At 65.9% G+C, this 172841-nt stretch carries 166 protein-coding genes, 1 tRNA gene and 2 pseudogenes (1 of these 169 only partly in view); 70 read left to right on the forward strand and 99 right to left on the reverse strand.

Annotated features, from left to right (window positions below; translation table 11 throughout):
- The 10 genes from M3A49_RS19505 to M3A49_RS19550 all read left to right on the forward strand — a co-directional run.
- Window positions 1-425, forward strand: the 3' portion of a protein-coding gene (locus tag M3A49_RS19505; RefSeq protein ID WP_266230286.1) for a KdsC family phosphatase. It extends 130 nt beyond the left edge of the window; 425 of the gene's 555 nt are visible here — the last part of the coding sequence; its start codon lies off the left edge, out of view; the stop codon is at window positions 423-425.
- Complete coding sequence (gene lptC / locus M3A49_RS19510) at window positions 422-1021, forward strand: LPS export ABC transporter periplasmic protein LptC (RefSeq protein ID WP_028201865.1); 600 nt, start codon at window positions 422-424, stop codon at window positions 1019-1021. Before M3A49_RS19505 ends, lptC begins: the two co-directional genes overlap by 4 nt.
- Before the next feature lie 31 nt (window positions 1022-1052).
- The gene (lptA, locus tag M3A49_RS19515; RefSeq protein ID WP_028201864.1) at window positions 1053-1745 is read left to right on the forward strand and encodes a lipopolysaccharide transport periplasmic protein LptA; all 693 of its coding nucleotides are present in this window, start codon (window positions 1053-1055) and stop codon (window positions 1743-1745) included.
- Window positions 1742-2533, forward strand: coding sequence for an LPS export ABC transporter ATP-binding protein (gene lptB / locus M3A49_RS19520; protein ID WP_266230287.1), 792 nt, complete (start codon window positions 1742-1744; stop codon window positions 2531-2533). Before lptA ends, lptB begins: the two co-directional genes overlap by 4 nt.
- 277 nt (window positions 2534-2810) lie before the next feature.
- Window positions 2811-4328 carry an RNA polymerase factor sigma-54 gene (locus M3A49_RS19525; protein ID WP_266230288.1) on the forward strand — a complete coding sequence of 506 codons (1518 nt, stop codon included), beginning with the start codon at window positions 2811-2813 and terminating at the stop codon, window positions 4326-4328.
- A 173-nt stretch (window positions 4329-4501) separates the two neighbouring features.
- Window positions 4502-4858 carry a ribosome hibernation-promoting factor, HPF/YfiA family gene (gene hpf, locus M3A49_RS19530; protein ID WP_028201861.1) on the forward strand — a complete coding sequence of 119 codons (357 nt, stop codon included), beginning with the start codon at window positions 4502-4504 and terminating at the stop codon, window positions 4856-4858.
- A gap of 354 nt (window positions 4859-5212) precedes the next feature.
- Window positions 5213-5668, forward strand: coding sequence for a PTS IIA-like nitrogen regulatory protein PtsN (gene ptsN / locus M3A49_RS19535; RefSeq protein ID WP_028201860.1), 456 nt, complete (start codon window positions 5213-5215; stop codon window positions 5666-5668).
- A 196-nt stretch (window positions 5669-5864) separates the two neighbouring features.
- Window positions 5865-6833 carry an HPr(Ser) kinase/phosphatase gene (gene hprK / locus M3A49_RS19540; RefSeq protein ID WP_028201859.1) on the forward strand — a complete coding sequence of 323 codons (969 nt, stop codon included), beginning with the start codon at window positions 5865-5867 and terminating at the stop codon, window positions 6831-6833.
- A 138-nt stretch (window positions 6834-6971) separates the two neighbouring features.
- Window positions 6972-7865 (forward strand): RNase adapter RapZ, encoded by an 894-nt coding sequence (rapZ, locus tag M3A49_RS19545; protein WP_254352526.1) that lies wholly within the window; start codon window positions 6972-6974, stop codon window positions 7863-7865.
- A 42-nt stretch (window positions 7866-7907) separates the two neighbouring features.
- Window positions 7908-8546, forward strand: a complete 639-nt coding sequence (locus M3A49_RS19550) for an LON peptidase substrate-binding domain-containing protein (protein WP_266230289.1) — start codon at window positions 7908-7910, stop codon at window positions 8544-8546.
- 40 nt (window positions 8547-8586) lie between these two features.
- Here the strand turns inward: M3A49_RS19550 and mutY are convergent, their stop codons facing one another.
- Together mutY and mutM are read right to left on the reverse strand one after the other, a co-directional pair.
- Window positions 8587-9720 (reverse strand): A/G-specific adenine glycosylase, encoded by a 1134-nt coding sequence (gene mutY / locus M3A49_RS19555; RefSeq protein WP_266230290.1) that lies wholly within the window; start codon window positions 9718-9720, stop codon window positions 8587-8589.
- Between the two features lie 15 nt (window positions 9721-9735).
- A complete protein-coding gene (gene mutM, locus M3A49_RS19560; protein ID WP_266230291.1) occupies window positions 9736-10566 on the reverse strand; it encodes a bifunctional DNA-formamidopyrimidine glycosylase/DNA-(apurinic or apyrimidinic site) lyase in 831 nt (276 codons plus the stop codon).
- Window positions 10567-10688: 122 nt separating this feature from the next.
- On the opposite strand from mutM, the gene M3A49_RS19565 reads away from it, so the two are divergent.
- The 8 genes from M3A49_RS19565 (at window position 10689) to hisC (ending at window position 17956) form a co-directional block, all read left to right on the forward strand.
- A complete protein-coding gene (locus M3A49_RS19565) occupies window positions 10689-12524 on the forward strand; it encodes a tetratricopeptide repeat protein (RefSeq protein ID WP_266230292.1) in 1836 nt (611 codons plus the stop codon).
- Window positions 12524-13186 (forward strand): lipoprotein insertase outer membrane protein LolB, encoded by a 663-nt coding sequence (gene lolB, locus M3A49_RS19570; protein WP_254352530.1) that lies wholly within the window; start codon window positions 12524-12526, stop codon window positions 13184-13186. Before M3A49_RS19565 ends, lolB begins: the two co-directional genes overlap by 1 nt.
- A gap of 80 nt (window positions 13187-13266) precedes the next feature.
- The gene (gene ispE / locus M3A49_RS19575; RefSeq protein ID WP_266230293.1) at window positions 13267-14169 is read left to right on the forward strand and encodes a 4-(cytidine 5'-diphospho)-2-C-methyl-D-erythritol kinase; all 903 of its coding nucleotides are present in this window, start codon (window positions 13267-13269) and stop codon (window positions 14167-14169) included.
- A 50-nt stretch (window positions 14170-14219) separates the two neighbouring features.
- Window positions 14220-14296: transfer RNA gene (locus M3A49_RS19580), tRNA-Gln, on the forward strand.
- Between the two features lie 90 nt (window positions 14297-14386).
- Window positions 14387-15343 (forward strand): ribose-phosphate pyrophosphokinase, encoded by a 957-nt coding sequence (locus M3A49_RS19585; RefSeq protein ID WP_028201851.1) that lies wholly within the window; start codon window positions 14387-14389, stop codon window positions 15341-15343.
- Window positions 15344-15512: 169 nt separating this feature from the next.
- Complete coding sequence (locus M3A49_RS19590) at window positions 15513-16121, forward strand: 50S ribosomal protein L25/general stress protein Ctc (protein WP_254352532.1); 609 nt, start codon at window positions 15513-15515, stop codon at window positions 16119-16121.
- A gap of 149 nt (window positions 16122-16270) precedes the next feature.
- The gene (gene pth, locus M3A49_RS19595) at window positions 16271-16873 is read left to right on the forward strand and encodes an aminoacyl-tRNA hydrolase (protein WP_266230294.1); all 603 of its coding nucleotides are present in this window, start codon (window positions 16271-16273) and stop codon (window positions 16871-16873) included.
- A 15-nt stretch (window positions 16874-16888) separates the two neighbouring features.
- Window positions 16889-17956: a histidinol-phosphate transaminase gene (gene hisC / locus M3A49_RS19600; protein ID WP_266230295.1), complete on the forward strand. Its 1068-nt coding sequence runs from the start codon at window positions 16889-16891 to the stop codon at window positions 17954-17956.
- Between the two features lie 68 nt (window positions 17957-18024).
- Here hisC and M3A49_RS19605 read toward each other — a convergent pair whose 3' ends face one another.
- The 3 genes from M3A49_RS19605 to rsmD all read right to left on the reverse strand — a co-directional run bounded on the left by M3A49_RS19605 (window position 18025) and on the right by rsmD (window position 19619).
- A complete protein-coding gene (locus tag M3A49_RS19605) occupies window positions 18025-18285 on the reverse strand; it encodes a YfhL family 4Fe-4S dicluster ferredoxin (protein WP_069264882.1) in 261 nt (86 codons plus the stop codon).
- A gap of 80 nt (window positions 18286-18365) precedes the next feature.
- Window positions 18366-18869, reverse strand: a complete 504-nt coding sequence (coaD, locus tag M3A49_RS19610; RefSeq protein ID WP_266230296.1) for a pantetheine-phosphate adenylyltransferase — start codon at window positions 18867-18869, stop codon at window positions 18366-18368.
- A gap of 108 nt (window positions 18870-18977) precedes the next feature.
- Window positions 18978-19619, reverse strand: coding sequence for a 16S rRNA (guanine(966)-N(2))-methyltransferase RsmD (gene rsmD / locus M3A49_RS19615; RefSeq protein WP_266230297.1), 642 nt, complete (start codon window positions 19617-19619; stop codon window positions 18978-18980).
- 302 nt (window positions 19620-19921) lie between these two features.
- On the opposite strand from rsmD, the gene ftsY reads away from it, so the two are divergent.
- Window positions 19922-21082, forward strand: a complete 1161-nt coding sequence (ftsY, locus tag M3A49_RS19620) for a signal recognition particle-docking protein FtsY (protein WP_266230298.1) — start codon at window positions 19922-19924, stop codon at window positions 21080-21082.
- A gap of 82 nt (window positions 21083-21164) precedes the next feature.
- Here the strand turns inward: ftsY and maiA are convergent, their stop codons facing one another.
- Entirely contained in the window at window positions 21165-21812 is a 648-nt protein-coding gene (gene maiA / locus M3A49_RS19625) for a maleylacetoacetate isomerase (RefSeq protein ID WP_266230299.1), read from the reverse strand.
- A 44-nt stretch (window positions 21813-21856) separates the two neighbouring features.
- Window positions 21857-22555 (reverse strand): fumarylacetoacetate hydrolase family protein, encoded by a 699-nt coding sequence (locus M3A49_RS19630; protein ID WP_028201842.1) that lies wholly within the window; start codon window positions 22553-22555, stop codon window positions 21857-21859.
- Window positions 22556-22876: 321 nt separating this feature from the next.
- Here M3A49_RS19630 and ybiB point away from each other — a divergent pair, with 321 nt between their 5' ends.
- Window positions 22877-23839, forward strand: coding sequence for a DNA-binding protein YbiB (gene ybiB, locus M3A49_RS19635; protein WP_266230300.1), 963 nt, complete (start codon window positions 22877-22879; stop codon window positions 23837-23839).
- 585 nt (window positions 23840-24424) lie between these two features.
- The gene (leuA, locus tag M3A49_RS19640; protein ID WP_266230301.1) at window positions 24425-26071 is read left to right on the forward strand and encodes a 2-isopropylmalate synthase; all 1647 of its coding nucleotides are present in this window, start codon (window positions 24425-24427) and stop codon (window positions 26069-26071) included.
- A 150-nt stretch (window positions 26072-26221) separates the two neighbouring features.
- Here leuA and M3A49_RS19645 read toward each other — a convergent pair whose 3' ends face one another.
- Window positions 26222-26605, reverse strand: a complete 384-nt coding sequence (locus tag M3A49_RS19645) for a nuclear transport factor 2 family protein (protein ID WP_028201838.1) — start codon at window positions 26603-26605, stop codon at window positions 26222-26224.
- Window positions 26606-27179: 574 nt separating this feature from the next.
- Between M3A49_RS19645 and rpoH the strand changes: the two genes are divergently transcribed.
- Entirely contained in the window at window positions 27180-28115 is a 936-nt protein-coding gene (rpoH, locus tag M3A49_RS19650) for an RNA polymerase sigma factor RpoH (RefSeq protein WP_266230302.1), read from the forward strand.
- Between the two features lie 185 nt (window positions 28116-28300).
- On the opposite strand, the gene nagE is transcribed toward rpoH, so the two are convergent.
- The 11 genes from nagE to M3A49_RS19705 all read right to left on the reverse strand — a co-directional run bounded on the left by nagE (window position 28301) and on the right by M3A49_RS19705 (window position 41427).
- Entirely contained in the window at window positions 28301-30064 is a 1764-nt protein-coding gene (nagE, locus tag M3A49_RS19655; RefSeq protein ID WP_266230303.1) for an N-acetylglucosamine-specific PTS transporter subunit IIBC, read from the reverse strand.
- A gap of 120 nt (window positions 30065-30184) precedes the next feature.
- The gene (gene ptsP / locus M3A49_RS19660) at window positions 30185-32779 is read right to left on the reverse strand and encodes a phosphoenolpyruvate--protein phosphotransferase (protein WP_266230304.1); all 2595 of its coding nucleotides are present in this window, start codon (window positions 32777-32779) and stop codon (window positions 30185-30187) included.
- A 12-nt stretch (window positions 32780-32791) separates the two neighbouring features.
- Window positions 32792-33799, reverse strand: a complete 1008-nt coding sequence (locus M3A49_RS19665; protein WP_266230470.1) for an SIS domain-containing protein — start codon at window positions 33797-33799, stop codon at window positions 32792-32794.
- Window positions 33792-34895 carry an N-acetylglucosamine-6-phosphate deacetylase gene (gene nagA / locus M3A49_RS19670; RefSeq protein ID WP_158756841.1) on the reverse strand — a complete coding sequence of 368 codons (1104 nt, stop codon included), beginning with the start codon at window positions 34893-34895 and terminating at the stop codon, window positions 33792-33794. The genes M3A49_RS19665 and nagA overlap by 8 nt, the downstream gene beginning before the upstream one ends.
- A gap of 76 nt (window positions 34896-34971) precedes the next feature.
- Entirely contained in the window at window positions 34972-35706 is a 735-nt protein-coding gene (locus tag M3A49_RS19675) for a GntR family transcriptional regulator (protein ID WP_133185305.1), read from the reverse strand.
- 464 nt (window positions 35707-36170) lie between these two features.
- Window positions 36171-36983 carry a MetQ/NlpA family ABC transporter substrate-binding protein gene (locus M3A49_RS19680; protein WP_266230305.1) on the reverse strand — a complete coding sequence of 271 codons (813 nt, stop codon included), beginning with the start codon at window positions 36981-36983 and terminating at the stop codon, window positions 36171-36173.
- 191 nt (window positions 36984-37174) lie between these two features.
- Complete coding sequence (locus M3A49_RS19685; RefSeq protein WP_266230306.1) at window positions 37175-37816, reverse strand: SCO family protein; 642 nt, start codon at window positions 37814-37816, stop codon at window positions 37175-37177.
- 4 nt (window positions 37817-37820) lie between these two features.
- A complete protein-coding gene (gene cyoE / locus M3A49_RS19690; RefSeq protein ID WP_254352546.1) occupies window positions 37821-38726 on the reverse strand; it encodes a heme o synthase in 906 nt (301 codons plus the stop codon).
- A gap of 9 nt (window positions 38727-38735) precedes the next feature.
- Entirely contained in the window at window positions 38736-39845 is a 1110-nt protein-coding gene (locus M3A49_RS19695) for a COX15/CtaA family protein (RefSeq protein ID WP_028201828.1), read from the reverse strand.
- A gap of 38 nt (window positions 39846-39883) precedes the next feature.
- Complete coding sequence (locus M3A49_RS19700; RefSeq protein ID WP_266230308.1) at window positions 39884-40528, reverse strand: SCO family protein; 645 nt, start codon at window positions 40526-40528, stop codon at window positions 39884-39886.
- 104 nt (window positions 40529-40632) lie between these two features.
- Complete coding sequence (locus M3A49_RS19705) at window positions 40633-41427, reverse strand: SURF1 family protein (protein WP_266230310.1); 795 nt, start codon at window positions 41425-41427, stop codon at window positions 40633-40635.
- A 105-nt stretch (window positions 41428-41532) separates the two neighbouring features.
- On the opposite strand from M3A49_RS19705, the gene M3A49_RS19710 reads away from it, so the two are divergent.
- Window positions 41533-41742 carry a twin transmembrane helix small protein gene (locus tag M3A49_RS19710; protein ID WP_028201826.1) on the forward strand — a complete coding sequence of 70 codons (210 nt, stop codon included), beginning with the start codon at window positions 41533-41535 and terminating at the stop codon, window positions 41740-41742.
- 131 nt (window positions 41743-41873) lie between these two features.
- Here the strand turns inward: M3A49_RS19710 and M3A49_RS19715 are convergent, their stop codons facing one another.
- From M3A49_RS19715 to M3A49_RS19750, 8 genes are all read right to left on the reverse strand, one after another.
- Window positions 41874-42731 carry a cytochrome c oxidase subunit 3 gene (locus tag M3A49_RS19715; RefSeq protein ID WP_254352550.1) on the reverse strand — a complete coding sequence of 286 codons (858 nt, stop codon included), beginning with the start codon at window positions 42729-42731 and terminating at the stop codon, window positions 41874-41876.
- 103 nt (window positions 42732-42834) lie between these two features.
- Entirely contained in the window at window positions 42835-42996 is a 162-nt protein-coding gene (locus M3A49_RS19720; protein WP_373682561.1) for a DUF2970 domain-containing protein, read from the reverse strand.
- A 109-nt stretch (window positions 42997-43105) separates the two neighbouring features.
- The gene (locus M3A49_RS19725) at window positions 43106-43684 is read right to left on the reverse strand and encodes a cytochrome c oxidase assembly protein (RefSeq protein ID WP_266230314.1); all 579 of its coding nucleotides are present in this window, start codon (window positions 43682-43684) and stop codon (window positions 43106-43108) included.
- A 39-nt stretch (window positions 43685-43723) separates the two neighbouring features.
- A complete protein-coding gene (locus M3A49_RS19730; RefSeq protein WP_208867222.1) occupies window positions 43724-43864 on the reverse strand; it encodes a cytochrome oxidase small assembly protein in 141 nt (46 codons plus the stop codon).
- Window positions 43865-43999: 135 nt separating this feature from the next.
- Window positions 44000-45613: a cytochrome c oxidase subunit I gene (gene ctaD / locus M3A49_RS19735; protein WP_069264943.1), complete on the reverse strand. Its 1614-nt coding sequence runs from the start codon at window positions 45611-45613 to the stop codon at window positions 44000-44002.
- Window positions 45614-45788: 175 nt separating this feature from the next.
- Window positions 45789-47456, reverse strand: coding sequence for a cytochrome c oxidase subunit II (coxB, locus tag M3A49_RS19740; RefSeq protein ID WP_266230316.1), 1668 nt, complete (start codon window positions 47454-47456; stop codon window positions 45789-45791).
- Window positions 47457-47545: 89 nt separating this feature from the next.
- Entirely contained in the window at window positions 47546-48022 is a 477-nt protein-coding gene (locus tag M3A49_RS19745; protein ID WP_028201821.1) for a DUF2244 domain-containing protein, read from the reverse strand.
- A gap of 267 nt (window positions 48023-48289) precedes the next feature.
- Window positions 48290-49279, reverse strand: coding sequence for a methyltransferase domain-containing protein (locus M3A49_RS19750; RefSeq protein ID WP_266230319.1), 990 nt, complete (start codon window positions 49277-49279; stop codon window positions 48290-48292).
- A gap of 132 nt (window positions 49280-49411) precedes the next feature.
- Between M3A49_RS19750 and M3A49_RS19755 the strand changes: the two genes are divergently transcribed.
- Together M3A49_RS19755 and trmL are read left to right on the forward strand one after the other, a co-directional pair.
- Window positions 49412-50197, forward strand: a complete 786-nt coding sequence (locus tag M3A49_RS19755) for a ComF family protein (RefSeq protein WP_416338982.1) — start codon at window positions 49412-49414, stop codon at window positions 50195-50197.
- A gap of 42 nt (window positions 50198-50239) precedes the next feature.
- Window positions 50240-50710: a tRNA (uridine(34)/cytosine(34)/5-carboxymethylaminomethyluridine(34)-2'-O)-methyltransferase TrmL gene (gene trmL, locus M3A49_RS19760; RefSeq protein ID WP_266230323.1), complete on the forward strand. Its 471-nt coding sequence runs from the start codon at window positions 50240-50242 to the stop codon at window positions 50708-50710.
- 27 nt (window positions 50711-50737) lie between these two features.
- Here trmL and M3A49_RS19765 read toward each other — a convergent pair whose 3' ends face one another.
- From M3A49_RS19765 to M3A49_RS19785, 5 genes are all read right to left on the reverse strand, one after another.
- Window positions 50738-51271, reverse strand: a complete 534-nt coding sequence (locus tag M3A49_RS19765; protein WP_266230325.1) for an O-acetyl-ADP-ribose deacetylase — start codon at window positions 51269-51271, stop codon at window positions 50738-50740.
- A 99-nt stretch (window positions 51272-51370) separates the two neighbouring features.
- Window positions 51371-52369: an NAD(P)H-dependent glycerol-3-phosphate dehydrogenase gene (locus tag M3A49_RS19770; RefSeq protein ID WP_266230326.1), complete on the reverse strand. Its 999-nt coding sequence runs from the start codon at window positions 52367-52369 to the stop codon at window positions 51371-51373.
- A 49-nt stretch (window positions 52370-52418) separates the two neighbouring features.
- Window positions 52419-52883, reverse strand: coding sequence for a protein-export chaperone SecB (secB, locus tag M3A49_RS19775; RefSeq protein WP_266230327.1), 465 nt, complete (start codon window positions 52881-52883; stop codon window positions 52419-52421).
- A gap of 227 nt (window positions 52884-53110) precedes the next feature.
- A complete protein-coding gene (gene grxC, locus M3A49_RS19780) occupies window positions 53111-53371 on the reverse strand; it encodes a glutaredoxin 3 (RefSeq protein ID WP_028201815.1) in 261 nt (86 codons plus the stop codon).
- Window positions 53368-53793: a rhodanese-like domain-containing protein gene (locus M3A49_RS19785; protein ID WP_028201814.1), complete on the reverse strand. Its 426-nt coding sequence runs from the start codon at window positions 53791-53793 to the stop codon at window positions 53368-53370. The genes grxC and M3A49_RS19785 overlap by 4 nt, the downstream gene beginning before the upstream one ends.
- 211 nt (window positions 53794-54004) lie before the next feature.
- Between M3A49_RS19785 and gpmA the strand changes: the two genes are divergently transcribed.
- The 3 genes from gpmA to M3A49_RS19800 all read left to right on the forward strand — a co-directional run bounded on the left by gpmA (window position 54005) and on the right by M3A49_RS19800 (window position 57673).
- A complete protein-coding gene (gene gpmA, locus M3A49_RS19790) occupies window positions 54005-54754 on the forward strand; it encodes a 2,3-diphosphoglycerate-dependent phosphoglycerate mutase (RefSeq protein WP_254352560.1) in 750 nt (249 codons plus the stop codon).
- A gap of 397 nt (window positions 54755-55151) precedes the next feature.
- A complete protein-coding gene (locus M3A49_RS19795) occupies window positions 55152-56735 on the forward strand; it encodes a S41 family peptidase (RefSeq protein WP_266230330.1) in 1584 nt (527 codons plus the stop codon).
- Between the two features lie 176 nt (window positions 56736-56911).
- Window positions 56912-57673, forward strand: a complete 762-nt coding sequence (locus tag M3A49_RS19800) for a HesA/MoeB/ThiF family protein (RefSeq protein ID WP_266230332.1) — start codon at window positions 56912-56914, stop codon at window positions 57671-57673.
- A gap of 80 nt (window positions 57674-57753) precedes the next feature.
- Here M3A49_RS19800 and ptsP (M3A49_RS19805) read toward each other — a convergent pair whose 3' ends face one another.
- The 7 genes from ptsP (M3A49_RS19805) to M3A49_RS19835 form a co-directional block, all read right to left on the reverse strand.
- Window positions 57754-59493 (reverse strand): phosphoenolpyruvate--protein phosphotransferase, encoded by a 1740-nt coding sequence (gene ptsP / locus M3A49_RS19805; protein ID WP_266230334.1) that lies wholly within the window; start codon window positions 59491-59493, stop codon window positions 57754-57756.
- Window positions 59494-59706: 213 nt separating this feature from the next.
- Window positions 59707-59976, reverse strand: coding sequence for an HPr family phosphocarrier protein (locus M3A49_RS19810; RefSeq protein WP_028201809.1), 270 nt, complete (start codon window positions 59974-59976; stop codon window positions 59707-59709).
- A gap of 85 nt (window positions 59977-60061) precedes the next feature.
- Window positions 60062-60643, reverse strand: a complete 582-nt coding sequence (locus tag M3A49_RS19815) for a PTS sugar transporter subunit IIA (protein ID WP_266230336.1) — start codon at window positions 60641-60643, stop codon at window positions 60062-60064.
- Between the two features lie 437 nt (window positions 60644-61080).
- Window positions 61081-62034, reverse strand: a complete 954-nt coding sequence (gene gshB / locus M3A49_RS19820; protein ID WP_254352564.1) for a glutathione synthase — start codon at window positions 62032-62034, stop codon at window positions 61081-61083.
- Window positions 62035-62169: 135 nt separating this feature from the next.
- The gene (gene gshA, locus M3A49_RS19825) at window positions 62170-63459 is read right to left on the reverse strand and encodes a glutamate--cysteine ligase (RefSeq protein ID WP_254352565.1); all 1290 of its coding nucleotides are present in this window, start codon (window positions 63457-63459) and stop codon (window positions 62170-62172) included.
- 392 nt (window positions 63460-63851) lie between these two features.
- Complete coding sequence (locus M3A49_RS19830; protein WP_266230337.1) at window positions 63852-65348, reverse strand: ammonium transporter; 1497 nt, start codon at window positions 65346-65348, stop codon at window positions 63852-63854.
- 39 nt (window positions 65349-65387) lie between these two features.
- Window positions 65388-65726, reverse strand: coding sequence for a P-II family nitrogen regulator (locus M3A49_RS19835; protein ID WP_028201804.1), 339 nt, complete (start codon window positions 65724-65726; stop codon window positions 65388-65390).
- A 528-nt stretch (window positions 65727-66254) separates the two neighbouring features.
- Between M3A49_RS19835 and M3A49_RS19840 the strand changes: the two genes are divergently transcribed.
- On the forward strand, window positions 66255-66512 hold the full coding sequence (locus tag M3A49_RS19840) for an accessory factor UbiK family protein (RefSeq protein ID WP_028201802.1): 258 nt from the start codon (window positions 66255-66257) through the stop codon (window positions 66510-66512).
- A gap of 209 nt (window positions 66513-66721) precedes the next feature.
- Window positions 66722-68359: a YifB family Mg chelatase-like AAA ATPase gene (locus M3A49_RS19845; RefSeq protein WP_266230340.1), complete on the forward strand. Its 1638-nt coding sequence runs from the start codon at window positions 66722-66724 to the stop codon at window positions 68357-68359.
- 420 nt (window positions 68360-68779) lie between these two features.
- On the opposite strand, the gene M3A49_RS19850 is transcribed toward M3A49_RS19845, so the two are convergent.
- A complete protein-coding gene (locus tag M3A49_RS19850) occupies window positions 68780-69376 on the reverse strand; it encodes a hypothetical protein (protein WP_266230342.1) in 597 nt (198 codons plus the stop codon).
- 197 nt (window positions 69377-69573) lie between these two features.
- Between M3A49_RS19850 and M3A49_RS19855 the strand changes: the two genes are divergently transcribed.
- Window positions 69574-70059 carry a TlpA family protein disulfide reductase gene (locus M3A49_RS19855; protein WP_416338983.1) on the forward strand — a complete coding sequence of 162 codons (486 nt, stop codon included), beginning with the start codon at window positions 69574-69576 and terminating at the stop codon, window positions 70057-70059.
- 71 nt (window positions 70060-70130) lie between these two features.
- On the opposite strand, the gene M3A49_RS19860 is transcribed toward M3A49_RS19855, so the two are convergent.
- From M3A49_RS19860 to M3A49_RS19900, 9 genes and pseudogenes are all read right to left on the reverse strand, one after another.
- On the reverse strand, window positions 70131-71504 hold the full coding sequence (locus tag M3A49_RS19860) for a sigma-54-dependent transcriptional regulator (RefSeq protein ID WP_416338979.1): 1374 nt from the start codon (window positions 71502-71504) through the stop codon (window positions 70131-70133).
- Between the two features lie 32 nt (window positions 71505-71536).
- A complete protein-coding gene (locus M3A49_RS19865) occupies window positions 71537-73492 on the reverse strand; it encodes a sensor histidine kinase (protein WP_266230477.1) in 1956 nt (651 codons plus the stop codon).
- A 175-nt stretch (window positions 73493-73667) separates the two neighbouring features.
- Window positions 73668-74951: a dicarboxylate/amino acid:cation symporter gene (locus M3A49_RS19870; protein WP_028201798.1), complete on the reverse strand. Its 1284-nt coding sequence runs from the start codon at window positions 74949-74951 to the stop codon at window positions 73668-73670.
- Window positions 74952-75251: 300 nt separating this feature from the next.
- Window positions 75252-76133 (reverse strand): ABC transporter permease subunit, encoded by an 882-nt coding sequence (locus M3A49_RS19875; RefSeq protein ID WP_266230345.1) that lies wholly within the window; start codon window positions 76131-76133, stop codon window positions 75252-75254.
- Window positions 76130-76945, reverse strand: a complete 816-nt coding sequence (locus tag M3A49_RS19880; protein ID WP_266230347.1) for a taurine ABC transporter ATP-binding protein — start codon at window positions 76943-76945, stop codon at window positions 76130-76132. The genes M3A49_RS19875 and M3A49_RS19880 overlap by 4 nt, the downstream gene beginning before the upstream one ends.
- 16 nt (window positions 76946-76961) lie before the next feature.
- Window positions 76962-77729: pseudogene (locus M3A49_RS19885) on the reverse strand (ABC transporter substrate-binding protein); the annotation flags it as partial.
- A 354-nt stretch (window positions 77730-78083) separates the two neighbouring features.
- Window positions 78084-79073, reverse strand: coding sequence for a lipoyl synthase (gene lipA, locus M3A49_RS19890; protein ID WP_266230348.1), 990 nt, complete (start codon window positions 79071-79073; stop codon window positions 78084-78086).
- Window positions 79074-79251: 178 nt separating this feature from the next.
- Window positions 79252-80001: pseudogene (lipB, locus tag M3A49_RS19895) on the reverse strand (lipoyl(octanoyl) transferase LipB); the annotation flags it as partial.
- 109 nt (window positions 80002-80110) lie between these two features.
- Window positions 80111-80437 carry a DUF2917 domain-containing protein gene (locus M3A49_RS19900; RefSeq protein WP_028201793.1) on the reverse strand — a complete coding sequence of 109 codons (327 nt, stop codon included), beginning with the start codon at window positions 80435-80437 and terminating at the stop codon, window positions 80111-80113.
- A gap of 101 nt (window positions 80438-80538) precedes the next feature.
- On the opposite strand from M3A49_RS19900, the gene M3A49_RS19905 reads away from it, so the two are divergent.
- On the forward strand, window positions 80539-81516 hold the full coding sequence (locus M3A49_RS19905; RefSeq protein ID WP_266230353.1) for a transcriptional regulator GcvA: 978 nt from the start codon (window positions 80539-80541) through the stop codon (window positions 81514-81516).
- Between the two features lie 72 nt (window positions 81517-81588).
- On the opposite strand, the gene M3A49_RS19910 is transcribed toward M3A49_RS19905, so the two are convergent.
- The 10 genes from M3A49_RS19910 to M3A49_RS19955 all read right to left on the reverse strand — a co-directional run bounded on the left by M3A49_RS19910 (window position 81589) and on the right by M3A49_RS19955 (window position 90797).
- Window positions 81589-81882, reverse strand: a complete 294-nt coding sequence (locus tag M3A49_RS19910) for a DUF493 family protein (RefSeq protein ID WP_266230355.1) — start codon at window positions 81880-81882, stop codon at window positions 81589-81591.
- Complete coding sequence (locus M3A49_RS19915; RefSeq protein WP_266230356.1) at window positions 81879-82844, reverse strand: D-amino acid aminotransferase; 966 nt, start codon at window positions 82842-82844, stop codon at window positions 81879-81881. Before M3A49_RS19915 ends, M3A49_RS19910 begins: the two co-directional genes overlap by 4 nt.
- Window positions 82841-84058 carry a D-alanyl-D-alanine carboxypeptidase family protein gene (locus M3A49_RS19920; protein WP_266230358.1) on the reverse strand — a complete coding sequence of 406 codons (1218 nt, stop codon included), beginning with the start codon at window positions 84056-84058 and terminating at the stop codon, window positions 82841-82843. The genes M3A49_RS19915 and M3A49_RS19920 overlap by 4 nt, the downstream gene beginning before the upstream one ends.
- A gap of 269 nt (window positions 84059-84327) precedes the next feature.
- Complete coding sequence (locus M3A49_RS19925; RefSeq protein WP_266230360.1) at window positions 84328-84960, reverse strand: alpha/beta hydrolase; 633 nt, start codon at window positions 84958-84960, stop codon at window positions 84328-84330.
- 47 nt (window positions 84961-85007) lie between these two features.
- Window positions 85008-85334 (reverse strand): (2Fe-2S) ferredoxin domain-containing protein, encoded by a 327-nt coding sequence (locus M3A49_RS19930; protein ID WP_069265095.1) that lies wholly within the window; start codon window positions 85332-85334, stop codon window positions 85008-85010.
- A 163-nt stretch (window positions 85335-85497) separates the two neighbouring features.
- On the reverse strand, window positions 85498-86868 hold the full coding sequence (locus tag M3A49_RS19935) for a VanZ family protein (protein ID WP_266230363.1): 1371 nt from the start codon (window positions 86866-86868) through the stop codon (window positions 85498-85500).
- Between the two features lie 68 nt (window positions 86869-86936).
- Window positions 86937-87614, reverse strand: a complete 678-nt coding sequence (locus M3A49_RS19940; protein WP_266230365.1) for an ABC-type transport auxiliary lipoprotein family protein — start codon at window positions 87612-87614, stop codon at window positions 86937-86939.
- A gap of 78 nt (window positions 87615-87692) precedes the next feature.
- Window positions 87693-88658 carry an MlaD family protein gene (locus M3A49_RS19945; RefSeq protein ID WP_266230366.1) on the reverse strand — a complete coding sequence of 322 codons (966 nt, stop codon included), beginning with the start codon at window positions 88656-88658 and terminating at the stop codon, window positions 87693-87695.
- 73 nt (window positions 88659-88731) lie between these two features.
- Window positions 88732-89613 carry an ABC transporter ATP-binding protein gene (locus M3A49_RS19950; protein ID WP_375541678.1) on the reverse strand — a complete coding sequence of 294 codons (882 nt, stop codon included), beginning with the start codon at window positions 89611-89613 and terminating at the stop codon, window positions 88732-88734.
- A 50-nt stretch (window positions 89614-89663) separates the two neighbouring features.
- Entirely contained in the window at window positions 89664-90797 is a 1134-nt protein-coding gene (locus tag M3A49_RS19955; protein ID WP_266230367.1) for an MlaE family ABC transporter permease, read from the reverse strand.
- 341 nt (window positions 90798-91138) lie between these two features.
- Between M3A49_RS19955 and M3A49_RS19960 the strand changes: the two genes are divergently transcribed.
- From M3A49_RS19960 to M3A49_RS19970, 3 genes are all read left to right on the forward strand, one after another.
- Window positions 91139-92050 carry a biotin--[acetyl-CoA-carboxylase] ligase gene (locus M3A49_RS19960; protein ID WP_266230368.1) on the forward strand — a complete coding sequence of 304 codons (912 nt, stop codon included), beginning with the start codon at window positions 91139-91141 and terminating at the stop codon, window positions 92048-92050.
- Complete coding sequence (locus M3A49_RS19965) at window positions 92047-92847, forward strand: type III pantothenate kinase (RefSeq protein WP_266230369.1); 801 nt, start codon at window positions 92047-92049, stop codon at window positions 92845-92847. The genes M3A49_RS19960 and M3A49_RS19965 overlap by 4 nt, the downstream gene beginning before the upstream one ends.
- Before the next feature lie 73 nt (window positions 92848-92920).
- A complete protein-coding gene (locus M3A49_RS19970; protein ID WP_254352587.1) occupies window positions 92921-93160 on the forward strand; it encodes a hypothetical protein in 240 nt (79 codons plus the stop codon).
- 111 nt (window positions 93161-93271) lie between these two features.
- Here the strand turns inward: M3A49_RS19970 and rfaE2 are convergent, their stop codons facing one another.
- From rfaE2 to M3A49_RS20005, 7 genes are all read right to left on the reverse strand, one after another.
- Entirely contained in the window at window positions 93272-93763 is a 492-nt protein-coding gene (gene rfaE2, locus M3A49_RS19975; protein ID WP_254352588.1) for a D-glycero-beta-D-manno-heptose 1-phosphate adenylyltransferase, read from the reverse strand.
- Between the two features lie 152 nt (window positions 93764-93915).
- On the reverse strand, window positions 93916-94785 hold the full coding sequence (locus M3A49_RS19980; protein WP_028201777.1) for an acyl-ACP desaturase: 870 nt from the start codon (window positions 94783-94785) through the stop codon (window positions 93916-93918).
- Between the two features lie 485 nt (window positions 94786-95270).
- Window positions 95271-96482 (reverse strand): patatin-like phospholipase family protein, encoded by a 1212-nt coding sequence (locus M3A49_RS19985; protein WP_254352589.1) that lies wholly within the window; start codon window positions 96480-96482, stop codon window positions 95271-95273.
- A gap of 113 nt (window positions 96483-96595) precedes the next feature.
- Complete coding sequence (locus tag M3A49_RS19990; protein ID WP_266230370.1) at window positions 96596-97342, reverse strand: PhaM family polyhydroxyalkanoate granule multifunctional regulatory protein; 747 nt, start codon at window positions 97340-97342, stop codon at window positions 96596-96598.
- A 109-nt stretch (window positions 97343-97451) separates the two neighbouring features.
- Entirely contained in the window at window positions 97452-98276 is an 825-nt protein-coding gene (locus M3A49_RS19995; RefSeq protein WP_266230371.1) for an enoyl-CoA hydratase/isomerase family protein, read from the reverse strand.
- A gap of 59 nt (window positions 98277-98335) precedes the next feature.
- Window positions 98336-99466 carry an ABC transporter substrate-binding protein gene (locus M3A49_RS20000; protein ID WP_266230479.1) on the reverse strand — a complete coding sequence of 377 codons (1131 nt, stop codon included), beginning with the start codon at window positions 99464-99466 and terminating at the stop codon, window positions 98336-98338.
- Between the two features lie 190 nt (window positions 99467-99656).
- Window positions 99657-100649: a fumarylacetoacetate hydrolase family protein gene (locus M3A49_RS20005; protein WP_266230372.1), complete on the reverse strand. Its 993-nt coding sequence runs from the start codon at window positions 100647-100649 to the stop codon at window positions 99657-99659.
- Window positions 100650-100663: 14 nt separating this feature from the next.
- Here M3A49_RS20005 and M3A49_RS20010 point away from each other — a divergent pair, with 14 nt between their 5' ends.
- The 7 genes from M3A49_RS20010 (at window position 100664) to M3A49_RS20040 (ending at window position 109367) form a co-directional block, all read left to right on the forward strand.
- The gene (locus tag M3A49_RS20010) at window positions 100664-101683 is read left to right on the forward strand and encodes an IclR family transcriptional regulator (RefSeq protein WP_416338980.1); all 1020 of its coding nucleotides are present in this window, start codon (window positions 100664-100666) and stop codon (window positions 101681-101683) included.
- Window positions 101684-101799: 116 nt separating this feature from the next.
- On the forward strand, window positions 101800-103218 hold the full coding sequence (locus M3A49_RS20015; protein ID WP_416338981.1) for a DUF3108 domain-containing protein: 1419 nt from the start codon (window positions 101800-101802) through the stop codon (window positions 103216-103218).
- Between the two features lie 422 nt (window positions 103219-103640).
- Window positions 103641-104423, forward strand: coding sequence for a 3-oxoadipate enol-lactonase (gene pcaD, locus M3A49_RS20020; protein WP_254352593.1), 783 nt, complete (start codon window positions 103641-103643; stop codon window positions 104421-104423).
- A 181-nt stretch (window positions 104424-104604) separates the two neighbouring features.
- The gene (locus M3A49_RS20025) at window positions 104605-104862 is read left to right on the forward strand and encodes a DUF3567 domain-containing protein (RefSeq protein ID WP_028201771.1); all 258 of its coding nucleotides are present in this window, start codon (window positions 104605-104607) and stop codon (window positions 104860-104862) included.
- Window positions 104863-105065: 203 nt separating this feature from the next.
- Complete coding sequence (locus tag M3A49_RS20030) at window positions 105066-106136, forward strand: homocysteine S-methyltransferase family protein (RefSeq protein WP_266230374.1); 1071 nt, start codon at window positions 105066-105068, stop codon at window positions 106134-106136.
- 61 nt (window positions 106137-106197) lie between these two features.
- Window positions 106198-108915 carry a methionine synthase gene (gene metH / locus M3A49_RS20035; protein ID WP_266230376.1) on the forward strand — a complete coding sequence of 906 codons (2718 nt, stop codon included), beginning with the start codon at window positions 106198-106200 and terminating at the stop codon, window positions 108913-108915.
- A gap of 248 nt (window positions 108916-109163) precedes the next feature.
- The gene (locus tag M3A49_RS20040; protein ID WP_028201768.1) at window positions 109164-109367 is read left to right on the forward strand and encodes a hypothetical protein; all 204 of its coding nucleotides are present in this window, start codon (window positions 109164-109166) and stop codon (window positions 109365-109367) included.
- A gap of 160 nt (window positions 109368-109527) precedes the next feature.
- Here M3A49_RS20040 and M3A49_RS20045 read toward each other — a convergent pair whose 3' ends face one another.
- Window positions 109528-109854 carry a DUF1840 domain-containing protein gene (locus M3A49_RS20045; RefSeq protein WP_035512106.1) on the reverse strand — a complete coding sequence of 109 codons (327 nt, stop codon included), beginning with the start codon at window positions 109852-109854 and terminating at the stop codon, window positions 109528-109530.
- Between the two features lie 358 nt (window positions 109855-110212).
- Between M3A49_RS20045 and argS the strand changes: the two genes are divergently transcribed.
- From argS to M3A49_RS20075, 6 genes are all read left to right on the forward strand, one after another.
- Window positions 110213-111997: an arginine--tRNA ligase gene (gene argS, locus M3A49_RS20050; RefSeq protein WP_266230379.1), complete on the forward strand. Its 1785-nt coding sequence runs from the start codon at window positions 110213-110215 to the stop codon at window positions 111995-111997.
- A 97-nt stretch (window positions 111998-112094) separates the two neighbouring features.
- The gene (locus tag M3A49_RS20055) at window positions 112095-112922 is read left to right on the forward strand and encodes an SPOR domain-containing protein (protein WP_266230381.1); all 828 of its coding nucleotides are present in this window, start codon (window positions 112095-112097) and stop codon (window positions 112920-112922) included.
- Between the two features lie 204 nt (window positions 112923-113126).
- Window positions 113127-113780: a thiol:disulfide interchange protein DsbA/DsbL gene (locus M3A49_RS20060; protein ID WP_254352598.1), complete on the forward strand. Its 654-nt coding sequence runs from the start codon at window positions 113127-113129 to the stop codon at window positions 113778-113780.
- A gap of 11 nt (window positions 113781-113791) precedes the next feature.
- On the forward strand, window positions 113792-114568 hold the full coding sequence (locus tag M3A49_RS20065; RefSeq protein WP_266230383.1) for an SDR family oxidoreductase: 777 nt from the start codon (window positions 113792-113794) through the stop codon (window positions 114566-114568).
- Window positions 114569-114746: 178 nt separating this feature from the next.
- A complete protein-coding gene (locus tag M3A49_RS20070) occupies window positions 114747-116369 on the forward strand; it encodes an ABC transporter substrate-binding protein (protein ID WP_266230385.1) in 1623 nt (540 codons plus the stop codon).
- Between the two features lie 242 nt (window positions 116370-116611).
- Entirely contained in the window at window positions 116612-116938 is a 327-nt protein-coding gene (locus M3A49_RS20075) for a hypothetical protein (protein ID WP_266230387.1), read from the forward strand.
- Window positions 116939-117015: 77 nt separating this feature from the next.
- On the opposite strand, the gene M3A49_RS20080 is transcribed toward M3A49_RS20075, so the two are convergent.
- The 3 genes from M3A49_RS20080 to M3A49_RS20090 all read right to left on the reverse strand — a co-directional run bounded on the left by M3A49_RS20080 (window position 117016) and on the right by M3A49_RS20090 (window position 121872).
- Complete coding sequence (locus M3A49_RS20080) at window positions 117016-118026, reverse strand: sulfate ABC transporter substrate-binding protein (RefSeq protein ID WP_266230389.1); 1011 nt, start codon at window positions 118024-118026, stop codon at window positions 117016-117018.
- Between the two features lie 173 nt (window positions 118027-118199).
- Window positions 118200-118979 carry an enoyl-ACP reductase FabI gene (fabI, locus tag M3A49_RS20085; RefSeq protein ID WP_266230391.1) on the reverse strand — a complete coding sequence of 260 codons (780 nt, stop codon included), beginning with the start codon at window positions 118977-118979 and terminating at the stop codon, window positions 118200-118202.
- A 139-nt stretch (window positions 118980-119118) separates the two neighbouring features.
- Window positions 119119-121872, reverse strand: coding sequence for a DUF3141 domain-containing protein (locus tag M3A49_RS20090; protein ID WP_323183224.1), 2754 nt, complete (start codon window positions 121870-121872; stop codon window positions 119119-119121).
- A 495-nt stretch (window positions 121873-122367) separates the two neighbouring features.
- Between M3A49_RS20090 and M3A49_RS20095 the strand changes: the two genes are divergently transcribed.
- The gene (locus tag M3A49_RS20095) at window positions 122368-123309 is read left to right on the forward strand and encodes a bifunctional enoyl-CoA hydratase/phosphate acetyltransferase (protein ID WP_254352602.1); all 942 of its coding nucleotides are present in this window, start codon (window positions 122368-122370) and stop codon (window positions 123307-123309) included.
- 23 nt (window positions 123310-123332) lie between these two features.
- Window positions 123333-124562, forward strand: coding sequence for an acetate/propionate family kinase (locus tag M3A49_RS20100; protein ID WP_266230485.1), 1230 nt, complete (start codon window positions 123333-123335; stop codon window positions 124560-124562).
- Window positions 124563-124595: 33 nt separating this feature from the next.
- Here M3A49_RS20100 and M3A49_RS20105 read toward each other — a convergent pair whose 3' ends face one another.
- Window positions 124596-125207: an RBBP9/YdeN family alpha/beta hydrolase gene (locus tag M3A49_RS20105; protein ID WP_254352604.1), complete on the reverse strand. Its 612-nt coding sequence runs from the start codon at window positions 125205-125207 to the stop codon at window positions 124596-124598.
- Window positions 125208-125475: 268 nt separating this feature from the next.
- Between M3A49_RS20105 and M3A49_RS20110 the strand changes: the two genes are divergently transcribed.
- The 6 genes from M3A49_RS20110 (at window position 125476) to M3A49_RS20135 (ending at window position 129560) form a co-directional block, all read left to right on the forward strand.
- The gene (locus M3A49_RS20110) at window positions 125476-126423 is read left to right on the forward strand and encodes a 2-hydroxyacid dehydrogenase (RefSeq protein ID WP_266230393.1); all 948 of its coding nucleotides are present in this window, start codon (window positions 125476-125478) and stop codon (window positions 126421-126423) included.
- A gap of 61 nt (window positions 126424-126484) precedes the next feature.
- Window positions 126485-127408 (forward strand): hydroxymethylglutaryl-CoA lyase, encoded by a 924-nt coding sequence (locus M3A49_RS20115; protein ID WP_266230395.1) that lies wholly within the window; start codon window positions 126485-126487, stop codon window positions 127406-127408.
- Between the two features lie 40 nt (window positions 127409-127448).
- Window positions 127449-127955 carry a YbaK/EbsC family protein gene (locus M3A49_RS20120; RefSeq protein WP_028201753.1) on the forward strand — a complete coding sequence of 169 codons (507 nt, stop codon included), beginning with the start codon at window positions 127449-127451 and terminating at the stop codon, window positions 127953-127955.
- A gap of 2 nt (window positions 127956-127957) precedes the next feature.
- Complete coding sequence (locus M3A49_RS20125) at window positions 127958-128185, forward strand: DUF1289 domain-containing protein (protein ID WP_266230397.1); 228 nt, start codon at window positions 127958-127960, stop codon at window positions 128183-128185.
- Window positions 128182-128631 carry a MaoC family dehydratase gene (locus M3A49_RS20130; RefSeq protein WP_266230399.1) on the forward strand — a complete coding sequence of 150 codons (450 nt, stop codon included), beginning with the start codon at window positions 128182-128184 and terminating at the stop codon, window positions 128629-128631. Before M3A49_RS20125 ends, M3A49_RS20130 begins: the two co-directional genes overlap by 4 nt.
- Window positions 128628-129560, forward strand: coding sequence for an MBL fold metallo-hydrolase (locus tag M3A49_RS20135; RefSeq protein ID WP_266230401.1), 933 nt, complete (start codon window positions 128628-128630; stop codon window positions 129558-129560). Before M3A49_RS20130 ends, M3A49_RS20135 begins: the two co-directional genes overlap by 4 nt.
- Window positions 129561-129776: 216 nt before the next feature.
- On the opposite strand, the gene M3A49_RS20140 is transcribed toward M3A49_RS20135, so the two are convergent.
- Together M3A49_RS20140 and M3A49_RS20145 are read right to left on the reverse strand one after the other, a co-directional pair.
- A complete protein-coding gene (locus M3A49_RS20140; protein ID WP_266230403.1) occupies window positions 129777-131078 on the reverse strand; it encodes a DUF445 domain-containing protein in 1302 nt (433 codons plus the stop codon).
- Window positions 131079-131191: 113 nt separating this feature from the next.
- On the reverse strand, window positions 131192-132100 hold the full coding sequence (locus tag M3A49_RS20145) for a DMT family transporter (protein ID WP_266230404.1): 909 nt from the start codon (window positions 132098-132100) through the stop codon (window positions 131192-131194).
- Window positions 132101-132258: 158 nt separating this feature from the next.
- On the opposite strand from M3A49_RS20145, the gene M3A49_RS20150 reads away from it, so the two are divergent.
- Window positions 132259-132732, forward strand: coding sequence for an Lrp/AsnC family transcriptional regulator (locus tag M3A49_RS20150; RefSeq protein WP_266230405.1), 474 nt, complete (start codon window positions 132259-132261; stop codon window positions 132730-132732).
- Between the two features lie 34 nt (window positions 132733-132766).
- Here M3A49_RS20150 and M3A49_RS20155 read toward each other — a convergent pair whose 3' ends face one another.
- The gene (locus tag M3A49_RS20155; RefSeq protein ID WP_028201746.1) at window positions 132767-133660 is read right to left on the reverse strand and encodes an alpha/beta fold hydrolase; all 894 of its coding nucleotides are present in this window, start codon (window positions 133658-133660) and stop codon (window positions 132767-132769) included.
- 217 nt (window positions 133661-133877) lie between these two features.
- On the opposite strand from M3A49_RS20155, the gene M3A49_RS20160 reads away from it, so the two are divergent.
- Window positions 133878-134843: an NAD(P)H-dependent flavin oxidoreductase gene (locus M3A49_RS20160; RefSeq protein ID WP_028201745.1), complete on the forward strand. Its 966-nt coding sequence runs from the start codon at window positions 133878-133880 to the stop codon at window positions 134841-134843.
- An 18-nt stretch (window positions 134844-134861) separates the two neighbouring features.
- Here the strand turns inward: M3A49_RS20160 and M3A49_RS20165 are convergent, their stop codons facing one another.
- From M3A49_RS20165 to M3A49_RS20175, 3 genes are all read right to left on the reverse strand, one after another.
- On the reverse strand, window positions 134862-135836 hold the full coding sequence (locus tag M3A49_RS20165; RefSeq protein WP_028201744.1) for a LysR family transcriptional regulator: 975 nt from the start codon (window positions 135834-135836) through the stop codon (window positions 134862-134864).
- Between the two features lie 195 nt (window positions 135837-136031).
- On the reverse strand, window positions 136032-137129 hold the full coding sequence (locus tag M3A49_RS20170) for a porin (RefSeq protein WP_266230406.1): 1098 nt from the start codon (window positions 137127-137129) through the stop codon (window positions 136032-136034).
- Between the two features lie 533 nt (window positions 137130-137662).
- Window positions 137663-138223: a hypothetical protein gene (locus M3A49_RS20175; RefSeq protein ID WP_266230408.1), complete on the reverse strand. Its 561-nt coding sequence runs from the start codon at window positions 138221-138223 to the stop codon at window positions 137663-137665.
- 590 nt (window positions 138224-138813) lie between these two features.
- On the opposite strand from M3A49_RS20175, the gene M3A49_RS20180 reads away from it, so the two are divergent.
- Window positions 138814-139860, forward strand: coding sequence for a bile acid:sodium symporter family protein (locus tag M3A49_RS20180; RefSeq protein WP_266230409.1), 1047 nt, complete (start codon window positions 138814-138816; stop codon window positions 139858-139860).
- Between the two features lie 230 nt (window positions 139861-140090).
- Window positions 140091-141935 carry a phosphodiesterase gene (locus tag M3A49_RS20185; RefSeq protein ID WP_266230411.1) on the forward strand — a complete coding sequence of 615 codons (1845 nt, stop codon included), beginning with the start codon at window positions 140091-140093 and terminating at the stop codon, window positions 141933-141935.
- Window positions 141936-142042: 107 nt separating this feature from the next.
- On the opposite strand, the gene M3A49_RS20190 is transcribed toward M3A49_RS20185, so the two are convergent.
- On the reverse strand, window positions 142043-142198 hold the full coding sequence (locus tag M3A49_RS20190) for a DUF3309 family protein (RefSeq protein WP_035512102.1): 156 nt from the start codon (window positions 142196-142198) through the stop codon (window positions 142043-142045).
- A 229-nt stretch (window positions 142199-142427) separates the two neighbouring features.
- Between M3A49_RS20190 and M3A49_RS20195 the strand changes: the two genes are divergently transcribed.
- The 7 genes from M3A49_RS20195 (at window position 142428) to M3A49_RS20225 (ending at window position 151805) form a co-directional block, all read left to right on the forward strand.
- Window positions 142428-143483, forward strand: coding sequence for a LacI family DNA-binding transcriptional regulator (locus M3A49_RS20195; protein WP_266230414.1), 1056 nt, complete (start codon window positions 142428-142430; stop codon window positions 143481-143483).
- Between the two features lie 73 nt (window positions 143484-143556).
- A complete protein-coding gene (locus M3A49_RS20200) occupies window positions 143557-144891 on the forward strand; it encodes an AGE family epimerase/isomerase (protein WP_266230416.1) in 1335 nt (444 codons plus the stop codon).
- Between the two features lie 16 nt (window positions 144892-144907).
- Window positions 144908-145891, forward strand: a complete 984-nt coding sequence (locus tag M3A49_RS20205; protein ID WP_266230418.1) for a carbohydrate kinase family protein — start codon at window positions 144908-144910, stop codon at window positions 145889-145891.
- Window positions 145892-146101: 210 nt separating this feature from the next.
- Window positions 146102-146323, forward strand: coding sequence for a hypothetical protein (locus M3A49_RS20210; RefSeq protein WP_028201740.1), 222 nt, complete (start codon window positions 146102-146104; stop codon window positions 146321-146323).
- Window positions 146324-146494: 171 nt separating this feature from the next.
- The gene (locus tag M3A49_RS20215; RefSeq protein ID WP_028201739.1) at window positions 146495-146740 is read left to right on the forward strand and encodes a hypothetical protein; all 246 of its coding nucleotides are present in this window, start codon (window positions 146495-146497) and stop codon (window positions 146738-146740) included.
- Window positions 146741-146980: 240 nt separating this feature from the next.
- The gene (locus M3A49_RS20220) at window positions 146981-147919 is read left to right on the forward strand and encodes an ion channel (RefSeq protein WP_416338984.1); all 939 of its coding nucleotides are present in this window, start codon (window positions 146981-146983) and stop codon (window positions 147917-147919) included.
- A gap of 262 nt (window positions 147920-148181) precedes the next feature.
- Window positions 148182-151805, forward strand: coding sequence for an indolepyruvate ferredoxin oxidoreductase family protein (locus M3A49_RS20225; RefSeq protein WP_266230421.1), 3624 nt, complete (start codon window positions 148182-148184; stop codon window positions 151803-151805).
- A 60-nt stretch (window positions 151806-151865) separates the two neighbouring features.
- Here the strand turns inward: M3A49_RS20225 and M3A49_RS20230 are convergent, their stop codons facing one another.
- Complete coding sequence (locus M3A49_RS20230) at window positions 151866-152567, reverse strand: copper homeostasis protein CutC (protein ID WP_266230423.1); 702 nt, start codon at window positions 152565-152567, stop codon at window positions 151866-151868.
- 48 nt (window positions 152568-152615) lie between these two features.
- Window positions 152616-153881, reverse strand: a complete 1266-nt coding sequence (locus tag M3A49_RS20235) for an EAL domain-containing protein (protein ID WP_266230425.1) — start codon at window positions 153879-153881, stop codon at window positions 152616-152618.
- A gap of 509 nt (window positions 153882-154390) precedes the next feature.
- Here M3A49_RS20235 and M3A49_RS20240 point away from each other — a divergent pair.
- Window positions 154391-156058, forward strand: a complete 1668-nt coding sequence (locus M3A49_RS20240) for a Na+/H+ antiporter (RefSeq protein ID WP_266230427.1) — start codon at window positions 154391-154393, stop codon at window positions 156056-156058.
- Window positions 156059-156146: 88 nt separating this feature from the next.
- Here M3A49_RS20240 and M3A49_RS20245 read toward each other — a convergent pair whose 3' ends face one another.
- From M3A49_RS20245 to M3A49_RS20275, 7 genes are all read right to left on the reverse strand, one after another.
- Complete coding sequence (locus tag M3A49_RS20245; RefSeq protein ID WP_266230429.1) at window positions 156147-157451, reverse strand: solute carrier family 23 protein; 1305 nt, start codon at window positions 157449-157451, stop codon at window positions 156147-156149.
- Between the two features lie 373 nt (window positions 157452-157824).
- On the reverse strand, window positions 157825-158460 hold the full coding sequence (locus M3A49_RS20250; RefSeq protein ID WP_266230431.1) for a DUF2239 family protein: 636 nt from the start codon (window positions 158458-158460) through the stop codon (window positions 157825-157827).
- Window positions 158461-158550: 90 nt separating this feature from the next.
- Window positions 158551-159159 carry a GGDEF domain-containing protein gene (locus tag M3A49_RS20255; RefSeq protein ID WP_266230433.1) on the reverse strand — a complete coding sequence of 203 codons (609 nt, stop codon included), beginning with the start codon at window positions 159157-159159 and terminating at the stop codon, window positions 158551-158553.
- Complete coding sequence (locus M3A49_RS20260; RefSeq protein WP_266230435.1) at window positions 159159-159911, reverse strand: cache domain-containing protein; 753 nt, start codon at window positions 159909-159911, stop codon at window positions 159159-159161. The genes M3A49_RS20255 and M3A49_RS20260 overlap by 1 nt, the downstream gene beginning before the upstream one ends.
- 330 nt (window positions 159912-160241) lie before the next feature.
- A complete protein-coding gene (locus M3A49_RS20265) occupies window positions 160242-161021 on the reverse strand; it encodes a DNA-binding domain-containing protein (protein ID WP_266230437.1) in 780 nt (259 codons plus the stop codon).
- Entirely contained in the window at window positions 161018-161875 is an 858-nt protein-coding gene (locus M3A49_RS20270; RefSeq protein ID WP_266230439.1) for a DUF692 domain-containing protein, read from the reverse strand. Before M3A49_RS20270 ends, M3A49_RS20265 begins: the two co-directional genes overlap by 4 nt.
- A gap of 31 nt (window positions 161876-161906) precedes the next feature.
- A complete protein-coding gene (locus tag M3A49_RS20275) occupies window positions 161907-162161 on the reverse strand; it encodes a DUF2282 domain-containing protein (RefSeq protein WP_028201731.1) in 255 nt (84 codons plus the stop codon).
- Window positions 162162-162436: 275 nt separating this feature from the next.
- Here M3A49_RS20275 and M3A49_RS20280 point away from each other — a divergent pair, with 275 nt between their 5' ends.
- The gene (locus tag M3A49_RS20280; RefSeq protein WP_266230441.1) at window positions 162437-162745 is read left to right on the forward strand and encodes a DUF4148 domain-containing protein; all 309 of its coding nucleotides are present in this window, start codon (window positions 162437-162439) and stop codon (window positions 162743-162745) included.
- 274 nt (window positions 162746-163019) lie between these two features.
- Here the strand turns inward: M3A49_RS20280 and M3A49_RS20285 are convergent, their stop codons facing one another.
- A complete protein-coding gene (locus M3A49_RS20285; protein ID WP_254352628.1) occupies window positions 163020-163313 on the reverse strand; it encodes a hypothetical protein in 294 nt (97 codons plus the stop codon).
- Window positions 163314-163474: 161 nt separating this feature from the next.
- Here M3A49_RS20285 and M3A49_RS20290 point away from each other — a divergent pair, with 161 nt between their 5' ends.
- Complete coding sequence (locus M3A49_RS20290) at window positions 163475-163921, forward strand: SRPBCC family protein (protein WP_254352629.1); 447 nt, start codon at window positions 163475-163477, stop codon at window positions 163919-163921.
- Between the two features lie 45 nt (window positions 163922-163966).
- Here the strand turns inward: M3A49_RS20290 and ggt are convergent, their stop codons facing one another.
- The 11 genes from ggt to M3A49_RS20345 all read right to left on the reverse strand — a co-directional run.
- A complete protein-coding gene (gene ggt, locus M3A49_RS20295; RefSeq protein ID WP_266230445.1) occupies window positions 163967-165559 on the reverse strand; it encodes a gamma-glutamyltransferase in 1593 nt (530 codons plus the stop codon).
- A 68-nt stretch (window positions 165560-165627) separates the two neighbouring features.
- The gene (locus tag M3A49_RS20300; RefSeq protein WP_266230446.1) at window positions 165628-166428 is read right to left on the reverse strand and encodes an amino acid ABC transporter ATP-binding protein; all 801 of its coding nucleotides are present in this window, start codon (window positions 166426-166428) and stop codon (window positions 165628-165630) included.
- A 1-nt stretch (window position 166429) separates the two neighbouring features.
- A complete protein-coding gene (locus M3A49_RS20305; protein ID WP_266230448.1) occupies window positions 166430-167197 on the reverse strand; it encodes an amino acid ABC transporter permease in 768 nt (255 codons plus the stop codon).
- Between the two features lie 15 nt (window positions 167198-167212).
- Window positions 167213-168031, reverse strand: coding sequence for an ABC transporter substrate-binding protein (locus M3A49_RS20310; RefSeq protein WP_266230450.1), 819 nt, complete (start codon window positions 168029-168031; stop codon window positions 167213-167215).
- Window positions 168032-168093: 62 nt separating this feature from the next.
- Window positions 168094-168882 (reverse strand): GntR family transcriptional regulator, encoded by a 789-nt coding sequence (locus tag M3A49_RS20315; RefSeq protein ID WP_266230452.1) that lies wholly within the window; start codon window positions 168880-168882, stop codon window positions 168094-168096.
- Between the two features lie 99 nt (window positions 168883-168981).
- The gene (locus M3A49_RS20320; RefSeq protein WP_266230454.1) at window positions 168982-169206 is read right to left on the reverse strand and encodes a SymE family type I addiction module toxin; all 225 of its coding nucleotides are present in this window, start codon (window positions 169204-169206) and stop codon (window positions 168982-168984) included.
- 94 nt (window positions 169207-169300) lie between these two features.
- A complete protein-coding gene (locus tag M3A49_RS20325) occupies window positions 169301-169654 on the reverse strand; it encodes a helix-turn-helix domain-containing protein (RefSeq protein ID WP_266230456.1) in 354 nt (117 codons plus the stop codon).
- A 999-nt stretch (window positions 169655-170653) separates the two neighbouring features.
- Window positions 170654-171247 (reverse strand): type VI secretion system amidase effector protein Tae4, encoded by a 594-nt coding sequence (locus M3A49_RS20330; protein ID WP_266230457.1) that lies wholly within the window; start codon window positions 171245-171247, stop codon window positions 170654-170656.
- Between the two features lie 80 nt (window positions 171248-171327).
- Window positions 171328-171624, reverse strand: coding sequence for a hypothetical protein (locus M3A49_RS20335; RefSeq protein ID WP_254352636.1), 297 nt, complete (start codon window positions 171622-171624; stop codon window positions 171328-171330).
- A gap of 272 nt (window positions 171625-171896) precedes the next feature.
- On the reverse strand, window positions 171897-172457 hold the full coding sequence (locus M3A49_RS20340; RefSeq protein WP_266230459.1) for a hypothetical protein: 561 nt from the start codon (window positions 172455-172457) through the stop codon (window positions 171897-171899).
- 12 nt (window positions 172458-172469) lie between these two features.
- Window positions 172470-172841: transposase (locus M3A49_RS20345; RefSeq protein ID WP_266230461.1), on the reverse strand; the 372-nt coding region annotated here is incomplete at its 5' end.

The raw sequence follows: 172841 nt of genomic DNA on the forward strand, positions 1-172841 counted from the left end.
CGCTCGACGGCCACGGCGCGAAGCTGCTGCGCGAAGCCGGCGTCGACACGGCCATCATCACGGGGCGCCGCTCGGAGATCGTCGCCGTGCGCGCGAAGGAACTGAAGATCACGCACCTGTGGCAAGGCGCCGAGGACAAGCGCGTAGCGTTCTCCGAGCTGCTCTCGCAAACGGGCATTGCGCCCGAAGCGTGCGGCTACATGGGCGATGACTGGCCCGACCTCGGCGTGATGCTTCAGTGCGGCTTCGCGGCCGCGCCCGCGAACGCCCATCCGGACGTGCTCTCGCGCGCCCACTGGGTGTCCGACAAGGTGGGCGGCCACGGCGCCGTGCGCGAAGTCACCGACCTGATCCTGCGCGCGCAGAACCGTTACGACGCCCTGCTCGCCGAGGCCTGCGCGCCGCTCGCCGGGATGCCGCGATGAACCCGAAGTTCCGCCTCACTTCGCTCGTGCCGCTCGTGTGCGTCGCCGCGCTCGCCGGTTTCACGTGGTGGCTGCTGCAGGCCGTCCAGCCGCGCGAGAAGGAGGCGGCGCCGCGTGCGCCCACGCATACGCCCGACTATTTCGCCGACAACTTCTCGGTGTCCGAGCTCGACCAGTCGGGCGCCACGCAGTACCGGCTCACGGCCACGCACATGGTTCACTACGAGGACGACGAGAACAGCGACCTCACGAACCCGGCCGTACGCGCATTCCAGCCCGGCAAGCCGATTGTCACGGCCACCGGGCTGCGCGGCACGGTCAACGCCGACGCCTCGATCGTCAATCTGTACGACAACGCGCGCATTCTGCGCGCGGCTGGCGCTGGCGATCCCGAAATGCAGGCTGATTCCGAGCATTTCAAAGTGCTCGTGAACGACGATGTGATCCTGACCGAAAAGCCGGTTAAACTTCGACGCGGCCAGTCGGTCATGACGGCCACCAGCGGCATGAACTACAACAATGTCTCCCGGGTCATCCAGCTCTTCGGCAACGTCCGTGGAGCCATCGCCCCGGCTGACTCCGGCGGCTCGTCCTGAACGCCGGGCCGTCCACGCAAGGCACGATTGCATGAACGATTCGCTTCCCCGTCCAATGAACGGCCGTTCGCCCGACGCGCGCCGCGCACGCTTCGCGGCGCTGATGGCGCTCGCCAGCGCGCTGCTGTTCGCCGGCCTCGCGCCCGCCGCCCACGCCGAACGCGCCGACAAGGACAAGCCGCTCAATATCGAAGCGGACAACATGACGTATGACGATCTGAAGCAGCAGACCGTCTTCACGGGCCACGTGGTCGCCACCAAGGGCACGATCCTCATCAAGGCCGACAAGCTCGTCGTCACGCAGGACCCGCAGGGCTACCAGTTCGCGACCGGCACCGTCGCGCCGGGCACGCCCGCCGAGAAGCTCGCCTACTTCCGCCAGAAGCGCGAAGGCCTCGACGAATACGTCGACGGCACGGCCGAGCGCATCGACTACGACGGCAAGCAGGACCTCACCACGCTCACGACGCGCGCCACGGTGCGCCGTCTGCAGGGCCTCTCGACGGTGATGGATCAGGTCCACGGCAGCGTCGTCACGTACGACGGCCAGAACGACTTCTATACGGCGCGCTCCGGAAAGGACGTCGCAGGTCCCGGCAACCCCGGCGGCCGCGTTCGCGCCATGCTCTCGCCGCGCAACACCACCACCGGCGCACAGCCACCCGCCGGCGCCCCGGCCGCGCTCACGCCGTCCACCAAGCTGCAGGAAGCGCCGCCACAGTGAATACCGTTACCGCCCCCCAAAGCTACGGCCGCCAGCTGGCCGGCAAGACGAGCACGCTCGTCGTGCGCAACCTGAAGAAGCGCTATGGCTCGCGCACCGTCGTCAAGGACGTTTCGCTCGACGTGAAGAGCGGCGAAGTGGTCGGGCTGCTCGGCCCGAACGGCGCCGGCAAGACTACGTCGTTCTACATGATCGTGGGTCTCGTGCCGCTCGATGCGGGCGAGATCGACCTCGACGGCCGGTCCATCAGCCTTCTGCCCATCCACAAGCGCGCGGCGCTCGGTCTTTCGTATCTGCCGCAGGAAGCTTCGGTGTTCCGCAAGCTCAGCGTCGAGGAGAACATCCGCGCAGTGCTCGAACTGCAGGTGGATGGCAAAGGCAAACGTCTGTCGAAAGACCTCATCACCGAGCGCGCCGAAGCGTTGCTCGAGGAGCTGCAAATCGCGCATCTGCGCGATAATCCGGCGCTGTCACTCTCGGGCGGCGAACGCCGGCGCGTCGAAATCGCGCGCGCGCTCGCAACCGATCCGAGCTTTATCCTGCTCGACGAGCCGTTCGCGGGCGTCGACCCGATCGCCGTGCTCGAAATCCAGAAGATCGTGAAGTTCCTCAAGCAGCGCAACATCGGCGTGCTGATCACCGACCACAACGTGCGCGAGACGCTCGGCATCTGCGATCACGCGTACATCATCAGCGACGGCAGCGTCCTCGCGGCCGGCGCACCCGGCGAGATTATCGAGAACGAGAACGTGCGCCGCGTTTATCTCGGCGAGCACTTCCGCATGTAAGCCCCGGGCGCGCCTCGCGCGCCCCCTCACCGCCGCCCCGCAGCACCCACCCGGGCGCGCGATCCGCTTTCGCGCTTTTCCGGCCTCATCTTTCGCATTCCCCGTGTAACTCCGCTGTATCGACCTTGCCCCCAAAACGGTGCATGGCAGGCCGGGCAGCGCCTCTGTTTGCGCACCAAATTCCGGGCACGCACCGGCACGGCGCACGCTCGTTTTTGCGAATGCCCCCGTGGTTTCGTCCGCGTGGCAAACTCTTTACAATGGTTCGCACACCGCCATGAAAGCCAGCCTCCAACTCCGCCTCTCGCAGCATCTTGCGCTCACGCCACAACTGCAACAGTCCATCCGGCTGCTGCAGCTGTCGACGCTCGAACTGCAGCAGGAGGTCGCGACAGCGATCTCGCAGAACCCGCTGCTCGAAAACGAGGACGACTGGATCGCGAGCCCGCTGCGCGTGGCCTCGGACGGCTCGCTCATCGCGCAGCCGCCCACGTCCTCCGGCGCCGAGCCGATGCAGGGCGCGAACAGCGCCACTTCGGCCTCGAACGGCAGCGGCGAGAACAGCGAGAGCGAGCCGCGGGGCGTGGACGAATACGACGGCCTTGGCGGCGACGCGAACGGCGACGCGAGCCAGTGGAACCTGGACGACTACGGCCGCTCGGGCAACGCCTCCGACGACGACGACCTGCCGCCGCTGCAGATCCACGAATCGACCACCACGCTGCGCGACCATCTCATGGCGCAGTTGCGCGAAACGAACGCGAGCCAGCGCGACCGCGCGCTCATCACCTTCCTCATCGAATCGCTCGACGAAGACGGCTACCTCAGCGCGACCTGTGAGGAAATACTTGCCGACATTCCCGAAGAATTCGAAATCGACACCGACGAATTCAATGCGGCGCTAGCGCTGCTGCATAGCTTCGACCCCGCGGGCGTGGGCGCGCGCTCGGCCTCCGAGTGCCTCAAGCTGCAGTTGCTGCGCGTCAATTCGTCGCCCACGCGCACGCTCGCGCTCGAGATCGTGTCGAACTATCTCGAATTGCTCGCCGCGCGCGACTTCACGCGGTTGCGCAAGCAACTGAAGACAGGCGACGACGAGCTGCGCGAGGCGCATGCGCTGATCCGTTCGCTCGAACCGTTCCCGGGTGCGTCGTATGGCAAGGCCGAAGCCGATTACGTGGTGCCCGACATCATCGTGAAGAAGGCCGGCCAGAACTGGCGTGCGGAACTGAACCCCGAGGTGGTACCGAAGCTGCGCATCAACCATCTGTACGCGAATATCCTGCGCAACAACCGCGGCGATCCGGGCAGCGGTTCGCTGCGCCAGCAGCTGCAGGAAGCGCGCTGGCTCATCAAGAATATCCAGCAGCGCTTCGAGACGATCCTGCGTGTTGCGCAGGCTATCGTCGAGCGTCAGAAGAACTTTTTCGTGCACGGCGAAATCGCCATGCGCCCCTTGGTTTTGAGGGAGATTGCTGATACGCTGGGCCTACACGAATCAACTGTCTCGCGTGTGACAACCGGTAAATACATGCTGACTCCATTCGGGACACTTGAATTTAAGTACTTCTTTGGATCGCATGTATCGACGGACACCGGAGGCGCTGCATCGTCTACCGCCATCCGCGCCCTCATCAAGCAACTCATAGGAGCCGAGAACACCAAATCTCCTCTTTCAGACAGCCGCATAGCCGAACTGCTGGCGGAACAGGGCTTCGTGGTCGCGCGACGCACCGTTGCGAAGTATCGCGAAGCACTGAAGATTCCGGCGGTTAATCTGCGCAAGTCTCTTTAGCTTGTTCCGGTTTTCACGGAGCAGGCGTTTTCCGGCCGCTACGCCCGTTGGCGGACATGGCCGGCCGAGTTAGCCCGCCGTCGCAGGCCTTTCGGGGAGCCGCGCACAGGCAGACAGTCGACCGGCATTGCCGCACTTCACGCGTCACGCGGCCATTAGCCTGGAGAAGCACTATGAATCTGAAGATCAGTGGACACCATCTCGAAGTAACGCCAGCGTTGCGAGAATACGTGATCACCAAACTGGACAGGGTGCTAAGACATTTCGATCAGGTAATCGATGGCAATGTGGTCCTCTCGGTCGACAACCATAAGGAAAAGGATAAGAGACAGAAGGTCGAAGTGAACCTTCATCTGAAAGGCAAGGACATATTTGTGGAGAGCGCGAACGGCGACATGTACGCCGCCATCGATCTCGTGGTCGACAAGCTGGACCGCCAGGTCGTACGTCACAAGGACCGCGTGCAGGGACATCAACATGAGGCGATCAAGCACCAGCCTGCGCCCATCATCGAAATCCCGCCGCAGTGATCCCACAGTGTCCTGTGTGGCGATTCACGCCATGAACCGGGGCTGGAGTCGATAGTTCATCCTCCGCCCCTCGAAGCAAAGCCGCCCGAACCGGGCGGCTTTTTCGTGAGTGCACGCCATGCAGGGTTTTACCACCGGGTGCAACCGGGCAACGAGGGTTGCGCTCATGCGTGGCGCATCGCACCATCGGTGTGGACGCTTGTTCTATAATGGTCCAGTCGTATTACGGGGTCTAACGCGCCAACAGGTCCCCACTGGTCCCGGTACCGGGCTTCGTCGCCAGATCCAAAGCTTCCGCCAAAGCGGTCAGCTGTCGGGGTGTGAAGCATTCAGGCCACGTTTTCGCCTGCCAACATGAATCGTTTAGCCAAAATACTTCCTATCGAGAACGTCGTCGTCGGCCTGTCCGTCACCAGCAAGAAACGCGTCTTCGAGCAGGCTGGCCTGATCTTCGAAAACCAGAACGGCATCGCCCGCAGCACGGTTACCGACAATCTTTTCGCACGCGAGCGCCTCGGCTCTACGGGCCTTGGCGAAGGCGTCGCGATCCCGCACGGCCGCATCAAGGGCCTGAAGCAGCCGCAGGCTGCCTTCGTGCGCCTCGCCGAGCCGATCGCCTTCGAAGCGCCAGACGGTCAGCCCGTCTCGCTCCTGATCTTCCTGCTCGTGCCCGAACAGGCCACGCAGCAGCACCTTGAAATCCTGTCCGAGATCGCACAACTGTTGTCGGATCGCGAAACGCGTGAGCGGCTCCATACGGAAGAAGACCGCGAAACGTTGCATCGCCTGCTCACCCAGTGGCAACCTTGATGTAATGTGCGGCGTCTTGTGGTGCGCGGTCGCGGTACGCGCGGCCGAACAGCGCGCGCTCGACGCTCGTTGCAGGGGCGAAGCGCCGGGCGCCGGCAGCCGTTAACCACCCAGGTAGCGCATCCAGGTCGCGCGGTTTATTTAGCCAGCAATTCAGTCAGCCGTTAAGCGAGTCATCTCGCGGAGTCACCGACTCATGGACACTTCCAGCATCAACGCCCAAAGCATCTTCGACGACAACGCCACCACGCTGAAACTCAGCTGGCTGACGGGGCACGAAGGCTGGGAACGCGGCTTTTCGACCGAGACGGTGGCCACGGCCACGGCGAGCGCGGACCTCGTCGGCCACCTGAACCTCATCCACCCGAACCGCATCCAGGTGCTCGGCGACGCCGAAATCCACTACTATCAGCGCCAGACCGACGAAGACCGCTCACGCCACATGGCCGAGCTGATCGCACTCGAACCGCCGTTCCTCGTGGTCGCCGACGGCATGACCGCGCCGCCCGAACTGGTGCTGCGTTGTACGCGTTCTTCCACGCCGCTCTTCACCACGCCAATGTCGGCGGCCACTGTCATCGACAGCCTGCGCCTCTACATGTCGCGCATACTCGCGCCGCGCGCGACGCTGCACGGCGTGTTTCTCGACATTCTCGGCATGGGCGTGCTGCTCACGGGCGACTCGGGTCTCGGCAAGAGTGAACTGGGTCTGGAGCTGATCAGCCGCGGCCATGGCCTCGTGGCCGACGACGCCGTGGACTTCGTGCGCCTCGGCCCCGATTTCGTCGAGGGCCGCTGCCCGCCGCTGTTGCAGAACCTGCTCGAAGTGCGTGGCCTCGGTCTGCTCGACATCAAGACGATCTTCGGTGAAACGGCCGTGCGCCGGAAGATGAAGCTCAAGCTCATCGTGCAGCTCGTGCGCCGCCCGGACGGCGAGTTCCAGCGTCTGCCGCTGGAGAGCCAGACCGTCGACGTGCTCGGCCTGCCCATCAGCAAGGTCACGATCCAGGTGGCCGCGGGCCGCAACCTCGCCGTGCTGGTCGAGGCCGCCGTGCGCAATACGATCCTGCAATTGCGCGGTATCGACACCCTGCGCGACTTCATGGACCGCCAGCGTCTCGCCATGCAGGACCCCGACAGCCAGTTTCCCGGCAAGCTGATCTGACGCCCGAAGCCGCGCGGCCGGCGAGGCGCGCGAAGCACGCCGCGCGCGCCCCCGAAACGAGCGCCCGCGGCCCGGAGAGCCAATACAGGCGCGCGGATCGGATGCTATGATGACCCAATCGGGTTCATCGACTCTCCCATGCGTATCATCCTGATCACCGGCATTTCGGGTTCCGGCAAGTCAGTGGCGCTCAACGCGCTCGAAGACGTCGGCTACTATTGCGTCGACAATCTGCCGCCGCGCTTTCTACCGCAACTTGCCCAATATCTCAGCGACGATGGCTACGAACGCCTCGCCGTCGCTATCGATGCGCGCTCGAGTTCGTCGTTCGACGACATGCCGGAGATGATCCGCGACCTGGCTCTTCGCCACGATGTGCGCGTGCTCTTCCTCAACGCGAGCACGCAGTCGCTCATCCAGCGCTTCTCGGAAACGCGGCGCCGCCATCCACTTTCGGGCTCCGCCGCGCACGACGCGAACGTGGGCATGCTCAAGTCACTCGAAGAAGCGATCGAGCACGAGCGCGAACTCGTCTCGAACCTCGCCGAATTCGGCCATCAGGTCGACACGAGCAACCTGAGTTCGAACGCACTGCGCCAGTGGGTGAAAGTGTTCGTCGGCGGCGAGCGCGGCTCGCTCATGCTCACGTTCGAATCGTTCGGCTTCAAGCGCGGTGTGCCGCTCGACGCGGACCTCGTGTTCGATGTGCGCACGCTGCCGAACCCGCATTACGACGCCCGCCTGCGGCCGCTCACCGGGCTCGATCAGCCCGTGATCGACTTTCTGAATGCGCAGTCGGCCGTTCACGAAATGATCGACGATGTCTATGCGTTCGTCGCGAAGTGGCTGCCGCATTTTCGCGCCGACAACCGCAGCTATCTCACCGTTGCGATTGGCTGCACGGGCGGACAACATCGATCGGTGTACATCGCCCAGACGCTCGCCACGCGCTTTGCCGGCGAGTCGAACGTTATCGTGCGTCACCGCGACGCGCCTCTCGATGTCGGAGAGTCGTCACGGCTGATCGCCTAACCGGCTGCGCATCGCGCGGCCCTTAACCGAAAGCGTTGCGCCATGCCCTCGTCTCCTGCCGTGCTTGCCGATTTGCCGTTGTTCCCGCTGCATACGGTGTTGTTCCCCGGCGGCCTGCTGCCGCTCAAGATCTTCGAAGCGCGATACGTGGACATGGCGAGCGAGTGCCTGCGCGAGCACACGCCGTTCGGCGTGTGTCTGCTCAAAAGCGGCGCGGAAGTCGCGCAGCCCGACGAGACCACTGCCGTGCCCGAGCCCGTTGGCTGCCTCGCGCTCATCGAGAAATGCGATGTCGAGACCGTCGGCATGCTGCACATCCAGGCTCACGGCACCCAGCGCTTTCATCTGCTCTCGCATCGCGTGGAAGCCGACGGCCTGCTCGTGGGCATGGCCGAACTGATCCCCGAAGATATTCCGCTAGAAGGCGGCGATCAGCTCGCGCAATTCGGCGCGTGTGCGGAAGTCCTCGAGCGCATCATTGCGACGATCCGCGAGCGCGACCCCGCGAGCCTGCCGTTTGCAGAGCCGTTCCGCTTCGACGATCCCTCGTGGGTGTCGAACCGTCTGGCCGAGGTGCTGCCGATCGCGCTGCGCGCGCGTCAGAAGCTCATGGAGTTGAACGACGCGGGCGCGCGTATCGAAATCGTGCATCACTACATGCAGCAGCATCAGTTACTTTGAGGCGGCGTTGATGCTGCGTTGATGTCGCTTGCTCGCTGACTCAGATCAGCGGTCCACGCAAACCGTCGAGCAGCTTGCGCACCGGCGCGGGCACACCATACGCGTCGATATTGCCGAGCGACACCCATGCGGTCTGTCCATCGTTGGCTTCGAGCGGCGCGGCATCGTGCTTGAGTTCGATCACGCGCGGCTCGATGTCGAGCTTGAAGTGCGTGAACGTATGCGTGAGCGGCATCAGCGCGGAGCTTGACGCCGCGCCCTCCGGCGTCACGCCGAAGTCTCGCGCGCGCTCGGCGAGCGCGGGTTCGTCCGCCGCTTCGGGCAAGCTCCACAAGCCGCCCCAGATACCCGATGGCGGGCGCTTCTCCAGCATGACTGCGTCGCCGTCGAGCAGCACGAGCATCCATGTGCGCCGCGTGGGCACGGCCTTCTTCGGGCGCGCGGCGGGCAGTTCGCGCTGACGTCCCGTCGTCTTCGCCACGCAGTCGTCAGCGAAAGGGCAGCGCGCGCAGTCGGGCTTGCCGCGCCCGCACAGCGTCGCGCCAAAATCCATCAAGCCCTGCGTGTACGCGCTCACGTCGGCGTCGCTCGCCTCGGGACCCGGCACGAGCGTTTCGGCGAGCGTCCACATCGCGTTCTCCACGCGCTTTTCGCCAGGAAAGCCTTCCACGCCGAACACGCGCGCGAGCACGCGCTTCACGTTGCCGTCCAGGATCGTCTCGCGCGCGCCGAACGCGAACGACGCGATCGCCGCCGCCGTCGAACGGCCGATGCCGGGCAGCTCCGCGAGCGCCTCGACCGTCGACGGAAACTTGCCGCCGTGGGTATCGGCCACGACCTGCGCGCAGCGGTGCAGATTGCGTGCGCGCGAGTAATAGCCGAGGCCGGCCCAGAGCGCCATCACGTCGTCGTCGGGCGCGGCGGCGAGCGCTTCGGCCGTGGGAAAGCGCTCGAGAAAACGCGTGTAGTACGGAATCACGGTCGAGACCTGGGTCTGCTGCAGCATGATTTCCGAGAGCCAGATGCGGTACGGGTCGCGTGTGTTCTGCCACGGCAGGTCATGACGGCCATGCTCGCGCTGCCAGGCGATCAGGCGCGGCGCGAAACCGGTAAGGAGTTCAGCGGGATAGGCGCCAGCCGGTAGCGGCGCGGAAATGGAGGACGTTCGGTACATGAAAAAGCTGGTCGCTCAGCGCTGGCAGCGCGGACAGAAATAGGTGGAACGCTGGCCCTGCACGATCTGTTTGATCGGCGTGCCGCACACGCGGCAGGGTTGGCCCGCGCGGTCATAAACGAAGTATTCGAGCTGGAAATAGCCGCTTTCGCCGTTGCTGCCGACGAAGTCGCGCAGCGTGCTGCCGCCCTTCTCGATGGCCGAGGCGAGCACGGCGCGCACGGCGTCCGCGAGCAACTCGTAACGCGCGAGCGAAACGCGGCCCGCCGCGGTCGTCGGCCGGATGCCGGCGCGGAACAAGCTTTCCGACGCGTAGATATTGCCAACGCCCACCACGATATCGCCCGCGAGCAGCGCCTGCTTGACGGCGACCTTGCGGCCGCGGGTCTCGCGAAAGAGCAGCGCGCCGTCGAAGGCCGGCGCGAACGGCTCGATGCCGAGCCCCGCCAGCAGCGGATGGCCGAGCACGTCGCCGGCCTCGCGCGGGTGCCAGAGCACGGCGCCGAAACGGCGCGGGTCGCGAAAGCGCAGCGTGAAGTCGTCGAAGAACCAGTCGACGTGATCGTGCTTCTCCGCGGCGGGCGGCTTCGGCAGATTGCGCAGCACGCGCAGCGTGCCGGTCATGCCGAGATGCACGATGAACCAGCCCTCGTCGACCTCGAACAGCAGATATTTGCCGCGCCGACCGACCGAACGTATCGTGCGGCCGCGCAGCGTACGGGCGAGCGTGGCCGGCACGGGCCAGCGCAATGCGGGGTTGCGCACCTCCACACGCTCGACGCGGCGGCCCGCGACCCACGGTTCGATCCCCCTTCGGGTAACCTCAACTTCTGGCAACTCTGGCATGTCTGGCGGCCTGATTCGGATGCTGGTCCGGGTTGGTCTGCAACTTGCGTAAACGTGTGTGCGCGTTGTGCGCGTATTGTAGCCAGCGCGTTACAATCGACCGAAACATTCGACGGAATTCCATGGAACTGTCTTTCGTTAAGCTGTTCGCGAAGCGTCCCGCGACGCCCCGCGTGCCTGCCGCCTTCGCGCGTCGCCTCGTTGGCGCCGCGGTTCTCGCCGCCTGGGCGCTGACCACGTCGAGCGCGTATGCGCAGGATCCGTCCCCCGACACGGACGACACTTCCGTCACCATGCCGGACGCTTTCGGCCCCGCCTCGCCCGACGAGAAGAAGGATCTGCCGGGCGTTCCGCTGTCGAGCCAGATCGTCTTCCAGGTGCTCGCTGCGGAAATCGCGCTTCAGCGCGACCAGCCTGCACCGGCCTTTCAAACGTATCTCGCGCTCGCGCGCGACACGCACGACCCGCGCATGGCGCAACGTGGGACCGAAATCGCGCTCGCGGCGCAAAGCCCGTCCGATGCCCTGACCGCGGTCCAGCTCTGGCAGCAGTACGCGCCCGATTCCGAGCGCGCGGCGCAACTCGACGCTTCGCTGCTCGTGCTTGCCGGCAAGCCCGACGACGCCCAGCCGCTGCTCGCGCGCGAACTGGCGAAAGTACCGGCCGACAGCCGCGGCCAGGCCATCCTCTCGCTGCAGCTTCTGCTTTCGCGCGGCCCCAATCGCGTGGGCGGCCTGAATGTGCTCAAAGCGCTGCTCAAGGACGACATGAACCGTCCCGAGGCGCAGCTCGCGATCGGCCGCCAGCAACTGCTCGCCGACGACGCGCCCGGCGCGCGCAAGTCGTTCGAGCAGGCGCTCGCGCTTAAGCCCGACTACCTTCCCCCCGCGCTGATGCTCGCGCAGATGGGCCCGGAGGAGCGCGCCGAAGGCATTGCGTCGATCGAAAAGTACGTCCAGCAGAACCCGAAGTCGCGTGAAGGCCGTCTTGCACTTGCACAGACCTATCTCGCTGCCGACCGCCTCGATGACGCGCAGAAGCAGTTCGAGATCCTGCACAAGGACAACGCGACCGACCTGATGCCGCTCATGGCGCTCGCGCTCATCAGCGTGCAGCAGAAGAAGTTCGACGCTGCGCAGAAGTATTTGTCGCAATACGCGCAACTTGCTGAGAAGAATCCGGCCGCCGACCCCGGTCAGGCCTATATCTACCTCGCGCAACTGTCGGTCGAGCAGAAGGACGACGCCGGCGCGCAGAAGTGGCTCGACAAGATCCAGCCCAGCAGCCAGCAGTACGTGCCGGCCCAGATCACGCGCGCGCAGATCCTGGACAAGGAAGGCAAGACCGACGACGCGCGCCGTCAGCTCGCGAGCATTCAGGCCGACGATCCGCGTGACCAGGCGCTGATCGCGCGCACCGATGCCGCGATCCTGTTCGACGCGAAGCGCTACCCGGAGGCGGAGGCACGGCTCGCGAAGGCGACCGCCGACTTCCCGGACGACCCGGACCTCACCTATGACTACGCGATGGCCGCGGAAAAAACCGGCCACTACGACGTCATGGAAGCGCAGCTGCGCAAGCTGATCAAGACGCAGCCCGACAATCCGCAGGCCTACAACGCTCTCGGATACTCGCTCGCGGACCGCAACCAGCGCCTGCAGGAAGCCGACAAACTGGTGGAAAAAGCCTCGGCGCTCGCACCGGACGACGCGTTCATCATGGACAGCGTGGGCTGGGTGAAATTCCGCCTGGGCGACAACGCCGACGCGATCAAGCTCTTGCGCAAAGCCTACAGTCTTCAGCCGAACGCGGAAATTGGCGCGCACCTCGGCGAAGTGCTCTGGAAAAACGGCGACCAGGACGGCGCCCGCGCTGCCTGGCGCGAGGCCCGCAAGCTCGAACCCGACAACGACACGCTCCTGAAGACGCTCAAGCGCCTCCAGGTCAACGATCTCTGATGGCAGATTTTTTCACTTCGATCTCCCCCAAGGCCCTCCCCGTTGCGCGCGCCGCCCGCCTTGTACGGCGCGCGTCGCTCGGCGCAGCGGCGGCTGCGCTCCTCGTGCTCACGGGCTGCGCGACGCAACAGCCGCCGCGCCAGCCGTCCACCTCGAACGCCACGACCTCGCTCTCTACGCAGACGAACCGCGCCTATCATGGCCGCTTCGCCGTGCAGTACGTCGACCAGAACGGCCAGCAGCGCAACGCGTACGGCAACTTCGAATGGCACGAGACCGATTCGACGGTGACGCTGCAACTGCTCAATCCGCTCGGCCAAACGCTGGCGCTCGTCACGTCCGCGCCGTCGCAAGCCACGCTGGAACTGCCTAACCGCCAGCCGCTCACGGCCGACAACGTGAGTACGCTCATGCAGCAGGCGCTCGGCTTCGCACTTCCCGTGGAAGGGCTGCGTTATTGGCTGCAGCCTTCGGTCGCGCCCACATCGCACGCGCGCACCACGCCCGACCCGCAGAATCCGCAGCGGCTTTCGCAGATCGAGCAGGACGGCTGGACCGTCGATTACGTCGCCTACGCGGACGCGCCGGCCACTGGCGTGAAGCGCGTGAATCTCACGCGCGAAGTCCCGCCGCTCCAGATCAAGCTCGTGCTCGACCAGTAAGCGCGCCGGTTACCGTCTCTCATCAGCAATATCTGGCCGGCATGCGCCGGCCAGGATCCAGGCATCACCCCAAGAGCATCATGATCGAAACCCAGGACTCGCTGCGCGACTGCCTCGCGCCCGCGAAACTCAATCTCTTCCTGCACATCACGGGCCGCCGTCCCAATGGCTATCACGATCTGCAGACCGTGTTCCAGTTGCTCGACTGGGGCGACACGCTGCATTTCACGCGCCGCCACGACGGCCACATCACGCGCACCGTGGAAGTGGAAGGCGTACCTGCCGAGCACGACCTCACCGTGCGCGCCGCAACGCTGCTCAAGGAGCACACGGGTACGAGCGAGGGTGTCGAGATCGATATCGAAAAGCGTCTGCCGATGGGCGCGGGACTCGGCGGCGGCAGCTCCGACGCAGCCACGACGCTGCTCGCGCTCAACCGCCTCTGGAAGCTCAACCTGCAGCGCGAGGAATTGCAGGCGCTCGCACTCAAGCTGGGCGCGGACGTGCCCTTCTTCGTGTTCGGAAAAAATGCGTTCGCGGAGGGTGTTGGCGAAGCTCTCGAGGCTGTACAATTGCCCCCGCGTCATTTTTTGGTCGTAACGCCGCGGGTTCATGTTCCTACTGCCGAGATTTTTTCAGAAAAATCGTTGACAAGGGACACAAAGACCCGCACAATAGCAGTCTTTCTTGCACAGCAAGCAACGCAAAACGGATGGCCAGACAGCTTCGGTCATAACGATATGCAAGCGGTTGTCGCAGGAAAATACGCGGAAGTAGCGCAGGTGCTTCGATGGTTTGAGAGTGTGTCGAACAGCATCGCACCAGCGCGGATGACCGGATCGGGTGCCAGCGTTTTTGCAGCATTCGCCAGTCGGTCCGAAGCAGAATCGGCACGAGCCAGACTGCTTGCGGAACAACCGGACTGGAGAAGCGCGGTAGCCTCGAGTCTGAATACGCATCCACTCTTCGCTTTCGCGGCATAGTTTTGCGTGGTTGATCGTCCTACCGGTCAGTCAGGCTCAAAGTTGAGTGTAGGGGAGTCGCCAAGTTGGTTAAGGCACCGGATTTTGATTCCGGCATGCGAGGGTTCGAGTCCTTCCTCCCCTGCCAAAATTTCCAGGCAGTTCGCTCTGTGGGTTACCCAGGGCAGTTCGCCTAAGTAGTTCCTCTCGCCCCCTCAAAGTCCGCAGCAGGTGCATGATGAGCAGCCATGACGGCCTGATGGTTTTTACTGGCAACGCAAATCCCGCGCTTGCCCAGGAAGTCGTCAAGATCCTCGGTATTCCCCTCGGCAAGGCTATGGTTAGCCGCTTTTCCGACGGTGAGATCCAGGTAGAAATCCAGGAAAACGTGCGCGGCAAGGACGTCTTCGTCCTTCAGTCGACTTGCGCGCCGACCAACGACAACCTGATGGAACTGATGATCATGGTCGATGCGCTCAAGCGCGCATCCGCCGGCCGGATCACCGCAGCTATCCCCTACTTCGGCTATGCCCGTCAAGACCGCCGCCCCCGTTCGGCGCGCGTCGCCATCTCGGCGAAGGTCGTGGCGAACATGCTGGAGATCGCCGGCGTCGAGCGGATCATCACGATGGATCTGCACGCCGACCAGATTCAGGGCTTCTTCGATATTCCCGTCGACAACATCTATGCAACGCCCGTGCTGCTCGGCGATCTGCGCAAGCAGAATCACGAGAACCTGCTGGTCGTTTCGCCGGACGTCGGCGGCGTCGTGCGCGCCCGTGCGCTCGCCAAGCAACTGAATTGCGATCTCGCCATCATCGACAAGCGTCGTCCGAAGGCGAACGTCGCCGAAGTGATGAACATCATCGGTGAAGTCGAAGGCCGCACCTGCGTGATCATGGACGACATGGTCGACACCGCCGGCACGCTCTGCAAGGCCGCGCAAGTGCTGAAGGAACGCGGCGCGAAGAAGGTGTTCGCTTACGCCACGCACCCGGTTCTCTCGGGTGGCGCAGGCGAGCGTATCGCCGCTTCGGCTCTGGACGAACTGGTCGTGACCGACACGATTCCGCTGGGCACCGAAGCGCGTTCGTGCGCGAAGATCCGTTCGCTCACGAGCGCAGGACTTCTCGCCGAAACGTTCTCGCGTATCCGCCGCGGCGACTCGGTGATGTCGCTCTTCGCGGAAAGCTGATAAGTATTGACGCGCAAGGCGCGGTGTTCGCAAGAACGCCGCGCTTTTGCACGTAATCGGCGCGAACGGACGAAGGTTCGCGCTGCATCGCTGGGGGCCCAAAGGCAGGCGTTCTGCTGAAAAGGCCCCGCTTTACTGCCTGGTCGCGGGCAGTGCAATGGAGAATCAAATGAAAGTCATCGCTTTCGAGCGCAACCTGCAAGGTACGGGTGCGAGCCGCCGCCTGCGCAATGCTGGCAAGACCCCTGGCATCGTGTACGGTGTCGGTTCGGAGCCGCAACTGGTCGAAGTCGACCACAATGCGCTGTGGCACGCCCTGAAGAAGGAAGCCTTCCACTCGTCGATCCTCGAGCTCGAAGTGGCAGGCAAGTCGCAGCAAGTGCTGCTGCGCGACGTGCAATACCACCCGTTCCGTCAGCTCGTGCTGCACGTGGACTTCCAGCGCGTGGATCCGAACAAGAAGATCCACACGAAGGTGCCCCTGCACTTCATGAACCAGGAAACCAACCCGGCTGTGAAGACGGGTGGCGCGATCATCTCGCACGTTCTGGCTGAAATCGAAGTCCAGTGCCTGCCGGGCCAACTGCCGGAATTCCTCGAAGTCGACCTCGCGAAGATCGAAGCCGGCCAATCGCTGCATGCCAAGGACATCACCCTGCCCGCAGGCGTGACGCTGGTTCAGCACGTTGAAGCGGAAAACCCGGTCATCGTGTCGGCACCCGTGCCGGCTGGCGCCCAAGCGGCTGCTGAAGGCGAAGAAGCGCCGGCTGCGGAGTAAGCGCAGCGGCCTCAATGAGCCGATCCTCTCGATCCGTTTCCCTGAAACGGACGACGTGACCCGCCGCGGTTCGCCCCGGCGGGTTTTTTTTCGCACTTTTTCGTACACTTGCGGGTCAATTCAACGATTTCCGCTGGCGGAACACCACAATGATCAGGTTGATCGTCGGGCTCGGCAATCCGGGCGCCGAATACACGGCGACGCGCCACAACGCGGGCTTCTGGCTCGTGGACCAGCTCGCGCGCGAAGCCGGCACGACGCTGCGCGACGAGCGGCGCTTCCACGGCCACTATGCGAAGGCGCGCCTCTACGGCGAGGAAGTGCATCTGCTCGAACCGCAGACCTATATGAACCGCTCCGGGCAATCGGTCGTCGCGCTCGCGGCCTTCTTCAAGATCCTGCCCGATGAGATCCTCGTCGCGCACGACGAGCTCGATCTGCCGCCCGGCACCGTCAAGCTCAAGCTCGGCGGCGGTACCGGCGGCCACAACGGCCTGAAGGACATTTCCGCGCATCTGTCGACGCAGCAGTACTGGCGTTTGCGCATCGGCATCGGACATCCGCGCGACCTGATTCCCGAAGGCGCGCGCGCCGGCGCCAAGCCCGATGTCGCGAACTTCGTGCTCAAGCCGCCGCGCCGCGAGGAGCAAGAGGTGATCGACGCCTCGATCGAACGCGCGCTCGCCGTGATGCCGACGTTCCTGAAGGGCGAGGCCGAACGCGCGGTGATGCAGTTGCATCGCAATGGTTGAAACAAGGAGAGCGTCTTGAGTCGTTACTGGAGTGACATCGTCAATCGGCTCGTGCCCTACGTGCCGGGCGAACAGCCCGCGCTCGCGAAGCCGGTCAAGCTCAACACCAACGAGAATCCGTATGCGCCCTCCCCGCGCGTGCTCGAGGCGATCCGCCACGAGCTGGGCGAGACGGGCGAGTCGCTGCGCCGCTATCCCGACCCCGTCGCGAAGCGTCTGCGCGCCGCTGTGGCCGCGCATCACGGCATCCGCGCGGAGCAGGTGTTCGTCGGCAACGGCTCGGACGAGGTGCTCGCTCACGCATTCCAGGCGCTGCTCAAGCACGACAAGCCGATCCTCTTTCCCGACATTACCTACAGCTTCTACCCGACCTACGCGCGGCTCTACGAGGTCGAGTACCGCACGGTGCCGCTGACGGAGCAGTTCACGATTCGCGTCGACGATTACCGCCAGCCCAATGGCGGCGTGATCTTCCCGAATCCGAATGCGCCCACGGGTCACGCGCTGCCGCTCGCGGAAATCGAGCGGCTCGTCGCGGCGAACACGGAATGCGTGGTGGTGATCGACGAAGCGTATGTGGATTTCGGCGCCGAATCGGCGATCGCGCTGATCGACCGCTATCCGAACCTGCTGGTCGTGCACACGACTTCGAAATCGCGCTCACTCGCGGGCATGCGCGTGGGCTTCGCGTTCGGTCACCCCGATCTCATCGATGCGCTCAACCGTGTGAAGGACAGCTTCAACTCATACCCGCTCGACCGCCTGGCGCAAGCCGCCGCGACCGCCGCTTACGAAGACGACGAATGGCTCAGGACCACCCGCGCACGCGTGATCGCAAGCCGCGAGCGCCTGACGGCCGCGCTCACGGCGCTCGGCTTCCAACTGGTGCCTTCGGCGGCGAATTTCGTGTTCGCGAAGCATCCTGCGCACGATGCGGCGGCAATTGCAGCCAAACTGCGCGAAAAAGAGATCTTCGTGCGCCACTTCAACGCGCCGCGCGTGAACCAGCATCTGCGCATCTCGATCGGCACCGATGCCGAGTGCGACACGCTCGTCGACGCATTGAAGGCCATCGTCGCGTAAGAAGACGGCAAGATGAAATAAAAAACGCGCCAGTTGGCGCGTTTTTTATTTCCGGAGGATTGCGCGATTCAGGCGTTGTTCTTCGCCGCCGTCAGCGCGTGGTACTTCTGCATCAATTGTTCGGGCGACTCGACATGCTCCGGATTCTTGGGAATGCACTCCACCGGGCACACCTGGATGCACTGCGGCTCATCGAAATGGCCGACGCATTCGGTGCACTTTTTCGGGTCAATCACGTAGATTTCCGGGCCCATCGAGATCGCGTCGTTTGGGCACTCGGGCTCGCACACGTCGCAATTGATGCACTCGTCGGTAATCATCAGGGCCATGCTGTTCTCACTTCCTGCCGGCGCGAGGGCCGGCTCACACGTTGCTTAGCCCCACAGTTTACGCTGCTTTCGCCGCGCGTTCACGCCTTCCTAACCGGGCCGCCCATCGAGGCGACCTTGTCCTGCAAGCGCTTTTCCACGGACGGAAACACGAACTTGCTCACATCGCCGCCTAACTGGGCGATTTCACGCACGATTGTGCCCGAAATGAACTGATACTGGTCCGACGGCGTCATGAACATCGTCTCGACGTCGGGCAGCAGGTAGCGGTTCATGCCCGCCATCTGGAATTCGTACTCGAAGTCCGAGACGGCGCGCAGGCCGCGCACGATGACGCGTGCGTTGTTGGTGCGCACGAAGTCCTTCAGCAGCCCCTTGAAGCTCATGATCTGCACGTTCGGATAGTGGCCGAGCACCTCGTGGGCAATCTCGAGCCGCTCGTCGAGCGAGAAGAAAGGCTTCTTGTTGCGGCTGTCCGCAACGCCGACTACCAGCGTGTCGAAAATGCTCGACGCGCGCCGCACGAGATCTTCGTGGCCGCGCGTGAGCGGGTCGAAGGTACCGGGGTACACGGCGACTACCATGAGGCTTCTCCTCTCAACAGAAATGGGGCGCAATGCGGTGCCGTGGCGACGCATGCACACGTGCGTGCGTGACGGCCAGGCCGCCCGCCGCTTCTTATCGAACGCGCATTATTCCTCATTTTCGCGCTGCAGCAAATGATAGTGAACCGCACCCGCCCGGCGCTCGCGCACCACGCTCCAGCCCGCCAGCGTGGGCCGCACAGCCGGATCGATGCGCTCGCCCGACTCCACATAAAGCCAGCCGGCCGGCGCGACGAGCGGCGCGGCCAGCTCGAGCGCACGCTCGAGCAGCGCGGTGTCGCCGAACGGGGGATCGAGGAACACCACATCGAACGAGCCTGGCGCGAGATTGGCCGCGAGGCGCAGTGCATCGGCTTCCGCGATTTCGATCATGCGCGCGCCAAGGTGCGCCTGGTTCGCGCGCAGTTGCGCGGCGGCGCGCGCGCTGCGCTCCACCATCACGACGCGCGCGGCGCCGCGCGAGGCCGCCTCGAAGCCGAGGCCGCCGCTGCCCGCGAAAAGATCGAGACAACGCAGGCCGTCGAGACGCTGGCCGAGCCAGTTGAAGAGCGTCTCGCGCACGCGGTCGGGAGTCGGGCGCAGACCATCGAGGTCGAGCACCGGCAGCGGCGTGCGCTTCCAGTCGCCGCCGATGATGCGGATCGTGTGCACACCACCGCCGCCACGTGCGCGCGGATCGGATTGATGGGTGCGGCCGCCTTGGCCACGTGAAGGTGAGGAACGGGTCATGCGTTGGGTCGTACGGCTGCGTGCATTTGACCGCCGGCAGTCAATCTGCCGGCGGAACTCGACTGCGAGGTTCGGGCACGACGCTCTCGCATCGCACCCTCCAATGCGCGCACGTTACCACAGGGGCGCGCAGGTGCCGCGCGCGCGCCGCAACGCCCCTAGGCGGCCCCCAACGGCGACGCCGCAGCGACTCCAGCGAACGCGCCTGATAAAATGCCATGTTTTCCGCGCGTTACCTCTTCCCATGCCGTCGCTGACCGCCCCTCGGTCCGATCCGCAGCGCGCCTGACCCACCCCAGACCATGTTCAGTTTCTTCAAACGATTCCGCGGCTCGAAGGACGCCGAGAACGCGCCGGCCGAGAACGCGCAGGACGAAGCCACGCTCGAGGCGCCGGACGAGGCCGTCGACGCGCCCGCCAGCACGCCCCGCGAACCGTCGCCCGCGCCGTCTGCTCCACCGGTCGTGCCCGCTCCGGTCCAGCCGCAGCAAGCCGCCGACGAAAACGATGACGAACCGGAAACCGTCGAAATCGTCCCGCCGCCCGCGCTCGAGGCCGCCGCAAAGCAATCGTGGCTCACGCGCCTGAGGTCGGGGCTCTCGAAAACCGGCTCGAACATCCAGAGCATCTTCGTCAATGCGAAGATCGACGACGATCTCTACGAGGAGCTGGAAACCGCGCTGCTGATGTCGGATGCGGGCGTCGACGCGACCGAATATCTGCTCGAAACGCTGCGCCAGAAGGTGCGCGCCGAGCGCCTCACCGACGCACTGCAGGTGAAGAACGCCCTGCGCGAGCTGCTCATCGGCCTGCTCAAGCCGCTCGAAAAGTCGCTCATGCTCGGCCGCGCGCAGCCGCTCGTGATGATGATCGCGGGCGTGAACGGCGCGGGCAAGACCACCAGCATCGGCAAGCTCGCCAAGCATCTGCAAAGCTTCGACCAGAGCGTGCTGCTCGCCGCCGGCGACACGTTCCGCGCCGCCGCGCGCGAACAGCTCGCCATTTGGGGGCAGCGCAACAACGTGACGGTCGTGCAGCAGGAAAGCGGCGACCCGGCGGCGGTGATCTTCGACGCCGTGAGCGCCGCGCGCGCCCGCCGCATCGACGTGGTAATGGCCGACACCGCGGGCCGCCTGCCCACGCAATTGCATCTGATGGACGAGCTGAAGAAGGTCAAGCGCGTGATCGGCAAGGCGTTCGACGGCGCGCCGCACGAGGTGGTGCTCGTGATCGACGCGAACACGGGCCAGAACGCGCTCGCACAGGTCAAGGCCTTCGACGACGCGCTTGGCCTCACCGGCCTCATCGTCACGAAGCTCGACGGCACCGCCAAGGGCGGCATTCTCGCCGCGATCGCACGGCAGCGCCCGATTCCCGTGTATTTCATCGGCGTGGGCGAAAAGGTCGAAGACCTGCAGCCGTTCGTGGCCGAGGAATTCGCCGACGCGCTGCTTGGCAGCTGACAGCGCGCTTTACCCGGACTTAGATGCACGAAGGGCGTCGTTCTCACGAACGACGCCCTTCTTCATTGGTACGGTCAGACGCTCATTCCGTATCCGGCTGCACACCCGGCGCGGCGCGCGCGAACGCATCGAGCGTGAGCGCGTAGTCGTTGATGCGCTGAATGGTCGGGTAACGCGTCGTGTCGATCTTGAACCGGTTCGCGTTGTAGACCTGCGGCACGATGCAAAGATCGGCGACAGTCGGCGTGTCGCCGAACGCGAGCTTGCCGGTGCGCGGATCGCTGGCGAGCCGCTGTTCGAGCGTCGCGAAGCCCGCCTCGATCCAGTGGCGGTACCACGCGTCCTTCGTCGCATCATCCGCGCCCACGGTGTGCTTGAGGTACTTGAGCACGCGCAGGTTGTCCACCGGATGAATCTCGCACGCCACCTGCAGCGCAAGCGAGCGCACGTGAGCGCGATCGACGGGCGACTTCGGCAGCAGCGGCGGCTCGGGATGCGTCTCTTCGAGATACTCGATGATCGCGAGCGACTGCTGGAGCGTGTGCCCTTCGTCGTCGACGAACGCCGGCACGATCGCGTCGGGATTCACCTGGCGGTAGGCGGGCTTGAGCTGCTCGCCGCCGTCGCGCACGAGGTGAACCGGCACGTACTCGTACGGCAGGTTTTTCAGATTCAACGCAATACGCACTCGATACGATGCCGAACTGCGGAAATAGCTGTAAAGCTTCATGCTCCTCTCTTGCTCCTCTTGAATCGTGATGCGGCCCGCGCCGCTCAGACGACCCGCACGGCGAATTCGCCGATCCCTGCCACACCACCCGTCATCAGATCGCCCTTGACCACGGCGCCCACGCCTTCGGGCGTGCCCGTGTAGATCAGGTCGCCGGCCTTGAGCTCGAACAGCGTCGAAAGGAACGCGATCGTGTCGGCAACCGGCCAGATCATCTGCGAGATGTCGGAGCGCTGCTTGTCTTCACCGTTGACCGCGAGCCAGATTTCGCCCTTCGCGAGCTGGCCGATCTTCGAAACCGGATGGATCGGGCCGATCGGCGCCGAATGGTCGAAGCCCTTGGCCGTATCCCACGGACGACCGAGCTTCTTCGCCTCACCCTGCAAGTCGCGGCGCGTCATATCGAGGCCGAGCGCGTAGCCATACACGTGGTCGAGCGCGCTCGCGACCGGAATGTCCTTGCCGCCCTTGCCGATGGCCGCGACGAGCTCCATCTCGAAGTGCACGTTCTGCGATTGCGCGGGATACGGAAATTCGGCGGTCGAGCCGGGCGCAACGTAGAGCACGGCGTCCGCGGGCTTGGAGAAGAAGAACGGCGGTTCACGGTTCGGGTCGTGGCCCATCTCGCGCGCGTGCGCTTCGTAGTTGCGGCCAACGCAGTAGATCCGCCGCACCGGGAAACGCGTGTCGCTGCCGGCCACCGGCACCGAGGCGAGCGCCGCCGGTTCGAATACGTACGTCATGGAGTTCTCCGTCTTGGTGAGGGGGCGTGCGCGAGGCACGCGGGCCCGTAGATCGCACGGCTTGCGCCGCCAGAACAATCGCGAGTGTAACGCGCGGCGGTGGGCGTGCGCGGCGGCGCCTTCAAGTAGCCGGCGAGGTGGGGCCGCCTAGGTGGGGCCGCCTAGGTGGGGCCGCCCAGGTGGGGCCGCCCAGGTGGGGCAGCCCAGGCGGGCCGCGGGCGTGGCCGGCGAGCCACGCCGTGCTCGTGCGATACTTCTCGCATCCCCGATTTCAATACGACGGCGGCCCGCCGCACGCCGTCGAACGAACCGCGCTCGCCCATGACCACCGCCGACTCCACCGACATCTTCCCGTGCGCCCGCTTCATCAAGGAGATCGGCCGCGGACCGCACGGCGCACGCTCGCTCTCGTCCGAAGACACGCATGCCCTTTACGCCGCCATGCTCGACGGCCGCGTGCCCGAGCTGGAGCTAGGCGCGGTGCTGCTTGCCTACCGCCTCAAGGGCGAAACCGCGGATGAGCTGGCCGCCATGCTCTGCGCTGCGCACGCCTCGTTCGCGCCGCTCGCGGTGCCGCAAGGCGACTATCGGCCCGTGTCGATCCCAAGCTACAACGGCGCGCGCAAGCAGCCGAATCTAGTGCCGCTGCTCGCCTTGCTGCTCGCGCGCGAAGGCGTGCCGGCGCTCGTGCACGGCGTCGTCACCGATCCGGGCCGCATCACGAGCGCGGAAATCTTCGCGGCGCTGAATCGGCCCGAAGCACGCGATCACGCCGAAATCGAGGCGCAACTGGCGTCGGGCCGCGTGGCGTTTTCGTCGATCGAAACGCTCGCGCCCAAACTCGCGCGCCTGCTCTCGATGCGCCGGCGCATGGGCGTGCGCAACTCCACGCATACGCTCGTCAAGCTGCTGCAGCCGTTCGCCGAGCCGGGCCTGCGTCTCGTGAACTACACGCACCCGCCGTACCGCGAAAGCCTGAGCGCCCTCTTCGCGGCGCATCCGGAAGCGGCGGTGGGCGGCGCATTGCTCGCGCGCGGCACCGAGGGCGAAGCCGTTGCCGATACCCGCCGTCAGGTGCAGGTCGACTGGCTGCACGACGGCATCTGCGAAACGCTGGTCGAACCGGAGCGCTCGTCGCCCGGCGCGCCCGAAGTCGATCTGCCCGAAGGTCGCGACGCGCCCACTACGGCCGCCTGGATCGAAGCCGTGTTGCGCGGCGAAGCGCCGGTGCCGGAAGCGATCACGCGCCAGATCGAGACGATCAAGCGCATCGCGAAGCGCTAACGATCGAACAGGAAACGCGTCGCCCAATGCGCAGAAACCCGTGCGGGGCGGGCGACCCGCGCGTTCCACCAGAAGCGCATCGGAGCGCTTCGTCGGCCATCTTCACGCATCTTCACGCGGCCAATCTGCAAATTCTCTGTTGACACGCGCATCCGCCCTGATTTACATTGGACGAATGCGTTCCTACCCGAACACCCTCCGAATTACCCTCGGCCGACTATCGGCCCTATCGCTACGCCTAGCCTAAAGCTGGTGTAGCGCCGCAACGACCACCTCCTCCGGTCACCGCGGTCCTCCCAAAGCAGTTTTCGCAGTACCCCAAACCCGCAGTATCTCTACAACCTGTCGTCTGCATTCGTCCGCTTACCGTTCGGACGAGTCGCGAGGTCAAAATGCACGTTGCATGGGCATCGTTTACGTCCGCTTTCGCCGCGCCGGCTACCGCCGTCACCGTGGTCGTCTTCTTCGCGTCCGAGGTTGCCGCCCGTACGCGTGAAGTTTCGCGCATCGTGCTCCGTCGTCAGCCCGCCAGCCGCCCGCTGCCGACCGCCATCGCAAACGACACCATGAAGAACGAGGCTCGTCATGTTGCGTAATCCCGCCAAGAAATACGGCCCCTTCCCCGCCATCCGCCTGAACGGCCGCAAATGGCCGACGCGCACCGTCGAGCGCGCGCCGATCTGGATGAGCACCGACCTGCGCGACGGCAACCAGTCGCTGATCGAGCCGATGAGCATCGAGCAGAAGACCGAATTCTTCGAAATGCTCGTCGCGATCGGTTTCAAGGAAATCGAAGTCGGCTTCCCGTCCGCTTCGCAGACCGACTTCGATTTCGTGCGCAAGCTGATCGACGAAAAGCGCATTCCCGACGATGTGACCATCGAGGTGCTCGTGCAATCGCGCGAAGAATTGATCGCGCGCACGTTCGAGGCGCTCGAAGGCGTGCCGCGCGCAATCGTCCACCTTTACAACGCGATCTGCCCGTCGTTCCGCAAGATCGTGTTCGGTCAGTCGAAGGATGAAGTGAAGGCGCTTGCAGTCGAAGGCACGCGCATCATCCGCGAACATGCCGATAAAAACCCGCAAACGCACTGGACTTACCAGTATTCGCCCGAAACCTTCAGCATGACCGAGCTGACCTTCGCGCGCGAAGTCTGCGACGCGGTGGCCCAGACGTGGCGCCCGACGCGCGATCACAAGATGATCGTGAATCTTCCGGCGACCGTCGAAGCGGCGATGCCCAATGTCTACGCCGACCAGATCGAGTGGATGGACCGCAATCTCGCATACCGCGACAGCATCGTGCTTTCGGTGCATCCGCATAACGACCGCGGGACGGCGGTGGCCGCCGCCGAAATGGCGCTGCTCGCGGGCGCGGACCGTATCGAAGGCTGCCTCTTCGGCAACGGCAAGCGCACCGGCAACGTCGATCTCGTCACGCTCGCGATGAACCTCTACACCCAGGGCATCGACCCGGGCCTCGACTTCTCGGATATCGACGCCGTGCGCCGCGTGGTCGAGCGCTGTAACCAGTTGCCCGTGCATCCACGCCATCCGTACGCGGGCGACCTCGTGTTTACGGCGTTTTCGGGCTCGCACCAGGACGCGATCCGCAAGGGCTTTGCGCAGCAGCAGGCCGACGCCGTCTGGGAAGTGCCCTATCTCCCGATCGATCCCGCCGACCTCGGTCGCAGCTACGACGCGGTGATCCGCGTGAACAGCCAGTCGGGCAAGGGTGGCGCGACCTATCTGCTCGAGCGCGGCATGGGCTTCACGCCGCCGCGCCGCGTGCAGATCGAGTTCAGCCACGCCGTGCAGACCGCTGCCGATACGTCGGGTGAAGAAATCACGGGCGATGCGGTCTGCGCACTGTTCGCGCGTGAGTACTTCGAAACGCGCGGGCCGGCTGCCAGCGCCGGTTCAGGCCGTGTGCGCTGGGAAGGCCGTGATGTGGCCATGCCGGCTGCCGCCAGCAGCGACGAAGCGCATGCGCAAGCCGTGGCCGCCGCCATCGCGGCGATGGCCGGCGAGCGCATCGAAATCACATCGTTCGAGACCGAGCGCACCTCGCAGGGCGGCACGGCCGTGTTCGTCGGCGCGCGCGTGGGCGGCCAGCCATTGCGCCACGGTGTGGGCGTGGGCGAAGACGCGGTCCATGCGTGCGTCGCGGCAGTCGTCAGCGCGGTGAATCGCGCGGTCTGGCCGCAAGTGGATCGGCGCGCGGCGGCCTGACACGTTCCGCGCGTGTCGCGCGCGGTGCGCGAAGCAGTTTGAGTTTCAGCAGGGAAATCGGCGGCATTGTTGAGCGCCGGCGGCAAAACGGGCCGCCGGCGTGCGCCTGAAGCGCCCAAGCGGTGTTTCAGCGAGTGGACTTACCGGTCGTCACTCGATCGCGCAACGCGTCGCCTGCCATGCGAGCAGGCGCCAGTGGCCCCCTTCCTGCGTCTGGATCGCCGTATAGGCAATAGGAAAGAGCAGCGCACCGTTGTTCGCTTCCATCTCGATAAGCACGCGGCCGGAGACCACGCAGGCCTCGTTGCCCGCGTGCAGCACGTCCTGCGACTGGATCTCGATCTGGCGGTAGCGGCGGCGGCCCGCCGTGATCGCGTCGATGAACTGCTGCTTGGTTTCGCGTTTGCCGTTGGTGTGGACGAAGGTCGCGTGATCGGACAGCAACTGGTCCAGCGACGTGCCGTCGCCATCGACCATCGCGCGAAAACGCTCGCGCTCAAGTCCGCGAATCGCATCGATTAGTTTTGCCGCCATCGCTAGAGCCCCTTGCGCGTCGACTCGCGCCTGAGCGGAGATCTACGCCGAAGATTTTCTACATACGTCTGGCTGAAATTTATACCAGGTTTTGGCGCATGGATACTTGCGATCAAAGACAACGCCTCCATGTATCGTGCATACGCCACGCGCCCGGCGAAAACCGCGCGTGGCGCTAGCGTCATCCCCACGGCCGCGCCCGGATGTCGCAGCGCAGCACTTTCGTCTTTGTCCGATGTCTATTTGTCAGATTCCGTGGCAAAGTCCAGGCGCTCCGGCGCTCTTCGAGCATCGCTGATTCAACCCTTTATTTCCCGCGCTCTCGCGCCGGACTGCTGCCCGTTCTAGAGTGTTCCTTCGGCCTGCCCCTGCGCGGGCCTGCGCCGGGCGCCAGGCCCCGCCCTGCTTGACTGCCGGCGTTTAGTGTAATCTATCGATACAACCATTTCGATAGGCATCAAGGAACCTTGAAGCCCCTCCAGACTCCAAGTATTAGCACTCGGGAATTCAGAGTGCTAACATCCACCGTGGAGTCGGTGTCTGACTTTTGCAAGATTCCTGAGGAGTTCGCTACGTGAGCAACGCAATGACCATGACCCTTGCGAGTACGCTGAGCCCGTCGTCGGCCAAGGCCGGGGGCTCATTGGCGCTCGCGAATGCTTCCCTGTTGCCCGGCCAGTTGGGCAACATCGACGCCTATATTCAGGCCGTGAACCGGATCCCGATGTTGACGCCACAAGAAGAGCGTCAGTTCGCGACCGAGTTTCGTGAGCAAAACAATCTTGAAGGCGCGCGCCGCCTGGTGCTGTCGCACCTGCGTCTCGTGGTGTCGATCGCGCGTAATTATCTCGGCTACGGCCTGCCGCACGCCGACCTGATCCAGGAAGGCAACATCGGCCTGATGAAGGCCGTGAAGCGCTTCGACCCCGAGCAGAATGTGCGCCTCGTGTCGTACGCCATGCACTGGATCAAGGCTGAGATCCACGAGTACATCCTGCGCAACTGGCGCATGGTGAAGGTCGCCACGACCAAGGCGCAGCGCAAGCTGTTCTTCAACCTGCGCAGCCACAAGCAGGGCCTGCAGTCGTTCACGCCGGAGGAAATCGACGGCCTCGCGCAGGAACTGAACGTGAAGCGCGAAGAAGTCGTGGAAATGGAAACGCGCCTCTCGGGCGCCGACATCGCGCTCGAAGGCCAGACCGAAGACGGCGAGGAGTCGTTCGCCCCGATCGCCTGGCTCGCCGACTCGCACAACGAGCCGAGCGCTGTGCTCGCCGCACGTTCGCGCGACCGCCTGCAGTCGGACGGCATTGCGAGCGCGCTGGAAGCGCTCGACGCACGCAGCCGCCGCATCATCGAGGCGCGCTGGCTCAACGTGGACGACGACGGTTCGGGCGGCTCGACCCTGCACGAACTGGCCGACGAGTTCGGCGTTTCGGCCGAGCGCATTCGCCAGATCGAGGCGAGCGCCATGAAGAAGATGCGCAGCGCGCTCGCCGACTACGCGTAACCGTCGCCAGGTCTCAACGCCAAACCGAAAACCCCGTTCCCGCGAACGGGGTTTTTCTTTTGCGCGCTGTATCGCGCTGTATGCCAGTGAAAAACGCCGCGGCACCCTGCCGCGGCGTTTTGTTTCCGGCGCTGCTAAATCGCAGCGGCGCTCGGTACAACGTATGCTGGTTGTCAGCGGATCGATTACGCCGGCTGGAGCGCCAGTTCACGTGCATAGCGCGGTGCGGCGTCGCCGACCACGATGTGCAGCGTATCCGCCGAAGTCCACGCTACGTCGAGCGCGCCGAGGCGCTCGCGATCCACGGCCGCCGGGTCGCGCACGATCACGCGCAGGCGCGTGGCCGCCACCGCGTCGAGCGAGACGATGTTGGCAACGCCGCCGAACACCGCAAGCCAGCGCGACGGATTCGGATCGAGCGGGCCCTGCGCGATACCTGCGCTCGCGCTCGCCTGAGCAGCCTGAACGGCCTGACCCGCAGGCTGCGCCGCGGGCGCCGTCCTGACAGCGGCCGCGCCATCGCGTGCGATCTCACCGCGAATCTCGTCGGCGATGATGTCCGCTTCCGGCCCGATGATGACCTGCACGCTTTCGCCGCCGCGCTTGAGCACACCGCGCGCGCCGATCGCCTTCAACGCCGGCTCGGAAACATGCGCCGGATCGGCCACCGTGAGACGCAGACGCGTCGTGCAGGCATCGACCACCTTGAGGTTGGCCGCGCCGCCCAGCGCATCGATATAACGCGCAGCACGCGAGAGCGACGCCGCCGTGGCCGCGCCGCCCGTTGCCACCGCCACGCCCGACATCGACGAGGCGATTGCCGTATCGCCCGCCGAGGCTTCACGGCCCGGCGTGGGCAGATTGAAGCGGCGGATGAAGAAGCGGAACAGCCCGTAGTACACGACCGCATAGACCACGCCGAGCGGAATCGCATACCAGCCATGCGTGGAGAGCCCGTAGTTCAGCACGTAGTCGATCGCGCCCGCCGAGAACGTGAAGCCCAGCTTGATACCGAGCAGCGAGCAGATCGCAAGCGACAGCCCCGTGAGCACCGCGTGGATCGCGTAGAGCACGGGAGCGAGGAACATGAACGTGAACTCGATCGGCTCGGTCACGCCCGTGAGGAACGAGGTGAGCGCCATCGAAAACAGCAGGCCACCCACCATCGCGCGCTTGTCCTTCGGGGCTTCATGCAGCATCGCGAGGCACGCTGCCGGCAGGCCGAACATCATCACCGGGAAGAAGCCGGCCATGAAGCTGCCCGCCGTGGGGTCGCCCGCGAAGAAGCGGTGCAGGTCGCCCGTGACGGCCGCGCCGCCCGCTGCCGGCGTGAACGAGCCGAACACGAACCACACGAGCGAGTTGAGGATGTGGTGCAGACCCGTGACGAGCAGGAGCCGGTTGAGCAAGCCGTATACGAAAGTGCCGATCGCGCCCGCCGTGGTGAGCCAGTGGCCGGCCGTGTCGATCACACCCTGCACCGGTCCCCAGACGTAGCCGAACGCGATACCCAGCACCAGACACGTGAGCCCTGTGACGATCGGCACGAAGCGTTTGCCGCCGAAGAACGCGAGGAACTCGGGCAGCTTGATGTCCTTGAAGCGGTTGTACAGCATGCCCGCGACGACACCGGCCACCACGCCCGACAGCACGCCCATGTTGAGCTTGTCGTTGATGTCCTTCATCACGGCCGTCTGGACCAGATAGCCCAGCGCGCCCGCGAGGCCGGCGACGCCGTTGTTGTCTTTCGCAAAGCCCACTGCAATGCCGATCGCAAACAGCAACGGCAGGTTATCGAAGATCGCGCCGCCCGCGTCGGCGATGATCTTGATGTTGAGCATGTCGGCCTGGCCGAAACGAAGCAGGATGCCGGCGACCGGCAGCACTGCGATGGGAAGCATCAGCGCGCGGCCGAGGCTTTGAATCTTGAGAAACGGATTGCCATCCATTGAACTGCCTCCAGTCTCTATCTCTTGCTTGACGTGTGTGGGTGAGAGAAGCCGGCGCGCGATCGCTGCGCGCGCCGGCGTGTTTTTAAGGATTGCTTAGGGTGGGTGAAACAGAAACCATCAATCGAGCGGCCAGCTTTCGCGGCTTGCCGCACGCACGGCTTGCGCCGATTCGAGTGCGAGTGCGTTCTGCGCGCGCTCGCGACAGTCGTTGTAGTCGAGCTTGCGCACGCGCGCCTTGATCGACGGCACCGAAACCGGATCGACGGAAAGCTCCGTCACGCCCAGGCCGACGAGCAGCGGCACCGCGAGCGGATCGCCCGCCAACGCGCCGCACACGCCGACCCACTTGCCGTGCTGGTTCGCGCCCTCGACCGCCGCCGCCACGAGACGCAGCACGGCCGGGTGCAGACCGTCGGCCTGCGCCGCGAGGTCAGGCTGGCAACGGTCCATCGCGAGCGTGTACTGCGTGAGGTCGTTGGTGCCGATCGAGAGGAAATCGGCGTGGCGCGCGAGCTGGTCCGCGAGCAGCGCTGCCGAGGGCACCTCGATCATCACGCCCACCTCGATCGGCTCCGTGCGGCCCGCTTCACGTGCGAAGGTGTCGATGCGCTCGCGCAGGCGCACGAGTTCGCCCACGTCGGTCACCATCGGCAGCAGGATGCGCACCTTGCCCGCCGGCTTCACGGCGACGAGTCCGCGCAGCTGGTCGTCCAGCAGATCGGGACGCACCTGCGCGAGGCGGATGCCACGCAGACCCAGCGCCGGATTCGGCTCGGGCGGCAGCGTGAGATAGTCGACTTCCTTGTCCGCGCCCACGTCGAGCGTGCGGATGATCGCGGTGCGGCCCGCGAGTGCGTCGGTGATGGCCTGGTAGCTCTGAAGATGGTCTTCCACCGTCGGCGCGGCCTGGCGATGGATGAAGAGCAGCTCCGTGCGCAGGAGGCCCACGGCGTCTGCGCCGTTTTCCACCGCCGTGTTGGCGTCTTCCAGCGTCGCGATGTTCGCGGCAACTTCCACCGCGTGGCCGTCGCGCGTGGCCGCGGCCTCGTGCGAGGTGCGGCGATTCGCTTCGCGCACGCCGGCCTGGCGCTGCTTTTCGCTGCGCGCGCGTTCGATGTCGAGCGCGCTCGGCGTGTACGCAAAGCGGCCAGCACCCGCATCGATGACGACTTCGGTGCCCTCGGGCACCGCATGCAGCGCGTCGCCGAGCGCGACGAGCGCGGGAATGCCGGCCTGGCGCGCGATGATCGAGGCGTGCGAGGTCGCGCCGCCGCGCGCCATCACGAGCGCCATTACGCGCTTGCGGTCGAGCGAGGCGAGATCGGAAGGCGTGAATTCGTCGGCGGCGAGCACGGCTTCCTCGGGCAGCGTGCGCGCGGCCGTGTTCGACAGACCAAGCGCGCGCAGCACGCGCTTTTCGAGGTCGCGCAAGTCGGCGGCGCGCTCCGCGAGCAGCGGATCGTCCACCTTGCCGAGCACCGCGATCTGCGCGCGGATCGCTTCGCGCCACGCGTAGCCCGCGCTCTTGCCGAGACTGATCGCGTCGCGCGCGGCGTCGACGAGCGTCGGGTCTTCGAGCAGCACGCGGTGCATCGTGAAGATGCCCGCCTCGCCAATCGCGCCGCGCTGCGAAGCCGTGCGCACGCTCTGGTTCAGCTCGGCGTCCACCGCGGCGATTGCCTTGTCGAGCAGGCGGCTTTCCGCGGCCGATGGGCCGCTCGCGAGTTCCGGCGGCGTGAGTTCGGCTTCGTCCCAGCGCACCAGCTTGCCCACCGCGACGCCCGGCGCCGCGCACACGCCCGCGAGCACGCCCGGCTCGGCGGACGACGCCACGGCGGCCGCGGCTTCCTGCATTACGGGCGCGGGCGACTGCAGCCGCGCCGGTGCTTCGCCGCCCTCGCCGGGCGCTTCGCGCAGGAGTTCGCCCGCTACGGCGTCCACGGCGCGCTGCGCCTCCAGGCCGATGCCGACGAGTTCGATGGTCGCGCCCTCGCCCGCGCCGAGGCCCAGCAGGCCGACGACACTCTCGATGGCGGACTTGCGCTCGCCAAAGCGGACCTCGACGCGCGCGTCGATGCCGCGCGCCGCTTCGCGCGCCCGCGCCGCAGGCCGCGCATGGAGACCGCCCGCATGCGTGAGCGTCACGCTGCGGCGCACTTCGTTTGCGATCAATTCGTGGGCGGCCGCGATCTCCGCGCCGTCGCGCACGCGCAGCACAAGCAGCGCGGACTTGCCCGCTTCGACGTGACCCGCGCCCGCGCGCTCGATCACTTCGAATGCATCCGAATTGGCGATCGCGACGACCGAAACGAGGCTCGGCGCATTGCACGCCACCACGTCGAGATCGAACTCGATCAACGTGTCGCCGAGCCGCACCTGCGCGCCCTGCGCGACCTTCGTCGTGAAGCCCTTGCCGTTCAGCTCGACGGTGTCGATGCCGACGTGCATGAGCACCTGCGCGCCTTCGGCCGTTTGCAGCGTGACCGCGTGGCCCGTGCGCGCGAGATGCACGACGATGCCGTCGCACGGCGCGACGACACGGCCGACGAGCGGATCGACGCCGATGCCGTCGCCGAACAACCCTTCCGAGAACACCGGATCGGGCACCGACGCGAGCGGCACGACCGGCCCGGTGAGCGGAGAGACCAGTACGATGTGCCCCTCGACGCGAGTATGCGGATCCATCAGGCGAGACTCCTCGATGCGTTCCATTCGCTTTCCAATCTAGTGGGTTTCGGTGACTTTGTTCAGGTAACGCGGCTCGTCAGGGTTGCGGCCGCGCGCGGCGGCGAGGCCCGCCGCCATCACGTAGAACGACAAAATAGCCGCGATGGGATCGAGTGCCGCATCGGCAGCCGTTTCGAGCGGCAGCGCAGCGCCGGCTACGTCGGCGGGCGCCGCGAGCAGCACGCGCGCGCCGCGCTTTTCCATGTCGCGGGCGAACTCGATCAGGCCTGCCTGCTCCGGCCCGCGCGGGGCGAACACGAGCAGCGGGTAATCGCGGTCGATCAACTCCATCGGGCCGTGTCGCACTTCGGCGCTCGAAAACGCTTCGGCCTGAATGCCCGAGGTTTCCTTGAGCTTGAGCGCAGCCTCCTGCGCAACGGCGAGGCCGGGACCGCGGCCGATAACAATCATCTGTTTCACGTCGCGCAATTCTTCGACGGCGTTCGACCAGTCGAGCGTGCCCGCGCGATCGAGCGCGTCGGGCAGCGCGCGCACGGCGTCGAGGAACGCGGCGTCGCGCTGCCAGAAGCCGACGAGTTGCGCCGACATCGCGAGCATCGCGATATAGCTCTTGGTGGCCGCCACACTCAGCTCGGGACCGGCGAGCAGCGCCAGTTCCGTGCCCGCGGCCTCGGCGAGCGGCGAGCCCGCGACGTTGACCATCGCCGCCGTCAGCGCACCGGCTTCGCGCAGCGCCTTGATCGTCGCGACGAGGTCAGGACTCCTACCCGATTGGGAGAAAGCGAGGGCAAACTGGCCGCGCACACGTAAGGGCGCCTGCTGGAGCGTCGCGATCGACATCGGCAGCGTGGCCACCGGCACGCCGATGCGGCTCATGGTGAGCGCAGCGAAGTAGCTCGCCGCGTGGTCCGAACTGCCGCGCGCGACGGTCAGCGCGACGTGGCGCGGCTCGGCCTCCAGCGCGCGGGCGAGCGCTTCGACGCGCGAGGTGTCCGCGAGCTGCGCCGCGACGACGCTGGCCGAGGCCAGCGCTTCTTTAAGCATATTCGACAATCGATTCTCCTTCGACGTAGGTCGCGGTGAGCGCCAGCTCGCGATCGAACACGTTGACATCGGCCCATGCGCCGCGCACGAGGCGGCCACGGTCTTCGATGCCGAGGTAGTCGGCGGCGTAGCGCGACAGGCGCGCGGACACGTCCGCGATCGGCAGTCCGATCGAGACGAGGTTGCGCAGCGCCTGGTCCATGGTGAGGGTGCTGCCTGCGAGCGTGCCGTCGGCGAGACGCACGCCGCCAAGGCATTTCGTCACGTGCTGGCTGCCGAGGCGGTATTCGCCGTCGGGCATGCCGGTGGCCGAGGTGCTGTCGGTCACCACATAGAGACGCGGAATGGCGCGCAGCGCGGCGCGGATCGCGCCGGGATGCACGTGCAGCAGGTCCGGAATGATCTCCGCGTACTCGGCATGCGCGAGCGCCGCGCCGACCACGCCCGGGTTGCGATGGTGCAGTGGCGACATCGCGTTGAAGAGGTGCGTGAAGCCGCAGGCGCCGTGCTTGAGCGCGGCCACGGCGTCGTCGTAGGTCGCGAGCGAGTGGCCGATCTGCACGCGCACGCCGCGCGCCGCCATTTCGCCGATGATCTCGATATGGCCCGCGATCTCGGGCGCCACGGTGACCACGCGAATCGGCGCAATCGAGAGGTACTTGAGCACTTCGTCGAGCACGGCCGAAACGGCGGCGTCGGGCTGCGCGCCGAGCTTGCCCGGGTTGATGTACGGGCCTTCGAGGTGCACGCCCAGCACGCGCGCGCCGCCCGCCGTGCGGTTGCGCGTGACGTTGCCGAGGCCCGCGACCACGTTCATCAGCTCGTCGCGCGGGGCGGTCATGGTGGTGGCGAGCAGGCTCGTGGTGCCGTAGCGGGCGTGGGTGCGCGCGATGGTTTCGATCGCGTCGCCGGCTTCCATCACGTCGGCGCCGCCGCCGCCGTGCACGTGCAGGTCGATGAAGCCCGGCAGGATGTAGGGCGCGTCGTTCTTCGCCGGATCGGTGGCCTCGCCCGTGATCGCGGTGATGCGTCCGTTCTCGAACGACAGCGTGCCGTGGATCCAGCCTTCAGGGGTGAGTATGTTTCCGCTCAGCATGAGAGTTTTCCGATGAGGCGCATCGAAGCGCGGTAGGACGTTTCGGTGACGTGCATGAGAGAGACTGCGGCGGCGCTCACTGGCGCAGCTCCGCAACGAAGTCGTAATAGCCGTCGCGGCAATAGGTGTCGGTCAGCTCGATGGCGCGCTGATCGGCGGAAAAGCCCACGCGCGTGATGACGAGCAGCGCCGCGCGCGGCTCGACGCCCATCAGCGCGGCGATCTCGCCCGTCGCGTTGACCGCGCGAAAGTGCTGCAGGGCGCGTACCACGGGCACGCGGCGCTGCTCCAGATACGCATACAGCGAGCCCTCGATGGCTTCCGGGTCCGGCACGATCGATACCGGCAGCGCCGAATGCTCGACCGCCATCACGGTGCCGTCGGCGCGGCGCAGGCGGCGCAGGCTCGCGACCGAGGCGCCCGGCGAGAGGCCGAGCTGCACGATCTCCTCGCGGTGCGCGGGCCGTACCTCGCGCGCGAGCCACACCGAGTCCGGCGTGAAGCCGCGCTGCTCCATTTTCTTCGTGAAGCCCGTGAGGCGCGAAAGCGGATCTTCCACGCGCGGCGTGATGAAGCTGCCCGCGCCGCGCGCGCGCCGGATCAGCCCCTGCTCCACGAGCAGCTCGATCGCCTTGCGCGCGGTGATGCGCGACACGCCGATCGCGTCCGACAGCGTGCGCTCCGAGGGCAGCGCCTCGCCGGCCGACCACACGCCGCAGTGAATGGCCGTGGCAAGATTGCGCGCCAGCTGCAGATAGAGCGGCGTCACATTGCGCGCATCGGGCATCAGGGCAGACCAACGGGTTTCCATGGACTTGGCGCCAGCGGTTGGACGATCGTGGGGGGCCGGACGGGCATGCTGCGTGGCAGTGCCGGTAGTGCAGATTGGTCCGGTGTGAAAGCGAGCCCATTATATAACCACAATAAGACCAGTCAACAGATGCCACCTCGCCGCATAGCATCGAAAAATATCGTTAAAAATCAATACATTACACGAACACACAAGGCTCCAGCGGCGCGCAGTCCGGCATCAGGATTTACCCTGGAGCGGTATCCACGGGGCGCCACAATGGGACCAGAGTGGCATCAAAAGGTTATCTGACATAGCCCACCGTAGTACCGCCGTAGGACCAGGACGCGACTTCGACAGGAAAGATCGCGCAGACCGCGATAGTGCACGCGCAATAAAAAAACGCCGTGGCGGTCGCCACGGCGTTCGGGTTCTGGCGGGCTATCGCGTCGATTGGACGCAGGCAGCCGCTTCTCGAAGATCCCTTAGAACGACGGAACCATCGAGCCCTTGAACTCGCTCTTGATGAACTGGCGCACGTCTTCCGACTGGTAGGCGGCGACCAGCTTCTTCACCCACGGCTTGTCCTTGTCCTGCGTGCGAACGGCGATCAGGTTGGCGTACGGGCTGTGGATGTCCTCGATGGCGATGGCGTCCCTGGTCGGCTGCAGGCCGGCCGCGAGCGCGTAGTTCGTGTTGATCACGGCGGCGTCCACGTCGCCGAGCGCGCGCGGAAGCTGCGCGGCGTCGAGTTCGACGAGCTTGAACTTCTTCGGATTATCGGCGAGATCGAGCGGCGTCGCGTTGTTGCCGTTGGTGCCCGCGCCAGCGCGCAGCTTGATCAGGCCCTTACTTTGCAGGAGCAGCAGCGCACGGTTTTCGTTCGACGGGTCATTCGGCACAGCGACCTTCGCGCCTTGCGGCAGCTCGTTCAGCGATTTGAGCTTCTTCGAGTACACGCCGATGGGCGAGATGTACGTGAGACCCGCGTTCACGAGCTTGTAGCCGCGCTGCTTGATCTGGCTGTCAAGATACGGGCCGGTCTGGAAGCTGTTGGCGTCGAGGTCGCCGGCGTCGAGCGCAGCGTTCGGCTGCACGTAGTCGTTGAATTCGATGACCTTGACGTTCAGGCCTTCGCGCTTGGCGACCTTCTGGACGACGGCCCAGACTTGCGCGTCCGGACCCGAAACGGTGCCGACCTTGATGACCTGGTCGTCGGCGCGGACGCCGAAGCTGGCTGCGAGCGTAGTGGCGGCGACGCCGGCGAGGAGTGCTTTAATCAGATTTCTGCGCTGCATGGAGATGATGTTCCTGCGTGGTTTTGGTGTTGCTCCGGTGCCGTGGCGTTGTGCACCCTCTGCCGGACGATATAAATCGTCTCATATGGAACCGGTTGCGGGAAATAATGAATTCGCATACTGGTATGCCCGCGCCGCCCTGAAGCGCGCGGCGCGTGTTCGCCTCTCGAGGCGAACACGCGGGCTCTCCCTTAGTCGGGAGTCGAACCGAGGAGGATCTTTAGATCGTGCAGCCAGGGCGTGACGCCCTGCCCGTCGCGCGCGAAGAGGCGCAGTTTGCCGGTCGTGTCGAACACGTAACTCGCGGCGGTGTGGTCCATCGTGTAGCTATCCGGCGTGTTGCCGGGCACCTTCGCGTAGTACACGCGGAAATCCTTCGCCACCTGCTTGAGCTGGTCCTCGTTGACCGGGCGCAGCCCAATGAAGGTCGGATTGAACGCGGCTGTGTACTGACCCAGGATCTGCGGCGTGTCGCGCTCGGGATCGACGGTGACGAACAGCACCTGCACGCGCTTCGCCGCATCGGGTCCCAGTTGCTGGAGCGCCTGCGAAAGCTCGGCCATGGTGGTGGGGCAAACGTCCGGACAGTGCGTATAGCCGAAGAACAGCACGACCACCTTGCCCTTGAAGTCGGCGAGCGTGCGCGTCTTGCCGCTGGTATCGGGGAGTGCGAAGTCCTTGCCGAACTGGGTATTGCCGGTGATGTCGAGGTTCGTGAACGCGGGCGGCTGCTGGCCGCAGCCCTCGAGAACCAGCGTGCCCCCGAGTGCGCCTGCAGCGGCAAGCGCGACGACCGCGGCGCGCAGCAAGCGCGCAAGCGTGCGGTGGACCATATCGTTACGCCGCGATGAGCGCATGCACGTAATGGTCGACGAGCAACGCTACGAACAGCAACGAGAGGTAGACGATCGAATAGCGGAAAGTCTTGCGAGCCAGTGCGTCGGAATACTCGACGTAGATCTTCCATGCGTAGGCGAGGAACACGGCGCCGAGCAGCACGGCCGAAGCCAGATACAGCACGCCGCTCATGCCCGAGATGTACGGCATCAGCGTGACCGCGAACAGGATGACGGTGTAAAGCAGGATATGCAGACGCGTGTACTTCTCGCCGTGCGTGTTGGGCAGCATCGGCAGGCCGGCGTTTTCGTAGTCCTTGCGGCGGTAGAGTGCGAGCGCCCAGAAGTGCGGCGGCGTCCACACGAAAATGATGAGCACGAGAATCCAGGCGTCGGCGGGCACGTGCCCCGTCACGGCGGCCCAGCCGAGCGCAGGCGGCATGGCGCCGGAGGCGCCGCCGATCACGATGTTCTGCGGCGTGGCCGGCTTGAGCAGCAGCGTGTAAATGATCGCGTAGCCGATGAAGGTCGCGACCGTGAGCCACATGGTGAGCGGATTGGCGAACGTGTACAGCACCCACATGCCGAGGCCGCCGATCACCGCCGAGAAGATCAGGATCTGCGTGCTCGTGATCTCGCCGCGCGCCGAAGGACGCCAGGCAGTGCGACGCATGCGCGCATCCACCTTTTGCTCGACGAGACAGTTGATCGCGAAGGCCGCGCCGGCCGTGAGCCAGATGCCGACGGTGCCGCCGATCAGCGGCTTCCAGGGCACCATGCCCGGCACGGCGAGGAACATGCCGATGACGGCGCAAAACACGGCCAGTTGCGTGACGCGCGGCTTGGTGAGCGCGAGATATTGGGAAATCCGGCTACCGGGCGTCTGGGATAGGGTTGTACTTTCCATAGGGCGGGATCACACCGCAGCGGTGTCGCGCGCAGGGAGAACGGCGCGGCCGGGGCGGCTACAAGCAATTCGAAAGTTTAGCACGACGACCAAAAGCAGCAGGATCGCCGCGCCACCGTTGTGCGCCACTGCCACGGGCAGCGGCCACTGCAGCACGATGTTGGAAAGCCCTGTCAGAAATTGGATAAAGATCACGATCATGATCCAGTTTGCCGGGCGTCGCAGCGAGGCATAGCGTCGCAACTTGAGGGCGAACCATACCAGATAAGCGATCACGACGAACGCGAACGTACGGTGCGTCCAGTGGATCGCGACGAGCGCGTCCTGCGTGATCACGTCGCCGTTGCCGTCCATGCCGAGCGCGCGCCAGAGGTGGAAGCCGTGATGGAAATCCATCGGCGGAATCCACGCGCCGTTGCAGGTCGGGAAGTCGGTGCAGGCCAGCACCGCGTAGTTCGTGCTCACCCAGCCGCCCAGCGCGATCTGCACCACGAGCAGCACGAGCGCCGCCAGCGCGGCCACGCGCCAGCGCGCAGCGTCGGGCTCGTATGCGGGCAGCGGCGTCATGCGCGCGGCGAGCCACGCGAGCGAACCGAGCAGCGTGAGACCGAGCAGGAGGTGCGTCGTGACGATGATGGGCTGCAGCTTCATCGTCACCGTCCACGCGCCGAACACGCCCTGCACGAGGATCAGTCCAAGCAGCGCGGTGGGCCACCACGGCGACACATGCAACGGCAGGCGCTTGATGCGCGCACGCCAGGCAATCGCCATCTGCGCAATGATCAGGACACCAATTGCCATGGCGAAATAGCGGTGGATCATCTCAATCCATGCCTTCGTCATGCTCACGGGGCCGCTCGGCATCGCGAGATGCGCCGCGGCAATCTGCGCATGCGCGATAAACGGCGACGAGGTGCCATAGCAGCCCGGCCAGTCAGGACAGCCGAGGCCCGAGTCGGTCAGGCGCGTAAAGCCGCCGAACATCACGAGGTCGAGCGTCATGAACGTCGTGAGCCACACGAGCTTGCGAAACTTGTTGTCGTCGGCCTTCACCCAGACCCACGAGAGCGGCAGCAACGCGACGCACAGGCCAATCAGGCCCAGCTCCAGGATAAACATCTCTCTTACTCTTCTCTGTCAGACTCGCGCTGCGCACCTTAACCGATGCGGGACCACTTGAGCAGTTTAGTGACGTCTTGTTTGATTTTCGACGGATCGGCATGCGCCGGGAATCGCATCATCAGGTTGCCGTTCGGGTCGACCAGATAGATGTGGTCGGTGTCTGTCGTCGTCTGCGTTGCGGGCAGCCACGCGGCGACGGCGACCGGATCGGCGCGCAACACGCGCGTGTCCGCGTAGGCGCCCTTCAATTTCGCGGGGACGCTCGCGTCGTCGGTGCGCAACCAGACTGTGACGATGCGCTCGCGCTCCGGGCCCTGCGTCGCGCGCACCTGGCGCATGAAATAGAGCTTCGTCGCGCAGGCTTCGTCGCAGTCGCCGCCATTCACCGAGATCATCAGCCAGCGGCCCTTGAGCGAGGCGAGCGGCACTTCATGACCGTCGTCACCCGTCACCACGAGCGCGCCGGGAATGGGCCGCTGCGGCTCGATGAGCGTGCCATAGCTCGTCGTGCCGCCCTTCGGCTTGATCACGTAGTACGTGAAGTACGAAATCGCGATCGGCGCGCCGCAGATGAGCGCGATGATGAGCAGCGTCCAGCGGCCACGCCGCTTCGCGTGCTGCTGTGCGGGCGTGGCGGCCGGCTGTGCGACCTGGGCGGAACGGGGGGATGGCGTCGACACTCTCGTGGAACCTCGCTTCTGTCGCTTTCAGTTGTCCATGTGCTGCTCGCGCAGCGCCATTGTCCGGATCATGTCGGGATCGAATTGATTCGTCCGACCGATCATCAGGCGTCCTTCGCGCTGCCTGCGTCTTGCCTTTCGGGCTCTTCGGCGTGCCGCCCAGCTTCACCTTCAGTGCGCGCTTTTGTCGCAGCGCTTTTCGCAGCTTTACGGGCCGCAAACAGACCGAAACCAAGGGCTGCGAGCGCCATGCCCCACCACTGGAGCATGTAGCCGTAGTTGCGCTCGACATCGGTGTCCGGCACCGGCCAGTCGCGCACGAGCCCGTCCTTGAAGGCCGGCACAAAGCCGGTCTGCTGGATCACGAACGGTTGCAGCGGCAACCCCGTTTCCGCTGCGTAGGAAGCGACGGCGAGATTCTGCCGTATCTTCAGATGCGCTGCAGAGCCGCCCGCACCGAGTTCGAACGCGCGCGAGGCGTCTGCGCGCGCGATGCCATCCACGACGACCGGCCCAGGCGGCGTGACATAGGGCGCGATCGCGGCGCGATCCGCGATGTTGCGCGGCAGCCAGCCGCGATTGACCAGCACGTAGCCACCGCCTTCGAGTTTAAGCGGCATCACGACATAAAAACCCGGCTGATCGTTATACGGACGATTGTCGAGATACACCACGCGCTCGGGCAGGAACGTGCCCGTCGCGCGTACGCGATGAAACTCGATGTCCTTCAGCGCGAGCGGCGTGACGCCCACCGGTTGCGGCGCAGACGATTCGTACTGCGTGATTTGCGCCTGCAGCGCCTCCTTCTGATGCGCGCGGTCGCGCTGCCAGAAGCCGAGCCGGATCGTCACGGCCATCACGATCAGGATGAGCAACGTGGGGACGAGCCGGATTTTCATTGGGCACGTCCGATGCGAAAGATACAAGTGCTCGAACCCCGCGCCGTGTGGCACGGTGCGATAATGAGACAGACGTTTTCAGGCATGCCATATTCCGTGAACTTCATGCACATACTCGTCCCCGTTGCGTTCGCGCTGATCATCGCGAGCATGATCTCCGCGCTCTACTTCATGATGCACGACCGGGGCCGCACCAAGCGGATGGTCTGGTCGCTCGCCACGCGCGTGGGCCTTTCCATCTCGCTCTTTCTGTTCATCCTGTTCGCGCACTGGATGGGCTGGATCCAGTCCACCGGTATTCCTTACGGACGCTGAGCGCCGCAGACCGTCACTGCCCCCCGCGCAAACCCCATTCCGCAAAACACAAGGCGCCGCGCCGACGAGGTCGGGCGGCGCCTTGTTTCATTCCTGTCTCCCGCGCCGCGGCCCGCGCGGCGCACCACGCATCACAGCCAGTACACGACGACATAGAGGCCGAGCCACACCACGTCGACGAAGTGCCAGTACCACGCCGCGCCTTCGAAGGCGAAGTGATGCTCCGCGGTGAAGTGGCCGCGAATGAGCCGGATCATCACGACGGTCAGCATCGTGCCGCCCAGGAACACGTGGAAGCCGTGGAAGCCCGTGAGCAGGAAGAACGTCGAACCGTAGATGCCCGAAGCGAGCGTGAGGTTCAGTTCGCCATACGCGTGGATGTACTCGAACGCCTGCAGGAAGAGGAAGCACACGCCCAGCACGATCGTCGCGGCGAGCCACGCGATCGCCTTCGAGCGATGATTGTCGCGCAGCGCGTGGTGCGAAACGGTGAGCGTCGCGCCCGAGGAAAGCAGCAGCGCCGTGTTGATGGTCGGCACGGGCCACGGCGTCATCGAGCGGAAGTGCGAGACCAGCGCCGCGGGACCGTTGTTCGGCCACACCGCCGAGAAGTCCGGCCAGATCAGCTTGTAGTCGAGGCTGCCGAGCTGATGCAGGGCGATCGCGCGCGCGTAGAAGAGCGCGCCGAAGAACGCGCCGAAGAACATCACTTCGGAGAAGATGAACCAGCTCATGCTCCACCGGTACGACACGTCCACGCGCTTGCCATACATGCCGCCTTCGGATTCGGCGATGGCGTCGCCGAACCAGTGCCACAGCGTGAAGAGCAGCCACAACAGGCCGACGAGCACACCGATCGGTCCCCACGACTCGCCGTTGATCCACGAGGCGAGCGACCCGAGCATGACCACAAGCCCAATGGACGCGCTGATCGGATGCCGCGACGGGTGCGGTACGAAGTAGTACGGGCTATCGTTTTGGCCGCTCATGCCTGTTTCTCCAGTTTCCAGTTGCTCCGGACATCGCCGGCTGCATTTGTCCGAGTGTGTCCTCGTTATTCACTGCTATGCGCGCGGCGTTGCGCGCACTCGCTCATCCCACCACCGCGTGCACGATCAACAGCAGCACGACGATGAACAGCACCGCGCCGATGATGCCCGCGATGATCAACTGCACGGGGTGGAGGTTCGCGGCGTCGTCTTCGAGGTCGGCGCGTTTGCGCACGCCGAGAAAGGACCACGCCACCGCTTTCATCACCTGCAGGATGCCGCCCTTCTTCTTCGCCGGCCTCTCAACGCCGCTGCCGCCTTCGTCGCTCATGCGCCTCTCGCCTCCTGGCTTCGTTGACCTGGGCACCGCAGACTCATGCGCCCGCCGACTGTTTCGGCGGCGGCGGCACGGCCGGCTTGTCCAGCTCGAAGAACGTGTACGACAGCGTGATCGTCCTCACGTCCTTCGGCAGCTTCGGGTCGATCACGAACACCACCGGCATGCGCTTCGTCTCGTTCGCCTTCAAGACCTGCTGAGTGAAGCAAAAGCACTCGATCTTGCGGAAGTACTCCGTCGCCTGCTTCGGCGCGTAGCTCGGTATGGCCTGCGCGTCGATCGTGCGTCCTTCGTTGTTCGAAATGTCGTACATCACCGTCATGACTTCGCCCGGATGGACGTCGAGGCTCGTCTGCTCCGGCTTGAAGCCGAGCAGCCCGCGTGCGTTCGCGTCGAACTCCACGGAGATCGTGCGCGTCATGTCCACCTGCGTGTTGCGCGCCTCGCGCTCGGTGGCGTCGCGCTGCACCAGGTTGTTGATGCCGGTGACCTGGCAGATCGCGCGATACATCGGCACCAGCGCAAAACCGAAACCGAACATCAGCAGCGCCACCACGACGAGCTTGATGAGCATCGACCGGTTGAACGCGCGATCATTTCCAGCTTGCGTGGACATCGAACTCCTCGAACGAACTTCCTGCAAACGCTCTGCGCGTCAGTGGCCGGGGAAATACACCTGCTTGACGACGGCAGCCACAAAGAAACCGACTACGACGGCCAGCAAGATGAGGCCGAGCCGCAGATTGCCCGCGCGGATCTGCTCGGGCGTGCGTCTTTTTTGTGGATCCCGGGTCATGCGTTCAGCGCGGCTGGCCGCGGCTTCTCCTTGCATCGTTGAATCGCCTCTCGTACGTGCTCCGATGACTGCATGAAGACCGCGGACTTTGTTCGCGTCCGGCTGCGCACAGCCGGACGCCACAAACTCAACGGCTTACTCGACCGTCGGCGGATTCTCGAACGTGTGGAACGGCGCCGGGCTCGGCACGGTCCACTCAAGGCCCGTTGCGCCGTCCCACGGCTTGTCGCCGGCCTGTTCCAGCTCGCCGCCGCCGCGATACGCGGGCAGCGCGACAAAGAACAGGAAGTACACCTGAGAAAGCCCGAAGCCGAAGGCGCCGATCGTGATCACCTGGTTCCAGTCGGTGAACTGGGCCGGATAGTCGGCATAGCGTCGCGGCATGCCGGCCAGGCCGACGAAGTGCATCGGCAGGAACGCGAGGTTGAAGAAGATGAGCGAGCACCAGAAGTGGATCTTGCCGCGCGTCTCGTTGTACATCCAGCCGGTCCATTTTGGCGCCCAGTAGTACCACCCAGAGAACAACGCGAATAATGACCCCGCCACCAGCACGTAGTGGAAGTGCGCCACCACGAAGTAAGTGCCGTGATACTGGATGTCGAGCGGCGCCATGGCGAGCATCAGGCCCGAGAGACCGCCGAACGTGAACACGATCAGGAAGCCCACGGCCCACAGCATTGGCGTTTCGAACGAGAGCGAGCCGCGCCACATCGTGGCGACCCAGTTGAACACCTTCACGCCCGTCGGCACGGCGATCAGCATCGTCGCGTACATGAAGAAGAGCTGGCCCGTGACCGGCATGCCGGTGGCGAACATGTGGTGCGCCCAGACCATGAACGAGAGAATCGCGATCGACGCCGTGGCGTACACCATCGAGCTATAGCCGAACAGCGGCTTGCGCGAGAACGCCGGAATCACCTGCGAAACGATCCCGAACGCCGGCAAGATCATGATGTAGACCTCGGGGTGCCCGAAGAACCAGAAGATGTGCTGGTACATCACCGGGTCGCCGCCGCCGGCCGCGTTGAAGAAGCTCGTGCCGAAGTGGCGGTCGAACAGCAGCATCGTGATCGCGCCCGCGAGCACCGGCATCACGGCGATCAGCAGGTAGGCGGTGATGAGCCACGTCCACACGAACATCGGCATCTTCATGAGCGTCATGCCGGGCGCGCGCAGGTTCAGAATCGTCACGACGATGTTGATACCGCCCATGATCGACGAGGCGCCCATCATGTGCAGCGCGAAGATCGCGAAGTCCATGCCCGGGCCCATCTGCGTGGAAAGCGGCGCGTAGAGCGTCCAGCCCGCGGCGGTCGCGCCGCCCGGCGAGAAGAACGAGCCGACCAGCAAGCACCCGGCGGCGGGCAGCAGCCAGAAGCTGAAGTTGTTCATGCGCGCGAACGCCATGTCCGAGGCGCCGATCTGCAGCGGAATCATCCAGTTCGCGAAGCCCACGAAGGCCGGCATGATCGCGCCGAACACCATGATGAGACCGTGCATCGTGGTGAGCTGGTTGAAGAACTCGGGACGCATGATCTGCATGCCCGGCTCGAACAGTTCCGCACGAATGGCGAGCGCCATGACACCGCCCGAGAGGAACATCACGAACGAAAACAGCAGATACAGCGTTCCGATGTCCTTGTGGTTCGTCGCTAGCAGCCAGCGGCGCCAGCCGTGGGGCGTGGCGTGCGCGTGGTCGCCGTGCACGTGGCCGTGCCCTCCAGCTACATCGTGTCCGATGCTAGACATGACTTATCTCCTGTCGGCCCGGAGCTGGCACCTTAGCGCCTGACTCCAGCCCCATGCAATTTAACTGCGGAAGCGAATTGCTTTGTCTCTTGCTGCAGCGTTTGCCTGCTTGTTTTATGCTCGCGCAGCGCTTGTCCTGCGTCCGTTGCTGCCTGTCCTTCTCGCGCTGGCCCGCTCAGGCCGCTGCGCTGATCTCCACCCGGCGCGCTTCTTTCGCATTCGCGCCGCCCGTGATCGTTTCCGGCTTCTTCAGAATGATGTGGTCTTCGGCAATGCCTGCCGCCTTCATCGCGTCGCGCACCGCTTGCGCGCGGCGCTTGGCGAGGTCGGCGTTCGTGCTGGCGTTGCCGCTCGAATCGGTGTAGCCCGAGAGCGTGAACTTCGCGTCCGGATGCGCCTTCGCGTAGTCGGCTGCGGCCTGGATGGCGTCCTTCGCGTCGGCGGGCAGCGTGCTCTTGCCCACTTCGAAGTAGACGCTCGCCGGCAACGCGGCCGCGCTCGGCGCCGCTGCGCCCGACGCCTGATCCGCGCCGCTTGCGGGCGCCGCACCACTTGCCGCGCTCGCTTCGGCTGCGCCGCTGGCTGCTTCCGCGCCGCTTGCCGCGGCTGCGCCGCTCGCGCCGCCCTCGCCCGCTGCCGCCGTCGTGCCGCCGCCCTCGGGCATCTTGCCGTTACGCGCGTCGGCCACCTGACGCGGCTGCAGAATGTCGCCGGTGTGGTTGCCCCACGAGTTGCGCTCGAACGTGATGACCGATGCGATCTCGACGTCGTTGAGCGTCGGCGCCCACGAAGGCATGGCGTTCTTGCCGTGCAGGACGATGCTCACGTGCCCGGCGAGCGGACCCTGAGCAACCTTGCTGCCGTCGAGCGCCGGGAACGCGCCCGCGCCCTTGCCGGTGGGCTGGTGGCACACCGCGCAGTTCGAGTTGTAGACCTTCTCGCCGCGCTCCTTGAGCTCGGCCAGCGTGTAGGTCTTGTTCGGGTCGTCGTTGGCGGCCGCCATCTTCGCCTTTTGCGTATCGACCCACTTCGCGTAGTCCTCGTCGGAGAGCACCTCGACGACGACCGGCATGAACGCGTGCTCCTTGCCACACAACTCGGTACAGAAGCCGCGATAGGTGCCGACCTTGTCGGCCCTGAACCACGTGTCACGCACGAAGCCCGGAATCGCGTCCTGCTTCACGCCGAACGCGGGCACGTACCACGAGTGCACGACGTCGTTGGCCGTGGTGATGATGCGGATCTTCTTGTTGACCGGCACGACGAGCGGATTGTCGACTTCCTGCAGGTACGTATCGGTGATCGGCACGCGGTTATTCACCTCGGAGCGCGGCGTGCTGAGCGTGGAGAGGAAGTTGATGCCCTCGCCCGGCCCCTTCACGTAGTCGTAGCCCCATTTCCACTGGTAGCCCGTGACCTTCACGGTGAGGTCGGCGTTGGAGGTGTCCTTCATCGCCACGACGGCCTTGGTGGCGGGCAGCGCCATCAGCACGACGATAATGAACGGCACCACCGTCCAGATGATTTCGACCGTGGTGCTCTCATGAAAATGAGCGGCCTTGTGGCCCTTCGATTTACGGTGCGCGTAGATCGAATAGAACATGACGCCGAACACGCCGATGAAAATCACGACGCACAAGAGCAGCATCATCATATGGAGGCTGTAGAGCTCTTCGGCGATGCGCGTGACGGGCGGCTGGAAATTGATCTCGTTCACCGCAGGGCCGCCTGGGCTGTCTCCGACTGCGAGTGCCGCGCCGGCGACGAGGAATCCGCTGCACGCCAGCACGCCCTGGAGGGCTCGCTTGATTGTTTTCATAGCTTCCTTACCCATAATTTCCATTCAAACCCTCGACCCCGCAGGAAGGTTTTGCAACCAGGGCGCCCCCTGGGACGCTCGTACCGCCAACCGGCAAACTCACGCGCCGCGCATCAACCCGCGCGCGCAAGCCAGGCACGCAGTTCCCGCGCGAACTGCGCACGCCGATATTGCGGCAGATGCAACCCGACAGCGACCGCCTGACCGCGGGACACGAGACGCACCGGGTCGCGTGGGGTCGCGCCCGGCTCGACCCGGACCCAGCGGGGATTGAATTCGAACTGCGTGAGCGCGTCGGCGCTCATCTGTTCGATCACCAGCCGGTTCGGATAAAGCCTGATACGTTCGTAATCGACAGCATGGCGCGCATAAATGACAAAAGCGCCGCCTACTACCAACAGATCGATACCGGTAAACGGCAAAACCAGCCAGGCGCCGTGGATCAACAACAGAACGGCGATCGCGATGGAAACCAGCGCCAGCGAAACATAGAAGAACACGAATTGCCTGGGCGAAACCGAACAGTTGCGCTTCATGGTCCAGTCTTTCAGGACCGGTTCCGGACTCGCCAGCAGATCAGACGCCTGCATCGCTCGCTTCCCCCACTTGCAACCTCGCCAGACTATCGCCGCGTCGCGCCTCGCACAACTACGGGGAGATCTGGACTTGCCACAATGGATTTTGGGGACCCTTCCGTGCAGCAAACTGACGCATTATAGGCGCGATCCCCAGCCCTCACAAGCAAGACCCAATCGGCCGCAAACCCATATCAGACGGGCCTTGCAGCGATTTTTCAGGCATTTTCCCGGGGCTTTTCAGGCGCTAATTTCAGGCATAACGAAAGCCCCCTTACCACGTTATCGATTCCTTGCCGGACCCCGGCCGATGTCCTCGAGGCGTACGATGCCATGGCCTTCGGCGGTCGTGCGCGGCACGGCTTTCCACGCGTGGCCGTAGATGATCTCGAAGGTCAGCGGGATCGTGCCCGCGTGCGGTCCGTCCGTGCAGCGGCGCGCCTCGAGCGCGGCCACGAGCGCACGGTGCAGGCGCCGCGCGGTGCCGCCGTTCTCCCCCTCGCCATCGCCGTTGCGCTCGAACGGATACGCGCCCCAGCGGCGCACGTCGGCGAGCAGCTTCTCCGGCGTCTTGTAGGTGATGGTGAGCGTTTCCTGGTCCATTACCGGAATCTCGAAACCGTTCTCGACGAGCATGTCGCCCAGATCATGCATGTCGACGAAATCGATGACGTGCGCGCGCGTCGGCACGCCGTGCGCGGCCTCGACTTCGGCGAACGCGCCGCGCAGCTCCTTGAGCGTGTCGGGACCGAGCGTGCTGAACATGAGCAGGCCGTTGACTTTAAGCACGCGCTGCCACTCGCCGAACACGAGGTCGGGGCGCGGATGCCAATGCAATGCGAGATTCGACCACAGCAGTTCGAACGCGCCGTGCGCGAACGGCAGTTCGGCAAAGTCGGCCTGCGCAACCCGCGGACCGCGCGAACCGAGCGCGCGGCCAACCGATGCCGGCAGAAAACGCCGCCAGCTCGTGTCGGGGGCGTCGTGCTCGCGGGCGCGGCGCAGCATGGCGAGGGAGAGATCGGTGCCGAACACGGGCGCTTCCGGAAAGCGTTCGCGCAAGCTGGGCAGGTCGTCGCCCTGGCCGCACGCGATGTCGAGCACGGCCGCGGGATTCACCTTGATGTATTCGAGGCGCTCGCGCATGCGTTGCGCGATTTCACGCGGCAGGAAGGCAACGTCGTCGAAAGTCGCCGCACGGCGATCGAAGATGCGCCGAAGGTGCCGGGTGTCATAGTCCGGACGGCCAGTTCTTGCGGTAGACGGGGACATGTCGGTCGTATTGGCGAAGTCTGCGAAGTATACTCGCTCACTCCTTTCCTTTCAGTCACGCGAGCCCGCTGCCCGGGCCGTCCTTCGATGCCACCGCGCCCTTCTTCATGTGAGACACGCAATGCAGCGCGTATCACACTGTCCGCTTCGCACCGCACTCGTCTTGCGGGCGTTGCGCGCGTCTGTCGAAAAGCGCGGGCGCTGCCGTCACAGGTTGCCCACTTCGTGCTGCCCAATCTGTGCCCATTATGCGGCAATTTGTCGCGAACCACGCTCTGTGTGTGCTGCGACGCCGCGTACTGGAATGAGCCGCGCCTGCGCTGCACGGTCTGCGCTGTGCCGCTCGCGCACAGGCCCGGGACGGCGGGACGCGCGCGCTATCGCTGCGAGGCCTGCGCCGACGCACCGCCCGCATTCGACGCCACACTCGCGCTCGCCGATTATCGCGCGCCGCTCGACCTGCTCGCGCGGGGCCTGAAGTTTCGCGCGCGCCTCGCGCTCGGCGAGGAATTTGCGCGACGCCTCACGCTGGCTGCACAAGATATGTGCGATGAGCACGGCATGCCGGAGATCGTCGTGCCGGTGCCGCTCTCGCGCGAACGCCTCATCGAGCGCGGCTACAACCAGGCCTGGCAGATCGCGCGGCCGCTTGCACGCCGGTTGGGCACGCACGCGGACGCCACGCTCGTACGACGCATCCTGCATACGGCGCCGCAATCGAAGCTCGATCGCGAGGCGCGCCGCCGCAACGTCGGCCGGGCGTTCGCGCTCACGCGGCCGCTCAGCGGCCAGCACGTGGGCGTGGTCGACGACGTGATGACCTCGGGCGCCACGCTCGACGCGCTCGCGCATACGCTGAAGGCCGCGGGCGCACGGCGCGTGACGAATTTCGTCGCGCTGCGCACGCCGAAGGACTGATCGGCCTCACCCTGTTCAAGACATCGAGAGAGTTTCATCGTCATGTTCAACGTCGTTCTCGTCGAACCCGAAATCCCGCCGAACACCGGCAACGTGATCCGCCTGTGCGCGAACACGGGTGCGCGGCTTCATCTGATCGAACCGCTCGGCTTTCCCCTCGATGACGCGAAAATGCGCCGCGCGGGCCTCGATTACCACGAGTACGCGCAAATGCACGTGCACGCCGACTGGGACGCGTTCATCGCCAGGGAAGCACCGGACCCGTCGCGGATGTTCGCGTTCACGACGCGCGGATCGGGCCGCTTTCATGCGCACGCGTTCCAGCCGGGCGACTGGTTCGTGTTCGGTGCGGAAACGCGCGGTCTGCCCGACGCGGTGCTCGAGCGCTTCGAGACGCCACAGCGCGTGCGCCTGCCGATGCGCCCCGGCAATCGCAGCTTGAATCTCTCGAACACGGTCGCGGTCGTGGTGTTCGAAGCGTGGCGACAGGCGGGGTTCGAAGGCGGCGAATGAGGCGAGCGCGCGTTGTCACGCGTCGCCCTACGCCTTGCCGCGCGCCGCGAGCTCACGCTCATAGCGCGTGAGCATCGCATTGTCGAAGCACGCGAAGATCACGTGCTCGAGCGTCGGGTATTTCGATAGCTCGTCGATCACGGTCGCGATGGCAATCATCACCGCCTCGTCGGCAGGAAAACGGTAGACGCCGCAACTGATTGCCGGAAACGCAATGCTCGTCACGCCCGCCGCGCGCGCGCACTCGAGTGAGCGCCGGTAGCAGGAAGCGAGCAGATGCGCTTCGTCACGGCCGCCGCCGTACCAGACGGGGCCCACGGTGTGGATGACGTGTTTTGCGGGAAGGCGATAGCCGCCGGTGATTTTGGCGTCGCCGGTCGGGCAGCCGTTCAGCGTCTCGCATTCGCGCAGCAGGTCCGGTCCGGCGGCGCGATGAATCGCACCGTCCACGCCGCCGCCGCCGAGCAGCGATTCGTTCGCGGCGTTGACGATCGCATCGACCTTCAACGTGGTGATGTCGACGGCCTGCGCTTCGATGCGGCAGTTTCCGATGGTCAGCATACGGTCCTCCTTTGCGATCCGGAGTTGGCGCTTTAGCGCTCTGCGCTCCGGTCCCACGCAGAGCGTGCTTAAAGCCAGGCGCAGCAGGACCGCAGCGTCCTACTCCGCCTTCGCGTCGCGCCGGAGCAGCGCGCTCACGGCGTCGCGCGGCGTGACACCGTCGAACAGCACGGCGCATACCGCCTGGGTGATCGGCATGTCGATGCCATGTGCGCGTGCGAGCGCCAGCACGGCCTGTGCGCAGCGCACGCCTTCGGCCACGTGGCCGAGCGCGCCGAGGATGTCGTCGAGCGTGCGGCCGCTCGCGAGTTGCGTGCCCACGGTGCGGTTGCGCGAGAGGTCGCCCGTGGCGGTGAGGATGAGGTCGCCTAGGCCGGTCAGTCCCGTGAAAGTCTCGGCGCGCCCGCCGAGCGTGACGCCAAGACGCGTCATTTCGGCGAGGCCGCGCGTGATGAGCGCCGCGCGTGCGTTCAGGCCGAGGCCCAGGCCATCGGCAATGCCGGTCGCAATCGCGAGCACGTTCTTGACCGCGCCGCCCACCTCCACGCCGACCACGTCGTCGCCGGTATAGATGCGCATCGCGCGGTGATGGAACGCAGCGAGCGTGCGCTCGCGGCAATCGGCGGAGGCGCTCGCCACGGTCAACGCGACGGGCAGGCCCTGGCCCACTTCGCGCGCGAAGCTCGGCCCCGAAAGCACGCCGTTGCTCGCGTGGCCCGGCAGCTCGGCCGCCACGACCTGATGCGGCATCAACTGCGTTTGCGCTTCAAAGCCCTTGCAGAGCCAGACGAAGTGCGCGGGCACGCGGCCCATGTCGCGCAGCGTGCAAAGCATGCCGCGCAGGCCCGCCACGGGCGTGGCGAGCACGACGAGATCCGCCTCGCCCGAAGCATGGTCGAGCGCGGCGGCGAGATCCGTTTCGTATTTGAGATTCCTGGGCAGCGCGACGCCCGCGAGGTAGCGGGCGTTTTCGTGCGTCTTGCGCAAGGTGTCGACGAGCGCGCCATCGCGCGCCCACAACAGCGTGTGATGCGCCTGGGCGAGATGCCCCGCCAGCGCCGTGCCCCACGCTCCGGCGCCGAGAACGGCGATGTTCATTCCGATACTCCGCACCGGTAGTTCGTGGAAACGATCAACGTACGCTTTTTTAGTGCGTTGCGTTGCTTGCGCCGTCTTGCTGGGCGAGTTGCTGCAGGCGTTGCTCGTAGAGCGCCTGGAAGTTGATCTCGGCCAGGTGGATCGGCGGGAAGCCTGCGCGCGTGATCGCGTCGGCGATGTTCGAGCGCAGGTACGGGAACAGGATGGTCGGGCATGCGATGCCGACGAGCGGATCGACCTGTTCAGCCGGGATGTTGCGGATGTCGAAAATGCCGGCTTGCTTGGCTTCGATCAGGAACGCAACCTTGTCCTTGACCTTGGCCGTGACGGTGCCGGTGACGATGATCTCGAACACCGATTCGGCGAGGCGCTCGGCCTTGACGTCGACTTCCACTTCGACAGAAGGCATGTCCTGCTCAAGGAAAATGGACGGCGAATTCGGCTGCTCGAGCGACATGTCCTTGAGGTAGATGCGCTGGATATTGAAGAACGGCTGGTTGTTCTCGTCAGACATGGTGTATGGCTTCCCTGATTGAATGGATCGCGGCGGCATCATCGTGACATCTCGAAGTCGCGAAAATGCGCCGCGCTACGGCAATGGACGGCAACAGGCCCGCGCGAGCCTCACCGGCTCGCGCGGGCCGAAACCCTGCGTCGCTACGTCACGCTGCGCAGCCCGCCTGCGGACCGAGGCCGCACGGCTATCGGGCTGCGAATCAGGCCTTGAATCCGCCTGTAACCTCAGGCGGCTTCGAGCAGCGGCATCAAGCCGCCCGCACGGTCGAGCGCGGAGAGGTCATCGTAACCGCCCACGTGCGTCTCGCCGATGAAAACCTGCGGCACGGTACGCCGGCCGGTGCGCGTCATCATCTCTTCGCGCCGCGCCGGGTCCCGGTCGATCAGCACTTTCTCGATCTGCTCGACGCCGCGCGACTTTAAAAGACGCTCGGCCATCTGGCAATACGGGCACACCTGGGTGCTGTACATGACCACTTTGCTCACTTCGAACCTCCTTGTTTCACGACCGGCATTCCGGCCTGCTGCCAGGCGTTCACGCCACCGTCCAGCACGTGGACTTCGGCAAAACCGGCGTCCTTCACGAGGCGCAGCGCCTTATGCGACTGCTGGCCCGTCTGGCAGACCAGCAACACCGGGTTGCTCTTGTTCTTCACGAGCTGGCCGATCTTCGCCTCGAGTTCGCCAAATTCGACCTGGCGCGCCGAGGGCAGATGACCCTTCGCGAATTCACCCGCGGGACGCAGGTCGACCACCACCGCGTTGCGGCGGTTGATGAGCTGCGTCGCCTCGGCGGTGGAAACCCCGCCGCGGCCGCCGCGCTTGAGCGTCGGCCACAGGAGCAACCCTCCTGAGATGAGGACGATCGCGATGAGTACAAGGTTGATGTAATTGGTGAAGAACGTCACGGAGGGTCCGCCGGAAAAAGGGAAAGTCGGAGAAATCGTGCGAAATCGGATTCGGACAATCCGCTCATTATAAAATAACCGTTTGTCGCAGGGTTACCGCCCCCCAGCCCGGGCGTGCAGCCCGCCGGACTGGACCGTCGCCATGGCGCTGCTGCCGCGTTGCGTCTCCCGTCCCCGATTACCGCTTCCTTCACTACCGACCGGCATCCTCATGTACAAACTCGTACTCATCCGTCACGGCGAATCGACGTGGAACAAGGAAAACCGCTTCACCGGCTGGGTGGACGTCGACCTCACCGAGCAGGGCAACCGCGAAGCGCAGCAGGCTGGGCAGCTGCTCAAGGAGTCCGGCTACACGTTCGACATCGCCTACACCTCGGTGCTCAAGCGCGCGATCCGCACGCTCTGGCACGTGCAGGACCAGATGGACCAGATGTACCTGCCCGTAGTCCACTCGTGGCGCCTGAACGAGCGTCACTACGGTGCGCTTTCGGGCCTGAACAAGGCCGAAACGGCGGCCAAATTCGGCGACGAGCAGGTGCTGGTCTGGCGCCGCAGCTACGACACGCCGCCCCCGGCGCTCGAGCCGACCGACTCGCGCACGGCGTATAACGACCCGCGTTACGCCAGGGTGCCGCGCGAGGAACTGCCGCTCACCGAGTGCCTGAAGGACACGGTCGCGCGCGTGCTGCCGATCTGGAACGAGTCGATCGCACCGGCCATCAAGGCGGGCAAGAAGGTGGTGATCGCCGCGCACGGCAATTCGATCCGCGCGCTCGTGAAGTACCTCGACAACATTTCGGATGACGACATCGTCGGCCTGAACATCCCGAACGGCGTGCCGCTCGTCTATGAGCTGGACGAGAACCTCAAGCCCATCAAGCACTACTATCTGGGCGACGCAGAAGCCATCGCGAAGGCGCAGGCCGCCGTTGCGAACCAGGGCAAGAAGGCGGGCTGACGCTTAGCGCCGCCCGGCATCGGCCGCCCCTGGCGGTGCCTTGTCGATTCAGGCAGCCGCCGGTCCGTCGGGCCGGCGGCTGTGCTTCGTGCCATGCCCTCCCGCCACGCGGGCGCCCTGCGGCTTCGCCCCGACCGCTCTGGCCGCCTGCCAATTGGTTGCACATTCCCCTTTTCTGCCTTTTTTAGGCCTGGCTGGCAGGTTTGCCAGCGCCCCGCCAGCATCGCGCCAGAAGCGAAATTACGGCACACGGTTTGCGAACCTGGCGGCTGCAGCACTGTCTTAGTCCCATCGTACGCGCCATATACACAGCCACGGCGGGTGTGCAGTTATACTTGTCCGTCGCTTTTCCAATAGACGCTGCCACGCGCCTTTCCGACCGCACGCAACATACTCTATGCGAAAGAACCTGAAAAACATCGGCCTGATCGCCGCTGGCCTCGCGACCGGCGTATTTGCCACCCTGCAGATTTCCGCCGAGGCGCAGCAAACCCAGCAGACGGTCGTAGAACCGCTGCCGCTCGACCAGCTGAGGCTCTTCGCCGAAGTGTTCGGTCAAATCAAGCATGAGTATGTCGTGCCGGTGGATGACAAGAAGCTCCTCACCGCCGCCATCAAGGGCATGGTGTCGAGCCTCGACCCGCACTCGTCGTATCTCGACAAGACCGACTACCAGGAACTCCAGGAGCAGACCAAGGGTCGCTTCGCGGGCCTCGGCATCGAAATCTCGTCGGAAGACGGCCTGATCAAGGTCATCTCGCCGATCGAAGACACGCCCGCGTACCGCGCCGGCATCCGTCCGGGCGACCTCATCACGCGTATCAACGACAAGCCGGTGCGCGGCATGACGCTCGACCAGGCGGTCAAGCAGATGCGCGGCGACCCGGGCACCAAGGTCACGCTCACGATCTTCCGCAAGACCGACGACCGCACCTTCCCGCTCACCATCACGCGCGCCATCATCAAGGTGCAGAGCGTGAAGTCGAAGATCCTGCAGCCGGGTTACGCGTATATCCGCGTCACGAGCTTCCAGGAGCGCACGGTCCCCGACCTCGCCCAGAAGCTGCAAGACATCGCGCGCCAGGAGCCGAACCTCAAGGGCATCATCCTCGACCTGCGCAACAACGGCGGCGGCCTGCTGCAAAGCGCCGTGGGCGTGGCGGGCGCGTTCCTGCCGCCGGATTCGGTCGTCGTCTCGACGAACGGCCAGATCCCGGACTCGAAGCAGGTCTACCGCGACACCTACGAGAACTACCGCCTGCCGTCGTTCGACGGCGACCCGCTCAAGGGCGAGGCGGCCGAGTTCAAGACCGTGCCGATGGTCGTGCTGACCAACGCCTATTCGGCGTCGGCCTCGGAAATCGTGGCGGGCGCGCTGCAGGACTCGAAGCGTGCGCTCATCGCCGGCAAGACGACGTTCGGCAAGGGCTCGGTGCAGACCGTGCGCCCGATGACGGCCGACACGGCGCTGCGCCTGACCACGGCGTACTACTACACGCCGAGCGGCCGCTCGATCCAGAACAAGGGCATCCGTCCTGATATCGCGGTCGACCAGTACGCCGACGGCGATCCGGACGACGCACTCGTCACGCGCGAAGTGGACTACCAGAACCACCTCGCCAACACGCAGGATCCGGACGAGAAGAAGGAGCAGGAAGTGCGCGAGCAGGAGCGCATGGACATGCTGCGTCAGCTCGAAGAGCAGAACGACAAGAAGACGCCGGAGCAGCGCCAGAAGGATCGCGAGCGCAAGCCGGTCGAGTTCGGTTCCACCGACGACTACATGCTTCAGCAGGCGCTGAACAAGCTCCAGGGCAAGCCGGTGGCCGAATCGAAGTCGCCGATGGAGCGCCGCCTCGCGCAGCAGAAGCCGCCTACCTCGGCTTCCGCGCCGATCGCCGTGAAGCCGGGCGCCCTCATCATGGCGCCGGCTCCGGGCTCCGCTGCCGCGCCGGCCTCCGCTCCGGCTCCGGCGAAGTAACACGCCGTACCGCCTCGCGACCCGCGCGTCTTGTGCGCCGGTCGCGAGGCCGCCCCTCCTCCAGCCGCTGGCGTCGTTACAATAACGGCACGGTATTTCCCCGGCGCTCGCTTCCCCATTCAGGGCCATCCAGGCCCTCGAGGTCCATCGCAGCGCCATCGAACCAGCGCATCGCGATGAACGACGACCAACTCCTTCGCTATTCCCGCCATATCCTCGTCGACGAGATCGGCATCGAGGCGCAGCAGCGCTTTCTCGACGCGCATGCGATCGTCGTGGGCGCGGGCGGCCTGGGATCGCCGGCGGCGATGTACCTCGCGGCGTCGGGCGTGGGCACGCTCACGCTCGTCGACAACGACACCGTCGACCTCACCAACCTGCAGCGGCAGATCATGCACGAGACGGCGTCGGTCGGCCGCGCGAAGGTCGAGTCGGGCCGCGACGCCATCGCGCGCCTGAATCCCGAGGTGAAGGTGAACGCGCTGCAAACGCGCATCGACGATGCGTGGCTCGACGCCCAGGTGCCGGGCGCGACGGTCGTGCTCGACTGCACCGACAACTTCGCCACGCGCCACGCCATCAACCGCGCGTGCGTGAAGCTCGGCGTGCCGCTCGTCTCGGGCGCGGCGCTGCGCTTCGACGGCCAGATCAGCACCTTCGACTTCCGCGACGACGCCTCGCCCTGCTACGCCTGCGTGTTTCCCGAAGATCAGCCATTCGAGGAAGTCGCGTGCTCGACGATGGGCGTGTTCGCGCCCACGGTGGGCATCATCGGCGCGATGCAGGCTGCCGAGGCGCTGCGCGTGATCGGCGGCATCGGTGCGACACTCGTCGGGCGGCTCATGATGCTCGACTCGCTGCGCATGGAGTGGAACACGATGCGCGTGGCGCGCCAGCCGGACTGCCCGGTGTGCGGCGAGCGTCACCGGCACGCCTGAAGCCCGCGCGAGCCAAGGCAAGTAAAAAGCCCCGGACATGCCGGGGCTTTTTGCATTTTCGCGTCAGTGTGGGTGACCGCTCAGGCCTGCGCAACACGCTGCAGCGCCGCCTGCAGTTCCTCGGGCTCGTATGCGGCCAGCACCTCCGCCACCGGCTTTTCCAGCGTCTTGAGCTGCGAGCGCAGGATCTCCTGCTTCACCACGAGCAACTGGCTCGGGTGCATCGAAAACTCGGTGAGACCCATGCCGAGCAGCAAACGCGTGAACGAGGGGTCGCCGGCCATCTCCCCGCACACCGAAACCGGCACGCCCGCGCGCTTCGCCTCGCGCAGCGTATGCGCGACCAACTGCAGCACGGCCGGATGCAGCGGATCGTACAGGTCGGCCACCGCATTGTCGGCCCGGTCGATGGCGAGCGCGTACTGAATCAGGTCGTTGGTGCCGATCGAGAGGAAATCGAGCCGGCGCAGGAACATCGGCAGCGCGAGCGCCGCCGCCGGAATCTCGATCATCGCGCCGACCTGGATGTTGGGATCGTAGGCGAGGCCGGCGTCGTCGAGCTGACGCTTCGCCTCGCGGATCAGGTCGAGCGTCTGGTCGATCTGCTGGGCGTGCGCGAGCATCGGAATCAGGATCTTGACCGAACCGAACGCCGAGGCGCGCAGGATCGCCCGCAGCTGCGTGAGGAACATCTGCGGCTCGGACAGGCTCCAGCGGATCGCGCGCAGGCCGAGCGCCGGGTTCGCGGCCGTCTCGTAGCCGTCGCTCGCATTCATGGCGTCGAGCGGCTTGTCCGCGCCCACGTCGATCGTGCGGATCGTCACGGGCAGCCCGTTCATGAGCTCCACCGCGCGGCGGTAGGCGGCGTACTGCTCCTCCTCTTCCGGCAAGTGGTTCTTGTGGTTCATGAACAGGAACTCGGTGCGAAAGAGGCCCACGCCCGTCGCGCCCGAGTCGAGCGCGGCCTGCGCGTCGTCGGGCAGCTCGATGTTCGCGTAGAGCTGGATCTTCGCGCCGCACAGCGTTTGCGTGGGCGAGAACTTCAGGCGCTGTAGCTTGCGCCGCTCAAGCGCCATCTCGCTTTGCCGGTAGGTGTACTCCTCGAGCACGATGGGCGCGGGATCGACGATCACGACGCCATGGTCGCCGTCGACGATGATGAGATCGTCCTGGCGGATCAGCGCGCTCGCCTGCTGCACGCCCACCGCCGCCGGAATGCCGAGGCTGCGCGCGACGATCGCCGTGTGCGAGGTGCGCCCGCCCAGATCGGTGACGAAACCCTGGAAAGTTTGCCCCTTGAACTGCAGCATGTCGGCCGGCGCGATGTCGTGCGCGACGACGATCATCTCGTCGCAGCCGCCGTGCAGCGAATGGGGCATGGCGCCTGCGAGCGACTTCAGCACGCGCTCCACGACCTGCTCGATATCGGCCTTGCGCTCGCGCAGGTACTCGTCCTCTACGTCGTCGAAGTGACGCGAGAGGCGTTCGAGCTGTTCGGTAAGCGCCCACTCCACATTGAAGCGGCGCGTGCGGATGAGATCGATGGTCTCCTGCACGAGCATCACGTCGTTCAGGATCATCAGGTGGACGCCGATAAACGCGCCCATTTCGGAAGGGGCGTCGGCGGCGAGGTCGGCGCGCAGCGCGTTGAGCTCGTGCTCCACGGCCTGGAGCGCCGCGCGAAAACGCACGATTTCGTCTTCGATCTGCGCGTGCTCGATGAGGTAATGGTCGACGTCGAGTGCAGCCGGGGCGATCAGATACGCTCGCCCGATGGCTATACCGCGTGATACGGGAATTCCATGCAGCGTGAACGGCACGCGCACCTCCTCTGGTTATTTGATGCTGCGGCAAACCGCTGCAATGCGCTCTCTCAGACCCCGGCGATGATTATAAATTCCAGCGCGGCCGAATGTGGCCATGCGCGCGTGTTCGCGCCCGGCTGCGGCCTTGTGCAGCACTCCCCGCGCACCAAACAAAAACGCCGCGGCAAACCGCGGCGTTCCGGGCAAGGCGCGTCGACCGCGCGCGTCTTACTGGCCTTCGCCGAACTTATCGGCGATCAGCTTGAGCAGCGCGCTCATGGCGTCGGCCTCGTCCGGGCCTTCGGTCTCGATCATCACCGTGCTGCCGATGCCTGCCGCCAGCATCATGACCCCCATGATGCTCTTGGCGTTGATGCGGCGGCCGTTGCGGCTCATCCAGATTTCCGCCTGATAGTTGCCTGCGAGCTGCGTCAGCTTTGCCGACGCCCGCGCGTGCAGGCCGAGTTTGTTCACGATGGTCGTTTCTTGTTGCAGCATAGGTCGATCCGGACGCGGTGTGTGGAAGTGTGACTGGGTTGTTTCGGTGTGCCTTGTTGTTGGCTTTCGGTGGCGCGCCGCCGCTTCAGGTGCTGCCTGCCGGCCTGAACACGCCGGCCGCAACGCCGCCGGTGCAAACGGTGACCCGCGTCGCGTCGGCAGGCTGGCTTGCGCTCTGGCCGGCTACCGGATTCGCGGCCTGCTTTGTCGCATCGGCCGCGGCCTCGGTGCAGGGCGTGGGCGGGCAGCCGCATTCGCTCGCGCTCGCAACGGGCGGCATGGTCGGGCCGATGGTCTGGACGCCCTTGCTCGCGCCGGCCAGCGCCTTTTCGACGAGCGTGTCGAGCGGCGTTGCGCGGTAGCACACGGCACGCACCAGCATCGGCAGATTCACGCCGGCCAGCACGCGCACCTCGGGCACCGTGGCGAGGCGCGCCGCGATGTTCGAAGGCGTGGCGCCGAACATGTCGGTCAACACAAGCGCACCGTTGTCCTCGCGCAGGCGCTCGATCTCCGAATTCGCCTTGGCGACCACTTCAGCCGGGTCGCTGTCGGGGAGCACGTCGAGCGCGCCGATGCGCGCCGGACAACCGCCATAGATATGCGCGATGCACTCGCGTAGCGCGGTGGCGAGCGGTGCGTGCGCAATGATCAGAATCCCTGCCATGTCAGCTTGACTGCAAAAAACGGCTCCGGTTGATGCTCGGACGATCCGTAGATCGCGTCCTGCAGCGCCAACCCCGCAGCCAGCCGTGAGCTCGCAGGGTCGGAACACGCGCCGCGCGGCAGCCAGAACGTCTTGTCGACGCCGGCTTGCCAGCCCGGAACGCGGGCTCGCGGCATTGTAGCAGGGTCATTTTCGCGCACGCGAGGCGGTTCTGCTCACAGCGGCGACAGATGTCGCGCGCGATTCACAGGCTCCGCGCACGCGCTCGACCTTTTGTGGTCCGAAACTGCCCGCCAGCCAAGGTCTCGATGGAGCGCCCACCCTGCGAGGCGCCCACATCCGGCAAATGCAGCCATACACGCGGCTTTCAAGTCCGCGCTCCAGGTGCGGGCTTCAAATGCGCCCGTCCCCGCTTCGAAGCCGGACTCAGGCCAGATTCAGGGCGCCGCGCGCTCCAGCGCGTCGATGAACATGGCGGCCACGTCGAAGCCCGTCTGCTCCATGATTTCGCGGAAACACGTCGGACTCGTGACATTGACCTCTGTGAGCCAGTCGCCGATCGCGTCGAGCCCTACGAGCAGCAGGCCGCGTGCCGCGAGGGTCGGGCCGAGGGCCTTGGCGATCTCCATGTCGCGCTCGGTGAGCGGCTGCGCGACGCCAAGTCCGCCCGCCGCCAGGTTGCCACGCACCTCATTGCCCTGAGGAATGCGCGCGAGCGAAAACGGCACCGGCTCGCCGCCGATCAGCAGAATGCGCTTGTCGCCGGCCTTGATTTCGGGGATGAACTTCTGCGCCATCACGCTGCGCGCCCCGTCGTGACTCAGCATCTCGATGATCGAGCCGAGGTTCATGCCATCCGCCTTCACGCGGAACACGCCCATGCCGCCCATGCCGTCGAGCGGCTTGAGGATCACGTCCTGGTGCTCCTCATGGAACTTGCGCAGGCGCGCCGCGCTGCGCGTGACGAGCGTCGGCGCGACGAACTGCGGAAATTCGCCGATGGCGAGCTTTTCCGAGTGATCGCGAATCGACTGCGGCTTGTTGAAGATCTTCGCGCCCGCGCGCTCGGCGATCTCCAACAGCCACGTCGACGTGACGTACTCCATGTCGAACGGCGGGTCCTTGCGCATGACGACGGCGTCGAAGCCGGTGAGCGCGCGCGAATCGGCCGTGGCTTCGAACCACGTTTCGCGATGCAGGTCCGCCGTATCGCCGATGATCGTGAAGCGCCGCACGTCGGCTTCCACCTGGCCGTTCACCCATGCGAGATGCTGAGGCTCGCACGCGAAGAGCCGGTGGCCGCGCTTCGCGGCCTCGGCCATCATCGCGTAGGTCGAGTCCTTGTAGATCTTGAACCGCTCGAGCGGATCGGCGATGAAGAGAATGTCCATATCGTCTCTGCCTTGTCCCTGTCCTGTCGCTGCTTGACGCCTGGCATGGCGCCTGGTTTGGTGCCAGCTTTCATGACGGCAACGCCCGCACGGTGGCGGGCGCTGCGTTCAATTGTGTGAATGATGACGGCTGGCTCAGACCTGGATCGCTTCGGGGTCGGTCTTCTCCAGCTCGACCGAGGCCGCCAGCAAGCCGAGCCGCGCCACCACGCCGTACATGTAAAAGCGGTTCGGCGGCGCCGCACCCGCTTTCGCGCGCGTGTCGGGCAGCGCCGTGTGCTCGAAGCCGAGCGGCACGAAGTGCATGCCCGGCGCATTCAGGTTCTGGTCGCGCTCGCGGCTGCCGTGCGCGCGGTAGAAGCCGCCCACCACATAGCGGTCGATCATGTACACGACCGGCTCGGCCACTTCGTCGCCGATATGCTCGAACGTGTAGACGCCTTCCTGCACGATCACGTCGTGCACTTCGAGCCCGTCCTTCGTGGCCGACATCTTCGCACGTTCGCGCTTCGTGAGTGCGGCGACCTCCGAGGCGTCGTGCACCGTCATCACGCCGCGGCCGTCCGTGCCGGCATCAGACTTGATGACGACATAGGGTTTTTCGGTGATGCCGTACTCGCGGTACTTCTTCGCGATCTTCTTGAGCACAGCGTCGATGGCGGCGGCGACTTGCTCCTCGCCCGTGCGCGCCTCGAAATCGACACCTTCCACGTGCGCGAAGTACGGATTGATCATCCACGGGTCCACGCCCACCATCTTCGCGAACTTCTTCGCCACGTCGTCGTAGCAGGAGAAGTGCGTGGACTTGCGGCGCACCGCCCAGCCCGCATGCAGCGGCGGCAGCACGTACTGCTCGTGCAGGTTTTCGAGCACGGGCGGAATGCCGCCCGACAGATCGTTGTTCAGCAGAATCGAGCACGGGTCGAAGTTCTTCAGGCCCAGGCGCCGCTGCGACCGCTCGAGCGGTTCGAGCACGATCTTCTGGCCGTCCGCGAGCGAGATCGTGACCGGCCCGGCGATCGTTTCGTCGAGCGTGCCGAAGCGCACGTTCAGGCCCGCCTGGCGCATGATCGTGGCGAGTCGCGCGACGTTCTCCAGATAGAACGCGTTGCGCGTGTGCATCTCCGGAATCACCAGCAGGTTCTTGGCGTCCGGGCAGATCTTTTCGATGGCGGCCATGGCCGCCTGCACGGCGAGCGGCAGCACTTCCTGCGGCAGGCAGTGGAAGGCGCCGGGAAACAGGTTGGTGTCGACCGGCGCGAGCTTGAAGCCGGCGTTGCGCAGATCCACCGAAGCGTAGAACGGCGGCGTGTGCTCCTGCCATTCGAGGCGGAACCAACGCTCGATGGCCGGCGTCGCGTCGAGAATGCGCTGCTCCAATTCGAGGAGCGGGCCGTTCAACGCCGTAACCAGATGCGGGACCATAAGGGGTGACTCGCAGACGAAATGCTTTGATTGTAGGGAAACCGGTCGTTTATCTGGGGACGATTGCGCCAGATGCAAGACGGGATTGCCCCCATGAATCCCGTCATGAAATCCCTTGAGCACGGTAGGGTCAATCGAGCGTTCCGCGCGCGCGGATATTCATGCCGGATATCCATTCTGGACCGCCCGCGCCACCCGGCGCAATTGGGCACACGGATTGAAGGGGCACTATGCGAACGCGCGGACGAGGCGCTTATTCCCCCTCGCGCCCTCCCGCGGGAGCAAAGCCACACCCGGCGCCTGAGCGCACACAAGAAAAAGGGCCCGCCGAAACGGCGGGCCCAGGTCGCTGCTTTCTGCCCTGCTAGATCAAACCATCGAGCGCGGCGCGCTTATTCCACGCGCTCGCCATGCAGAACCACGTCGAGACCTTCGCGCTCGTCTTCTTCCGAAACACGCAGGCCCATCACCATGTCGATCACCTTCAGCAGGACGAAGCTCACCACGCCGCTGTAGATGAGGGTCGTGAGCACGCCCTTGGCTTGCAGGATGACGCTGCCATCTGCGCCGCCGATGTCCTTCACCGCGAACACGCCGGTCAGCAGCGCACCGATGATGCCGCCGATGCCGTGCACGCCGAACGCGTCGAGCGAGTCGTCGTAGTTGAACTTGTGCTTGAGCCAGGTCGCCGACCAGAAGCAGACCACGCCCGCCACCACGCCGATCACGATCGCGCCCAGCACGCCGACGAAGCCCGATGCCGGCGTCACGGCCACGAGACCCGCCACGGCGCCCGAAGCGATGCCGAGCACCGACGGCTTGCCCTTGGCGATCCACTCCGCGAACATCCAGCCGAGCGCGGCGCAGGCGGTGGCGATTTGCGTCGTGAGCATCGCGAAGCCGGCACGGCCGTCAGCCGCGACTGCCGAACCCGCGTTGAAGCCGAACCAGCCCACCCACAGCATGGCCGCGCCCGTCAGCGTGAGAACGAGGTTGTGCGGTGCCATCACTTCGCGGCCGTAACCCACACGCTTGCCGAGGACGATACAGCACACGAGGCCTGCGATACCGGCGTTGATGTGCACGACCGTGCCGCCCGCGAAGTCGAGGATGCCAGCGCTGGCGAGCCAGCCCGTCGGCTCCCACACCATGTGTGCGATCGGCGAGTAGACGATGATCGACCACAGCGACATGAACACGAGCATCGCCGAGAACTTCATGCGGTCGGCGAACGCACCGGTGATGAGCGCCGGCGTGATGATCGCGAACGTCATCTGATAGACGAAGTACACCGTCTCGGGGATGGTCGGCGCGAGGTGGCTCACCGTCAGCGTCGTCGCCTTGTCGCCCTTGATGTAGTTCACGCCCTCAAGGAAGATGCGCGAGAAGCCGCCGATGAACGAGCCGCCCGGCGTGAACGCGATCGAGTAGCCAACCACCGTCCAGATCACGGTGACGACGCAGGTGATCGCAAAGCTCTGCATGAGCGTCGCGAGCACGTTCTTCTTGCGGACCATGCCACCGTAGAAGAGCGCGAGGCCCGGGATGGTCATGAACAGCACGAGCGCGGTGGAGGTCAGCATCCACGCGGTGTCGCCCGAGTTGATCTTCGACGAATCGACCGAGAACGGCGCGGTCGGTGCGGCGGGCGCGGCGGCTGCGGCGGCAGCCGATGCGTCGGCCGGGGCGCTTGCGGCGGCTGCCGGGGCCGAAGCCGCGTCGGCGGCGGGCGCCGAAGCCGGAGCGGCTGCGGACGCATCGGGTGCCGAAGCGGTGGTGGCTGGCGCGGAGGCCGCGGCGGGCGCGGATGCGTCGTCCGCCAGCGCGGCGCCGACGCCGCCGGCCAGCAGCGAGCCGGCCATCATCAGGGACATCAAAAGTTTGCGCATCTCGGTTTCCTCTTTCCTCTTGTCTCGGTCTCTTTAGCTTTACAGCGCGTCGGCGCCGGTCTCGCCGGTGCGGATGCGGATCACTTGTTCAATCGGTGTGACGAAAATCTTGCCGTCGCCGATCTTGCCCGTGCGGGCCGCGCGTTCGACCGCCTCGATGGCCTGCTCGACGATGTCGTCGGCCACGGCGGCTTCGATCTTCACCTTCGGCAGGAAGTCGACGACATACTCCGCGCCGCGGTACAGCTCGGTGTGCCCCTTCTGGCGACCGAAGCCTTTCACCTCGGTCACCGTGATCCCCGAAACGCCGATCGCCGAAAGGGCTTCGCGCGCCTCATCGAGCTTGAACGGCTTGATGATTGCTGTAATGAGTTTCATGTAGTCCTCGCTGTGGTTTGCTTCATTCCTTTGTTTGCTTCTGCAACGGGCGCCTCGCGAACGGCGCATGATGTTTCGGCGCGTCGCTGGCACACCGTGAGCCAACCGTTGTTCGGTGCGCGGGGCAGTATTAGCAACACCCGTGCCAATTTGCTCAGCCCGTGCGCGAAGCCGATGTGATGGACTTCGATGCAAGCGCGCCCAAAGCCATGGACAATGCCGGTCCGCGCCTTGAGGGGCGCGGCGCGCAAGGCCCTGGCCGAACGGCCAGCGTGGCGCGCGCGCGGTGGCGTGGCGGGGGGAACGTTGCTACAGTGTTCTCAGGCATCGCTACCGCGCTGGGCGCCGCATAGCGGCGGGAAGTGGCCCGCCGCTATGCGGCGCGAAGCACACGGGCCGGCGGTGCGCACCAGTTCCGCGCACATCTGGCCGTGGCCCTGCGAGTTCGCACCAAGATCGATCACGGTCCAACGCGAGGCACAGGCGAAACAAAACTTGCACATTTTTTGTGCAGCGAAGGGGAATCGAATGAAGCAACCAAACGACGTATTCAATGATCTGCAATCACGCGTGAGCGATCTGCTCAAGAACTCGCCGGCGCGCGATGTCGAACGCAATGTTCGCGCAATGTTGTCGCAAGGCTTTTCGAAGCTGGACCTCGTCACGCGCGAGGAATTCGACGCGCAAACGCAGGTGCTCGTGCGCACGCGCCAGCGCCTCGAAGAACTCGAGCGACGCGTGGCCGAGCTCGAGCAGAAGCTGCCGGTGACTAGCCAGTCCTCCTGATCATTTCCTTGCGCACTCCTGTGCGCAATCGAGTGCAGCCCACTGCCGCACCGCCGAAAGCGATCCGTAGCGTGATCGCAATGGAACCGTAAAGAGGCATCCGCCTCACCAGCCTGGCGCATGCACGGCGCGCGAAACATGTACGAAGCCCGGTCCGAAGCTTCGTAGAACGCGCGCCACTCGCGCATCCGAGCCTTCCGGAGAATCCCATGTCGCTTGCCGTGGTGCGCAGCCGCGCGCCGGCTGCTGGCCGCGCGCCCGAAGTCACCGTCGAAGTCCATCTCGCCAACGGGCTGCCGTCGTTTTCCATCGTCGGGCTACCCGATCTCGAAGTGCGCGAAAGCCGCGAGCGCGTGCGCGCCGCGCTCTCGAACTGCGGCTTCGATTTCCCGGTGAGGCGCATTACCGTCAATCTCGCGCCCGCGGATTTGCCCAAGGAATCTGGCCGCTTCGATCTGCCGATCGCCCTCGGCATTCTCGCGGCGAGCGGGCAGCTTCCGGCTGCTGCGCTCGCGCACCGGGAGTTTGCGGGCGAGCTTTCGCTCACCGGCGCCGTGCGGCCCATGCGCGGCGCGTTCGCCATGGCTTGCGGTACCGCACGCGCACACAGGGATCGCGCAGCGCGCGTCGACGAAGCGGCAGCGTCCAGCCGTGACGCCATAGCCGAAAGCATCATCCTTCGGATTCCTGACACCGAAACCGGCGAAGCAGCGCGCTCCGGTATGCCCGAGCTTTATCTGCCTGCGCAAAACGCCGCCGAGGCGGCGCTCGTGCCAGATGTCGCGGTGTACGGCGCGGCAGACCTGCGCTCCCTGTGCGCCCACCTTGCCGGCGTCGATCCCGAGGCGCGCCTCGCCTCCGTGCGCGCGAGCGCCCTCGACGCCGCACCGGCCGCCGCGCCCCCCGATATGGCCGACGTGGTCGGCCAGCGCGGCGCGCGCCGGGCGCTCGAAGTCGCGGCGGCCGGCGGCCACCATCTGTTGATGGTGGGGCCGCCGGGCGCCGGCAAGTCGATGCTCGCCGCGCGCCTGCCCGGGCTCCTGCCCCCCATGACAGACGACGAGGCGCTCGCCTCCGCCGCCCTGCTCTCCGCCAGCGCGGCCGGCTTCACGCCGCAGCAGTGGCGCAAGCGGCCGTTTCGCGCGCCGCATCATTCATCGAGTGCAGCCGCGCTGATCGGCGGGCGCAATCCGCCGCAGCCGGGCGAGATCACGCTCGCGCATTTAGGGGTGCTGTTTCTGGATGAGCTGCCCGAGTTCGACCGCCACGTCCTCGAGACCCTGCGCGAGCCACTCGAAGTGGGTGCGATCACGATTTCGCGCGCCGCCTGGCAAACCGACTTTCCAGCCGCGTGTCAGCTCGTCGCCGCGATGAATCCCTGCCCGTGCGGCTGGCGCGGCGACCCCGCCGGTCGCTGCCGCTGCACGCCCGAAAGCGCCGCACGCTATTTGCGTAAGCTCTCGGGGCCGCTCCTGGACCGCATCGACATCCAGATCGAGATTCCGGCGCTGCCGCCCGCCGAACTGGCCGCTCGCGCGAGCACGAACGCCGAACCGAGCGCTGCGATCGCCGCTCGCGTGCAGGCGGCACGCGAGCGCCAACTGGCGCGCCAGGGTAAAACCAATCGCGAATTGACCGGCCGCGAGACCGACGCAGTCTGCCAGCCGGATGCCGCCGGAGAAGCGCTGCTGCGCGAAGCGGGCGAGCGCTTCGGCTGGTCGGCGCGAGCGCACTACCGGGTGCTCAAGGTCGCGCGCACGATTGCCGATCTCGCGGGTGCCGCGATGTCCGAAGCAGCGCACGTGGCGGAGGCCGTGCAATACCGGCGCGTGTTTGCCGAACGGTAGCCATGCACCGCGCCGGTTTCGCCGTAGAACGCCGCCGCTTTGCGCTGCGGGGAATGTGAATAGCGCCAATAAGTCGAAGTCAAGACTTGACTTATGCACATTTCGTCGTGTTGCGCCCGCTTCTGTGCATGGTTCGCATTACGCCGCGACCGCTTTCATAACCTGTTGATTCTTCTGCCTTTCTGGATTTACAGAAAAGCGGCCAAAACTAACAGAACGCCCACAGGACGGCCCTTTCCGGCCAACGGGGAGTTGTTTTCCACAAAGTTACCCACAGCTCCTGTGGGTAACCGGTAAACCCTCAATCAAATCCGATAATTAGCGTGTTTACCTGCAGCGCAACTTTCACTTCGTCCCCCAAATGCCCGCCGCTGCGTGAGTGAAACATGCGGCGCGAGGCGTACTGCGGAGTCCCAAAACTCAGTACAGCTTGAAAGATCCGAAGAACTGGTCGATCTGCTCAACCGGCGGCTCGGTGCGCCCGACAATCGCCACCTGGTAGGCGCGCGCGCCCTTTGCGACGAGCCGCGCGTGGATCGTGCGCGTCTCGCCGTTGGCGCCCGCGTTGCCGGCCATGCGCATCTCCACGCCCTCGACCGTGCCGCCCGCCGCGAGCGGCACCGCCACTGCGTGCGCCTCGGCAGGCGCGCCCACGTTGCGCGCGAGGCCCGCGCGCAGGAACTCGAGCGCCTTTTGCTGCGTCGCGGGCTGCGCGTCGGGCAGATCGAGCGTGCCGACCACGAACACGGCGCCGGCGACTTCGGCCGTCTGCACGCGCATGCGCATCGGCGTGCCGTTCACGTCGATGCGGCGCTCGTCCTTGTCGGGCTTGGCCGGCAGATCGATCGAATAACCGCTCGCGTCGTTCGAAATCGTGCGCCAGTCGTAAGGGGGCGAGCAGGCAGCCAACGCGAACGCGGCGGCGAGTACGCCAAGCGTCGCCGAGCGGCCAGTAACAAAGGCGCGCAGCGTAATGTTCAATGGGAGACGGGCACGGCGAAGGATGTCCAGGACCATGGGGCGCGGTTCGTCACAGAAGTGAAAGGTGCGCGACATTATCCTTCGGCGCATACCCGGATGTTGTCTCGCAACCGCTATGCCGGGAAATTCGGCGCTACAATATTTGCGCTCAACACCCGCGTCCTTCGGCGCACGAGGCAAGGCTCATGACCGCTGCATCCCCGAATTCCTCGAACAAGCGTTCCGGCGCGCTCATGCGCATGGGCGCGGCGGTGGTCGTGTTCGCGATCGCCGTGGCCGGCTACTTCGCGTTCTTCGGCAGCCAGCAGCGCGTGCCCGACGCGACCTTCACGCTTCTGTCCGGCCAGAAGGTCTCCACGCACGACCTCAAGGGCAAGGTCTATCTCGTCAACTTCTGGGCGACGAGTTGCACCACCTGCATGGCGGAAATGCCGAAGATGGTCCAGACCTATAACCGCTTCAAGGGCGAAGGTCTCGAGTTCGTCGCGGTGGCGATGAACTACGACGCGCCGATGTACGTGGCCAACTACGCGCAAACGCGCCAGCTGCCGTTCAAGGTGGCGATGGACGACGGCTCGGCGGCCAGGCAGTTCGGCAATGTCCAGCTCACGCCCACCACGTTCGTGATCGGCCGCGACGGCAAGATCCTCAAGCGCTACGTCGGCGAGCCGCAGTTCGCCGAACTCGACCAGTTGCTGCAGAAGGCGCTGGCGACCTGATACGCGATTCACGTAGCCAACAAAAAAAGCAGCGGAAACCCGCTGCTTTTTTTATGCCTCCTTGTGCCGCTTTACGCCTCGCCGCGCGCCACCAGCCCATAGCGGCGGATCTTCTCGTACAGCGTGGCCTTCGCCATCTGCAGCCGCTCGGCGGCCTGGGCGACCGCACCGTTGCTCTGCTGAAGTGCGTCGGCGATCAGCGCGCGTTCGTACTGCTCCACGCGCTCCTTGAGCGGCAACGCGTCGTCCGCGCCGGCCGCCGCGCCGGCCGACAGATCGTCGGGAATCCCGAGGACCCGGCGGTCCGCCGCATTGCGCAGCTCGCGCACGTTGCCCGGCCAGTCGCGCTGCGCGAGCCGCATGCGGTCGCGCTCGGTGAGCAGCGGCGCAGGACGCTGGTAGCGCACCGCCGCGTCGAGCAGGAAGTGCTCGAAGAGCGGCACGATGTCCTCGCGGCGCTCGGCCAGCGGCGGCAGCGCAATCGTCACGACGTTCAGCCGGTACAGCAGGTCGCGCCGGAAGGTCCCCGCCGCGACGTGCTCGCTCATGTCGCCCTTGGCCGCCGCGACCACGCGCAGGTCGGCGCGCACCGGCTGGTTCGAGCCGAGGCGCTCCAGCACGCCGTCCTGCAGCACGCGCAGCAGCTTCACCTGCAGTGAGAGCGGCATGCTCTCGATCTCGTCGAGAAAGAGTGTGCCGCCGCCCGCGTGCTCGAGTTTGCCGATCCGCCGCTTGGCCGCGCCCGTGAACGCGCCCGCCTCGTAGCCGAACATCTCCGACTCGAACATCGGCTCGGGCAGCGCGCCGCAGTTCACGGCGACGAACGGTTTGTCATGGCGCGGCGAAAGCTCGTGCAGGCTGCGCGCGATCAGTTCCTTGCCCGCGCCGGTGTCGCCGTTGATGAGCACCGAGGCGTCCGTCGGCGCGACGTTCGCGATGAGCTTGCGCACCTGTTCGATCGCCGGACTCTTGCCGATGATGCGCGGCGCGAGCGCGTTGTGCCCCGCCAGTTCGCGGCGCAGCGCGACGTTTTCGAGCACGAGCAGGCGCCGCTCCAGCGCGCGCCGCACCGTTTCGATGAGGCGCTCGGAGGCGAACGGCTTCTCGATGAAGTCGTACGCGCCGTCGCGCATGGCCTGCACGGCCATCGAGATATCGCCATGGCCCGTCACGAGGATGATGGGCACCTCGGGCGCGCGCTCGTGGCATTGCGCGAGCAGATCGAGCCCGCTCATGCCCGGCAGGCGGATATCGCTCACCACGATGCCTGCGAAGTCGGCATCGACGATCGCCAGCGCGGCTTCCGCGTTGGCGAAACCGGCGGCGTCGAAGCCCGCGAGCTGCAGGCTTTGCACGCCCGCGCGGCGCACGAGTTCGTCATCCTCTACGTAGAGCACCCGGCCGGGCGCGGTGTTGACCATGCGTTCACCATGTTCGTTCGTCATCCTGATTCAAAAGCCAGCGTCACAACCCAGTCTCACAACCCCGCCGCACGCGCCGCGCTCGCGGCATCCGCACGCGAGCGGCGCAACGTCAGCACGAAGCGTGCGCCGCCTTCCGGTACGTTGCTCGCCGTGAGCGAGCCGCCGCAGTCGCGTGCGATCGACGAGGAAATCGCGAGTCCAAGGCCAAGCCCCTGCCCCATTTCCTTCGTCGTGAAAAACGGCTCGAAGAGGCGCGGCAACACATCCTCGGGAATGCCCGGCCCATTGTCGCTCACCGCGATGGCGAGCGTCGCGGCGCTCGCCTGAACGTCGATCGCGACGCGCGGCGACGGCAGGCCCGCCACGGCGTCGAGCGCATTACCGAGCACGTTGATGAGCACCTGTTCGAGACGCAGGTCGTCGCTCTGCGCGCTCAGGTTCGGGTACTCGGCGTCCATGTCGAGCGGCACGGGCGGCGCGCCGTCTTCCGTCAACGTGAGATCCACGCGCACGCCATCGAGCCGCTTGCCGAGCAACGCGAGCGAATTGCGCAGCGCGCGGGCGACCGGTGCGCGGGCGCTCCTGGGTCGAGCGCGCCCGACGAACAGCTTGAGCTGATTGACGATCTTGCCCATGCGCTCGGTGAGCGAGCCGATCGCCTTCAGGTTTTCGGTGGCCGCCGCGTACTGGCCGCGCTCCAGAAACACGCGCGTGTTGTCCGAGAAGCTGCGCAGCGCGGCGAGCGGCTGGTTCAGCTCGTGCGTGATGCCCGCCGCCATCTGGCCGAGCGCGGCGAGCTTGCTCGCCTGGATCAACTCGTCCTGGGTCGCGCGCAGTTCCGCCTCGGCGCGCGTGCGCTCCGCCACCTCGCGCTGCAGGCGCTCGTTGGCCTGCGAGAGATCGGCGGTGCGCTCGGCCACACGCTCATTGAGCATCGCGTAGGCCTTTTGCAGCATCGCGCGGCTGCGCATCACTTCCCTCACGCGGGCGCGCCGCATGCGCCAGTAGAAGCCGAACAGGCACAGCGAAACGTAGCCGAAGCCCGTCATGATGGTCGCGTTGCGCGAGGCGTCGAGCACGGGGTCGATCGACGACATGGTGACGAGATGCCAGTCGGGCTCGCCGAGCGAGCGGCGCGTTTCCAGGTAGCGCGGCGCGCGGATGCCCGCGCCCATGCGCACGATGTCGGCGCCGCCCTGCAACACGCGCTCGACGCTCGTCGGCAGCGGCGCGATCGGCTCGCTCGCGTACTGGCGTGTGGCGTCGATCGAGGCCACCACGGCCGGCGGCAGCGGGCGCACCGTGCGGTACTTCCACGCGGGCACCGAGGAGAGAAAGATCACGCCGTGATCGTCGGTGACAAGCAGCGGCTCCGAGGCGTCGGTGCCCGGAAACCATTCGAGATTGAGCTTCACCACGGCCACGCCGACGATCTTGCCGTCGCGCCGCACGGGCTGCGACACGTAGTAGCCGGGATCGTGCGAGATCGTGCCGATGCCGAAGAAGCGCCCCACGCCGCCGTTCATCGCGTCGATGAAATACGGCCGGAAGCGGTAATCCGCGCCCACGAAGCTATCGGGGTCGCGCCAGTTGCTGGCCGCGATGCTCACGCCGTCGGCGCGGATGATGTAGGTCGTCGTGGCGCGCGCGTGGCGGTTCACGTCTTCGAGATAGCGGTTCGCAGCGGCCACCCACTCGGGTCTCTGATCGACCAGCACGTCCTGCACGAGCGGATGCTCGCCGACGATATAGGGCAAAGAGTCGTAGCGTTCCAGCGTGCTCTTGAGAGAAGCCGCAGTGCGGTCGCCGCGCACGGCGGCGTTGCGGCGCAGCGCGTCGATGCCGGCCTGCCACGTGAGCGCCCACGTCAGCGCGCAGACCGCAACGAGGCCGGCTGCAAGCGCGAAGAGGATGATGAGGCGGCGCGTCACGTGAGCGGCTTCCAGACGGTCGAGGGGGATGAGGGAGATTGTGGCACACGGCCGCGCCGGGGCGTCCGGGTCGGACAGCGCGCGGCGGCTGCACTCAGGCAACGTGCCGCCTGGTCAGGCGAGAAAGGCAAAAACGGACGGCGCTCACGCAGGGGAAACGCTCGCGCCGCCCAGCGGCCATGGCCGCGCAACATCGAGGAACAAACATCGGCGGGCGGCGCGCCTCGCGGCTTGCGCGCCCGCCCAGCGCGGCTTACGCGCCTGCGCTTTCCTTCATTTCTTCGACCTCGCCGGAGAGCACGGCGCGCAGCTTGTTGCGGTCGAGCTCCTTCTCCCATGCCGAGACCACGACCGTCGCCACGCCGTTGCCGACGATGTTGGTCAGCGCGCGGCACTCGCTCATGAAGCGGTCGATGCCGAGGATCAGCACCATGCCCGAGAGCGGAATGGTGGGCACCACGGCGAGCGTGGCCGCCAGCGTGATGAAGCCCGCGCCGGTCACGCCGCTCGCGCCCTTCGAGGTGAGCATCGTCACCGCGAGCAGCGTGAGCTGCTGCGTCCACGTGAGGTCGGTGTTGGTCGCCTGGGCGATGAAAAGCACCGCCATCGTCATGTAGATGTTGGTGCCGTCGAGATTGAACGAGTAGCCGGTCGGCACGACGAGGCCCACGACCGAGCGCGAGCAGCCAAGGCGCTCGAGCTTCTGCATCAGTTGCGGCAGCGCCGATTCCGACGAGCTGGTGCCGAGCACGATCAGCAGCTCTTCCTTGATGTAGGAAACGAAGCGGATGATCGAGAAGCCCGTGAAGCGCGCGATCGCACCGAGCACGACGAGCACGAACACGATCGACGTGAGGTAGAACGTGCCGATGAGCTTGAGCATCGGGATCAGCGAGCCCACGCCGTACTTGCCGATGGTGAACGCCATCGCGCCGAACGCGCCGATCGGTGCGAGCTTCGTGACGATCTTCACGACGCCGAACAGCACGCCCGAGATGCTGTCGATGAACTCGGTCACCACGCGGCCGCGCTCGCCCAGTTGCGTGAGCACGGCGCCGAACAGCAGCGCGATCAGCAGGATCTGCAGGATCTCGCCCTGCGCGAACGCCGAAGTGATCGTGTCCGGAATGATGTGCATCAGGAAGTCGACGCTGCTCTGGCCATGCGCCTTTTCGGCGAAGCTGGCCACGGCCTTGGCGTCGAGCGAATGGACGTCGACGTTGAAGCCCGCGCCCGGCTTCAGCACGTGCGTGGCGATCAGGCCGAGCACGAGCGCGAAGGTCGAGACGATCTCGAAGTAGAGCAGCGCCTTGCCGCCCACGCGACCCACCTTCTTCATGTCCTCCATGCCGGCGATGCCGGTCACGACGGTACAGAAGATGATCGGCCCGATCACCATCTTGATGAGCTTGATGAAGGCGTCGCCGAACGGCTTCATGTCGATGCCGATCGCAGGCCAGTAATGGCCGAGGATCACGCCGATGACGATCGCCACGATCACCTGGAAATAGAGGACTTTGTGGAGAGGTTTCTTCACGGTGGTTCCTGCAAATGAGTTAAGCCAATGGCCGAACGAAGCGAGTTCGGGCCGCGACAGGTCGAAACTGGGGATCAGCGAAACCGGAGGATGGGATCGGACATCGGCTGTCTCCTTGATTCTTTTTTTGTCGCGGCCTGGGATGGCCGCGCGCTTCTATTTGCAAGGAGAATGCCAGCGAGCGCAGTCGCTCGCGCCATTGATTTATAAGGATTTTTATCCAGCGAACAAAAGCGCGAATCTGGTTTTCCAGAATCGCGCCCCATGATCGTTCGGATTTCCAGAAAGACGGGGGCCGCCTTAGCCGCGTCCCTTCCACGGCACGAGGCGCCGTTCGAGCGCACGCATGCCCAGATCGAAGCCCCACGCAATCAGCCCGATCAGGACGATGCCCATTACCACGACGTCGGTGCGCAGGAAGCTCGACGCGTTGAGCACCATCTGTCCCAGGCCCGCCGTGGCGGCGACCATCTCGGCGGCCACGAGCGTGGTCCAGCCAAAGCCGATGGCGATGCGCAGGCCCGTGAGGATTTCGGGCAGGGCGGCGGGCAGCACGACGAAGCGCACGATCTGCGCGAGGCTGCCGCCCAGCGACGCCGCCGCACGGATCTGCTCGAGGCTTGCGCTCTTCGCGCCGGCGCGCGCGGCCATCGCGATGGGCGCGAAGCAGGCGAGCCAGATCACGACGATCTTGGCCGTCTCGTCGATGCCGAACCAGATCACCACGAGCGGCAGATAGGCGAGCGGCGGCAACGGCCGGTAGAACTCGAGCGGCGGATCGAGCAGGCCGCGCGCGATGCGCGACACGCCCATCAGAATGCCGACGGGCACGGCCGTCACCACGGCCAGCAGGAACGCGCCGAACACGCGCAGCGCGCTCCAGAACAAATGCTCGGAGAGCGGCAGGCCGCCCTGGATGCGGCCGTGCAGCGCGTCGGTGAAGGCTTGCCAGACAGCATCGGGCGTCGGCAGGAAGAGCGGCGGCAGCCAGTGCAGATGCGTCGCGAGCCACCAGAGCAGCGCGAGCCCCGCCACCGAGGCCGCGCTCAGCGCAGCCGTGGGGCCTTCGCCGGGCATGCGCCAGACTTTGGAGCGCGCCGTTTGCGCTTCGCGCGCAGCGGATGCATTGACGCTGCGAGCCTTCAACGCGACTTCTCTCAACGATTCGTGCGGCACGCTCATACCGGCTCCTCGTGTACGTGTGCGTGTACGCCCGCGTCCGCATGCAGCAAATCCACCAGCCGCTCGCGCCACGCGATGAATTCCGGCGACGACTTCACGGCGCGCGCGTTACGCGTGGCGAGATACTGGCGCGCGAACGGCACCTCGTACTCGCGCTCGATGCGGCCCGGCCCCGGCGTCATGACGACGATGCGCGTCGCCAGAAAGAGCGCCTCCTCCACGCTGTGCGTGATGAAGAACACCGTCTTCTGCGTGCGCGCCCAGACGTCGAGCACGAGCGTCTGCACCTGCTCGCGCGTCATGGCGTCGAGGGCGCCCATCGGCTCGTCCATCAGCAGGATCTGCGGATCGCTCGCGAGCGCGCGCGCAATGCCCACGCGCTGCTGCATGCCGCCCGAGAGCGCATACACGCGTTCGCGCGCTTGGCGCTCCAGGCCCACGAGCGCGAGTTGCTCGCGCGCGATACGCTCGCGCTGCGCCTTCGGCACGCGCCGAAAGCGCAAGCCGAGCGCGACGTTATCCAGCACGTCGAGCCACGGCAGGAGCGCGTGCTTCTGGAACACCACGCCGCGCTCGGCGCCCGGCCCCTCCACGCGCGCGCCGTTCACGCACACCTCGCCAAGCGCTGGCTCGATGAAGCCCGCAATGCAGTTGAGCAACGTGGTCTTGCCACAGCCCGACGCGCCGAGCGCGACGACGAACTCGCCGCTCGCCACGTCGAGGTTCACGTTGGCGAGCGCGACGTTCGGCGCAGCGTCACGTCGCGCGCCTCCGTAGATGACGGCGAGATCGCGGATCGCGAGCGCGCTCATGCGTAGCTCCTGGCGTTCAATGCGCGGCGGCGCGCTGCACGTACTGCGGATCGACGCCTACCGAGTAGTCGGGCAGCACGTTCTGGATCGTCCCCTGCTCCTTGAGGAAGGTGGCCGTGGCGAGCAGCGACTGCGCCGCCCCCGACTGCGCGCCACCGCCCAGCCATGTCTTCGAGACCTGCTCGGCGGGCGTTGGGAACGCGTAAAGCGCGAGACTCGCGGGCACTTCGGCGGCATTCGCGCCCGACTCCTTCGCCACCGCCTGCACCTGCGGCGAAGCCGCGCTCCATGCCGTGCGATGCGCGCTGTAATCGGCGTCGGCGGCGGCCAGCACCTTCACGAACTTCGCGACGAAATCGCCGTTGTCTTTGGCGAACTTGCGGTCGACCACGAAGCCGTCGAAGGTCGCCTTGCCCGTGGCCTTCGCCACCTGGCCTGAAGTAATCAGCACCTTGCCGTTCTTCTTCACCTGCGCGAGCACGGGGTCCCAGATGTAGGTCGCGTCGATGTTGCCGCGCTGCCAGGCGGCCGCGACCTCGGGCGGACGCAGGTTGACGATCTTCACGTCGGCGGGATTCACGCCCGCGTTCTGCAGCGCGACGAGCGCGTGAAAGTGCGAGGTCGAGACATATGGCACGCCGATCGTCTTGCCCTTCAGACCCGCGATGCTCGTCACGCCCGAACCGTCGCGCGCGACGAGCGCTTCGGCGTCGTTGATGTTGTCGAGAATCCAGAACAGCGAGAGATCCACGCCCTGCGAGAGGCCCGCCGCGATCGGGCTCGCGTTTCGGCGTGCGCACGCGGCGCGCCGAACGCGCTGGCGAGGCAGGCGGCGGCGAATGCAACAACGGCGATGTGCGGGCGGCGTGCGAATGCAGGGATAGCGCGAGGGTTCATCGGGAGACTCCGGCGGAACGGCGTTCGAGTGAATGAAGGTTCCGACTATAGGGAGTCTGGCGGCGGGCGGTTCTAACTTATCCGCGTTAGCTAATGACGCTGCTGAAGCATTGCTTTTCGCGTTGAGGTGGATGGTGCTGGAATCGATGCGTGTGTCGCGCTGTTCGAGCGCGGCGCAAAGCAAAAAGCCCGCTTTTCAGCGGGCTTTTCGATTGCGTGCTTGCGAGAAGCGGGGAGTTGTTTAAACCACCCCTGCCCCATGCGCCTGCAGATCGGCGTGATAGCTCGAACGCACCATCGCGCCAACGGCCGCGTGCGTGAAGCCCATCTTGTACGCCTCTTCCTCGTACATCTTGAACGTGTCGGGATGCACGTACGAACGCACCGGCAGATGGTGCTCCGAGGGCTGCAGGTACTGGCCGATCGTCAGCATGTCGACGTCGTGCGCGCGCAAATCGCGCATCACCTGAAGAATTTCGTCTTCGGTTTCGCCGAGGCCCACCATCAGGCCCGACTTCGTCGCGACTTCGGGATGCAGTGCCTTGAAGTCCTTGAGCAGCTTGAGCGAGTGCGCGTAGTCCGAACCCGGGCGCGCTTCCTTGTAGAGGCGCGGCACCGTTTCGAGATTGTGGTTCATCACATCCGGCGGCGCGGCGTTGAGGATCTGCAGCGCGCGGTCGAGACGGCCGCGGAAGTCCGGCGTGAGAATCTCGATACGCGTTTCGGGCGACTGCTCGCGCACCTGGCGGATGCACTCCGTGAAGTGGCCGGCGCCGCCGTCGCGCAGGTCGTCGCGGTCCACGCTCGTGATCACGACGTACTTGAGCTTGAGCGCGCCGATGGTGCGCGCGAGGTTTGCCGGTTCATCCGGATCGAGCGGATCGGGGCGGCCGTGGCCGACGTCGCAGAACGGGCAGCGGCGCGTGCACTTGTCGCCCATGATCATGAACGTCGCGGTGCCTTTGCCGAAGCATTCGCCGATGTTCGGGCAGCTCGCTTCCTCGCAGACCGTGTGCAGGTTGTGCTCGCGCAGGATGTTCTTGATTTCGTAGAAGCGCGAGTTGCCCGTGGCCGCCTTCACGCGGATCCACTCGGGCTTCTTGAGCTTCTCGATGGGAATGACCTTGATCGGAATGCGCGAGGTCTTGGCCTGCGCCTTCTGTTTTGCGGTGGCGTCGTAGGGAACGGCGTCGGCGTTGGTGCCAGCGGGGTTCGCAGTGATGTCAGTCATGCTTTCGATCCAGTCAGGCCGCCGGTGCAACGCCAGCCTGCGGTTGCGGCGGTTGCCCGCCTGAGACGGCCGCTTCGGCCGGGTCCATCGCGGCCGCGTAAGCGGTCGCTTCCTTTTCAGCCGCCTCTGCGGCCGGGTTCATTCCGGCAGCTTCGGCTGAAGGGTCTGTGGCAGCCGCTTCGGCCGCCGCGAGAAGTGTTGCTGCGTGCGCCGCGAGATTCGCCTCGAGTCGCGCCGCCAGCGTGGCGGCGACGTCGCGCCAGCTCGCCTCGACACCCAGCGTGGCCATGTCGACGGTTTCGAGACCGGCGTATCCACACGGATTGATCGCGAGAAATGGGTTCAGATCCATTGACACGTTCAGGCTCACGCCGTGATAGCTGCAGCCGTTGCGGATCTTCAGCCCGAGGGCGGCGACTTTCGCGCCCGGGTGCGCGGCGCTTGCGCCGCTGGCGTCCTGCGGCACGTAAATGCCGGGCGCGCCGGCCTTTCGCTCGCCCGCGAGATTATACGCCGCCATTGTTTCGATCACGGCGTCCTCGATGAGCGTGACGAGCTCGCGCACCATCAGCTTCCTGCGCCGCAGGTCGAGCAGCAGGTAGGCCACCACCTGGCCCGGCCCGTGATACGTGATCTGCCCGCCGCGATCGATCTGTACGAGCGGGATGCCGCTGTTCGCTACGAGCAGGTGCTCGGGCTTGCCGGCCTGGCCGAGCGTGAAGACGGGCGGATGCTCGACGAGCCAGATTTCGTCGGGCGTCCTGGCGTCACGGGCGGCCGTGAACTCGCGCATGGCGTCGAAGCTCGTCTGATAAGCCTCGTTGCCGCGCCAGCGCACGACGATGGGCGAACTTGCCGTTTGGGACGCGGCCGCGGTTGTACCGGGGTCGGAAGGGATTGGCGAGGGTGAAACCGGGGTGGCGCACATGATTCCGGGAGTTTACCGAATTCGGGACGAGCGCGCCGGGCATGCTACGGATAACGGCGGCGGTGGGTTGTCTCCCATCGCCGCCGTCTTTCAATGACTGGCCGTCAGGTCAAACCGTGCGCCAGCCGTCGCCGATGTGAACGCCTGCGCGCTGTGCGGCGCGTGCGGCCAGGTCGACCACGCGCTCACTCAGGCGCGCCGGCGCCGCGAACCCCACCCACGCGGGGGCGCCGCCTTCCGCACCGATCCACAGGCGCTCGCCGCGCCGCAGCCGCAGCGTGTGGCCGGGCTCGAGCCAGTAGTCGGCGGTATCGTCGCTGCGCGTGACCCAGACGGTGCCGCACTTCACGGTCAGCCGCGTGCTGCGCGTGACGCGCACTGAGGCCGTTTGATCGGCCGCCACTTCAAACGTGATATCCGAAGAAATTTCTCTCATTTTCGACTCCGAATGACCTGCTTCGATAGCTACAATCGTAGACACCATAAGGGATCGAGCAAAACGATCAATTTTCACGGCTATGTGAGAAAAAATACGATATGGATCTGCGCCAGCTACCTGCGCTGAACGCGCTCAAGGCCTTCGAAGCCGCCGCCCGCCATGAAAGCTTCTCGCGCGCCGCCGACGAACTCTTCGTCACGCACGGCGCGGTGAGCCACCAGATCCGCGCGCTCGAAGCGGAGCTGGGCGTGGCGCTCTTCGCCCGCGACGGCAAACGCGTGCGCGTGACCGACACCGGCCGCCGCTACGCCGGCCAGGTGCGCGACGCGCTCAACCAGCTGGCGCACGCCACCCAGGAGATCCGCGCCGGCGACCGCGACCGGCGGCTCGTGGTTTCGATGCTGTCGTCGTTCGCGGCGCGCTGGGTCACGCCGCGCATCGGCCGCTTCATCGAGGCGCATCCGCAATGGGACGTCGAGCTGCAATCGACGAATTCGCTCACCGACTTCGCGCGCGACGATGTCGATGTCGCCATCCGCTTCGGCTACGGGCACTATCCGGGGCTGCACGCCGAACTGCTGCTCGACGAGATCTTCTTTCCCGCCTGCTCGCCCGATTTCAACGGCGGCAAGCTGCCCACCGACCCGCGCGAACTCGCGAAGCTGCCGCTCCTGCGCTCGGACGACGAACTCTGGCGGCCGTGGTTCGACGCCGCGGGCCTCCAGGACCTGCACGAACCGAAGCGCGGCGTGCTCTATCAGGACTCCTCGAACCTGCTGCAGGCTGCCATGGACGGCCAGGGCATCGCGCTCGTGCGCCGCTCGCTCGCCACGCACGAGATCACGCTCGGGCGTCTCGTGCGCCTCTTCAAGGACATCGACGGCCCCAGCCCGTGGCGCTACTACTTCATCTGCCCGCCGCAACGCATGCAGACCGCGCGCGTCCAGGCGTTCCGCGACTGGGTGTTCGACGAGGTCGCGCGCTTTCGGCGGCTCTACGAGGACGCCTGCGAAGCCGGTCCGCTGATGACGGCCGCCGCGGCGGCGCAACGCGCGCGCGTGGGCGACGCGCCTTGACGACCCGCCAGGCACCCGATGCAAAAAGGGCCGCACGTTGCGGCCCTTTTCGTTCGAACGCCTTCTGCTCGCTTACAGCACGATCTTTACCATCGGATGCCCGGTGAGGGCTCGATAGATGTCGTCGAGATGCGCCTGGCTCGTGGCGCGCACCGTCACAGTGAGGCCCGTGTAGTTGCCACCGCTCGAAGGACGCGTCTCGATGGTCGTGGCGTCGAAGCCGCCGTCGAATTCGCGCAGCACCGTCACGATGGTGTCCTGGAATTCCGGATGCGTCTTGCCCATCACCTTGATGGGGAAGTCGCAGGGGAATTCGATCAGCGATTCTTTCGCTGCGGGGTTGTTTGCCAGTTGTGTCACGTTCATTTCTCCACTTCCTGTAGCTCGGTGGCCGATGCGCGCAAAGCCTGCGCCTCGCGTTGCTTCGCGCGCTGGTACGCCGCATAGAGCGCGGCATAGACCGGGCCCGGCTTGCCGCCGCCTACCGGCTTGCCGTCGAGCGCGACGACCGCCAGCACTTCCTTCGTTGCCGAGGTCACGAGAATCTCGTCCGCCTCGCGCAGTTCGGCTTCGGCGATTTCGCGCGCTTCGAAGCGCACGCTGCATGCCTCGGCCAGCTCCTCGATCAGGCCATAACGAATGCCTTCGAGAATGCGGTTGCTGCGCGGCGGCGCAAAGAGCGCGCCGCCCTTCACGACCCACACGTTCGACGAAGACGCTTCGGTGAGCCAGCCGTCGCGCAGCTGGATCGTTTCGAACGCGTCGTTTTCCGCCGCGTGCTGCGCCATCAGCACGTTGCCGAGCAGCGAGGTCGATTTGATGTCGCAATTCAGCCAGCGCTTGTCTTCAGCCGTCACACAGCGCACGCCGTGCTCGCGCTGCGCAACACCTGGCAGCTTGAGCGGATTGACCATCGCGAACACGGTCGGCGTGGCCGCCGCCGGAAATGCGTGGCCGCGCGGCGCCACGCCGCGCGTCACCTGCACGTATAAGTTGGCGTGCGCATCGCGTGCGAGCGTGCCCGCGGCTTCGTTCGCCGCGATCAGACGCGCGAGGAGCGCGCGCCAGCCCGCTTCGTCGAACGGATTCGCAATGGCGACTTTCTCGAGCGAGCGCCTCAGACGCGCGAGATGCTGCGCGATGCGAAACGGCACGCGCACCGTGCCTTCACCATCAGCGAGCGCATAGACGGGCACGACTTCGTAGATGCCATCGCCGAAGATGAAGCCGCGGTCGAGCACGGGAATGCGCGCCTCGGAAAGCGGCGTCATTTCACCGTTGAGCCAGACGAGCGGCTCGCCCGCCTGCGTCGCTGAAGCGGGCGTCATGACTTCTTCTTGTTGACCATGAGCATGAGCGAATCCCACACGCGGCCGACGACACCGGCCTGCGGCACGGCTTCGAGCGCGACGAGCGGAACCTGCGCGAGCACCTTGCCGTCCGCGCCCACGAACTTCGCCGAGCCGACCTGCTGGCCAACCGCGAGCGGCGCGATCAGCGGGCTGTTGAGTTCGACCTGCGGCTTGGCCTTGTCGGCGGCGCCCTTGGGCAGCGTGACGAACTGATCCTTCTGCACGCCGACCTTCACGGCGTCGAGCGTGCCCTTGTAGATGCGCGGCGTCGCCACGGCCTGGTTCGCCTGATAGATGCGCGTGGTGTCGTACGCGCTATAGCCGTAGTTCAGCATCTTCAGGCTGTCCTGCACGCGATCGTGTTCCTTCTGCTCGCCCATCATCACCGAGACGAGACGGCGGTTGCCGCCGCCCGCGAGCGGACGCTTGGCCGACGCGATCAGGCAGTAGCCCGCGGCTTGCGTGTGGCCGGTCTTCAGGCCGTCGACCGTCGGGTCGATCCACAGCAGGCGGTTGCGGTTCGGCTGCTTGATGTTGTTGTACTTGAATTCCTTGACCGAGAAGATTTCGTAGTACTCGGGATAGTCGCGAATCAGGCGCGCGGAGAGCGTGGCGAGGTCGCCGGCCGTCGTGTAGTGATTCGGGTCGGGCATGCCGTTCACATCGGCGAAGTGCGTGTGCGTCATGCCGAGCTTCTGCGCTTCGGCGTTCATCATGTTGACGAAGTTCGCCTCGCTGCCGCCCACGAGTTCGGCCAGCGCGATGGCCGCGTCGTTACCCGACTGCACGATCATGCCGTAGACGAGATCGTGCACCGAGACCGGCTTGTTCGCTTCGATGAACATGCGCGACTCGTCGTTCCTCACGCGGCGCACGGCTTCGCTTGGCTCGATGACCTGATCCATCGAGATCTTCTTGCTCTGCAGCGCCTCGAACACGAGGTACGCGGTCATGAGCTTCGTGAGCGATGCGGGCTCGACGCGCTCATCGGCGTTGCCGGAGGCGAGCACCTGGTTCGCGGTGGCATCGACGAGCACCCACGAGCGCGCATTCACGCCAGGAGGCGGCACCTGCGCAAACGCGCTCGCGCTCGCCAGAAACGAGGCGGGCAACAGCGCTGCGAGCGTGACATTGCGAACGATGGAGGAAGGAACGAAAGAAGACGGTTGGCCAGAGGAGAGAAAACGCATAGGTTCAGGTCGGGCGGAATTGGGACGGGATGAACGTAGCGCGCCATGCGGCGCACGGTCGGGGAAAGCCGGAATGCGGGTGCCGTGCATGCGCCGGTCGCGGCGCAGCAAGCACAAAATTGGCGAACATTATACGCGTCACGTCGTGGCGAATTTTCGCGATGTCACACGTTTGCGCATACCTGTCGTGCATTTTTCACGCATTTCGCCCGGCATACGCGAGGTGACGAACGGCTTGCATCGGGCCCCGAAACAGCAGGCCCGACACATCAGCGCCACGCTTCGACGATGACGCGCTTCAGGATATGCAGCTTGCGGTGCAGGAAATGTTCTGCCCCCGGAATCACGACGATGGGCAATTCCTGCGGACGCGCCCATTCGTACACCGAGAGAATGGGCACGGTGTCGTCGAGTTCGCCGTGGATCACGAGCGTGTCGTCGCGCACGGGCGCGACTTCCCACCGGCTCGCGGCAGTCCCGACGAACACCATGCGCTCGATCGCGCCGCCCGCTTCGAGATAGCGCTTCGCGACGTGCGAGAGCACGAAGGTGCCGAACGAAAAGCCCGCGAGCACGAGCGGCACCTCGGCCTGGCCCGGTTGCGCGCGCATGTAAGCGATGAGTTCGAGCAGGTCGTCCTGTTCGCCGATGCCGTTGTCGTGCGTGCCCGCCGTTTCGCCCACGCCGCGAAAGTTCGAGCGATAGGTCGTGTAGCCGAGCTGCACGAGGGTGCGCGCGAGCGTTTGCGCGACCTTGTTGTCCATCGTGCCGCCAAAGAGCGGATGCGGATGCGCGACGAGCGCAATGCCGCGCGGCGTCGTGCCGGCGTCGGGCACGTCGAGCGCGCATTCGATCTTGCCGACGGGACCGTCGATCTGGAATTTTTGTGTCTGGGCGTTCATCGTGCGGCAGTCCTTACGGGTACTTTTGGGCCGAGCATCGGGGTCGATCAGCGATCGATCTTCAGGCGCTCGACCACCTGGCCGTTCTGCAGATGCGAGACGACGATTTCGTCGATGTCGCTCTCGTCGATGTACGTGTACCACGTGCCTTCCGGGTACACGACGACGGCCGGGCCCTCCTCGCAGCGGTCGAGACAGCCCGCCTTGTTGATGCGCACCTGGCCCGGGCCTGCGAGACCCAGCTGCTTCACGCGCTTCTTCGCGTACTCCTGCATGGCCTGTGCGTTGCAATTCGCGCAGCTCGGGCGGTCCGCGCCGGGGTCGCGCTGGTTCAGGCAGAAAAAGACGTGGTACTTGTAGAACGAATCGGTCATGGCGTGGGGCACCGGTGAGTGTCGTGCAGTGAGCGCAGGCTTGCTGAAAGCGTGTGGCCCGCCTTGGCGGCAATAGAATGCGTGGCGCGCGAGCGTGGCTGCGCGGCGATCCGGTCGATTATAACGAGCGCGGCGTGAACGCTCAGGCGAGCGCCGCGCGCCCTCACCGGTCGTGGCGAGCGCGCTTCGCGGCGCGGCGCGCGCGCCGCACGAGCCACGCGCGTTCGAGCGAGAACGCCGTCCACGCGAGCGCAGCCCAGGGCCACGTCCATGCGAGCCAGCGTGCGAGGCCGTTGAAGTGCAGGTAGCGGCCCTGCCGCCAGTCCGCGAGCACGACGTCGAAGTACGGGTTCACGGGCAACACGTTCACGAACACGAGTGCCACCGCGAGCGCGAGCGTCGCCGCCGCTGCGCGCACGGCGCGCGGCAGGCGCAAGGCGAGAAACGCGAGCAGCGTGCCCCACACGAGGCCCGCGAGCGCCCCCGGCGTTGCCCAGTCGAAGATGAGGCCGCTTTGCGACTGCAGAAAGGTCGCACCTACCTTGACGACGAGCGTCACCACGATCAGCGCGATGACGAGCCGCGCGCGCGGCGCCCGCGAGCGCATGGGGAGCGTCGCGAACGCCGCCGCGCCGAACAGGTTCAGCGTCGTGACGATCGCTTCCCAGCCGCTATCGGGCAGGCGCGCGGCGAGCATGTCGGGCAGCGAGCGCAGATGCCAGGCGGCGGGCGTCCAGGCGAGCACGGCGTCCTGCATCGAGCCGTCGAGGCGCTGCCAGAGCGCGCGCGCCCACTCGCCGAGGCCAAAGAGGCGCGGCGTGGGGTACATCGTCGCGAACGGCCAGAGCGCCGCGAGCACCATCAGCACGGCCGCGTCGCGCTCGAACCAGCGAAAGCGCAGGCGGCGCAGGAAGCCGCGCTCGAGCAGCGCGCCGGTGGCGGGCGCCGCCACGAGCGCGCCAAGCAACGCGCCGAGCGCATTCGAGGCGAGATCGAGATTGGACGCCACGCGCGTGGGCAGCCAGGTCTGCACGGCCTCCATGACGCCCGAGAGCAGCGTGCCCGCAATGGCGGCGAGCAGCACCGCGAGAAAACCACGCCAGCGCGGCCACGCGGCGAGCACGACGAGCGCGCCGAACGGCATATAGCCGAGCACGTTGGTGACGATGTCGAAAACCGTCCAGTAGCGCGGCCACGGATCGCCGAGATAGGCGAAGGGACTGAGGCCGAGCGAGCGCCAGCCGGTGAACGGATACCACGAGCCGTAGACGATCAGTGCGGTGTAAAGCGCGAGCGCCTGACGCGAGAGCGTCGAGGCCTGGCGCGGCAGCGGCTCGCGTGCGGCGGCTGGCGATGCCGATGATGCCGCGGGCGCGGGCGTGTCGCCGCCGGCGATCGCACCGCGTTCGTCGCCAGCGCCCTGGCCGCTGTTTTGACCACCGCTTTGGCCACCACTTTGGCCACCCTCGTCGCCGTCCATCCCGCGCCGCCCGCCTTGCGGGGCGCGCAGCCGGAGCCGTCCCGCTTCGATCATCCGCTATCCCGCCCTTGCCCCCAATGCCGCTCCGCGCACTGTTATCGCGCGACGCCTGTCCACGTCCCTCAAGGCGTGCCCGCGAACGACTGCGTGCTCAGCCACGCGCCCAGCTGATTGGCGAAATCGTCGCTGGCCGCCTGCAGCGCTCGCACACCGCCCGCGGCATCCGGCGTGGGCGCCGGTGCGCGCGTGGCGAACGAGCGCTGCGCCAGCACCTTGCCGCCCTGCATGAGCGTTGCGCGCGCAGCCAGCACACCCGCGCTTTGCGTCGGGCTCTCGAACACCTGCTCGAACTCATACAGTTCGACCTTGAGCATCGGCGCCTGCACGGCGTCGCCGCCCGCGAGCACCGTCGCGTGCGCGCCGAGCGACGTGCGCAGGTGTTCCGTGAGCAGCCGCGCGGGCGACATCGTCCAGCGGCTGTTCGCGTAGCGCGCCGTGCGCTGCGAGTCGAAATTCATCCGGTAGAGGATGCCGTCGTTATCGAGCGGCGGCGGCGCGCTCACCGCCAGCACCTTCAGCAGCGGCCTGGCACCCGGCACGCCAGGCACTGCCGGGCCGGCCTGCGCGCCCTGCGCTTCCTGCGACGACTGCAGCCCGAGGTCGTAGCGAGCCTCGTTGATCGAAGACGGACTGCCCGCGCAGGCGGCGAGGAGCGCACCGAGCGCGAGCGCCGCCAGCCAGGCCGAGCCGGCGGTTGCGGGGCATTGCATCGATCGTGGCAGGCGTGATGTGCGTGACATTGCGTTTCCTTCTCTGGCGCGCGGCGCATGCGCCGCGCGAAAGTACATCGAATAGTGTCGCTAAGGCGGTGGCGCGGCCTACTTCGTCCCTGCAGCCGACGGCCACGCAAAGCCCGGCTCGCCGGGCCCGGGCGCCGGCTGCGGCGCGCCGCCGAACAGCACGCTGCGCGGGCTCGTGCTGAAAGTGCCCGCCGCACGGTCCACGGAGCGCATGGCCGAGCGCACGTCGTCGGTGAGCGAGTCGACGCGTGGCAGCGTGTCGTAGCCCACGCGCGCCGACAGGTCCTGGATCGAGACGTCGATCGAGGTGAGCGCCGCGCCCGCCTGGGCCGCCGCCGTGCCGGCCTTGTTGAGGTTGGTCTGGAACGGGCCGTCCGGGCGGTTCATGCTCGTGATGAGCGTGTTGGTCGACTGCAGCGTGTGCTGCAGCTCCGTCACCGCGCCCGGCAGCTGCTTCGTCGCGGGCTGGAGCTGCTCAGCGAGCACGTTCACGCTGCTCGCGGCCTGCTGCAGGCTGTTCACGGCCTGCATCACCTGCTTGCGATTGTCTTCGGAGAGCATCTCGTCGATATCGCCGGCAATGTTGTCGAGTTTGCGCAGGAGCGCGTCGCCGCGGCGCTGGAGCTGGTCGAGCAAGCCCGGGCGCAGCGGCAGCTCGGCCACGTGCGCCGGGGAAGAATGCAGCGGCGAGAGGTCGATGCCGTTGTCGTCGAGCTGCACGAACGCGATGCCCGTCACGCCCTGCAGCGCGAGCGAGCCGAAGGTGGAGCGCGTCATCGGCGCCTTCTGGTCGACGAGAATGCGAATGCGGATCTGGCCCGGATGCTGGGTATCGAACTTGATCGACTGCACCTTGCCCACGTCGATACCGCGAAAACGCACCGCCGCGTCCGGATAGAGGCCCGTCACGCTCGAGCGCGAAATGAGGTCGTACGGCACGCGTACGGAGCGGTCGGCGCTGAAGAAGATGACGACAAGCGCGATCACGATGAGCAGGCCTATCGTGAACATGCCCGCCCAGAACGCATGCGGTTTGTTTTCCATCGTCAGATTCCTTCTTTGGCGGCCGCGGCGCGCCGGTTGAGCCGGTCAGGCCGGATAGAGGCGTGCACAGGCCCTACCACGGCTTGTACCCCACGGCTGCGGGAGCGAGCGCCGCCGGCGGCAGCTTCGCGCGCCGTTCGGGCGGCAGCGCCTGGAGCGCGCGGCGACCGCGCATGCCCAGAAAGTACTCGCGGATGAAGGGATGATCGACGCTCGCGGCCTCCTCCACGGGCGCCGCCACGAGCACCCGGCGCTCGGCCAGCACGGCCACGCGCGTGGAGAGCGCGACCATGGCGTCGAGGTCGTGCGTGACGAGCACCACGGTGAGCCCCAACGCCCGGTGCAGCGTGCTGATGAGGTCCACCACTTCGTCGGACGAGCGCGGGTCGAGCCCGGCCGTGGGCTCGTCGAGAAAGAGCAGCTCCGGCTCCAGCACGATCGCGCGCGCGAGGCCCACGCGCTTGATCATGCCGCCCGACAGCGCGGCCGGCATTTTCGAGGCGTGCTTGCAGGGCAGCCCGACCATTTCGAGCTTGAGCATCACGATGTCGCGCAGCAGGGCGGCCGGCACCTTGCCGAGCTCGCGCACGGGCTGGGCGATGTTGTCGAACACCGTGAGCGACGAGAACAGCGCGCCTTGCTGGAACAGCATGCCGGTGCGCGTGCGCATGAGGCGGGCGTGCTCGGGGTCGATGGTCGAAATGTTCTCGCCGAACATCTTGATGGAGCCCGAGGTCGGCTTCTCGAGCCCGAGGATCTGGCGCACGAGCGTGGTCTTGCCCGAGCCCGAGCCGCCCACCAGCGTGACGATCTCGCCGCGGCGAATTTCCAGGTTCAGATGCTGATGGACGACGTTGCGCCCGTAGCGCTTCGAGAGATTGTGGACCTCGATCACCGGCTCGCCGATGGTCGGCAGCGGCAGATCCTGCGCGACCTCCTTGAGCGGCGTGGTGATCGTGCCGGTCGTTTTCGTCTCGATCGTCGTAACCGTCGTGCCAGTCGTGCTCATGAAAGCCCCACGTTCTGGAACAGGATCGCGAATACGGCGTCGGCAAGGATCACGATCGTGATCGACGTGACGACCGACGTGGTCGTGCCCTCGCCCAGGCTCTGCGAATTCGCCTTGATGCGAAAGCCGAAGTGACAGCCCACGATCGCCACCAGCATGCCGAACGCCACTCCTTTGCCGAGGCCGATCCACACGTTGGCGATCGGCACGACGCTGGGCATCGAGCGCATGAACCACGAAATGTCGATGCCCAACACGATCTTCGCCGCGATCGCGCCGCCTAGCAACGCAATGATGTCGGTCCAGATCACGAGCAGCGGCATCGCGACGCCCAGCGCGATCACGCGCGGCAGGATGAGGCGCAGGCCGTGCGAGATGCCCATCACGCGCATGGCGTCGAGCTCTTCGGTCACGCGCATCACGCCGATCTGCGCCGTGATGGCCGAGCCCGAGCGCCCCGCCACGAGAATCGCCGAGAGCACGGGCCCGAGTTCGCGGATCACCGCGAGGCCAAGGATGTTGACGATGAACTGGTTCGCGCCGAAGAGGCGCAATTGCTGCGCCGAAAGGTATGACAGCACGATGCCGATCAGAAACGCCACGAGCGCCGTGATGGGCAGTGCGCGCGCGCCGGCGTTGTAGACGTTCGCCGAAATCTCGATCCAGGGCGTGACCTTGGGCTTGCGCAGGACGAGCAGCAGATCGAGGATCACGCGCCCGAACATGGCGATGCCACCGTACAGGTGGTCGAAGAACGAGAAGATCGCGAGGCCGAGCTGCGTGACCGGATCGACGCGCACGATGCGCTCCGCCGGCTCGCGCACGGAGTCGAGCAGCGCGATGCGCTCGAAGATGTCGCGCTGCGTTTGCGTGAGGTCGACGAGATCGGCCGGCAGCTTGTGGCCCCAGACGCGCCAGAGCGCCTGGCCGCCCACGTGGTCCATGCGCTCCACGCCCGAGAGGTCCCAAACGCCTACGCGCTCTTCGGCGATCTCGCGCAGACGGCGCGCGGCACCGCCCTGGTCGCGGTCGCGCGCGAGCGCGAGCGCTGTCCACTGGCCAGACAGGCGCACGGTCTTTCCGTGGGTGCCGGCCGAGACTTCAAGGCCGGGCGGCGTGTCTTGATTCAAGGGTAAGCACTCGACGGACGGGGTGAGCAAACATTGTAGCGAACGCGCCCCGTTTCGTCGGTCCGAAAGCGCACGGCCGGCGCTCAGACCCGAGGCGAACTGTGGGCAACTCTCTGGATAACTTGTGGACTGCCTGTGGGTGACCTGTGAATTGCCTAAAGAGTAAGCAAATTGCGCGGCAATCGGCGGTGCGATTGTCACCTTCGGGCACCCTCGACCCTGTGGACGATTCCGTGGATAACCTGTGGGCCGCCTGTGGGTGGCATGTGGATTGCCCACATTTCGGGTCGAAACCAGCGTTGCGGACTGCTGCCCGCGCCCCAGCCACTACAATATGAGACATGAATGCGACGCCCCCCACCCCCGAGATTCCGAGCGTCGGCGACTGGCGCATCGACCGCAACCGCGCGATCACGCTGTTCGGCCCGGCCGCGCACGACTGGCCCATCGAGATCGTCGAGGAAACCGGCTCGACCAACGCCGACCTCATGGCGCGCCTCAAGGCGCTGCCGCAAAAGCACGACGCGCTCGCGCGCCCGATCGTGCGCGTGGCCTATCTGCAGACGGCCGGCCGGGGCCGGCGCGGCCGCACCTGGGTCGCGCAGCCCGGCGATGCGCTGCTGTTCTCGATCGGCTGCGTGCTGCCGCGCCCGATCGAAGGGCTTGCGGGCTTGAGCCTCGCCATCGGCTCGGCATTGGTGGACGGCCTGCGCACGCTGCCCGTGACCGCGCCCGGACAGATTGCGCTCAAGTGGCCCAATGACGTGCTGCTCGAAGGCGACAAGCTGGTGGGCATCCTCGTCGAGACAGCCTGGGCCACCGCCGACGCCACGGCGGTCGTGATCGGCATCGGCACGAACGTGCGCGGCGAAGATGCGCTCGCCGCCAAAGTCGAGGCGCTCAACGCCGCCGGCGGCAGCGCGGCGATCGTGCCCGGCACGACGCCCACGGCGCTTTCGCGCGCGTGGCCGAACGCCAACCTCACCGACACGCTCGCCGCCGAGTTGAACGCACTCGAAGCGGCACTGCAACGCTTCGGCACGGCGGGCTTCGCGCCCTTCCAGGCGCGCTGGAACGCGTGCCACGCGTACGCGGGCCGTGAGGTCGCGATCTACGAGCAAGGCAAGGAGTTGCTGCGCGGCACGGCGGCAGGCGTGGACGAGCGCGGCCAGTTACTCGTCGATACGCCGAACGGGCGCGAGACCGTCACGGCCGGCGACGTGTCGCTGCGGCTCGCGGACAGCGGCGCATGAGCCGCGGCCCTTTCCTCCTGATCGACGCAGGCAACAGCCGGATCAAATGGGCGCTCGTCGCGCCCGACGGGTCGCGCCTGCATGCGGGAACGATGGATCATGTGCGCGACGGCGGTGCGCAATCCACGCCCGCCGCCGGTGAAGCCGGAAGCGAACAATGGGCTACCCTGCCGCGGCCCGCCGGCGCGTGGATCTCGAACGTCGCGGGCGCAGGAGTCGGCGAACGCCTCGACGCGCTGGTGGAGGCGCACTGGCCCGGTCTGTCGAGCACCGTGGTGCGGGCCTGCGCGCAACAGTGCGGCGTGACGAACAGCTATGCCACGCCCGATGCGCTCGGCAGCGACCGCTGGGCCGGCATGATCGGCGCGCACGCCGCGTATCCGGACGAGCCGCTCCTGATCGCGACCTTTGGCACCGCCACCACGCTCGAAGCACTGCGCGCCGACGGCACGTTCGTTGGCGGCATGATCGCGCCGGGCTTCACGCTCATGATGCGCTCGCTCGGCGAGCACACCGCGCAACTGCCCGTGGTCGCCGGCGGCATGGCGAATGCTGCCCACCCGGGCATTGCCTTCGCCACCGACACGCGAAGCTCGATCTCGGCGGGCTGTGCGCTCGCGCAGGCCGCGCTCATCGAGCGCGCCTGGGCCGATCTGCAGGATGCGTGGAGAATGCCGGTGCGTCTCGTGGTGAGCGGCGGCGCGGCGGCCGAAGTGACAGCGGCGCTCAAGGTGCCGCATACTCGCCACGATGCACTGGTGCTGTCGGGCCTGGCGCTCATCGCGGCACAGTCCTGAGGCGCGGGCGACCCACGCACTGCCAACATCTGGCCCTGAAACTGAACGAACGATTTCGAAGGAGCTTCACACGATGCTGCGCTGGCTGATCGCCATTCTGATTCTCGCCAACGGGCTGGCCTTTGCGGCCATTGGCGGCGTGTTTGGCCCGACACCCTCGTCGGGTACGCGCGAAACCCAGCACCTGAACCGGCAGATCCACCCCGAGCGGCTCGTGGTGAAGGCGATCCGGCCCTCCGAATCGGCAGACGTGCCGACCGTCGGCGGCCCCGTAGCGGACCCGGCGGTACGGGCGTCGACCCTCACGCAGTAATCGGCGCTTCAAACGCAACCGGCCGGAGATCGGGCGCGCCCAAGCGTTGGGCGGCCCGGCCTCCGGCCGGTTCTGCATCGTCCGCCACACGGGGCGGACGTAGGTCGAAACTTACTTCGATCCTTCCTGCGCGCGCACTTTCTGCAGCAGCTTTGTCGTGGAGCGGTCGTGCTCGAAGGCGATCGCGAGCGCGCGCCCGCCCCAGCCGCGCACCAGCGCCGACTCGGGCAGCGCGTCCATGTCGTAGTCGCCGCCCTTCACGAGAATGTCCGGACGCACGGCCCCGATCAGTTCGACGGGCGTTTGCTCGCCGAACTGAACGACCCAGTCCACGCTCTCCAGCGCCGCCAGCAGCGCCATGCGGTCGTTCTCGTTGTTGATGGGGCGGTCGTCGCCCTTGCCGAGCCTCTTCACCGAAGCGTCGCTATTCACGCCGACGATCAGCGTGGCGCCCAGCGCCTTCGCATCGGCGAGATAGGTGACGTGTCCGCGGTGCAGGATGTCGAAGACGCCATTGGTGAACACCACAGGGCCGGGCAGCGAGGCGCGCAGTTGCGCGAGCGCCTCGCGGGTCGTGATCTTGCGTTCGAAGGAAGCGGGCATGGAATGAGGCTCGGATAAAAAATGGGCGCGGATCGAATCGAGCAAGTCATCGACAAACGCGCCAATGAAAACGGCCCGTCACGCGAGGAGCGCTTCGGGCCGTCCCGGTCGCGGCGCGCCACGAAGACGCGCACGCGAGATGTCCCGGCGCGTCAGGCCGGCTGTTGCGTGCCTTGCTCGGCCTGCAGGCGCTGCACCACTTCCTTGCGATAGCGGTTCAGTTCCTGTGCCGTGGTGAACGTGCGCTCGAACAGGATCGAGAGGTTGTGCAGAATGCGCTCGATCACCTTCTTTTCCCAGCCGTCGTCGAAGCGGATCTGCTCGTCGAGCCAGCGCTCGAGCCACTCCGGGTCGGGCAGGCGCGACTGCACGGTGTCGCGCGGGAACAGCGCCTGGTTCACGTGCAGGTTCGTTGGGTGCAGCGGCTTTTCGGTGCGGCGCGCCGAAGCCATCAGCACGCCGATCTTCGCAAACGCCGCGCGCGCGACGTCGCCGAAATTGTTGAGCGCCTTCTTCATGTAACGCAGATAAGCGCCGCCGTGGCGCGCTTCGTCGCGCGAAATCGTTTCGTAGATGGCCTTGATGACCGGCTCCGTGTGCCATTCGGCGGCACGGCGATACCAGTGGTTCAGGCGGATTTCGCCGCAGAAGTGCAGCATGAGCGTTTCGAGCGGCGGCGCCGGATCGAACTCGAAGCGCACGGCGTGCAGCTCTTCTTCGGTCGGCACCATTTCCGGCTTGAAGCGGCGCAGGTATTCCATGAGCACGAGCGAATGCTTTTGCTCCTCGAAGAACCACACGCTCATGAACGCCGAAAAGTCGCTGTCGTGGTGGTTGTCGCGCAGGAACATTTCCGTGGCCGGCAGCGCCGACCATTCGGTGATCGCGTTCATCTTGATGGTCGCGGCCTGCTCATCGGTAAGGAGCGACGCATCGAACTTGTCCCAGGGAATGTCCTTTTCCATGTCCCATCGGACCGATTCGAGCGATTTGTAAAGTTCCGGATAAAGCATCGTGTTCATAGTCCCGCCCCTGATCTGCGCAAAACGCGCGCATGACGAATTCGTAGCGTGCCGCGTGCCGCATACAACGCGGCCGCGCAGGCAAAAAGCATTTAATTTTACGCGGTATCCGGCCCTCTGGACGCAATCGCAGACCGGCGAACGCAACACGCGTTGCCCCACGACAATCCAGCTAACCGGAATGAAGGCGCCGTCGTGGATTCTGGGTAGCTGCTCCGTTCCTTGAACCCGGCCGCCTGATACCGCTGATCACCACCGATACCCGCGAGGCGTGCGAGCCATCGCCGCGGGCCTATGCGACACAATGTCGCACTCTAGCGCCCTACGTTCGACGTCCTTTGGACACACCTTGCTGGCTGATTTTCCAATGGGCAAACATCCCGCCCGTCAAGGCCGTGGAACCCGCGCGGCGAAGCGCCGCAACGCCGCCCGCAACTCCCACAAATAACCAGAAAAACCTTACACAATAATAGCATGCCGGTGTTTCAGTTCCGCCACGCCCCAAAATCGTTGATCGCGCCGTCTGTCGGAGCTTTGAGCCAACTCAAAAGAACATCACTTTGCGCGAGCGTGTCGCGGTAACCCAGCTCGATCAATTCACGCGTGAATTCACGCTCGAAAAGCAAATAGCTCGCAAACGCCGCACCCGAAGCGCGGTTGCCGCCCATCGCACCCAGCAGCATGCGCACGGAGCGCGGCAACTGCTGCAAATGGCGCGCGGCGATCAGCTCGATCCGCTCGCTCGGCGCGATCGCGAGCACCTCGACTTGCCGCCAGCCGCTTTCCGGCTCCACCGTATGCGGCAGTTGCAGCACCATGCGGTTCACGTGCTCGATGCGCTCGATATCGGCGCCGAGGGAGTCGAGGAACACGCTCGCGAGCACCTGCTGGCCGATCTGCGCGAGCGTCGGATAGCGGTCGATGTCGGGGCGCGCCGCCGGCACTTCCGGCGTGGGCGTGGGCGCAGCCGCGCCCAACACGACGATGCGCTGCGCGCCGAAGTGGATGGCCGGCGAGAGCGGCGCGATCTGTCGGACCGAGCCGTCGCCGAAGTATTCGTGACGGCCGTCGAGTTCGAGACGCACGGCCGGGAACACAAATGGAATCGCCGCCGAGGCGAGCAGATGCGCGGGTGTGAGCGCGACCATGCGCGCGGTGCGTTGCGCGCGCCGCCACGCGGTAATCGGCTCGCACGCCTGATAGAACGTGACGTGCCGCCCCGACGAATAGCTGAGCGCCGTGACGGCGAGCGCGTAGAGCAGCCGTTCGTCGAGCATCTGCTCGATGCGATGGAAATTGAGCGCGTGCGGGAGCATCCGTGCGAGCGGCGTGCTGTCGAACAAGGTGCGTGGCGCGGCGCGCGCGCCCACGCTCGACGCAGCCCAGCCGAATGCGAGCGCGGCGAGCCAGCGCGCGCCCGCGGCGGCGACGCCGGGCCAGTCGGTGCGATAGATCTGGCTTGCGCGCATGTCCGACCAGACATCGACGAGGCGCGCCGCGCCGTGCGCGAACTGGTCGGCGTGGCTCGCGATCGAGGTGGCGTTGATTGCGCCCGCCGAGGTGCCGCAGATCACCGTGAAGGGCATGGCGCGCCGCGCCGGCTCGGCCTGTCCGGCCAGCTCGGCAAGCGCGCGCAAGGCGCCGGCCTGGTAGGCCGCCCGCGCGCCGCCGCCCATCATCACGAGCGCTAGCCGCATGATGCCGACGCTCCCCGTCGTGGTTTCGCTTTTGCCCCGCAGTTGGCCTTCTGTTGCCCTTCTGCTGCGTCCCGCGGAGCGCTTCTTCGTGACGTGACGTCACGCGGTGCGCCTTATTCCGGCTGCGTCGGCGCCTTTTTCGCGCCGCGCGGCGCGCTGCGGCCCGCGCCGCCGTTGTTGCCATTGCCGCCGCCAGCATTGCTGCTCCGCCGGGCGGTGGTGCTGCGTTTCGCCGTGGCGGCTTCGGTCTTCGCCTGCGCCTCGCTCACCGCTTCGGCGGCCGCTTGCGCGGCCTGCGCCGCGGCGGCGGGCTGCGCCATCGCGAATTGCGCGAGCTGGTTGAACTGCGCCTGCACGAGATTCCACCACGAACCCGCGTCGAAGCCCGGCTGCGCGGCTGCGGCGCCCTCGGGCGCAGCGCCTGCGTTCGCGGCCTCCGGCTCGGCGGCCCGCTCGCGCGCGGCGCCCGCTCTCGGCGCTTCGGATTCGGCGTGCGTCGGGGTCATCTGCGCCTGCGCGAACGCGCCGAACGCACGCAGCGTGGAAAGCGTGGCGCGCTGCACTTCGAGCGCCTGGATGGCGGACTGCAACATGCCGAGATTGAGCTTGAGCCACTGCTCGACGGCGCGCAGATCGGTGATGCGCTTGTCCAGCTCCTCGATGTTGGTGAGCGGCGTCATCATGTCGGACATCATCGAAAGCGGCGGCCCAAAGGCTTGCGCCACGCCCGGCTCGCCGCCCGGAAACGCGCCGCCGAACGGCGTGAGGCGCATCATCCCCCACATCTGGTCGAGCATTTCGGCGGGCGGAAAGCCTGGAAAGCCCGGGAACGGCGGCATGGTGCCTGCTGAGTCGGTCATGCGGTACTCCCTCGCATAGATAGGTGGTCAAATGCGCGCGCTTGGGCGGCACGAAACGATCTCTCCGATGATAGCGCGCGTAAAAGCAGAAATCGGCAGAAAGCGCGCATCAGAATGGATCGCCGCCCGGAAACTCCGGCGCGCGCCGCTCGCGCAGCGACTGCACGCCCTCGCGCACGTCGGGTCCCGCAAAGCCCATGAATTCGAGCGCAAGCGACGTGTCGAAGGTCGGCCCCGCCATGCGCAGCCAGTTGTTGAGCGCGTACTTGGTCCAGCGCACCGCGGTTTGCGAACCGTTGGCGAGGCGCTTCGCCACTTCGAACGCCTTCGGCAGCAGGTCGTTCTCGTCCACGGCGAGCGAGACGAGGCCGATGCGCTCCGCCTCCTCGCCGCTCACCGGCTCGCACAGCAGCAGGTAGTACTTCGCCTTCGCCATGCCGCACAACAGCGGCCACACGATCGCCGCGTGGTCGCCCGCCGCGACGCCCAGGCGCGTATGGCCGTCGATGATGCGCGCCGTTTTCGTGGCAATGGAAATGTCGGCCAGCAGTCCCGCGACGAGCCCCGCGCCCACCGCCGGACCGTGCATGGCCGAGACGATCGGCTTGCCGCAGTTGATCACGTTGTAGACGAGGTCGCGCGCCTCGCGCCACACGCGCGCGCGCACGTCGAAATGCGTGGCCATGTCCTCGACGAGCCTCAAGTCGCCGCCCGCCGAAAAGCCCTTGCCCTCGCCGCGAATCACGGCGACGCGCGCGTCGGGATCGCGGTCCACGTCGCGCCAGATCTCGGCGAGTTCGCGGTGCATGTTGGCGTCGGCGGTCGCGAGGCCACTCTTGTTCGCGCCCTCGCCGCTCATCACGATCTCGACGATGCCGTGCTCGTGCCGCCGCACGCGCAGAGCGTGATAGCGGGCGTAAAAAGGATCGTTCATGGGCGGACCTCCTTTACTTCGGATTGCTGATTACGTGAAAGCGCTGGCAGCGCGGCTCATCAATGCGGCTGATACACCCACTTGCCATCGCGGATCTCGACCATCACGCGCGCTCGCGCGTCGAGGCCGAGGTGATCGGTGGCGCTCATGTTGACGACGCCATTGGTGTCATGCTGCCCGTGCGTCGCCTCGAGTGCGTCGCGCAGCGCGTGGCGAAACGCGGGCGTGCCGGGCGCAGCCGACTTGAGCGCAACGGGTATCGCGTTCTGCAGCAAGAGCCCCGCGTCCCACGTGTACGCGCCGAACGCCGACACGGTGCCGGCGCCGTTGCGTGCTTCATAACGCGAAATATAGTCGAGCGCGAGGCGCCGGCCGGGCTGGTCCTCGGGCAGTTGCGCGGCCACGAGCACCGGGCTTGCGGGCAGGAAGGTGCCGTTGCAGTCGGCGCCGCACACGCGCATGAAGTCGCGGTTGCCCACGCCGTGGTTGTGATAGACGACGCCCTTGTAGCCGCGCTCCTTGAGCGCCTTGGGCGGCAGCGCCGCGGGCGTGCCGGCCGCGCCCACCACAACGGCATCGGGATGCGCCGCGACGATCTTGAGCACCTGCCCCGTCACGCCCGGATCCGTGCGATTGAAGCGCTCGTTCGCGACGAGCTTGATGTCGTGCCGCTGCGCGGCCTTCGCGATCTCGGCATAGAACGTCTCGCCGAGCGCGTCGGCCTGGCCGATATAGGCGAGCGTCTTCACGTTGTGGGCGGCTGCGTGCTCCATGATCGCGCCGGCCATCATCGCGTCCGTTTGCGGCGTCTTGAACATCCAGTGGCGTTTGTCGTCGACGGGCTCGATGATCTTCGCCGACGAAGCGAGCGAAATGGTGGGCGTCTCCCCCTGCGCGATCACGTCGAGCATCGCGAGCGAGTTGGGTGTGATCGACGAGCCGATGATCGCGTCGACATGCTGTTCGTCGATGAGCTTCTTCGTGTCCTGCACGGCCTGGGTCGTGTCCGAGGCGTCGTCGAGCACGATGTACTGGACTTTCTGGCCTGCGATCTCGGTGGGGAACATCGCGGCGGTGTCGCGCGCGGGAATGCCGAGCGAGGCGGCCGGACCCGTGAGCGAAAGCACGAGGCCGATCTTGACCTGCGCGAGCGCAAGCGTGGGCGCACAGATACTGAAAAGCGAGGCGATGCGTACAGCAAGACGGCTGGGGCGAGAAGCGTTCACGGTGTCTCCTTGTCGTTTTACGTTCGGATGCTGCGTGCTTCTACGGCTCGTACCTTGACTGGTCTGCCCGATGCCCTCGCAGAAAACGGGCGTTCGCCAGTGTAGCCGCACGCGTGGCGCGCGGCATCCGGCGAAACCCTTCAGCGCCTGGGTGTCATGGCTCGCCGTGGAGCGACGCCACAGCCTGATCGATCGCGCCGAAAATCGACTTGCCCGCTTCGTCGAACATCTCGATCTTCACGCTGTCGCCGAACTTCATGAACTCGGTGCTCGCCTGTCCACTTTCGATCATTTCGAGGCAGCGCTTCTCGGCAATGCAGCAGTAGCCGCGCTTTGCGTCCTTGTTCGAGACCGTGCCCGAACCCACGATGGCGCCCGCGCGCAGATTGCGGGTTTTCGCAGCGTGCGCTATCAATTGGCCGAAGTGGAACACCATGTCCGTGCCGGCATCGGGCTGGCCGACCTTCTTGCCGTTCCAGTGCACGATGAGCGGCAGGTGCACGCGCCCTTCGCGCCAGTGCTCGCCGAGTTCGTCGGGCGTGACCATCACCGGTGCGAACGCGCTGGCCGGCTTGCTCTGGAAAAAGCCGAAGCCCTTCGCGAGTTCCGCGGGAATGAGGTTGCGCAGCGAGACGTCGTTGACGAGCGTGACGAGCCGCACGGCCCGCAGCGCTTCGTCGGGGCTCGCGCCCATCGGCACGTCGCCGGTCACGACGGCGACTTCGGCCTCGAAGTCGATGCCGAACGCTTCGGATGCGCACACGATGTCGTCGCAAGGCCCGATGAAGTCGTCGCTGCCGCCCTGGTACATGAGCGGGTCGGTCCAGAATTCGGCGGGCATCTCGGCGCCGCGCGCGCGCCGCACGAGTTCGACGTGATTCACGTACGACGAGCCATCCGCCCATTGGTACGCACGCGGCAGCGGCGCCATGCAATCGCGTGCGTCGAAGCTGAACGCGTTGCGCGCGCGCCCATAGTTGAGCGCGTCGTAGAGCTCGGCGAGCTGCGGCGCGTAGAAGCGCCAGTCGTCGAGCACGCGCTGCAGCGTGGGTGCGATCGCGTCGGCGATGGCGGCGCTGCGCAGGTCGCGGGAAACGACGATCAGCTGCCCGTCGCGGGTGCCGTCCTTCAGCGTGGCAAGTTTCATGGAATCAGACGTGAGTGACGATAAGGGAAATGTATTCTACGATGGTGAATCGGCGTGACCCAAACGGGCGCGCCGCATGCCCTCAGTTACCGTACAGTCGCCGTACGTTTGAACACTACAACGCATCCATGCCGCCAACCGTCCGATCCGCCTCGCCGCGCGCGAGCGCCCCAGACGCCCCGAACGCCGAAGATCTCGCCGACACCCTCGACACCGCCGACGCTGCGGAAGGCGCCGAAGCCGGCGAAGAAAAACTGCGCTCGGGCATCCAGTCGATCGAAGTGGGTTTTCGCCTGCTCGAAGTGCTCACCAGCGAGCCGCGCGCGATGATGCTGCGCGACCTCGCGCAGCGCGCGGGCATGAGCCCGGCAAAGGCGCACCGCTATCTCGTGAGCTTCATGCGCCTCGGCGTGGTGGCGCAGGACCCGCTCTCCGGACGCTACGAACTGGGCGGCTTCGCGTTGCAGCTTGGACTCGCGCGTCTCGCGCGCGTGGATGGCGTCAAGCTCGCGCGCCTCGCACTCACCGAATTGCGCGACGCGCTCGACATCACCGTGGGCATCGCCGTGTGGGGCAACCAGGGGCCGACCGTCGTGCACTGGCTGGAGTCGAGCCACCCCGCAAAAGCGTCGCTCAAGCTCGGCGACGTCATGCCGATGCTCAGTTCCGCCACGGGCCTGCTATTCGCCGCCTACCTGCCGCGCAGCAAGACCGCCCCGATGATCGAGCGCGAGCTCGCGGGCGCGCAGCACTACTCGTACGGCTCGACACCGCGCACGGCAGATGCGCTCGAACAGGCGCTCGCAGAAGTTCGCGAGCATGGTGCCGCCCGCGTGGAAGGCATGTTGCTGCCGACCATTCACGCGTTCTGCACACCCGTGTTCGACGCGAGCGGCGAACTCGCGCTGGGACTCATCGCGCTCGGTCACGAAGGAGCGTTCGATATCGCCTGGAACGGCGCCGTGGATACCGCGCTGCGCGCGTGCGCCGAGAAACTGTCGTACGAATTGGGGTACAGTCCCACGCCGCGCTGAGGGCTGTACGCCGGGCCCGCATCCATGTGACCCCGCTCGCACGCGTCTGCCTTTCTGCATGCACCCGGCGGGTTGTGTCACATTAACGTACGACCGATACCGCCCACGATCCGCCGATGTCCACGCCAGCCGCTCCGCGCGAGGCACGCCGCCTCGACACTGACTCACGCACGCCGCAGCCCATGCGCGCGTGGCGCTGGGTCGGTGTGTTCGTCGCGGTCACGGCGCTCCATTGGCTCGCGGCCGAATGGTTCACGCGGCATCACGGCGCGCCGCCGCCCGTCGCGCACGTGCGCGTACCGGTGCAAGTGGCGCTCCTCAAACCCGAGCGCATCGAGCGCGAGGCGAAGCCCGCGGGTCCTGCGGCGGCGGCGCATGCCGCGCCCAAACCGGCGCCCAGGCCCGCCGAGCCGCATGCGCTGCACGCGGTGACGCCGCCCAAACCGCACCCCAAGGCGCCGGCCTCGGCGCCGGATACGCAGGCGGCGTCCGCGCCCGCAGCCGCATCGCCAGCCAGCGCGAGCGCCGCCGGCACGAGCGGGACGGCAAGCACGGCGCCCGGCAACGGCAAGCAGCCTTCGGCACAAGCCACGCAAGCCACGCATGGGCTGAAATTTTCGGTGCCCCCATCGGGCGAGCTCCAGTACGACACGTTCTATAACGGTGTGCGCAATCAGCCCGGCACGATCCACTGGTCGAGCGATGGGCAACGCTACGAGATGGTCGTGCGTGTGCCCCTGCCCTTCGTCGGCGAGTTCAGCTGGACCAGCAAGGGCCACGTGGACGCCTTCGGCCTCGCGCCCGATCAGTACATCGAAAAGCGCGGCCATCGTCCTTCGGACGTGACGATTTTCAATCGCACCGACAAGCAGATCGTGTTCACGCGCACGCCCAACTCGCTCGCGCTGCCCGATGCCGCGCAGGACCGCTTCAGCATGGTGATGCAGCTCGCGAGCCTCGTGCGCGGCGACCCCGACGCGTACAAGCCGGGCGTCACGCGCGAGTTCTATGTCGCGGACAACGACAGCGGTGAGACCTGGCCCATCACCACGATCGGCGACGAAACCGTGAGCACGGATCATGGCTACGTCACAGCGCGCCACTTCATGCGTCTGCCGCGCCGCGAGGGCGACAAGCGGCGCATCGACGTGTGGCTCGCGCAGTCGCTAGGCTGGTTGCCCGTGCGCCTCGTGCAAACCGAACCGAATGGCAACCAGTTCGAACTGGTGTGGCGCGGCGCGCTCACGGTGCCGAGCGCGACGAACGCACCCGCGTCGGCGCCCGACTCCGCAGCGGCCGCGACCGCCACGACGCCCAGCGCCGCGCCCGAGACAACATCGGCACAATCCGAAACGCCGGAAGCTGCGCCTGCTTCTGCGCCTGCTGCGTCACAACCGGAACCGCAACCGTCTGCGCAGCCGGCGCCACCCGCCAATATGCAGACAGAAACGCCAACAGAATCACCGCCGCAACCGTCGACAGACGACGCGCAACCCTCACCCGCGTCGCCGGGCCCGGCGCCCGAGCATCCCTGAGCGCGCAACCGCACGCACCGCTCGATCCGGACGGCCCGCTTCGCAACACAAATTCGCGAAATAGCGCATACTGGAATCGAGCCATGTGTCAAGGATCGCAAGGCATTGCGCGCACTACGAAGGCCCAAGAAAAACAAGCAGACGAAACACGGCAGCAACACACCGCGCGCAAACAACGGACCAGCGAACGCACCAGCAAACGGACCAGCACGGACAAACCGATACAACGCTGCACAAGACGGACAAAATCGGCTCGACACAATAAACGGCGCAGCAACCAGGGACGCGACACACAAGCTAACGAACATCGCATCGCGCATCGTCTGCGCGCCCCAGGCGCGTGGATTGCTCCATCAGCATCGCGTGCATGCAGTACCTCGCAAACGGCTTGACTCCCAGCCTGGAAGGCGAAGGAGGAACCCATGCAAGTGACTGTCAATGGCATCGATACGCACTATGTCTTCGACGACAGGAGCGGTGGGTCCGCGCTGGCGTTCATTCACCAACTGGGCGGCGACCTTGGCGTGTGGGACACGCTCGCCGGACATTTCCGCCATCGCCACAGCGTGCTGCGCTATGACGTGCGCGGCCACGGTGGGAGCGCCGTCGCGAGCGAGCCCTTCGGCTTCGCAGAACTCGCTGCCGACCTCGATGCGCTTTTCGACGCAACCGGCATCGAGCATGCGCATCTCGTCGGCATGTCGATGGGCGGCATGATTGCGCAGCAGTTCGCGCTCGATTACTCCGAACGCGTGACGACGCTCACGCTTTGCGACACGGCAAGCCATACGCCGCCTCAAGCGCGCGAAACGTGGAACGAACGCGCCGCCACGGTACGCAGCGAGGGTCTCGGGGCGCTCGTCGACGCGACGATGGCGCGCTGGTTCACCGCCGACTTCCGGCACACGCATGCGCCGACTGTCGAGCGGATTTGTGACGTTTTATTACGGACCCCTTCAGAAGGCTATGCGATGGCTTGCGAGGCGCTACGCGATTTCGACGTGGAAAACAGGCTCGCGCAACTGCGCGTGCCGACGCTCGCAGTGGCGGGCCGCCACGACAGCGGCACGCCGATGGCCGTGACGCAGGCCCTTGCAAGAGCAATAGAAGGGTCGCATTTCGTGGTGCTCGATGCCGCGCATCTGGCCCCGGTAGAGGAGTCGCACCGTTTCACCGCGTTGCTCGAAACGTTTCTCAAACAGTAGGTCTAAGCAGTTCGAAGTAAAAGCATCGTGGCAGTGGCAGCAGACGCAGTTGAGAAGTGAAGTAAAAAAGGGAGAGCAGTCCACATAAGAGGTGATGCGGGACCCACCCCTTGAATTCCAGAACGAACGCTCCATGTATTGACCGAGAAGGTCGGGGAGCACAGGAAAAAGGAGTGTCGCCATGCAAATGATCTACAACAGTCCCAACTATTGCGTTGTCGAGTTCCCACCGCAGGACGGCCATAGCGCCATGCGCGCAGGCGGCTACGAGATCGTCGACAAAAACGCGCGCCGCGAGATCTTCATCGATGGCGTGATGGCGGCACGTTTTCGCGAAGACGTGCAAAAGCTGATGGACGAAGACCAGTCTCTCGACGAAGTCGACGAATTCCTCGGACAGTTCGACAGCCTCATGCAGCAACCCGTCGTGCTTCACTGACGCTAGCGCACCCCGCGGCACTCAACGCGCAGCGTCCTTCACACGAAACCCCGTCCGGCTTGGCCGGCCGGGGTTTTCTTTTGGCCGTCCGGCACGCGCCATAGCGGTTGCCGGCACGCGACGCCGCCCGCAGCGGAGCGTTGCCGCAGCGGCTACAATGTGGGGTTTCCCAGTTCAACCGGCACCACGCCCGCCCGCGATCCATGAACCAGCCCGCAGCCCTTGCCTCGCGTCCCGCCGGGGACGCCAAATACACGCGCGGCGCAGCGCTTCCCGCGCTGCTCGCCTCGCGTATCGTGATCCTCGACGGCGCGATGGGCACGATGATCCAGCGCTACAAGCTCGACGAAGCCGCCTACCGCGGCGAGCGCTTCAAGGACTACCCGCGCGATATCAAGGGCAATAACGAACTGCTCTCGCTCACGCAGCCGCAGATCATCAGCGAGATTCACGAGCAGTATCTCGCGGCGGGCGCGGACATCATCGAGACCAACACGTTCGGCGCGACCACGGTGGCCCAGGACGACTACGGCATGGGCGAACTGGCCATCGAGATGAACGTCGAGTCGGCGAAGCTCGCGCGCGCCGCCTGCGACAAGTATTCGTCGCCGGACAAGCCGCGCTTCGCCGCGGGCGCGATCGGGCCGACGCCGAAAACGGCGAGCATCTCGCCCGACGTGAACGATCCGGGCGCGCGCAACGTGACGTTCGAGGAACTGCGCCGTGCGTACTACGAGCAGGCGAAGGCGCTCATGGACGGCGGCTGCGACCTCTTCCTCGTTGAGACGATCTTCGACACGCTCAACGCCAAGGCCGCGCTGTTCGCGCTCGACCAGCTCTTCGAAGACACGGGCGAGAATCTGCCGATCATGATCTCGGGCACCGTCACCGACGCCTCGGGCCGCATTCTCTCGGGCCAGACTGTCGAAGCGTTCTGGAACTCGCTGCGTCACGCGAAGCCGCTCACGTTCGGTCTGAACTGCGCGCTGGGCGCGGCGCTCATGCGCCCGTACATCGCCGAGCTTGCGAAGCTCTGCGACACCTACGTTTCGTGCTATCCGAACGCGGGCCTGCCCAACCCGATGAGCGACACGGGCTTCGACGAAAGGCCCGCCGATACGTCGGCACTGCTCAAGGAATTCGCGAGCGCCGGTCTCGTGAACGTGGCGGGCGGCTGCTGCGGCACGACGCCCGAGCACATCGCGGCCATTGCCCGCGCGCTCGCAGAGATCAAGCCGCGCCGCTGGCCCGGCCAGTATCGCGACGCCGCCTGACGGCAAGTTCGATCGCTGCTTCCGAGTCCCGCTCCAACCACACACGATCCGGTCCCACGCCATGACTGACCATACCCTGCGCCTTTCCGGCCTCGAGCCCTTCAACGTGACCGACGGCACGCTGTTCATCAACGTGGGCGAGCGCACCAACGTGACCGGCTCGAAGGCTTTCGCGCGGATGATTCTCAACGGCCAGTTCGACGAGGCGCTCGCGGTTGCGCGGCAGCAGGTCGAAAACGGCGCGCAGGTCATCGACGTCAACATGGACGAAGCCATGCTCGACTCGAAGGCGGCGATGGTGCGCTTCATGAACCTGATCGCCTCCGAGCCCGACATCGCGCGCGTGCCGATCATGATCGACTCGTCGAAGTGGGAGGTGATCGAAGCGGGCCTGCAGTGCGTGCAGGGAAAGGCCATCGTCAACTCGATCTCGCTCAAGGAAGGCAAGGAGCAGTTCGTGCATCACGCGAAGCTCATTCGCCGCTATGGCGCGGCGAGCGTCGTGATGGCCTTCGATGAGAAGGGCCAGGCCGACACTTACGCGCGCAAGACCGAGATCTGCAAGCGCTCCTACGACATCCTCGTGAACGAAGTGGGCTTCCCGCCTGAGGACATCATCTTCGACCCGAACATCTTCGCGGTGGCGACCGGCATCGAGGAGCACAACAACTACGCGGTGGACTTCATCGAAGCCACGCGCTGGATCAAGCAGAACCTGCCCTACGCGAAGATCAGCGGCGGCGTGTCGAACGTGTCGTTTTCGTTCCGCGGCAACGACCCGGTGCGCGAGGCGATCCACACCGTGTTCCTCTACTACGCCATTCAGGCGGGCATGGACATGGGCATCGTGAACGCGGGCCAGCTCGGCGTGTACGCCGACCTCGACGCGGAGCTGCGCGAGCGCGTGGAAGACGTGGTGCTCAACCGCCGCGACGACGCCACCGACCGTCTGCTCGAGATCGCCGACAAGTTCAAGACCGGCGCCGCGAAGAAGGAAGAAAACCTCGAGTGGCGCAACCAGGGCGTGGAAAAGCGTCTCGCGCACGCACTCGTGCTCGGCATCACGAACTTCATTGTCGAGGACACCGAAGAAGCGCGCGTGAAGATCATGGGTGCCGGCGGCCGCCCGATCAACGTGATCGAAGGCCCGCTCATGGACGGCATGAACATCGTCGGCGACCTGTTCGGCCAGGGCAAGATGTTCCTGCCGCAGGTGGTGAAATCGGCGCGCGTGATGAAGCAGGCCGTGGCGCACCTGATTCCGTTCATCGAGGAAGAAAAGCGCCTGCTCGCCGAAACGGGCGCCGACGTGCGCGCGAAGGGCAAGATCGTCATCGCGACCGTGAAGGGCGACGTGCACGACATTGGCAAGAACATCGTGTCGGTGGTGCTCCAGTGCAATAACTTCGAAGTGGTCAACATGGGCGTGATGGTCCCGTGCAACGAGATCCTCGCGAAGGCCAAGGTCGAAGGCGCGGATATCGTCGGCCTCTCGGGGCTGATTACGCCGTCGCTCGAGGAAATGGCCTATGTTGCGAGCGAAATGCAGCGTGACGACTACTTCCGCATCAAGAAGATTCCGCTGCTGATCGGCGGCGCGACCACCTCGCGCGTGCATACGGCCGTGAAGATCGCGCCGCACTACGAAGGTCCGGTCGTGTACGTGCCGGACGCGTCGCGTTCGGTTTCCGTGGCGTCGAGCCTGCTTTCGGACGAAGGCGCAGCGAAGTACCTCGACGAACTCAAGGCCGACTACGAGCGCATCCGCGACCAGCACGCCAACAAGAAGGCCACGCCGCTCGTGACGCTCGAAGAAGCGCGCGCGAACAAGACGAAGATCGACTGGGCGAATTTCCAGCCCGTGAAGCCGAAGTTCATCGGCCGCCGCGTGTTCAAGAACTTCGACTTGAACGAGCTCGCGAATTACATCGACTGGGGTCCGTTCTTCCAGACGTGGGATCTCGCCGGCCCCTATCCGCAGATTCTCAACGACGAGATCGTGGGCGAGTCGGCGCGCCGCGTCTTTTCCGACGCGAAGTCGATGCTTGCGCGCCTGATTCAAGGCCGCTGGCTGCACGCCAACGGCGTGATCGCGCTGTTGCCCGCAAACACGGTGAACGACGACGACATCGAGATCTATACCGACGAGTCGCGCAGCGAAGTCGCGCTCACGTGGCGCAACCTGCGCCAGCAGTCGGTGCGCCCGGTGGTGGACGGCGTGATGCGCCCGAACCGCTCGCTCGCCGACTTCATCGCGCCGAAGGACTCGGGCGTGGCGGACTATATCGGCATGTTCGCGGTGACGGCGGGCATTGGCGTGGATGTGAAGGAAGCGCAGTTCGAGAAGGACCACGACGACTACAGCGCGATCATGCTCAAGGCGCTCGCGGACCGCTTCGCGGAAGCGTTCGCCGAAGCTTTGCACGCACGCGTGCGCCGCGATCTGTGGGGCTATGCAGCCAGCGAAACGCTCGACAACGACGCGCTGATCGCCGAAAAGTACGCGGGCATTCGCCCGGCGCCTGGCTACCCGGCCTGCCCGGATCACCTCGTGAAGCGCGACATGTTCGACTTCCTGCAGGCGGGCGAGGTCGGCATGAGCGTGACGGAATCGCTCGCCATGCTGCCGGCTGCGAGCGTTTCGGGCTTCTATCTCGCGCACCCGGACAGCACCTATTTCTCGGTGGGCAAGATCGGCCAGGACCAGCTCGCCGACTATGCAAAGCGTATGTCGCTCTCCGACGCGGACGCCCGCCGCGCGCTCGCGCCGCAGCTCTAAGCCGCACGGCGCGCCGCCCCGGGCGGCGCGCTTTCTCCCGTCGCGCTACCCCCTGTTGTCGCCGCCCGACATACGCCATCCGGCAAGGTGAAGATTACGCGCGCGCGATTTTTCGGCTTTGTAATATGGCCCGGCAAGACCCGGTATCACCTGCATGACGCCCGGCCACATGCGGCAACGCCGCGCCGGCTCGATCATCAGCAAATCCTTAAAACGCAAAATCGAAGCAACCTCGACGGAGAAATCGTATGAAGAAGCTGATGTTGATGTTGACCGCCTTCGGCGTCGCGGCGCTTGCGCAGCCGTCGTTCGCCCAGCCGGCCGCGCCGGAGCAGGCGAGCCCGGCGACGTCGTATTCGGCGCCCACCGAAAAGCACGTGAAGAAGCCGAAGAAAAAGAAGATGAAGAAGTCGGAGGCTTCCGCTGCCGAACCGGCGGCCGCCAGCGAGTAAGGCGAGCCGAAGGTGAACAAAAACAAAGAGCCCGCAACCTTGCGGGCTCTTTGCTTTGGAACATCGAATCGGGTGGGGCAACCAGAGCGCCCTCACAGGCTGGCCGGCACGCGCCATGGCGACAGCGCAGCCCCACGCCCAGTCACGTCAGGTACGGACCTCAAATGCCCCACAGAACGTCGTTGTCTTCCTTCTTCGCGGCGCGCAGCATATCGAGGAACGGAAAGGCGCGTTGCGCGAGGCCGACCGGCAGTTCGTGATGCACCCGGTCATCCTCGCCTTCGTGAAAGTGGCCTTCCTGCTCGTGACGGTCCTTCTTGTCCGTGGCGATGGCCGCTTCGAGCTTGGTGATGGCGGTGTCGAGTTCGTCGTGGGTAATGACGCCGCGCGGGCCGAGCCGCTTGCCGATGATGCCGAGAAGGTATTGTGCGAGGTTCTCCAGCATCGTGACGTCAGGCGCCGCGTGACACTTAAAAGTAACCAGCATGTCTGTTCCCTTTATGATTTTTTGGATCTGCGCGTGACGTTCCGGCCTGCGAAGCCAGACGAGCCAAGGCGACCCATGTCGCGCTACCTCATTTCACATATTAGCACCTGCTAAAATCCGTCAGGACGGAATTACCCGCAGGGTGCGGCGACCGGACGTTCTGGCATCAGGGACGCCGCCACGCCGCCTGCCGCAACGAGGCCCCCCGTGCATTGGCGCATGGCAGGAGGCCCGCCGCGAGGCTGGCGCCCTCACCCGTATTCGGCGGTCGGCGCCGGCAAGCCAGGGGCCATGCCCCGGGTTACGCCCCCAGGCGCCGGCCCCGCATCCCATTACCCGCACAGGACTTGCAACCAGCATGCTGCCCGCACAGAAACACACCCTGGAGACCCTGCTCGCGCAAGCCGTAGCCCAAGTGGCGAAGGCCGCCGAAGGCGCGAGCGAAGCCGCATTCGTCGTGCCCGCGATCACGCTCGAGCGCCCGAAGGTCGCAGCCCACGGCGACGTCGCCTGCAACGTCGCGATGCAACTCGCCAAGCCCATGCGCGCGAACCCGCGCCAGCTCGCCCAGCAGATCGTCGACGCCGTGCTCGCCCAGCCCGAGGCCGCAGGCCTCGTCGAGGCAGCCGAAGTGGCCGGCCCCGGCTTCATCAACCTGCGTCTCACCGCCAACGCGAAGCGCGCCGTGATCGGCGCCGTGTTCGAGCAGGGCGAGGCATTCGGCCGCTCGCAGCGCGAAGCCGGCAAGCGCGTGCTCGTCGAGTTCGTCTCGGCGAACCCCACGGGCCCGCTGCACGTGGGCCACGGCCGCCAGGCCGCGCTCGGCGACGCCATCTCGAATGTGCTTGCCTCGCAGGGCTATGACGTACATCGCGAGTTCTACTACAACGACGCCGGCGTGCAGATCGGCAACCTCGCCGTCTCCACCCAGGCGCGCGCGCGCGGCTTCAAGCCCGGCGACGCCGAATGGCCCGAGGCCGCCTACAACGGCGAATACATCGCCGACATCGCGCGCGACTACCTCGCGGGCGAAACCGTCGCGGCCAAGGACGGCGAGCCCGTCACGGGCGAGAAGGATCCCGGGAACCTCGAGGCGATCCGCCGCTTCGCCGTGGCCTATCTGCGCCACGAGCAGGATCTCGACCTGCAGGCGTTCGGCGTGAAGTTCGACCGCTACTACCTCGAGTCGTCGCTGTACACGGAAGGCCGCGTCGAGAAGACCGTCGAGGCGCTGGTCGCGTCGGGGCAGTCCTACGAGCAGGAAGGCGCGCTGTGGCTCAAGACCACCGACTACGGCGACGACAAGGACCGCGTGATGCGCAAGTCCGACGGCACCTACACCTACTTCCTGCCCGACGTGGCCTACCACGTCACCAAGTGGGAGCGCGGCTTCACGAAGGTCATCAACGTTCAGGGCTCCGACCACCACGGCACCATCGCGCGCGTGCGCGCGGGCCTGCAGGCGCTCGGCATCGGCATTCCGAAGGGCTATCCCGACTACGTGCTGCACAAGATGGTCACGGTGATGCGCGACGGCCAGGAGGTGAAGATCTCCAAGCGCGCGGGCAGCTACGTGACGGTGCGCGACCTGATCGAATGGTCGGGCGGCGCGAATCCGGGCAGCGAAGTCTCGCCCGACCTGCTCGACGAGGCGACCATCCGCCGCGGCCGCGACGCCGTGCGCTTTTTCCTCATCTCGCGCAAGGCCGACACCGAATTCGTGTTCGACATCGACCTCGCGCTGAAGGAAAACGACGAAAACCCGGTGTACTACGTGCAGTACGCGCATGCGCGCATCTCGTCGATTCTCGGCGACTGGCAGGGCAAGTTCGGCGGCGATCCGGCCGCGCTGCCCAAGGTCGAGCTCGCGCCGCTTGCGAGCGAGCGAGCGCTCGCGCTCATCGCAAAACTCGGCGAATTCCCCGACATGCTCACGCATGCGGCCAGCGAACTCGCGCCGCACGCGGTGGCGTTCTACCTGCGCGAACTCGCCGCTGAGTTTCACTCGTTCTACAATGCCGAACGCGTTCTCGTCGACGACGTCGCCGAACGCGACGCCCGCGTCGCCCTCCTCGCGGCCACGCGCCGGGTGCTCGCGAACGGCCTGGCCGTGATCGGCGTGTCCGCGCCGGAGCGCATGTAACGAGACGCGCGAGACCCGCGCGCAGCAGCTTGTATGGGGCCGCCGCCTCGCGCGGACGGCCATTCCAGGATTCTCTTGTTTGCAGGTGATTCAGACGATGGCAAAACCGCGCCGCACTACAAAACAGCAGTCGAAGCAGTCCGGGGGAACCTTTCTCGGCATCGTGCTGGGCCTGATCGTCGGCCTTGCGATCGCGGTGGTGGTGGCGCTCTACATCACGCGCGCGCCCACGCCGTTCGTCTCGAAGGTCGCGCCGCCGGCCGCCTCCGACGTCAGCCAGAACAACGGGCAGGTCGACCCGAACCGCGCGCTGCAGGGCAAGTCGCCGGGCCAGCCGGTGCCGCAGGCCGCGCAAAGCACGCCGCCCAACACGGCGCCGGGCCAGACCACGAACCAGTCGCAGTCCTCGGGCATGCTCGAAGAGCCGCAGATCGTGGAAGTGCCGCCCTCGGGTTCGAACAGCAACTCCGCCAATAACAACGGCGTGGCGGTCGCGCCGCAACCGTCGACGGGTGAAAACGTCACGAGCGGCACGGCGATCGCGAAGAAGCCGCAGTCGGCCAGCAACGCGACGAGCAACCCCGCGCAGATCCTCGCGAACAACCAGCCGCAGAAGCCCGCCAACGCGGTGCCGGCGCCCCCGGCCGCCAAGCCCGGCAGCGTCGCGCCCACACCGGGCGACGCCAACACCGGCTACTTCCTGCAGGTGGGCGCGTACAAGACCTCGGGCGACGCCGAGCAGCAGCGCGCGCGCCTCGCGTTCCAGGGGTTCGAGTCGAAGGTGACGCAGCGCGACGCCGGCGGCGTGACGTACTACCGTGTGCGCATCGGTCCGTTCACGAAGTTCGACGATATGAACTCGACGCGTCAGCGCCTGTCCGACGCCGGTATCGATACGGCCGTCATCCGCTTCACGAAGCAGTAATCGCCGTCCGCGCCGCGCACCGCGCGCCCGCCCACCGAAGCCGCAGCAGAGCGGCAATCGCGTGAGGCCGGGCCGCGGCGCGCGGCCCGGCGTCCGTCAACAAGCAACACCCGCGCAGCACCCGCACGCGCCAGCTTCGCGCCAACGGCGTCCCGCGGCAGACAACCGGCCGCCGCCGGTCCAAGAACAGTGGATTCCTACGCCATGAAACGACTTCTCGGTACGCTTTTTCTCTCGCTTTCGCTGATCGCCGGTGTGGCCCACGCCTCGGCCGAGGCACCCGTGGCCGGCAAGGACTACACGGTCCTGAAGGCGCCCCAGGCGCTCGACGTGCCCGCGGGCAAGATCGAAGTAATCGAGTTCTTCTGGTACGGCTGCCCGCACTGCAATGCGTTCGACCCGTATCTCGAAGCGTGGATCAAGAAGCAGGGCCCGGACGTCGTATTCAAGCGCGTGCCGGTGGCGTTCCGTGACGATTTCATCCCGCACTCGAAGATGTACTACGCGCTCGACGCGCTCGGCCTCGCCCAGAAGCTCACGCCGGTCGTGTTCCACGAAATCCACGTGAACAAGAACTACCTGCTCACGCCGGAAGACCAGGCGAAGTTCCTCGCCACGCAAGGCGTGGATGCGAAGAAGTACATGGAAGCGTACAACTCGTTCTCGACGCAGAGCGCGCTGCAGCGCGACAAGGCCCTGCTCGACGCCTACAAGATCGACGGCGTGCCGACCATCGCCATCCAGGGCAAATACGAAACCGGCCCGGCCATGGTCCAGGGTCCGGAAGACAAGGCGCTGCCGGGCACGGCCCAGGTGATGGACTTCATCATCTCGCAGATCCGCGCGAAGAAAATGTGAGGGTTAGCGCCATGCAAGACGCGCCACTGAAGGTCTTCATCACCGGCGCGTCGAGCGGCATTGGCGCCGCGCTCGCAGCCGTTTACGCGCGGCAGGGCGCCGTTCTCGGGCTCGTCGCGCGCCGCGGCGAGGCCCTTGCCGGCTTCCGGCAGTCCCACCCCCATCACCCCATCTCCATCTATCCCGCCGACGTGCGCGACGCCGATGCGCTCGCCGCCGCCGCGCGCGACTTCATCGCCCAGCACGGCATGCCCGACATCGTGATCGCCAATGCGGGCGTGAGCCGCGGCGTGCTGACGGGCGAAGGCGATCTCGCCACGTTCCGCGACGTGATGGACACCAACTACTTCGGCATGGTCGCCACCTTTGAGCCGTTCGCCTCGGCGATGGCGCAGGCAAGACGCGGCACGCTCGTGGGCATCGCGAGCGTGGCCGGCGTGCGCGGGCTGCCGGGCTCGGGCGCCTATAGCGCCTCGAAGGCCGCGGCGCTCGCCTATCTCGAAGCGCTGCGCGTGGAAATGCGCCCGTTCGGCGTGCCCGTGGTCACCATCGCGCCAGGCTACATCCGCACGCCGATGACGGCGAAGAACCCCTACCGCATGCCCTTCCTGATGGACGCGGACCAGTTCGCCGCGAAGACCGCGCAAGCGATCGCGCGCGGCACGTCGTTCGCGGTGTTCCCCTGGCCGATGCGCGTGGCCGCCACGATGCTGCGCGCGCTGCCGCGCTGGGTCTACGACCGCGTGTTCGAAAAGGCGCCCCGCAAGCCGCGCACGGCGAGCCACTGAGCCGCACCGGCTCGCCACACGGCGCCTCCATGCCATATGGGTATGTGGATTAAATTGTTGTCTCGGCAATTTCCCTTCGATAAGCTTGGCTCGTCCGGGCGCCCTTCTGAGCCTTCTCGCCTCTCCTGAATCGAACAAAACGGGGCGCCGCCCGCCACCGAAGAACCACGGAGATCCCATGCGCTTCACCTCGCCCACCGCGCGCACGCTTGCGCCTGCTTTCGTGCTCGCGGCCGCGCTTGGCGCCGCGTTCGCGGCCACGACCGCGCTCGCCAAACCGCTGACGGTCTGCACCGAGTCGAGTCCCGACGGCTTCGACGTCGTGCAGTTCAACTCGCTCGTCACGACCAACGCGTCGGCCGACGTCATCTTCAATTCGCTCGTGGCTTACGACGAAGCGCAGAAGAAGGTCGTGCCCGCGCTCGCGGACAAGTGGGAAGTGAGCGCCGACGGCCTGACCTACACGTTCCATTTGCGCCCCGACGTGGCGTTCCAGACGACCGAATGGTTCAAGCCCACGCGTACGCTCAACGCCGACGACGTGGTCTTCACGTTCGATCGCATGCTCGACGCGAACAATCCGTGGCACAAGGTGGCCGGCGCGAGCGGCTTCCCGCACGCGCAGTCGATGGGCCTCGTGAAGCTCGTGAAGGCGGTCACGAAGGTCGACGCAAACACGGTGAAGTTCGAGCTCAACGAGCCGAACGCCACGTTCCTCTCGATCCTCACGATGGGCTTCGCGTCGATCTACTCCTCCGAGTACGCCGACCAGTTGCTCAAGGCCGGCAAGCAGGTCGACCTCAACGCGAAGCCGGTGGGCACGGGCCCGTTCGTGCTCAGGAGCTACACGAAGGACGCGGTGATCCGCTACGACGTGAACCCGACCTACTGGGGGCCGAAACCGAAGGCGGACCGCCTGATCTACGCGATCACACCCGACGCCGCCGTGCGCGCGCAGAAGGTGAAGGCCGGCGAATGCCAGATCGCGCTCTCGCCCAAGCCCCAGGACGTGGCTTCGGCGAAGGACGACAAGTCGCTCAAAGTGGTGGAGACGCCCGCGTTCATGACGGCGTTCGTCGCGCTCAATACGCAGAAGAAGCCACTCGACAACCAGAAGGTGCGCCAGGCGCTGAACATGGCGTTCGACCGCACGACGTACCTGAAGGCGATTTTCGACAACACCGCCACGCCCGCGACGAACCCCTGGCCGCCCATCACCTGGGGCTACGACAAGTCGATCCAGCCGTATCCGTATGACCCGGCGAAGGCGAAACAGCTGCTCGCCGACGCGGGCTTCCCCAACGGCTTCGCGACGACGATCTGGGTGCGGCCGAACGGCAGCGTGCTGAACCCGAACCCGCGCGCGGGCGCGGAGCTTTTGCAGGCCGATTTCGCGAAGATCGGCGTGAAGGCGGAGATCAAGGTGATCGAGTGGGGCGAGCTGATCAAGCAGGCGAAGCAAGGCCAGCACGACACGCTCTTCATGGGCTGGGCCGGCGACAATGGCGACCCCGACAACTATCTCTCGCCGCTCTTTAGCTGCAATGCGGTGCAGTCGGGCATCAACTTCGCGCGCTTTTGCGATCCGCAACTCGACAAGCTGATCGCCGAAGGCAAGGCCACCGCCGACCAGGCCAAGCGCGTGAAGCTCTACGAAGCCGCCCAGCAGATCATCCACAACGAGGCGCTGTGGATTCCGCTTGGCTACCCGACCGCCGCCGCCATCACGCGCACGAACGTGAGCGGCTATCAGGTGAGTCCGTTCGGACGGCAGAACTTCGCGAGCGTCGTGGTGCAGTAATGGCGGGAGCATGCCGGGCGTTCGCGCCCGGCGCGCCGATTACAGACCTGCCCCGACGATCACGAATTGAAACACGCCCACCTGCGCCAAACATGCGGGAAGCCCGCCGCAGGCGGGCGAGCGCCCTTTCCTCTCATTACCGCCGGTAAAATTCGCGCGCAGTTTGTTGCAGTTTGGTAACTCAAGCCGCCGAGCGCCCAGCTACATTGAAGCCATCGAATCTTCAACCGAAGGGGCTCAAAATGAAAACCAAACTCTTTGCCGCGCTGGGTGCTGGAGCGCTAGTCCTGGCCGCCTCGCAAACCGCGATGGCCGGTGTGGTAGTCGGCCTGAACGTCGGCGTGCCCGCTCCGGTTTATGTTGCACCGGCGCCGGTGTATGTCGCGCCGCAGCCCGTGTATGTCGCGCCGCAGCCCGTTTATGTCGCGCCGCGTCCGGTCTACGTCGCGCCGCCCGTGCGCGTGGCCTACGCGCCGGCTGTCGTGGTCGGCTGGCACGGCGACCGCTACTGGGACGGCCGTCGCTGGTACGGCCGCAACGAATGGCATGGCCGTCGCGGCTGGTACTAAATCCGCAGCCTGAATGCAGAGCGCCTCGCAAATTGCGAGGCGCTTTTTTTACGCGGTGTCGTTACGTCGCGCCCGGATTACTTGCGGTCTGCGACGATCTGATCGAACGTGCCGCCATCGGCGAAATGCGTCGCCTGCGCGTTCTGCCAGCTGCCAAACACCTGCTCGACCGTGAAGGTCTTGATCGGCTTGAACTCGTTTGCGTGCCTCGCGAGCACCGCGGCATCGCGCGGACGCAGATGGTGCTGCGCGATGATCTCCTGCGCGGCGGGCGAATACAGATAGTCGAGATACGCCTGCGCGCTCTTGCGCGTGCCGCGCTTGTCCACGACCTTGTCGACGATCGTCACCGGCGGCTCCGCCAGCAGACTCACCGAGGGATAGACGGCTTCGAAGTCCTTCGCACCCACGCCCGTATCGATGAGCGCCACTTCGTTTTCGAAGGTCACGAGCACGTCGCCGATACCGCGCTGCGTGAAGGTCGTCGTGGCGCCCCGGCCGCCCGCGTCCAGCACCGGCACGTTCTTCAGGAGCGCGCGTTCGAAGTCGAGCGCCTGGGCGTCGCTCGCGCCCTGCTGTTTGCGGTAGCCCCACGCGGCCAGATACGCATAGCGTCCATTGCCCGACGTCTTCGGGTTGGCGATCACGACCTGCAAGCCAGGTTTGGCGAGATCGTCCCAGTCCTTGATGTGTTTGGGGTTGCCTTTGCGCACGAGGAACACCATCGTCGTCGTATAGGGCGCGCTCGCGTCGGGCAGGCGCGTGCGCCAGTTGGCGGGCACGAGATGACCCTGCTGCGCGAGCAGGTCGATGTCGTTGGGCTGGTTCATCGTCACGACATCGGCTTGCAGGCCTTGCAGCACCGAGAGCGCCTGCGCGCTCGACGCGCCGTGCGACTGCTTGATCGACAGGGTCTCGCCGGTCTTCTTCTGATAGTCGGCGATGAAGCTCGCGTTGATGTCCTTGTACAGCTCGCGCGTCACGTCGTACGAGACATTCAGCAACGACGTTTCGGCGTGCGCCGCCGCTGCACTCAATGCGATGATGCCCGCGCCGAGCCAGCGCGCCGTGCGTCCCAAACCTGCCATGGTGATCCCCGTCTGTCGTTGAAAGGCGTTTCGACCTGCCTGCATGATTTTCGTAAGCAGACCGAACGCTCGATTCTAGCGAGCCGGGGCGCACGGCTTATACCGATGCGAGCTTTGCTTTGCGGCTTTCGTGCTAAGGCCTGTTCACGCTAATAACAGGCCTTGGCGCATTGTTACGCCATGATGTGCGCGCCGCCGTCGATATACACGGTGTTGCCGCTCATGCGGCGGGCGTAGCGCGTGGCGAGATACGCGGTCGCGTAGCCCACGTCCATGATGTCGACGAGTTCGCCGAGCGGCGCGCGCTCCACGGCCTCGGCGAGCATGCGGTCGAAGTCGGGCAGCCCCGAGGCCGCGCGCGTCTTGAGCGGCCCAGGCGAGATCGCGTGCACGCGGATGCCGATCGGCCCGAGTTCGTACGCAAGATAGCGGCATGACGCTTCGAGCGCCGCCTTCACCGGGCCCATCAGGTTGTAGCTGGGCACGACGCGGTTCGCGCCGTCGTAGCTCATCGCGAAGAGCGTGCCGCCGTGCGGCATGAGCGGCACGGCGCGCTTCGCCATGCGGATGAACGAGTGGCACGACACGTCCATCGCATACGCGAAACCCTGCGCCGACGAATCGAGCAGGCCGCCCTGCAGATCCTCTTTCGGCGCATAGGCGATGGAATGCAGCACGATGTCGAGCGCGCCCCACGTTTCGCGCACGGCGTCGAATACAGCGTCGAGCTGGCCGTCTTCCTCGACGTTCAATGGCAGCAGCAATTGCGCCCCCAGTTCGTTGGCGAGCGGCTCGACGTAGGGCTTGGCCTTGTCGTTGAGATAGGTGATGGCGAGTTGCGCACCGAGATCGGCGAACGCGCGGGCGCAGCCGTAAGCGATCGAATCGGCGTTCGCCACGCCGGTGACGAGCGCGCGCATGCCGGCAAGCGGCCGTTCGGGAGGAGTATGCATGGCTGACCTCGCAGTGGAAGACGGCCGGTGATGGCCGCGGATGCAGTTGCCGATCTGGCTGCCGGTGTGTGGACCTCAAAACGACGCGCCGCATCGGCGGGGATGCGGCGCGTCCGGGGTGCCACGGGATTGGGCTTCGTTACTCGCTCGCGCTGCGCGTCGCGCGGCGGCGCGTGGCCGTCGTGCCCGCGGCCCGCGTGGCGGTGGGCGTCGATGCCGCGCGCGAGCGGCGCGCCGCCGTCTTGGCGGCAGCGGGCGCCTTCTTCGCTTCGGCCGGTTCCGCGGTCTTCACCTTCACGCCGGCGCGCGCCGCGCGCATGGGTTTCGCGGACGCGGCGTGTTCGCCCGCAGCGGCAGCCTTCGCGCGGGAGGACTTCGCGGGAGCCGCCGGGGCTTCAGCTTCAGGTTCCGCAGCTTGCGCGGCGGAGGATGCCTTGACGCCCTGTTCCGCGCTGCCGTCGCCAGCCGTACCGCCGCCGGCGCCCGAAACACCCCCGCCCTCCGACGACGACCCGCCGCCGTCGAGCGGCGGCAGTCCCGTCTTCTCGCTGCCCGGCTCGACGCCCAGCGCGCGCTGCACGTGGCGATAGCGCTCGCGCCGCTCGCCTTCGAGCGGCCCGGACACGGTCGCGATGCGGTACACGGCCGCGAGCAGCGCGCGGCGCAACTTCATGTCGGGCACGATCTCGGGCAGCGCGTCGATCGCGGCCTGCGGATCGAGCTGCACGATCGCGCCCTGGCGGCGCGCCGCTTCCTTGAGTTCGGCGATGCTCGGCTGGCGATCGCCGAGATACTCGCGCGCGAGTTCGCGCATGCGCTGGAACGGGCGGTACTGCACGGTATGCATTTCGTCGACGATGTACGCGGCGATGCGCATGAACGCGTCGACGAGCGTGCCTTTCGTGAGATGCGCGCGCGCCGCGCGCAGGCGGTACTGCGCGAGCTCCTTGCGCAGCGCCATGAGCGGCGGCGCGATGGGCTCGAGCGGCTCGTTCGGCGTCACGCCCACCCAGGCCTGCACCCACGGCGCGGTGTAGACGTTGTAGAACGTGCTCTCGATCCAGGCATCGCGCGCGTCGCGGTACGCGTCCCACGAAGCCTCGATGGTCGCCGAAGTCTGCTTCTCGAGCAGCGTGAACGGATTGTCGGACGCGGTCGGCTTGCGATTGCTGCGCACCGCTTCGGCCATGGCGGGCAGCACGCCGAGCGCCGGGTTCGCGTCGCTCATCACGCTGCGCTCCACGCGCGACGGATGCGACTCGCGCAGCGCGTGCGCGCTGAACGCATTGGTCGACGCGCGCACAAACGGCGAAACGAACAGGTCGTAGAGACGCTGGTTGTTCTCCGCGAAGCGGCGCACCACTTCGAAGGGCTGCTCGTCGTCGCGGCCGTCGTCGAGCGCGAGAATGTCTTCGATGGTGCGGCGCTCGAAGCGGATCTCGTAGCGCCCTTCGAGCGCTTCGAGGCGCCCGGCTTCCGGCGTCGAGTCGGTAATCTTCGCTTCGTAGAGGCCCGGCGGCAGCACGTCGATCAGGTCGAGCGCCGAGAATAGTTCGGTGTGTTCCTTATTGGCCACGCTCGCCGAAACGAAGATGCCCAGGTGCCCCACCTTGTCGTGCAGGCAGTACACGATCACCTGCTCGTTGGCGACGATCTCGTCGACGCTCGCATACAGGTCGGGAATCCAGTTGAGCGCCTGCTGCGGCGGCGTGATGTTGTCGCCCCACGAGGCGAGCACGATGATCGGCGTGCGGATGTTGCGCAGGTCCACCGGCGAGCGCGCGTTCTTCGCGAACACCTCGTTGCGCGTGAGGTGGTTGCCCACGAACAGGTTCTGCACGATCCAGTCGATCTCGGCGCGGTTCAGCTGGAAATGGCCGCCCCACCAGCGCTCGAATTCGAGGAAGCGCTCACGCTCGGAATCGACCCTCGAGTAGAGGTTGTAGAGCTTGCCCCAGTATGTGTTGGCCGGGTTGAGGTACTCGAAGTTCTGCACGAGATACGCGCCGTCGAAGCGGCCGTCGCCCAGGTCCGCGGCGAGCGAGGACATCCACGAGCCGCCCAGCATGCCGCCCGAATAGCGCATGGGATTCTTGCCGCGCACGCCGGCCCAGTACGAGAGCGGCGAGCCCGCGAGCATGAGCGGGCCGACCAGCGCGGGCGCGGAAGCCGCGAGCAGCGCCGCGGCCCAGCCGCCCTGGCAGTTGCCGATGATGAACGGCAGGCCGTCCGCGTCCGGATGCAGCTCGCGCACGCGTTGCACGAACACACCTTCGGCCTGCGCGACCGACTGGATCGTCTGCGTTTCGCAGGGCACCGGGAAGAAGGTCACGAAATAGCACGGGTGGCCCTTGCGCAACGCGATGCCGACTTCGCTGTCCATCTTGAACCCGGCAATGCCGGGGCCGTGGCCCGCACGCGGATCGATCACGACGAAGGGACGCATGCGCGGGTCGGTCGGCACGCCCTCTTCGGGCTTGATGCGCAGGAGCGCGTAGTTGCACGGATCGTCGAGTTCGCGGCCGTCGACGATCACTTCGTAGTCGAACGCGAGCACCGGCGGCATGCCGGCCTGCTCGTGCACGTAAGTCTGGTTGCCGCGCTCGCGCAGCACGTCGAGGAACAGCACGCTGCGCTGCCAGGCGTCGTAGAGGTAGTCGTAGAGCGGCTGCGCGGCCGTCGGCGCGGCCTGCGCCGATTCGATTGCCTGGTTCACTGCCGAAGACACGGCCGAAGCCGCCTCGATCAGCGGCGTCTGGGGCGATGACTCCTCGTCGGATGCGCCCGCGAGGGGCCAGAAAGGCGCAAAGGGCCAGAAAGACGTGCCCGATGCGAGCGTGGGCAGAAACGAAAACGGCGACGAAACGAGCGGCGAGGAGGTGGGAACTGCCACGAGACGAATCTCCTTTAAGGGAGCACCCGCCCGCCTCGCGGCAAGCAGGCGCCAGGCCGGCGCGGGCCGTGGACGCACGCCTTCACGACGAATGGCGCGCGGGGCCTGGCCGCTGCCCCTCTGCTGCCGCCCTCACAGCGGCGGCATTGCGGGCAACGGGGCCGGCAAAAGATATTCGCGGCCGCATGCGCGCTTCGTGCGCCTCGCGACCGCGACGTGAAAAGAGCCAGATCATGTTGCACTGCGGCATCTAAAAACTTAGGCGTCAGCCTTGCGAAAGTCAAGGTTCGCGCCGGCCCTCGGGGCCTACCCGATGATCGCAACGCCCTGTGAACGAAGCATGACAGCCGCGACTGCCGGGCCTGAGCGCGACGCGTCACGATGCCGCGCCGGCCTGGCGTGCATCCAGCCGACTGGCTCATTCGCGCTGGTCTACACTGTTACGGCTTTGCGCGCCGCAGCATGGTCCAGATGGACGCCCTAGTGGAGACCGCCATGACTTCATCGCCCGACAAGTATTCGGTTCTGCTCGCCCGTTGCGGCGGCCTCGCGCCCGTGCCCACCGCCGTGGCGCATCCCTGTGACGTGTCCTCGCTCACCGGGGCGCTCGACGCCGCGAACCTCGGCTTGATCGTGCCGATCCTCGTCGGCCCCGAGGCGAAGATCCGCGCGGTGGCCGAGGAAGCCGACCTGCGCCTCGATGGCATCACCCTCATCGACGCGCCGCACAGCCACGCCGCCGCCGAACTCGCGGTGCGCGCCGTGCGCGAGGGCGAGGCCGAACTGCTCATGAAGGGCAGCCTGCACAGCGACGAACTGCTTCACGAAGTCGCGCTCGGCGCCAATGGCCTGCGCACCGAGCGGCGCCTCTCGCACGTGTTCGCGATGGACGTGCCCTCGTACCACAAGCCGCTTTTCATCACCGATGCGGCCGTCAACATCTTCCCCAAGCTTGCCGACAAGGCCGACATCGTGCGCAACGCGATCGACCTCGTGCAGTCGCTGGGCGTAGGCACGCCCAAGGTCGCCATTCTCGGCGCCGTGGAAACCGTGTCCGAAAAGATGCCCTCCACCATCGACGCCGCCGCGCTCTGCAAGATGGCCGACCGCGGCCAGATCACGGGCGGCCTGCTCGATGGCCCGCTCGCCTTCGACAACGCGATCAGCGCCGAAGCCGCGCGCATCAAGGGCATCCACTCGCCTGTTGCAGGCGACCCCGACATCCTGCTCGTGCCCGACCTCGAAGCGGGCAACATGCTCGCCAAGCAGCTCACCTTCCTCGCCGGCGCGGAAGCGGCCGGCATCGTCCTCGGCGCGCGCGTGCCGATCATCCTCACGAGCCGCGCCGACAGCGTGCGCTCGCGCATCGGCAGTTGCGCAATCGCCGTACTGCTCGCGCATGCGCGGCGCGCGCGCAAAGCCACGGAGATCCTGTGAGCAGCGTCCAAGCCCAGCCGGCCATGGAAGGCCATGTCGTGCTCGTCGTGAATGCGGGTTCGTCGAGCATCAAGTGTTCGGTGTTTCGCGTGATCGAAGACGACCACGTGGAGGGCGGCGCGCGCGCGCTGCATGGCGCGGGCGGGCAGATCGAGGGCATCGGCGTCGCACCGCGCGTGGTCGCGCATATGGCCGACGGGCGCCTGATCGTCGACGAGAAGTTTCCGGTCGCCCAGGTCGCCAATCACGACGCCGCGTTTCGGCTCCTGCGCCTCGTGCTCGCCGTGGGCCTGCGCGACACGCCGCCCGCCGCGATCGGTCACCGCGTGGTGCACGGCGGCGCGCGCTACGCCGACGCGGTGCTCATCGACGACGAAGTGATCCAGGAGCTCGACTCGCTCACGCCGCTCGCGCCCCTGCATCAGCCGCACAATCTCGCCGCGATTCGCGCGGTGCGCCAGGCCGCGCCCGAGCTGCCGCAGGTGGCGTGCTTCGACACCGCGTTCCACGCGGGCAACGACATCATGGCGCAGCTCTTCGCGCTGCCGTACAGCTATTACGGCGAGGGCGTGCGGCGCTATGGCTTTCACGGTCTCTCGTACGAGTACATCGCCAGGCACCTGCATCAGGTCGCGCCCGACGTTGCGCGCGGGCGCGTGGTCGTCGCGCATCTGGGCAACGGCGCGAGCCTGTGCGCGATGAAGGACGGCAAGAGCGTCGAGACCACCATGGGCCTCACCGCGCTCGACGGCCTGCCCATGGGCACCCGCTGCGGCGCGCTCGACGCGGGCGCCGTGCTCTGGATGATGGCGAAGGGCATGGACTACCACGCCATCGAGAAGGTGCTGTATCAGGAGTCGGGCCTCAAGGGCCTGTCGGGCCTGAGCAGCGACATGCGCGAACTGCTCGCGAGCGGCAGCGACCGGGCGAGGCTCGCGATCGACTTCTATACGTATCGCATCGCGCAGGACGTGGGCAAGCTCGCCGTGGTGCTGGGCGGGCTCGACGCGCTCGTGTTCACGGCGGGCATCGGCGAGCACGCCGCGCCCGTTCGCGCACAGGTGTGCGAGCGGCTCGCGCCGGTTTTCGGCACCGTGCTCGACGCGCAAGTCAACGAGGTGGGCAGCAGTAACGGCAACGAGCGCGTGAGCGCGCGCGAAAGCCGCGTTCCCGTTTTCGCGATCCGCACCGACGAAGAAGGGATGATCGCGCTCCATACGGCACGGTTGTTGCGGGCGGCGCTCAGGCACTGAGCGGGCCTACGCTGCGGTTCGCTGCGCCTCACCTCAGGCGTACGCCGGACCGCCCTGGTCGAATGCCGCGTCGCGCAACCGCCCCGGCGCTGCGCCATGGACGAGCGTATCGACGAAATACTTCGCGCGCGGCCACGGCCCGAAGCCGGCCGCCGTGTTGATGTGCCCTGCATCGCCGAGATTCACGAACGTGCTGCCCAGTTGCTGCGAGAGCGCGCGGGCGCCTTCGAGCGGCATCCACGGATCGGTTTCGCTGCCGATGAGGATGGACGGCACGGGCAGCTGCCGCGCCTCGAACGCGCCGGCAAAGCGGAATTTCTCGGGACTCGCGGGCGCGACGAACAGCACGCCGGCAATGTCTGCGCCGCTCTCCCCCAGCACGCCCGTGTGCAGCGCATGCGCCGCCACGAGGCAGCCGAAGCTGTGCGCGGCCAGCAGGAACGGCCCGCGCTCGCCGGCGAGCCGCCGCGCGAGCCCCGCGCCCCAGACCGCGAGATCGGGCGCGTCCCAGTCGTCCTGCTCCGCGCGCAGCGAGCGCGCGAACTGGCGTTCGAGCCAGCTCTGCCAGTGAGCGCCGTCGCTGCCGTGCAGGCCCGGCACGGTGACGAGGCGGGGCGGCCAACGCATTTGCGCGCACGAAAGCATGATTTTTTCCTCGCTGGAACACGGCGTGAATCGATTGTGGCCAGCGAGCCGCATGCGCCGAACCAATTTTTTTTGCTTAGCTTTTCGGCGCCCCCACCGCGGTCCGGCGCGGGACACGCCGCGCTCAGGCGCGTCGCGATTTGCCCGGCGGCCACGGGCCTGAAAAAGTAGAATGGTGCCGGTGCACGCGGCTCTGGCGAGCCGCACGCAACGCAACAGCGCGTATGTTCGAGCCGCACCGCCGTTACCAGGGACAGGTTCACCCATCATGAAAATCATTTTCTGGTTCCCGCAGACCGACGCCTCCACGTGGCTCCACGGCCTCGCGCGCGCCCTGCCCGATGCCGAGTTGCGCGAGTGGCAACCCGGCGACACCGACCCCGCCGATTACGCGGTCGTCTGGCACCCGCCGCGCGAACTCTTCGGCGTGCCAGGGCTTCGGGCCATCTTCAATCTGGGCGCGGGCGTCGACGCGATCCTCGCCCACGAACGCGAGCGGCCGGGCACGCTGCCCGGCACCGCGATGCTCGTGCGGCTGGAAGACTCGGGCATGGGCCGGCAGATGAGCGAGTACGTGCAGCATGCCGTGCTGCGCTACCTGCGCCGCTTCGACGACTACGCGCTCGCGCAGGCGCGCCGTGAATGGCACGTGCTCGCACCGCATCCGCACGAAACCTTCACGGTGGGCGTGCTCGGCCTGGGCGTACTCGGCGCGCAGGTCGCGCACGCGGTTGCCTCGCTCGGCGTGCCGGTGCGCGGCTTTTCGCGCAGCATGAAGACGATCGAGGGCATCGAAACGTATTCGGGCGAGTTGCACGGCGAGCAGTTCGACGCCTTCCTCGACGGCGTGAAGCTGCTCGTGAACCTGCTGCCCGCCACGCCCGACACCGAAAGCGTGCTCAATGCGCGCACCTTCGGCAAGCTCTCGCGCGGCGCGTATCTCGTGAACGTGGCGCGCGGCACGCATCTGGACGAGCAGGACCTGCTCGACGCGCTGGCCAACGGCACGCTCGCGGCGGCGACACTCGACGTGTTCCGCGAAGAGCCGTTGCCGCCCGATCACCTGTTCTGGCGCGAGCCGCGCATCACGATCACGCCGCACAGTTCGGCGCTCACGTTGCGCGACGAAGCGATCTCGCAGGTCGCCGACAAGATCGGCGCGCTGGCTCGCGGCGAGACCGTGAGCGGCGTGGTGCATGTCGGGCGCGGTTACTGAACATCGGCAAATCGCATCGGAACATCGCGAAGCATTTCAAATATTCGTTGGAGACACGGCAATGGCATTACCCACCGCAGTCAAGATCGTCGAAGTCGGCCCGCGCGACGGCCTGCAGAACGAGAAGGAATTCGTTCCCACCGCAACCAAAATCGAACTGATCAACCGGCTCTCGTCCGCGGGCTTTCCGAACATCGAGGCCGCCTCGTTCGTCTCGCCCAAATGGGTTCCGCAGATGGCCGACGGCGCCGAAGTCATGGCCGGTATCGAGCGCCGCAGCGACGCGATCTACTCGGTCCTCACGCCGAATCTGCGCGGCTTCGAAGGCGCGCTCGCCGCGCGCGCGGACGAGATCGTGATCTTCGGCGCGGCGAGCGAGGCGTTCTCGCAGAAGAACATCAACTGCTCGATCGCGGAAAGCATCGAGCGCTTCGCGCCCGTGGCGCAAGCCGCGAAGGAGCACGGCGTGCGCATTCGCGGCAGCGTGTCGTGCGCGCTCGGTTGCCCGTATCAGGGCGACGTGCAGGTCGCTTCGGTCGTCGATGTCGTGGAGCGCTTCGCCGCGCTCGGCTGCGACGAGATCGACATTGCCGACACCATCGGCGTGGGCACGGCGAGGCGCGTGCACGAAGTGTTCGAAGCGGTGACGAAGGTGTTCCCGCGTGAGCGCCTTTCGGGCCACTTCCACGACACCTACGGCCAGGCGCTCGCCAACATCTATGCGGCGCTCGAAGAAGGCATCGCCATTTTCCACGCGTCGGTGGCGGGCCTGGGCGGCTGTCCGTATGCGAAGGGCGCCACGGGCAACGTCGCGACCGAAGACGTGCTGTACCTCATGAACGGCCTGGGCATCCATACCGGCATCGACCTGAACCAGGTCGTCGCGGCGGGTGACTTCATTTCGACCGCCATCGGCCGGGCGAACGTCTCGCGCGCGGGCAAGGCCCTGCTTGCGAAAGCGCGCAGCGAAGCCGCCTGCGCTTGAACCGCGATCCATCGAATCGTAGTACGAAGGAAATCAACTCATGACGGAAACCCTCGACAACCTCGACGCCCTGCCCGACTCCGCGCGCCGCGTCGCCCTGATGCTGCGCGAGCGCGGCCACGCCAGGCCGGTCGTGATGCTGCCCGAGACCGGCAAGACTTCCGCCGAAGCCGCTGCGGGTCTTGGCTGCGAAGTCGCGCAGATCGCCAAGTCGATCCTGTTCCGCCGCCGCGAAGACGACGCGCCCGTGCTCGTGATCGCGAGCGGCGCAAACCGCGTGGACGAAAAGAAAGTGGCCGCGCACGTGGGCGAGATCGGCCGCGCCGACGCGAAGTTCGTGCGCGAGAAAACCGGCTACGCCATTGGCGGCGTGTGCCCCATCGGCCACGCCACGACGCCCGTCACGCTGATCGACGCCGATCTGTTCGAGCTCGAAAGCCTGTGGGCCGCGGCCGGCCATCCGCATGCGGTGTTCAACCTCTCGCCACAGGAACTCGAAGCGCTGACCGGCGCGCCCGTGGTGGACGTCGCGCTGCGCGACGCGTGAGCATGACCGCTATTCACGACACCGTCACGCCGCCGCCCTCGCCTTGCATCAACATCTGCCGCATGGATGAGCGCAGCGGCTTGTGCGAGGGCTGCCTGCGCACCATCGACGAAATTGCCGGCTGGTCCACGCTCGACGATGCTGCCAGGCGCGCCGTCTGGGACGCGATCGAGACGCGGCACGCCGAATGGGTCGCGCAGCGCTCCGCGTCGCAAGGAGAAAAACAATGAACGCGTCCGCCCGCGTCGTAACGGTCGGCGAGACGTTCCGCTCGACGCTTCAACTCACGCCCGAATCGGTGAAATCGTTCGGACTGCTCGTGAATGACCTGAACCCGCTGCACCACGACGAAGCCTACGCGGCGCAAAGCCGCTTTGGCGGCCTGATCGCGTCGGGCACGCAGCCCACCGCGCATTTCATGGCGCTGCTCGCCACGCACTACTCGCAGTACGCGCAACCGCTCGGGCTCGAATTCGACATGAAGCTCAAGCGCGCCGCGCACGCGAACGACACGATCACGTTCGAGTGGCGCGTGGATGAAGCGTGGTGGAAGCCGAGCCTGAACGGCGATCTCGTGAAGCTCGTGGGCGAGGCCGTGAATCAGAAGGGCGAAACGCTCGTGGTAGGGCGCGCGACGATCCTCGTCATGCCCAAACCCGAGCACGCACCGGCATGAGCGACGCGCCCACACTCCCTGAATCGATCCGCGTGTTCGAGCGCGGCTGGCTGTCGTCGAACAACGTGCTGCTCGTCGATGAGGCGCGCGCCGCGCTCGTCGATACCGGCTACGCCACACACGCCGAACAGACGCTCGCGCTCGTGCGCCACGCGCTCGGCCCGCGAGCGCTCGACCTCATCGTCAACACGCACCTGCACTCCGACCATTGCGGCGGCAACGCGCGTCTGCAGGCGCAATGGCTCTGCGCGACGCTGATCCCCGCAGCGAGCGCGACGATCGTGCGCGAGTGGGACGAGGCGCGCCTGAGCTTTCTCGCCACCGGGCAGACCTGCGACCGATTCGCGTTCACAGGCACGCTCGCGGCGGGCGAACGGCTCGCGCTAGGAGGCTTCGAATGGGAGGTAATCGGCGCGCCGGGGCACGACCCTGACTCCGTGATGCTCTACGCAGCCGGGCCGCGCCTGCTCATCAGCGCCGATGCGCTCTGGGAGAATGGCTTCGGCGTGATTTTCCCCGAGCTCGAAGGCGAAAGCGGGTTCGCCGAGCAGCACGCGGTGCTCGAAGCCATCGCGAAGCTCGACGTGCGCGTGGTGATTCCGGGCCACGGCAAGCCGTTCACGAACGTCGAGGCGGCGCTGGAGCGCGCGTTCTCGCGCCTCGCCTGGCTGCGCGCCGACCCGGCCCGCAACGCGAAGAACGCGCTCAAGGTGCTGATCGTCTTCAAGCTGCTGGAAGTGCGCGCGATGACCTTCGACTCGTTATTGGCGATGCTGGAAAACGCCGCCTCCCTGCACGCCGCGGCGCAGCAACTCGCTCCGCGCAGCGAGTGGCCGGGGCTGCTGCGCGAACTGGCTGGGGAACTGGCGAAGAGCGGCGCGCTGGTCGTGAACGGCGAACGCCTCGAAGCCCCGGCAGCAGCGGTCTAGCGGGGCTGCCTGGAAAAAGCGGGAAAAGCGCGAAAAAAAACGCTCGTCCGTTTCCGGACGAGCGTTGGAATTAGCTCTGACGTGATCAAACTGTCAAGGGCATGATACTCGCGCCAGAATTCCCGAAGCATCAGTGATTTCCCTACAGATGACCTACGCCCGCAGGCCTGGCGCATCGTTGCACGAGCCATTGATCTGGAATCCGAATCAATCTCACTACCCGAGCTTGAGCCGCACAAGCTCGAACAGATGCGAACACAGATAGAGTCCGAGCCCGATCGCGCCGCCGATCACCGTGCCGTTCACGCGGATTTTTTGCAGATCCTTGCCGATTTTTAACTCGATGAGCCGCGCGGTCTCGCGCGTGTCCCAGTTCTTCACGGTGTCGCGAATGTGATGCGTGAGGTAGCGCGCGAAGTCGGGTGCCATGGTGCGCGCGGCGTCTTCGAGATGGCCGTTGAGCGAGGTGCGCAGGTCAGCGTCGGCGGCGAGCGTCTCGCCGAGCCACTGGCCCGTGGCGGCGACCTTCGCGTGCAGCGCCGAGTCTTCGCGCTCCAGATCGTCGCGCAGCCACGCGCGCAGGCTGTCCCACAGCGCGCGCGTGTAATCGTTGAGCGCGCCGCCCTCGCGCAGGCTCGCCTTCAGCTCCTCGCCCTTGCGCAGGAACGCAGGATCGCTCTTCAGCTTCACGATCAGCTTCTCCACGACCTCATCGAACTTCTGGCGCAGATGGTGTTCGCGATCCTCGCTCACCTGCAGCAGCAGCCGGTTCACGGCGCTTTCCACCACGCGCGCGCCGCTCTCGCCGATCCACTCACTCGGCAAAAACTTCTCGGTCGTCGGATAGTCGCTCTTGAGCCAGTCGACGATGGCCGATGCGACGAACGCGCGCGTGCCCTCGTCGCGCAACAGGATGGCGAGCTGCTCGAGCATCTGGTCGAGCAGCTCCTGGTGGCGGCCGTCCCGGGTGAGCGTGTCGAGAATCGCGCCCGCCGACTTCGAGAAGTCGACGCGCGCGAGCGCCGCGTGCAGGCTGTCGCGGATGAAGCTCTGGATGCGCGCGTCATCGGTGAGGCCGAGCACGCCCGACATCATGCGCACCGCGTAGTCGCCGAGGCGCTGCGCATTCTGCGGCGCGGTGAGCCAGCTGGAAAGCCGCGCCACCGGATCGTGGCGCCGGATCAACCCGACGAGCGAACCCACGTCGAGAAACTTGTCGCGCACGAAGGCGGCGAGCTCGTCGGCGATGCGTTCCTTGTTGCGCGGAATCACGCCCGTATGCGCCGAAACGAACGGAATCGGGACGCGCCGGAACAGCGCGACAACCGCGAACCAGTCGGCCAGGCCGCCGACCATTGCGGCTTCGCTCACGGACTTGACGCCGTCCGTCACGACGCCTGGCGGGAAAAAAAGCGCCGTGCCGGCGAAGACGAGCGCCGCAACCAGCAGAAACGCCAGCGCCTGGCGCTTGGCGCGCGTGAGTTCGGCTTCGTCCCGTGGGGCGTTCGAAGGCGTCATGAGGAGCAGAGAGTCGCGAGGTTCGAATCGCGACATTATGCTGCCCGCGCGCCAACCGCCGCATGCCGAAGCGCCGCGCCAGCGCGGCGCCAGCGCGGCGCGCTCGCGACGCCTCAGGCCGAACGCGTGTCCCGCCGCTGCGGCACGATCCGCCAGCCGAGGTTCACGCCCGCCGCCGCGACCAGGATGAGCGCGGCGCCCACCACCTGGATCCACGCGAGCCGCTGGCCGAACGCGAACCAGTCCACGAGGATCGCGACCACGGGATAAATGAACGAGAGCGCGCCCGTCATCGCCGTGGGCAGCTTCTGGATCGCGCCGTAGAGCAGCACGTACATGATGCCCGTGTGCACGATGCCGAGCGTGACGAGCTGCGCCCAGTGCAGCGGCGTGGCCGGCAGCGTGCCGTAGTGGATGAACGGCGCGAGCGCGAGCGCGCCGAACGCGAGCTGCACGAGCGCGATGAGATGCGGCGGCGTGCCCTTGAGATGGCGCGTGATGATCGACGAGATCGCGTAGAGAAACGCCGCACCCGCCGCGTAGGCCACGCCCTGCAGATACTCGCCGGGCACCGCGAGCACGGCGGGCTCCACCTCGACCACGCATACGAGGCCGAGGAAGGCCACCGCCAGCCACGCAACCGTCGAAGCGCTCACGCGCTCGCGCAAAATGACCACGCCGAGACCGACCAGCATGAATGGCTGTGTGTTGTAGACGGCCGTGGCCATGGAGATCGACGCACGCGAATAGGCGGCGAACAACAGCACCCAGTTCGCGACGATGGCCGCGCCCCCCAGCACGGCGAGCGCGAGCGTGCGCGGCGGCAGGTGCTTGCGGCGCAGCAGGCCGAGCGCGGCGCACACGAGCGTGAGCGTCGCGCCGCCCAGCACGCAGCGTAAAAAGGCGATGTTGATCGGGGCCTGCCGCGAGGCGACCACGAGCCAGCCGATGGTGCCGGACATCAGCATCGCGACGATCATCTCGGCGGCGCCGCGGCGAATTTCAGGAGTGGTGGAAGACATGAGCTTGCATCCTCGTTTAGCGCACGAAGGGCGCGCAGCCCTTCGTATCTGCAAGCCAGTTTATCGGCTGCAAGGCGAGGAATACATGGCTAAACTTAGGCAAGAGGCAAGACTTGCCTTCGATTGAAAGGCCAACCTGGCGGAGCACCCGCGCAATCATGAACCGACGTCCGAACCCAACGCCCGCCGCGGCCCCGCTCGACGACATCGACCGCATGCTGCTCGCGGCGCTCGCCGAGGACGCCCGCTCAAGCGTCGCCGAACTGGCCAAGCACGTGGGGCTGTCGGCGCCGAGCACGTCCGAGCGGCTGCGCCGGCTCGAAGCGCAAGGCGTGATTGGCGGCTATACGGTGCAGATCGATCCGCGCGCGCTCGGCTACACCTTGCAGGCCATCGTGCGCGTGAAGCCGCTGCCCGGACAATTGCATCTGGTGGAAGAGGTGCTGAGGCGCATTCCCGAATTCGTCGAGTGCGACAAGGTCACGGGCGACGACTGCTTCATCGCCCGGCTTTATCTGCATTCGATCGATCAGCTCGACGAGATTCTCGCGAAAGTCACCGAGCGCGCCGAAACCAGCACGGCCATCGTCAAGTCCACGCCGGTGCCGCGCCGCCTGCCGCCGCTACGCTGAAGCCCGGGTGCTGAAACCCGGGCGCGGCAGCCCGTCAGCGCTCCGTGGTCTCGAAGAACGCCAGCATCTCCTCGACCAGCGCCTCGCTCGCCTCTTCGGGAATGTAATGGCCGCACGGCAACGCACGCCCGCTCACGTCGCGCGCCACCTTGCGCCATTCGGCGAGCGGGTCGAAGCAGCGCTCGATCACGCCTTCCGCGCCCCACAGCACGCGCAGCGGGCACGCCACCTTGTTGCCGCGCTCGAGATCGGCGCGGTCGTGCTCGAGGTCGATGGTGGCCGAGGCGCGGTAGTCCTCGCACATCGCATGCACGGCGCCCGGCTGGCGCAGCGCCGCGCGGTAGGCGCCCAGCGCCTTCGGCGCGAAGGGTGCGAGGCCCGCGTGACGGCTGCCCATGACGCGCTCGATATAAACGTCGGGGTTCGCTTCGATCAGCGTCTCCGGCAGCGGCTCGGGCTGGATCAGGAAGAACCAGTGGAAGTAGAGCGTGGCGAACTCGCGGTCGGTCTGCTCGTACATGGCGAGCGTGGGCGCGATGTCGAGCAGCATGAGCCGCTCGACGGCGTCGGCGTGGTCGAGCGCCATGCGGTGCGCAACGCGCGCGCCGCGGTCGTGTGCGCACACGAGAAAACGCTCGTGGCCGAAGTGGCGCATGACTTCGACCTGATCGGCCGCCATCGCGCGTTTCGAATAGGCGGCGTGCGTGTCGTCGCTGGCCGGTTTCGAGGAGGCGCCGTAGCCGCGCAGATCCGTCGCGATGACGGTGAAGTGCTGCGCGAGTGAGGAAGCGCACCGGTGCCAGATCATATGCGTCTGCGGATGGCCGTGCAGCAGCAACAGCGGCGGTCCGTCGCCGCCCTTCACGCCGCAGATGTCTACGCCGCCCGCAGTGCGAACGGTGAAAGGCTGGAATCCGTCGAAGGGCATGGGGTTAGTCTCTTGTGTTTGTTGGTCTGCGGTCATTGTATGAGGCGAGCGCGGCTCGAAAATGTGCTTTTGGGCCCGCAGCGGTAGAAACCGAACACTCCCTCGAAAACCGCACGAGGGATCCGCACGCACGATGCCCGATCGACCTCACGCCTATAATCGAACGGCCGTTTTCGCGCCCCCGCCGTCTATCGAAGCGCCGCAAGGAGACCTCCCCATGGCACTGCCCGCCGTCCTGCAAAACCTCTCGCTGCCCGTCGTGGGCTCGCCGATGTTCATCGTCAGCTATCCGGAACTGGTGCTCGCGCAGTGCAAGGCGGGCATCGTCGGTTCGTTTCCGGCGCTCAACGCGCGCCCCGCCGAGGAACTGGGCGTCTGGCTCACGCAGATCCGGGAGGAACTCACCGCGCACAAGCGCGCGAACCCCGAGGCCGTCATCGGGCCGATCGCCGTCAACCAGATCGTGCATCAGTCGAATGCGCGGCTCGAGCACGACGTGCGCGTGTGCGTCGAGCACCATGTGCCGATCTTCATCACGAGCCTGCGCGCGCCGCCGCGCGAGCTGCTCGACGCGGTGCACAGCTACGGCGGCATCGTGCTGCACGACGTCATCAACCTGCGCCACGCCGCCAAGGCGCTCGAAGCGGGCGTGGACGGCCTGATCCTCGTGGCCGCGGGCGCGGGCGGCCATGCGGGTACGACCTCGCCGTTCGCGCTGGTAGGCGAAGTGCGGCGCATCTTCGACGGCCCGATCGTGCTGTCGGGCGCGATCGCCAACGGCGGCTCGATCCTCGCCGCCCAGGCCATGGGCGCGGACCTCGCCTACATGGGCACGCGCTTCATCGCGACGAAAGAGGCGCACGCCGTGGACGACTACAAGCACGCCATTCTCGAAGCGAAAGCCGCGGACATCGTCTACACGAACCTCTTCACGGGCGTGCACGGCAACTACATCCGCGAGAGCATCGTGAACGTCGGGCTCGATCCCGATGCGCTGCCCGAGTCGGACAAGTCGAAGATGGACTTCGGCGCGGGCACCTCGAAGGCGAAGGCCTGGAAAGACGTGTGGGGTGCAGGCCAGGCCGTCGGCCTGATGGACGACGTGCCCTCCGTGGCGGATCTCGTGGCGCGCCTGAAGCACGAGTACGAGGCGACGAAGGCGCGGCTGGGCGTGGGCCGCTGAGCGCAGGCGGGCCCGGTTTCAGCCGCGGGCGGACGCAATACGGGCGGCGTCGGCATTGACCGCCGCCGCCCGTATCGCTTCGACGCCCGGCCAGAGTTCGCGCTCCGAAAAGCGCGCGGCAAGGAAATCGACGAACGAGCGCACCTTCGCCGAGAGATGGCGGCGGCTCGCGTACACGGCGTAGATCGGCAGTTCGCGCGGCGGCAGCGCGTCGACGAGCAGCGGCACGAGGCGACCTTCGGCGATATCGTCGCCCACCACCTCGGTGCCGAGCATCGACAGCCCGCCGCCTTGCAGCACCACCACGCGCAGCGCTTCCAGGTGATTGACGATGAGATTGCCGCCCGGCTTCGGCTTCATGCCGCCCGCGCCCTCCGCGAACGGCGCGAGTTCCTGGGCCGAAGCCCCCGCGTACTGAACGAAGTTGTGCCGCGCGAGATCGGCCACGGTTTTCGGCGCGCCGTGGCGGCGCAGGTACTCGGGCGAGGCGCACAGCACGATGTGCGCGGTGGCGAGCGGCCGCGCGATCAGCGAAGACGACTTGAGCCCCGAAGGCGCGGCGCGGATCGCCACGTCGAAGCCCTCGTCGATCAGCTCGACCACGCGGTCGGACAGCGTGATGTCGACGGTCACCTGCGGATAGCCGGCGGCGTAGTCGGCGACCGCGCCCATCACATGACGCAGCCCGAACGCCGTGAGCGAAGACACGCGCAGGCGCCCCTGCGGCACCACGCTCGCCGCGCCCACCGCCTGGCCGGCCTCGTCGAGTTCGGTGAGCGCCTGGGCCACGCGCTCGTAATACTCGCGCCCCGCCTCGGTGGGCGCGACGCGGCGCGTGGTGCGGTTCAACAGGCGCGCGCCGAGCTGCTGCTCCAGATGCATTACATGCTTGCTCGCCATCGCGGCGGACATGTTCATGCGCTCGGCCGCCGCGACGAAGCTGCCCGCCTCCACCACCTGGCGGAACACTTTCATGCTGACGAGGGTATCCATTGCGCGGCCTTCAATTCGAACATCAAAGAATGAGAATCAATCGGCGATATTTTCCTCGTTTTATCAAATGCGGGTGTTGAAACGCGCAGGCGCGCTTTGCCGCGCCTTAAATCGGGCGGCCCAGAAAGCAAAAACCCCGCGCTGCACATAGCGCGGGGTTTTTGCGTCGAACGGCGACGTTACAGGCTGCGCTGTTTAGAACTTCGCGCGCATGCCCACACCGTAGGTCTGGCCGCTCGACATGTTGTCGAAGTGGTCGTACATGTAAGCGGCGTAGACGTCGGTGCGCTTGGAGAGCGGGTAGTCGTAGCCGATGGCCGCCGTCTGGCGCGTCTGGTTCAGGCCGCCGCCGTCGCGCGAGTACGCATACGACGCCATGACCGTGCCCGGGCCGGCCGGGACCGTCACGCCGCCCTGGGCGGTGTTGACGTGCCAGCTGCCCACCTGCTGCCAGTTCGCCGTGTACATGTACTGGCCGAAGAACTTCACGTACTTGAGGTCGTACGAGAGGCCGACCTGCGCCACGCCCTGGCTCTTCAGGCCGATGATGGTCGTGTCGCCGCTCACGATGCTGCCGATGTCGCCCGGCGTGTTGTTGAAGTTCACGTACTGGTAGACCGCCGTGGCCGCAAACGGGCCATGGAAATACAGGCCCTGCACGCTCCACTTCTTCGAGCCGTTCTGGCCGGCCTGGTTGCCGAACGCATACATGGCCGAACCCGAGAGGCCGTTGAAGTTAGGCGACGAGTACTGCACGGCGTTGTTCCAGCCCGAGTCGCCCACCACGCCCTGGTCGGTCGTGTAGGTCGGGAACGTCGAGAGGCCGAGGTACACGTGGTACACCATCGGCGAGAAGGTGTACGAATCGATGAATGGGTTGAAGAGAATCGTCGAGACGAACAGTTGTGTCGTCAGGCGCCCCGCCGTGACCGTGCCGTACGGCGATTCGATGCCGACGTACGCATTGCGCGCGAAGAACGTGTCGCCCGCGAAGCGGCCGTACTGGCCGTTTTGCGCGCGGAAGAAGCTTTCCAGGGTGAAGATCGCCTTGTAGCCGCCGCCCAGATCTTCAGATCCCTTCATGCCCCAGTACGACGTGGACATGCCCCCGCCGCTCACGTTCCAGGCGGTCTGGCCGCCCGGAAATTTCGTCGCCCCGACCCATTCGTCGACCTGGCCGTAGAGCTGGACGCTCGACTGCGCAAACGCCGACGACGACGCGGCGGCAATAACAGCGGCGAGCGCGCTCGCCTTCAGGGTGGTGCTCAGCGCACGGCTGACCGTTGTATTCATGGGTTCTCCAGTCTTTGTCAAAAAAGGGTGTCGGGCGGCTGAGGCGCTCACGCGAGCTCTGTTTTTCCGTCGTTCGCAGGCGTGGCCGTTCTGGGCGGATCCATCTTTGCGGACCATTTTTATGATCAAAAATAAACGGTGTTATTGCCGGTATATGGGGCGGATTAGATTGCCGTCGATAGAACCTTGTTTGCCGCTGTCGACGCCGCTTTCCGCTGCGCTGCGTCACTGCGAATCGCAGCCTGCCGGGCCGCGCCCAGCGGGGCGCTCCCGCACGCGTGGGGCTGCGAATGACGTGCCGCCGAAACGAAAGCGAGATTTGAGACGAACGGGTTCTGTATGACGAGAGATTTCCAAAAAAGTGTGGTATCCACGCGTCAGTTTTCGCGGCGTGGACGAACGCACCTTGTTTTGGACGTGTTTCGGCGGCGCTAGCAGGTCAATGCCTGAAGCGAATCCTGAGGAGAATCAAATGAAGAAAGCGGGAGAAAGCGTGCGGGGGAAGAAAACAAAAGCGGGCCGTGAGGCAGCGCTCAATTGCGGTAAGGCGAAGGCATGGGCGGACGCGGGACCTCGCCGCCGTTGCGCGGGAATGGCCGGTAGGTACCGCCGCGCTCCTCGTTGTAGCGGGCGACGTCTTCGCGGATCGAGCCCGCGCGCACCGGCGAGTCGGCCGGCGGATGCGGCACCGGACGCGTTTCCGCGCTCACGGGCGTGATGGGATTGCCGCGATAGCCGCCGCCGTAGCCGCCGAACGGCGTGCCATAGCTGTAGTCGCGATGGGGAGCCTGCTGCTGGACCTGACCTTGCCACTGGTTCGGCGCACGATTGCCGCCGCGCTCATAGCGGCCGCCCTGGTCGGCCACGCGCATGGGCGAAGCGGCACCGGCGTAAGCGGCCGGGCCGCGGCCGCGCTCAGGGGCGCCGCGGTAGCCGCCGCCCAACGACATGCCACCGCGCGGCGCGGGCATCGAGTGCATGGCGGGCATCGCGGGCATGGAAGGCGCGCGCGCGAAGCCGCCGCCCCCGCCGTGCCCTGGAAAACCGGGCTGAGCATGGGCGAGCGCAACGAAGGCCGCTAATCCGGCCCCCAAGACCCACTGTCCCAGTTTTGACAACCCTGCGTGCATTGTGACGTTTCACCTGCCCGACGTTCGCGCTTTGGCAACCCGCCACTCGGGCCATGGCAGGCCAGTCCCGGGACGCTCGCCGCGCGAGCGCGTAACGATTGCCGCCACAACGGTCCGGGCGTCCTTGACGGTAATTTATGGGCGTGCTGTATGGGTGTCGAGCCAAAAGATGTTATGCCGCCCGAAGGGTTGTAACACCATGTTACTGCTGGGTTTTCTGGCTTCGGATGCGCCCTCGGAAGGCCGCCTGGCAAGGCTCTCCGAGCAGGTGTGAGCGCTGTTCGTTTTATGTTTGAGCAAGCCTGAACATCTGAAGAATGCGCGGACTCCTGACGACTTTTGCGGCTCGGGAATACCCTCGCCCGTCGATGAGGAATCCGGCATAAAGGGGACATCGACGCCGGCGATACATGCGTATCCATCATGAATCGATGCTTCAAATGAATTTGCTTTTTCAATCGGCTTGCGCCGACAATAGACATCCCGATTCACCCGTTGCACGCACATCGATCTGCGCGCAGCCAGGCGCCCAGGCGCGCATTTGAGATTGTCCGATGGCACGTCCGAAATTCCTGCCCGATAACTTCACCCTTTCCCTCGTCGGCACGGTGATTCTTGCGAGCCTGTTCCCGGTGCACGGCCAGGCCGCCACCGGTTTCAACTGGCTGACCAATGTGGCCGTCGGCCTGCTGTTCTTCCTGCACGGCGCCAAGCTCTCGCGCGAGGCGATCGTCGCCGGTGCGACGCACTGGCGGCTGCACATCGTCGTGCTGCTCAGCACCTTCGTGCTCTTTCCGGCGCTGGGCCTCGCGCTCAAGCCCCTGCTTTCGCCGCTCGTCACCCCGGCGCTCTACGCGGGCGTGCTGTTCCTCTGCACGCTGCCCTCCACGGTGCAGTCGTCCATTGCGTTCACCTCGATTGCGCGCGGCAACGTGCCCGCCGCCGTTTGCAGCGCTTCGGCATCGAGCCTGATCGGCATCTTCGTCACCCCCGCGCTCGTGAGCCTGATCGTCACGAACCAGAGCGCGAGCGGCGGCTCGGCCTGGCACACCGTGTGGAACATCGTGCTGCAACTACTTGTGCCGTTCGTGGCGGGCCAGCTGCTGCGCCCGGTGATCGGCCGCTGGATCGAGCGCAACAAGGGCGTGCTCAAGTTCGTCGATCAGGGGTCGATCCTGCTGGTGGTGTTCGGCGCGTTTTCCGAGGCCGTGAACGAAGGGCTCTGGCATCACATTCCGCTCACCGCACTCGGTGGCCTGCTCGTGGTGAACGCGGTGCTGCTCGCGCTCGCGCTCGGCATCACGATGTTCACGAGCAAGAAGCTCGGCTTCTCGCGCGCCGACCAGATCACCATCATTTTCTGTGGCTCGAAGAAAAGCCTCGCGGCCGGCGTGCCGATGGCGAAGGTCATCTTCGCCTCCAACGCCGTGGGCGCGGTCGTGCTGCCGCTCATGCTGTTCCACCAGATCCAGTTGATGGTGTGCGCGGCGCTCGCCCAGCGCTGGGGTGCCCGCGACATGAGCGCCGAGCGCGCCGCCAGCGCGGGCGACGAATCGCGCGCCGGCGCGAGCGAACGCACCGCCACCGCCGCGCGCCGCTAAGCGGCGTACAGCACGTCACTCAGGGCGGCGAGAAACCGCCGCCCTGCTGCAGCAAACGCCGCGGCTAGCTCCCGGCGTCTCAACCTCCTGCGCCAGCACCCTCCCCGCGTCACGCCCGCATCCGCCGCACGCCCAAAGATTGGACATCGCGGCACTGTCACCAAAATTTCATTTAATTCATCCGATCATATGCCGTTAAGTTCATCGTCTTCGCCCGTTCCGGCCTGTCCATGTCTGCTCCCGCGCCACTCCTGCACGCGGCGCCCGGCGTCGGGGCGCTGATCGCCCAGCGCCAGCTGCGCGCCGTCTTCCAGCCCATCGTCGATTTCGAGGGTGGCGCGATCCTCGGCTACGAAGGCCTCATTCGCGGGCCGGCTGGCTCGCCGCTCGAAACGCCCGCCGCCCTCTTCGCGCGCGCCGGCGACGAACAATGCACCGCCGCGCTCGAACGCGCGGCCGCCCGCACCTGCATCGAAACGTTCGCGAGACTCGACTGCCCCGGCAAGCTGTTCCTCAATTTCAGCGCCGACGCGCTGCGCCAGCTCACCGCCGACGGCGACGCCGCGCTCGCCCTCTTCGACGGCCCGATCGACCCCACGCGCGTCGTGATCGAGCTCACCGAGCAAAGCGCCATCCACGACTTGCGCAATTTTTCGCCCGTCGTCGAGACGCTGCGCGCGGCCGGCGCCCAGTTCGCGCTCGACGACTACGGCACGGCCAACGCGAGCCTCAACCTCTGGGTGCAGTTGCAGCCCGATGTCGTGAAGATCGACCGTTTCCTCATCCACGACATCGCCAACGACGCGCTCAAGTTCGAAGCCGTGCGCGCCGTGCAGCATTTCGCGCAGGCGAGCGGCACACGGCTCGTGGCGGAGGGCATCGAGAACGCTGCCGACCTGATCGTGCTGCGCGACATGGGCATCGACTGCGGCCAGGGCTTTTTCTTCGGCCGCCCCAACGTGGAGCCGCTGCGCGTGCTGGCCCGCGAAGCGCGCGAGGCAATTCGCGCGGACCATATCGCCGTGTTCCCCGAGGCCACGCGCAGCGCCGCCACGCAGCCCGCGGGCGGCGGCGCGCCGGCCAGCAAGATGCTCGTGCGCGCGCCCGCGCTGCCGCGCCAGGCGACCAACAACGACGTGCTCGAACTGTTCAACGGTCAACCCGATCTGCACGCGGTGGCCGTGGTGGAAGACGAAGCCCCCGTCGCGCTCATCAACCGGCGCGCGTTCATGGACCGCTATGCGCTGCCGTATCACCGCGAGCTGTTCGGCAAGAAGGCCTGCCTGCAATTCGCCAACGCGCAGCCGGTGCTGATCGAGCAATCGATGACGGTCGAGCAGATGGCGACGCTGCTCGTAAGCGACGACCAGCGCTATCTCGCCGATGGCTTCGTCATCACCGATAACGGCCGCTACGCCGGGCTCGGCACTGGCGAGAGCCTCGTGCGCGCCGTGACGGAGGTGCGCATCCAGGCGGCGCGCTACGCCAATCCGCTCACCTTCCTGCCGGGCAATATCCCCATCAGCTCGCATATCGAGCGTCTGCTGTCGCACGACGCGGGCTTTCACGCGTGCTACGTCGACCTGAACCAGTTCAAGCCCTTCAACGATCAGTACGGCTATTGGCAAGGCGACGAGGTGCTGAAGTTCGCGGCGACGGTGCTCGCCGGCGCCTGCGACCCCACGCGCGACTTCCTCGGCCACGTGGGCGGCGACGACTTCCTGATCCTGTTCCAGAGCGAGACGTGGCGCGAGCGCGCGCGCCAGGCGATCGGAACGTTCAACGAAGGCGCGCAGCGCTTCTATGCACCGGGCGACCGCCTCGCGGGCGGCATTCACGGCGAGGATCGCCACGGCAACGCCACCTTCTTCACCTTCGTGACGATGGCGATCGGCTGCGTGTACATCGCCCCGGGCGAGGGTGCGCAGCACAGCAGCGACGCCATCGCCTCGCTCGCGGCCCTCGCCAAGCGCCGCGCGAAGCAGGAAGCGAGCGGGCTCGTCGTGATCGACGGCGCGAGCGCCAACCTCGTGCCCACGCTCAGTTCGACACCAGGCGAAGCCGGTTGGTCATAGCGGCCTGAACCTCCCCTGCGGCAGCCCAGAACATGAACGGGCCGGCCGCGCGGCGGGTGCCGCGCGCCGGCCCGTTTTGCTTGCGTTGCTTGACCGCTGCGCCGTCGCTAGATCGTCCCCATCAAGACCAGCACGACGACCACGACGACGATGATGCCGAGCGTGCCCGAAGGCGCGTAGCCCCATGAACGGCTATGCGGCCACGCTGGGAACGCGCCAATGAGCAGCAGGATCAGAATGACCAGAAGCAGGGTGCCGAGCATGACGCCTCCGTAAGTCGAATGTTGGTGTCCGGCTTTCCGCAACCGTCGTGCCTGCGCCCGTTTAGTGAATTTTACTAAACATGAATGTTTGCGTTTATTTCATTGTTTACTGGTATTTACCTGGAATTCGAGACGTAGGTTCGGGTTTTTTGGGCAGGTTTTTACTATACAATCGCGGCACACCTGACCACACCCGGAACGCCCACCGCGCCACCGCCAGCCAGGAATCATGGGGACAACCATTCGTGACGTCGCGCAAGCCGCCAACGTGTCGATCGGCACGGTGTCGCGCGCGTTGAAGAACCAGCCGGGCCTCTCCGAGGCCACGCGCGGGCGCATCGTCGAAGTCGCGCGCACGCTCGGCTATGACTGCGCGCAACTGCGTCCGCGCATTCGCCGGCTCACCTTCCTGCTCCACCGCCAGCACAACAACTTCGCGGCTAGCCCGTTCTTCTCGCACGTGCTGCACGGCGTGGAAGACGCCTGTCGCGAACACGGCATCGTGCCCGCGCTGCTCACCGCCGGCCCCGCCGACGACACCGTCCAGCAGTTGCGCCTGCACGCGCCCGACGCCATCGCCGTGGCGGGCTTCGTCGAGCCGGAAATGCTCGCTGCGCTCGTCGCGCTGCAACGCCCGCTCGTGCTGATCGACCTGTGGGCGCCGGGTCTGCGCTCAGTGAATATCGACAACGCGGCGGGCGCCGCGCTCGCCATGCGGCATCTGTTCGAGCTGGGACGGCGGCGCATTGCGTTCATCGGCGGCTCGCTCGCGCACTACAGCATCGCGCAGCGCGCGCTCGGTTACCGGCGCGCGTTCTTCGAGGCGGGCCTGCTGTTCGACCCGTCGCTCGAAACGACGATCGACGGCGGGCTCGATCCCGACACGGGCGCGTCGCTCGCCATGCAGCGTTTGATCGACGCGGCGCGCGCCACATCGCGCCCGCCGCCCGACGCCCTCTTCGCCTACAACGACGCCGCCGCGCTCGCGGCCATGCGCGTGTGCCTCGCCAATGGCCTGCGCGTGCCCGAGGACATCGCCATCATCGGTTTCGACGATATCGCGGGCGCCACGCACGCCACGCCGCCGCTCTCGACGATCGCCGTCGACAAGGAAGCACTCGGGCGGCGCGGCGTCGAGCTGCTGCTCGAAGAGACGCCTGCCGCGAGTGAAATCCGTTTGCCGGTGCAGCTCGTCGCGCGTGCGAGCACGCTGGGTGCGGCGTCATCGAACCTCGTTGCCGCGCACGCCGTCCATCACGCTGCAGGCACGCCACAGAGCGCCTGAGGCGCTCCGTCGAAACACGCTGAACACACATTGAAAATACGCTGAAGCCACGTCCAGGACAGAAGAGAAAGCCATGACGATGACCGCCGACACCGCCTCCTCCGCCACCGCACAACCCGTCGCCGTACCGGGCGTCGCGAGCTTTCGCGACCGCGGCTTCCTGCTCGGCCACGTGCAGGACACACTGCGCTTCTACGCGCCGAACGTGCTCGATCCCTCGGGCGGCTTCTTCCACTACTTCCGCGACGACGGCTCGATCTACAACGCGCACTCGCGGCACCTCGTGAGCAGCTGCCGCTACGTCTTCAACTATGCGATGGCGTATCGCGAGTTCGGCGATGCGCAGCACCTGGAATACGCGCGCCACGGCCTGCAGTTCCTGCGCGAGGGCCACTGGGACCCGCATCTGCAGGGCTACGACTGGGAGATCGACTGGCGCGACGGCAAGAAGCGCGTGCTCGACGCCACGCGCCACTGCTACGGCCTCGCGTTCGTGCTGCTCGCTTACGCGCATGCGGCGATGGCCGGCATCGAGGAAGCGCGGCCGATGATCGGCGCGACCTTCGATCTGATGGAACACCGCTTCTGGGACGGCGCGGCGGGCCTCTACGCCGACGAGGCGAGCGCCGACTGGATCGTCTCGGGCTATCGCGGCCAGAACGCCAACATGCACACGACCGAGGCGCTGCTCGCGGCCTACGAGGCGACGGGCCATCTCGTCTATCTCGACCGCGCCGAGCGCGTGGCCTCGAACATCACGCTGCGCCAGGCGAAGCTCTCGCAAGGGCTCGTGTGGGAGCACTTTCACGCGGACTGGTCGGTGGACTGGCACTACAACGAGGAAGACAGCTCGGACATCTTCCGTCCGTGGGGCTTCCAGCCGGGCCACCAAACGGAGTGGGCGAAGCTGCTACTGCTGCTCGAACGTCACCGGCCGCTGCCCTGGCTGCTGCCGCGCGCAATCGAACTGTTCGACGCCGCGATGGCGCACGCCTGGGACAACGATCACGGCGGCCTCTACTACGGCTTCGGCCCGGACGGCACCGTGTGCGATCACGACAAGTACTTCTGGGTGCAGGCGGAAACCTTCGCCACGGCGGCGCTGCTTGGCAAGCGCACCGGCAACGAGCGCTTCTGGGACTGGTACGACGAAATCTGGCACTACAGCTGGGCGAATTTCGTCGATCATCGTTACGGTGCGTGGTACCGCATCCTCACGTGCGACAACCGCAAGTACAGTGACGAGAAGAGCCCCGCCGGCAAGACCGACTATCACACCATGGGCGCGTGCTACGAAGCGCTGAACGCGCTGCCGGGACGCGGCATGGCGCCGGTCGCGGGCCGCGAGGAAGCGACCGCCGCCGCTGGTGGCATGACGGGCATGACAGGCACCAGCGGCCAGAACTAGACAGAGGAACACGACGATGAGCACCTGCAGCACCGGTCCGGACTTTTCGTCCGGCTTCCCGGCCTTCATCTCGGCCGGCGACATCCTCACCGATCTCGTGCGCACCCCCGCGCCCGAGGGCACGCCGCATGCCTCGCAGCCCGGCTCACCGGGCATGGACTCGCACTGGCGCGCGCATCCTGGCGGCGCGGGCTGGAACGTCGCGCGCGCAGTCGCGCGCCTCGGGCTGCCCACGGCGAGCGTGGGGGCGCTCGGCGTCGACAACTTCTCGGACGAACTCTGGAACGCGAGCGTGGCCGCCGGTCTCGACATGCGCTTCATGCAGCGCGTGGAGCGCGCGCCGCTGCTCGCGATCGTGCATCAGACGCATCCGCCCGCGTACTACTTCATCGGCGACAACAGCGCCGACCTCGCCTTCGATCCCGCGAAGCTGCCCGAAGGCTGGCGCGCGCACGCGAAGTGGGCGCACTTCGGCTGCATCAGCCTCGTGCGCCAGCCGCTCGGCGAAACGCTCGCCACGCTCGCCGCCGAGCTGCGCGCGGCCGGCGTGAAGATCAGCTTCGATCCGAACTACCGCAACCTCATGGCGCACGGCTACGAGCCGATCCTGCGCCGCATGGCTGCGCTCGCCGATCTCATCAAGGTCTCCGACGAAGACCTGCGCATGCTGTTCGCCGGCAAGAGCGAAGCCGAAGCCATCGACGCCGTGCGCGCGCTCAATCCGACCGCCACACTGCTCGTCACGCGCGGCGCGCAGTCGGCCACGCTCTATGTGGGCGACGAGGTGATCGAGGCGGCGCCGCCGCGCGTCGAAGTGGCCGATACGGTGGGCGCCGGCGACGCGTCCATCGGCGGGCTGCTGTTCAGCCTCATGAGCGCGCCGCAGCGCAACTGGCGCCAGCATCTCGCCTTCGCGCTCGCCGCGGGCGCGGCCGCGTGCCGCCGGCCCGGCGCGCATTCGCCGACGCTCGACGAAGTCGTCGCGCTGCTCGCCGACTGAAGGCGCACGCGGCGCGCATTCTGGCGCACCGCCTGGACACCGCGCGGGGCTGACACGAAAGCGCCGCGCCGCCGTCATATGCGTGTCCCGCAGCCGCGCGGGCAACGTGCTAGCATGGAATCTCCCTCTTGCTGCGGGTCAGGCGCGACGCTTGCGCGCCCCAGTCCACGTGACCCGTCGAGGGGAGTTTCCTTCCACGAGGAGCACGCTATGGAAGACGTCAGCTACACCAAGGGGATCTACACGGCCGTCGCCTCTGTGCGGCCCATGAACGCCGGCCAGTACCAGGGCCTGGTCTCCCTGGCGCGCGACGACGGCGAGGAACTCGAAAACGCGGTGTATGAAGTCGAAGCCGCATCGGGCACGCCGGAAGAGGCTCTCGAAGAAGCCAAGGCGCTGGCGCATCGCATTCTCGGCGAACTCGAACTGTAAGTCGCCGCGGTGAGCCCAGTGCCCGCTCGGGGACTGCCGGCAGCGCTGCATGAGACGGGGGTGCTCCGCATGGGACCAGAGTAAGCGTTAAGGCGCCAACTCTGGTCGACAGCCCTGCATGGGACCAGAGTAAGCGCTAAAGCGCCAACTCTGGTCGACAGGAGGTTAGCCATGTCCGAACAGCTCTTTCTATACGGCGTCTACGCCATCCACGTGCATCCCCTCGAACTGCAGGGCGCTCGCTGGGACGCCGAATATCAGATCACGCATCGCGACAAGGCCGTGCAGCCGTGGGTCACGGTCGGCGGCAACGCGGGCTTCGAGGCGCCCACGCAAGCCGTGGACGCCGCGCGCCGCCAGGCCATCGCGGATATCGAACACGGCGCAGGCATTCCGAAGCCGCACGGGTTTCCGTAAGCCTTTCGTTCGACGCCGTTCCTGCCGCGTCTCACTCCTGCTCTCGTCGCGCCAGCCCTGCGCCCTGCCAGCGCCCGTTGGCATGCGCCCGCTTGTCCTGCCCCTGCAGCATTGCTACGCTCTTCTCCTTACTTCAGATCCGCAGGGACCATCATGACGTCCGAGACGCCGGAGCGCTTCGCAAACCAGGAAGCGGCCCAGCAAGCCGAATCGGCACCCGAGGCTTCGCCCGGCGTGGACATGGCCGCCTGCAAGGCCGAAACGCCCGCGGGGCCCAGGCAAAAAGCCAGACGCGGGAGGCCGCGCAAGGTGATGATCGGCACGCGCGAGGTGCTCGTCTACGGCATGCCGCAGTCCTGGGGCGACTTCTATCACACGGCGCTCACCATGCGCTGGCCCACCTTCTTTGCGTCGCTCGCGGCCCTCTTCCTGCTCATGAACGGCGTGTTCGCGTGTCTCTACCAGCTCGGCGCCGCGCCTATCGCCAACCAGTACCCGCAGGGCTTCCTCGGTGCGTTCTTCTTCAGCGTGGAAACGCTCGCCACCGTCGGCTACGGCGACATGCACCCGCAAACGCTCTACGCGCATATCGTCGCCACGCTGGAAATCTTCGTCGGCATGTCGGGTATCGCGTTGGCGACCGGCCTCGTGTTCGCGCGCTTCTCGCGCCCGCGCGCGAAGATCATGTTCGCGAGCCAGGTGGTGGTGCACCCCATCGAAGGCCGCATGACGCTGATGGCGCGCGCCGCCAACGCCCGCCAGAACGTGATCGCCGAAGCGGGAGCGAAGCTGCGGCTCATCCGTATCGAGACCTCGTCGGACGGCTTTCGCGCGCGGCGCATCCACGACCTCAAGCTCGTGCGCGACCAGCATCCGCTCTTCACGCTGGGCTGGAATCTCATGCACGTGATCGACGAGTCGAGCCCGCTCTACGGCGTCACGCCCGAGACGCTGGCCGAGCAGCACGCCACGCTGCATGTCGTGATCGAGGGCTCCGACGAATCGACCGCGCAGACCATGCAGGCGCGCTTTAGCTGGTCGGATCGCCAGATCCGCTGGGACTACCGCTACGTCGACCTGATGAGCGACGCGGACGGCGTGAGCACGATGGACTACACGCACTTTCACGATGTCGTGCCGTTCGATCGCGCGAAGCCTTACGCACCTCGGACGATCTGACAGGTTATCCCGAAGGCCGATCCAGACGGGGTTGCGGCGCGGCAGGGAAAATCTCTCTCCAAATTCGCCCTACGCGGGCAGGCTCTCGCGCGAATAAGCGGCAGCGCCGGAGAGTTAGCAAAAAATTTCCGTCATTGGCGAGAAAAAATAGAGTCTCTGTCGCCGCCCTGCTCAGTGGGGCGTGAGCGACCGCAAAGCTATGCATGGGATCGCAGTCAGCGCTGAAGCGCTAACTGCGTTCGACAAATGGAGACTCCCCCCAATGACCGCGCGCCCCGCGTTCGGCGACACGTCCTCGCCGCTTGATACGCCGCCCCTCGCTGATTACAAGCTCACCGACAACCTCACCGCCACCCGCGGCCGCATCTTCCTGACCGGCACCCAGGCGCTGATCCGCCTCGCGCTCATGCAGCGCGCACTCGACCGCGCGCATGGCCTGAACACCGCGGGCTTCATCAGCGGCTATCGCGGCTCGCCGCTCGGCATGGTCGATCAGCAGGCGTGGAAGGCGAAGAAACTGCTCGAAGCCGCCGACGTGCGCTTCCTGCCCGCCATCAATGAGGAGTTGGGCGGCACCGCCGTGCTCGGCACACAGCGCGTGGAAGCGGACCCCGAGCGCACCGTCGAAGGCGTGTTCGCGATGTGGTACGGCAAGGGCCCGGGCGTCGACCGCGCCGGCGACGCGCTCAAGCACGGCAACGCCTACGGCTCGTCGCCGCACGGCGGCGTGCTCGTAGTGGCCGGCGACGACCACGGCTGCGTGTCGTCGTCCATGCCGCATCAGAGCGACTTCGCGCTGATGGCGTGGCACATGCCTGTCGTGAATCCGTCGAACATTGCGGACATGCTCGAATTCGGCCTGTATGGCTGGGCGCTCTCGCGCTACTCGGGCGCGTGGGTGGGCTACAAGGCGATTTCGGAAACGGTGGAGTCGGGCTCGACCGTCGATCTCGATGCCATCAAAACCGACTGGCAAGCGCCGGAGGGATTTACGCCGCCGCCGGGCGGCCTGCACAACCGCTGGCCCGATCTGCCGAGTCTCGCCATCGAGCAGCGCCTCGCCGCCAAGCTCGACGCCGTGCGCCACTTCGCGCGCATGAACAGCATCGACAAGTGGATCGCGCCGAGCCCGCACGCGAACGTGGGCATCGTCACCTGCGGCAAGGCGCACCTGGACCTGATGGAAACGCTGCGCCGTCTCGATCTCACCGTCGACGACCTGGATCGCGCGGGCGTGCGCATCTACAAGGTGGGCCTGTCGTTCCCGCTGGAGATGTCGCGTATCGACGCGTTCGTCGCGGGCCTCACCGACGTGCTCGTGATCGAAGAGAAGGGCCCGGTGATCGAGCAGCAGATCAAGGACTACCTCTACAACCGCAAGGAAGGCGCGCGTCCCACGGTGATCGGCAAGCACGCCGAAGACGGCACGCTGCTGCTCTCCGAGCTGGGCGAGCTGCGCCCCTCGCGCATCCTGCCCGTGTTCGCCGCGTGGCTCGCGAAGCACCGGCCCGCGCTCGACCGCCGCGAGCGCGTGGTCGATCTCGTCGCGCCGCAAATCCTCTCGAACGCCGCCGACGCCGTTCGCCGCACGCCCTACTTCTGCTCAGGCTGCCCGCACAACACCTCGACCAAAGTGCCCGAAGGCTCGATCGCGCAGGCCGGCATCGGCTGCCACTTCATGGCTTCGTGGATGGAGCGCGACACCACCGGCCTGATCCAGATGGGTGGCGAAGGCGTGGACTGGGCCGCGCACTCGATGTTCACGAAGATGCCGCACGTGTTCCAGAATCTCGGCGACGGCACCTACTTTCACTCAGGCATCCTTGCGATTCGCCAGGCAGTGGCGACGAAGACCAACATCACCTACAAGATCCTCTACAACGACGCCGTGGCGATGACGGGCGGCCAGCCCGTGGACGGCAGCATTTCCGTGCCGCAGATCGCACGCCAGGTGGAAGCCGAAGGCGTCTCGCGCTTCGTGGTGGTGAGCGACGAGCCCGAGAAGTACGACGGCCATCACGGCCTGTTCCCGAAGGGCACGACGTTCCATCACCGCAGCGAACTCGATACGGTCCAGCGCGAACTGCGCGAAACGCCGGGCGTGACCGTGCTGATCTACGACCAGACCTGCGCCGCCGAAAAGCGCCGCCGACGCAAGAAGGGCGAATTCCCCGACCCGGACAAGCGCCTCTTCATCAACGAGGAAGTGTGCGAAGGCTGCGGCGATTGCGGCGTGCAGTCGAATTGTCTGTCGGTCGAACCCGTCGAAACGGAGCTGGGCCGCAAGCGCCGCATCGACCAGTCGTCGTGCAACAAGGACTATTCGTGCGTGAACGGCTTCTGCCCGAGTTTCGTGACCATCGAGGGCGGCAAGCTCAAGAAGGCCGCGGGCGCGGCATTCGATCCGCAGGCGCTCGCCGCGCGCGTGAATGCGCTGCCCATGCCTGCCACGCATCTCGACAACGCGCCCTACGACATCCTCGTGACGGGCGTGGGGGGCACCGGTGTCGTGACCGTGGGCGCGCTCATCAGTATGGCCGCGCATCTGGAAGGCAAGAGTGCTTCGGTGCTCGACTTCATGGGCTTCGCGCAGAAGGGCGGCTCGGTCCTCTCGTTCGTGCGCTTCGCGGCGACCGACGCGCTGCTCAACCAGGTGCGCATCGACACGCAGCAGGCCGACCTGCTGCTCGCCTGCGACATGGTGGTGGGCGCAAGCGCCGACGCGCTGCAAACCGTGCGACACGACCGCACGCGCATCGTCGTGAACACGCATGAGATTCCGAACGCGTCGTTCGTGCAGAACCCAGAAGCGAACCTGCACGCCGATGCGCTGCTCGCGAAGATGCGGCACGCGGCGACGAATGGCGCAACGTCGGCGCAAGATCCGCTTTCAGCTTGCGACGCCCAGGCGCTCGCGCAGCGCTATCTCGGCGACACGATCGGCGCGAACATCGTGATGCTCGGCTTCGCGTGGCAGCTTGGCCTCGTGCCGGTTTCACTGGCGGCGCTCACGCGTGCCATCGAGCTGAACAACGTGGCCGTGCAGGCGAACCTGCTCGCGTTCTCCATCGGCCGCATGGCCGCCGCCGATCCCGCTGCGCTCGAAGCGCTCGACACGCAACGCACGGCAGCCGCGAAAGCTACGGCGCGCAAGCTCACGCAAACGCTCGACGAACTGATCGCCGACCGCGAAGCGCGTCTGCTCGCTTATGGCGGCGCGAGCTACGTGAAGCGTTATCGCGCGCTGGTCGATGCCGCACGCAGCGCCGACAAGAGTGCAGAGAAGACGCTCGCGCGCGCCGTCGCGACCACGTTCTATCGGCTGCTCGCCGTGAAGGACGAATACGAAGTCGCGCGCCTGCACGCCGACCCGGCGTTCCGCGCCGCGCTCGAAGCGCAGTTCGAAGGCACGGCGGGCAGCGACTTCACCGTGAAGTTCAACCTCGCGCCGCCGCTCATCGCGCATGAGAAGAACGGCCAGCCTCCGCGCAAGATGCAGTTCGGCCAGTGGATGTGGAGTGCGTTCGGGCTGCTGAAGAAGGGCCGCAGCGTGCGCGGCACGTGGCTCGATCCGTTCGGCAAGACGCCGGAGCGCCGCATGGAGCGCGCCCTCGCCGGCGACTACGAGGCGACGCTGCGCGGTGCGTTCGCAAGCCTCACCGCCGAAAACGTCGACGACATTGCGCGCCTCGCCAATCTGCACCAACGTGTGCGTGGCTACGGGCACGTGAAACTTGCGAATCTCGCGGCGGTGAAACGCAGCGAGCGCGAACTGGCGGCGCGCCTTGCCATCGACGTAAAGACGAGCACGGCGGTCCAGGAAGCCCTCGCGTCGTTCAAGGGCGCGGGCGCGTTGCGCGGCATTCCGGTGGTCGTGGCGAAGTAAGGGGAAGGGAAGCTGGCAAGCGCGCGCCGTTCATCTGAATGGCGCGCGCTTTTTTATGGGTCAGGCGTCGAGCAGGTTCCGCGCGAGCCGCACCCTGTTTTCGTCGACGGGAGCGAGCCCCTTGCCGTCAACGCGCACGCCCGAGCCGAAGTGAACCGCGCACACCTGCGTCGCGCTCACGAATTGCGCTACGCGGTCGAGCGTCAGTCCCGCGCCCGCGAGCACCGTGCAATGCGTGCGCGCCGCACGCTGCACGAGCGTTGCGATTTGCGCCTGCGCGTCCAGCACCGAAGGCTTGCCGCCCGAGGTGAGGACGTTCGTCACGGCGTCGAAACCGAGCAGCACGTCGAACGCCTCCTGCAGATCGCGCGCTTCGTCGAACGCGCGATGAAACGTGAGCGGCATGCCGTCGGCGGCGTCGATCGCGCGCTGCAGTCCGTCGTGATCCACTTCATGCGACGGCGTGAGCATGCCGATCACGACCGCATGCGCGCCCGCCAGCTTCGCGGCGCGCACGTCGCGCAGCATCACCGCGTAATCGTTCGCATCGTAAATAAACGAGCGGCTGTGCGGCCGCACGATCACGTTCACGGGAATCGCCACCGCCGCGACCACGGCTTCGATCATGCCGATGCTCGGCGTGAGGCCGCCCTCGCCCATTGCGGTCACGAGTTCGAGACGATCCGCGCCGCCGCGCTCGGCGGCTTGCGCATCGGCGAGCGTGGTCGCGATGACTTCCAGCAGGACCCGTTCATGTTGCATGTTGGCGCGCCATATCGTGAGGAACACGACATGATCGCAGATGCACGCCTACTCGAACCAGTCGATGTCGCCGCATAGCACGCACAGGCGCTCGTCCACCGGCACCGCCATCGAAAGCGTGAGGCATGGCAGCGCCTCGTTGATCGACAGATACGGTCCGGTCACGTGCACGCGCCCCGGCGTGACGAGCGCCGTGCGGAAGTACGGCCTGCGCAGCCAGCTTGCGCCTTGCGCGTCCTCCAGCGGCAAAAAGCGCGCATCGCGCTCCGCGCGATCGACGCGCAGCACCACGTTGCGGCCCGCCTGCCTGCCGTTCGAATCGAGCAGATAGCAGCGCGCCGCATGATCGAGCGCGAGGAAGTTCCAGCACACCTCCTCCATCGATTCGCCAGCCGAAAGCCGTTCGGCCGCGCGCTCGAACGCACGCAGATAGGGCACGAGACGATTCGTCTCGCCGCGCTCGCGCGTTTCGGTCTGCTGACGAAAACGCTCGGTCGCCTCGGCGATCACGCCTTGCGCCTGTGCGGCATCGGCGAGTCCGGGCGCGGGCCGCGCGAAGAAGAAGCCCTGCACGAAGTCCGCGTTGCACGCGAGCGCGAGCTGCGCCTCGTGTTCCGTCTCCACGCCTTCGATCAGCACGAGCTTGCCCGCGTCGTGCAGCAGCGCCACGAGCGCGGGCAGCGTCGCGGCCATGTCGGCGCGATGCTGCGCGTGCATGAGCATGATGCGGTCGAGCTTCACGATGTCGGGATTGAGCTGCCACACGCGGCCAATATCGACGTTGCCCGCGCCGAAGTCGTCGAGCGCCACGAGAAAGCCGCGCTCGCGAAACGTCGCCACGGCCTGCGCGAGGGCGTCGAGATCGGTCGCCTCGTCCTCCAGCACCTCCAGCACGACGCGCCGCGGCGCAATGTTCAGCCGCCGCAGGTTCGCGAGCAGCGCCGCCGAGTGATACGGCTCGATCAGCGTGCCCGGGTGGACGTTGAGAAAGAGCCACTCGCGCTCCGCGCCGAGCAGCGCGAAGTTCTCCAGATGCAGCCCCTGGGCGAGCCGGTCCACCAGCAGCGCTTCGCCCACGCGCGCGGCGTCGCCGAACACGTCGAGCGGCGAAACCGGGCGGTCGAGCGGATCGTGCGCGCGCAGCAGCCCTTCGTAGCCCACCGCACGCATGTGCGAGAGGCTGAACACCGGCTGGAACACGCTCGTGAGCGTGAGGTCGCCGTGGTGTGCGCTGTAGCGCTGCAGCCCCGAAGTGACGCTGAGATCGAAGCCGTGAGGGGCCACGGCTGTTTTGTCCTGTTGCTCTGTGATCATGCCATCCTCTAGCGCGTAGGAAGGACGCTGCAGTCCGCGCAGCCTCTGCACGGCCCGCGCTTGTCCTCCAGAGCCTGATTTTCGTTGCGTCACAGGTGGGATCAAGCAAGGTCCGTGCTCGCTCGCACTGCGATCTGGCACGCATCGGGGAATGCGTTCGCGCCCATCGCGTGCGCAGCGATTGGGCACGCCATGCACCACGCGAGATATCGCACGGCGCACCGATATCGTGCGCCTTTCCGCGCGCCTTTGCTTCAATCGTGGCGCACACAAGGCGGACAAATTGCCGCATTTGCGGCAAATATCGGGCTCGTCATGCATTTGCCCTGCGCGCTTCGCGGCGGCTTACAGACGCGTCAGGCTACACTGTCCCGTGACCGCCGCGCCCCTCTCTAATGCGCGCCAGAACGCAGTGCCGCACCGCGCGTGAAAAGAGGCGTCTGTCCCCCTCTTCAACGCTTCCCCGCCTGGTCCCGTTTGGCCCCGTTTGGCCCCCGCTACGTTTTTCGATGGACATTCTCTTCACCGTTCTCATTCTGCTGCTTGCTGTCGCCGTGTCCGGCATCGTCACGCGCACCGTGCCCCTCAAGCTGCCGTTGCCGCTCGTGCAGATCGGCATTGGCGCGCTGCTCACGTTTCCGCTCGTGAACCCGCACGTCACGTTCGATCCCGACATCTTCATGGCGCTGTTCATTCCGCCGCTGCTGTTCGCGGACGGCTGGCGCATGCCCAAACGCGAGTTCTTCATGCAGCGCCGCGCGATCCTCATGCTCGCGCTCGGCCTCGTGCTGCTGACGGTCGTCGCCGTCGGCTATTTCGTGCACTGGCTCGTGCCGCAGATCTCGCTGCCCGTGGCGTTTGCGCTCGCCGCCGTGCTCTCGCCCACCGACGCCGTCGCGCTCTCGGGCATCGCCGGCAAGGACCGCATTCCCGCGCAGCTCATGCATATCCTCGAAGGTGAGGCGCTGATGAACGACGCCTCGGGCCTCGTCGCGCTCAAGTTCGCCGTGGCGGCCGCGCTCACCGGCTATTTTTCGCTGCGCTCGGCGGCGCTCAGCTTCGTCGTGATCGCGGCGGGCGGTCTGGCGCTTGGGGCAGCGATCGGCTGGCTCTTCAGCTTCGTTTCGGCACGCTTTCTCAACATGACCGAAGAGGGCGACCCCGCGCCCGGCGTCGTGCTCACCTTGCTGATTCCGTTCGCGGCGTATCTGTTCGCCGAGCACCTCGAGGTGTCCGGCGTGCTCGCGGCCGTTTCCGCGGGCATGACGATGAATTTCACGAGCGTCGCGCACAAGGGACCGGTGTCGGCACGCGTGCGCGCCACGAGCACCTGGTCGATGATCGAGTTCGTCTTCAACGGCATGGTGTTCACGCTCCTCGGCCTGCAGTTTCCGGGCATTCTCGGCAAGGCGCTGCTCGACGCGCACCACACGAGCAACGTGCAGATGCTGCGCCTCATCGGCTATATCGCCGCCGTGCTCGTGGCGCTCTACGCCATGCGCTTCGGCTGGGTGTGGCTGCTGCGCTGGGTGGCGAGCCGCGGCGCCGCGCGTCACGGCGTGACGAACGCGGTGCCGGGCCTGCGCACCGTGGCGATCACCACGGTGGCGGGCGTGCGCGGCGCGGTGACGCTCGCGGGCGTGCTTTCGCTGCCCGTGGCGCTCGCCAACGGCAGCCCGCTGCCCGGGCGCGACAGCGCCATTTTCATCGCGACGGGCGTGATCCTCGCCTCGCTGCTGGTGGCGATCGTGGGCCTGCCGCTCCTGCTGCGCGGCGTGCGGCGCGGCGCGCAGGGACCGCACGCGGCCGAGGAGCGCGCGGCGCGCATCCAGGCGGCGCAAGCGGGCATCCGCGCCGTGGATGCGGTGCACGAAAAGGTGAGCGAGGATCTCGACGAATCGCAAGCCGCCTACGCCGCCGACACGACCGCGCGCGTGATGGACACCTACCGCCGGCGCCTCGCCTCGCTCGACGCCGACCGCGACCGCAGCGCGAACGCGCGCCGCTCTGACGCGCTGGAACTGGAAATGCGCCTCGCCGGCATGCGCGCCGAACGCGCGACGCTGCTCAAGCTGCGCAACCAGATGCAGATCAACGACGAAACGCTGGTGAAGCTGATGCGCGAAGTCGATCTTTCGGAAACCGCGATGACGACGCGCGGGCGCAATCGCAACTGAGCGCGCGCCTCGCGCAGATCGGAAAAACGAGAGAGGGAAAACGCGGCGCCGAGAACCGGCGCCGCATATCGCGCTAAGGCGGTGAGGCTTAAACCGCCGCTTCCTGCGCCGGTTTGCGGCGCAGCAGAGCGTAGAGAATGATCGCGCCAAACGTGGCGGTGCCGATGCCGCCCAGCCCGAAGCCGCCGAGCTTGAGCGAGAAGTCGCCCGCGCCGAGCACGAGCGTGACCGCGGCGACGATCAGATTGCGGTTGTCCGAGAAGTCCACCTTGTTGACGACCCAGATACGCGCGCCCGTCACGGCGATCAGACCGAACACGACGATCGAGACGCCGCCCAGCACCGGGCCCGGAATCGTCTGAATGACGGCGCCGAACTTCGGCGAGAAACCGAGCACGAGCGCGATGACCGCGGCGATCACGAACACGAGCGTCGAATAGATTTTCGTCACGGCCATCACGCCGATGTTTTCCGCGTAGGTCGTGACACCCGTGCCGCCCGCGAAGCCCGAGACGATCGTGGCGAGCCCGTCGCCGATGAACGCGCGGCCCACATAGCGGTCGAGGTTGTAGCCCGTCATCGCGGAAACCGCCTTGATGTGGCCGAGGTTCTCCGCCACCAGAATCACGGCGATCGGCACGAGCAGCGTCATGGCGTGCGGGTCGAACACCGGCGCGGTGAACTTCGGCATGCCGAACCAGGCGGCGTTCCCGACGATCGAGAAGTCGATCGGCTTGCCGAGGCCCATGCCGTTCGTGACGATCGCGTAGATCACATAGGCGATCAACAGGCCGACGAGAATCAGCAAACGCTGCAGCGTGCCGCGCGTGAAGACCGCCACGCCGCCCACGCAGAGCACGGTGACGATGGCCATCCACGAGTCGAAGATCGAGCCGCTCACGCCCTTCACCGCGATGGGCGCGAGATTCAGTCCGATCACGCAGACGATCGCGCCGGTCACGACCGGCGGCATGAGCGTTTCGATCCACTTGGTGCCGACGGCCGAGACGAGCAGGCCGATCAGCGTATACGCCACGCCGCACGCGATGATGCCGCCGAGCGCGACCGGAATGTTGGGATTGGGGCCCTGCCCGCCGTAGCCCGTCACGGCAATCACGAGACCGATGAACGCGAAGCTCGAACCGAGATAGCTCGGCACGCGCCCGCCCACCACCACGAAGAACAGCAGCGTGCCGACACCCGACATGAAAATGCACAGGTTCGGGTCGAAGCCCATGAGCAGCGGCGCGAGCACGGTCGAGCCGAACATGGCGACGACGTGCTGCACGCCCATGGCGAACATCTGCGGCCAGGGCAGGCGCTCGTCGGGGGCCACGACGCTGCGGGCGTCACCCGTCTGCGCGCGCCAGCGGGGGAAATAGGAGTCGGACATGGATTCCTCTTGTCGGCGTGATTTGCGGTTTTGGTTCTGGTTTTGATTGTTGGCGCGCACGCATCGATGCAACGGCCGCCCTTGATGCAGGTCAGGCGGGAGTGTACGGAGCCGCAATCGGCGTGGCAAGCCGGATGTCGGGCGTCCGAGACCACCGCGGCAGCCGTCGACGTGAGTTATGAAGTCAACACCGAATGGAGTTTCAGACTCCTCCTATATTGAGGGTGGGTTGCCGGATTTAGACTGGCCTTGCTGCGTGACCCCCACGAGAGTTCATGCAGAGTTTGTAAGTTGTAAACTCTCCGACTTCCCCGCTCCTGCTCCCCGCTGGAGCGGTTTTTTTTTGCCCGCGCAATTTGAGCGCTTCGCCCGTTCAGGCGAATGCGGCTTCCGCCAGTTCCCGCGCATAGTCGCGCACGTCTTCCGGCCAGGGCGCGTTAGCCGTTTCGAAGCGGCTGCGCTCGCCCGCATAAAGCGCGCGCAGCGCCTCCTCGTAATCCGGAAGATTGCCCGCCAGTGCAGTCATGAAGCGGTGCGCGGCTTCCTGGGCCGCGCGCACGCGTTCGCGTGCCTCACTCGCATGGCGCGCGGCGTCCACGAGTCGGCGCAGCACCACCGAGGCCCCGCCAGGCTGCGCGCCGAGCCAGTCCCAGTGGCGCGGCAGCAGCGTCACCTCGCGCGCCACCACGCCAAGCTTCGGGCGGCCGCGGCCGCGCGGTGCGTCGTCCGGGGCTGCTTCGTCGACGACGTTCGGCGCGGCTGCACTTTCCGCACGGCTCGCCTGCGCGACGATGCGCGCCTCGATGTCCTGTTCCGTGCCGCGCAAATCGAATTCGACCGGGCGCGCGTCGCGGTCGTCGAAGACCAGCACCGGCGCGCCGTTTTCGTTCCCGTTTTCATTCACTTCGCGCTCGAGTGCCGCCTTGACCGCCAGCGCCACCTGAAGCGGCGCGCCGCGCGCGATCAGGCGCGTGCCCGCAAATGCCGTACAGCCGTTCGCCACCACCATGGTGTTCTCCTTCTTGATACCCAATGATGAGCGAATATTATCCGGGTAAATTACATTGCGCAATATCATCCGGGTGAAATTTGATTGCGGTCAGCCGGAGCGGCCTTCGACATCCGCGCCGCGCGTGTCGTCGGTCGTGGCGGGCAGCCACGCCGCCACGCGGTTGCGGCCCGAGCGCTTGGCCGTGTAGAGCGCCGCGTCGGCGGCGTCGGTCAGCGCGCGCCAGTCGGCAAACGCGCTTTGGGTCGTGCAGGCCACGCCCACGCTCGCCGTGAGCACACCGTTCGGGCTGCCGGCGTCCGGCACCGCCAGCGCCTCGATCGCGGCGCGCACCTTTTCGGCCAGCGCGAGCGCCTGGGCCTCGCCCGTTTCGGGCAGCAGCAGCACGAACTCCTCGCCGCCATAGCGCGCCGCACAGTCCGCCGCGCGGCGTGCGTGTGCGCCGAACGCGTGCGCGACGGCCGCGAGCGCGTCGTCGCCCGCGAGGTGGCCGTAGCGGTCGTTGTAGAGCTTGAAGCGGTCCACGTCGAGCAGCACGAGCGCGAGCGGGCTGCCCGAGCGGCGTGCGCGCGCCCATTCGTGGTCCGCGCGGGTTTCGAACGCGCGCCGGTTCGCGAGCGACGTGAGCGCGTCGGTGCCCGCCTGCACGCGCAACTCCGCCTCCACCGCGCCACGCCGGCGCAACTGACGCGTGAACATCAACCGCTGTCGATCGGGCCCAGCGAGAAGAACCCGTCAGCCTGCGATCGCTGGAAACGCTGGAACAGCGCGGTTTCTGCGACGCTTTTGCCGATCAGCGCCGGATCGTATGGGCGGCGCATGAGCAGCGTGCCGTCGGCGAGCATGAGCGCCACCGTGCCGTTCGTGCCGATGTCCACGCCGCTGAACAACTGCCGGAAATAATCGAGCTGCATCGTGCCGACCACCACGCCCGCGAACGAGCCGTCGGGGTTCGAGAGACGGCGGCTCAATCCGATGGTCGCGTTGGCCGGCCCGTCGCGCGGAATGAACGGGTGGCTCAGAAAGAGGCCCACGTGCGCCGAGTCGCGCTGCGCAATGAAATAGTCGCGGTCGGCCACGTTGAGCGCGCGTGGCGGCACCGAGCGCGAATCGAACACCACGTCGCCCGCCGCGTTGGTGACGAAGATCGCGCCGAGATTCTTCGCCGTGGCCGAGCGGTCGAACAGCAGGTTCTGGCGGATGTCGGCGGGGAGCGAGGCGAGCCGCGGATCGTCGATGGCGTCGACGACGGCCTGCAGCGAAAGGTCGTAGACGTCGAAATTGCGCGCCGTGTCGCGCTCGAAAAGCAGCGCCATATTGGAGGCGGAAGCGCGGGCGCTCGCGAGCGCGTCGTGCCGCATCTGCGCCATGACCCATGCGGCGATCAGCGTCAGCGCTGCGGCCAGCGCGATGCCGATGGCAAGCACGGCGTTCGGTCGGCGGATCATCATCTCGGGCCTTCGGGGGCTGGCCTTGCAGTGGCGCCGGTTGCCGGGCGCTTGCCTGCGCCCGACCGTGGACGATGCCCGACGCCGCGCGCGCCGGGATGCAGTCGAGTGTATAACGGCCGGCGGGCGCATGTTGCGCGTATGCATTCATCCTCGCATGCCGCATCAGGCGTGGCTATGCGGGCAAGTCCCGTCGAGGGTGGCGTTTGGAGCGCGGCTCGATTTTTCGCCCTATTCTCCTGAATAAAGTGCGTTTCGAGAGGCGTGCGTTTTGTTAGTCTGGATTCCTCTGCTTTATGGCGAGTCTGCGTATGCGCTTGTCATGCGGCGTGGTCAGTTGTCGCGCACGCCAACGATGGCGCGCGCCTCGATCCACGCTCGCCACTGGCCGCCGAAATCGAAAGCCGGGTCGATGTCGAACGCTTGCGCAAGCGCGTTGTCGAGCGTGGCGCCGTCGCGCAGCGCCACAAACGCCGCGTGCGCGGCGTGCGTGTGCACGAGCGCCGTGGGCCGCCATTGCGGCCGGACCACGAGCGCCCACGACGGCACATCCACACGCGCAGGCCAAACGCCGCCCGGCTGGTGTGCCCGCCAGATCGCCATGGCATCGAAGCGTAAAGCGAGCGCGGCGCACGCGGGATGCACCGCGAGACGCGCTTGCGCAAGGCGCTCTGCGCCGAGCGCTTGCCATTGCTGCGCGTTGAGTGGCGTGGCGTTCGCTGCGTAACTGGCTGCGTGCAGCGCCCATTCGAGTCGCGCGACATCGCCGAAATACGCATAACGTGCGTCGGTCTCGTAACGCTCGATGAATTCGGGCAGTTGCGCGCCGAAGCGGTTCAGATCGGCATCGCGCGAAGGATGCGCGCGCGCATAGGCTAGCGCGAGTGCGTCGAACCAGGTCTCGCCGGTCAGGGCCGCGAGCAGCGGATACGCGTTCGCGAGCGCAAGCCGCCGCGCCGCGCGCACGTTGCCGCGATACAGGCCCATGCGCTCGTGCACCAGCGCGGCATCGGCGGGAAGCAGCTCGCGAGTGAGCGCCGCATCGACCCCGGGATCGTCCAGTGCGGCGGCGAAGGCTTGTTGCGTCGCTTCGAGCGTGTTGCGCACCGTCATGAGCGCAGCTCGGTTGCGTTGCGCGCGTGCTTCGCGAAACGTTCGCGCGCGAGACGCGCCTCGTCGAGCAGCACTTCGAGCGCCGGCACCGCCGTGTCCCACTCGATGAGCGTGGGCGTCGCGCCAAAGCGCTCGAGCGCGGCCTCGTACAGCGACCAGACCGCTGGCGCGACGCGCGAACCGTGATCGTCGATCACGGCAGCGGGCGTCGCGCGATGCCCCGCCAGATGAATCTCTCCGACGATCTGCGGCGGCAGCATGGCCATGGCCGCCAGTGCATCCTCACCGTGGTTGCATTGATTCACGTAAAGATTGTTCACGTCGAGAAGCACGCCGCAGCCCGTGCGCTGCGCGAGCGCGGCGAGGAATTCGGCCTCGCCGTAGCTATCGTCGCGAAATCGTACGTAGGTCGAAACATTTTCGATCAGCACGGTACGGCGCAGCGCGTCCTGCATCTGCGAGACGCGCGCGCTCAAGTGATCGAGCGAGGCTTGCGCGAGCGGCAGCGGCAGCAGATCGTGCAGCGCGCCTTGCGCGCTCGCGCCCCAGCAGAGATGCTCGGAGACGACAGCGGGGTCGATGCGCGCCACCAGCCGCGCGAGCCTCGCGAGATGCGCCGTATCGAGCGGCGCAGCCGAGCCGAGCCCGAGCCCCACGCCGTGCAGGCTCACCGGCAAATCGCGGCGCACGGTTTCGAGCACGTGCAGGTCGTAACCGCCTTCGCCGAAGTAGTTCTCGCTGTGGACTTCGATCCAGTCGACCGCAGGCGGCCCCGCCATGAAGGCCTCGTAATGCGCGTGACGCAGGCCAATGCCCACGCCACTGAGTGCGCCTGGCGCGCTCATCTTGCGCATCCCGCGTTGCGCGCCGCCTCAACCGCGAGGCTCATTTTTCCGGCATGCCGCCAAGCTTCTCGCACGTGCCCTTCGGCATGGTCTTGAAGTCGCCCTTGTCGTGATCGACTTTGGCCTGGCCCGCGCAGTCGTGCACGCCGGTCTTGCTCGAACAGTCGTTCTGGCCGGCCTTCGCGACGCCGTAGCAATTCACGGTGTCGTCCGCCTGGGCCACGCCCGCGCCGGCCGTCGCAAGACCCGCGAGCGCGGCGGCGATCAGCGCCTGGCGGCCGAGAGAGTTCTTCATGGCGTTTCTCCTTGAACTTCGAAATGGGTTTCGCAGTAAGCGATCCGGGGTATGCAGCCGCCGCAACGCGCGGCCCTGGGCGCCCTATTTTGCCTCACCGGGCCACGCCCGGCGCGTCTGAAGCACCGAAGATCGACGGAATTATTGCAATCGCAGTAATGATGTTTGCTGGATTGCGGTATTTTTCTTTAAAGTGCACTGCAATAAAGTGTCATCAACGGTTCGAACAACACGATTGTTACGGATCGACAACATAATTTTCGGAGGTTGTTACCATGAAGAATCTGATTGCTGCTGCACTCGCCGCTACCGTCCTCGCCGCTCCGGCCCTGTCGTTCGCACAAGCCGAGCAAGCGCCCGTGACGCGCGCTCAAGTTCGCGCCGAACTGGTTCAGCTGGAAAAGGCCGGCTACCGCCCGAATCTGTCGAGCCCGTACTATCCGGAAGACCTGCAGGCTGCCCAGGCGCGCGTCGCCCAGCAAAACGGCGCAGCAGGAGCCACGGCCTACGGCGCATCGACGAACGGCAGCGCCCAAGCCGGCACCCGCGCACCGAACATCAAGCCGACCTACTTCGGCCAGTAATCGCGGCTCACACGTGGTGCCGGCGCACTACGCGAGCAACGCCTGGCGGGCCCGCTCTCCCGATTGGGAGAGAGCGGGCCCGCCGTTCATTTCTGCGCCGCGCGTGCAACGCGCGCGGCAGAAGTAAGCGGCACGCCCACGAAAACCTCCGCCGCCGGAAATCCGGTGGCTTTGCCCGGACTGCGGTCCGGGCCTTTTTCCTCCTTCCCTCTCGCGACGCATGCGGCCCGCTTTTTAGCGCGGGCCGCGCGAGCAGGCGGCGCGCTCGCAGGGCCTAAAAGCCGTGGGTGACGAGCGAGAGCACGGAAAGATCGGGGTGCGTGCCGTCGATGATGCTGCGGCCCACATGCACCGCCTCTTCGGTGGCGTCCTGCTCGCTGCGCCAGGTTTCGTCGCCGTCCGCGTGATACGTGACCGTGTGGCCCGGCTTCGAGGGATTCGCGCCGGGATGGCAAACGTAGGCCGTATAGGTGTAGCGGTTCGCGCCTTCGTCGGCAGGCGTAGCGCTAACGTGAATCTCGAAGCCTTCGTAGTCGACCTGATGCATCGCAAGCGGTTGAGCGCTCATGGTGACCTCCGGGTGCCGCGGGGTTAGCGGCTGCGGGCTATCCGGCCGATAGGTATGCGGCCAGGTGTTCGGTATTGATTCGGTATTGGGAAGTTTAGGCGATGGGTCCCGGGCGGGTGGCCTACTATTGCAGGGCGATCCACCACCCTGGGAGCTTACACATGGCATCGAACACCGTCCGCCTGCATCGTGTGCTGCGCGCGCCGCCCGAGCGCATCTATCGCGCCTTTCTCGACGCGAGCGCAGTCGTGAAATGGCTGCCGCCCAACGGCTTCACCTGCACGGTTCATGAACTCGACGCGAAAGTCGGCGGCCACTACCGGATGTCGTTCAAGAATTTCACGGCCGGCCACGGTCATTCGTTCGGCGGCGAATATCTCGAACTCGTGCCGAACGAGCGTTTGCGCTACACCGGTGTGTTCGAGGATCAGCACCTGCCCGGCACCATGCAGACGACGGTGGAACTGCGCGCGGTGTTTTTCGGCGCGGAAATGACCGTCGTGCAGGAAGGCATACCGGAGATCATTCCGGTCGAGGCGTGTTATCTGGGCTGGCAGGAGTCGCTCGCGCTGCTCGCGAAACTGGTCGAAGCCGAGATCAAGCAGTAACGAAAAAGGGGCGCTCGCGCCCCTTCTTTTCGACCGTGTGCTGCTTCAATACCCGAGCGCGCAGCCGTCCTTGCGATGATCGGACGCGCCGGTCAACACGCCCCGCTCCCAGTCGATGCGGATCGCCTGCGAACCGCCAATCGGTCCGGCAGCGGGCACGAGCCTGAAGCCGCGATCCGCGAGCACCGCGCACGCGTTGGCGGGCAAGGTCGATTCGATTTCCACGGTGCCCGTGCCCGGGCGCGGAAAGACACGCGGCAGATCCATCGCCGCCTGCATGTCGAGGCCGTAATGCAGCACCTTCGAGAGAAAGTGCGCGTGCCCCATTGCCTGATAGTGGCCGCCCATCACGCCGAAGCTCATTTGCACGCGGCCGTCGCGCGCGACCATCCCGGGAATGATGGTGTGCAGCGGACGTTTGTGCGGCGCAATCGCGTTGGGGTGTCCTGGCTCGACCGAGAAGCTCATGCCGCGGTTGTGCAGCATCACGCCGGATTCCTTGCCCATCAGCCCGCTGCCGAATGGATAGAACAACGAATTGATGAAGCTCACGCAGTTGCGGTCGCGATCGACGACGGTGATGTAGACCGTGTCGCGGTGCTCGACCTGGGTGAGCGCGGCGGCTGGGTCCAGAACGCTTTCGAGGTCGATGCGGCTGCGCAGGCTGTCCACGTAGTCGTCGGATAGCAGGCGATCGACATCGACGCCGCCATGGCGCGGGTCGCCTAGCACGGCGTCGCGTACTGCGTAGGCGAGCTTCGCCGCCTCGATCTCGCGATGCAGACGGTCGGGGTCGAGCGGGCTGCCTTCGGCGTCGTATTTGTCGAGCAGACGCAGCAACAGCAGCGCGATGACGCCCTGCCCTGCCGGCGGGCATTCGATCACGTCGTAGCCGCGGAATTTCGCGCGAATCGGCGTGACGTATTCGCCGCGGAATTCTGCGAAATCTTCCAGCGTGTGCAAGCCGCCGTGCGCCTGAAGCTGCGCGACGAGATCGGCCGCAACGGCGCCGCGGTAGAACGCATCGCGGCCCGTTTCGGCGATGGCGCGCAGCGTATTCGCGAGGCGCGGTTGACGGTGCGTCGAGCCGGCGCGCGGCGCAGCGCCATCCACGAGCATGGTGGTGCGCGCTACGGCGTCGCGCGAGAGCGTTTCCACTTCTGCCGCCCAGTCGCGCGCGGTGCGCGGCGCGACGGCGTAGCCTTCTTCGGCGAGACGGATGGCCGGAGCCAGTACGTCGCGCAGCGGCAAATCGCCGTGATCGCGATGGAGCGTGGTCCATGCGTCCACCGCGCCCGGCACCGTGACGGCGTGCGGCGAATGACGCGCGATGGTTTCCACGCCCATGGCGCGCAGATGCTCGGCGCTTGCTGCAGCGGGGGCCCAGCCGGAGCCGTCGTAGGCGATCACGTCATCCGTGCCGCCGCGCGAATAGAGCGCGAAACAGTCGCCGCCTATGCCCGTCGAACCGGGTTCGACCACGCACTGCACCGCGCACGCGGCAATCGCGGCATCCATGGCGTTGCCGCCGGCGGCGAGAATCTGGACGGCGGCGAGCGTCGCGCTCGGGTGCGAAGTCGCAGCCATGCCGTTGCGAGCCATGACGAGCGAGCGGCCCGGCGTTTCGAAGTTACGCATCGAAGCGTTCTCCTCTTTGGTGTCCTGACGATGTGTTATTTCACGTGACGCAGCATTGCGGCTGATGCCTACGCAGATGCAGGCATGGCAATTCGCAACGTGCGCTTCAAGAACGTCTGCGTACGCGGATGCGAAGGCGCGGTGAAGATGCGCTCGGGCGGTCCCTCTTCGATCAACTCGCCCTGGTCGAGCACGACCACGCGATCGGCCACCTCGCGAGCAAAGCCCATTTCGTGCGTGACGACGACCATCGTCATGCCGTCTTCCGCAAGCTCCTTCATCACCTGCAGCACTTCGCCGACGGTTTCCGGATCGAGCGCGCTCGTGGGCTCGTCGAAGAGCAGCACCTTTGGCTGCATGGCAAGTGCGCGGGCGATGGCGATGCGTTGCTGCTGGCCGCCAGAAAGCTGCGACGGATAATGGTCGGCGCGGTCGGCAAGACCCACGCGGGCGATCAGCGCCTTTGCCTGCTTGATCGCCTCTTCGCGCGGCATCTTCAGCACGTGGATAGGCGCCTCGATCACGTTCTCCAGCGCCGTCATGTGCGGAAACAGATTGAAGCGCTGGAACACCATGCCGATATCGCGGCGCTGCCGTGCGAGCTGGCGCGCGGAATCGCGCACCAGCGTACCGTTCGGGCGCTCGACAAACCCGAGCAGATGGCCGTTCACGCGCACCCGCCCGCTGTCGTACGAATCGAGCAGATTGAGGCAGCGAATGAAGGTGGTCTTGCCCGAGCCCGACGAGCCGATCAGCACCACCACTTCCCCCTTCGCGACGCTCAACGATATGCCGTTGAGCACCTTGGTCGGGCCGAACGACTTGTGAATGTCCGACGCCTCGATGACGATTTCGCGTGCTTCGTTCATGTCAACGCCCCCGCAGCAGTTTCATCGTTTGCGCGCCGAACAGACGCGTATTCGCAGCCGGCTTCGCCTCGCCGCGGCCGAAGTGCGCTTCGAGCCGCCGCTGCACGAAACCCCAGAGCGTGGTGAGCGCGAGGAAGTAGATGCCGAGCACGAGATACAGCTCGAACACGCGGAAGTTCACCGAGGTGATCATCTGCGTGCTGAGCAGCAGTTCCGGCACGCCGATCACGCTCACCAGCGTGGTGTTCTTGAGCATGACGTTGAACTCGTTGCCGAGCGGCGGCACGATCACGCGGAACGCTTGCGGCAGCACGACACGGCGCATGAGCAGCACGGAAGACATGCCAAGCGAGCGCGACGCTTCATACTGCCCACGATCCACCGAACTCAAACCCGCGCGAATGATCTCCGCCTGATAGGCCGCCGAATTCATGCCGAGCGCAAGCACGGCCGCCTGAATATTGCCGGGCAACGAGATGATGCCGAAGTCGAGATCGTGAAAGTGAAAGATGTTGGCCGCGGCAAACGCGGTGTACAGGAACACGATCTGCATGAGCAACGGCGTGCCGCGCATGACCCAGATATAGCCGCGCGCGAGACACTGCACGGGCAGACTCGACGAAAGCCGCATGAGCGCGACGATCAGGCCGAGCGTGGCGCCGAACGCGATCGCGCAGGCGCTGATCGAGAACGTGAGCCACAAACCGTGCAGATACGCCGGGCTCGGGTCCAGCAGGAATTTCCGGAAGATTTCCCAACTGAAATTCATGGCGTCACCCCGCGCTCACAGGCGATCGTTTTCGAGCTTCCAGGTCGCGAGCATCTTGCCGTAGCGATCGCTCTTCACGAGATCGGCCACGGCCTTCGCCACCGCCGGTGAAAGCGGCTCGCCCTTGCGCGCGCCAATGCCGGTCGCGATGCGATTGAAGCCCGGCACCGCCTCCTCGAACATGTCGCCCGAGACCTGCTGGAAGTGCGCGGCGCTTTCCGACGTGGTGCCGTAGGCATCGACCTGATTCAGGCGGAAGGCCTGAAATGCATCGGCGTCCGAACTATAGACAACGATGTTCATGGGCGGCTTGCCCGCAGCCTTGAGCTTCTCGTTCTCCTTGTCGAGCAGCGTGCCGATGGTCGTGCCGTTGAGCACCGCGACCTTCATGCCCGAAAGGTCGTCGAGCGAGCGCACGTGGCGCGGGTTGCCGCGCGGCACCATGATCGACTGGCTCGAATACATGTAGTCGACGATGTCGATGATCTGGCGACGTTCGGGCTTGTCGAAGAGCTGGCCGATCACGAGATCGCATTGCTTCGCCTGCAGCGCCGGAATCTGCCCGCTGAAGGACATGACCTTCCACTCGACCTTGAGATTGCCGAGCTGCTTCGCGACGTCGTGCGCCACGTCGACGGAGAAGCCGCGCGGCTGCTGATTTTCGTCGTAGGACGCGAGCGGCGGCGCGTCCATGCTCGAACAGTAAGTGAGCGTGCCGCCTTTCACGAGACCCAGATCGGCGGCCTGCGCCGCGGAGACGCCGGCAACCTGCGCGAGGAGCGCGAAGCCTGCGCAGGCGGCGAGACGAAGACGCTTGAACTGATTTGCTGACATCGAGAGGCTCCTGGCTGAATGTGAGCTGCTTGAAGTACGACGACAGTTAGGACGCCGACGCGTTACGCTCGTGACGCGGGCGATTCGAGGAACTTGATGATCTGGGGAACGGTTGATTCGAGGTGCTCGCGCAGCGCCTGCTCGGCTTGCGCGGGGTCGCGGGTGCGCAGCGCGTCGATGAGGACCTGGTGGGCGTCGCGTGCGCGTTTGCGTCTGAAGGTGGCCTGCTCGATCCACAGGCGCATGGGGCCTTCTATCAGCGTGTAGAGCGAGTGAATCTGCTGGTAGAGGCGCGTGCGGCCGCTGATTTCACACAGGTATTCGTGGAACGCACAGTGGCGCTGGACCCAGGTGTCGGTGTCGCCTACGCAGGCGTCCATGTCTTCCAGCAGGCGTTGGAGCTTCGTGAGATGCGCTTCGGTGCAGCGGGGAGCGGCGAGGCGCATGGCCAGGCATTCGAGCGCGATGCGCATGTCGAAGATGTCCTGGACTTCTTCCACGGTCAGGCCGCGGACGATTGCGCCTCGGTTGGGGCGCTGGATGATCAGGCCTTCTGTGTGCAGTCTTTTTAGCGCCGCCCGCACTGGCATGCGGCTCATTGAGAGTTCTTCGGCAACCGTTTCGGCGACGATGCGCTGGCCTGCAGCGTAGCGGCCTTCGATGATGGCCTCCAGGAGGAAGCGGTAGGCCTCTTCCTCGGCGGTTAAGGCCAGACCGGCTGTGCTGCGGACGTTGGTAGCAGGCATTTTTGTGCGCTTGATCCGTTTTGTGCGGTGCGGAAGGATGCCATCTCGGTTGCTAAGTCGTTGGGGCAGATTACTCCAAGTGGATTTGTGGATCCAGTCTTTCAAAAAAGATTTGGTGATGGGGCTGCGGAAGGCGTGAAGGCCACGAACCCTGTGGGTTCGTGGCCTTCTTTGTGGGGTGCGGGCTTTGGTCTGACGGGCGGATCAGTCTGGGGTGATCACCAGCCTTTTGTCTTCTACCGTGATTCGGACGCGCTGGCCTGGTTCAAAGCCTGCGACTTCGAGCCATCGGCCGGAAAGCTTGAGCCAGGGGTAAAGCGGCGGGTCATTTCTTGCCCGCGAGCTGGACCTGCGGTACCGCCAGGACTGCTGGATGGTTACGCGGCGGTCGGGATGTGCGTGCGATGCATTAAGATTGGCGTCAGCCATGGTCAACTCCTGTGTTGAGTTGGTTTTGGTTAGCGGGCCTTGAGTGCTGGTAACACTCATGGCCCGCGCTTCGTTTACTGGATTGAGACTCCTACTACTTCCGCGCCTGTGCGAGCACGGTGTCCAACATTTGTGAGACGAACTGCTGTTTGGGCTTGGGGAGTTGTTCGATTGCGGCGATCTGACGTTGTAGGCGGGACATTGATCTGTAGCCTGCAACCGGCATGCCGAGCGGCTTGCCCAACAACTCATCGACAGTGAGCATCAACAGCTCCGCTATCATGGGCAACATGGACGCCGGAACGCGTGAGCGCCCGCCTTCATAGTGAGCAAGCGTCTGTTGGGCGATACCGAGCGCTTCGCCCAATTGCTGCTGAGTCAGGCCGTGCGATTTGCGCGCGCTGACGATGCGCTCCCCAAGCTCGCGGAAGAATTGTTCATCTTTCATGTTCGGGCCTCGCGGAAGAGCGTGCTAGCCAACGCCGAATATACAAGGATGATTGGTTAGGTCATTCTATAGAGAATCGGAGTACGAAGTACTGGATTTCTCTTATCTGAATTTTCTTTTTGTGTTTATTTGACTCAAGACAGATCGATGATGTGCGACAGACCGAAGATCCGCTCTTGAATGAAAGCACACTGTGAGTATGGTTCCCGTTACTGCAACGTTACTGAACAGTTCTCCTCTACATGGCAGCTCTCTTGAAGCGCAGCGGTCAAAACCAGAGACGCGGTTATGCGACGAAATCTAACGCATACAGTGTGATCGTCATCGCCATCACACTGCAGACCCCACCCGCCCATTTGCGTGCGGACCATTTCTTCCACGCTACTGCATTAAGAATGGCGAGACAAATTGCTGGTCCCAGTAGATACGTGATGAGAAAGGGCAAGGTCCACCAAGGGACAGCGCATTTTCCGAGTTCGTGGCAACCGCCAGCCACAGCATTCGGGTGCATAGTCCAATGGAAATACTTCAAGACGTGCAGACACACCCACGTTAGGGCGAATCCAGAGAAGAACCCCAGAAGGCTAACGAGACACCTTGTCAATTATCTCCCCCAAAAGAAGATATCTCTTGCTTCCAAGCCATGATCAACTGACGATCTGTGTCATTGTCAAGGCCACACTGCGGCGTAAAAGCCAAAGTAATAAAGGACCGTGAAAGTGGCGAGCAGGGCTATCGAGATGAGGCGTGAGGATGCAACGGCATTAGCTTCTTTGAATCCAGCGATAGCCCATAGAAAACCAGGCCCAACAACGAACGCGGCAATAGCTATGTAGCCCCAAGACGACACGTTGCAGTGCTCGATATCCCAACACTCGTGCCAACTGGTACTAACTAGTGGTAGTGATAGTTTCCGCGACAATTTACTGAACCACAACGCTGACTGCCATGACAATAGAAGTCCGACAGACAGGTAAACGATCGATAGGGCGACACGCTTCACTTGATTTCCCAAAAGAGAATTTTCTTAGCCTTTCCCAAGTCTGCATACCACGCGGAAGATACACCCAAGGTAAAGCGCATGAACGAATTCACACGACCCTCCATACCTGGCGATGTCAGCTTTTTCCCGTTCCATAGATCAATATGATCTCCGGTTGTTTGACCATTCTTGTCAGTTTTACGCGCCCAATATCCCGAAAAAAATACAATCCCCGTACGGCCCCGAATTTTTTCTTGCCAGTCGCTCCCCGTGATGTCCTCCGGCGTCGGAAGACCGGCGAAGGGTTTCAGGTTTAGCCAGTGCGCCATTTCGCTAGCACGTAGCGCCGTACGCTTGCCATCGATGCGGATCTGTCCTTCGCCGCGGAAGGACTTCATCTCAACACCTACATTGTGCAACGCAATGCTTAGTCGAATCGCACATTGATTGTCGGCATATGGCGGCACCTCACCGGTCTTTGAATCGCGGAATGGATCTTCCTCGTCCGGATACGCTGACCATAGCTCCTGGAATGAGATGGCCCTTAGCTGGACCTCTTTTATCGATCCGGGCTTCGAATTCGTCTGAACTTGTGTTTTCTTATTCGGCATTACTTCCATCCTCGTGGCTCATGGCTTCACTGCTTCAAGGAATCGTGTTGCTGTCGGCGTAGGTGTGAAGCAGACACCCGCTACCACCTATCCAGATCCGCCTGTTTCGCCAGCGCTTCGTCGCCCCAATAGACCGTGTATCGCTCTGCTTCCCTTGTAGCGATGCGGGGAAGAAGCCCGCTCGAATCAACACGGCCGCTGTAGACGCCGCCGGAGTCCGTTTCGATGTAGTAGGGATAACCGGAAAGCGAGGCGCGAGCCATAACGCCGCGCACCTGTTCGTCGTAGTCCAATGTCGACGTGGCGGCGCTCGATGGGCTGACCAAACCTTTACCAGTCAGTGCCACCGCCTGTTCCCCGGTGAACGTCATGCTCATTCCGCGCTCCGCGTAAAACACGGGCGACGGTTCGCAACCACATATGTTGATATCGCCGCTAAGTGCCCATTGCTTTCCGTTTGATGCAGTGCCCGGCCAGCGCGGCCCGCGTGGGGCAATGTAGCCTTCCTGTTTGCACGCGGAACAGTACGTCGACATACCAAGCGTCGCGATCTGAACGCTTGGCGGTGGATTGGAACAGGTGCAGTCATCTAGCCCCTGAGTAATCACCGCGCTCCCCGCGCGGTCTCCTTTCGCGAGAAAATAGCGAATCATGCGCGCTCACTCTCACGCTTGATCAGGGATTCTGTTACGGGTTCGTAGGTGTCGGGATGGGCGCCGCCGGCGCGCTCGGGGCTATGCGTGATGGTGTCGCCGTTATCGAGCGTGCTGCCGACGTAGGCCAGTTGCGCACACGCGCGATTTGCTCTAAGAGCGAGGCCGCTCGTAATGCGTGCGGTGGTACCATCTGGATAACTAATCAGATCGCCGATTTGCCCGACCCTTATGTCTTCGCCATTGCTGCGCCATTTGCCTCCAGGCTCGCGCAGAACCCCGCCACGTGCGGTGGTGGAGCCGGATAGTGCGAACCGCCAGCATGGCTTGGGCGGCGGCGGCACATAGAACGGATCGAATAGGCCTGCCGGCTTTTCACCTTCGGGAACAAACAGGCCAGATATCTCACCCTCCCACGGCGTGGACACGATCCGATCGCCGTTGCTAAGGTGACTGCCGACCAGCGCGGCGGACTTCCCGTCATCGACAAACAACGAGCCCGCACCGTCGATGATTGCTGCTTCGCTAGCATCGTTATAGGTGACGACATCTGACACTAGTCGACTGCGTCATTGAAATGGCACTGGTCGAATTCGCCGCGATGGATCGTCATACTTCCATTTAATCGGCTTGGGATTCTTGTTGTGCTCGCGGATATAGCGCATCAGCTTGCGCTCCAGATCCTTTACCGTGGTGAAGATACCTCGCGCAATCACGTCGCGCTGGATGCGCGAGAACCAGTTCTCCACCTGATTTAGCCAGGAGGTATAGGTCGGCGTGTAATGCAACCGCACGTTTCGGTGTTGCCGCAGGAACTCTTGCACGCGCGGGGTCTTGTGGCTGCTGACGTTGTCGCAGATCACATGGATCTCTTGTTTGGGCTGCTGGCTGGCGATAACGTCGGTGAGGAAGGCCACGAACTGCTCGCTGGTATGGCGTGG

Origin of the sequence: Paraburkholderia sp. CNPSo 3076, assembly GCF_026343935.1 — a bacterium.
GTDB lineage: Bacteria > Pseudomonadota > Gammaproteobacteria > Burkholderiales > Burkholderiaceae > Paraburkholderia > Paraburkholderia nodosa.

Coding starts and splice junctions, on each gene's coding strand:
- lptC (WP_028201865.1), top strand. CDS start 422: ATGAACCCGAAGTTCCGCCTCACTTCGCTCGTGCCGCTCGTGTGCGTC.
- lptA (WP_028201864.1), top strand. CDS start 1,053: ATGAACGATTCGCTTCCCCGTCCAATGAACGGCCGTTCGCCCGACGCG.
- M3A49_RS19525 (WP_266230288.1), top strand. CDS start 2,811: ATGAAAGCCAGCCTCCAACTCCGCCTCTCGCAGCATCTTGCGCTCACG.
- hpf (WP_028201861.1), top strand. CDS start 4,502: ATGAATCTGAAGATCAGTGGACACCATCTCGAAGTAACGCCAGCGTTG.
- ptsN (WP_028201860.1), top strand. CDS start 5,213: ATGAATCGTTTAGCCAAAATACTTCCTATCGAGAACGTCGTCGTCGGC.
- hprK (WP_028201859.1), top strand. CDS start 5,865: ATGGACACTTCCAGCATCAACGCCCAAAGCATCTTCGACGACAACGCC.
- rapZ (WP_254352526.1), top strand. CDS start 6,972: ATGCGTATCATCCTGATCACCGGCATTTCGGGTTCCGGCAAGTCAGTG.
- M3A49_RS19550 (WP_266230289.1), top strand. CDS start 7,908: ATGCCCTCGTCTCCTGCCGTGCTTGCCGATTTGCCGTTGTTCCCGCTG.
- mutY (WP_266230290.1), bottom strand. CDS start 9,720: ATGTACCGAACGTCCTCCATTTCCGCGCCGCTACCGGCTGGCGCCTAT.
- mutM (WP_266230291.1), bottom strand. CDS start 10,566: ATGCCAGAGTTGCCAGAAGTTGAGGTTACCCGAAGGGGGATCGAACCG.
- M3A49_RS19565 (WP_266230292.1), top strand. CDS start 10,689: ATGGAACTGTCTTTCGTTAAGCTGTTCGCGAAGCGTCCCGCGACGCCC.
- lolB (WP_254352530.1), top strand. CDS start 12,524: ATGGCAGATTTTTTCACTTCGATCTCCCCCAAGGCCCTCCCCGTTGCG.
- ispE (WP_266230293.1), top strand. CDS start 13,267: ATGATCGAAACCCAGGACTCGCTGCGCGACTGCCTCGCGCCCGCGAAA.
- M3A49_RS19585 (WP_028201851.1), top strand. CDS start 14,387: ATGAGCAGCCATGACGGCCTGATGGTTTTTACTGGCAACGCAAATCCC.
- M3A49_RS19590 (WP_254352532.1), top strand. CDS start 15,513: ATGAAAGTCATCGCTTTCGAGCGCAACCTGCAAGGTACGGGTGCGAGC.
- pth (WP_266230294.1), top strand. CDS start 16,271: ATGATCAGGTTGATCGTCGGGCTCGGCAATCCGGGCGCCGAATACACG.
- M3A49_RS19605 (WP_069264882.1), bottom strand. CDS start 18,285: ATGGCCCTGATGATTACCGACGAGTGCATCAATTGCGACGTGTGCGAG.
- coaD (WP_266230296.1), bottom strand. CDS start 18,869: ATGGTAGTCGCCGTGTACCCCGGTACCTTCGACCCGCTCACGCGCGGC.
- rsmD (WP_266230297.1), bottom strand. CDS start 19,619: ATGACCCGTTCCTCACCTTCACGTGGCCAAGGCGGCCGCACCCATCAA.
- ftsY (WP_266230298.1), top strand. CDS start 19,922: ATGTTCAGTTTCTTCAAACGATTCCGCGGCTCGAAGGACGCCGAGAAC.
- maiA (WP_266230299.1), bottom strand. CDS start 21,812: ATGAAGCTTTACAGCTATTTCCGCAGTTCGGCATCGTATCGAGTGCGT.
- M3A49_RS19630 (WP_028201842.1), bottom strand. CDS start 22,555: ATGACGTACGTATTCGAACCGGCGGCGCTCGCCTCGGTGCCGGTGGCC.
- ybiB (WP_266230300.1), top strand. CDS start 22,877: ATGACCACCGCCGACTCCACCGACATCTTCCCGTGCGCCCGCTTCATC.
- leuA (WP_266230301.1), top strand. CDS start 24,425: ATGTTGCGTAATCCCGCCAAGAAATACGGCCCCTTCCCCGCCATCCGC.
- M3A49_RS19645 (WP_028201838.1), bottom strand. CDS start 26,605: ATGGCGGCAAAACTAATCGATGCGATTCGCGGACTTGAGCGCGAGCGT.
- nagE (WP_266230303.1), bottom strand. CDS start 30,064: ATGGATGGCAATCCGTTTCTCAAGATTCAAAGCCTCGGCCGCGCGCTG.
- ptsP (WP_266230304.1), bottom strand. CDS start 32,779: ATGGAACGCATCGAGGAGTCTCGCCTGATGGATCCGCATACTCGCGTC.
- M3A49_RS19665 (WP_266230470.1), bottom strand. CDS start 33,799: ATGCTTAAAGAAGCGCTGGCCTCGGCCAGCGTCGTCGCGGCGCAGCTC.
- nagA (WP_158756841.1), bottom strand. CDS start 34,895: ATGCTGAGCGGAAACATACTCACCCCTGAAGGCTGGATCCACGGCACG.
- M3A49_RS19675 (WP_133185305.1), bottom strand. CDS start 35,706: ATGGAAACCCGTTGGTCTGCCCTGATGCCCGATGCGCGCAATGTGACG.
- M3A49_RS19680 (WP_266230305.1), bottom strand. CDS start 36,983: ATGCAGCGCAGAAATCTGATTAAAGCACTCCTCGCCGGCGTCGCCGCC.
- M3A49_RS19685 (WP_266230306.1), bottom strand. CDS start 37,816: ATGGTCCACCGCACGCTTGCGCGCTTGCTGCGCGCCGCGGTCGTCGCG.
- cyoE (WP_254352546.1), bottom strand. CDS start 38,726: ATGGAAAGTACAACCCTATCCCAGACGCCCGGTAGCCGGATTTCCCAA.
- M3A49_RS19695 (WP_028201828.1), bottom strand. CDS start 39,845: ATGTTTATCCTGGAGCTGGGCCTGATTGGCCTGTGCGTCGCGTTGCTG.
- M3A49_RS19705 (WP_266230310.1), bottom strand. CDS start 41,427: ATGAAAATCCGGCTCGTCCCCACGTTGCTCATCCTGATCGTGATGGCC.
- M3A49_RS19710 (WP_028201826.1), top strand. CDS start 41,533: ATGCACATACTCGTCCCCGTTGCGTTCGCGCTGATCATCGCGAGCATG.
- M3A49_RS19715 (WP_254352550.1), bottom strand. CDS start 42,731: ATGAGCGGCCAAAACGATAGCCCGTACTACTTCGTACCGCACCCGTCG.
- M3A49_RS19720 (WP_373682561.1), bottom strand. CDS start 42,996: ATGAAAGCGGTGGCGTGGTCCTTTCTCGGCGTGCGCAAACGCGCCGAC.
- M3A49_RS19725 (WP_266230314.1), bottom strand. CDS start 43,684: ATGTCCACGCAAGCTGGAAATGATCGCGCGTTCAACCGGTCGATGCTC.
- M3A49_RS19730 (WP_208867222.1), bottom strand. CDS start 43,864: ATGACCCGGGATCCACAAAAAAGACGCACGCCCGAGCAGATCCGCGCG.
- ctaD (WP_069264943.1), bottom strand. CDS start 45,613: ATGTCTAGCATCGGACACGATGTAGCTGGAGGGCACGGCCACGTGCAC.
- coxB (WP_266230316.1), bottom strand. CDS start 47,456: ATGGAAATTATGGGTAAGGAAGCTATGAAAACAATCAAGCGAGCCCTC.
- M3A49_RS19745 (WP_028201821.1), bottom strand. CDS start 48,022: ATGCAGGCGTCTGATCTGCTGGCGAGTCCGGAACCGGTCCTGAAAGAC.
- M3A49_RS19750 (WP_266230319.1), bottom strand. CDS start 49,279: ATGTCCCCGTCTACCGCAAGAACTGGCCGTCCGGACTATGACACCCGG.
- trmL (WP_266230323.1), top strand. CDS start 50,240: ATGTTCAACGTCGTTCTCGTCGAACCCGAAATCCCGCCGAACACCGGC.
- M3A49_RS19765 (WP_266230325.1), bottom strand. CDS start 51,271: ATGCTGACCATCGGAAACTGCCGCATCGAAGCGCAGGCCGTCGACATC.
- M3A49_RS19770 (WP_266230326.1), bottom strand. CDS start 52,369: ATGAACATCGCCGTTCTCGGCGCCGGAGCGTGGGGCACGGCGCTGGCG.
- secB (WP_266230327.1), bottom strand. CDS start 52,883: ATGTCTGACGAGAACAACCAGCCGTTCTTCAATATCCAGCGCATCTAC.
- gpmA (WP_254352560.1), top strand. CDS start 54,005: ATGTACAAACTCGTACTCATCCGTCACGGCGAATCGACGTGGAACAAG.
- M3A49_RS19795 (WP_266230330.1), top strand. CDS start 55,152: ATGCGAAAGAACCTGAAAAACATCGGCCTGATCGCCGCTGGCCTCGCG.
- M3A49_RS19800 (WP_266230332.1), top strand. CDS start 56,912: ATGAACGACGACCAACTCCTTCGCTATTCCCGCCATATCCTCGTCGAC.
- M3A49_RS19810 (WP_028201809.1), bottom strand. CDS start 59,976: ATGCTGCAACAAGAAACGACCATCGTGAACAAACTCGGCCTGCACGCG.
- M3A49_RS19815 (WP_266230336.1), bottom strand. CDS start 60,643: ATGGCAGGGATTCTGATCATTGCGCACGCACCGCTCGCCACCGCGCTA.
- gshB (WP_254352564.1), bottom strand. CDS start 62,034: ATGGACATTCTCTTCATCGCCGATCCGCTCGAGCGGTTCAAGATCTAC.
- gshA (WP_254352565.1), bottom strand. CDS start 63,459: ATGGTCCCGCATCTGGTTACGGCGTTGAACGGCCCGCTCCTCGAATTG.
- M3A49_RS19830 (WP_266230337.1), bottom strand. CDS start 65,348: ATGCGCAAACTTTTGATGTCCCTGATGATGGCCGGCTCGCTGCTGGCC.
- M3A49_RS19835 (WP_028201804.1), bottom strand. CDS start 65,726: ATGAAACTCATTACAGCAATCATCAAGCCGTTCAAGCTCGATGAGGCG.
- M3A49_RS19840 (WP_028201802.1), top strand. CDS start 66,255: ATGAAGCAACCAAACGACGTATTCAATGATCTGCAATCACGCGTGAGC.
- M3A49_RS19845 (WP_266230340.1), top strand. CDS start 66,722: ATGTCGCTTGCCGTGGTGCGCAGCCGCGCGCCGGCTGCTGGCCGCGCG.
- M3A49_RS19850 (WP_266230342.1), bottom strand. CDS start 69,376: ATGGTCCTGGACATCCTTCGCCGTGCCCGTCTCCCATTGAACATTACG.
- M3A49_RS19855 (WP_416338983.1), top strand. CDS start 69,574: ATGCGCATGGGCGCGGCGGTGGTCGTGTTCGCGATCGCCGTGGCCGGC.
- M3A49_RS19860 (WP_416338979.1), bottom strand. CDS start 71,504: ATGACGAACGAACATGGTGAACGCATGGTCAACACCGCGCCCGGCCGG.
- M3A49_RS19875 (WP_266230345.1), bottom strand. CDS start 76,133: ATGAGCGTGCCGCACGAATCGTTGAGAGAAGTCGCGTTGAAGGCTCGC.
- M3A49_RS19880 (WP_266230347.1), bottom strand. CDS start 76,945: ATGAGCGCGCTCGCGATCCGCGATCTCGCCGTCATCTACGGAGGCGCG.
- lipA (WP_266230348.1), bottom strand. CDS start 79,073: ATGACTGACATCACTGCGAACCCCGCTGGCACCAACGCCGACGCCGTT.
- M3A49_RS19900 (WP_028201793.1), bottom strand. CDS start 80,437: ATGAGAGAAATTTCTTCGGATATCACGTTTGAAGTGGCGGCCGATCAA.
- M3A49_RS19905 (WP_266230353.1), top strand. CDS start 80,539: ATGGATCTGCGCCAGCTACCTGCGCTGAACGCGCTCAAGGCCTTCGAA.
- M3A49_RS19910 (WP_266230355.1), bottom strand. CDS start 81,882: ATGAACGTGACACAACTGGCAAACAACCCCGCAGCGAAAGAATCGCTG.
- M3A49_RS19915 (WP_266230356.1), bottom strand. CDS start 82,844: ATGACGCCCGCTTCAGCGACGCAGGCGGGCGAGCCGCTCGTCTGGCTC.
- M3A49_RS19920 (WP_266230358.1), bottom strand. CDS start 84,058: ATGCGTTTTCTCTCCTCTGGCCAACCGTCTTCTTTCGTTCCTTCCTCC.
- M3A49_RS19925 (WP_266230360.1), bottom strand. CDS start 84,960: ATGAACGCCCAGACACAAAAATTCCAGATCGACGGTCCCGTCGGCAAG.
- M3A49_RS19930 (WP_069265095.1), bottom strand. CDS start 85,334: ATGACCGATTCGTTCTACAAGTACCACGTCTTTTTCTGCCTGAACCAG.
- M3A49_RS19935 (WP_266230363.1), bottom strand. CDS start 86,868: ATGATCGAAGCGGGACGGCTCCGGCTGCGCGCCCCGCAAGGCGGGCGG.
- M3A49_RS19940 (WP_266230365.1), bottom strand. CDS start 87,614: ATGTCACGCACATCACGCCTGCCACGATCGATGCAATGCCCCGCAACC.
- M3A49_RS19945 (WP_266230366.1), bottom strand. CDS start 88,658: ATGGAAAACAAACCGCATGCGTTCTGGGCGGGCATGTTCACGATAGGC.
- M3A49_RS19960 (WP_266230368.1), top strand. CDS start 91,139: ATGAATGCGACGCCCCCCACCCCCGAGATTCCGAGCGTCGGCGACTGG.
- M3A49_RS19965 (WP_266230369.1), top strand. CDS start 92,047: ATGAGCCGCGGCCCTTTCCTCCTGATCGACGCAGGCAACAGCCGGATC.
- M3A49_RS19970 (WP_254352587.1), top strand. CDS start 92,921: ATGCTGCGCTGGCTGATCGCCATTCTGATTCTCGCCAACGGGCTGGCC.
- rfaE2 (WP_254352588.1), bottom strand. CDS start 93,763: ATGCCCGCTTCCTTCGAACGCAAGATCACGACCCGCGAGGCGCTCGCG.
- M3A49_RS19980 (WP_028201777.1), bottom strand. CDS start 94,785: ATGAACACGATGCTTTATCCGGAACTTTACAAATCGCTCGAATCGGTC.
- M3A49_RS19985 (WP_254352589.1), bottom strand. CDS start 96,482: ATGCGGCTAGCGCTCGTGATGATGGGCGGCGGCGCGCGGGCGGCCTAC.
- M3A49_RS19990 (WP_266230370.1), bottom strand. CDS start 97,342: ATGACCGACTCAGCAGGCACCATGCCGCCGTTCCCGGGCTTTCCAGGC.
- M3A49_RS19995 (WP_266230371.1), bottom strand. CDS start 98,276: ATGAACGATCCTTTTTACGCCCGCTATCACGCTCTGCGCGTGCGGCGG.
- M3A49_RS20005 (WP_266230372.1), bottom strand. CDS start 100,649: ATGAAACTTGCCACGCTGAAGGACGGCACCCGCGACGGGCAGCTGATC.
- M3A49_RS20015 (WP_416338981.1), top strand. CDS start 101,800: ATGTCCACGCCAGCCGCTCCGCGCGAGGCACGCCGCCTCGACACTGAC.
- pcaD (WP_254352593.1), top strand. CDS start 103,641: ATGCAAGTGACTGTCAATGGCATCGATACGCACTATGTCTTCGACGAC.
- M3A49_RS20025 (WP_028201771.1), top strand. CDS start 104,605: ATGCAAATGATCTACAACAGTCCCAACTATTGCGTTGTCGAGTTCCCA.
- M3A49_RS20030 (WP_266230374.1), top strand. CDS start 105,066: ATGAACCAGCCCGCAGCCCTTGCCTCGCGTCCCGCCGGGGACGCCAAA.
- metH (WP_266230376.1), top strand. CDS start 106,198: ATGACTGACCATACCCTGCGCCTTTCCGGCCTCGAGCCCTTCAACGTG.
- M3A49_RS20040 (WP_028201768.1), top strand. CDS start 109,164: ATGAAGAAGCTGATGTTGATGTTGACCGCCTTCGGCGTCGCGGCGCTT.
- M3A49_RS20045 (WP_035512106.1), bottom strand. CDS start 109,854: ATGCTGGTTACTTTTAAGTGTCACGCGGCGCCTGACGTCACGATGCTG.
- argS (WP_266230379.1), top strand. CDS start 110,213: ATGCTGCCCGCACAGAAACACACCCTGGAGACCCTGCTCGCGCAAGCC.
- M3A49_RS20055 (WP_266230381.1), top strand. CDS start 112,095: ATGGCAAAACCGCGCCGCACTACAAAACAGCAGTCGAAGCAGTCCGGG.
- M3A49_RS20060 (WP_254352598.1), top strand. CDS start 113,127: ATGAAACGACTTCTCGGTACGCTTTTTCTCTCGCTTTCGCTGATCGCC.
- M3A49_RS20065 (WP_266230383.1), top strand. CDS start 113,792: ATGCAAGACGCGCCACTGAAGGTCTTCATCACCGGCGCGTCGAGCGGC.
- M3A49_RS20070 (WP_266230385.1), top strand. CDS start 114,747: ATGCGCTTCACCTCGCCCACCGCGCGCACGCTTGCGCCTGCTTTCGTG.
- M3A49_RS20075 (WP_266230387.1), top strand. CDS start 116,612: ATGAAAACCAAACTCTTTGCCGCGCTGGGTGCTGGAGCGCTAGTCCTG.
- M3A49_RS20080 (WP_266230389.1), bottom strand. CDS start 118,026: ATGGCAGGTTTGGGACGCACGGCGCGCTGGCTCGGCGCGGGCATCATC.
- fabI (WP_266230391.1), bottom strand. CDS start 118,979: ATGCATACTCCTCCCGAACGGCCGCTTGCCGGCATGCGCGCGCTCGTC.
- M3A49_RS20095 (WP_254352602.1), top strand. CDS start 122,368: ATGACTTCATCGCCCGACAAGTATTCGGTTCTGCTCGCCCGTTGCGGC.
- M3A49_RS20100 (WP_266230485.1), top strand. CDS start 123,333: ATGGAAGGCCATGTCGTGCTCGTCGTGAATGCGGGTTCGTCGAGCATC.
- M3A49_RS20105 (WP_254352604.1), bottom strand. CDS start 125,207: ATGCTTTCGTGCGCGCAAATGCGTTGGCCGCCCCGCCTCGTCACCGTG.
- M3A49_RS20110 (WP_266230393.1), top strand. CDS start 125,476: ATGAAAATCATTTTCTGGTTCCCGCAGACCGACGCCTCCACGTGGCTC.
- M3A49_RS20115 (WP_266230395.1), top strand. CDS start 126,485: ATGGCATTACCCACCGCAGTCAAGATCGTCGAAGTCGGCCCGCGCGAC.
- M3A49_RS20120 (WP_028201753.1), top strand. CDS start 127,449: ATGACGGAAACCCTCGACAACCTCGACGCCCTGCCCGACTCCGCGCGC.
- M3A49_RS20125 (WP_266230397.1), top strand. CDS start 127,958: ATGACCGCTATTCACGACACCGTCACGCCGCCGCCCTCGCCTTGCATC.
- M3A49_RS20130 (WP_266230399.1), top strand. CDS start 128,182: ATGAACGCGTCCGCCCGCGTCGTAACGGTCGGCGAGACGTTCCGCTCG.
- M3A49_RS20135 (WP_266230401.1), top strand. CDS start 128,628: ATGAGCGACGCGCCCACACTCCCTGAATCGATCCGCGTGTTCGAGCGC.
- M3A49_RS20140 (WP_266230403.1), bottom strand. CDS start 131,078: ATGACGCCTTCGAACGCCCCACGGGACGAAGCCGAACTCACGCGCGCC.
- M3A49_RS20145 (WP_266230404.1), bottom strand. CDS start 132,100: ATGTCTTCCACCACTCCTGAAATTCGCCGCGGCGCCGCCGAGATGATC.
- M3A49_RS20150 (WP_266230405.1), top strand. CDS start 132,259: ATGAACCGACGTCCGAACCCAACGCCCGCCGCGGCCCCGCTCGACGAC.
- M3A49_RS20155 (WP_028201746.1), bottom strand. CDS start 133,660: ATGCCCTTCGACGGATTCCAGCCTTTCACCGTTCGCACTGCGGGCGGC.
- M3A49_RS20160 (WP_028201745.1), top strand. CDS start 133,878: ATGGCACTGCCCGCCGTCCTGCAAAACCTCTCGCTGCCCGTCGTGGGC.
- M3A49_RS20165 (WP_028201744.1), bottom strand. CDS start 135,836: ATGGATACCCTCGTCAGCATGAAAGTGTTCCGCCAGGTGGTGGAGGCG.
- M3A49_RS20170 (WP_266230406.1), bottom strand. CDS start 137,129: ATGAATACAACGGTCAGCCGTGCGCTGAGCACCACCCTGAAGGCGAGC.
- M3A49_RS20180 (WP_266230409.1), top strand. CDS start 138,814: ATGGCACGTCCGAAATTCCTGCCCGATAACTTCACCCTTTCCCTCGTC.
- M3A49_RS20185 (WP_266230411.1), top strand. CDS start 140,091: ATGTCTGCTCCCGCGCCACTCCTGCACGCGGCGCCCGGCGTCGGGGCG.
- M3A49_RS20190 (WP_035512102.1), bottom strand. CDS start 142,198: ATGCTCGGCACCCTGCTTCTGGTCATTCTGATCCTGCTGCTCATTGGC.
- M3A49_RS20195 (WP_266230414.1), top strand. CDS start 142,428: ATGGGGACAACCATTCGTGACGTCGCGCAAGCCGCCAACGTGTCGATC.
- M3A49_RS20200 (WP_266230416.1), top strand. CDS start 143,557: ATGACGATGACCGCCGACACCGCCTCCTCCGCCACCGCACAACCCGTC.
- M3A49_RS20205 (WP_266230418.1), top strand. CDS start 144,908: ATGAGCACCTGCAGCACCGGTCCGGACTTTTCGTCCGGCTTCCCGGCC.
- M3A49_RS20210 (WP_028201740.1), top strand. CDS start 146,102: ATGGAAGACGTCAGCTACACCAAGGGGATCTACACGGCCGTCGCCTCT.
- M3A49_RS20215 (WP_028201739.1), top strand. CDS start 146,495: ATGTCCGAACAGCTCTTTCTATACGGCGTCTACGCCATCCACGTGCAT.
- M3A49_RS20220 (WP_416338984.1), top strand. CDS start 146,981: ATGGCCGCCTGCAAGGCCGAAACGCCCGCGGGGCCCAGGCAAAAAGCC.
- M3A49_RS20225 (WP_266230421.1), top strand. CDS start 148,182: ATGACCGCGCGCCCCGCGTTCGGCGACACGTCCTCGCCGCTTGATACG.
- M3A49_RS20230 (WP_266230423.1), bottom strand. CDS start 152,567: ATGCAACATGAACGGGTCCTGCTGGAAGTCATCGCGACCACGCTCGCC.
- M3A49_RS20235 (WP_266230425.1), bottom strand. CDS start 153,881: ATGATCACAGAGCAACAGGACAAAACAGCCGTGGCCCCTCACGGCTTC.
- M3A49_RS20240 (WP_266230427.1), top strand. CDS start 154,391: ATGGACATTCTCTTCACCGTTCTCATTCTGCTGCTTGCTGTCGCCGTG.
- M3A49_RS20245 (WP_266230429.1), bottom strand. CDS start 157,451: ATGTCCGACTCCTATTTCCCCCGCTGGCGCGCGCAGACGGGTGACGCC.
- M3A49_RS20250 (WP_266230431.1), bottom strand. CDS start 158,460: ATGGTGGTGGCGAACGGCTGTACGGCATTTGCGGGCACGCGCCTGATC.
- M3A49_RS20255 (WP_266230433.1), bottom strand. CDS start 159,159: ATGTTCACGCGTCAGTTGCGCCGGCGTGGCGCGGTGGAGGCGGAGTTG.
- M3A49_RS20260 (WP_266230435.1), bottom strand. CDS start 159,911: ATGATGATCCGCCGACCGAACGCCGTGCTTGCCATCGGCATCGCGCTG.
- M3A49_RS20265 (WP_266230437.1), bottom strand. CDS start 161,021: ATGACGGTGCGCAACACGCTCGAAGCGACGCAACAAGCCTTCGCCGCC.
- M3A49_RS20270 (WP_266230439.1), bottom strand. CDS start 161,875: ATGCGCAAGATGAGCGCGCCAGGCGCACTCAGTGGCGTGGGCATTGGC.
- M3A49_RS20275 (WP_028201731.1), bottom strand. CDS start 162,161: ATGAAGAACTCTCTCGGCCGCCAGGCGCTGATCGCCGCCGCGCTCGCG.
- M3A49_RS20280 (WP_266230441.1), top strand. CDS start 162,437: ATGAAGAATCTGATTGCTGCTGCACTCGCCGCTACCGTCCTCGCCGCT.
- M3A49_RS20285 (WP_254352628.1), bottom strand. CDS start 163,313: ATGAGCGCTCAACCGCTTGCGATGCATCAGGTCGACTACGAAGGCTTC.
- M3A49_RS20290 (WP_254352629.1), top strand. CDS start 163,475: ATGGCATCGAACACCGTCCGCCTGCATCGTGTGCTGCGCGCGCCGCCC.
- ggt (WP_266230445.1), bottom strand. CDS start 165,559: ATGCGTAACTTCGAAACGCCGGGCCGCTCGCTCGTCATGGCTCGCAAC.
- M3A49_RS20300 (WP_266230446.1), bottom strand. CDS start 166,428: ATGAACGAAGCACGCGAAATCGTCATCGAGGCGTCGGACATTCACAAG.
- M3A49_RS20305 (WP_266230448.1), bottom strand. CDS start 167,197: ATGAATTTCAGTTGGGAAATCTTCCGGAAATTCCTGCTGGACCCGAGC.
- M3A49_RS20310 (WP_266230450.1), bottom strand. CDS start 168,031: ATGTCAGCAAATCAGTTCAAGCGTCTTCGTCTCGCCGCCTGCGCAGGC.
- M3A49_RS20320 (WP_266230454.1), bottom strand. CDS start 169,206: ATGGCTGACGCCAATCTTAATGCATCGCACGCACATCCCGACCGCCGC.
- M3A49_RS20325 (WP_266230456.1), bottom strand. CDS start 169,654: ATGAAAGATGAACAATTCTTCCGCGAGCTTGGGGAGCGCATCGTCAGC.
- M3A49_RS20330 (WP_266230457.1), bottom strand. CDS start 171,247: ATGCCGAATAAGAAAACACAAGTTCAGACGAATTCGAAGCCCGGATCG.
- M3A49_RS20335 (WP_254352636.1), bottom strand. CDS start 171,624: ATGAGCATGACGTTCACCGGGGAACAGGCGGTGGCACTGACTGGTAAA.